Origin of the sequence: Roseateles sp. DAIF2 (genome assembly GCF_015624425.1) — a bacterium.
In the GTDB taxonomy this organism is placed as follows: Bacteria; Pseudomonadota; Gammaproteobacteria; order Burkholderiales; family Burkholderiaceae_C; genus Kinneretia.
The window spans coordinates 776,285-1,003,365 of record NZ_CP049919.1 but is presented as its reverse complement, the minus strand read 5'-3'; the positions used below and the strand labels follow the sequence as shown (position 1 = coordinate 1,003,365).

General features: G+C 67.7%; 201 protein-coding genes, 6 tRNA genes and 2 pseudogenes (1 of these 209 cut by a window edge). 54 read left to right on the top strand and 155 right to left on the bottom strand.

Annotated elements, in window-relative coordinates:
• Positions 1-71: 71 nt before the first annotated feature.
• From pyk to def, 10 genes are all read right to left on the bottom strand, one after another.
• Positions 72-1,502: a pyruvate kinase gene (gene pyk / locus G8A07_RS04680; RefSeq protein ID WP_195795938.1), complete on the bottom strand. Its 1,431-nt coding sequence runs from the start codon at positions 1,500-1,502 to the stop codon at positions 72-74.
• An 89-nt stretch (positions 1,503-1,591) separates the two neighbouring features.
• Positions 1,592-3,901 carry an NADP-dependent malic enzyme gene (locus G8A07_RS04675; RefSeq protein ID WP_195795937.1) on the bottom strand — a complete coding sequence of 770 codons (2,310 nt, stop codon included), beginning with the start codon at positions 3,899-3,901 and terminating at the stop codon, positions 1,592-1,594.
• A gap of 143 nt (positions 3,902-4,044) precedes the next feature.
• A complete protein-coding gene (locus G8A07_RS04670) occupies positions 4,045-5,238 on the bottom strand; it encodes a phosphoglycerate kinase (protein WP_195795936.1) in 1,194 nt (397 codons plus the stop codon).
• Between the two features lie 98 nt (positions 5,239-5,336).
• Entirely contained in the window at positions 5,337-5,666 is a 330-nt protein-coding gene (locus tag G8A07_RS04665; RefSeq protein ID WP_195795935.1) for an AzlD domain-containing protein, read from the bottom strand.
• Entirely contained in the window at positions 5,663-6,388 is a 726-nt protein-coding gene (locus tag G8A07_RS04660; protein WP_249937220.1) for an AzlC family ABC transporter permease, read from the bottom strand. Before G8A07_RS04660 ends, G8A07_RS04665 begins: the two co-directional genes overlap by 4 nt.
• A 63-nt stretch (positions 6,389-6,451) precedes the next feature.
• Complete coding sequence (locus G8A07_RS04655; RefSeq protein ID WP_195795934.1) at positions 6,452-7,222, bottom strand: head GIN domain-containing protein; 771 nt, start codon at positions 7,220-7,222, stop codon at positions 6,452-6,454.
• Positions 7,223-7,333: 111 nt separating this feature from the next.
• Complete coding sequence (locus G8A07_RS04650) at positions 7,334-7,705, bottom strand: hypothetical protein (RefSeq protein ID WP_195795933.1); 372 nt, start codon at positions 7,703-7,705, stop codon at positions 7,334-7,336.
• Between the two features lie 40 nt (positions 7,706-7,745).
• The gene (gene htpX, locus G8A07_RS04645; protein WP_195795932.1) at positions 7,746-8,597 is read right to left on the bottom strand and encodes a zinc metalloprotease HtpX; all 852 of its coding nucleotides are present in this window, start codon (positions 8,595-8,597) and stop codon (positions 7,746-7,748) included.
• Positions 8,598-8,651: 54 nt separating this feature from the next.
• Positions 8,652-9,599, bottom strand: a complete 948-nt coding sequence (fmt, locus tag G8A07_RS04640; protein WP_195795931.1) for a methionyl-tRNA formyltransferase — start codon at positions 9,597-9,599, stop codon at positions 8,652-8,654.
• Between the two features lie 4 nt (positions 9,600-9,603).
• Positions 9,604-10,131: a peptide deformylase gene (def, locus tag G8A07_RS04635; protein ID WP_195795930.1), complete on the bottom strand. Its 528-nt coding sequence runs from the start codon at positions 10,129-10,131 to the stop codon at positions 9,604-9,606.
• A gap of 252 nt (positions 10,132-10,383) precedes the next feature.
• On the opposite strand from def, the gene G8A07_RS04630 reads away from it, so the two are divergent.
• From G8A07_RS04630 to G8A07_RS04620, 3 genes are all read left to right on the top strand, one after another.
• A complete protein-coding gene (locus tag G8A07_RS04630) occupies positions 10,384-11,553 on the top strand; it encodes a LysM peptidoglycan-binding domain-containing protein (protein WP_195795929.1) in 1,170 nt (389 codons plus the stop codon).
• Between the two features lie 16 nt (positions 11,554-11,569).
• On the top strand, positions 11,570-12,679 hold the full coding sequence (gene dprA, locus G8A07_RS04625) for a DNA-processing protein DprA (RefSeq protein WP_195795928.1): 1,110 nt from the start codon (positions 11,570-11,572) through the stop codon (positions 12,677-12,679).
• A gap of 73 nt (positions 12,680-12,752) precedes the next feature.
• Positions 12,753-13,205, top strand: coding sequence for a DUF494 family protein (locus G8A07_RS04620; RefSeq protein WP_195795927.1), 453 nt, complete (start codon positions 12,753-12,755; stop codon positions 13,203-13,205).
• Between the two features lie 3 nt (positions 13,206-13,208).
• On the opposite strand, the gene G8A07_RS04615 is transcribed toward G8A07_RS04620, so the two are convergent.
• The 4 genes from G8A07_RS04615 to yajC form a co-directional block, all read right to left on the bottom strand.
• Positions 13,209-15,560: a DUF1631 family protein gene (locus G8A07_RS04615; protein ID WP_195795926.1), complete on the bottom strand. Its 2,352-nt coding sequence runs from the start codon at positions 15,558-15,560 to the stop codon at positions 13,209-13,211.
• Positions 15,561-15,601: 41 nt separating this feature from the next.
• A complete protein-coding gene (gene secF / locus G8A07_RS04610) occupies positions 15,602-16,648 on the bottom strand; it encodes a protein translocase subunit SecF (protein ID WP_195795925.1) in 1,047 nt (348 codons plus the stop codon).
• A gap of 15 nt (positions 16,649-16,663) precedes the next feature.
• Entirely contained in the window at positions 16,664-18,538 is a 1,875-nt protein-coding gene (gene secD / locus G8A07_RS04605) for a protein translocase subunit SecD (RefSeq protein WP_195795924.1), read from the bottom strand.
• Between the two features lie 117 nt (positions 18,539-18,655).
• Positions 18,656-18,985, bottom strand: a complete 330-nt coding sequence (yajC, locus tag G8A07_RS04600) for a preprotein translocase subunit YajC (protein WP_195795923.1) — start codon at positions 18,983-18,985, stop codon at positions 18,656-18,658.
• A gap of 258 nt (positions 18,986-19,243) precedes the next feature.
• Here yajC and G8A07_RS04595 point away from each other — a divergent pair, with 258 nt between their 5' ends.
• The gene (locus G8A07_RS04595; protein ID WP_195795922.1) at positions 19,244-19,894 is read left to right on the top strand and encodes a GntR family transcriptional regulator; all 651 of its coding nucleotides are present in this window, start codon (positions 19,244-19,246) and stop codon (positions 19,892-19,894) included.
• A 7-nt stretch (positions 19,895-19,901) separates the two neighbouring features.
• Positions 19,902-20,831 carry a 4-hydroxyproline epimerase gene (locus tag G8A07_RS04590; RefSeq protein WP_195795921.1) on the top strand — a complete coding sequence of 310 codons (930 nt, stop codon included), beginning with the start codon at positions 19,902-19,904 and terminating at the stop codon, positions 20,829-20,831.
• Positions 20,832-20,835: 4 nt separating this feature from the next.
• On the opposite strand, the gene G8A07_RS04585 is transcribed toward G8A07_RS04590, so the two are convergent.
• Positions 20,836-21,495, bottom strand: coding sequence for a TetR/AcrR family transcriptional regulator (locus G8A07_RS04585; protein WP_195795920.1), 660 nt, complete (start codon positions 21,493-21,495; stop codon positions 20,836-20,838).
• A 192-nt stretch (positions 21,496-21,687) separates the two neighbouring features.
• Here G8A07_RS04585 and G8A07_RS04580 point away from each other — a divergent pair, with 192 nt between their 5' ends.
• The 5 genes from G8A07_RS04580 to G8A07_RS04560 are packed head-to-tail and all read left to right on the top strand — an operon-like array spanning position 21,688 to position 28,691.
• Positions 21,688-24,165, top strand: coding sequence for a TonB-dependent receptor (locus tag G8A07_RS04580; RefSeq protein WP_195795919.1), 2,478 nt, complete (start codon positions 21,688-21,690; stop codon positions 24,163-24,165).
• Positions 24,165-24,521, top strand: coding sequence for a cytochrome c5 family protein (locus G8A07_RS04575; protein ID WP_195795918.1), 357 nt, complete (start codon positions 24,165-24,167; stop codon positions 24,519-24,521). Before G8A07_RS04580 ends, G8A07_RS04575 begins: the two co-directional genes overlap by 1 nt.
• Positions 24,518-25,912, top strand: coding sequence for a D-arabinono-1,4-lactone oxidase (locus G8A07_RS04570; RefSeq protein ID WP_195795917.1), 1,395 nt, complete (start codon positions 24,518-24,520; stop codon positions 25,910-25,912). The genes G8A07_RS04575 and G8A07_RS04570 overlap by 4 nt, the downstream gene beginning before the upstream one ends.
• Positions 25,905-27,176, top strand: coding sequence for an alanine racemase (locus tag G8A07_RS04565; protein ID WP_195795916.1), 1,272 nt, complete (start codon positions 25,905-25,907; stop codon positions 27,174-27,176). The genes G8A07_RS04570 and G8A07_RS04565 overlap by 8 nt, the downstream gene beginning before the upstream one ends.
• 36 nt (positions 27,177-27,212) lie before the next feature.
• Positions 27,213-28,691 (top strand): glycine betaine ABC transporter substrate-binding protein, encoded by a 1,479-nt coding sequence (locus tag G8A07_RS04560; protein ID WP_249937219.1) that lies wholly within the window; start codon positions 27,213-27,215, stop codon positions 28,689-28,691.
• A gap of 57 nt (positions 28,692-28,748) precedes the next feature.
• On the opposite strand, the gene G8A07_RS04555 is transcribed toward G8A07_RS04560, so the two are convergent.
• Positions 28,749-29,078 carry a plasmid stabilization protein gene (locus tag G8A07_RS04555; protein ID WP_195795914.1) on the bottom strand — a complete coding sequence of 110 codons (330 nt, stop codon included), beginning with the start codon at positions 29,076-29,078 and terminating at the stop codon, positions 28,749-28,751.
• 145 nt (positions 29,079-29,223) lie between these two features.
• Between G8A07_RS04555 and G8A07_RS27785 the strand changes: the two are divergent.
• Together G8A07_RS27785 and G8A07_RS27780 are read left to right on the top strand one after the other, a co-directional pair.
• A pseudogene (locus G8A07_RS27785) lies at positions 29,224-29,634 on the top strand (YciI family protein); the annotation flags it as partial.
• Between the two features lie 72 nt (positions 29,635-29,706).
• The gene (locus tag G8A07_RS27780) at positions 29,707-30,147 is read left to right on the top strand and encodes a VOC family protein (protein ID WP_249937334.1); all 441 of its coding nucleotides are present in this window, start codon (positions 29,707-29,709) and stop codon (positions 30,145-30,147) included.
• 17 nt (positions 30,148-30,164) lie between these two features.
• On the opposite strand, the gene G8A07_RS04545 is transcribed toward G8A07_RS27780, so the two are convergent.
• The 4 genes from G8A07_RS04545 to G8A07_RS04530 all read right to left on the bottom strand — a co-directional run bounded on the left by G8A07_RS04545 (position 30,165) and on the right by G8A07_RS04530 (position 34,234).
• Positions 30,165-30,542 carry a BON domain-containing protein gene (locus G8A07_RS04545; protein ID WP_195795912.1) on the bottom strand — a complete coding sequence of 126 codons (378 nt, stop codon included), beginning with the start codon at positions 30,540-30,542 and terminating at the stop codon, positions 30,165-30,167.
• 115 nt (positions 30,543-30,657) lie between these two features.
• A complete protein-coding gene (locus G8A07_RS04540) occupies positions 30,658-31,407 on the bottom strand; it encodes an ABC transporter ATP-binding protein (protein WP_195795911.1) in 750 nt (249 codons plus the stop codon).
• A gap of 4 nt (positions 31,408-31,411) precedes the next feature.
• Positions 31,412-33,190, bottom strand: a complete 1,779-nt coding sequence (locus G8A07_RS04535; RefSeq protein ID WP_195795910.1) for an ATP-binding cassette domain-containing protein — start codon at positions 33,188-33,190, stop codon at positions 31,412-31,414.
• 6 nt (positions 33,191-33,196) lie between these two features.
• On the bottom strand, positions 33,197-34,234 hold the full coding sequence (locus G8A07_RS04530; RefSeq protein WP_195795909.1) for a branched-chain amino acid ABC transporter permease: 1,038 nt from the start codon (positions 34,232-34,234) through the stop codon (positions 33,197-33,199).
• 167 nt (positions 34,235-34,401) lie between these two features.
• Here G8A07_RS04530 and G8A07_RS04525 point away from each other — a divergent pair, with 167 nt between their 5' ends.
• Together G8A07_RS04525 and G8A07_RS04520 are read left to right on the top strand one after the other, a co-directional pair.
• Entirely contained in the window at positions 34,402-35,166 is a 765-nt protein-coding gene (locus G8A07_RS04525; protein ID WP_195795908.1) for an enoyl-CoA hydratase/isomerase family protein, read from the top strand.
• A gap of 172 nt (positions 35,167-35,338) precedes the next feature.
• Entirely contained in the window at positions 35,339-35,575 is a 237-nt protein-coding gene (locus tag G8A07_RS04520; RefSeq protein WP_195795907.1) for a hypothetical protein, read from the top strand.
• A 27-nt stretch (positions 35,576-35,602) separates the two neighbouring features.
• Here G8A07_RS04520 and G8A07_RS04515 read toward each other — a convergent pair whose 3' ends face one another.
• Positions 35,603-36,148 (bottom strand): thymidine kinase, encoded by a 546-nt coding sequence (locus tag G8A07_RS04515; protein ID WP_195795906.1) that lies wholly within the window; start codon positions 36,146-36,148, stop codon positions 35,603-35,605.
• A gap of 335 nt (positions 36,149-36,483) precedes the next feature.
• Between G8A07_RS04515 and G8A07_RS04510 the strand changes: the two genes are divergently transcribed.
• Positions 36,484-37,737, top strand: a complete 1,254-nt coding sequence (locus G8A07_RS04510; RefSeq protein WP_195795905.1) for a nucleotidyltransferase — start codon at positions 36,484-36,486, stop codon at positions 37,735-37,737.
• A 500-nt stretch (positions 37,738-38,237) separates the two neighbouring features.
• Entirely contained in the window at positions 38,238-39,017 is a 780-nt protein-coding gene (locus tag G8A07_RS04505; RefSeq protein ID WP_195795904.1) for a hypothetical protein, read from the top strand.
• A gap of 331 nt (positions 39,018-39,348) precedes the next feature.
• On the opposite strand, the gene G8A07_RS04500 is transcribed toward G8A07_RS04505, so the two are convergent.
• Entirely contained in the window at positions 39,349-39,987 is a 639-nt protein-coding gene (locus G8A07_RS04500) for a hypothetical protein (RefSeq protein WP_195795903.1), read from the bottom strand.
• Positions 39,988-40,628: 641 nt separating this feature from the next.
• On the opposite strand from G8A07_RS04500, the gene G8A07_RS04495 reads away from it, so the two are divergent.
• Positions 40,629-42,515 (top strand): DUF4209 domain-containing protein, encoded by a 1,887-nt coding sequence (locus G8A07_RS04495; RefSeq protein ID WP_195795902.1) that lies wholly within the window; start codon positions 40,629-40,631, stop codon positions 42,513-42,515.
• On the opposite strand, the gene G8A07_RS04490 is transcribed toward G8A07_RS04495, so the two are convergent.
• The 3 genes from G8A07_RS04490 to G8A07_RS04480 all read right to left on the bottom strand — a co-directional run bounded on the left by G8A07_RS04490 (position 42,510) and on the right by G8A07_RS04480 (position 43,712).
• Positions 42,510-42,746, bottom strand: a complete 237-nt coding sequence (locus G8A07_RS04490) for a hypothetical protein (protein ID WP_195795901.1) — start codon at positions 42,744-42,746, stop codon at positions 42,510-42,512. The genes G8A07_RS04495 and G8A07_RS04490 overlap by 6 nt on opposite strands.
• A 67-nt stretch (positions 42,747-42,813) precedes the next feature.
• Positions 42,814-43,290 (bottom strand): RES family NAD+ phosphorylase, encoded by a 477-nt coding sequence (locus tag G8A07_RS04485; protein WP_195795900.1) that lies wholly within the window; start codon positions 43,288-43,290, stop codon positions 42,814-42,816.
• Positions 43,287-43,712 carry an antitoxin Xre/MbcA/ParS toxin-binding domain-containing protein gene (locus G8A07_RS04480; RefSeq protein WP_195795899.1) on the bottom strand — a complete coding sequence of 142 codons (426 nt, stop codon included), beginning with the start codon at positions 43,710-43,712 and terminating at the stop codon, positions 43,287-43,289. Before G8A07_RS04480 ends, G8A07_RS04485 begins: the two co-directional genes overlap by 4 nt.
• Positions 43,713-44,021: 309 nt before the next feature.
• Between G8A07_RS04480 and G8A07_RS04475 the strand changes: the two genes are divergently transcribed.
• Positions 44,022-44,534 carry a hypothetical protein gene (locus G8A07_RS04475; RefSeq protein ID WP_195795898.1) on the top strand — a complete coding sequence of 171 codons (513 nt, stop codon included), beginning with the start codon at positions 44,022-44,024 and terminating at the stop codon, positions 44,532-44,534.
• 474 nt (positions 44,535-45,008) lie between these two features.
• Here G8A07_RS04475 and G8A07_RS04470 read toward each other — a convergent pair whose 3' ends face one another.
• Together G8A07_RS04470 and G8A07_RS04465 are read right to left on the bottom strand one after the other, a co-directional pair.
• Positions 45,009-45,620: a hypothetical protein gene (locus G8A07_RS04470; protein ID WP_195795897.1), complete on the bottom strand. Its 612-nt coding sequence runs from the start codon at positions 45,618-45,620 to the stop codon at positions 45,009-45,011.
• Positions 45,621-45,900: 280 nt separating this feature from the next.
• Positions 45,901-47,039, bottom strand: a protein-coding gene (locus G8A07_RS04465; RefSeq protein WP_371816427.1) for an IS3 family transposase whose coding sequence is annotated in 2 segments (ribosomal slippage) — positions 45,901-46,793 and positions 46,793-47,039 — 1,140 coding nt in all. Because the reading frame shifts where the segments join, the coding sequence is not laid out codon by codon here.
• Between the two features lie 309 nt (positions 47,040-47,348).
• Here G8A07_RS04465 and G8A07_RS04460 point away from each other — a divergent pair.
• Both G8A07_RS04460 and G8A07_RS04455 read left to right on the top strand, forming a co-directional pair.
• A complete protein-coding gene (locus tag G8A07_RS04460; RefSeq protein WP_195795896.1) occupies positions 47,349-48,143 on the top strand; it encodes an RNase A-like domain-containing protein in 795 nt (264 codons plus the stop codon).
• A gap of 2 nt (positions 48,144-48,145) precedes the next feature.
• Complete coding sequence (locus tag G8A07_RS04455; RefSeq protein WP_195795895.1) at positions 48,146-48,463, top strand: contact-dependent growth inhibition system immunity protein; 318 nt, start codon at positions 48,146-48,148, stop codon at positions 48,461-48,463.
• A 352-nt stretch (positions 48,464-48,815) separates the two neighbouring features.
• Here G8A07_RS04455 and G8A07_RS04450 read toward each other — a convergent pair whose 3' ends face one another.
• The gene (locus G8A07_RS04450; RefSeq protein WP_195795894.1) at positions 48,816-50,006 is read right to left on the bottom strand and encodes a neprosin family prolyl endopeptidase; all 1,191 of its coding nucleotides are present in this window, start codon (positions 50,004-50,006) and stop codon (positions 48,816-48,818) included.
• Between the two features lie 432 nt (positions 50,007-50,438).
• On the opposite strand from G8A07_RS04450, the gene G8A07_RS04445 reads away from it, so the two are divergent.
• Complete coding sequence (locus tag G8A07_RS04445; RefSeq protein WP_195795893.1) at positions 50,439-58,415, top strand: SpvB/TcaC N-terminal domain-containing protein; 7,977 nt, start codon at positions 50,439-50,441, stop codon at positions 58,413-58,415.
• Positions 58,416-58,431: 16 nt separating this feature from the next.
• The gene (locus G8A07_RS04440) at positions 58,432-69,138 is read left to right on the top strand and encodes a neuraminidase-like domain-containing protein (RefSeq protein WP_195795892.1); all 10,707 of its coding nucleotides are present in this window, start codon (positions 58,432-58,434) and stop codon (positions 69,136-69,138) included.
• A gap of 529 nt (positions 69,139-69,667) precedes the next feature.
• Here the strand turns inward: G8A07_RS04440 and gmtX are convergent.
• From gmtX to G8A07_RS04420, 4 genes are read right to left on the bottom strand one after another with little or no spacing between them, the layout of a single operon-like run.
• Positions 69,668-70,297, bottom strand: coding sequence for a gamma-mobile-trio protein GmtX (gmtX, locus tag G8A07_RS04435; RefSeq protein WP_195795891.1), 630 nt, complete (start codon positions 70,295-70,297; stop codon positions 69,668-69,670).
• Positions 70,294-73,977, bottom strand: a complete 3,684-nt coding sequence (locus G8A07_RS04430) for an integrase family protein (RefSeq protein WP_195795890.1) — start codon at positions 73,975-73,977, stop codon at positions 70,294-70,296. The genes gmtX and G8A07_RS04430 overlap by 4 nt, the downstream gene beginning before the upstream one ends.
• Positions 73,977-75,356 carry a gamma-mobile-trio recombinase GmtY gene (gene gmtY, locus G8A07_RS04425; protein ID WP_195795889.1) on the bottom strand — a complete coding sequence of 460 codons (1,380 nt, stop codon included), beginning with the start codon at positions 75,354-75,356 and terminating at the stop codon, positions 73,977-73,979. The genes G8A07_RS04430 and gmtY overlap by 1 nt, the downstream gene beginning before the upstream one ends.
• Before the next feature lie 47 nt (positions 75,357-75,403).
• On the bottom strand, positions 75,404-75,958 hold the full coding sequence (locus G8A07_RS04420; RefSeq protein WP_195795888.1) for a thymidine kinase: 555 nt from the start codon (positions 75,956-75,958) through the stop codon (positions 75,404-75,406).
• Positions 75,959-76,363: 405 nt separating this feature from the next.
• Between G8A07_RS04420 and G8A07_RS04415 the strand changes: the two genes are divergently transcribed.
• The 3 genes from G8A07_RS04415 (at position 76,364) to G8A07_RS04405 (ending at position 79,107) form a co-directional block, all read left to right on the top strand.
• Positions 76,364-76,579: a hypothetical protein gene (locus G8A07_RS04415; RefSeq protein WP_195795887.1), complete on the top strand. Its 216-nt coding sequence runs from the start codon at positions 76,364-76,366 to the stop codon at positions 76,577-76,579.
• 62 nt (positions 76,580-76,641) lie between these two features.
• Entirely contained in the window at positions 76,642-78,345 is a 1,704-nt protein-coding gene (locus G8A07_RS04410) for a GGDEF domain-containing protein (protein WP_195795886.1), read from the top strand.
• A gap of 111 nt (positions 78,346-78,456) precedes the next feature.
• Positions 78,457-79,107 (top strand): ProQ/FINO family protein, encoded by a 651-nt coding sequence (locus tag G8A07_RS04405; RefSeq protein ID WP_249937217.1) that lies wholly within the window; start codon positions 78,457-78,459, stop codon positions 79,105-79,107.
• A 45-nt stretch (positions 79,108-79,152) separates the two neighbouring features.
• Here G8A07_RS04405 and G8A07_RS04400 read toward each other — a convergent pair whose 3' ends face one another.
• Both G8A07_RS04400 and G8A07_RS04395 read right to left on the bottom strand, forming a co-directional pair.
• Complete coding sequence (locus G8A07_RS04400; RefSeq protein WP_195795884.1) at positions 79,153-79,773, bottom strand: thioredoxin family protein; 621 nt, start codon at positions 79,771-79,773, stop codon at positions 79,153-79,155.
• A 48-nt stretch (positions 79,774-79,821) separates the two neighbouring features.
• Positions 79,822-81,939 (bottom strand): protein-disulfide reductase DsbD, encoded by a 2,118-nt coding sequence (locus G8A07_RS04395; protein ID WP_195795883.1) that lies wholly within the window; start codon positions 81,937-81,939, stop codon positions 79,822-79,824.
• Positions 81,940-82,163: 224 nt separating this feature from the next.
• Between G8A07_RS04395 and G8A07_RS04390 the strand changes: the two genes are divergently transcribed.
• Positions 82,164-83,747, top strand: coding sequence for an ABC transporter substrate-binding protein (locus G8A07_RS04390; RefSeq protein ID WP_249937216.1), 1,584 nt, complete (start codon positions 82,164-82,166; stop codon positions 83,745-83,747).
• Between the two features lie 46 nt (positions 83,748-83,793).
• Here G8A07_RS04390 and G8A07_RS04385 read toward each other — a convergent pair whose 3' ends face one another.
• Positions 83,794-84,546: a MipA/OmpV family protein gene (locus tag G8A07_RS04385; RefSeq protein WP_195795881.1), complete on the bottom strand. Its 753-nt coding sequence runs from the start codon at positions 84,544-84,546 to the stop codon at positions 83,794-83,796.
• 188 nt (positions 84,547-84,734) lie between these two features.
• Here G8A07_RS04385 and G8A07_RS04380 point away from each other — a divergent pair, with 188 nt between their 5' ends.
• From G8A07_RS04380 to G8A07_RS04365, 4 genes are all read left to right on the top strand, one after another.
• The gene (locus G8A07_RS04380; RefSeq protein WP_195795880.1) at positions 84,735-85,397 is read left to right on the top strand and encodes a response regulator transcription factor; all 663 of its coding nucleotides are present in this window, start codon (positions 84,735-84,737) and stop codon (positions 85,395-85,397) included.
• Positions 85,394-86,821 carry an ATP-binding protein gene (locus G8A07_RS04375; RefSeq protein WP_195795879.1) on the top strand — a complete coding sequence of 476 codons (1,428 nt, stop codon included), beginning with the start codon at positions 85,394-85,396 and terminating at the stop codon, positions 86,819-86,821. Before G8A07_RS04380 ends, G8A07_RS04375 begins: the two co-directional genes overlap by 4 nt.
• 68 nt (positions 86,822-86,889) lie before the next feature.
• Complete coding sequence (locus G8A07_RS04370; protein ID WP_195795878.1) at positions 86,890-87,537, top strand: DUF2306 domain-containing protein; 648 nt, start codon at positions 86,890-86,892, stop codon at positions 87,535-87,537.
• Positions 87,538-87,614: 77 nt separating this feature from the next.
• Positions 87,615-88,028, top strand: a complete 414-nt coding sequence (locus G8A07_RS04365) for a PaaI family thioesterase (protein ID WP_195795877.1) — start codon at positions 87,615-87,617, stop codon at positions 88,026-88,028.
• Between the two features lie 17 nt (positions 88,029-88,045).
• Here the strand turns inward: G8A07_RS04365 and G8A07_RS04360 are convergent, their stop codons facing one another.
• Genes G8A07_RS04360 through G8A07_RS04350 form a run of 3 tightly spaced genes read right to left on the bottom strand, consistent with a single transcriptional unit; the run spans position 88,046 to position 91,732 of the window.
• The gene (locus tag G8A07_RS04360; RefSeq protein WP_195795876.1) at positions 88,046-89,095 is read right to left on the bottom strand and encodes an isopenicillin N synthase family oxygenase; all 1,050 of its coding nucleotides are present in this window, start codon (positions 89,093-89,095) and stop codon (positions 88,046-88,048) included.
• Positions 89,096-89,132: 37 nt separating this feature from the next.
• Positions 89,133-90,326, bottom strand: coding sequence for a PLP-dependent aspartate aminotransferase family protein (locus G8A07_RS04355; RefSeq protein WP_195795875.1), 1,194 nt, complete (start codon positions 90,324-90,326; stop codon positions 89,133-89,135).
• Entirely contained in the window at positions 90,323-91,732 is a 1,410-nt protein-coding gene (locus tag G8A07_RS04350) for a pyridoxal-phosphate dependent enzyme (protein WP_195795874.1), read from the bottom strand. The genes G8A07_RS04355 and G8A07_RS04350 overlap by 4 nt, the downstream gene beginning before the upstream one ends.
• 214 nt (positions 91,733-91,946) lie before the next feature.
• On the opposite strand from G8A07_RS04350, the gene G8A07_RS04345 reads away from it, so the two are divergent.
• Genes G8A07_RS04345 through G8A07_RS04335 form a run of 3 tightly spaced genes read left to right on the top strand, consistent with a single transcriptional unit; the run spans position 91,947 to position 94,218 of the window.
• Positions 91,947-92,798: an ABC transporter substrate-binding protein gene (locus G8A07_RS04345; RefSeq protein ID WP_195795873.1), complete on the top strand. Its 852-nt coding sequence runs from the start codon at positions 91,947-91,949 to the stop codon at positions 92,796-92,798.
• Between the two features lie 18 nt (positions 92,799-92,816).
• Positions 92,817-93,527 (top strand): amino acid ABC transporter permease, encoded by a 711-nt coding sequence (locus G8A07_RS04340; protein WP_195795872.1) that lies wholly within the window; start codon positions 92,817-92,819, stop codon positions 93,525-93,527.
• A gap of 10 nt (positions 93,528-93,537) precedes the next feature.
• A complete protein-coding gene (locus G8A07_RS04335) occupies positions 93,538-94,218 on the top strand; it encodes an amino acid ABC transporter permease (RefSeq protein WP_195795871.1) in 681 nt (226 codons plus the stop codon).
• A gap of 12 nt (positions 94,219-94,230) precedes the next feature.
• Here the strand turns inward: G8A07_RS04335 and G8A07_RS04330 are convergent, their stop codons facing one another.
• On the bottom strand, positions 94,231-95,292 hold the full coding sequence (locus G8A07_RS04330) for a GlxA family transcriptional regulator (protein ID WP_213086236.1): 1,062 nt from the start codon (positions 95,290-95,292) through the stop codon (positions 94,231-94,233).
• Between the two features lie 111 nt (positions 95,293-95,403).
• On the opposite strand from G8A07_RS04330, the gene G8A07_RS04325 reads away from it, so the two are divergent.
• The 3 genes from G8A07_RS04325 to G8A07_RS04315 are packed head-to-tail and all read left to right on the top strand — an operon-like array spanning position 95,404 to position 97,077.
• On the top strand, positions 95,404-95,925 hold the full coding sequence (locus tag G8A07_RS04325) for an SRPBCC domain-containing protein (protein WP_195795870.1): 522 nt from the start codon (positions 95,404-95,406) through the stop codon (positions 95,923-95,925).
• Positions 95,926-95,946: 21 nt separating this feature from the next.
• Positions 95,947-96,570, top strand: coding sequence for a glutathione binding-like protein (locus G8A07_RS04320; protein WP_195795869.1), 624 nt, complete (start codon positions 95,947-95,949; stop codon positions 96,568-96,570).
• A 39-nt stretch (positions 96,571-96,609) separates the two neighbouring features.
• Positions 96,610-97,077 carry a RidA family protein gene (locus G8A07_RS04315; RefSeq protein WP_195795868.1) on the top strand — a complete coding sequence of 156 codons (468 nt, stop codon included), beginning with the start codon at positions 96,610-96,612 and terminating at the stop codon, positions 97,075-97,077.
• Positions 97,078-97,236: 159 nt separating this feature from the next.
• Here the strand turns inward: G8A07_RS04315 and G8A07_RS04310 are convergent, their stop codons facing one another.
• The 4 genes from G8A07_RS04310 to G8A07_RS04295 form a co-directional block, all read right to left on the bottom strand.
• Positions 97,237-98,751 carry a dienelactone hydrolase family protein gene (locus G8A07_RS04310; protein WP_195795867.1) on the bottom strand — a complete coding sequence of 505 codons (1,515 nt, stop codon included), beginning with the start codon at positions 98,749-98,751 and terminating at the stop codon, positions 97,237-97,239.
• 94 nt (positions 98,752-98,845) lie between these two features.
• Positions 98,846-100,342: a PepSY domain-containing protein gene (locus G8A07_RS04305; RefSeq protein ID WP_213086235.1), complete on the bottom strand. Its 1,497-nt coding sequence runs from the start codon at positions 100,340-100,342 to the stop codon at positions 98,846-98,848.
• A 2-nt stretch (positions 100,343-100,344) separates the two neighbouring features.
• Positions 100,345-102,555, bottom strand: a complete 2,211-nt coding sequence (locus G8A07_RS04300; RefSeq protein WP_195795866.1) for a TonB-dependent siderophore receptor — start codon at positions 102,553-102,555, stop codon at positions 100,345-100,347.
• Between the two features lie 202 nt (positions 102,556-102,757).
• Positions 102,758-103,108: a DUF2946 family protein gene (locus tag G8A07_RS04295; protein WP_195795865.1), complete on the bottom strand. Its 351-nt coding sequence runs from the start codon at positions 103,106-103,108 to the stop codon at positions 102,758-102,760.
• Between the two features lie 242 nt (positions 103,109-103,350).
• On the opposite strand from G8A07_RS04295, the gene G8A07_RS04290 reads away from it, so the two are divergent.
• Entirely contained in the window at positions 103,351-104,991 is a 1,641-nt protein-coding gene (locus tag G8A07_RS04290; RefSeq protein ID WP_195795864.1) for an ATP-binding cassette domain-containing protein, read from the top strand.
• Positions 104,992-105,001: 10 nt separating this feature from the next.
• On the opposite strand, the gene G8A07_RS04285 is transcribed toward G8A07_RS04290, so the two are convergent.
• The 16 genes from G8A07_RS04285 to G8A07_RS04210 form a co-directional block, all read right to left on the bottom strand.
• Positions 105,002-105,790 (bottom strand): SDR family oxidoreductase, encoded by a 789-nt coding sequence (locus tag G8A07_RS04285; RefSeq protein ID WP_195795863.1) that lies wholly within the window; start codon positions 105,788-105,790, stop codon positions 105,002-105,004.
• A 13-nt stretch (positions 105,791-105,803) separates the two neighbouring features.
• Positions 105,804-107,243 (bottom strand): aldehyde dehydrogenase family protein, encoded by a 1,440-nt coding sequence (locus tag G8A07_RS04280; protein ID WP_195795862.1) that lies wholly within the window; start codon positions 107,241-107,243, stop codon positions 105,804-105,806.
• A gap of 13 nt (positions 107,244-107,256) precedes the next feature.
• Positions 107,257-108,549, bottom strand: a complete 1,293-nt coding sequence (locus tag G8A07_RS04275) for a TRAP transporter large permease (protein WP_195795861.1) — start codon at positions 108,547-108,549, stop codon at positions 107,257-107,259.
• Complete coding sequence (locus G8A07_RS04270; RefSeq protein ID WP_195797585.1) at positions 108,546-109,058, bottom strand: TRAP transporter small permease; 513 nt, start codon at positions 109,056-109,058, stop codon at positions 108,546-108,548. The genes G8A07_RS04275 and G8A07_RS04270 overlap by 4 nt, the downstream gene beginning before the upstream one ends.
• A gap of 59 nt (positions 109,059-109,117) precedes the next feature.
• Positions 109,118-110,092 (bottom strand): TRAP transporter substrate-binding protein, encoded by a 975-nt coding sequence (locus tag G8A07_RS04265; RefSeq protein WP_195797584.1) that lies wholly within the window; start codon positions 110,090-110,092, stop codon positions 109,118-109,120.
• A 67-nt stretch (positions 110,093-110,159) separates the two neighbouring features.
• Entirely contained in the window at positions 110,160-111,152 is a 993-nt protein-coding gene (gene denD, locus G8A07_RS04260; RefSeq protein ID WP_195795860.1) for a D-erythronate dehydrogenase, read from the bottom strand.
• Positions 111,149-111,955: a 2-oxo-tetronate isomerase gene (otnI, locus tag G8A07_RS04255; protein WP_195795859.1), complete on the bottom strand. Its 807-nt coding sequence runs from the start codon at positions 111,953-111,955 to the stop codon at positions 111,149-111,151. The genes denD and otnI overlap by 4 nt, the downstream gene beginning before the upstream one ends.
• A 41-nt stretch (positions 111,956-111,996) precedes the next feature.
• On the bottom strand, positions 111,997-112,686 hold the full coding sequence (locus G8A07_RS04250; RefSeq protein WP_195795858.1) for an aldolase: 690 nt from the start codon (positions 112,684-112,686) through the stop codon (positions 111,997-111,999).
• Positions 112,686-113,978, bottom strand: coding sequence for a 3-oxo-tetronate kinase (gene otnK / locus G8A07_RS04245; protein ID WP_195795857.1), 1,293 nt, complete (start codon positions 113,976-113,978; stop codon positions 112,686-112,688). Before otnK ends, G8A07_RS04250 begins: the two co-directional genes overlap by 1 nt.
• Entirely contained in the window at positions 113,975-114,892 is a 918-nt protein-coding gene (gene ltnD, locus G8A07_RS04240) for an L-threonate dehydrogenase (RefSeq protein WP_195795856.1), read from the bottom strand. Before ltnD ends, otnK begins: the two co-directional genes overlap by 4 nt.
• Complete coding sequence (locus G8A07_RS04235; RefSeq protein WP_249937215.1) at positions 114,889-115,686, bottom strand: FadR/GntR family transcriptional regulator; 798 nt, start codon at positions 115,684-115,686, stop codon at positions 114,889-114,891. The genes ltnD and G8A07_RS04235 overlap by 4 nt, the downstream gene beginning before the upstream one ends.
• A 152-nt stretch (positions 115,687-115,838) precedes the next feature.
• Entirely contained in the window at positions 115,839-116,318 is a 480-nt protein-coding gene (locus G8A07_RS04230; RefSeq protein ID WP_213086234.1) for a GNAT family N-acetyltransferase, read from the bottom strand.
• Between the two features lie 52 nt (positions 116,319-116,370).
• Positions 116,371-116,706 (bottom strand): hypothetical protein, encoded by a 336-nt coding sequence (locus G8A07_RS04225; RefSeq protein ID WP_195795855.1) that lies wholly within the window; start codon positions 116,704-116,706, stop codon positions 116,371-116,373.
• Entirely contained in the window at positions 116,703-117,752 is a 1,050-nt protein-coding gene (locus tag G8A07_RS04220; protein ID WP_195795854.1) for a Gfo/Idh/MocA family protein, read from the bottom strand. The genes G8A07_RS04225 and G8A07_RS04220 overlap by 4 nt, the downstream gene beginning before the upstream one ends.
• A 27-nt stretch (positions 117,753-117,779) precedes the next feature.
• Positions 117,780-118,118, bottom strand: a complete 339-nt coding sequence (locus G8A07_RS04215; RefSeq protein WP_195795853.1) for a YnfA family protein — start codon at positions 118,116-118,118, stop codon at positions 117,780-117,782.
• Positions 118,119-118,154: 36 nt separating this feature from the next.
• Complete coding sequence (locus G8A07_RS04210) at positions 118,155-118,574, bottom strand: PPC domain-containing DNA-binding protein (protein WP_195795852.1); 420 nt, start codon at positions 118,572-118,574, stop codon at positions 118,155-118,157.
• A 117-nt stretch (positions 118,575-118,691) separates the two neighbouring features.
• On the opposite strand from G8A07_RS04210, the gene G8A07_RS04205 reads away from it, so the two are divergent.
• Positions 118,692-119,948 (top strand): sensor histidine kinase KdpD, encoded by a 1,257-nt coding sequence (locus tag G8A07_RS04205; RefSeq protein WP_195795851.1) that lies wholly within the window; start codon positions 118,692-118,694, stop codon positions 119,946-119,948.
• Here the strand turns inward: G8A07_RS04205 and G8A07_RS04200 are convergent.
• From G8A07_RS04200 to G8A07_RS04185, 4 genes are all read right to left on the bottom strand, one after another.
• Positions 119,945-120,826: an ABC transporter permease gene (locus G8A07_RS04200; protein ID WP_195795850.1), complete on the bottom strand. Its 882-nt coding sequence runs from the start codon at positions 120,824-120,826 to the stop codon at positions 119,945-119,947. The genes G8A07_RS04205 and G8A07_RS04200 overlap by 4 nt on opposite strands.
• The gene (locus G8A07_RS04195; protein ID WP_195795849.1) at positions 120,823-121,653 is read right to left on the bottom strand and encodes an ABC transporter ATP-binding protein; all 831 of its coding nucleotides are present in this window, start codon (positions 121,651-121,653) and stop codon (positions 120,823-120,825) included. The genes G8A07_RS04200 and G8A07_RS04195 overlap by 4 nt, the downstream gene beginning before the upstream one ends.
• A gap of 204 nt (positions 121,654-121,857) precedes the next feature.
• Positions 121,858-122,874: an ABC transporter substrate-binding protein gene (locus tag G8A07_RS04190; RefSeq protein WP_195795848.1), complete on the bottom strand. Its 1,017-nt coding sequence runs from the start codon at positions 122,872-122,874 to the stop codon at positions 121,858-121,860.
• Positions 122,875-122,878: 4 nt separating this feature from the next.
• Positions 122,879-123,802, bottom strand: a complete 924-nt coding sequence (locus G8A07_RS04185) for a TauD/TfdA family dioxygenase (RefSeq protein ID WP_195795847.1) — start codon at positions 123,800-123,802, stop codon at positions 122,879-122,881.
• Between the two features lie 200 nt (positions 123,803-124,002).
• Here G8A07_RS04185 and G8A07_RS04180 point away from each other — a divergent pair, with 200 nt between their 5' ends.
• Positions 124,003-124,383 carry a hypothetical protein gene (locus G8A07_RS04180; RefSeq protein WP_195795846.1) on the top strand — a complete coding sequence of 127 codons (381 nt, stop codon included), beginning with the start codon at positions 124,003-124,005 and terminating at the stop codon, positions 124,381-124,383.
• Positions 124,384-124,561: 178 nt separating this feature from the next.
• On the opposite strand, the gene G8A07_RS04175 is transcribed toward G8A07_RS04180, so the two are convergent.
• From G8A07_RS04175 to G8A07_RS04130, 10 genes are all read right to left on the bottom strand, one after another.
• Positions 124,562-124,957, bottom strand: a complete 396-nt coding sequence (locus G8A07_RS04175; protein ID WP_195795845.1) for a hypothetical protein — start codon at positions 124,955-124,957, stop codon at positions 124,562-124,564.
• Between the two features lie 28 nt (positions 124,958-124,985).
• Positions 124,986-125,189 carry a hypothetical protein gene (locus G8A07_RS04170; RefSeq protein WP_195795844.1) on the bottom strand — a complete coding sequence of 68 codons (204 nt, stop codon included), beginning with the start codon at positions 125,187-125,189 and terminating at the stop codon, positions 124,986-124,988.
• 155 nt (positions 125,190-125,344) lie between these two features.
• Entirely contained in the window at positions 125,345-126,028 is a 684-nt protein-coding gene (locus tag G8A07_RS04165; protein WP_195795843.1) for a hypothetical protein, read from the bottom strand.
• A gap of 86 nt (positions 126,029-126,114) precedes the next feature.
• Positions 126,115-127,218 carry a hypothetical protein gene (locus G8A07_RS04160; protein ID WP_195795842.1) on the bottom strand — a complete coding sequence of 368 codons (1,104 nt, stop codon included), beginning with the start codon at positions 127,216-127,218 and terminating at the stop codon, positions 126,115-126,117.
• Between the two features lie 74 nt (positions 127,219-127,292).
• Complete coding sequence (locus tag G8A07_RS27700; RefSeq protein ID WP_213086233.1) at positions 127,293-130,838, bottom strand: patatin-like phospholipase family protein; 3,546 nt, start codon at positions 130,836-130,838, stop codon at positions 127,293-127,295.
• A gap of 106 nt (positions 130,839-130,944) precedes the next feature.
• Positions 130,945-131,883, bottom strand: coding sequence for a VTT domain-containing protein (locus G8A07_RS04150; protein ID WP_195795841.1), 939 nt, complete (start codon positions 131,881-131,883; stop codon positions 130,945-130,947).
• 72 nt (positions 131,884-131,955) lie between these two features.
• On the bottom strand, positions 131,956-132,216 hold the full coding sequence (locus G8A07_RS04145) for a hypothetical protein (RefSeq protein WP_195795840.1): 261 nt from the start codon (positions 132,214-132,216) through the stop codon (positions 131,956-131,958).
• A 152-nt stretch (positions 132,217-132,368) separates the two neighbouring features.
• Positions 132,369-132,989 (bottom strand): isochorismate family cysteine hydrolase YcaC, encoded by a 621-nt coding sequence (gene ycaC, locus G8A07_RS04140; protein WP_195797581.1) that lies wholly within the window; start codon positions 132,987-132,989, stop codon positions 132,369-132,371.
• Positions 132,990-133,031: 42 nt separating this feature from the next.
• On the bottom strand, positions 133,032-133,712 hold the full coding sequence (locus G8A07_RS04135; protein ID WP_195795839.1) for a hydrolase: 681 nt from the start codon (positions 133,710-133,712) through the stop codon (positions 133,032-133,034).
• Positions 133,713-133,766: 54 nt separating this feature from the next.
• Entirely contained in the window at positions 133,767-134,648 is an 882-nt protein-coding gene (locus tag G8A07_RS04130; protein WP_195795838.1) for a pirin family protein, read from the bottom strand.
• A 121-nt stretch (positions 134,649-134,769) separates the two neighbouring features.
• Here G8A07_RS04130 and G8A07_RS04125 point away from each other — a divergent pair, with 121 nt between their 5' ends.
• The gene (locus tag G8A07_RS04125; RefSeq protein ID WP_195795837.1) at positions 134,770-135,681 is read left to right on the top strand and encodes a LysR family transcriptional regulator; all 912 of its coding nucleotides are present in this window, start codon (positions 134,770-134,772) and stop codon (positions 135,679-135,681) included.
• Here the strand turns inward: G8A07_RS04125 and G8A07_RS04120 are convergent, their stop codons facing one another.
• Positions 135,682-137,658: a UvrD-helicase domain-containing protein gene (locus G8A07_RS04120; protein ID WP_195795836.1), complete on the bottom strand. Its 1,977-nt coding sequence runs from the start codon at positions 137,656-137,658 to the stop codon at positions 135,682-135,684.
• A gap of 312 nt (positions 137,659-137,970) precedes the next feature.
• On the opposite strand from G8A07_RS04120, the gene G8A07_RS04115 reads away from it, so the two are divergent.
• Complete coding sequence (locus tag G8A07_RS04115) at positions 137,971-138,726, top strand: hypothetical protein (RefSeq protein ID WP_195795835.1); 756 nt, start codon at positions 137,971-137,973, stop codon at positions 138,724-138,726.
• Entirely contained in the window at positions 138,723-139,661 is a 939-nt protein-coding gene (locus G8A07_RS04110; protein ID WP_195795834.1) for a hypothetical protein, read from the top strand. Before G8A07_RS04115 ends, G8A07_RS04110 begins: the two co-directional genes overlap by 4 nt.
• 28 nt (positions 139,662-139,689) lie before the next feature.
• Here G8A07_RS04110 and G8A07_RS04105 read toward each other — a convergent pair whose 3' ends face one another.
• From G8A07_RS04105 to G8A07_RS04095, 3 genes are read right to left on the bottom strand one after another with little or no spacing between them, the layout of a single operon-like run.
• Positions 139,690-141,096 (bottom strand): efflux transporter outer membrane subunit, encoded by a 1,407-nt coding sequence (locus G8A07_RS04105; RefSeq protein WP_195795833.1) that lies wholly within the window; start codon positions 141,094-141,096, stop codon positions 139,690-139,692.
• Positions 141,089-144,349, bottom strand: a complete 3,261-nt coding sequence (locus G8A07_RS04100; RefSeq protein ID WP_195795832.1) for an efflux RND transporter permease subunit — start codon at positions 144,347-144,349, stop codon at positions 141,089-141,091. The genes G8A07_RS04105 and G8A07_RS04100 overlap by 8 nt, the downstream gene beginning before the upstream one ends.
• Before the next feature lie 37 nt (positions 144,350-144,386).
• Positions 144,387-145,622 carry an efflux RND transporter periplasmic adaptor subunit gene (locus tag G8A07_RS04095; RefSeq protein ID WP_195795831.1) on the bottom strand — a complete coding sequence of 412 codons (1,236 nt, stop codon included), beginning with the start codon at positions 145,620-145,622 and terminating at the stop codon, positions 144,387-144,389.
• Positions 145,623-146,058: 436 nt separating this feature from the next.
• Here G8A07_RS04095 and G8A07_RS04090 point away from each other — a divergent pair, with 436 nt between their 5' ends.
• The 4 genes from G8A07_RS04090 to G8A07_RS04075 all read left to right on the top strand — a co-directional run bounded on the left by G8A07_RS04090 (position 146,059) and on the right by G8A07_RS04075 (position 151,412).
• Entirely contained in the window at positions 146,059-146,613 is a 555-nt protein-coding gene (locus G8A07_RS04090) for a TetR/AcrR family transcriptional regulator (protein WP_249937214.1), read from the top strand.
• Positions 146,614-146,697: 84 nt separating this feature from the next.
• Positions 146,698-147,957, top strand: coding sequence for a hypothetical protein (locus G8A07_RS04085; protein ID WP_195795829.1), 1,260 nt, complete (start codon positions 146,698-146,700; stop codon positions 147,955-147,957).
• Between the two features lie 92 nt (positions 147,958-148,049).
• Entirely contained in the window at positions 148,050-150,248 is a 2,199-nt protein-coding gene (locus tag G8A07_RS04080) for a TonB-dependent receptor (protein WP_195795828.1), read from the top strand.
• A gap of 96 nt (positions 150,249-150,344) precedes the next feature.
• Positions 150,345-151,412, top strand: coding sequence for a tartrate dehydrogenase (locus tag G8A07_RS04075; RefSeq protein ID WP_195795827.1), 1,068 nt, complete (start codon positions 150,345-150,347; stop codon positions 151,410-151,412).
• 59 nt (positions 151,413-151,471) lie between these two features.
• Here G8A07_RS04075 and G8A07_RS04070 read toward each other — a convergent pair.
• From G8A07_RS04070 to rpsL, 36 genes are all read right to left on the bottom strand, one after another.
• Positions 151,472-151,548, bottom strand: a tRNA-Met gene (locus G8A07_RS04070).
• A gap of 97 nt (positions 151,549-151,645) precedes the next feature.
• A tRNA-Met gene (locus tag G8A07_RS04065) sits at positions 151,646-151,722 on the bottom strand.
• Between the two features lie 136 nt (positions 151,723-151,858).
• Complete coding sequence (rplQ, locus tag G8A07_RS04060) at positions 151,859-152,251, bottom strand: 50S ribosomal protein L17 (RefSeq protein ID WP_195795826.1); 393 nt, start codon at positions 152,249-152,251, stop codon at positions 151,859-151,861.
• 97 nt (positions 152,252-152,348) lie between these two features.
• Positions 152,349-153,338, bottom strand: a complete 990-nt coding sequence (rpoA, locus tag G8A07_RS04055; RefSeq protein ID WP_124448780.1) for a DNA-directed RNA polymerase subunit alpha — start codon at positions 153,336-153,338, stop codon at positions 152,349-152,351.
• 162 nt (positions 153,339-153,500) lie between these two features.
• Entirely contained in the window at positions 153,501-154,124 is a 624-nt protein-coding gene (gene rpsD, locus G8A07_RS04050) for a 30S ribosomal protein S4 (protein ID WP_195795825.1), read from the bottom strand.
• Positions 154,125-154,334: 210 nt separating this feature from the next.
• Positions 154,335-154,739 carry a 30S ribosomal protein S11 gene (gene rpsK, locus G8A07_RS04045; RefSeq protein ID WP_195795824.1) on the bottom strand — a complete coding sequence of 135 codons (405 nt, stop codon included), beginning with the start codon at positions 154,737-154,739 and terminating at the stop codon, positions 154,335-154,337.
• Positions 154,740-154,771: 32 nt separating this feature from the next.
• Positions 154,772-155,137, bottom strand: a complete 366-nt coding sequence (rpsM, locus tag G8A07_RS04040; protein WP_195795823.1) for a 30S ribosomal protein S13 — start codon at positions 155,135-155,137, stop codon at positions 154,772-154,774.
• Between the two features lie 34 nt (positions 155,138-155,171).
• Entirely contained in the window at positions 155,172-155,285 is a 114-nt protein-coding gene (gene rpmJ / locus G8A07_RS04035) for a 50S ribosomal protein L36 (protein ID WP_077036445.1), read from the bottom strand.
• 60 nt (positions 155,286-155,345) lie between these two features.
• Positions 155,346-155,564, bottom strand: a complete 219-nt coding sequence (gene infA, locus G8A07_RS04030; RefSeq protein ID WP_009855680.1) for a translation initiation factor IF-1 — start codon at positions 155,562-155,564, stop codon at positions 155,346-155,348.
• Positions 155,565-155,615: 51 nt separating this feature from the next.
• The gene (secY, locus tag G8A07_RS04025; RefSeq protein ID WP_195795822.1) at positions 155,616-156,926 is read right to left on the bottom strand and encodes a preprotein translocase subunit SecY; all 1,311 of its coding nucleotides are present in this window, start codon (positions 156,924-156,926) and stop codon (positions 155,616-155,618) included.
• A 19-nt stretch (positions 156,927-156,945) separates the two neighbouring features.
• The gene (rplO, locus tag G8A07_RS04020; RefSeq protein WP_195795821.1) at positions 156,946-157,377 is read right to left on the bottom strand and encodes a 50S ribosomal protein L15; all 432 of its coding nucleotides are present in this window, start codon (positions 157,375-157,377) and stop codon (positions 156,946-156,948) included.
• Positions 157,378-157,404: 27 nt separating this feature from the next.
• A complete protein-coding gene (gene rpmD, locus G8A07_RS04015) occupies positions 157,405-157,587 on the bottom strand; it encodes a 50S ribosomal protein L30 (RefSeq protein ID WP_195795820.1) in 183 nt (60 codons plus the stop codon).
• Positions 157,588-157,607: 20 nt separating this feature from the next.
• Complete coding sequence (rpsE, locus tag G8A07_RS04010; RefSeq protein WP_195795819.1) at positions 157,608-158,126, bottom strand: 30S ribosomal protein S5; 519 nt, start codon at positions 158,124-158,126, stop codon at positions 157,608-157,610.
• 18 nt (positions 158,127-158,144) lie between these two features.
• A complete protein-coding gene (gene rplR / locus G8A07_RS04005; RefSeq protein ID WP_195795818.1) occupies positions 158,145-158,510 on the bottom strand; it encodes a 50S ribosomal protein L18 in 366 nt (121 codons plus the stop codon).
• 11 nt (positions 158,511-158,521) lie between these two features.
• Positions 158,522-159,055 (bottom strand): 50S ribosomal protein L6, encoded by a 534-nt coding sequence (gene rplF / locus G8A07_RS04000; RefSeq protein ID WP_195795817.1) that lies wholly within the window; start codon positions 159,053-159,055, stop codon positions 158,522-158,524.
• A gap of 19 nt (positions 159,056-159,074) precedes the next feature.
• Positions 159,075-159,470 (bottom strand): 30S ribosomal protein S8, encoded by a 396-nt coding sequence (gene rpsH, locus G8A07_RS03995; protein WP_195795816.1) that lies wholly within the window; start codon positions 159,468-159,470, stop codon positions 159,075-159,077.
• A 25-nt stretch (positions 159,471-159,495) separates the two neighbouring features.
• Positions 159,496-159,801: a 30S ribosomal protein S14 gene (gene rpsN, locus G8A07_RS03990; protein WP_195795815.1), complete on the bottom strand. Its 306-nt coding sequence runs from the start codon at positions 159,799-159,801 to the stop codon at positions 159,496-159,498.
• Between the two features lie 8 nt (positions 159,802-159,809).
• The gene (gene rplE, locus G8A07_RS03985; RefSeq protein WP_195795814.1) at positions 159,810-160,349 is read right to left on the bottom strand and encodes a 50S ribosomal protein L5; all 540 of its coding nucleotides are present in this window, start codon (positions 160,347-160,349) and stop codon (positions 159,810-159,812) included.
• A gap of 10 nt (positions 160,350-160,359) precedes the next feature.
• Positions 160,360-160,677 (bottom strand): 50S ribosomal protein L24, encoded by a 318-nt coding sequence (gene rplX / locus G8A07_RS03980; protein ID WP_195795813.1) that lies wholly within the window; start codon positions 160,675-160,677, stop codon positions 160,360-160,362.
• Positions 160,678-160,706: 29 nt separating this feature from the next.
• The gene (gene rplN / locus G8A07_RS03975; protein WP_088484485.1) at positions 160,707-161,075 is read right to left on the bottom strand and encodes a 50S ribosomal protein L14; all 369 of its coding nucleotides are present in this window, start codon (positions 161,073-161,075) and stop codon (positions 160,707-160,709) included.
• 283 nt (positions 161,076-161,358) lie between these two features.
• A complete protein-coding gene (locus G8A07_RS03970; protein ID WP_195795812.1) occupies positions 161,359-161,865 on the bottom strand; it encodes a peroxiredoxin in 507 nt (168 codons plus the stop codon).
• 91 nt (positions 161,866-161,956) lie between these two features.
• Entirely contained in the window at positions 161,957-162,226 is a 270-nt protein-coding gene (gene rpsQ / locus G8A07_RS03965; RefSeq protein WP_195795811.1) for a 30S ribosomal protein S17, read from the bottom strand.
• The gene (rpmC, locus tag G8A07_RS03960) at positions 162,223-162,423 is read right to left on the bottom strand and encodes a 50S ribosomal protein L29 (protein WP_195795810.1); all 201 of its coding nucleotides are present in this window, start codon (positions 162,421-162,423) and stop codon (positions 162,223-162,225) included. The genes rpsQ and rpmC overlap by 4 nt, the downstream gene beginning before the upstream one ends.
• Positions 162,424-162,437: 14 nt before the next feature.
• Positions 162,438-162,854 carry a 50S ribosomal protein L16 gene (rplP, locus tag G8A07_RS03955; protein WP_195795809.1) on the bottom strand — a complete coding sequence of 139 codons (417 nt, stop codon included), beginning with the start codon at positions 162,852-162,854 and terminating at the stop codon, positions 162,438-162,440.
• 3 nt (positions 162,855-162,857) lie between these two features.
• Complete coding sequence (rpsC, locus tag G8A07_RS03950; protein ID WP_195795808.1) at positions 162,858-163,676, bottom strand: 30S ribosomal protein S3; 819 nt, start codon at positions 163,674-163,676, stop codon at positions 162,858-162,860.
• A 16-nt stretch (positions 163,677-163,692) separates the two neighbouring features.
• Complete coding sequence (rplV, locus tag G8A07_RS03945) at positions 163,693-164,022, bottom strand: 50S ribosomal protein L22 (RefSeq protein ID WP_195795807.1); 330 nt, start codon at positions 164,020-164,022, stop codon at positions 163,693-163,695.
• 11 nt (positions 164,023-164,033) lie between these two features.
• On the bottom strand, positions 164,034-164,312 hold the full coding sequence (gene rpsS, locus G8A07_RS03940) for a 30S ribosomal protein S19 (RefSeq protein WP_195795806.1): 279 nt from the start codon (positions 164,310-164,312) through the stop codon (positions 164,034-164,036).
• Between the two features lie 10 nt (positions 164,313-164,322).
• Positions 164,323-165,147: a 50S ribosomal protein L2 gene (rplB, locus tag G8A07_RS03935; RefSeq protein ID WP_195795805.1), complete on the bottom strand. Its 825-nt coding sequence runs from the start codon at positions 165,145-165,147 to the stop codon at positions 164,323-164,325.
• Complete coding sequence (rplW, locus tag G8A07_RS03930; protein ID WP_195795804.1) at positions 165,147-165,461, bottom strand: 50S ribosomal protein L23; 315 nt, start codon at positions 165,459-165,461, stop codon at positions 165,147-165,149. Before rplW ends, rplB begins: the two co-directional genes overlap by 1 nt.
• Positions 165,458-166,078 (bottom strand): 50S ribosomal protein L4, encoded by a 621-nt coding sequence (gene rplD / locus G8A07_RS03925; RefSeq protein WP_195795803.1) that lies wholly within the window; start codon positions 166,076-166,078, stop codon positions 165,458-165,460. Before rplD ends, rplW begins: the two co-directional genes overlap by 4 nt.
• Positions 166,078-166,749 carry a 50S ribosomal protein L3 gene (rplC, locus tag G8A07_RS03920; protein ID WP_195795802.1) on the bottom strand — a complete coding sequence of 224 codons (672 nt, stop codon included), beginning with the start codon at positions 166,747-166,749 and terminating at the stop codon, positions 166,078-166,080. The genes rplD and rplC overlap by 1 nt, the downstream gene beginning before the upstream one ends.
• 293 nt (positions 166,750-167,042) lie before the next feature.
• On the bottom strand, positions 167,043-167,354 hold the full coding sequence (rpsJ, locus tag G8A07_RS03915) for a 30S ribosomal protein S10 (protein ID WP_056194266.1): 312 nt from the start codon (positions 167,352-167,354) through the stop codon (positions 167,043-167,045).
• A gap of 96 nt (positions 167,355-167,450) precedes the next feature.
• The gene (gene tuf, locus G8A07_RS03910) at positions 167,451-168,641 is read right to left on the bottom strand and encodes an elongation factor Tu (protein WP_195795791.1); all 1,191 of its coding nucleotides are present in this window, start codon (positions 168,639-168,641) and stop codon (positions 167,451-167,453) included.
• Positions 168,642-168,786: 145 nt separating this feature from the next.
• Entirely contained in the window at positions 168,787-170,889 is a 2,103-nt protein-coding gene (gene fusA / locus G8A07_RS03905; protein ID WP_195795801.1) for an elongation factor G, read from the bottom strand.
• Between the two features lie 69 nt (positions 170,890-170,958).
• Positions 170,959-171,429: a 30S ribosomal protein S7 gene (gene rpsG / locus G8A07_RS03900; RefSeq protein ID WP_056194782.1), complete on the bottom strand. Its 471-nt coding sequence runs from the start codon at positions 171,427-171,429 to the stop codon at positions 170,959-170,961.
• A gap of 157 nt (positions 171,430-171,586) precedes the next feature.
• Positions 171,587-171,964 (bottom strand): 30S ribosomal protein S12, encoded by a 378-nt coding sequence (gene rpsL, locus G8A07_RS03895; RefSeq protein WP_133605067.1) that lies wholly within the window; start codon positions 171,962-171,964, stop codon positions 171,587-171,589.
• 202 nt (positions 171,965-172,166) lie between these two features.
• Here rpsL and G8A07_RS03890 point away from each other — a divergent pair, with 202 nt between their 5' ends.
• On the top strand, positions 172,167-172,604 hold the full coding sequence (locus G8A07_RS03890) for a putative toxin-antitoxin system toxin component, PIN family (RefSeq protein WP_195795800.1): 438 nt from the start codon (positions 172,167-172,169) through the stop codon (positions 172,602-172,604).
• An 82-nt stretch (positions 172,605-172,686) separates the two neighbouring features.
• On the opposite strand, the gene rpoC is transcribed toward G8A07_RS03890, so the two are convergent.
• From rpoC to G8A07_RS03825, 13 genes are all read right to left on the bottom strand, one after another.
• Positions 172,687-176,907: a DNA-directed RNA polymerase subunit beta' gene (gene rpoC, locus G8A07_RS03885; protein ID WP_195795799.1), complete on the bottom strand. Its 4,221-nt coding sequence runs from the start codon at positions 176,905-176,907 to the stop codon at positions 172,687-172,689.
• Positions 176,908-176,926: 19 nt separating this feature from the next.
• Complete coding sequence (gene rpoB / locus G8A07_RS03880) at positions 176,927-181,048, bottom strand: DNA-directed RNA polymerase subunit beta (protein ID WP_195795798.1); 4,122 nt, start codon at positions 181,046-181,048, stop codon at positions 176,927-176,929.
• A gap of 322 nt (positions 181,049-181,370) precedes the next feature.
• On the bottom strand, positions 181,371-181,751 hold the full coding sequence (gene rplL, locus G8A07_RS03875; RefSeq protein WP_195795797.1) for a 50S ribosomal protein L7/L12: 381 nt from the start codon (positions 181,749-181,751) through the stop codon (positions 181,371-181,373).
• Between the two features lie 48 nt (positions 181,752-181,799).
• Positions 181,800-182,333 carry a 50S ribosomal protein L10 gene (gene rplJ / locus G8A07_RS03870; protein ID WP_195795796.1) on the bottom strand — a complete coding sequence of 178 codons (534 nt, stop codon included), beginning with the start codon at positions 182,331-182,333 and terminating at the stop codon, positions 181,800-181,802.
• Between the two features lie 280 nt (positions 182,334-182,613).
• Positions 182,614-183,321 carry a 50S ribosomal protein L1 gene (gene rplA / locus G8A07_RS03865; RefSeq protein ID WP_195795795.1) on the bottom strand — a complete coding sequence of 236 codons (708 nt, stop codon included), beginning with the start codon at positions 183,319-183,321 and terminating at the stop codon, positions 182,614-182,616.
• Positions 183,322-183,323: 2 nt separating this feature from the next.
• Positions 183,324-183,755 (bottom strand): 50S ribosomal protein L11, encoded by a 432-nt coding sequence (gene rplK / locus G8A07_RS03860; protein WP_195795794.1) that lies wholly within the window; start codon positions 183,753-183,755, stop codon positions 183,324-183,326.
• A gap of 207 nt (positions 183,756-183,962) precedes the next feature.
• Positions 183,963-184,541, bottom strand: coding sequence for a transcription termination/antitermination protein NusG (gene nusG, locus G8A07_RS03855; protein WP_195795793.1), 579 nt, complete (start codon positions 184,539-184,541; stop codon positions 183,963-183,965).
• Between the two features lie 10 nt (positions 184,542-184,551).
• A complete protein-coding gene (secE, locus tag G8A07_RS03850) occupies positions 184,552-184,935 on the bottom strand; it encodes a preprotein translocase subunit SecE (protein ID WP_195795792.1) in 384 nt (127 codons plus the stop codon).
• A 132-nt stretch (positions 184,936-185,067) separates the two neighbouring features.
• Positions 185,068-185,143 (bottom strand) — tRNA-Trp (locus tag G8A07_RS03845).
• A gap of 16 nt (positions 185,144-185,159) precedes the next feature.
• Positions 185,160-186,350 carry an elongation factor Tu gene (tuf, locus tag G8A07_RS03840; RefSeq protein ID WP_195795791.1) on the bottom strand — a complete coding sequence of 397 codons (1,191 nt, stop codon included), beginning with the start codon at positions 186,348-186,350 and terminating at the stop codon, positions 185,160-185,162.
• A gap of 42 nt (positions 186,351-186,392) precedes the next feature.
• Positions 186,393-186,467: transfer RNA gene (locus G8A07_RS03835), tRNA-Thr, on the bottom strand.
• Between the two features lie 80 nt (positions 186,468-186,547).
• Positions 186,548-186,621, bottom strand: a tRNA-Gly gene (locus G8A07_RS03830).
• 69 nt (positions 186,622-186,690) lie between these two features.
• Positions 186,691-186,776 (bottom strand) — tRNA-Tyr (locus G8A07_RS03825).
• 481 nt (positions 186,777-187,257) lie between these two features.
• Here G8A07_RS03825 and G8A07_RS03820 point away from each other — a divergent pair.
• On the top strand, positions 187,258-189,867 hold the full coding sequence (locus tag G8A07_RS03820) for a TonB-dependent receptor (RefSeq protein WP_213086232.1): 2,610 nt from the start codon (positions 187,258-187,260) through the stop codon (positions 189,865-189,867).
• 149 nt (positions 189,868-190,016) lie between these two features.
• Here G8A07_RS03820 and G8A07_RS03815 read toward each other — a convergent pair whose 3' ends face one another.
• From G8A07_RS03815 to trpE, 21 genes are all read right to left on the bottom strand, one after another.
• On the bottom strand, positions 190,017-190,721 hold the full coding sequence (locus G8A07_RS03815) for a DUF6445 family protein (RefSeq protein WP_213086231.1): 705 nt from the start codon (positions 190,719-190,721) through the stop codon (positions 190,017-190,019).
• Between the two features lie 189 nt (positions 190,722-190,910).
• Positions 190,911-193,025, bottom strand: a complete 2,115-nt coding sequence (locus tag G8A07_RS03810) for a peptidase domain-containing ABC transporter (protein ID WP_195795789.1) — start codon at positions 193,023-193,025, stop codon at positions 190,911-190,913.
• The gene (locus tag G8A07_RS03805; RefSeq protein ID WP_195795788.1) at positions 193,022-194,254 is read right to left on the bottom strand and encodes an HlyD family secretion protein; all 1,233 of its coding nucleotides are present in this window, start codon (positions 194,252-194,254) and stop codon (positions 193,022-193,024) included. Before G8A07_RS03805 ends, G8A07_RS03810 begins: the two co-directional genes overlap by 4 nt.
• 105 nt (positions 194,255-194,359) lie before the next feature.
• Complete coding sequence (locus tag G8A07_RS03800) at positions 194,360-194,638, bottom strand: hypothetical protein (protein ID WP_195795787.1); 279 nt, start codon at positions 194,636-194,638, stop codon at positions 194,360-194,362.
• 102 nt (positions 194,639-194,740) lie between these two features.
• Complete coding sequence (locus G8A07_RS03795; RefSeq protein WP_195795786.1) at positions 194,741-195,022, bottom strand: hypothetical protein; 282 nt, start codon at positions 195,020-195,022, stop codon at positions 194,741-194,743.
• A 192-nt stretch (positions 195,023-195,214) separates the two neighbouring features.
• A complete protein-coding gene (locus G8A07_RS03790) occupies positions 195,215-196,429 on the bottom strand; it encodes a lanthionine synthetase LanC family protein (RefSeq protein WP_195795785.1) in 1,215 nt (404 codons plus the stop codon).
• The gene (locus tag G8A07_RS03785; protein ID WP_195795784.1) at positions 196,426-199,617 is read right to left on the bottom strand and encodes a lantibiotic dehydratase; all 3,192 of its coding nucleotides are present in this window, start codon (positions 199,615-199,617) and stop codon (positions 196,426-196,428) included. Before G8A07_RS03785 ends, G8A07_RS03790 begins: the two co-directional genes overlap by 4 nt.
• 366 nt (positions 199,618-199,983) lie before the next feature.
• Positions 199,984-201,045, bottom strand: coding sequence for an acyltransferase family protein (locus G8A07_RS03780; protein ID WP_213086230.1), 1,062 nt, complete (start codon positions 201,043-201,045; stop codon positions 199,984-199,986).
• A 126-nt stretch (positions 201,046-201,171) separates the two neighbouring features.
• Entirely contained in the window at positions 201,172-202,059 is an 888-nt protein-coding gene (locus G8A07_RS03775) for a glycoside hydrolase family 16 protein (protein ID WP_195795782.1), read from the bottom strand.
• A 119-nt stretch (positions 202,060-202,178) separates the two neighbouring features.
• On the bottom strand, positions 202,179-203,498 hold the full coding sequence (locus G8A07_RS03770) for an MFS transporter (RefSeq protein ID WP_195795781.1): 1,320 nt from the start codon (positions 203,496-203,498) through the stop codon (positions 202,179-202,181).
• A gap of 40 nt (positions 203,499-203,538) precedes the next feature.
• A complete protein-coding gene (gene nagZ, locus G8A07_RS03765) occupies positions 203,539-205,026 on the bottom strand; it encodes a beta-N-acetylhexosaminidase (RefSeq protein WP_249937213.1) in 1,488 nt (495 codons plus the stop codon).
• Positions 205,027-205,110: 84 nt separating this feature from the next.
• Positions 205,111-206,133 carry an SIS domain-containing protein gene (locus G8A07_RS03760; protein ID WP_249937212.1) on the bottom strand — a complete coding sequence of 341 codons (1,023 nt, stop codon included), beginning with the start codon at positions 206,131-206,133 and terminating at the stop codon, positions 205,111-205,113.
• Complete coding sequence (nagA, locus tag G8A07_RS03755) at positions 206,114-207,244, bottom strand: N-acetylglucosamine-6-phosphate deacetylase (protein WP_213086229.1); 1,131 nt, start codon at positions 207,242-207,244, stop codon at positions 206,114-206,116. The genes G8A07_RS03760 and nagA overlap by 20 nt, the downstream gene beginning before the upstream one ends.
• 34 nt (positions 207,245-207,278) lie before the next feature.
• Positions 207,279-208,037 (bottom strand): GntR family transcriptional regulator, encoded by a 759-nt coding sequence (locus G8A07_RS03750; RefSeq protein ID WP_195795779.1) that lies wholly within the window; start codon positions 208,035-208,037, stop codon positions 207,279-207,281.
• Positions 208,037-208,966 (bottom strand): BadF/BadG/BcrA/BcrD ATPase family protein, encoded by a 930-nt coding sequence (locus tag G8A07_RS03745; RefSeq protein WP_195795778.1) that lies wholly within the window; start codon positions 208,964-208,966, stop codon positions 208,037-208,039. Before G8A07_RS03745 ends, G8A07_RS03750 begins: the two co-directional genes overlap by 1 nt.
• 133 nt (positions 208,967-209,099) lie before the next feature.
• Positions 209,100-209,786 (bottom strand): uracil-DNA glycosylase, encoded by a 687-nt coding sequence (locus tag G8A07_RS03740; protein ID WP_195795777.1) that lies wholly within the window; start codon positions 209,784-209,786, stop codon positions 209,100-209,102.
• On the bottom strand, positions 209,783-210,574 hold the full coding sequence (gene trpC, locus G8A07_RS03735; RefSeq protein WP_195795776.1) for an indole-3-glycerol phosphate synthase TrpC: 792 nt from the start codon (positions 210,572-210,574) through the stop codon (positions 209,783-209,785). Before trpC ends, G8A07_RS03740 begins: the two co-directional genes overlap by 4 nt.
• A 2-nt stretch (positions 210,575-210,576) precedes the next feature.
• Entirely contained in the window at positions 210,577-211,614 is a 1,038-nt protein-coding gene (trpD, locus tag G8A07_RS03730; RefSeq protein ID WP_195795775.1) for an anthranilate phosphoribosyltransferase, read from the bottom strand.
• 23 nt (positions 211,615-211,637) lie between these two features.
• Positions 211,638-212,717 carry a low-specificity L-threonine aldolase gene (gene ltaE, locus G8A07_RS03725; RefSeq protein WP_195795774.1) on the bottom strand — a complete coding sequence of 360 codons (1,080 nt, stop codon included), beginning with the start codon at positions 212,715-212,717 and terminating at the stop codon, positions 211,638-211,640.
• Positions 212,714-213,298: an aminodeoxychorismate/anthranilate synthase component II gene (locus tag G8A07_RS03720; RefSeq protein ID WP_195795773.1), complete on the bottom strand. Its 585-nt coding sequence runs from the start codon at positions 213,296-213,298 to the stop codon at positions 212,714-212,716. The genes ltaE and G8A07_RS03720 overlap by 4 nt, the downstream gene beginning before the upstream one ends.
• A gap of 1 nt (position 213,299) precedes the next feature.
• Positions 213,300-214,784: an anthranilate synthase component I gene (gene trpE / locus G8A07_RS03715; RefSeq protein WP_195795772.1), complete on the bottom strand. Its 1,485-nt coding sequence runs from the start codon at positions 214,782-214,784 to the stop codon at positions 213,300-213,302.
• 383 nt (positions 214,785-215,167) lie between these two features.
• On the opposite strand from trpE, the gene G8A07_RS03710 reads away from it, so the two are divergent.
• The gene (locus G8A07_RS03710; protein ID WP_195795771.1) at positions 215,168-215,773 is read left to right on the top strand and encodes a chalcone isomerase family protein; all 606 of its coding nucleotides are present in this window, start codon (positions 215,168-215,170) and stop codon (positions 215,771-215,773) included.
• On the opposite strand, the gene gph is transcribed toward G8A07_RS03710, so the two are convergent.
• Entirely contained in the window at positions 215,761-216,423 is a 663-nt protein-coding gene (gene gph, locus G8A07_RS03705; protein ID WP_195795770.1) for a phosphoglycolate phosphatase, read from the bottom strand. The genes G8A07_RS03710 and gph overlap by 13 nt on opposite strands.
• A gap of 72 nt (positions 216,424-216,495) precedes the next feature.
• On the bottom strand, positions 216,496-216,927 hold the full coding sequence (locus tag G8A07_RS03700; protein ID WP_195795769.1) for a MerR family transcriptional regulator: 432 nt from the start codon (positions 216,925-216,927) through the stop codon (positions 216,496-216,498).
• 79 nt (positions 216,928-217,006) lie between these two features.
• Between G8A07_RS03700 and G8A07_RS03695 the strand changes: the two are divergent.
• A pseudogene (locus tag G8A07_RS03695) lies at positions 217,007-218,157 on the top strand (NADH:flavin oxidoreductase/NADH oxidase family protein).
• Here the strand turns inward: G8A07_RS03695 and G8A07_RS03690 are convergent.
• The 3 genes from G8A07_RS03690 to G8A07_RS03680 form a co-directional block, all read right to left on the bottom strand.
• Positions 218,136-218,993, bottom strand: coding sequence for a GyrI-like domain-containing protein (locus G8A07_RS03690; protein ID WP_195795768.1), 858 nt, complete (start codon positions 218,991-218,993; stop codon positions 218,136-218,138). The pseudogene G8A07_RS03695 and the gene G8A07_RS03690 sit on opposite strands and share 22 nt — an antisense overlap.
• Positions 218,990-219,469: a GyrI-like domain-containing protein gene (locus tag G8A07_RS03685; RefSeq protein ID WP_195795767.1), complete on the bottom strand. Its 480-nt coding sequence runs from the start codon at positions 219,467-219,469 to the stop codon at positions 218,990-218,992. Before G8A07_RS03685 ends, G8A07_RS03690 begins: the two co-directional genes overlap by 4 nt.
• 91 nt (positions 219,470-219,560) lie before the next feature.
• On the bottom strand, positions 219,561-220,013 hold the full coding sequence (locus tag G8A07_RS03680) for a MarR family winged helix-turn-helix transcriptional regulator (protein ID WP_195795766.1): 453 nt from the start codon (positions 220,011-220,013) through the stop codon (positions 219,561-219,563).
• Between the two features lie 274 nt (positions 220,014-220,287).
• Here G8A07_RS03680 and G8A07_RS03675 point away from each other — a divergent pair, with 274 nt between their 5' ends.
• From G8A07_RS03675 to G8A07_RS03660, 4 genes are read left to right on the top strand one after another with little or no spacing between them, the layout of a single operon-like run.
• Positions 220,288-221,361, top strand: a complete 1,074-nt coding sequence (locus G8A07_RS03675) for an HD domain-containing phosphohydrolase (RefSeq protein WP_195797577.1) — start codon at positions 220,288-220,290, stop codon at positions 221,359-221,361.
• On the top strand, positions 221,358-222,644 hold the full coding sequence (locus G8A07_RS03670; protein WP_195795765.1) for a sensor domain-containing diguanylate cyclase: 1,287 nt from the start codon (positions 221,358-221,360) through the stop codon (positions 222,642-222,644). The genes G8A07_RS03675 and G8A07_RS03670 overlap by 4 nt, the downstream gene beginning before the upstream one ends.
• A 60-nt stretch (positions 222,645-222,704) precedes the next feature.
• Complete coding sequence (locus tag G8A07_RS03665; protein WP_195795764.1) at positions 222,705-223,799, top strand: carbohydrate kinase; 1,095 nt, start codon at positions 222,705-222,707, stop codon at positions 223,797-223,799.
• A gap of 12 nt (positions 223,800-223,811) precedes the next feature.
• The gene (locus G8A07_RS03660; RefSeq protein ID WP_195795763.1) at positions 223,812-224,717 is read left to right on the top strand and encodes a pseudouridine-5'-phosphate glycosidase; all 906 of its coding nucleotides are present in this window, start codon (positions 223,812-223,814) and stop codon (positions 224,715-224,717) included.
• Positions 224,718-224,721: 4 nt separating this feature from the next.
• On the opposite strand, the gene G8A07_RS03655 is transcribed toward G8A07_RS03660, so the two are convergent.
• The 3 genes from G8A07_RS03655 to G8A07_RS03645 form a co-directional block, all read right to left on the bottom strand.
• Positions 224,722-226,191 carry a sensor domain-containing diguanylate cyclase gene (locus G8A07_RS03655; protein WP_195795762.1) on the bottom strand — a complete coding sequence of 490 codons (1,470 nt, stop codon included), beginning with the start codon at positions 226,189-226,191 and terminating at the stop codon, positions 224,722-224,724.
• Between the two features lie 204 nt (positions 226,192-226,395).
• A complete protein-coding gene (locus tag G8A07_RS03650) occupies positions 226,396-226,881 on the bottom strand; it encodes a low molecular weight protein-tyrosine-phosphatase (protein WP_195795761.1) in 486 nt (161 codons plus the stop codon).
• Between the two features lie 199 nt (positions 226,882-227,080).
• Position 227,081: a 1-nt sliver of a helix-turn-helix transcriptional regulator gene (locus tag G8A07_RS03645; protein WP_213086227.1), read on the bottom strand. It continues 311 nt past the right edge of the window; just 1 of its 312 coding nucleotides falls inside the window; the start codon falls outside the window, past its right edge; only part of the stop codon is in view: it crosses the right edge, with 1 base visible at position 227,081.

Here is a 227,081-nt window from a genome sequence, read left to right as displayed (position 1 = left end):
CCGGCCATGCGGCCAGCACAGCCGAGCGGGACGGGCGCGGCGGACCCGAGGCTTGCCCTCGGGTCCGGGGATCAGTCGACCCGGCCGACCTTCAGCATATTGGTGCCGCCCGGGTAGCCCATCGGCTCGCCGCAGGTGATCGCATAGGTGTCGCCGGGCATCAGCACGCCGCGGTCGACCAGCAGCTGCTCGGCCGCCTTCAGGGCCTGGTCGCGGTCGTCGAACTTGGGCATCAAGAGCGGCTGCACGTTGCGGTACAGGTTCATGCGGCGCTGGCTGACCTCCTGGGTGGTCAGCGCGAAGATCGGCACCTGGATGCGATGACGGCTCATCCACAGCGCGGTCGAGCCCGATTCGGTCAGCGCGACGATGGCCTTGCAGCCCAGGTGGTAGGCGGTGAACAGCGCGCCCATCGCGATCGACTGGTCGATGCGGCCGAACTGGCGGCCGGCGAAATCGGTGTCCAGGCTGACGAACTCGGCACGCTCGGCCTCCAGCGCGATCGCGGCCATCTGCTCGATGGTCTCGACCGGGTACTTGCCGGCGGCGGTCTCGGCGCTGAGCATCACCGCGTCGGTGCCGTCCAGCACCGCATTGGCCACGTCCGACACCTCGGCGCGGGTCGGCACCGGATTCACGATCATCGACTCCATCATCTGGGTCGCGGTGATCGTCACCTTGTCCAGCTCGCGCGCCATCTTGATCATGCGCTTTTGCAGCGCCGGCACGGCCGCGTTGCCGACCTCAACCGCCAGGTCGCCGCGCGCCACCATGATGCCGTCGCTGGCCTTCAGAATCGCTTCCAGCTGCGGAATGGCCTCGTAGCGCTCGATCTTGGCGATCATCGCCGGCTTGTGGCGCCAGGGTTCGCCGGCCACATTGGCCAGCTGGCGCGCCATCTCCATGTCGGTGGCGTTCTTCGGGAAGCTCACCGCCAGGTACTCGCACTGGAAGGACATCGCGGTCTTGATGTCCTCCATGTCCTTGGCGGTCAGGGCCGGCGCGGTCAGGCCGCCGCCCTGCTTGTTGATGCCCTTGTTGTTGGACAGCTCGCCGCCCAGCTTGACCGTGGTGTGGACCTGCGAGCCCTTGACCGAGTCCACCGTCAGCACCAGCAGGCCGTCGTTCAGCAGCAGGGTGTCGCCCGGCTTCACGTCACGCGGCAGCTCCTTGTAGTCCAGGCCCACGATCTGCTCGTTGCCGAGCTCGGTGCGGGCGGCGTCCAGGATGAAGGGCGTGCCGTTGATCAGTTCGATCTTGCCGTTCTCGAACTTGCCGACGCGGATCTTCGGGCCCTGCAGGTCGGCCATGATGGCCACCGAGCGGCCGGCCGCGGCCGCCACCTCGCGCACCATGCGGGCGCGGTCGATATGGTCCTGCGCCTTGCCATGCGAGAAGTTCAGCCGCACCACATCGACGCCGGCCCGGATCATGCGTTCCAGCACCTCGGGCGAGGAGGAAGCCGGTCCGAGGGTGGCGACGATCTTGGTGGCACGGGTCATGGGCGGTCTCAGATGAAATCAAGTTACAAGCCGGCGATTATGGGCCGCATCCGGGCCCATGCATCGGTTTCTCGCGGTTTCACCCGGTTTCAGCTTTTCGCCGCCAGCACATCCGCAACAGCCAGCGCCGTCATGTTGACGATGCGCCGCACCGTGGCCGAGGGCGTCAGGATATGTACCGGCGCCGCCGTGCCGAGCAGGATCGGCCCGACGGTCACGCCCTGACCGGCGGTGATCTTCAGCACATTGAACAGGATGTTGGCCGCGTCCAGGGTCGGCAGCACCAGCAGATTGGCCGAGCCCTGCAGCTTGCTGTCGGGCAGGAAGGTGGCGCGCACCGTCTCGCTCAATGCCGCGTCGCCATGCATCTCGCCATCGCTCTCGATCTCCGGATGCGCGGCCGCGAACAGCTCATGCGCGCGCCGCATCTTGACAGCCGAGGGCCGCTTGCTGGATCCGAACATCGAATGCGAGACGAAGGCCAGCTTGGCCGGCAGGCCGAAGCGCTGCACCTCCTCGGCGGCCATCGCGGCGATCGCGGCCAGTTGCTCGGCGTCGGGGTTGTCGTTGACGAAGGTGTCGGTGATGAACAGGGTGCGCTGCTCCAGCATCACCGCGTTCATCGTCGCGAAGGTCTGGGTGCCGGGCTTCAGGCCGATCAGGTCGGACACATGCTCCAGATGCGAATCAAAGCGGCCGACCATGCCGCAGATCATCGCGTCGGCATCGCCCAGCTTGATCGCCAGCGCGCCGATCGTGGTGTTGGAGCGGCGCACCGCGGCCTTGGCCATCTCGGGCGTGAAACCGCGCCGGCCCATCACCTGGTGGTAGGCCTCCCAATACTGGCGGAAGCGCGGATCGTTCTCCGGATCGATCACCGCGGCATCGCCGCCCAGCTTCAGGCGCAGGCCGGCGCGCTGGATGCGCATCGCGATCACCTCGGGGCGGCCGATCAGGGTCGGCTTCACCAGCCCCTCGTCCAGCGCCACCTGCACCGCGCGCAGCACGCGCTCGTCCTCGCCCTCGGCGTAGATCACGCGGGCGGGGTTGGCCTTGGCGGCGGCGAACACCGGCCGCATGAACATGCCGGTCTGGTAGACGAAGCGCGACAGCTCCTGGCGGTAGGCGTCCAGATCAGCGATCGGCCGCGTCGCCACGCCCGAGGCCGCGGCGGCCTGGGCCACCGCCGGCGCGATGCGCAGGATCAGGCGCGCGTCGAAGGGCTTGGGAATCAAGTACTCGGGGCCGAAGGCCAGCTCCTGGCCTGCATAGGCGGCCGCCACCTCGTCACTGGTCTCGGCCTTGGCCAGCGCGGCGATTTCGCGCACGCAGGCCAGCTTCATCTCCTCGGTGATCTTGGTCGCGCCGCAGTCGAGCGCGCCGCGGAAGATGTAGGGGAAGCACAGGACGTTGTTGACCTGGTTCGGATAGTCCGAACGGCCGGTCGCGATGATGCAATCGGGCCGCACCGCCTTGGCCAGCTCCGGGCGGATCTCCGGCTCCGGATTCGCCAGGGCCAGGATGATGGGCTTGTCGGCCATGGTCTTGACCATGTCGGGGGTCAGCACGCCGGCGGCCGAGCAGCCGAGGAACACATCGGCCCCGGCGACCACGTCGGCCAGGGTCGTCGACTCGGTCTGCTGACAGTAGCGCTGCTTGCTCTCGTCGAGTTTGTCACCGCGACCCACGCGGATCACGCCCTTGGAATCGACCACGAAGATATGCTCGCGCTTGACGCCCAGGCCCACCATCACGTCCAGGCAGGCGATCGCCGCGGCGCCGGCGCCCGAGGCCACCAGCTTGACCTTGGCGATGTCCTTGCCCACTAGCTCCAGCCCGTTCAGCAGCGCGGCGGCGCTGATGATGGCGGTGCCATGCTGGTCATCGTGGAACACCGGGATGTTCATGCGATCGCGCAGCTTCTTCTCGATATAGAAGCATTCCGGCGCCTTGATGTCCTCGAGGTTGACGCCGCCCAGGGTCGGCTCCATCGCCGCGATGATCTCGACCAGCTTGTCCGGGTCGCGCTCGGCCAGTTCGATGTCGAACACATCGATGCCGGCGAACTTCTTGAACAGGCAGCCCTTGCCCTCCATCACCGGCTTGGCGGCCAGCGGGCCGATATCGCCCAGACCCAGCACCGCGGTGCCGTTGGTGACCACGCCGACCAGGTTGCCGCGCGAGGTGTAGTCGGCCGCCAGCGCCGGGTCGGCCTCGATGTCCAGGCAGGGATAGGCGACGCCGGGCGAGTAGGCCAGCGACAGGTCACGCTGGTTGGACAGGGCCTTGGTCGGCGTCACCGAGATCTTGCCGCGCGTCGGGCTGCGGTGATAGTCCAGCGCGGCCTCGCGCAGGGCCGCCTCGGCGGGCGACAGGGTCGACTTGCTGCTACTGCTCATTCCCGAGTCTCCTCGAATTCTGGGCGGGCAAGATTACTCCTCTTATCGCATCACGCCGATGCCGACTGTTTTGACTGCCATGCAAAGATGGCAAAACAAAAGGGGCCCATGGGCCCCTTGGTTCGGCTCGGGTCGAACCCCGCTCAGCCTGCGGCTCGCTTGCTGAGGATCTCGAACGCCGGCAGGGTCTTGCCTTCCAGCACCTCCAGGAAGGCACCGCCGCCGGTGGAGATGTAGCCGACCTCCTTCTCGATGCCGTACTTGGCGATCGCGGCCAGCGTGTCGCCGCCACCGGCGATGCTGAAGGCCTCCGACGCGGCGATCGCGCGGGCCACCGCCTCGGTGCCGCCGGCGAAGGCGTCGAACTCGAACACGCCGACCGGGCCGTTCCAGACGATGGTGCCGGCCGCCTTCAGCTTGTCCGCCAGGATGGCGGCGGTCTTGGGGCCGATGTCCAGGATCAGGTCGTCGTCGTCCACCTCGGTGGCGGCCTTGGTCGTGGCCGGCGCGTCGGCCGCGAAACTCTTGGCGGTCACCACGTCGACCGGGATCGGCACCTCGGCGCCGCGTGCCTTCATGGCCTCGATCACGGCCTTGGCATCGGCCAGCAGGTCCGGCTCGGCCAGGCTCTTGCCGATCTTCAGGCCGGCGGCCAGCATGAAGGTGTTGGCGATGCCGCCGCCGACGATCAGGCCGTCGACGTTCTTCGACAGGCTCTGCAGGATGGTCAGCTTGGTCGAAACCTTGGAGCCGGCGACGATCGCCACCAGCGGGCGCTTGGGCGCGGCCAGGGCCTTGCTGATCGCGTCGATCTCGGCGGCCAGCAGCGGGCCGGCGCAGGCGATCTTCGCGAATTGGGCGATGCCGTAGGTCGTGCCCTCGGCGCGGTGGGCAGTGCCGAAGGCGTCGTTGACATAGATGTCGCACAGCGCGGCCATCTTCTTCGCCAGCTCCTCGCTGTTCTTCTTCTCGCCCTTGTTGACGCGGCAGTTCTCCAGCAGCACCAGCTGGCCGGGTTCGACCTTGACGCCGTCGACCCAGTTGGCAATCACCGGGACCTCACGGCCCAGCAGCTCGCCCATGCGCTTGGCCACCGGGGCCAGCGAATCCTCGGGCTTGAACTCGCCTTCGGTCGGACGGCCCAAGTGCGAGGTCACCATCACCGCGGCGCCGGCCTTCAGCGCTTCCTGGATGCAGGGGATCGAGGCGCGGATGCGGGTGTCCTCGGTGATGTTGCCGGCATCATCCTGCGGCACATTGAGGTCGGCACGGATGAAGACGCGCTGGCCGGACACCTTGCCGGCGGCGACCAGATCGGAAAAACGCAGAACGTTCATGGGTCTGAGAGACGCTTGGAGTTGGAAAACGGTGGCGCCTTCGCGGCGCCCTGCCCTCTAGCTTACCAAGCGCCCGGATCCGGACCGGGACAGCCCGGTTACCAACCCAGCCCGATGCGCAGCGCCAGCATCACCGCGGTGCCGCTGATGATGGTGCCGAGGATGCCGCCACGCCAGAAGAAATAGGCGGTGCCGACCGCGGTGGCGTAGAGCCGCGCGTCCTTCCAGGTGTCGATCAGTTGGCCGTTGCTCATCACGATCTCGGGCACGATCACCGCGGCCAGCGCGGCCAGCGGCGCATAGCGCAGCCCCTCCTTGAGCCAGTCCGGCATCGGCAGCTCATGCTTGGGGATCATGAAGAAGGCACGCGTCAGCAGGGTGATCGCCCCCATGCCGAGGATCGCGATCGCGGTCTCCCACCAGCTCATGCAGCGCTCCTCTTGGTCTCGGGCAGCCATTTCTCCATCAAGAGGCCCACCGCGACCGCCACCGCGATCGCCACCATGATGTTCAGGCGCAGCGGCAGCGCATAGGCGGCCACCGCGGCGCAGCCCGCCACCGCGGCCGAGACCCAGGTGTTGCGGTCCTTCAGCAGCGAGTACGAGAGGCCCAGCAGCGCCAGCACGCCGGCGAAGCCCAGGCCCCAATGGGTCGGCACATGGTTGGCCAGCAGGATGCCGATCACCGACGGCACCTGCCAGGCGCACCAGTTGAGCGCCACCCCACCCCAGAAATAGGGCTCATGGTCGGGCGAGGGCTTGGGGTCGGGAAAACGCTTGAGGAAGGCGACGTAATTCAGGTCGGCCGCGAAGTAGGCGATGCGCAGCCGCCTGGCGCGCGGCAGATGGCCGAAATACAGGCGCCACTGGGCGCTGAAGATCACGAAGCGCAGGTTGACGCAGAAGGCCGTGGCCCACAGCACCCACATCGGCGCGCCCGAGGCGATCAGCGGCAAGGAAGCCAGCTGCGAGCTGCCGGCGAACACCACGAAGCTCATCAGGAGGGCCAGCGGCACCGACAGCCCGCTCTTGACCATCGCGACCCCGGTCACCAGGCCCCAGGCCGAGATGCCCAGGGTGATGCCCATCATGTCGCGCGCGCCCTGGCGGAATTCCGGGTGGCGCGCCAGCGCCATGAGTTTCGACGTCATGGCCTCATTGTCGACGCCGGCGGATTTTCCTGCCGGCGCCATGTGCGCTATGCGCTCATTTGCTCAGTTGTTCAGGCGCTTGATCGAGCCGCTGCCGGCCACCGAGCTGCTGATCTCGGGCGAGCCGAGGTAGCGCACATCGCCGGAGCCGGCAATCGAGACCTTCAGCGCCTTGTTGGCCTGCACCTGGGCGTCGCCCGAGCCGGCGATCTTGACCGAGACCTCGTCGGAGGCCAGCTCGGCCGCCTTCACGTCGCCGCTGCCGGCCACCGAGATGGTCAGGCTGTTGGTGCGGCCCTTGGCATAGATGTCGCCCGAGCCGGCCACCTTGAAGCCCACCTTCTCGCTGAACAGCTCCTGCAGGCGGATGTCGCCGGAGCCGGCGATCGCGGCATCCAGCGAGGGCGTCTTCATGCCCTCGACGCGCACGTCGCCGGAGCCGTCCACCGCCAGGCTGCGCAGCACGATCATGCCGATGCTGATCTGCACCGGCTGGGTGCCGGCCAGCTGGAAGCCCTTCTTGGTCGTGATCTCCAGGGTCTTGCCGCCCTTGCCGCCGTCGACGATGCGGGTCTCGATATAGGGCAGCAGGTTCTTCTCGGCGCGCACCTCGACCGAGTCGCTGGCGGCCTGGCGCACCTGCACCTTGAAGCTGCCGCTGAGCTGGATCGCATCGAAGCCGCCCGGCGTGCGCGCCTCGCTGCCGACCTCGCCGGAGCCCTTGATGCGCTCGCCGCTGCCGAAGGTCCAGCTCCAGGCCTGCGCGCCGGTGACGGCGGCGAGACCGGCAAAGGCCAGGGCGGCGAAGGCGATGCGGCGTTGGGGATTCTTCATGATGCTGGACTCCTGGGGTCTTGTTGTTGCGATGGTGTCATCATGCCGTCACGGGCGGCCGCGCCCCAGGGCGCAGCGACCAACTGCAAGATCGCGCCGCCGAGCTGCAGCTTAGTGGGATTTGCCGCCGCCCTTGCCGCTCTCGCGCGAGGCGCCCTTGGGCTCGGTCTCGATCTCGGCCTCGCCGGGCTTGCTGGCGGCACCGCGCGCCAGCTGCGGAGCGACGCCCTCGAGCTTGTTCTCGCGCATGTACTCGTCCATCTCGCGCCAGCCGGCGAACACCGCCGCCTTCTGGGCCTTGGGGTTGAGCGCGTAGCAGTCTTCGATCGCGCGCATCGCGTGGCGGCAGGCGCTGCCGATCGCCTTGCCCTCCGCCTCCTTGGCGGCGGCCAGCTTGGCCGGGTCTTCGATGCCCAGTTGCTCGCAGCCGGCCAGCAGGCCGGCCAGCAGGGGCAGCAGGATCAGGGTGGTCGGGGCCTTCATCGTCCCATTATCGGCCGCCCGGGGCCAGGTCTTGAGTCCGTCAGCGCGGGCCGCCCGCCATCGCCATCAGCCGGGCGATGCGCTCCTCGGTCGCCGGATGGGTGCTGAACAGGCCCTTGATGCCGCCGCCGGACAGCGGGTTCATGATCATCATCTGGGCGGTCTCTGGGTGGCGTTCGGCCGCCTCCAGCGGGATGCCCTGGGCATAGCGGTGGATCTTGTCCAGCGCCGAGGCCAGCGCGCGCGGGTCGCCGGAGATCTCGGCGCCGCCGCGGTCGGCCTCGAACTCGCGCGCGCGGCTGATCGCCATCTGGATCAGGCTGGCGGCGATCGGCGCCAGGATCGCGACCAGGATGCCCGCCAGCGGATTCGCCGGCCGGCCCTCGCTGTCGCGGCCGCCGAAGAACATCGCGAAGTTGGCCAGCATCGAGATCGCACCGGCCATGGTCGCGCTGACCGTCGAGATCAGGATGTCGCGGTGCTTCACATGGGCCAGCTCATGCGCCATCACGCCGCGCAGCTCGCGCTCGGACAGCACCCGCATGATGCCGGTGGTGGCCGCCACCGCGGCATGCTGCGGGTTGCGTCCGGTTGCAAATGCGTTGGGCGCGTTCTCGTCGATGATGTAGACCTTGGGCATCGGCAGCTGGGCCTTCTGCGCCAGCTCCTCGACCATGCGGTAGAACTGCGGTGCCGACGCCGCGTCGACCTCGCGCGCGTTGTACATCTTCAGCACCATCTTGTCCGAGAACCAGTAGCTGAAGAAGTTCATGCCCAGCGCCACCAGCAGGGCCAGCATCATGCCGCTCTGCCCGCCCAGCACGGCCCCGATGGCCATGAACAAGGCGGTGATGGCGGCCATCAGGATGGCGGTCTTCATCAGATTGAACATGGCAGCAGTCCTCCTAGATACATGGGCCTACAGATGGGGCCGGGCGGCCCGGATTCAAGCCAGGCGCGCGCCGGGGGCGACCGGCCGCGCCTGCAGCAGGGCCGCCGCCGGCAGGCGCCGGCCGCCGGCGCGCTGCAGCTCGGTCAGGCGCAGCGCGCCGCTTCCGCAGGCCACCAGCAGGCCCGCGGCCTCGGCCGCCAGCACCTCGCCGGGCGCGCCCGCGCCCTCGGCCGGCTCGGCACGCCAGATCTTGATCGTCTCGCCGTCCAGCTGCGCCTGCCCGCCCGGGAAGGGGTCGAAGGCGCGCAGCCGGCGTTCGATCTGCGCGGCATCCTGGCTCCAGTCGATCGCGCTCTCGGCCTTCTCGATCTTGTGCGCGTAGCTGACCCCGGCCTGCGGCTGCGGTGTGGCCGTCAGGCCGCCGCAGGCGGCGAGCTCCAGCGCCTCGACGATCATCCGAGCGCCCAGCGCCGCCAGGCGGTCGTGCAGCGTGGCCGTGGTGTCGTCCGGGCGGATCGCCTCGCGCTCGATCAGCAGCATGTCGCCGGTGTCCAGACCGGCGTCCATCTGCATGATGGTGATGCCGGTCTCGGCGTCGCCGGCCTCGATCGCGCGATGGATGGGCGCGGCGCCGCGCCAGCGCGGCAGCAGCGAGCCATGGATGTTCAGGCAGCCCAGGCGCGGCAGATCCAGCACCCATTGCGGCAGGATCAGGCCATAGGCGGCCACCACCATCACATCGGGCCGGGCATCGAGCAGGGCCCGGCGCGCCGCGGCGGCCTCGTCCGGGTACTTGCCGTCCAGGCGCAGGCTGCGCGGCTGCGCGACCGCGATGCCCCGCTCCAGCGCGAACTGCTTGACCGGGGAGGCCTGCAGCTTCATGCCGCGCCCGGCCGGGCGGTCGGGCTGGGTCAGCACCAGCGGGATCTCGAAGCCGGCCGCCGCGAGGCGTGCCAGCGCTTCGCGCGCGAATTCCGGCGTACCGGCAAATGCCACGCGCATCGCTTCAGCGCCTGCGCGCCTGATGCTGCTCTTCCTCGCGCGTCTTCTTGACCATCTTGGTCTTGATGCGCTCGCGCTTGAGCGGGCTCAGGTATTCGACGAAGACCTTGCCCATCAGGTGGTCCATCTCATGCTGCACGCAGACGGCCAGCAGGCCCTCGGCCTCGAACTCGTAGGTCTGGCCCTCGCGGTCCAGCGCGCGCACCTTGACCTGGGTATGGCGCGGCACCTTGTCGTAGATCGTCGGCACCGAGAGGCAGCCTTCCTCGCCCTCGGTCATCTGGGTGCTGGCCTCGACCAGCTCCGGATTGATCAGCACGCGCGGCTCGTTGCGGCCCTCGGAGGTATCCATCACCAGCACCCGCTCGTGCACGTCCACCTGGGTCGCGGCCAGGCCCACGCCGTCGGCCGCGTACATGGTCTCCAGCATGTCGTCGACGAGTTTCTTGATGCGCTCGTCGACCTGGCCCACCGGCTTGGCGACGGTGTGCAGACGGGCATCGGGGTAACGCAGGATATTCAGGAGCGCCATGGGCTAGATCTTCGGGGTTGGACCGGCGCTGTGGACTAGGCGCAACGCCGGCTTGTAAGTGCATGCAAGAGGAACACCGGGTCGGACGCTTTCATTGCGACCACCTAGGATTGGCGGCAGAATCCCCTCAAGCCAGGGCGGATTTTCGCCGATCTTGGCCTCAGCCTCTCTATTGGGGCCATATCACCTATTTTCAATGAAGACAGCGCCACGCCCGCCAGCGGCGAGACGCAAGGCGCGGGAGAGAGCTTGATGACCCAGAGGCAGCCCCTTTTCCAGAAGAAGATCCTGCCCCTGCTGCCGCTGGCCGCGGCCCTGCTGAGCGCGCCGGCCCTGGCGGTCAACTACCCCGTCACCCCCGGCCAGCGCCAGACCGCCGAACAGGTGGCCCAGGCCGGCGTGCCGCTGTCCGAGCTGTCGCCCAACGCGCCCGACTCCCATACCGTCAAGCCCGGCGACACGCTGTGGGACATCTCCAAGCTGTTCCTGACCAGCCCCTGGCGCTGGCCGGAGCTGTGGGGCATGAACCGCAGCCAGATCAGCAACCCGCACCTGATCTACCCGGGCCAGGTGCTGCTGCTGGTCAAGAAGGACGGCCGTGCCAGCCTGCAGCTGGCCCAGTCGCTCGGCAGCGCCGGCCCCGACGGCACGATCCGGCTGTCGCCGCAGATCCGCTCCTCGGTGCAGGACGGCAATGCGATCACCGCGATCCCGCAGCACCTGATCGAGCCCTTCCTGAGCGAAGCCATCGTGTTCGACACCGACGAGCTGTCGCGCGCGCCACGCATCGTCGCCGCCCAGGAAGGCCGGGTGATGCTGGCCAAGAGCGACATCGCCTATGCCCGCGGCGAGCTGAACCAGGGCCCGGACTACCGCGTGTTCCGCACCAGCCGGCCGCTGCGCGACCCGACCACGCGGGAGATCCTCGGCTACGAGGCGCCCTACCTCGGCACCGCCGAGCTGACCCGCCCGGCCGAGAGCCGCAGCAATGGCGACGGCAAGGCCGAGATCGTGCCCGCGACCCTGCGCATCCTGTCGAACAAGCAGGAAATCGGCGTCGGCGACCGCCTCTCGCCGGTGCCGCCGCGCAATTTCTCGCGCTATGTGCCGCATGCGCCGGCCAACCCGATCGCCGGCCAGATCGTCTCGATCTATGGCGACGCGCTGACCGCCGGCCAGAACCAGATCGTGGCCCTGAACCGCGGCAACCGCGACGGCCTGGAGCGCGGCCATGTGCTGGCGCTGTGGCGCGACGGCCGCCGCGTCGTCGACCGCACCGGCGAGAAGCGCGAGGAGATCAAGCTGCCGGACGAGCGCCATGGCGTGCTGTTCGTGTTCCAGACCTACGAGCGCGTGTCCTATGCGCTGATCATCTCGGTCCAGGACCCGGTCTCGGCGGGCGACCGCTTCACCCAGCCCTGAGACCCGGGGCGCTGCCATGGAGCGCAGCGACGAACTGGCCGCCTGGCTGCGCCTGGTTCACACACCGGGCCTCAGCAACAGCGCGCAGCGCCGGCTGCTGGCGGCGCTCGGTTCCCCGGGCGCCATCTTCGAGGCCCCCGCCGCCGCGTTGCTGAGCCTGCTGAGGGAGCCGCAGCGCGCGCTGCTGACCCGTCCGCCCGAGGGTTTCGAGGCCCTGCTGGCCGCCACCAAATCCTGGCTGGCGGCCGCGCCGGGGCGGCGCCTGCTGACCCTGGCCGATGCGGACTATCCGGCCGCGCTGCTGCAGACCGCCGATCCGCCCACCCTGCTCTATCTCTGGGGCCGCGCCGAGCTGCTGGGCCGCCAGGCCCTGGCCATGGTCGGCAGCCGCAGCCCGACCCCGCAAGGCCGCGACAACGCCCTGCGCCTCGGCCGCGCCCTGGGCGAGAGCGGCCTGACCATCGTCTCCGGTCTGGCCCTGGGCATCGACGGCGCGGCCCACGAGGGCGCGCTGGAGACCGCCGGCGGCACGATCGCGGTGCTGGGCAGCGGGCTGGACCAGCTCTACCCGCCGGCGCACCGGGCGCTGGCCGGGCGCGTCGCCGAGCGCGGCCTGCTGATCAGCGAGTACCCGCTGGGCATGCCGCCGCTGTCGGCCAACTTCCCGCGCCGCAACCGCATCATCGCCGGGCTGGCGAGCGGCTGCCTGGTGGTCGAGGCGACCCTGAAGTCCGGCTCGCTGATCACCGCAAGGCTGGCCGCCGAGGCCGGGCGCGAGGTGTTCGCGATCCCTGGCTCGATCCACGCGCCGCAAAGCCGCGGCTGCCACGCCCTGCTGCGCGAGGGCGCCAAGCTGGTCGAGACCGCGCAGGACGTGCTGGAGGAGCTGCAGCGCCCGGCCGCGCCGCTGCCCGCCCCGCCCCACGCCCCCATCGAGACCGCACAGGACGATCCGGCCGCGGCGCTGCTGGCGGCGATGGGCTACGACCCGGTCGGGCTGGACGCGCTGCAGGCGCGCGGCGGCTGGCCCACCGGCCAGCTCAGCGCACTGCTGCTGGAGCTTGAGCTGGCGGGCGAAATTGCCCGGCTGCCGGGCCAGCTGTTCCAGCGCCGCCGAGGCGCCTAAGGGGCCCGAACAGCGGGGTTTTCGAGCGCCTGATGGCCGGCCCCGGGTTTTAGGCCTGGGTTATAGTGCCCGCATGTTCGACGTGCTGGTCTATCTCTACGAAACCTATTGGCGCCCGGACGCCTGCCCGGACCATGCCCAGCTGACCCGCAAATTGTCGGCCGTCGGCTTCGAACGCGACGAAATCCAGGAGGCCCTGTCCTGGCTGGACGGCCTGGCCGTCGCGGCCCAGAGCTACCAGGGCGAGCAGGGCAAGCTGAGCCTGCGCGTCTATTCCAAGGACGAGCTGGACCACCTGGGCGAGCCCTCGGTGGGCTTCGTCAGCTTCCTGGAATCGGCCGGCGTGCTGCCGCCGCCGATGCGCGAGATGGTGATCGACCGCGCGATGGCCATCCCCGGCGCGCCGATGGACCTCGAGGACCTGAAGATCATCGTGCTGATGGTGTTCTGGAGCCTGGGCGAGGAGCCCGACGCGCTGATCCTGGACGAACTCTTCGTCGCCCCCGAGGATCGCCTGATCCACTGAGGATCAGTTCAACAAGCGGTTCGGATCGACGTCCAGCTTGGCCAGCGCGTTGCGCGTGGCCTTGACGGTCAGCGCCTCGTCCTGGGCCGGCAGCAGCAGGCCCGCCTGCAGGAAGGCCGCCAGGCGGCTCAGCTGGAACAGCACACCGCGCCCCTTGGGCGAGACGAACAGGGTCAACTGGTGGCGCATGCCGCGCCAGGCCAGCTGCACCGCCTCGTTGCGGCCGCGATAGTCCAGCATGTACCAGCCGCCGACCTGCAGCTCCTTGGCCCAGGCCAGCATCGCCGGGGTCGGCGCGGAGCCGCCCTCGGCCACCACCTCCAGGTCCTCGCTCTCGTGGCCCGAGAGGTCGCGCACCAGCGATTCGTTGATCTCCAGCCCGCCCTCGGGCAGCAGCGCCTCCAGCGCCTGCAGTTGATCCATCAGCTCGTCCAGGCGCTCGCGCGGGATGGTCGCGGTCTTGGCCGTGAAGGCCGCCGCCAGCGAGTTGTTGAGCGCGCGGATCTGCTCGTCCTGCTTGGCGGCCGAGACGCCCGCGTGGTCCATGCCGTCGCGCAGGGTCTTCAAGAGCGGCGGCAGGCGACGGATCACCTCGGCGCGCTCCTCGCGCGAGACCTTGGCGCTGGCCGACCAGATCAGGTCGGCCGCGGCGCGCTTCATCGCCTTGGTCTCCTCCGACTGCGCGCCGGCGCGCACCGCGGTGACCGCCAGCACATCGGCCCAGACATGGAACAGGAACTCGCGCACCCCGTCCTGCACCGGCACCTCGTTGAGCATCTTGCGCAGCTCGATCGTGTACTGGATCGCCAGGGTCTCGCGCTGCTCGACCTGCTGAGCCAGCGAGACGCCCTTCATCGAGGCCTGGTTCTCGTTCTCGAAGTAATGATCAAGGAACTTCTCGAACTCGGTCAGCACGGTCTGGAACACGCGCCGGCCGGTGTCGGGATAGGCCTCGACCACCTGCACGATGCGCTTGATCTCGCGCTCCAGCGCGTCGCCGACGCCGCTGCCGGCCTGGGTGTTGAAGCCCATCACGCAGGCCCCCATGCGGTCGATCAGCGCGCGCGCCGGATGGTCGGCGGCGGCGAAGAAATCGGGCTCGCTGACCGCGACGCGCAGCACCGGCATCTGCAGCCGCGCGAACCAGACCCGCACCGAGGCCGGGATGCGCTCCTCCTGCAGGATGCTCTGGAACAGCAGCGCGACGATCTCGATCGTCGCGCGTTCGGCCGGCGAATCCGCGGCCTGCTTCAGCACCTGCTTGAAGGCCTGGCTGCGCGCCTTGATCTCCTCCAGCTGCTGCAGCGGCGGCAGCTCGACATCGGCCGCGACCGCGGCGGCGCTGCGGCGCTGCAGGGCCTCCTGTGCATGATTGATCGCCGCAGCCAGGCGCGGCGAGCTGGCCTGGTGCAGGCTGGGCAGGCTCGGCAGCGGCACGGTCGGCGCATGGGCCTGCAGCCCCCCCTGCAGCGAGCTGCGCACGGTGGCGCGCGGCGCGGCGGCGGCCGGCGCACCGCCGAAGCCCGGCACCTGGCGGCTGACGACGCGCTGCAGCAGCTGCATCACCTCCTCGGCGGCGTTGCCGGCATGGCTGCGCTGCGCCTCGGCCTGCGCCACCTGGCGCGCCATATAGGGCGTGTCGCTGGGCGCGGCCGCAGGCGCGGCGGCGGCCTCCGGCTGGCCGCGGCCGGTCACCGCGCCGGCGGCGCGGCGGATGAAGGGCCGCAGATCGACATCGGGCATCACGCCCTGCTCGATCAGCCAGCGGTTGGTCTCGTGATAGGCCTCACCCAGCAGCAGCGCGAACTCGGTGTGCAGGGTGCTCTTGAGCATCTGCCACTCGGAGGACGAGAGGCCGCTGCGGTACCAGGCATCGAGCGCCAGGCTGGCCACCACATGGGCGCGCAGCAGGTCGTGGGCGTTCAGCTCCTCATGCCCCTCCAGCTCGTGCATGCGGGTGCGCAGGTCGGTGAACTCCCAGGAGGCGCGGTCCATCATCGCCAGCGCCAGGCGCGAGCCAATGATCTCGCGCTCGATCGTGTCGTCGTCGACCAGCGACAGCGCGCCGGGCGCGGTGCTGCCGATCGACTGGCCGCTGCGCGTCTCGGACAGGCCGTAGACCGCCGCGTGGCGCAGGCCGCCGATATAACCGGTCAGCCAGGCCGAGCCGTGACGCGTCCAGGCCGCCACGCCGTCGCGCCGCGCTACCGCCACCGCATGCTCGGCCGGCAGCAGCAGCAGTTGCTGGGCGGCCTCGTTCAGGGTGCTGCCGACCTGTGCCAGGCCGCGCACCAGGGCCTCCAGATACACACGCCGCGCTTGCGAAGCCAGGGCTTGGTTGCGGGCGGCGGTCATGGAGGCGTTGTCAGGCGGTTACGAACTTGCAAATGACTCTACTACACCACCGCGCCAGCGTTGGGGTCGTCCGGGTCTTCCTTGTTGGCCGGACCCTTGATCAGGTCCTCGCGCTTGACGCCCAGCCACATCGCTAGCGCCGCGGCGACGAATACCGATGAGTAGATGCCGAAGCAGATGCCGATCGTCAGCGCCATCGCGAAGTAGTGCAGCGTGGGGCCGCCGAAGATCAGCATCGACAGCACCACCAGCTGGGTCGAGCCGTGGGTGATGATGGTGCGGCTCATCGTCGAGGTGATCGCGTGGTCGATCACCTCATGCGTGTTGAGCTTGCGGTACTTGCGGAAGGCCTCGCGCACCCGGTCGAAGATCACCACCGACTCATTGACCGAATAGCCCAGCACCGCCAGCACGGCCGCCAGCACCGCCAGCGAGAACTCCCACTGGAAGTAGGCGAAGAAGCCCAGGATGATGACGATGTCGTGCAGGTTGGCGATGATGCCGGCCACGCCGAATTTCCACTCGAAGCGGATCGCCAGGTAGATCACGATGCCCAGGATCGTGAAGCCCAAGGCCTTGGCGGCGTCCCAGGCCAGCTCCGCGCCGACCGCGGGGCCGACCACCTCGGAGCGCGAGAGCTTGATCGGTTCGACCTTCGAGCCGTCGGCGGCGCTGCTGTTGCAGATCTGCTTGCTGATCGACTCGCCCTTGTCGGTGATCTGCTGGTGGCGGCTGACGGTGCCGGATTCGGCCGTGCACAGCGCGGCGAACACCTTGTCGACCACCTCGGTCTGCTTCTCGCCCTCGCGCACCGGCAGGCGGATCATCACGTCGCGCGAGCTGCCGAAGTTCTGCACCTGGATCTCGCCGAAGCCCATCTTCTCGACGGTATGGCGGATCTTCTCGGTGTCGGCCGCGGCCGGGGTCTCGACCTCGATCACCGTACCGCCGGTGAACTCGATCGAGAAATGCAGGCCGCGCGTGACCAGGAAGAACACGGCCACGGCGAAGGTGAGAAACGAGATCGCGTTGAAGATCAACGCGTGCTTCATGAACGGGATATCCCGTTTGATGCGGAACAGTTCCATGACTCTTGATCCTCCTCAGGCCTTGCCGGGCACGTCGGCCTCGGGCTCGGGCCTCCAGACCTGGCCGATCGCCAGCGACTTCAGCTTCTTCTGGCGGCCGTACCACAGATTCACCAGCGCGCGCGAGAACACGACCGACGAGAACAGCGAGGTCAGGATGCCCAGGCAATGCACCACCGCGAAGCCCTTGATCGGGCCCGAACCGAAGGCCAGCAGCGCGACGCCGGCGATCAGCGTGGTCACGTTGGAGTCCAGGATGGTCGCGAAGGCGCGCTCGTAGCCGGCGTGGATCGCCGCCTGCGGGCTGGCGCCGTTGCGCAGCTCCTCGCGGATGCGCTCGTTGATCAGCACGTTCGAGTCGATCGCCATGCCCAGCGCCAGCGCCATCGCGGCGATGCCGGGCAGGCTCATCGTGGCCTGCAGCATCGACAGCAGGGCCATCAGCAGCAGCAGGTTGAAGCCCAGCGCCAGCGAGGAGAACAGGCCGAACAGCATGTAGTAGATGCACATGAAGATCGCCACGGCGACAAAGCCCCAGGTCACCGAGGCGATGCCCTTGGCGATGTTCTCGGCGCCCAGACTCGGGCCGATCGTGCGTTCCTCGATGATCTCCATCGGCGCGGCCAGCGAACCGGCGCGCAGCAGCAGCGCGGTGTCGTTGGCTTCCTGCGTGCTCATCGCACCGGTGATCTGGAAGCGGTTGCCCAGTTCCGAGTTGATGCGCGGCGCGGTCACGACCTCGCCCTTGCCCTTCTCGAACAGGATGATGGCCATGCGCTTGCCGATGTTCTCGCGCGAGACCTCCTTCATGATGCGGGCGCCCTTGGCGTCCACGGTCAGGTTGACGGAGGGGTTGTGGTTCTCGTCGAAACCGGCCTGCGCGTCGTTCAGGTTGTCACCGGTCAGCACCACCTGGCGCTTGACGATGATCGGGCCGAAGCCGCGGTCCATGTAGCGCTCGGTGCCGAAGGGCACCGGGGCGGCGCCCGACAGCGCGGCCTGGGCCTCGGTGCTGTCGTCCACCATGCGCAGCTCCAGCGTCGCGGTGCGGCCGATGATGTCCTTGGCGCGGGCCGTGTCCTGCACGCCGGGCAGTTGCACGACGATGCGGTCCAGGCCCGACTGCTGGATCACCGGCTCGGTCGTGCCCAGCTCGTTGACGCGGTTGTGCAGGGTGGTGATGTTCTGCTTCAGCGCCGCTTCCTGCACCGCCACCAGCGACTGCGGCTTCAGGCTGCCGACCAGGCTCGGCTCGGCGCCGCTGCCCGGCAGCCATTGCACGTCCGCCATCGAATCGGTCAGCAGGCGGCGCGCGCTCTCGCGCGCCTCGACGTCGCGGAAGGCGACCACCACGCTGTTGCCATCCCGGCTGATGCCGGCATGGCGGATGTTCTTGTCGCGCAGCAGGCTGCGCACGTCCCCGGTCAGCGCCTCGGCCTTCTTGGTCAGCGCCGCCTTCATGTCGACCTGCATCAGGAAATGCACGCCACCGCGCAGGTCCAGGCCCAGGTACATCGGGAAGGCATAGAGCTTGGCCAGCCATTGCGGCGAGCGCGACAGCAGGTTCAGCGCCACGATGTAGCTCGGATCGGCCGGATCGGCATTGACCGCCTTGGCGATCACGTCCTTGGCCTTCATCTGCGTGTCGGTGTCGGCGAAACGCGCCTTCACCGAGCTGCCGTCGAACTGCACGAAGTCGGCCTTGATCTCGGCCGTCTTCAGCGCCTGCTCGACCCGGCCCACCATGGCGCTGTCCACCTTGACGGTGACCTTGCCGCTCGAGACCTGGACGGCCGGGGCTTCACCGAAGAAATTGGGCAGCGTGTAGATGGTGCCGATCAGCAGCGCGACGATCAGCATCGCGTACTTCCACAGCGGGTAACGGTTCATGAGGACATCCTCTGAGGCCTGCGCCTGAAACAAACCCGGCACCATGGGACATGGCGCCGGGCGAAGGGGGCGCGGCGACGCGCCCGGGGTCTCGGTGGAGCGAGCGGCGGCCGCCGCTTACTTGGCGACCGTGCCCTTGGGCAGCACCTGCACCACGGCCGAGCGCTGCACCTGGATCTCCACGCCGGAGGCCACTTCCAGAGTCACGAAGCTCTCGCCGAGCTTGGCCACCTTGCCCAGCAGGCCGCCGGCGGTGACGATCTCGTCGCCCTTGGCCAGCGCTTCGATCATGGCCTTGTGCTCCTTCTGGCGCTTCATCTGCGGCCGGATCATCACGAAGTACAGCACCACGAACATCAGCACCAGCGGCAGCATGCTCAGCAGGCTGGACTCGGTGCCGCCGGTGGCGGCCGGCGCGGCCTGGGCAAAAGCGTTGGAAATAAACACGTCGGTATCCTTTGATGAAAGCCGCCCAGCGACGGGCGGAAGAACGTCGGATTGTATGTGCCTCCAGGGCGCCGGCCGCGGCCCTGCGCCCGCCCTGCGGGAGGATCGGCGGCCCCTCGCCACCGTTCAGCAGCGCCGCCTCGGCACGCCACGCCGGCCCAGATGGGGTTGACAGGTGGGATTTCAAAAAATATTCTGCAAATATATTAACAAGATAAACAGGGAAGGCCCAATGGGCCGCCCTGCGATGATGGCGGCATGACCGAACCCAGCGACCCCAAGCGCCGCGTGGCCGACCAGGCCTATGACGCCCTGGAAACCATGATCGCCACCCTGCAGCTCAAGCCCGGCGCCCCGATCGTCGAGTCCGAGCTGATCGAACGCACCGGCCTGGGGCGCACCCCGACCCGCGAGGCGCTGATGCGCCTGGTCTCGAACGGCCTGATCGTGCAGCTGCCGCGCCGCGGCCTGCGCGTCGGCGACCTGATGCTGGCCGAGCACCTGGACCTGATCGAGGCGCGCCGCGTGCTGGAGCGCCTGATCGCCGCCACCTCGGCCCGCCGTGCCACGCCGGACCAGCGCGAGGCCCTGCTGGCCCAGGCGCGCAGCATGGTCGCGGCCGGCGAGCGCGAGGACCTGGCCGGCTATATGGAGGCCGACCAGGCGCTGGACCGGGTCAACCATGCCGCCTGCCGCAGCCCCTTCGCGGTGGCCGCGATCGCGCCGATGGTGATCCAGTGCCGGCGCTTCTGGTATGCCTACCGGCACCAGGGCGACATCCGCCAGGGCGCGCAGCGCCATCTGCAACTGGCCGAGGCCATCGCCGCCGGCGACGGCGAGCGCGCCGCGGCGGCCAGCGATGCGCTGATGGACTATCTGCGCCAGTTCGCCCAGGCGGTGATCGAATAGGACCAACGTGACGACCCGCATCATCGACTCCCACACCGGCGGCGAGCCGACCCGCGTGATCGTCAGCGGCGGTCCGGCCCTGGGCGGCGGCCCCATGGCCGAGCGGCTGCGGCGCCTGCGCGACGAGCATGACGCCTGGCGCCGCGCGCTTGTCAACGAGCCTCGCGGCTCCGACGTGATCGTCGGCGCCCTGCTGTGCGAGCCGGAGGCGCCGGAGGCCGTGGCCGGCGTGATCTTCTTCAACAACGTCGGCTATCTCGGCATGTGCGGCCATGGCAGCATCGGCCTGATCGCGACCCTGGCCTACCTGGGCCGCATCCGGCCCGGCGCGCACCGCATCGACACGCCGGTCGGCCGCATAGCAGCCACCCTGTTCGAGGACGGCAGCGTCGCGATCGCCAATGTGCCGGCCTACCGCCTGGCGCGCCGCGTGCCGGTGCGGCTGGGCGGGCGCACCCTGCATGGCGACGTGGCCTGGGGCGGCAACTGGTTTTTCCTCTGCGAGGACCATGGCCTGGCGCTGGCGCCGGACCGGATCGAGCCGCTGACCGAGCTGTCCTGGGCGCTGCGCCAGGCGCTGCGCGAGCAGGGCATCCGCGGTGCCGACGGCGCCGAGATCGACCATATCGAGCTGCTGGGCCCGCCGCAGGATCCCGCCCACCAGGGCCGCAACTTCGTGCTCTGCCCCGGCAAGGCCTACGACCGCAGCCCCTGCGGCACCGGCACCAGCGCCAAGCTGGCCTGCCTGGCCGCGGATGGCAAGCTCGCGCCCGGCCAGCTCTGGCGGCAGGAAAGCGTGATCGGCAGCGTCTTCGAAGCCAGCTACCAGCCCGGCGAGAACGGCAGCATCCTGCCGACGATCCGCGGCCGCGCCCATGTGAACCTGGACGCCACCCTGGTGTTCCAGCCCGAGGACCCCTTCGCCTGGGGTTTCTGAAGCCTTAAGCGGCGGCGCGGCGACGCAGCCGCATCAGCTGCCCGGCCACCATCTCGGCCATGGTCTGCGCCACCGCTTGCGCGTCCTGCTGCGGATCGTCGAACAGCAGCTCCTGCGCCGCGTAGAGCGCGTCGATCGAGAGCCGGATGCTCAGCCGCGCGCGCAGCAGGTCGGCGGCCGGATGCGCGCCCATGAAGGCGCCCAGCAGCAGCTCGGTGACCTGGTCATGCGAGCGGTTGCGCACATGCTGCAGCGAGGGCACGGCGCGCAGCGCGCGCGTCACCCAGACGCCGGCCGGCACCTCGCGGGTCAGGGCCACCGTCTGCAAGAAGATGTCCGCCACGCTGGCCGCGAAGCGCTTCTCCGGCAGCGCCATCGTCGCCGGCGTGGCCCAGGGCTCCAGCAGCGCGTTCTGCACCAGCATCAGGCGCATGCCCAGCTCGTGCAGCAGCGCGTACTTGTTCGGGAAGTACTGGTAGAGCGCCGGCGGCGAGATGCCGACGCGCTGGCACACCAGATTGGTCGACAACCGCTCGATGCCCACCTCGCCCAGCAGCTCGGCACAGGCCGCCAGGATGCGCTCGTAGGTCTCGATCGCGCGCGGCTGGGTCGGCGCCTTCTTCAGCGCCAGCTCGGGCAGCACGGGGGCGGCGGCTGAATTCATGGCCGCAGTCTAGCCGCCCCTTATCGGCCCTTACCGCCCGTTGCGCGCGGGCATCGCTGCGGGAATCCCCTGGGCTGGGACTCGGATCGAATAAATATAGTCATCGCTACATTTGGCGCGACAAGCAGTGCCGCCGCAGCCGAAGGCCGATCGAATGATCCTCACATCACGACTCAGGATGGAGACCTCACGATGCCGACGACGCCACGCAAGCCCTGGCCCCGTTCCTCTTCCACGACGCGCTTCGCGCACTCGGCCGCCACGCTGGCCGTGCTGAGCCTGCTGGGCGCCGGCGCGAATGCCCAGCAGGCGGCGCCGCCACCACCGGATCCCGCCGCCAGCGCGGCCCAGCAGCTGGAGACCGTCGTCGTCTCCGGCCAGGGCCGCACCCAGCAGCTGCAGAGCGTGCCGATCGCGATCCAGGTGCTGGGCGCGGATCAGGTGCGCAAGCTCGGCGCCAGCAACCTCGGCGAGATCAACGCCCATATCCCGGGCCTGGAGATCGACGCCAATCAGCCGACCCAGCCGCGCATGTCGCTGCGCGGCATCGGCACCGCGGACTTCGGCATCGGCACCGACTCGCCGGTCGGCATCTATGTGGACGGCGTCTACACCGGCAAGACCGGCGGCGCGCTGCTGAACTTCAACGACCTGAAGCGCATCGAGGTACTGAAGGGCCCGCAGGGCACCCTGTTCGGCCGCAACAGCGCCGGCGGCGCGATCTCGGTCGTCACCAACGAGCCGGAGTTCCGCCGCAGCGGCAGCGGCCTCGCGCGCCTGGGCGAGAACGGCCTGCGCCATGTCGAGGCGCTGCTGAACCAACCGCTCACCGAGAGCCTGGCCTTGCGCGCCAGTCTGGTCTCGCACAAGAGCGACGGCGATCTGCGCGACGCCGCCAGCGGCCTGCGCTTCGGTGGCGAGAACGCCTGGGGTGCGCGCCTGGCACTGCGCTGGCAGGCCAGCGAGGACACCAAGGCCGTGCTGAGCTACGAGCATGAGAAGCTGGACCAGCGCGCCCGCCCGGCGCATGGCCTGCTGCCCGCGGTGCCGGCCGGCACGCCCCTGCCCTACCCGGCCGATCCGGCCCGCTTCGTCGACCCGCGCCGCGCGCCGCTGCTCAACGATGTGCCGGACGCCAAGGAGCGGCGCGACTTCGACGGCCTGACCCTGCGCATCGAGCATGCGCTGCCCTGGGCCGAGTTCAGCTCGACCACCGCCTACCGCCGCTTCGATTCGCGCAACCGCCAGGACAACGACGGCACCAACAACCCCGCCACCTACCTCAGCACCACCAATGTCGAGGGCAACCGCAGCTGGCAGCAGGAGTTCCGCCTGAGCGGCAAGACCGGCAACGCCGACTGGCTGGCCGGCCTGAGCCTGTTCGACGAGCGCGCCACCCAGTCGGCCCTGGTCGGCGCCACCACCACCAGCCTGGACACGCTCAGCGGCAATCTGCTGGGCCTGCCGCTGTACAGCACGGTCAACGGCCTGATCGAGGCCGCCGGCATCCCCGGCCTGGACCTGCGCGGCCAGGGCTGGCTGGAACGCATGAGCAACGAGGCGCGCAACCGCGCGCTGGCGCTCTATGGCGACGTGATCTGGCAGCTGAGCCCGGCCAACCGCCTGACCACCGGCCTGCGCATCACCCGCGACGACAAGCGCTTCAGCTGGTTCAACCCGCTGCGCGAGGCGCCGGGGCTGGACGCCCAGCTCGCGCAGCTGGACGCCGCCGGCCTGTTCCCGGCCCTGGTCGCGATGGGCGCGATCAGCCAGGAGCAGGCCAACATGCTGCGCGGCGCGATGGGCAGCAACGCCCTGGTCGCGACCCAGGGCGCCGGCGCCGCGCCGCTGGTGGTGAAGAAAAGCTGGACCGACGCCAGCCCGCGCCTGGTGCTGGACCACCGCTTCGACCGCGACCTGATGGCCTATGGCTCGCTGACCCGCGGCTACCAGGCCGGCGGCTTCAACACCCTGCAGGTCAATTCGCGCTACGAGCCGGAGAAGGTCAGCAACCTCGAGCTGGGCCTGAAGGGCCAGTTCCCGAACGCCGGCCTGAGCTACAGCGCCGCGCTGTTCCACTACCGCTTCGACAATCTGCAGACCCTGCAGCTGGTGCCGGCCGCCACACCCGGCGGCCTGCCGACCTACCAGGTGACGATCAGCGACCAGCGCGCCACCGGCCTGGATCTGGAGGCGCGCTGGCAGGCCAGCCGTGCGCTGCGCTTCAGCGGCGCGCTGGAGCTGATCGACCAGACCTACAGCCGCGGCCGCGCCAGCAGCGGCGCAGACCTGTCGGGCCAGCCGGTCGGCACGCCCAGGCTGAGCCTGAGCCTGGGCGTCGACTGGAGCTTCGCGGCCTTCGGCGGCCAGGCCAGCGCCGGCCTGCAGGCGGCCTATGCCGGCGCGCAACGCTGCAATGCCGAATCGCAGGTGCAGGGCAGCTGCCTGCAGACGCCAACCCTGCGCGTCGGCGGCGCGCGCCAGCGCCTGGACGGCCGCCTGGCCTGGGACAGCGCCGACCAGCGCTGGGGCATCGCCCTGGTCGGAACCAATCTGCAGGACAAGCGCTACATCAACAAGATCTGGTACGAGGGCGCGCCGCTGGGCAGCGCCTACGCGACCCTGAGCCGGCCGCGCAGCCTGGCGCTGGAACTGCGGGCCAGCTACTGATGCTGCGGCGCTGTGGCTGGTTCATTTGCCTGGGCGCGCTGCTGCTCGCGGCCTGCGGCGCCGAGGCCCCGCCGGACCGCGCGCGGCTGGAGGCGCAACGCCCCGCCGATGCGCGGCTGGCCGGGCTCTACGAGCGCTCCTGCCTGCTGTGCCATGCGCGGCCGGAAAGCGGCGCGCCGCTGACCGGCCATGCCGCCGCCTGGGCGCCGCGCCTGGCGCGCGGCATGGACGCGCTGCTGGCCAGCTCGCGCCAGGGCCTGGGCGCGATGCCGGCGATGGGCCTGTGCGCCGACTGCAGCGACGCCGACCTGCGCGCGCTGATCGAATTCATGAGCAAGGGAGATCACACACCATGAGCGACCGACGCGCTTGGCTGAAGGGTGCGGCAGCGCTGGGCCTGGGCAGCAGCCTGGGGTCAGGTCTTGCGCAGACGACGGCGCCGCTGCCCAGAGCGGCATCCGCCGCCACGCCGCGCGCCTGGCAGAACTGGTCCGGCAGCGCGCACTGCCAGCCGCGCGCCTGGCTGCTGCCGGCCGACGAGGCCGAGCTGGCCGCCCAGCTGGCGCGCAGCGAAGGGCCGCTGCGCAGCGTCGGCGCCGGCCATTCCTTCACGCCGCTGGTGCCCACCGAGGGCAGCCTGGTCGCGCTGGACCGGCTGACCGGCCTGGTCGCGGTCGACAAGGCGCGCGGCCTGGTGCGGGTGCGCGCCGGCACCCGCATCGCCCAGCTGGCGCGCGATCTCGATGCCCAGGGCCTGGCGCTGGAGAACCAGCCCGACATCGATGTGCAGACCCTGGCCGGCGCGCTGGCCACCGCCACCCATGGCACCGGCGCCGAGCTGCCGGCCCTGCATGCCGCGGTCGAGGGCCTGCGCCTGGTGACGCCGGCCGGCGAGGTGCTGGAGGCCGGCCGCGACGGCAACCCCGAGCTGCTCGCCGCGGCCCAGGTCTCGCTGGGCGCCCTGGGCGTGATCAGCGAATACACCCTGCGCGTGCGAGCGCGCTTCATGCTGCGGCGCCGGGTCTGGCTGGAGCCGACCGAGGCCCTGCTGGAGCGCGCGCCCGAACTGGCCCGCACGCACCGCCATTTCGAGATGTATCTGCTGCCCTTCACCGGCCACAGCGCGGCGATCACCCATGCCGAGGTGCCGGCCGGTCCGGCCGAGCATCCGCCCTCGGCCGACGAGGATGTGCTGGCCGACCTGCGCCGCCTGCGCGACTGGCTGGGCCGCTGGCCCGCGTTGCGCCGCTGGACCGCGGCCAAGCTGATCGCGATGGCGAACCCGGAGACCGCACAGGACTGGTCCTGGCGCCTGCTCAGCACCGTGCGGCCGACCCGCTTCAACGAGAGCGAGTACCACGTGCCGCGCGAGCGCGGCATCGCCTGCCTGCGCGAGATCCTCGCGACCCTGGAGCGCCGCAACGAGGTGTTCTTCCCGATCGAGTTCCGCTATGTCAAGGGCGACGCCGCCTGGCTCAGCCCCTTCCACGAGCGCGACAGCTGCTCGATCGCCTGCCATGCGCTGCAGGGCGAGCCGCACGACTACCTGGTGCGCGAGCTCGGCCCGGTGTTCCGCCGCCATGCCGGCCGGCCGCATTGGGGCAAGCTGCACGACCTGGGCCAGGCCCAGCTGCAGGCGCTGTACCCGCGCTTCGCCGATTTCCAGCGCCTGCGCTGCCGGCTCGATCCGCAGGGCCGGCTGCTGAACCCGCATCTGGCCGCGCTGTTCGGAGCCGCCCATGGCTAGCCGCCGCCTGCTGCTGGGCGCCGCCGTCGCCGCGCCGCTGGCCGCCTGGCTGGCGCGCCCGGCCGAACAGGGCGGGCCGCACGACGCCTATTTCGAGCGCCTGAGCGCCGCGCTGCGCCAGGCCGGCATCGCGCAGGCGCGCCTGGTGATCGACCTGCCGCGCCTGCGCGCCAATCTGGCCGCGATCGGCGCGCATCGCGCCAAGACCGGCATGCCGCTGCGTGCGGTGCTGAAGAGCCTGCCCAGCCTGCCGCTGATGGACGAGCTGGCGCGCGCCTGGGACAGCCCGCGCGTGATGGCCTTCAACGCCGCCCAGCTGCAGCAGCTGCTGGCGGCCCGGCCCGAGGCCCAGGTGCTGCTCGGCAAGCCCTTGCCGGTGGCCGCCGCGGCGCAGGTGCTGCAGGCGTTGCCGCCCGCCATCGGCGCCGGCATCGAATGGCTGGTCGACACGCCCGAGCGCCTGGCCCAGTACCGCGAGCTGGCCCGGCAGCGGAGCCAGGTCTTGCGTGTGAACCTGGAGCTCGACATCGGCCTGCACCGCGGCGGCTTCGAGAACATCGATCAGCTCGGCGCGGCTCTGAGGAGCCTGCAAGGCGGGAGTGGACCGCTGCGCTGGTCCGGCTTCATGGGCTATGACGCCCATGTCGGCGCCCTGCCCGATGCGCTGGGCATGCGCGCGGGCGCCTGGGACGAAGCGCTGCGCCGCTACCGCGCCGCCTGGGCCGCGGCCGAGGCGGCGCTGGGCCCGCAGCGCCGCGAGGCGCTGACGCTCAACACCGCCGGCTCGCCGACCTTCCGCCTGCACGACGGCCGGGGCGTGGCCAACGAGGTCTCGGTCGGCTCGGCCGCGCTGCTGCCCTCGGACTTCGAAAAGCCGCTTTTGGGCGACCTGCGCCCGGCCGCCTTCATCGCGACGCCGGTGCTGAAGAGCTGGCCGGAGTTCCGCCTGCCCGAGGGCGCCACCTGGCTGTCGCGCCTGGCCCGCGCCTGGGATCCGAACCAGGCGCGCGCGCTGGCCATCCATGGCGGCCATTGGCTGGCCCGGCCGGTCTCGCCGCCGGGCGTCGCGCCCAGCGGCCTGTATGGCAATTCCAGCAACCAGCAGGTGATGGTGGCCTCGGCGCGCATCGAGCTCAAGCCCGACGACTACCTGTTCCTGCGCCCGCAGCAGAGCGAGGCGCTGCTGCTGCAGTTCGGTGAGCTGCTGGTATTCGACGGCGAGCGCATCAGCGCCGGCTGGCCGGTGCTGCCCGCCTCGGCTTGACCGCGGGCCGCGGCATCGCCGATGCTGCGGCCCATCATGCTGCTTCGCCTCCTCCTCGTTCTCACCCTGCTGCTGCCAGCGCTCATCCACGCCGAGCCGCTGAAGATCGGCTCCAAGCGCTTCACCGAGAGCTACATCCTGGCCGAGCTGCTGACCCAGGTGGCGCGCCCGCATGGGCCGGCCGAGCTGCGCGCCGGCCTGGGCAATACCGCGATCGTCTACGCGGCGCTGCAAAATGGCAGCATCGACCTCTATCCCGAATATGTCGGCACCATCGATCGCGAGATCCTGAAGAACGCTCGCCCCTCCAGCCTGGCCGCGATGCGCGAGCAGCTGCGGCCGCTGGGCCTGGGTGCCGACATCGCGCTGGGCTTCAACGACGGCTATGCGCTGGCGATGCGGGCCGAGCGGGCGCAGCGCCTGGGCATCCGCAAGCTCTCGGACCTGGCCCGCCATCCGGCGCTGAAGCTGGGGCTCTCGAACGAGTTCATCGGCCGCGGCGACGGCTGGGCCGGCCTGGCCGCGCGCTACGGCCTGCCGCAGCGGCCGACCGGGCTGGACCATGGCCTGGCCTATGACGCGGTGGCCGGCGGCCAGGTCGACGTGATCGACATCTACACCACCGACGCCAAGATCGGCCACCTCGGCCTGCACGTGCTGGAGGACGACCTGGGCTATTTCCCGCGCTACGACGCGCTGCTGCTGTACCGGCTCGACGTGCCGCAGCGGCACCCGGCCGCCTGGGCCGCGCTGCAGGGCCTGGCCGGGCGCATCGACGAGCACGCGATGATCGCGATGAACGCCCAGGCCGAGCTGCAGGGCCGCGCCTTCGACGCGATCGCGCGCGACTTCCTGGCCGGCGACGCGACCGGCGGCGAGGCCCGCAGCGGCTTCGCCGCCAAGCTGTTCGGCGCCGACCTGGCGCGCCTGACCGGGCAACACCTGACCCTGGTGCTGGCCTCGGTGGGCCTGGCGGCGCTGCTGGGCGTGCCGCTGGCGACCTGGGTCGCGCCGCATGCCGGGCCGCGCGGCCTGCTGCTGGGCCTGTGCGGCGTGCTGCAGACCCTGCCCTCGCTGGCCCTGCTGGCGGCGCTGATCACCCTGGTGGGCCGCATCGGCGCGCTGCCGGCCCTGCTGGCGCTGACGCTCTATGCGCTGCTGCCGATCGTGCGCAACACCTGCGTGGGCCTGGCCGAGGTGCCGGGCGGGCTGAAGCTGGCCGGCGAGGCGCTGGGCCTGACCGCCTGGCAGCGCCTGTGCCTGATCGAGCTGCCGCTGGCCCTGCCGACCCTGCTGGCCGGCGTGCGCACCGCCGCCAGCATCGCGGTCGGCACCGCGACGATCGCGGCCTTCATCGGCGCTGGCGGCTATGGCGAGCGCATCGTCACCGGCCTGGCGTTGAACGACCACCAGCTGCTGCTGGCCGGCGCCCTGCCCGCGGCCGCGCTGGCCCTGCTGATCGAGGGCCTGTTCGGCCTGCTGGAGCGGCGCCTGCGCGGGCGGCTGCGGCGCTGAGGAGCGCGGCGATGGACCAGCTGCTGGCGCCGGCGGGCGCGGCCCGGGATGAGACGGCTAGCGCCCGCCCAGCGCGCGCAGCAGCTCGGCCTTGCTCATGCCGAAGCGGCCCTTGATGCCGCGCTGGCGCGCCTCGTTGTAGAGCTGGGCATAGGTGCGGCCGCCGGAACCGCTGTGCGAGCGCAGGCCGCCGCGCCGGCCGGAGGAGATGTCCTCGAGCGAACTGCGGCTGGCGGTGTCCGACTCGCCCTGGCGGGCGCGCTCCTTGTTGACGGTGCGGGCAGCGATCTCCTCGGCAAGATCCTCCTTCTTGCCGCGATGTTTCAGGCCGGCCTTGATGTGCTGGTACTGGCGCTCGCGCTTGGCGCTCCAGGTGGATTGAGGCATGGCAAATGCTCCTTGAACGGGGACAAGCGGCAGCGGCAAGCCAGATGCCCGCCCGGGCCTGTCGAAAAGCAGCGGCCCCGCTCGTCGTGCCCTCAGGAACCCGCGAGCGCCGGGGCCGTCAACCCACACCCAGGAGTGAGCCGCAATGAAGTTCATGGTGATGATCAAGTCCGATGCCGAGACCGAAGCGGGACAGCTGCCGAGTGAGCGCCTGCTCACCGAGATGGCACAGTACAACGAGGAGCTGGTCAACGCCGGCGTGATGCTGGGCGGCGAGGGCCTGCAGCCCAGCAGCAGGGGCCTGCGGGTGCGCTTCGAGCCCGGCGGCCGGCAGTCGGTGACCGACGGCCCCTTCGTCGAGACCAAGGAGCTGATCGCCGGCTACTGGATCTGGCGCCTGCCCTCGATGCAGGACGCGCTCGAATGGATCAAGCGCTGCCCCAACCCGGACGACGTTCCCTGGGAGGTGGAGATCCGCCCGGTGTTCGAGGACGAGGATTTCGGCGCCGCGCTGACGCCGGAGCTACGCGAGCGCGAGCAGCGGCTGCGCGAACGCGCCGGCGAGCGCGCCGCGGGCGGCGGCGTCGATCCGGTACCGCCCAGCCATGGCGCGATTCCCTACCTGACGGTGCGCGGCGCGAGCGATGCGATCGGTTTCTACAAGGCGGTGTTCCGCGCCGAGGAGATCATGCGCATCGCCGCGCCGGACGGACTGCTGATGCATGCCGAGCTGGCCGTGGGCCCGGCGCGCTTCATGCTCAGCGAGGAGCGGCCGCAGTACGGCGCGCTGAGCCCGCTGAGCCTGGGCGGTTCCGGCTCCTGCGCCGTGGTCTACCTGCCGGACGTGGACGCGGCGGTGCAGCGCGCGCTGCACGCGGGCGCCAGCCTGGACATGGCGGTGCAGGACCAGTTCTGGGGCGACCGCGCCGGCCACATCACCGATCCCTACGGCCACAAGTGGATGGTGGCGACGCGCATCGAGGAGCCCTCGCCCGAGGAGGTGCGCCGGCGCGTGCAGCAGCTGCCCGAGGCCAGCGCCAGGAGTTGCACCGAGCCGGCTCAGAAATAGAGCACGATCCGGACCTCTCAGCTGCGCGGGATCGCCATGTGGTTGTCCACGCTCAGCACGTTCTTGGCGGTGGCGGCCAGGCGGGTGGCATGGTTGCGCACAGTCTCATCGGGGGCCTTGCCGTCCAGCTCCACCAGGCCGTCCTTGGTGCGCACGCGGATCGCCAGCGGGCTCAGGGTGTTGTCGGCGGCGAACTTGGCCTGGATGTCGGCGGTGATCGCGGCATCGGCCGGCGATTCGGCGGCGCGCGGCGCCGCGGTTGCGCCGGCAGCGGGGGGCTGGCTGCCCAACTGGGCCGCCTCGTCGCTGCCCTGCCCGCAGGCGGACAGCAGGCCGGCGGCCAGCGCGGCGGTGAGGATCAGGGCGGTGCGTGCGGGCGATGCGTATTGCTTCATGGGGCCAACCTTTCTTGCTGTGCAGCGATGCCGCCGGATGCGGTCATCGATGGACGAAAGGCTAAGGCGCCATCGGCGCGGCCCGCATCGGCGCGGGCCGGCTTCGCTTGTCGGACTAGACCGACGCGCTGCTGCTGCTGCTCTTCTTCGCGGCGCCCAGATAGGTCTCGATCACGCGCGGATCGCGCGCCAGCTCGGACGCCGGGCCTTCCAGGCCGATCTCGCCGGTCTCCAGCACATAGCCGTAGTCGGCCACCTCCAGCGCGGCGCGGGCGTTCTGCTCGATCAGGAGGATGGAGACGCCGGTCTCGCGCAGCGTCGCGACGATGCGGAAGATCTCCTTGACGATCAGCGGCGCCAGGCCGAGGCTGGGCTCGTCCAGCATCAGCACCTTCGGGCGGCTCATCAGCGCGCGGCCGACGGCCAGCATCTGGCGCTCGCCGCCCGAGAGCGTGCCGGCCAGTTGCTCGCGCCGCTCCTGCAGGCGCGGAAAGAGCTTGTAGACCTGCGCCAACCCTTCCTTCCAGTCGCGCTGGCCCAGCTTCATCGGCCGGAACCCGCCCAGCACCAGGTTGTCCTCGACGCTCATGCTCGTGAACAGCTCGCGCTTCTCGGGCACCAGGGCCAGGCCCTTCATCACCCGCTCCTCCAGACTCAGCGCGGAGATGTCGGCGCCGTCGAACAGCACCTTGCCGCGGCTGGGCAGCACGCCCATCAACGCGTTCAGGGTGGTGCTCTTGCCGGCGCCGTTCGGGCCGATCACGGTCACCACCGCGCCCTGCGGCAGGCGCAGGTTCAGGCCCGACAGCACCTCGGCGCGGCCATAGCCGGCATGCAGGTCGGTGACGTTCAGCAAGTCGCTCATGTTCTCAATGCTCCGTGCCCAGGTAGGCGGCGCGCACCGCGGGGCTGGCCTGCACCTCGTCGGGCGTGCCCTCGATCAGCTTGGTGCCGAACTCCATCACGACGATGCGGTCGGTCAGGCCCATCACGAATTCCATGTCGTGCTCCACCAGCAGGATGCTCATGCCCTCGGCCTTCAGCTGGCGCAGCACCTCGGCCAGCGCCTGCTTCTCCTTGTGGCGCAGGCCGGCGGCGGGCTCGTCGAGCAGCAGCAGCGCAGGATCGGTGCACAGCGCGCGCGCGATCTCCATCAGGCGCTGCGGCCCCAGGGCCAGGTTGCCGGCCAGCTCGAACATCTTGTCGGCCATGCCGATGCGCCTGAGCTGGCGCTCGGCCTCGGCCAGCAGGCGCTTCTCCTCGTCGCGATCCAGGCGCAGCATCGCGCGCGCGGTGCCGCTGCTGCTGCGCAGGTAGCCGCCCAGCGCGACGTTCTCCAGCACCGTCATGTCCGCGATCATCTTCACGTGCTGGAAGGTGCGCGACATGCCGCGCTGCGCGATCTGCCGCGAGGCCAGCCCGCCGACCGCCAGGCCGCGAAAGCTGACCTTGCCGCTGCTCATCGGCAGCACGCCGGAGATCAGGTTGAAGGTGGTGCTCTTGCCCGCGCCGTTCGGGCCGATCAGGCCGATGATCTCGCCGGCGCGGATCTGGAAGGACACGTCGTTGACGGCGACCAGGCCGCCGAACTGCTTCCTGACCTTGTCCACCTCCAGCAGCAGCTCGCCGGGCTGCGGCTTGTCGCGCGCGGCCAGCGGGGCGGCGTCGCCCCAGTCGCGCTCGCGCTGCGCGGCCGGCAGCCAGCGCCCGGCAAAGGCCACGACATAGGGCCACAGGCCCTTGGGCGCGTACTTCAGCATCAGCACCAGCACGACGCCCAGCACGATGATCTCGAAGTTGCCGTTGCTGCCCAAGAGCGCCGGCAGCAGCTCCTTCAGCTGGTCCTCGATGATCTTGACCACGCCCGCGCCGATGAAGGCGCCCCAGACCGTGCCGACCCCGCCGACCACCGCCATGAACAGGTACTCGATGCCCATCTTCAGCGCGAAGGGGCTGGGGTTCACGGTGCGCTGGAAATGCGCGAACAGCCAGCCCGAGACCGAGGCCAGCAACGCGGCCAGCACGAAGATCACGACCTTGTAGCGGAAGGTGGAGACGCCCATCGCCTCGGCCATCGTGGTCGCGCCGTTCAGCGCGCGGATCGCGCGGCCGGGGCGCGAGTCCAAGAGGTTGCGCACGCCGATCGCGGCCAGCAGCGCGATGACCCAGATCAGGTAGTAGATCGCGCGACCGTCCTGCAGGCTGATGCCGAGGAAGCTCAGCGCCGGCAGGCCCTGGATGCCGTCGTACTTGCCGAGGAACTCCATGTTCGCCATCGAGAAGTTCAGGCTCAGCGCCCAGGCGATCGTCGCCAGCGGCAGGTAGTGGCCCGACATGCGCAGGGTCAGGAGCGCCAGCACCAGGGCCACCACGCCGGTGATCACCAGGCCCAGCAGCAACGCCAGCCAGGGCGAGGCGGCATAGCTGGTGCTCAGCACCGCGGTCGTGTAGGCGCCCAGGCCCACGAAGGCCGCCTGGCCGAAGGAGGTCAGGCCGCCGACGCCGGTCAACAGCACCAGGCCCAGCGAGACCAGCGCGAACAGACCGATGTAGTTGAGCTGCGTGATCCAGAACTCCGGCACCGGCAGCAGCGGCAGCAGGAACAACAGGGCGGCGCCCGCCAGCGGGATGATTTTGCGCGCTTGCATCTCGGCTTACTCTTCGTCTTTATGGGGGTCGCGCAAGGAGCGCCACAGCAGCACCGGCAGGATCGAGGTGAACACGATCACCTCCTTGAAGGCGCTGGCCCAGAAGGAGCTGAAGGACTCCAATAGACCCACCAGCAGCGCGCCGACCGCGGCGCCGGGATAGCTCGCCAGGCCGGCGAACACCGCAGCGACGAAGCCCTTGAGGCCGATCAGGAAACCGCTGTCGTAGAAGATCGTCGTGGTCGGGCTGATCAAGAGGCCCGATAGCGCGCCGATGAAGGCCGCCATCGTGAACGAGAGCTTGCCCGCGGCCGTGCTGGAGATGCCCATCAGGCGCGCGCCCAGGCGGTTCACCGCGGTGGCGCGCAGGGCCTTGCCGTACAGGCTCTTCTCGAAGAACAGCCACAGCATCACGATCAGCGCGGCCGAGGCGCCGATGATGATCACCGTCTGCCCCGACATCGCCAGCGGCCCGAGGCTGAAGCTGGCATCCCAGAAGCTCGGATTGCGCGAACCCTCGGCGCCGAAGAACACCAGGCCCAGGCCGGTCAGCGCGAAATGCACGCCGACCGAGACGATCAAGAGCACCAGCACCGAAGCGTCGGCCAGCGACTGATAGGCCAGGCGGTAGACCAGCGGGCCCATCGGCGTCACGATCGCCAGGGTCAGCAGCGCCTGCAGGAACAGCGGCAGCTGCTGCGGCGCGGCCCACAGGCCCAGCAGCGCAATCGCCACCGGCAGCGCGGCCGCGCCGCCGACCTCGCGCAGCAGCAGGCCGGACGCGCGCCCGGCGCGCCAGCCGGCCCAGAGGTCCAGCGCGGCGACGGCCAGGGCCATCACCAGCAGAAACCAGATCGTCAGCGGGGTCTGGCCCAGCTGCAGCCCGGCCATCGTCAGCGCACCGAAGGCGACGAACTCGCCCTGCGGAATGAAGATGACCCGCGTCACCGCAAAAACCAGCACGGTGGCCAGGGCCAGCAGGGCGTAGATCGCCCCGTTGGTCACGCCATCCAGCGCCAGGATGCTTGCAATCGTGAAATCCATGAATGCCTGTCTCCGCACCACCTGCCGGCTCGGGCCGGCTTGTTGCAATTCACTCTAAACAAAAGCCCCGGGATTGCCCTTAGTACGAGGCCGCATTGACAAAGCGCAAATTTCGCCCGACCAGTCGGTCGAAATTGTTGATGACTACCAAACTAGACTTCACCGCCATGAGCGACAACTCCCACCCGCCCCTGCTGCGGATCGCCGGCCCGCTGGCCCGCATCACCCTGCGCCGGCCGCGCGTCGCGAACCGGCTCGAGCTGGGCGATCTGCAAACCCTCGGCGAGCAGCTGGCCCGGGTCGACGCCGATCCCGCCGTGCGCGTGCTGCTGCTGGAGGCCCAGGGCCGGCATTTCTGCAGCGGCTTTCATATCGACGCGGTGCCCGGCGTCGATGCCGGCGCGCTGTTCGAGGCGCTGGCCAATGCGTGGGAACACGCCCGCCCGGTCACCGTGGTGGCGATCCAGGGCGGCATCTACGGCGGCGCCACCGATCTGGCGCTGGCCTGCGACTTCCGCCTCGGCACGAAGGCCTGCGAGATGTTCGTGCCGGCCGCGCGCCTGGGCCTGCATTTCTACCGCGGCGGGCTGGAGCGTTATGTGAACCGGCTCGGCCCGGCCGCCGCCAAGCAGGTGCTGCTGGCCGGCCAGACCCTGGACGCCGAGGCGATGCGCGCCTGCGGCTTCCTGGACCAGCTGCTGGACGACGGCGCGGCGCTGGACGCCGCCGTGCAGGCGCTGTGCGAGCGCCTGCTGGCCAGCGCGCCGCTGGCCCTGCTGGGCATGAAGAAGCACCTGAACGCGATCGCCGCGGGCCGGCTCGACGCCGCGGCGCTGGCCGCCGACATCGCCCGCGCCAACGCCTCGGCCGACCTGGCCGAGGGCGTGCGCGCCTGGCAGGAGAAGCGCGAACCGCGCTTTCAGGGGTATTAGGAGGTTGCCGGGTTTGGGCCTGCCAGACACCTAGAGATCGGCCCTCATGCCGACCCTCGTCATATGGTGGAAAATACAGCCCTCAGGGCGTGGTGGCCGGAATCGACGAAAATAGCGGCTGCGCGGCAGCCTCGGCCGCCGCAGGCATTCATCTCTCACTCACAGGACCAGCGTGGCCAAGGACAGTACTAAGACGACCATCGAAGCGGATGGTCTGCGTTACCGCTCTAAAGCACCAGGCTCGCCCTTCGCGGCGACCTCCTCTTTCGGGGCGGCCACCATGTCGTGCTTCTTGTGCGGCAAACATCGCCCCCGCGCGATGCTCAAGTCCAAGAAGCTGCTGGGCAAGTCCCAGCCCGTCTGCGCGCCCAGCTGCAAGGAGCTGGACGAGCAACTCGCTCAGAAGTAAGCGTCACCGAACCGAGGGCTCCGGCCCTCAGTTCGCCTGACGAAAGCAGCGCCCGCAGACCGCCCGGTAGCGGGCATTGCCGCCGATCTCCACCTGCTCGCCCTCGGTGACGCGGCGGTTGTCGGCCCCGACCCGCATGTTCATCGTGGCCTTGCGGCCGCAGTCGCAGATGGTCTTCATCTCGTCCATCTCGTCGGCCAGCGCCAGCAGCATTGCCGAGCCCGGGAACAGCTCGCCGCGGAAATCCGTGCGCAGACCGTAGCAGATCACCGGCAGGTTGTGCAGATGGGCCAGCTCGTGCAGCTGCCCGACCTGGGCCTTGCTCAGGAACTGCGCCTCGTCCACCAGAATGCAGGCCACGCCCGGCCGCACCACGCCGTCGGCCAGGAACAGCGCCAGGAAATCGCTCGCCTCGTTGAACAGCTCCGCTGCCCGTTGCGGCCCGAGCCGCGAGGTCACATGGCCGCGCCCGTAACGGTCGTCGAGCTGGGCGGTGAAGATGCGCACCGCATGGCCGCGCTCCTCGTAGTTGTGTGCCACCTGCAGCAGCGCGGTGGATTTGCCGGCGTTCATCAACGGTCTTATCCCCTGGCCGTACATACTTTACCAATAGCGGCGAAAAAACCTAATGACGACAATAGGTTAATAAACAGCCATCCCTGGAACGATGCATACATGTAAGTACATAGTTCTCAGTAGACCGACAGGTCCGCTTAGTTGCCTAGGGGTGAACCTCTTGCCGCAACTTTGCCCAGCAGAGCCAGAGATTATATGTAACATTTTTGAGGCTGTGTTAAAAACCAGCCCTACTGGTAGTGTTTGCGCCAAAAACTGCAACTAGATATAGTGTCGTTTAGCACTCTAGGCGACTGAGTGCTAATCAGTCACTTGTCGCCTTGAGGTGTGGAATGGCAGTCGTACTTCCTGACCCGCAGCGGCGTCAGTTCACCCAACGAGCATCAGCTCGGTTTTTCCATCTGGTCGACGCGGTCGGCGAAGCTCACGAGCCCACCGCAACTCAGCTTGACGCGCTCGCCTCTTCATATCAGGGCTTGGGTGAGTTCCTGACGGACTGTCCGGAGTTCCGCGGTCTGCTTAAGGAGGTCCACCCCCAGGGATCTCGAGAGCTGGGCACGCTGGTGCGGCCATTGGATGCGGGTCGCGAGGGCGTGGACATCGATTTGGTCGCAATGATGGATGAGGCCGCGATCTTCAAGTATGGGTCGAGCGATGGCCCGGCGCGACTGATCAACGACTTTCATGCTGCCTGCCTGCGTTATGCCATGGCACATGAACTCACCGTGAAACGCCATGATCGATGTGTGACCCTGCATTACGCAGGCGGAATGACTGCAGACGTCACCCCGATGATTTTGGCCCCCTCGATCGTTGCACTCCATGGGGAAACCTGTGCCCGAATTCCCGATCGAACTCGACAGAATTTCAACCTGACCAATCCCCGTGGCTATGCCAAGCGGTTTTCAACCACTGCATCTATCTCCCCAAGGTTCACCACCGGGATCGTGCTCGACTCGGCTTTTCGGGCTGGGGACAAGGCAGGCGTAGCGCCACTCCCCGACACGAAGGATGTCTTTCCGCGCTTGCTCAGTCGCTTCGTTCAATTGCTCAAGCTCAATCGCAACGTCTCCTTTGGCCTACCCACAGGCGGTGAGAACGTTGCCCCCGCGTCCGTCTTTCTGACCTCGCTGTGTCTAGAGGCCTACAAGGACCTAGCCCCACTCCCTCACGCCAGCCCGCTCGATCTGATGTTGCACATCATCGAATCGCTGCCACGCTACTTCCAGATCGAGCACAGCCATGATGGAACAGAGCATTGGCTGCTGCAAAACCCAACAGCGCAGGGCGACAACCTAGCTAGCAGCATGAATTCGCGCTCTCGTCAGCAGGCTTTTCGTCTATGGCATGCAAAGGCTCAGCGAGACATTGAAGCTATCCTCATTGCCATCGAGTCCCCGACCGGACTTGACACGCTTCTTCTCAAGATTGAGGCGGCATTCGGTGAACGCGCCGTGCGCGCCGTGCGCGCCCAGGAACTCCAGGGACAAGCGCCAACTCGCACACCAAGTCGGGTAGCTATTGTTGCCGGCACTGGCGCGACCTTTGCGACGACGTCGCGTGCTCACTCCAACTTCGGCGATTGAAGAAGAGCAAAACGCCGCCCCCGCGCAGCCAGAGCCTGGCGTTGCGCGCTTTAGAGCTTAGGCAGTTTGGGCTTCCCGGCTCGGTGACGATCCGCTCCGGCAGACTTCTGGAGTACCGCTTCCGAGTTCGGGCCAGCGATCTCGGACGAGAATACGACTGCCTGCTGAGATTGACGCCTGATGCCTATGCCCCCGAGGTCTTCGTACTCGCCCCTTGCCTGATAAATCTGGCCGGAGGCAAGCGTCCGCCTCACACCTATCGCCACAACGGTCCCGGCACAAAGCTCTGTCTCTGGTGGCCAAAAACCTGCGACTGGGCTCCTCAGCTCAAGCTGACAGAGACGTTCCTCCCTTGGACATCACGCTGGCTATTCACATTTGAAGACTGGCTCTTCAGCGGTGAGTGGTCGGCCGGAGGCGCGCACCCACCAGACGGGGACGAACGCCACCGTAGCCCTTGATGGCCTCGCATGGCATGCAAACCAGCGGATACATCACCTATGTCGCAAAGCGATCCGATACGAGACAACTACTACAGCAAGCTACAGATTGCCGACAACGCGAACAACTGGCTCTTCGCAATTGGCGCACTGTTGTCTTTCGCTGGCCTCTTCGTTGAACAGGGGAGCTGGCCTAGGGCTTACACCATAGTGCAGGTGGCGTTCTCATTGGTCGCTGCGGGCCTGTTCATCCTCGGCTTGTTTTCGCGGCTGTACTTCTTCCCTCGCGCAGAGAACAGGCGACGGCAGGACTTTTTCAGCCACGCATACAAAGTCCCGCTTTCTCACGAAGCTACCGACGGCTACTACAACAATCGACAAGTCGATCCAATTCGACGTCTCGCCGCTCAAACACTTGAGAACTCGCTCTTCACAAAGAGGATCACCTTGGAGATGGCCCGCCGCGCGCGCTGCATCGCAGCCGCCTATCTACTGATCTGGCTTGGCTGCGCAATCTCCCAGCGGTTCGACGTCGGCATCATCGTTGCGATGGCTCAGGTTGTTTTGAGCGAACAAATCATCGCCCGCTTAATCCGCCTGGAGTGGCTCCGAAGCCAGTCTGAACAAGTATTTGAAGGGCTGTACTCTCTGTTTCACACGGCCCCTACTGACGCAGCAGTCTTCGCAGCAACAGCGCTGCACCAGCTTGGAATATATGAAGCGGCGAAAGTGAATGCTGCAATGCTCTTGGACTCCAAGGTCTTCGAACGATTAAATCCAACGCTCTCCGCAGAGTGGAGCGACATTCAGATCACGCTAAAACTTGCATCGCATCCGTGATGGAGTGATCTCGGCGTTCCAGGCGATGTCGACAAAAGTCCATAGAGCCACCCCGGCGTAGTTGCATTGCATCGTGCCGGCCAACGCTGGCGGCATCGGCGCAGTGTTGCCGACGCGCCTAGGTCTTTGTGCGCAATGAAATTGAGCCTCTGCAGGCTCGATTCTCGGCAGTCAACGACTGGATGAGGCGGAGATAGCAGTCTTTGAGCCCTACGCTATCCACGCCATGCTGACACTGTCCTGCGCGCCCGTACTCGACCAGCATAGGGCGGGCCGAAGCCTCGCCACGGATCAATTTAGCGGCGAGCAGGCCCCGACCGGGGTCAGGCCTTCACCGGGCATAGATCTGGTCTTGGAGCCAGTCGGCTAGTACCTCGACCTGCTCCGTCGCACGTACTAGCTTGTTGCGGTCGACATGGATCCAGTCAGCCAGGAATGTGTCGTGGTCGTCTTCACTGACGTCAGGCCCATCATGGCGGGTGAAGAAAGGACGCGGGAACTTCTTGCGCGTCGTCGGGTCATGCTCTACCGCGTCCATCGTGAGGCTGCCGTTGTGCTGCGCGCTGTTGCGGGCGAGCACGACCTGCTCGATCACGTCGAGGTCGGCAGGGCACCCCCGGGCCCCCAACGCGCCACTGTAGTGGTTCACATAGGCCCGCACAAAACCCTTGCCCATGACCTTCTCGGCGGCGGGTGTGAGCGGGACGTAACGTTCCCAGCCCTGCAGGTAGTGCTTGATGCTCTCGGACAGCATGGTGATGCAAGCCCGACCGAGCAACTCCAACTCGACGTCGGCGCGCGACCATTCCTCTATGTATGCTGGCTTACCGCTGTCGTCCCAGGGAGGGTCATGGAAGGGAGGCTCGCCAGCCTCGATCTGTCGCTTGGTCTCGATGAATGGCACGGAGGCCGTGTCATAGAAATGCCGGATCAGCGCCGTGCGCTCGCGAAGGAAATAGGCCAGGTCCATGGCGTCAGTTTGCTCCTGTAAACCACCGTTGTTGGGATTTTCCGGATGCGCCGGGGGGAGGGCGCTGCGGAGGCTGCGAGGGATAAAGCCCCGAAGGAAGGCGCAGATAGCCAACATAAAACGCAGACTCTTTATGCTGGGTATGCTCGCGACCGGGGTGGTCAGGACAGCGGATGCGCATGCCAAGGGAGGGCTCTCCATGTGCCGCCGCGGCGGCGGCCGCAACAGCAGGGGCAGCAACCGTGGCGGCTATGGCGGCGGAAACGGTGGAGGCGATTCCAACTGCGACGCCCATGGCGGCCCAGGTGGCCCCGGGACGCCAACGGCAAGCGCCCAGGGTGGAAGTTACTGCCGCTCCATACACCGGCGGCGGCTGATGCTGCTGGCGCTTTGTGCAATGCTGGCGGACGCGCTGCCGCAGTCGAAGGCCGCCAGGCCGGCTCCCATAAGGAAGCATCCATGTCCAGCCAACGGGGTAAACCAAGGCCGTTGCCCCAGGGTTGGCGGGTCGATCATGTGATACCGCCCAAGTGCGGCGGCGCAAGCTCCGTCCAACATGCAGTGGCTGACAATCTCCGACCACCGCGTCAAAACCAAGGCCGAGGCGAAGGACTTCCGGCAGAAGAAGCTGAGAGCGCACCATGCCAGAGATGCACAAACTGCCTGAGGGCATCACGACAACGGCGGGAATCGCTCTCGCCGCGCTGAAGAACCCAGCGGACCTCCTGAAGGAATCCGCTGAGTGGGTCGACTTGTACCAGAGGCTCTCCAGCGCGGCCCGAGAGGCGGCCGAGATACCCGAACCCGACTGGCCGACCGTCAAGGCGCTGTGGCTGCTCAGCGATGCCTGCTCGATGGCCTTGCATGGCGAGAGCAACAACGCACCGTTCGTCGCTCGGTGGGCCATCGACTCGGCGCGCTCGGCCATGCCCGAGGATTTCGGGCAAGACGACCTGGCTCTGTTCTCCGCCGTGGCCGAGGCCATCGATCACCGGGGGCTGTGTGCGCGCCTGTCCGACATCGCTTGGCTGGGTTCCAAGCCCAGGAAGATCGCCGACGCGCTGCGTGCAATTGACGCCTACACGGCGAACCCGCCGCAGGGTGAAGACTGGACCAACCCGCTGCTGGAATGGGGGCGCGCCATCACCCTCTGCGTGCAACTGCGCAAGGGTGCCGGCGATCGCCTGGACAAGATCGAGGCTGCGCTGGAAAGCATCGTCGCGGAGGCCATCGGCAGCGAGGGCGGCCTGGGGCTGGCCGCAGCGCGGCTGTTGTTCGACCGACACCTTTCCCGCGACCGGGGAGCCAAGCTCGCCGAGCTGATCGCCGCCAGCGGGCGGGCTAGGCACGAAGCCGGCAACAACTTCTGGCGAGCGAGGGCGCACTTCGACTTGGCCGGTGCCTGGTTCGAGCGCCTAGGCGACCAAGAGCGCGCTGCCGATATGACGCACAGCATCGCGGTGAACTTCGAAGCCGAGGCAGATCACCGCATCGCTTTGGACGCGATGCAAGGCCATCTGGTGGCGGCCTCGTTCATCGAGGACGCGATCCAAACCCTGCGCAAGATTCCGAAGGCGCAGCGCCCCAGCAGAGGCATCGAAGCTCAACTTCAGCGGTTGCTGCACCGCGTCACCGAATCGGGCGAGAAGGCGGTCAAGGCCTTGCCGACCATCGAAAGCGGCAGAACCGACATCACCGAGTTCGTACGCGGGTCCGAGGAGGCCGTCACCGGCAAGCCGCTGCTGGAAGCACTGCTGGTGTTAACGCAGCTGCACTCGGGCGCCAGCGCCGCCAGCATGAGGGAGAACGCCAAGAAGTCCATGCGCGAGTTCCCGCTCACCACGATGTTCGGCTCCACGCATATGAGCCTCGACGGCCGGACCATCGCCAAGACGCAAGGCGGCTCCCTAAACGTATCGGAAGACGAGAACGGGGAAAAGGTCTGGGAAATCATGATGCGGTATTACGGCATCGACATCGAATTGATTTGCAAAGCCCAGATCCTGCCGGCGTTAAGCGTCATCGTGAGGGAGCACACCGTCCGTAAGGCCGACCTCACACAGCTCATGTCCCTGTCGCCGATCGTGCCGCCGGATCGCGCCGAACAGTTCGGCAAGGGCCTGTGGGAGGCTTTCGAGTATGACTTCGCGACCGCTACCTACCTGCTGGCACCCCAAGTCGAACATCTGGTGCGCTGGCATCTGAAGCAGGGCAACGTCAAGACGACCAACCTGGACAAAGAAGGCATCGAGAACGAGGTGGGGCTGAGCACGCTCGTCGAACTACCCGAGGTCAACACAATCTTTGGCGAGGACCTGACCTTCGAACTGAAGGCCTTGTTCTGCAACGCGTTGGGACCGAACCTGCGTAACGGCGTAGCTCACGGCCTTCTGGACGCCAACCATTGCCACTCGCCCGGCGCAATCTACGCTTGGTGGTGGGTCCTGAGGCTGACCATCAGGAGTTTCTGGCAGGCCAGGCGCGCCACAGCCCAATCACAGTCGCCTTCACATGCCGGAGCTTCATGATCCCCCATTCCGATGAGTCTTGATCATCGCAACCACCGTTTGACAGCAGCGACGAGATCTGGAGATTCCGACGACCTGAGTATCGGTTCCGATGGCCAGTGGTTTGAGCGTAGGACGGCCCTGCATCTCGAAGCGATCGCGGCGGCAACCGGGCAGTCGCTTGAAGGGATGGTCGTTTAGTAGCACGGCAGTGGCCGCGATCCGCGAGCGGGAAATGCTGATGCGGCTCATGATGGAACGCTCGGATCTCGATGAGGAGGGTTGAGCATCCAACACAGGCGCCCGACCGGACGGTCGATCAGACCAGTCGGCCGTCGTAGCGCCACGGGCGAACTTTTTGCGCCATGATCCCAGCGGCATCGGCATGCTGCGGATTTATGAGGACGTCGAACTCCTCCGGCACGATGACCGAGGGCACCAGCAGTAGAGCGTCGGCATCGCCCTGCAGCCACTGGTCACCTACATCCAACGATACCTTGCCCTCGGGCACGGCGCTCCAGCCTAACGGCAGCTCTTGCGCCGTCAGGACCTGACGGGCCGCCCACAGCGCGTCAGGGACGTCGATGCGCACCAAGAAGCGGTTCAGGGGGAGGCCCGCCATGTTGAGGTGCACGACGGCCTCCAGGCAGGCCAAGGCGATGCTGGAGGCCGTATACACCACCGGGCGCCCCGGCCGATTCCAGCGACCGCCGGACACCTCTGCCCCCTTGCCGCTCAGATCATGCGCTTCATAGTCCCGGGTGTCGGTGGCGATACGCCAGAGCGCCACGCTCACGCATGCGCTCCGCTGTACATGCGGGCCACCAGGTTCGAGACCAGGGCTTGCCCATCGGGGGTGTCCATGAACTCGGCAGGCCGCCGGCCACCCAGGGCTGGTAATGGCTGCTCCAACCAGCGAGCGACCCATTCGGCCGCGTTGAATCCGATCGGATTTCCCGACTCTTCGACGATGAACTCGACTTGGCCAACCAGCCTGGCCATCCCCAGTACGCGGGAACTCTCGTCGGTGGACAAGGACTTGTTCTCCCGAGCCTTGCGGTCCACCGTCGCACGCGCCAAGCCCAGGGTCAGCACCAGGCGCTCCTTGGGCATAGCCATGCGCTTGGCGATGTGCTCCACGGCCGAAGCTGGAATACCCTGCTTGACCCACCGCACCCGCTCGAATGCGTCTGCCTGGAACACCGTGAGGAAGTTCATCGGGCTTCCGCGGGCAGACTTGCCAGTCGTCGGAAGGACTGCTGCACCGATGGCTTTGGAGGCGAGCTTGGGGCGAGCCTTCACGGTGACACCACGCGCTTCGGCGCCGCGAGGAGATGGCGATTTACTCATGCTGTGGTTTAACCGTTTGAGCGTATATTTTCGCTCAAATGAGATGATTTCATTGTTTTCCCAATGTGACGCTCTGCCCTGCGCTTCAACCCGTCCTTCGAGCGGACGTGCTAAAGCTGGCTTCGTCCTGCCGATCAAAGTACAACATTAGGCATCGCCACATAGAGAGGTCGAACAATGCCGATCGACAACTGCATTCATACATTCGAGCAACTCAGTACCATCGTATTGCCTGCACATTTGAAGCGGCTGCAGCTGGCACTCCAAAGCCCGAAGCCCGCAGCAACCTTTGTCGGCTTTAAGAGCGCATGCAAGGATGCTCTGGCTCAGGTGGACAAGACGGTGGACTTTCCAGGCTGCTACGTCTTCAGCGATCAAGGAAAACCTGTCTACGTCGGAATCTCGCGCGGGGTCGTGAAGCGACTAGTCCAGCATTTGAATTTCGAGTCTCACTACGCGGCGAGCCTCGTCTACAAAATGGCCACGGAAGACTATCCGCATGAAATGAAGCGGGACCAAGCGATGAAAGACGATCAGTTCAGGGAAGTATTCCTTTCAGCGCAAGGGCGCCTTCGCCAGATGACGGTGGCCTTTGTTGAGATTAACAATGACCTTGAGCTGTACGTGTTCGAAGTGTTTGCAGCTATGAAGCTGGACACGGACACATGGAACACATTCCGCACGCACTGAACGCGATGCCTAATTCCACCGTCAACCAGGGGGTGACTTCGGTTTTCAGGAGAAGTCGACCAAAGTCCGCTTCCCCCTGGCGCAACGCTCCTACCTGATCAGGCATTCCCTCGTGTGGAGATCGATCAGCCCTCGACCCCGGTGACCGTACGCTGTGAGAAAGGGCTATTCCCGGCCGCACCACATGCATCCGGACCGCAAAGACCAGCGCGGGAAAGAGCCAGCCGGGGTGGCCGGCTGGCTGCTGTACCCTACGACGCCATGTCGGACATCTTCAACACATGCCTGCTGGCCCCGAACATCACCGTCAACAATTGCGCGGGATGGGTACAGGCATGGGGCTCCGTTCTCGCGCTGGTGGTGGTAATTGGCTTCGCGAGGCGATCGCTCTTGGCAAGTGGTCGAGTTTGGCGTGCTGCCGGCAAGTGTTCCCGATGATCAGCCGACCAGCCTTCATCGATGGCACTGGCAGCGCTAGAGGTCGATCTTCGATTTGGCCTTAGCCTCAGCTTCTCGCCGGGCCAAGTCCTTGTTCCACTCGACTGATCCAATTGATACAAGCCCCTCGTCAAGGCCCGATCCATAGCGCAGCACGTGGATCGTCCCGTCCTTGCGAACCCAGGTCGAGCTGGCCTGCTGGAAGCTCGTCCCCATCCTGTTCTTAACTACCGAGCGATCAACCCTAGTCGGTTTCCCGTACTTCGACGACAGCCCCACCACGACTCGCTCATAAGAACTTGGCTTGATGTGCACAAGGACATGGGCGAGTCGATCGTTCATAAACCTGGCGGAGAACCCACGCGCCGGCTCGCCCGCATAGGTCATGGTTGCATCTTCTCGGCCATCCGGAATAAACCACACCAACAGTTCACACGGATCTCGCCCATCCATGCAGACGTAGCCGCGCTGCAGCCCCTGAAAAGCCGCTGTCGAATCGCCAAACTTCGACCCCTTGAACTCCAAATCCTGTGCGGTCGATGGCAGCGTGACACCTGTGACGACCGCTAAGGCAGCCACCGCTAGAACCTTGCCCAAGTTGCACTCCCTGCGGATCGAGCCGTCTAGCCCCAATCCTCTGGCGTGCATGGAGCCTACCCCTTGGCACTGCATATCCATGCTGCTTCAATGGTAGGAGAGATTGATGCCCACCGCGGCTCGGTTTGCTGCCGGCGATTGTCAGCCTTGGCCACTATGGCGCCGGCCGACGCCAGGTCCACAGCCTCGCGCTCCACATCCGTGCTCAGTGCTTCCAGCGACTGGGGCCGCTGGTGACTTTGGTGACACCCTTTGTCAAAAGGGAATACCCACAATCAGGTCGCTAGGGGCAATGCCGTTGCGCTGCCCCCAGGTTTCGTAGCACTTCGATCTAGAGCCCTGGGGTTTGCATCGTAGTTGGTGATGCGGGGTTTGGCGCGGTGCCGCCCGCATGCTGGCGGCACCGTGCGGCGAACACGGCCGGCGGCACGTAGCCAAGGGTGCTGTGCGGCCGGTGGTGGTTGTAGTCCTCGCGCCAGTTGTCGATGACGCTGCGCATGTGGCTCAGGCTGGCGAACCAGTGCTGCGACAGGCACTCGTCGCGGAAGCGGCTGTTGAAGCTTTCGATGTAGGCGTTCTGCACCGGCTTGCCTGGCTGGATGAAGCGCAGTTCAACGCCGTTGCGGGCGGCCCAGCACTGCATCGTCCGGCCGGCGAACTCCGGGCCGTTGTCTGTGCGGATCACCTTGGGCAAGCCCCGCTCGGCCTTGACCTGGTCGAGCACCCGCGTGACGTACAGCGCTGGGATCGACGTATCCACAGCGATCCGCACCGCCTCCTTGCTGCAGTCGTCCACGACCGTCAGCGTCTTGATTCGTCTGCCGTTTGCCAGCTCGTCGAACACGAAGTCCATGCTCCACACCTCATCGGGTTGCATCGGGCGCACCAACAGCTGCCGCTCAGGCACCGGCAGCTTCTTGCGCCGGCGCTTGCGCACCATCAGCCCTTCCTCGCGGTAGACCCGGTACGTCCGCTTGACGTTGATCGTCCAACCTTCGAGCTGCAGCCGCCTGTGCAGCATCCGGTAGCCGTGACGGCGGTGCTGGCCGGCGAGCTCCGTCAATCGCTCACGCAGCCGGCCGTTGCCGTCGTCGCGAGGGCGGTAGCGCAGGGTGCTGGCGCTCATGCCCACCAGCCCGAGGGCTCGGCGTTCGCTCAAGCCCCTGTCCTGCAACTGCCGCACGACCTCGCGCCGCGCCGCCACGGCCATCACTTTCCCTTGAGAACCTCGCGCATCGCGTCGATCTCAAGCATCGAGTTGGCCAGCAGCTTCTTGAGCTTCGTGTTCTCGGCCTCCAGCGTCTTCAGCCTCTGTGCGTCCGACACGTTCATGCCGCCGAACTTGGCCTTCCAGGCGTAGTAGCTTGGCTCGCTGAAGCCGTGCTTCCTGCACAACTCCTTGACCGGCAGCCCGGCATCGGCCTCACGCAGGAAGCCAATGATCTGTTCCTCGGTGTATCGCTTCTTCATCGGTCCGATCTCCATCTCGGGTTGATCGGACTCTAGAACGGCCTGCTACGAATCCTCGGGGGCAGCGCACCGTCACTAGTAGTTCGCCATGGCTCGACGACATAAGCGCTCTGCACGCTTGCGAACCGACTGGCCTTAGGAGTTCAGCTCGATATGGCAAATTCGCGCGTCCCCGGACCGCTGTGCGGCAGCGAGGCAACACCTATGGACCGCGGCACGCTGTGCCTCCACCGGTCGCCAGATCCGGGTCCTATCGGCATATCGTCGTCTCGACCTGCGCCGGCTCTGTCAACGGATTCGGACCAGGGTGTGCAGATCGTTCTGACCCCGATCCAAATGGCCGCTGTCCTATCGGGCGAGACGGTCGACGAAGAGGCGACGCTGTCCAACCGACTATGGGGCGTTGGCAAGCTCGCCGCCGGCGCACTTGAGCTCATCGGAGCCGGCGCACTGCTGCTCGCGCCAGAGCCTACAGCTCTGACAAAGGTGGGAGGCGCCGCTCTCGGCGCTCACGGCCTTGATACTTCGTCGTCGGCTGTGCGCCAGATCATCTCTGGCAAAGACACCACCACGTTGACCGCCGAAGCAGCGCAGTCGCTATCCACCGCGCTGGGGGTTGATCCAAAGACTGCGGAGATGATCGGGCTCGGCGCCGACATCGCCATCCCCCTCATCGCCGGCGGCGTTGGTGCGCTCCGCGTCATCGCAGTCCGTCGCGGTGCGATCAGCCTAGCGGCAGAGGAGGCCGCCGGCGGCCACACGATCCTCAAGCACGTAGGCCAGACCGAGGTGCAGTTGCGTACCCGCCTGGCAACCCAAACCCGTATCCCCGCTGCATCCACCTTTCGGACGCTGGCGGAGGCCGAGCGCCATGTCTCCGCCGCAATGAAGGCCCATCGCACAGCAATCGAGGCATGGGCCAAGACGTCTACGGTCGGCGGCCGACCCCTCACAGTTACCTATCAGGCCAGCACCTCGGTTGGGCAAGGCGTGGTGCGGGCGACGGGGCAGCTGCAGCAGATGAGCAAGCTTGTCGTCGTCTTGCGGCGGGTTCAGCAGCAGAATCGGGTCTACTTTGTCCTCACGTCCTACCCGATACCCTGACCATGCCAATCATCATCTCCAAGGGACAAGAGCTTTACCCCGAGCTGGCCGCGTTCATGGGGGGCTGGTTCCATCAGGACTTTGACATTCACGGCGACTCCTTGGAGGAAGTGGTTGCGGCGTTCAAGGCGGAAAGCGACCCCGATCTGATCCGCCCCTTGGTCGACGATATCGATGCGTTCTTGTCCTCCGGCGATGAAGGCATGGATGCAAGGTTCCAGGAACTCTTCAATCCGGACATCATTCCTACGGCCTTTCGACCGACCACCCGAGAGTTTCTGGTCGCGATCCGAGAGGAATTGATCGCAGAACGAAGTTAGTTCGCTCATGCGTGTGCGCCCACAAAGCTGACCCGGCAAGCGCGTGGTCATCAACCCTGAGTAGACCTTACGCTACCCATGATGGTCTCCCATCGAGTTGAGGGCCAAACAGGATGCGCGTAGGCGACGCCGGGCGCCATGGCCTACCGCGCGAGCAGCAGCGGCCCGACCGGCTGCTGTCGGCGGGCGCCCCGAACGCGCAGTCACGGCCATCAGCTGCCCCTGGCGTGCGCAGTCCGTGCGCCCGCTTGAGGTTGGCGAACTAGCGGTGTCGACCCCAAGCAGGTTTACGGCCACAAAGCGGTCCGCCGGAAAGCAGACCGTCGATAGTCGAATGGAGCAGCGACCCAAGTCACCCCGCGCCGGGGCCGCCCAGCCAGCAGTAGCTACCCCAGCTGCTGCCGCTCTTCATGTGGCTTTCCACGTCGTACATGTCCGGGTCACTCGACCAAGCAGTGCCGTCGTAGTCTGGGAAAGTCCCGCTCCGGTCGGTCTGCACGCGCAAGTTGCGGTGATAGACCGCCCACTGCCATCCATACTCCGACCAGTAACCGCTGCCCATGTCGCTGCGGGTCTTTCCGGGCGTCTCGTTGGATTCGTAGATCTCGCCGTAGAAGCTGATGCGCTCACCATGATCGCCGAGGGTGGAGAACACGCTGCGGTTGCCCATGAATAGGCGCGCCGGGTAGTAGCCCAGCCAGTGACCGTTGCACATGAACCACCAGTTGTCCTGCCACAACTGGTACTTGATTTGCATCACATACTGGTCACCGCCACGCGTGCTGTTCGGGCTGGAGATCGCGCCGGGATGCACCGAGCTGTCGTACTGCACCCAGCCGTCGACATCCTGGTTGTAGCCGCCGACATTGTCATCGTCGTTGCTGTAGCCGTTGGTCGTGTAGTACGTGAAGAGATGCGGCACCCAGTCCCCATAGCTGTCCTTGCGCTGTTGCCAGCCAGCTTCCACCGTTTGTAGGCGTCCGGTGTCGCTGTTGCTGATCGCGATCTGCATCAGCGAGAAGTCGTCGTCGTTTTCGCAGTACGGATCAAACGCACTCAGCACGCCATCGCCGCCGAAGCAGATCGCGCGCTGGTCCGTGAAGGCATACCGATGGGGGCCGTCGACGCTCGGCGCGGGCACGAGCCGGCCGCAGCTCGGGACGAGGACGTCCGCGTGGGGGTATTTTCCAAGCAGCTTGCGCAATGGCTGGTTGAACCGGATCGCTTCGAGGTTCTTGCGCAGCACTGGCACCGTGCCCTCCGGGCCCCGCTCGATCTCCGGATCCTCCAGTTCGAAGCGCACACGGCGGTCAGGCCGTTTGTCGCTCGCCGAATGCGTCCCGTGCCAGTGTGGCGGCGGCTCAGCAAGCCGCTCCGCTCGCCGCAGTTGCGACTTGCGCGGAATCCAATCGATCACCTGGCCGTGGGGCGTTCGCGTCGTGCTGACGATATGCATGCGCGCCTGCCGGTTCTTGAAGTAGCGACGGATCTCTGCCTCATGCCGGTGCTCGTCGATACGGCGTGCGTCCAGCTTGCGCGCCATTCGCTCCACGTTCTCGCGCCGTGATTCTCGGAGTTTCAACGAATGGTCTTACATCGTTTGTGTCCTTTGATCTATTGCTGACGTCAGCTCAGCGATGGACGGACACCGATGCTTGGCTTCCGCGCGGCCCGCGTCATCATCAGTCTTGAGAACAAGCCGCTCGCGAATGCACCGCAGTTAGGGATTGAGCGATCCTCTTCAAGCAACGAAATTGCGGCGCACGCCGACATCTTCCATTGCACATGGAGCGCTCATGATCCAACAGCGAGGGTGTGATCATCGGAAGAGCATGCGCCCAGCGGGCCGCGTGGGACTAACTCCGGCGGGAGTACAGCAGATGCTCGCAGCGAAGGGCTCGACGACGCCGGCGGAGCCCGGCAGCGGTGCCGTCACCCCCCATAAGCAACAAGAGTGGCCCTTGGCGTCGTGACCATGGCCAATCCGCTCGCAATGCGCGATGAAGCCGAGCCGTCACTCTCGTCCGCGCCGGAAGGCTCCGGCGATGCCTCATTTCTGGTCGCGGCGCCGGCCGTCAGTCTGCCGAAGGGCGGGGGTGCCATCCGGGGAATCGGTGAGAAATTCTCCGTCGACGCCGCGACCGGCACCGGTTCCGCCACCGTTCCCATCGCGACCTCTCCCGGCCGCGGCGGATTCGGCCCTCAGCTTTCACTCACATACGACTCGGCCGCGGGCAACGGACTATTCGGACTCGGCTGGCAGCTGTCTTCACCCTCGGTTGCACGTAGGACGGACAAGCTCATCCCGCGTTACCTGGATGCGCATGAGAGCGACGTGTTCGCAATGTCGGGCGACGACGATCTCGTGCCCGTGGACGCGCCGGGCGGAGGGCACTTCGAGGATCGCACGACGGCGCCGGGATTCGTCATTCATCGATACCGGCCGCGTATCGAAAAGCGGTTCGCGCGCATCGAGCGCTGGACACGGGTGGGCGACCCCACCGATGTGCACTGGCGCTCCTGGTCGGGCGGCAACATCGTGTCAGTGTTCGGCAAGGACGCGAGCTCGAGGATCGTCGATCCCACCGATCCGCTGCGAATCTTCGAATGGCTGCTCTGCGAATCGCGTGACGATAAGGGCAATGCCGTCATCTACCGCTACAAGGCGGAGGACGCGACAGGCATCGACCTGAGCCGCGCCTGCGAAGCGAATCGCGGTGACGCCCTCAGCCCGCTGCGTGGGACGAATCGCTACCTCAAGCGAATCCTGTATGGAAATCGGGTCCCGCTTCTGGCGGGCGATGGAACCCGCCCCGCATGGCTGTTACCCGCGCAGATCGACGGAGCCGGCTGGATGTTCGAGGCCGTGTTCGACTACGGCGAGCACGATCCGGTCGCACCACGGTCGAACGACGCCCAGGACTGGGGCATCCGTCGCGATCCGTTCTCGACGTGTCGAGCGGGCTTCGAGGTGAGGACGTACCGGCTGTGTCGTCGCGTGCTCATGTTCCATCATTTTCCGGACGTGACCGATGTCGGTGCAAACTGCCTCGTGCGCGCCACGGAACTCGAATACCGGGAGACGCCGGCCGCAACGTTTCTCAGCGCCGTGACGCAGCGTTCGTATCGCCGGCGCGCTGCCGGCGGATACCTCGATCGAGCCCTGCCAAAGCTCGAATTCGAGTACAGCCAGCCGGTAGTCGGCACCGACATCTCGGATCTGGACGCGGCGAGTCTCGAGAATCTTCCACAGGGCGCCGCGGCCCCGCACCAGTGGGCCGATCTCGACGGCGAAGGCCTCACTGGCCTGCTGAGCCAGCAGTCACGTGGCTGGTTCTACAAGCGCAACGAGTCCCCGCTCAACCGGCAGGTCGGAGCGCACACGTGGAGTCCCCGCTTCGCGCCGCTCGAATCGCTTCCGGCAATCCCCGCCGTGTCCTCGTTGGCAAGCCCGCGAGTGAAGCTGATGGACCTGGCCGGCGATGGGCAGCTGGATGTGGTCCAGTTCGAGCCGCCGGTCGCCGGATTTTACGAGCGGACGGGTCGGGCTGGCTGGAAGCCTCGCCAGGCTTTCGAGGTGATACCCAACCTGCCGTGGAGTGACGCCAACCTGCGTTTTGTGGACCTCACCGGCGACGGGCGGGCCGACGTGCTAATTACGGAGGAGCACGCATTCACATGGCATGCCTCGCTCGGCGAGCGGGGGTTCGATGAAGCTCGGCGCACCTCGCTGCCGGCGAACGAAGAGCAAGGCCCCCGCGTCGTCTTTGCCAACGCCGAAGAGACCATCCTAATGGGCGACATGTCCGGCGATGGCCTCACGGATATCGTGCGCATTCGCAACGGCGAAGTGTGCTACTGGCCGAACCTGGGCTACGGCTGCTTCGGCGCGCGTGTTTCGATGGACAACGCGCCATGGTTTGCATCGCAGGAGGAGTTCGACGCACGCCGCCTGCGCCTCGCCGATGTCGACGGCTCGGGTCCTTCGGACCTGATCTATCTCGCGGCCGACGCCGCGCGCCTTTGGGTCAACGAATCAGGCAACGGCTGGAGTGCCGCGACCTTGCTGACCGCGCTGCCACCCATCGACAACGTCGGCTCCGTGACGGCGATAGATGTGCTCGGAAACGGCACGACGGCGCTGGTGTGGTCGTCACCGCTCGTGTGCGACGTTGCCGCGCCCCTGAAAGTGCTGAGCCTCATGGCCGACGGCAAGCCGCATCTGCTGACCGGCATCCGCAACAATCTCGGCGCTGAAACGCGCATCTACTACGCGCCATCGACCTGGTTCTACCTCCGGGACCGCGAACGAGGCACACCCTGGATCACGCGGTTGCCGTTCCCCGTGCACGTCGTCGAGCGGGTGGAGGTTTACGATCGGGTGAGTCGCAATCGCTTCGTCACCCGCTACTCGTACCATCACGGCTGTTTCGACGGGACGGAGCGCGAGTTCCGCGGATTCGGACGCGTCGACCAGACGGACACGGAGGAACTCGACGCTGTCAGACCTGCTGGCGCCGCTCCCATTGGCAGCAACTTCGACCAGAACTCGTGGATTCCGCCCACGCTGACACGCACTTGGTTTCACACCGGCGTGCACGCGGGGCGTGAGCGTATATCGAGGTACTTCGCCGGAACGCGTAACGCGGCGGACCCGGGTGAGTACTACCGCGAGCCGGGTCTGACAGACGCACAAGCCGGCGAGGCGTTGCTGGACGATACAACTCTTCCTGACGCACTTTCGGCTGAGGAAGAGGTGGAAGCGTGCCGCGCGCTCAAGGGCTCCATTCTTCGACAGGAAGTCTACGCACTAGACGAGACGCCTCGCGCAACTCATCCGTATGTCGTTTCGGAACACAGCTACGCCATCCGACGCCTGCAAGCCAAAGGCGACAAGCGGAACGCTGTGTTCTTCGCCCATTCCAGCGAAGTGCTGACGTTTCGCTATGAGCGCAACCCGACGGACCCGCGCATTTCGCATGAGCTGACGCTCGAGGTCGATGCATACGGCAACGTGATCAAGGAAGCGGCCATCGGCTATGGCAGGAGGGCCGTGAGTCCCGCCGAGTTGCCGAGGCTGGAAGATCGTGAGCGGCAACTCCGGACACTCGTCACGTATGCCGAGTATCGCGCGACGAATCACATCGATTCAGGAGGCGACTATCGTTTGCCGGTTCGGTGTGAGTCTCGCAGCTTCGAGCTGACCGGATATCTGCCCAGCGGCCCCGGCATGAGATTCCGCAAGACGGACTTCGTCGCGCCGGACGTCACGCCCGGGCAATTCGTCCCTGTTTTCGACAGCGAAATTGCGTACGAGGACATGCCCGTCCTTGGTCGGCAGCGGCGCTGCGTGAAGCACTCGCGAACTCTGTTTCGGCCGAACGATCTGGGCGTGACCGCAGGGGATGCGAGTGCGCTCTTGCCGCTCGGGCAGATGCAATCGCTCGCCCTGCAAGGGGAGAGCTTCAGGCTGACGTTCACTCCGGGATTTCTGCAACGGGTGTACACGCGCGGCGGCGTTTCGCTGCTGCCCGCGAATGTTGCCGATGTCCTTTCGGGAACGGGCGTCGACCGTGGCGGATATGTGAGCAGTGCCAGCCTGAAGGCGAGCGCACTGTTTCCTGCGGCCGATGTCGATGGTTGGTGGTGGACGCCTTCGGGGCGGGCGTTTCTTTCGAGGGGGCAGAACGACACCGCGGGTCAGGAGCGGGCACATGCGCGCGCGCACTTCCATCTTGCGCATCGCTTCCGCGATCCCTTCGGGCACACGACGGCACTCACGTTCGATGCGCATGACTTCCTCGTCGTGGATACCGAGGACGCCGCCGGAAATCGCATCACGGCCGGTGAGCGCTCTGTGGCCGGCGTGATCGACCCGGGCACACCAGGGAACGACTATCGCCTGCTGATGCCGGTACGGATCATGGATGCCAACCGCAACCGCGCGCATGTGATACTGGATGTCCTCGGCATGGTGGTGGGCAAGGCGCTGCTCGGAAAGCCCGAAGAGGCGCTGGGCGATTCTTTCGCCGGATTCGACCCTGATCCGCCGACGCCCGCAATACTCGCGCAACTCGCGAATCCGCTTGCGAATCCCGCGGCGCTGTTGGGCAACGCGGCGGTGCGCATCGTATACGACGTCCACGCCTACGAACGCACGAAGGGCTCGGCGCAACCGCAACCCGTGAGCGCCTGTTCGATCTCGCGTGAAACCCACGCGAGTGACGGCGTCCCCGCGGGCGGGTTGAAGGTTCAGGTCGGCTTCGCCTACTGGGATGCCTTCGGTCAGGAGATCCAGCGCAAGGTCCGCGCGGAAGCCGGGAAGGTTCCCGCGCGGGATGGCACGGGTGCGATCCTGATCGGAGCGGACGGGCAGCCGCAGATGACCGCAGGCGCCGTGAGTCCGCGCTGGGTCGGCAGCGGCTGGACGGTGTTCAACAACAAGGGAAAACCGGTCCGGCAGTTCGAGCCGTTCTTCAGCGACACCCATGCGTTCGAAGCCGACGTTCGCGTGGGTGTGAGTCCGGTCCAGTTCTACGACCCGCTGGGGCGCCTGACGGCCACGCTGCATCCCGACCACACCTGGGCGAAGCTGCGATTCGACGCGTGGCACAACGAAGCATGGGACGTGACGGATACGGTGGCGATTGCAGACCCGTCGACCGACGCCGACGTGGGGCCGTTCTTCAAGCGCCTCCGCGCGACGATGTACTTGCCGACGTGGTTCGCCGCGCGCCAGGGAGGGGCGCTGGGCGCGGCCGAGCGGGCCATCGCGCTTAAGTCCGCCGTTGCGTCGCATACACCCACCGTGGCCCATGGAGACGCGCTCGGACGCACCTTTCTCACGATCGCCCACAACAAGACGCGGTACAGCGATGCGCCGGCCGGAGCACCGCCCGTCGAGAACTTCCTGCAGTCGCGGGTCGGGATCGACATTGAAGGCCGCTCCCGCGTGCTTCGGGATGCACGCGATCGGGTGATCCTTGAGAACGACTTCGACATGACGGGCCGCCGGGCCCGTTGGTCGAACATGGAAGCCGGCGCGCGCTGGCTGCTGCCCGACGCCATGGACCAGCCGCTGCAAAGCTGGAACGACCGTCGCAAGGATCTGCGTGTCGAGTACGACGCCCTGCGCCGCGCCACCGCGCAGTTCCTCACCGAGAACGGCGCACCGCAGAAGCAGGTGGGTCGCACGGTGTACGGGGAATCGGTCCCCGCGGCGGAAGCTAGCAACCTTCGGGGCAAGACGGCAAGGGTGTTCGATCAGGCGGGGGTGGTCACCACCGGCGCGTTCGACTTCAAGGGCAATCCGCTGCGCACACAGCGGCAGTTCGCGCAGAAGTTCGATGGCACGCTCGACTGGTCCGGCCCGGTGCCGCTGAATCCGGAGGTTTACGACGCGCGCTCGCGCTATGACGCACTGAATCGTGTGGTTCAGTCGGTGGCGCCGGCCTATCCCGCCACCGGCGCCGGCTTCAGCGTGTTGCAATCCACCTTCAACGACGCCGGGTTGCTGGAACGCGTCGACGTGTGGCTCGCGCAGGCGGCGGTACCGGCCGGCCTGCTGCACCCTGCGACCGCCGACGTGCCCGTCGTCGCGGGCATCGACTACGACGCCAAAGGGCAACGCACGCGCATCGACTACGGCAATCAATGCAGCACGTCCTATGCGTACGACCCGTTGACGATGCGTCTTCGGCAACTCGTCACGCGGCGCAGCGCGTTCAATGACTGTCCCCAGCCGCCGCCGCCGGGCTGGCCCGGCTGCCAGGTGCAGAACCTCTCATACATCTACGACGCGGCGGGGCACGTCGCCGCCGTCCGCGATGGCGCGCAGCAGGCGATCTTCTTTCGCAACCGACGCGTCGAGCCGGGGTCCGAGTACACGTACGACGCCCTGGGCCAACTCATCGAAGCCACCGGCCGCGAGCATCTCGGGCAGGCGGCCGCGCCGTCGGTGCACGCATACAACGATGCGTCGCGCGTCGGTTTGCCGGCGGCAGGCAATGGCAATGCGCTGGGTCGATACCTCGAGCGTTATCGCTACGACGAGACCGGCAACCTCATTCAGATGAAGCATCTCGGCACGGATCCATCGAACCCTGGATGGACGCGCGACTATGTCTATGACGAGGAGAGTCTGCTCGAGCCGGCGGCTCGCTCGAACCGGCTAACGCGTACCACGTTGACCGCCGGCGCCGTCACCGAGACGTACAGCAACGCCGGCGATGGCTACGACGCGCACGGCAACGCTGCGCGCCTGCCCCATCTGCAGGCGATGCACTGGGATTTTACGGATCAGTTGCAGATGACGCAGCGGCAGGTGGTCAACGGCCAGGATGCGGATGGCGTGGCCCACCACGGCGAGCGCACCTGGTATGTCTACGACTCGACCGGCGCGCGGGTTCGCAAGGTAACGGTCGCCGCCATGGGCCAGGTGCGGGAAGAGCGGTTCTATCTGGGCGGATTCGAGATCTATCGCCGCAACGGTGCGAACCCACTCACGCGCCAGACGCTACACGTCCGGGACGACACGAGACGCGTCGCGCTCATCGAGACGCGCACGCAAGGAAACGAGCCGGGCGTTCCACCGCGAAAGATTCGCTACCAGTTCCCCGACCTGCTGTCGGCCGTGCTGGAGTTGGATGAAGATGCCGCGATCGCGTCCTATGAGGAATACACGCCCTTCGGCAGCACCGCGTACCAGGCCGTCGGCGCGACGGTCGAGGTTCCGAAGCGATTCCGATTCGGCGGCGTTGAGCGGGATGCCGAGACCGGCTTCACCTATCACAGTACTCGCTACTACGCGCCATGGCTGGGCCGCTGGACGAGTTGCGATCCCATCGGCACCGCGGATGGCGGGAATCTCTATTGTTACGTGCACAACAGTCCGGTCTCTTCCGTCGACCCGACCGGTACCCAGGACAAACCCGTCGACGCTACCGCGGCGTTCCAGGCGGAGATCAGGCGGCTGGCGGGCGAAGCGAACTCGGGCCCCGTGCTGGACATACTGCCGGACGGCACCGTCCGTACCATCTACAACGCGAAGGAGACCGTGATTGTCGTCGGGCCCGGCGGCAGCGAGCCGAGAGATCCCGCCGCCACGCCGCCGGCGCAGCCGCAGCAGCAGCCCCCGCCGGAGCCGAATGGCGAGCATGGGTTCTATCCCATGGGCCAGGCGGAGAAGCAGTTGACGGAAGGGGCGATCGAATCGTTCAAGCGAGGCAAGATTTTCGAGGGGCTGATTGGCTGGGGCCTGCGCGAATTCATGCATCCGTTCGCGATGGCCGAGAACTTGATGCCATATAACATCCCAGACCATTTCCTCGCCGCCGGCCAGTACGGGAAGCGGTGGATCTGGTATGACATGCGCGGCCAGTCCGGGCGCGGCCTCATGGAACTGGCCAAGGGGGAGAGTGAGGCGGACGCTGTCGTGGGCTCTCTTTCGCTGTGGTCCGCGGCTGCGCGGGCACTCATGCCAAAGCCGTCGCTGCAGGAGCCAATTGGCGCGGGCTGGCGGGCGCAGGGTACTCCGCTTGGAGCCAGCCCGTTCAACGATGAGCGCGGCTTCGCCGGAGGGGACAACTGCACGCGTTGCACGGCTGCGTTCATCGACACGATGAACAGTACAAGCGCCGAGATGGGCGAGTTCCAGTCGAGCCAGTACCCGAAGATGCCTCGCGACACGCGCAACATTGCGAACATTAATAACTACCTCAAGGAAAACACCGGGGTGTCCCTTGGCGATTGGTCACGCAACTCCATGCCGGCCGATGGCTTCTACGTGATCCACGTCGAACCGTATGAGCTCAATGGCAAGGCGGTGTCGCCGCATGTGATGGTGGGCTGGCGGTTCTTTGGTGAGAACAACTTCTACTGTCCACAGCAAAACTTCCTGTACCGCCCGATCATCAACTATTACGCGTTTCCTCTGCAGTTCGGAAAGCCATAGCCAATGGAGCGATCTCATGCAGCTTCGCGGTCGACCGCTCAAGTTCGGTGATACCGGCGCTGACGTAGCGCTCCTTCACCAGGAGCTTCTGTCGCTGGGCCTTGACATTGCGGCGGACGAGCGTGCGCCGCAGGGGTTCGGTACGACCACGCGTGCGGCCGTCGAGTTCATTCAGGAAACATTTGTCGGGGAATTGCAGCAGCTGCATTGGCATGGCGAGCGCGGAGTGGTGGATGTGCCTACGGCTACGCTCCTCGGCCGCGTCGTCGCTCGGCGAAATGTCAAGGAGACTCGTGAGCCCACGAATCTCGTCACGGGCTACGTCTGGGATTCGTTTGGCGCCTGTCCAGGTGCGACGATCCACCTGCTGGACCATAGCGCGCGCGGCCTGCGCAGTCTGGGCAGCGCCAGAACCACCGACGACGGCAGACTCCGGTTTGCGTTCGATTGGGCCCACACGCTGCAGCAACCGAACTTGACTTTCCGCGTTACGGATTCGCAGGGCCGCGAGCGGACGGTGACGGCCTTGTTTGTTCGGCGAGGAGATAGCGAGGCCGCCGTCGAGCGTGTCGCGCCCACGCCGGACGCCCCGCTTGTGCTTTTGAATAGCGCGCCGCGCGTGCAGGTGCGTCTGTACGTGGCGCGCGCTCCCGGCGAGTCGGATGTCTCCGAGTTTGAGGAAGTGGAAGCGCGATTGGCGCCGGCGCTGCACAGTTTCACCTATGAGCAGCTCGAAGAGGGAGAGGGTCGCTTCCAACTTTCGCTTCTAGCCGCCGAAACCGGCGTCGTACAGCCCCTCATTGAGCGGCTGGTTGCTTCTGCGAAAGCGAGCCGTATCGCTGCGAGCCAGAACCACGATATCCCTGTGGCGACCTTCTACGGACTCGAGCACGCAGGATTGCCGGTCGACCTCGCGTCACTTGCGCGCCAGCCCCGCGCGGTACTTATGAATGGGCTGCGTGCAGCGATCGACGCCGCAATCATTCCGAAATCACTCACCGAGCGTCTGGAGCATCACGTCGACGAATTGCTCGCCGCCGCCACCGCGCACGCGCTGCGTTCGACCGAGTCGGGCCGTCCGAGCGGCGAAGCCTGGATGGCACTGACGCGGCTGTCTCAGGACCAGCAGGCCCGCCTGCTCCGTGCGTTGACGGACAGTGATGTGCCCAACGACGAGATGTGGATACGCTTGCGCGGCGACTCCTCGTTCGGCGCGGAGGCAATTAAGCGCGCGGAAGTCGTGATGCGCCTCGCGGTGTTCAGCGAGGAGAACCTGCCACTCGTGAAGCTGCTGCTGGAGGACCGTTCGCTGCGCATCGACTCGGCGGAGGACATCGCTCGGCTGGATGCGAGCACCATGCGCTCGCTGATCGATCGCGCGGGTGTTCCGCCGTCGTTGCTGGTCGAAGGACGTGAGCCCGAAGGCGTTCGTGACCGATACGCACAGCGCTTGGTCCAATTCGCGCAGAAAGCCTGGCCGACCGCGGCGGTGGAGGCGCTCGTGGAGCGCCAGCACACGCGGATCGGCGTGGATCTCGCCGCAGCACGCTGGCTCGAGGCGGCGCGACGCGCGGCCGAGCGGGGTGCCATACCGTCGTTCGATCTGCGTGTCACGAACATCGACCGGTTCCTGTCGGAGCACGGCGCGCACGTCGGATTCTCTGCCGAGAACGTGGATCGGCTGCGCGCTGATCTCAAGCGACTTCAGCGCACGCTCGTCGTTGCGGATGAGCCGGCGCACATGGAAGCGCTGCTCAGCCGGGGCCTCGACTCCGCGCTGAGTGTGGCGAGAGTGCCGGCATCCGTCTTTGTTTCTGAGAACGAAGCGGTGTTCGGCAAGGACGTTGCGGCTCGCATCTACGAGCGCGCGACGCAGATTAACCTCGCGCATTTCTACGTGCACCTCGCAGTGCTCGAGTCGCTGAAGGGCGCGGGCCCGATGGTGCTCAAGAGTGGCACGGCGCCCATCGTCCTCGCGGACGTCGTCAAGATCATTCCTGGCTACGAGAATCTCTTCGGCGAGTTCTCGCTCTGTGCGTGTGACGACTGCGAATCCGTGCTGAGCCCATCGGCATACTTCGTAGATCTGCTGCAGTTCCTGTCGCGCTCCGGCAAGAATGCGGCGGGCCGTACGCCGCTCGACGTACTGCTCAGGCGAAGGCCGGACCTCGAGCACATTCTGCTCACCTGCGCCAACTCCAACACGCCATTGCCGGCGATCGATCTCGTCAACGAGATTCTCGAAACGATCGTCGTCGTGGGGAAGGTGGATGCGTCGGCGGCACACGACACCGGCTCCGCCACCGCGGAGGAGTTGGCCGCCAATCCGCAGTTCACGCTGGAACTGGCGCGCGACACGCTGTCCGCCGCGCTGTTTCCGATCCGCTTGCCCTTCGACTTGCGCCTCGAGACGGTGAGGGCGTTTCTGACGTCGCTGCTCACGAGTCGCTACGAGGTAATGAGCACGTTGCGTCAGGATGCGCTGCTGGCAGCACCGTCGCTGGTCACTGAGGAGGCCATCGCGGCGGAAGTACTCTTGCTTTCGAAGCTGGATTTCGAGCTGATCACCGGAATGGACTACGCCGGCGCGGGCGCGCCGGTAGGTACGCTCGAGGATCTCTATGGCCTGGATGCGGCGAGCGTGGCGCCGGCGCTTGCCGCCGGTGCCGAGGGCAACGCGGTTCGCGTTCTGCAGCAGAAGCTGAACACTGCCGGTGCAGCGCCGCCTCTGCAGATCACGGGCCAGCTAGATGCGACGACACAGGCGGCGGTCGGCGCATTCCAGGCCGGAGCGGGGTTGCCCTCGACGGGAATTCCAGACGCCGCGACCTGGACGGCGCTCGATGGCATTGCACCCGACATGGGTCCGGGACTCGTGTCGTGGGTGACGGAGTTCATGCGCCGAACCGAGCGACCCTATACGGACCTGATCGCCCTCTGCGAGACGCGCACGTTCAATCCCCTGGCCACCAGCATCGCAGCGCTCGGGCCTACCAAGGTGACGTGGGCCGACGTGGCTGCGCTGGCGGCGAGCGGATTTGCTGCGCCGAACGCGAACATCGTGGCCGGTGCCGGCGTGCTGGGCCTTGTCGTTGCGGACTTCGTGGCATGGCTGAAGGAGCGCTTCGACGGTCTTGCCGCGGGCATCGTCATCGAGTCTCTCGGTAACGACTGCGACCTCGGCGACGCACGGTTGCGGCGGATAGATGGCGATACCGTTCCGGCCGAAACGTTCGTGGCCATCAATCGCTTTCTGCGGCTGTCGGCCCGCACCGGTCTCAGTATCCCGGATCTGGACGTTGCGCTCGCCGCGTTCGCGGGCATTGGCATCGGGGGCACGACGGACGCGAACATGCCGCTGTCCCTGGCAGCGTTGCTACGACTGCGGGAACGGTTGCGATTGACGCTGCCGGAACTGGTGGTACTTCTTGGGGACCTGCAGACCGGCGCGCAATCTCTGTACACACAGCTCTTTCTGAACCGTGCCGCCCTCGCTCTCGACGGAAGCTTCACCCTCGCGTTCGACGGCAGCGGCCTCGCGCTTGTGGCGGAGCCGATCGACAAGCATGTGCCGGCATTGCTCGCCGCCTTCCGCGTCACCGACGAAGACCTTGGCCGCATTCGTCAGGATGCTGGGCTTGCCGCCGCGGGGAGCTCGCTGAGTGTCGAGAACCTCGCAAGGCTATATCGCTACGCGGTGCTGGCTCGTGCCCTGGAAGTCGAAGTCGCGGATGTGATTTCGATGCGCGCGCTGAGCGCGCCGGATCCTCTGCAGGCCGTCGCCAGTCAGCCGCTGCGACTGGAGCAACTGGTACGAGACTTCGATACGGTCTCATCAACGAATCTCCCCATCGCAGCCGTCGATCAGCTGCTTCGTCATCTCGCTCGCACCGGTTCAGGGGAGAGCGTCCCGGACACGCTCGCGCTGCTGGCCGCGACGCTTCACGACGATCAGATCGATCTCGCGGCTGACATCGGCTCTGAGCCCGGCATGCCGGTCGATCGTTTCCGCATTCTTCTCGCCCGGCTCGTAGGCACGGAGGCCGTCGACCGGTTTCTCGGCATCACGAGCGGCTCGGCCACATTCACGGCGACCTACACCAAGACGCCGACGCCGGCGCAGGGCGCCGTATTCGCGCCGAACATCACGTTCGAGCCGGCCCAGCAGCTCATCCGGTTTTCGCGAGTCGCCATGCCTGCAGGCAGCGTCGTGACGCTTGGGGCGCTGACCGATGCGGAGAAGGCCACCTTGCAGGCGGCCGCTGGCGCCGATGCCGATCTCCTCGATGCCGTAGGTGTTCTGCACGCTCGCCCGCGCAAGGCGTTGGACGACGTGCTTGCCGGAGTTGCGGGTGGGCCTGCCATCGCTGCCAAATTGCTGGCGACTGGCGCCGGTGCGCTGACGGTCGAGGGAAAACTTCATTTCATCGTGGAAGCGCTGCTACCTTATGTGCGGGAAGCACTGGCGCGATCGATCATCAAGCAGAAGCTGCTGCCGTTCTCGGGTCTGGAAGCGCCCGCACTTGCCGCGCTGCTCGAGGACACGGGGCTCGCCACCGCGCCGGGCTCGGCCGACGCGCTGGTGGTGCCCCTGCGGGACTTGGAGAAAGCCGGTTGGGCCGCGGAGTTTTTCACATCGACCACGCTCACCGGTGCGCCGCTCGCAACGGCGGAAGATCCCGTTCTCGACTACGCTGGAGCCGGCGGCGATTTCGGGCAGGCGAGTCCCGTTGGCAGCGTGCGTTGGTCCGCTCATCTTTTGCCGCGATCGCCCGCCGCTGTCGTGTTCGAAGTGACGACCAACGGAACGCCCGCGCTCTTCTGGAGTGGCGTTGCTGTGCCGGCGGTCAACACGGGTCAGCTCTGGCGCTTCGATGCGCGCACCGTGCAGGCCCGCGAACGCGTGGAGGTGACGCTCGAGTGGCGACGCACGGGGCCGGACCCGGCCATGCTGCGACTGGCCTGGATCAACGGTACCGAGCCGCGCGGCCCGCTGCCAGCGCGCCTACTCGTGCCCGCACCGGCGTTTGCGGCGGCCACTGCCGCACTCACGCGATTCGACAAGGCGTCGCGCCTGTTGCGATCCACGCGCCTCGATCCCGCATTGCTGAAGCATGCGGTTGCGAATCCAGCCTCGTTCTCCGGATTCAAGATCGACGCCTTGCCGCTTGCGCGTACTCCGGCAACGGCTGCGGCGATCGATGCAGCGGCGCCGCCGCTACTGCGCGGCCTTCTGAGGCTGACGGAACTCGCCCGGCTGAGTGAGCGGCTACGCGGCGGCAGCGATGCGCTGATCGGCATTCTGACTGCGCCATCGGTCGCCGATGCGGGTAACCTGATGACGACTGCTATTGGTGCCAATGCAGCGGACGTTTCGTTACTGCTGGGCGCTGGCGGATTCGCCGCCGCGCTGTCGGACATCATCGACGGGCGCGCGCTGTTGCGGGTAAACGCGGCGACCAGTCTTGTCCGGCGAGTGGGAGTCGCGGGCGTGGACCTGCTCGCCTGGGCGACGAAGCCTGGCGACGCCGCGCAGACCGAGGCGGTCAAGCGGGCCACGCGCGCCCGTTTCGACGAAGCCGACTGGCTTCAGCTGTCGACGGGGCTCAACGACCCGCTGCGCGAGCGGTGGCGCGACGCGCTGGCGAGTTGGTTGCTGCCTCGGCTCGGTCTGACGAATCGCGATCAGCTCTTCGAGCTGCTGCTGCTGGACACCGAAGTCGGCAGCTGCGTGAAGTCCTCGCGCGTCCTGAATGGCATCAAGGCTGTTCAGAATTTTGTGCTTCGCGTTCAGCTCAATCTGGAGAATCTCGGCGCCCTGCACCAGGACACAGTCCTTCCCACGGCGATCGATCCGCAAGTGTGGGAGGCAAAAAAATACTTCCGCGTGCAGGGGGCTGCACGCAGCGTGCTGCTGTATCCCGAGAACTACATGAAGGGACTGCAGCGGGGCGATCGCTCGCCGCTCTTCGACCGCTTCATCAATGATCTCGGCCAGGCGGAGCTGTCGGAGGAGGGCATCGAAGCGGTCTTCCTGACTTACCTGAAGGGACTGGACGCGGTCGCTCGCCTGGAGATCTGCGGCGCGTGGGCGCAGGGCTACGACGCGGGCAGCGCTCGCGAAGTCGACCTCGTGCACATGATCGGTCGCAGCACTCTCGGCGCGCCCTACTCCTTCCACTATCGCCGTCTGGAGAACGACGAGCGCTGGACGCCGTGGGAGCGCGTGCCGATCGACGTGGATACCGTCCACGACGGCAAGGTCGAAGGCGCGCACGTGATTCCCGTCATCTGGAATCGCCGGCTCTACGTGTTCTGGCCAATCCTGGAAGTGAAACCCAATCCGACCGCCGGCGGACAGAATCCGCTGCGCGAGCCCCAGGCCCACAAGGACTGGCGCAAGGCGCACGATCAGTGGGAAGCCGCCCATGCGAAATGGGAAAAAGACATGCAGCAGTGGCAGGCGGATAAGAAGGCCTGGGAGGACAACAACGCAGCCCATGGGCGCTCGCTGTTCTGGGAGGTGCCGCCGCCGAAGGAACCCGCCGAACCGCTCGAGCCAGACAACACCGAAGCGATCCGTCCCCAGGACACGCACATGGAGCTTCGCATCGCGTGGTGCGAGTTCTTCGATGGGCGATGGTCGGCGAAAGAGGTGTCCTCGCTGGTGCTCAGCTCCAGCAACGTCCATCCCGAGCAATACGTGTTCTCGGCCATGCCGACCTACGACGGCAAGCTGTATGTGGAGTTCATCTGCCGGCACTGGGTAGTGCAGTGGGTGCCGAACCCCGGGCCGGGCGGAGGCTTCATGCGCATCGAGAACACTTCGGCCGCGCAGAGTGTCGACCGCGGATCGTTCGAGTTCTCGGGCGTCAACGGGCGTCTGCGCGCGGCCGGAACGGTGCTGGGTGTGCCGCCGGGGCAGTCCGGCGATCTGTGGGTAATCCAGCCGGACAACACGCGGCCGGTCTTCAATACGTTCGAACTGCAGAGCGGTGCGTCCGGGCTCACGTTCAACGTCGGAGATTATCTGCCGCTCAACGCGCGTGTGCTGCCGACGTCGATTGTCAACGCGCGCCGGGTTTCGCTGCCCGCGCTTACGAGGTCGCCGACGACATACCGGGTGACGCCGCCGCATCACTACCCGCAGTACGTGCTGCAGGGGCCGTGCTTCTATCAGGACTTCAATCGCAACTACATCGTGACACGCGTGCAACGCTTCGTGCGCACGCCTTTCGAGTACGTCGCGAAACCGAAGGTGCCTCTTGCGCCGTCAGGCGTGAAGTTGACCGACGTCCTCGTGACGGATGTGCGGCCGGGAGATGCGCCAAGTCCGCTGCTCGAGCGGCAGAAGCGCATCTACGGCGCGGCGGCCGCGCAGCAGCCGCAGTTCCCGCTGTCCGGAGCGATGCCGGTCTCGAAACGGATTCCGGCAAGTGAGTTCGTGCTCCACGACGCGCCCTACACGATCGCGGAGATCGGTGCTCGCGAGAAGTGGGGGAGCGATGCGTCGATTCTCGATCGCAAGATCATCGATTTCATGGCGCGGGATTACCTGCTCTTCCGCAACCTGTTCCATCCGCACGTGGCGGATTTCATCCGGCTGCTCAACCAGGGCGGTGTGGAGGCGCTGCTCGCGACGAGCACGCAGCGGCTGAGCAACGACGGCGGCGGCAACCGATTCCAGATCGAGTACAAGCCGACGTGGCGCGTGACCATGCCCTATCCGTTGGAGGAGGTGGACTTCGGCAACGGCGCGTATGCCGACTACAACTGGGAGGTGTTCTATCACTGCCCCATGTTGATGGCGGACGTGTCCGAGGCGGCCGGGCTCTTCGGTGTCACCGAGCGCTGTCTGCGCTTCGTGCTGGACCCGACTGCCGGCAACCTCACGACGGCGCCCGGAGGCAGTCCGGCGGAGTACTGGCAGTTTCTACCGTTCCAGCTCGCTGGCAAGCCGCCGCGCATCCAAGATCTGCTGAAGGCGCTGAGTTCGACGGACCCCGCGAAACTAGCACTTAAAGCGCAGGCCACCGCGCAGATCGTGGCGTGGGAGAGCGACCCGTTCAATCCGTTCCTCATCGGGCGCCTACGCATCGGCGCGTTTCAGAAGCACGTGGTGATCCGCTGGATTCAGCACCTGGTACTGCGCGCGGAAACGCTGGTGCGGAGCGAGCGTCCAGAACCGATCAACGAAGCGGTCCAGATTCTCGTGTTCGCCGCGAACCTCCTGGGCCCGCGGCCCGAGCGCATTCCACCGCGGGCCCGCCGCAAACCGCAGACGTACGCTACGCTTAAAGGCGCGCTCGATCGCTTCTCAAACGCCCTTGTGCTGCTGGAGAACGAGTTCCCCTTCAGCGTGCCGTTCGCCACGTCCGGTACGCCGCCGGGCGGTGGGCTGCTCGGAATGTCCGAAGCCCTGTACTTCTGCATTCCCTCAAATCCACTGCTCGAATCGCTGTGGGACAGGATTGCTCAACTGCTGTTCCAGATCCGTCACTGCATGAACATCGAAGGCGTGGTACGGGACTTGCCGCTATACGAGCCGCCGATCGACCCCGCGCTGCTTGTAGCGGCACGCGCGCAAGGTCTGGATCTCGCCAGCGTACTCGCAGATCTCGGCGCGCCGCTGCCACAGCAGCGCTTCGATGTTTGTCTCGAGCAGGCGAATCAGGCAGTCGAGGATGTGCGTCGTCTCGGGCAGGATTTGCGAGCGATTCTTGAAGCACGCGATGGCGAGGCGCTCGCCCTGCGTCGTGCACAACAAGACGTCGCGCTGATGCGCCACCAGATTCGCCAGGTCAAGCTTCGCGAGGTGGATCAGGCGAAGGCGCAGATTCATGTGCTCGAGGAGGCGCAGCATTTGCTGGAGACAGTGCGCATACCGTACTTCACGCGACAGCTTGGCTTGAGTGAGCCGTCGCCGAACGGCGTGATCGCGGACGCGCACGTGTTGCTGAACTCATCCGAGCTCGCGCGGATCGAGTCGCTGGGTCGGGCGCGTTCGATTCTCGCCGAAGCGAGCCTGTATTCCATGAACGCGAAAATGATGAGCGCGATCCCCACCATGATGACGGGAACAGCTGGAATCAGTTCTCCGGTGCTGGAAGTCTATCTCGGTGGGCACATGCTCTCGCTCGGGCTCGAAGCGTTCGCGCAGAGCAAGACCAACAATGCGGCGGACGCAACGCATCAGGCCACGTTGGCCGAAATACGCGCGCAGGTCGAGCGCCGCGCCGAGGAGTGGGCGTTGCAGTTGTCCTCTGCCGTGGGAGAGCACGAGCACGGTGAGAAGCAGCTGATCGCCGCCCGTATCGCACTGGATCTCGCAAACCTCCAGCTGCAGTCGCATGACCAAGATACGGACTTCGCGCAGGAGCGGCTGGAGTTCTTGGAGAACAAGGCGACCGCACTCGCGCATCACGATTGGTTGAAGCAGGAAGTGGGGTTTCTGCTGGGGCAGTATTACCAGCTCGCTTTCGATCTCTGCAAACGGGTGCAGCAGGTGTATCGGTTTGACACTGGCGACGGCTCCGCTACTTTCGTGGAGTACGGCTACTTCGACAAGGCGCACAACGGTTTGCTCTCCGGAGAACGACTCGCGCTGGCGCTACGCAAGATGGCGCGGGCCTATCGCGATCAGGAGCGTTACGAGTTCGATCTGTCGAAGCCCATATCGCTGGCTCAGTGCGATCCGATGGCCTTGATTTCCCTGCGCGCTACAGGGGCCTGCGAGTTCAATCTGCCCGAGGCGTTGTTCGACGCGGATTTTCCGGGCCACTACATGCGGCGAATCCGCAGTGTTTCGGTGACCATTCCTTGTGTCACCGGGCCGTACGTCAACGTCAACGCGACGCTGACCCTATTGAACAGCCGCGTGCGCACGTCGAACTCGTTGTCGCCGGCCTATGCGGAGCAACCGGACGATCCTCGGTTCACGTACAACCAGGGCGTCGTTCGTTCTATAGCGACGAGCCATGCGCAGGAAGACTCGGGTCTTGCGCCTGACAGGAGCCGGACGCGCCTCGACCCCTTCGAGGGATTCGGCGCGATCAGTCGTTGGCGGCTTGAGATGCCGCTGGATACCAATGCGCTCGATCCGATGACCGTGGCCGATGTGATCATTCGGGTGGACTATCGCGCGCGCGGCGGGGGCGAGCCGTTGCAGGACGCCGTACGCAAGACGAGCTTGCAGCCGCCGCGCAAGGGTCTGGCGAGACTTTTCAGCTTGCGCCACGAGTTCGCGAATGCGTGGAATCGCGGGCTTCGGCCGGCGGACGCGACGGCCACCGAGTCGATCTTCGAGGCTGACATCGACGTTGCACACTTTCCCTATCTTCTGCGCACGCGCGGGCCGAAGGCGACCGAACTGGCGCTGATGCTTCAGGTCGACGACATCGCCGCTTATCAGGGCGGCACGGCCCTGCAAGCGGACGTCGTGCTCACGCCCCTCACCAACGGCGTGCCTTCGGGGCCGCCCGTCTCACAAGCGGTGACGTTCCAATCGCTTCCGACGAGGCTAGGCGGGCTGCCGATGGCGCGCGTGCAGCTTGCCGGAAAGGCTCCGGTTCGGTTGCAGGTGAAGGCGAAGAGTGCAGACGTGAGCCTGATCGCTCCACGCTTTGTGGAGAAGACCGGCGCAGGAGCGGACCTGCGCCACCGGCTGAATAGCCTAACCGTGCGCGATCTGTCGATAGTTTTGAGCTACGACACGCAGGTGTGATCGGGGCGTATACCGGCCTGTCACGCCGGGGATCGCGGGTTCCAGTCTGCCTGCGCCGCTATCCCGCTATCGCTGATATCTCAAGTTCAGCGACCGTTTCTGGGCGGCGCACCTTGCCACCGGCGTACAGCCGCTTGGAGTGCTGGTTGGCGAACTGAGAAAGCCGCCGTTCAACGCTGACTCGGGGCCCAGGGCTTCCAGTTCCCGCAAGAAAGGAGTTCCAACGAGCGACGAGAATCAAACCCAAGCTACTGATGCAGGCGCCTTGGGGTAGCCTGAGGGTGGGTCAGTACTGCGTGATCTCGGTGGGTCGGTTCGAGACGATCGCCAACACTCACACCTTTTGATGGCAAACGGCCAATGTGGGGACCTCTGGTTCAAGGCTACCGCTGACCAACGGCACTGGATGCGCTGGTGGATACATCAGACTGGGTGATCAGCGACTCCGGAATAGAACATCCATCTTGAGCGAGCGCGACCGGGAATCAAAGTAGGGAAAATTCGGGACGGGCGCCACAAGACGCGTCACCTAGTCCCCGAGAAGCTTGCGAAGCCCCGTGGCAAAACCCGGATCAAAGATGGTTCGCCCGCGATCGTTGACGATCTCACCGAACTCAATCTCAGCCCACCCATTGCTCGAGAGGAAGGCTGGAGAAATTACCTTCCGAAGAGCATCCCTCTCCGAGTTGGTTAGCGCAACCTTACCGCTGAATGGCAATTGATCACCCTCACCGACGCGTCGGTCTACAACGATCTTTGTTGCACTCTTCAGAGTGTTCAACTGAGCCTTCAACTTGTTTCGCTCAGCAATCACTCTATGGACGAGAAACCGAATTGCAGGGTCGTCGATACGATCGATGTACGCATCAGTCGCAAGTGCCTCAGGCTTCTTAGTCGGAACCGGCCCGGCACGCGCAGCCCAAGCGTCAATTACCCTTCGATGATCTGCTGCAGACTCGTTGTACAAGCCCCTGGATTTAAGCACGCCCTGCTGCTCGCAGAGTTTTCCAATGAGGGCAATTGAGAAATCCCGGCCGCCCGACTCAAAATTCCTTTCACACAATGCATTTAGCGCAATCAAGCTACGGCACTTTTGAGGTCTTGGCTTTTTCTCTAGGAGTTCCTCAAGCACATGTTCGGGAGTCTGCTGCTCGCTCATGTGTCAATCACCTCGCCAGGACTTCGATGCAAAGCTCTCATGCTCCGAAGCTCAGGAATTGAGTCAAGTAAATCGATTCCGAGACGCTCACTCAGCCGACCTCCGGCATCAATAATCTCAACGACCTTGCGGTGACCGACATGCGGGTTCTGAGAATCCGCTGCACTTGCCAATCTCCGCTGAAGTTCATTGCCAACTCTCATCTGCTCGTCTTCACTTAGCATCAAAAACATCGGTGGCAGTCCCTCGTTGTAGAGCATAGAGTCAAGCAGCTGACTTCGTCGCAGAACAGCTTTTCCGGGCGCAAGGTCCGGGTACAGCTCGACGCTCTTGCACACGCCAGACAGCTGAAGCAGTTCGGATTCAGTCTCCTCAAACACCGCCTCCACATCTGAGACCGCACCTTGGATAACCAAACTTACTCCATCTCGCGGCCCTGCGTTGAGGACAGCCTTGCATCGCTCAATAAGCCGCCAGCAAGCAACAAGGTCCTCCGCAAGATCGCTAAAGCGTTTCATCGCTGTCTCCCAGACCCGTTCAGCCTGCCTGACTTCGACGTGTCCCGGGAAGTAGCCTTGCTTTGCCTCGATCTCCGCCTTGGTTCGCCGCAGCGCCTGAAGCTTAGACTCTGCTTCGATTGACCGATTTCTTGCCTCGTCGAAATGGAAAGCGATCGTGTTGAAATGCGCGGCTAGTGCAGGCAAATGGTGCGGTTCGGTTACAAACCACCTGCAGCGCACACAGTTGCGACTACCGCCAGGTACAGGCCCAAATGCAGTGGCGCCAATCGACGGGCCACCGTTGTAGCAGCCGCCTACAACGCGGTTGTCCTCCAGCTCACTGACGTTCCCGCCGACCAAGCAGAGGCCGTGATGCATCGGCATCCAGCCCGCGGGGTTCCGCTCATACGGATGGACTGCGACTGCTGCAGCCTGACTGCCTGGGCTATTGAAGACTACTTTATGAACGAGATCTTCGTACTCAGCATCTTTCAAGAAGCCAACGATGCTCTGCTCCTTCCGGGCGTCCAACCGTTCTGACGCCTCACTCAGTACAGCCGCGATTCGCGAATGCCCGGGCTTGGTGTAGTAGAGCGTCATGATGAGCCGGCTATGCCCTACCAACTTCTGCAAAATCGCAAACGGCACTTCCCCATCTAGGGCAAGTGCCGTGATGAGCGAAACGCGCAAGCTATGCAGGGGGAAATCCGTTCTGCCCCGACGCCCCTTCCCATCAGTCTCTACTAGGACAATTGGCGCACCGCCCGGATGGGTTTCACCTCGCTCAGACAAACGACGCTGAAACTCCCCGAGCAGATTGGCCCAAGCGCCGTCAACAACCCCATCCGACACTGGCAGGGCTCGTCCACCTTCAGTTGCTTCCGCCATCCGGAACAGAAAGCATGCATCAGGATAGGAAGCAAGCTGTTCAGGTGTTTTTGGTTGAATGTGTCGACCATCGAGTTCAGCCCACGAAGTGCGCCGATCAAGCGGGTTGTATTTACTCTGCCAGTTTCGAAGCTTTTCCAGCCAATAGAAGACATTGTCAATTGGATCCCCAGCCACGAACCAAGGCATGTCATACCCCTTACTCGGCCCGAACTTCTCCTGATCAGCTGTCTTATTCGTGTTGATATACAGCTGAGTTGCCGGCTCCACCCCTTCCGCGAGATCAACCACGCGCCGTAGCACCCCTTGTCGCCAGACTTTGCCTTTCTCGGCCAATGGATGATCGTTGAGCACCCAATGGCCACGCTCTTTCTTCCATGTGTCGGACTCCCCCGAGTCCAGAAGACGTACTTGTGACGTTCGCAGAGGCAAGAGCAGCTTGGTAAGTACGGCTACCGAGCGAACAGGACTCCACATCTGATACACGACAGTGGGACTTGCGCTCCCGCCCTTAAACGTGCGCATCCGCCAGACACAGTCCGGGTCGTTATTGTCAATAATTGACGGATCAACAACAAACCAGTCCCTGCCCGGCGCGCCAATACTTCCAACAGATGCGCCTTGCGCATTCTGCGCATATTTCCAATCGCCAAAACTCTCGCCTTCGGCCAATATTTTCCGAAGTTCAGCGATGTAGCCATAGGGAAGAGGTGATCGCACGCTTTCGGAATACATACCCAGCCCACGCGGAACAATCTCCGGTGGAAATGGATTCCGATAAGCAGGGGAAACCATCAACTGGCCATCATCCGCCTCATCGCTAAAGTCCCTTAAAAGAACCCATTCGACAAACTCCCGCAGACGATTGTTTTGCGCAACATGATTTCGCGTCACTCCCACTATCTGGAGAAATTCAGGGGTTTGCGCCCCTCGCCGAAGTAATTTTTCAGGTGTCTTGGGGACATCGCTTCGCATTAGGTAATTTCTGAAAAATGTACCTAATGCCACAATACGCTGACTCAGCCCGGATTTCGTTAATCTGAGCCATTCGACCCCAAGGAGCCTCCACTCTTCAAGCTCAGGATGATCGATCCGCACCCACTCAAGATTTCTATCGTGACCGGTCTGTCGACGTGCACGAGGTGCAGATGAAGCAGGTGCACCAACACTTTGAAGCCAGGGACGAGCAAACCTCCCCCACGCATCAACCAATTGTTTAAAACCCTGCGACTTTGGACCATTCCTGTATATGTCAACCTTATACCCAGCACGCTCCATATAGAGTTTGGCGATCGTTGCACGAGAGAAATCGATGTGACCTGCCTTGTATAGGAGATAACAGAGACGATGGACGCCAATGTACGGCAGCTCTAAAGGCCGCTCAGAGCTTAATGCCAAACTCCGGTAAACGGCATCAGGATGCTCGGAGGGAAGGGTCGCCAGCGTACTTATCCATTGTGCGTCAGCGCGGCGCTGCCATGAATCGACTAAAGCTCTGTATCGCGCTTCTTTAAGGAGTCGCTGCCTCGCATTTCCTGCACTCCCAAAAACTCCAGCTTTGACCAGATCCTTCACAAGACCCAACGGACTGAAGTCAAAATCGCCCTGTTCGAATTTTGCCCGGCAAACATCATTTATGCCTCGAAGGCCTACTTCAATTCGAACGTCTAGTCCACGTCCTTTAAGGAAGTCCTCAATGAGCACATCAGGCTCATCGGATTGCGCTAGGCATGATGGTGCTATGCGAAGCTTGTCTGAATGACCCTGCCACGCATCCAACAACTCGTGCGAAGCCCTCACCATGTTATAGGTCAGTCGCCCTTTTAGCGGCCCTTCAGAGAGCACACGGTCCTGCGCAACTTTCTTGGCACTGAAGTCCAGTTCTCCGCGTTCGAATCGAAACTTACAAACCAAGTGAATTGCCAGCAAGCTCAAAATCCTAGTCGCTTTTCTCAAAGGATCTGAAATTTGCTCTTGCAACACGTAGTCGGGATGCCCTGGCGGAGCTGAAATATCAAGATCGCAACTCTCTAGATCGGCGGCCTCCTGCCAAGATCTCGCGACAACACAGGCTGCGCTACGGGCATATTTCTGCTCATTTTTCAGATCCCTACCAGTCGCCGCCAAATAATCTTTGGAAACCTCGTCCAGATTAAATCGTCGCCCACCTTCAATATATCGAATTCGACATATTTTATGCATTTCACGTGCAGCCTCCGATCCATAGTCGCTTAGCTTTCTTGACTGCAATAGCTGGTCAAGTTTTCTATCAAGGACGGAGAAGTCATTCATCACTCTGAGGCTTGGCGTTTTCTCAGCCTCTCAGCTGAACTAGCTGCCAACCGATCCATGCTGCTCTGCAACGCTTCAGCAACCTCAGCCGAGGTCGGTTGCGTGTATACAGCCTGACTTTCGATGCTGGCATGATGCATGAAAATCCGTATGTACTTCTGATTCATTCCGGCCTTCACAAGACGTCGGCCATAAGCATGTCGATGACCATGCGGAGTAGTCCCGAGATCTTTTCTGACATTCAGACCGATACGCCGACATGCAGCCGCATGGGCATCGTTGAATTGCGATACCTTGTAGGGATCCCCTAACCGGCCGCGGCCTAAATTTACAAACGCGAATGGATGATTCCGATCGATTCTGGAAATTTGATGGAGATACCGCAGCCAAGCATCCATGAAGATAGTTCCGTACTGCGCCTCAAACCAGCGTGCCTCCATGTAGTATGGGGCATCACATAGCCCACCCTTCCAACCGGCATGGCTATTGTCAAAATTTTGATTTCTAGGTTTTAATCCGAATTCGTCCATCAAATATTCAGCACGCGTCCCACGCTTGTTTTTTTTCAAGTTCCCCCTCCAACTGGAAGGCGCATGTCCTGCGGACGGATGATGAATTCGAACCAGTGCCGCCCCCGGGTTTATCGGATCGTGTGCCACATCTTCGATATACAGATGAAATGGCTCTGATTCTCGAAATCCCGCGCCATGCAACAACAGTGTGATCAATTGCCCACGATAGTCAATGCGCTTACCCACGCGAAAACCATCGGTAAGTAGGTTCATAAATTCGCCTTCAGGAAAGGCGGGGGGCTCTCCGTCCCTGGAATGAGGGCCTCTCTTCGCGCGGACCTGCCTGGAGCTTGAAACGGACGCCTCATCGCGACGGCTCCAAAGGTGCCCAAGAAGGGCATTCTCCCGTCGGTAACGGGTGGCAGCGTCAAGCCACTGCTTCTCATAGCGGCTTGCCGAAACTCTTGGGTTCACGCTCAATGCGGCAGGTTGCCGCTCACCCTGCCAGTCCAGGAAGAGGTTCAGATCGCTAATGATGCGGCTTGCGTCTGAGATGCTTCTGGGTGCCCAGCAAAGCCCACTCGGATCGGCACGTGTCTGTAGATCAAACGTGCCCGTGTAGAGGCGTCTTGCAAAGTTGGCAAAGAGAACACGCGTGTCTACTTCACTCGGGTTCGCATGCATGTACTCCAAGAACAATTGAACCGAATGCGTCACTTTGCGCATCCATGACAGGCTTTTATGTTGCTCGGCAACAAAGTAGTCCAGAAGTGGCCTCAACAGCCCGACTGGCGTCAACAGCGCCGGCATGTCGATGCCGGGCCCCGCGCTGTCTACTAGAACTTTGACCTTGATGGAGACAAACATCTGACTGCCGAACAGACGGATGCCGGACCGGCGTAGCCGTAGCTTGCTCAGCTGTAGAAACAGCGCGAGCAAACTTGGCGATAGCGGCCATTGCCCCCAATGAGCACTTGATCGCCTTCACGCATGCGGTTCCCGCTCTCGTCAACCCGAATGTTCATCGTGGCCTTCTTGCCGCAACGGCATGCAGTTCGGATCTCTTCCAAGTTGTCGGCGAGGGTGAGCAACGCAGCCGCCCCCGGGAAGGCCCTCCCCTGAAAGTCCGACCGAAGTCCGAAGCACATCACCGGAACATTCCGGATATGAACCCACCGATGGAGCTGGGTCACCTGCTCGACGGTCAGGAACTGCGCTTCATCAATGAGCACACAGGCCACGGTCACATCCTGCAAAAGCGCTAGGAAGTCTGTTCTCGTGTCGTAGGTCATCGCCTCCCGCTGCAGCCCAATTCTGGATGCGATGACGCCGTGGCCTGCCCTGTCGTCCAACGCTGACGTGAGCAACAGGACCTGCTCGCCGTTCTCCTCGTAGTTGTGCGCAACCTGCAGGAGCGAACTGGTCTTCCCCGCATTCATCGCCGCAAAGCGGAACCACAAACGAGCCAAAAAGGGTCTCCCAGAGAGGTGTTACAGATGGGTGAAGCTGAAGCACCAAACCAACAGCAAGACATTTGTAACACCGCGGCGGGGCCAGCCCAACCCGGGCGCACAAGATGTCACATAACGCATCATCCAACAAAGCCGCTTGCCCTGCGGCAGGCGACGATGACAACAATCTGGAAACTTTGAACTCACGATCCCCCAACAATCGCCGCGTAACGGAAAAACAGTTTGGCCATCGGAATCGCTTGAACGAAGCCGCGATTGTGCGCTGCTCGCGCCGATTGCCTATCGATATGACGATTTCGTGGCGTCAAAAGCCCGTACATCAGTGCAAGCGAGATGGTGCCGTCATGTCCGCCCGGCCTAATATGGGCCGCGAGAGGGAAAACTCCGGAGCGGACCAGAACAATGAGCAAAGACACCTACACGAGCGTCAGCGACGATGGGCTGCGCTACGAGTCCAAGCTGGGCGGCTCGCCCTTCCTGGGCAGCGGGCATACCCGCTCCTGCTTCAAGTGCGGCAAGCACCGCGCGCCGAGCAGCCTGCAATCGACCCGCATCCTCGGCCGCACCGAGCTGGTCTGCAAACCCGCCTGCGCAAAGCCCAAAGATCACACGACCTGAGCCCATTTGAAACGGGCCGCGACCACGGCCCGCCGGGGTCGGCCCCTATCATCGACATCGCCTTGTCGACGACCTCTACCGCCCCCCAGGCCTACGCGGCCGACTCCGATCTGGACGAGCTGCTGGCAGCCGCCCAGGGCGCCTACACGAGCGAAAACTGGGCCCGTTGCGAGACCCTGGCCGCCGAGCTGCTGGAGCGGGCCGAGGCGCTGCAGGACCTGCACGCCGAGATCCATGCCCATGTCTGGCTGTCGCACACCGCGCAGCGCCAGAACGACCACAACCGCGCCGCCGCTCATGCCACCAGCGCCCTGACGCTGAGCCATGGCCAGGGCGACAAGCTGCTGCGCGCCCGCGCGCGCATCGCCTCGGCGCGCGTCGGCTGGGCCGTCGGCGACAACGACCAGGCGCTGCAGGACCTCGAGGCCGCGCTGCCGACCTGCCGCACCGGCGAGGACGCCGAGCTGCTGTTCGACACCCTGAACCTGCTGGGCATCGTCTATGGCGAGCTCGGCAACACCGAGGCCTCGCTGGACTGGCATCAGCGCGCGCTGACCTTGGCCGAGTCCACCGGCCAGCCACGCATGCGCGCGATCTCGCGCGCCAACCTGGCCGGCCGCGAGCAGGACCAGGGTGAGCAGGCCCTGAACGAGGGCCGCGTCGCCGAGGGCGAGGCCGCGCTGCGGCGCTCGCTGGAGCTCAACGAGGTCGCGCTGGCGATCGCGCAGCAGGCCGGCATGGCGCGCATCCAGGTCGTGGTGCTGAGCAACAGCGGCGCCGCGCTCGCGCTGCTGGGCCGGCGCGCCGAGGCGCTGGCCGCCTTCGAGCGGCAGCGCGGCCTGTCCGGCCCGGGCGGCGACGCGGTCAGCCATGTGCAGCGCGCGCAATACCTGGCCCTGATGTACCGCGAGGCCGGCGAGCTCGACGAGGCGCGCCGCACCGCCGCCGACGGCCTGGCGGTCGGCGAGCAGGCGCGCGCCAAGAACATGCTGATTCCGCTCTACGAGCTGGCCTCCGCGCTGGCCGAACAGGCCGGCGACTTGGCCCAGGCGCTGAATCTTTACAAGCGGTTTCACACCCTGCGCAGCGAGCATGCGCTGAACAGCGCGCAGCAGCGCGCCAAGGTGCTGGCGGTGCGCCTGGAGACCGAGCGCGCGCTGGCCGAGGCCGCGGCCGAACGCCAGCAGGCCCAGGCCCTGCGCCGCGCCAACGAGGAGCTGGCACAGCGCGCCGAGGCCCTGGGCCGCGATGCGCTGCAGGACGCGCTGACCGGCCTGGCCAACCGCCGCCGGCTCGACACCTATCTGGCCTTGCGCCACGAGGCCGCGCGCGCCAGTGGTGCGGTGCTGTGCGTGGCGCTGATCGACCTGGATCATTTCAAGTCCGTCAACGACCGCTATTCGCATGCCGTCGGCGACCAGGCGCTGCGCCAACTCGGCGCGCTGCTGCAGGCCCATTGCCGCGCGCAGGACCTGGCCGCGCGCTATGGCGGCGAGGAGTTCCTGATCGCGCTCGACGAGGTCACGCCCGAGGGGGCGCTGCAGATCTGCGAGCGCCTGCGCCAGGCGGTGGAACGCCATGACTGGTCGGCGCTGGCGCCGGGCCTGGCGGTCACCGCCAGCCTGGGCCTGACCGACGTCGCGCGCCATGCGCGGCTGGAGGATGGGCTGCGCGAGGCCGATGCCCAGCTCTACCGCGCCAAGCAGGCCGGCCGCAACCGCGTCTGCTACCCGGAGGGGGGGTTTGCGCCGACGCCCTCAGCATAGGCACAATCCAGCCTTCGATTCTTTCTTTGACTGCCCGCGCGGGCCCGGTTCTCGCAGCCGTCCCGCCAACCACTGATCCCTATGTCGTCCAATCCGACCGCCGCTGGCGAAATGAACCCCGCCGCCGCGCTGCAGCAGCTCAAGACGCTGTTCCCCGCCCTGTTCGATGGCGCGCCCAAGCCGCTGAAGCTGCGCATCCAGGCCGACATCCAGGAGCGTGCGCCCGGCCAGTTCACCAAGCAGCTGCTGTCGGCGGTGCTGCGCCGCTACACCGGCGGCACCGCCTACCTGATCGCGCTGACCAAGGCCAGCGAACGTTTCGACCTCGACGGCCAGCCGGCCGGCGAGCTGAGCGCCGAGCACCGCGAGGCCGCGGTCACCGAGCTGGCGCGCCGCCGCTCGCTCAACGAGGAGCGCCGCGCGCTCGAGCAGCAGCAGCGCCGCAACCGCGCCGGTCTGCTGCGCGACTTCCAGGGCACCACCCTGACGCGCGCCAACTTCTGCGCGCTGAAGGGCGTGGCCGAGGAGGAGCTGGACGGCCTGCTGGAGATCGCCAAGCAGGAAGCCGAGGAAGACCGCATCCGCCGCGCCTCGCAGCCCGCGGGCGGCGACCGGCGGCCCGAAGGCCGCCGCGATGGCGGCCGCCCAGGCCCGCGTGGCGAACGCCAGGGTCAGCGCCCGCCGCGCCGCGAAGGTGGTGGTGGTGGCCAGAACCGGCCGCCGCGCGCCCAGGGCGACAAGCCGGCCGACGAGCAGGCCTGATCCCAGGCCCGCTCGGGCCGTTGAGGCGCGTACCGCGCCTCAGCGTCAGGAGGCGTATTTGATCGAGCAGCCGTAGGGCGTCGACGCGGGCTGGCTGACCGGCTTGCCGGACAGGGCCTCGCCGACGGCCTGGTTCACATAATTGACCGCGGTCTTGATGTCGGCCGGGTTGGCGGTCGGCTTGGAGTCGATCGCGCCGGCATAAATCAGCTTGCCGGCCGGGTCGATCAGGTACAGATGCGGCGTCGTGCGCGCGCCATAGGCCTTGCCCAGCTTGCCGTCGTCATCCATCAGGGTGGCGCTGTGGGCCGACTGCTTGCTCTTCATCCAGGCCTCCAGCTCGGCCGGCGGCTTGTAGTCGCCGGCGCTCTTCGCGGTGGAGCTGACCGCCAGCCAGACCACGCCCTGCCCGGTCGCGCTCTTCTGTGTGCCGGGCATATTGCCGCTGTCGTAATGCTTCTTGACGAAGGGGCAGCCGGGGTTGACCCATTCCAGCACCACATGCTTGCCCTTGAAGTCCGCCAGGCTCACGGTCTTGCCCTGGCTGTCGGTGATGCTGAAGGCCGGAGCCGCCTGGCCCACGGTCGCATTCGCCTGCGCGATGCCGCTGGCCGTCGCGGCCAGGGCCAGCATCACGCTCGTCATCATCCATCGTCTCGTCTTCATACCAGCCTCCTTGAGGATGCAGCAGATTGATTGAGGACAGGGAATTCCTCAGAGCGACAGCGCGTCGCGCACCAGCGCGACGCTGAGGATCTCGGGCAGCAGCTGCGGCGCGGCCTGACCGGGTTTGTACACCGCATAGACCGGCACGCCGCTGCGACCCAGGCTGTTCAGGGTCTGGCTGATCGCGGCGTCGCGGCGGGTCCAGTCGGCGCGCAGCAGCAGCACGTTCTTGGCCCGCATGTCGGCCACCAGTTGCGCATCGGCCAGGGTGCCGCGCTTGTTGAACTGGCAGGTCACGCACCAGGCGGCGGTGAAGTCCACCAGCACGGTGCGGCCCTCGGCCTGGGCCTGCGCGACCTTGTCGGCCGACCAGGCCTGCCAGGTCTCGCTGGCGGAGGCGCCATCGGCCTGCGCAGCAGCGGCGGGCGCCTCGCGCAGCGCCGGCCAGGCCCACCAGGCGGTGCCGGCCAGGATCGCCAGCGACAGCGCGCCCAGCACCGTACGGCCACGCGCCTTCAGGTCCGTCGCGCCGAACACCCAGGCCGCCAGCGCCAGCGCCAGCAGCAGGCCCAGCAGGGCCACCGCGCCGTCGATGCCGACCTGCTGGCCCAGCACCCACATCAGCCACAGCACGGTGGCGAACATCGGGAAGGCCATCAGGATCTTGAAGTGGCGCATCCAGACGCCGGGGCGCGGCAGTGCGCGCGCCAGGCCCGGCCACAGGCTGGCCGCCAGATAGGGCGAGGCCATGCCCAGGCCCAGCGCCGCGAAGATCGCCAGCGCCAGCGGCGCCGGCTGGGTCAGCGCGGCGCCCAGCGCGACGCCCATGAACGGCGCGGTGCAGGGCGAGGCCACCGCCACCGCCAGCACGCCGGTCAGGCCATGGTCGAGCACCGGGTTGGCGGCGCGCGCGCCGGCCAGGTTGCCGGGCAGCACCATGCGAATCTCGAACACGCCCAGCAGGTTCAGGCCGATCAGGCCGAACAGCAGGGCAAGGCCGGCGACGAACAGCGGCGACTGCAGCTGGAAGCCCCAGCCCAGCTGCGCCCCGCCGGCGCGCAGCACCAGCAGCAGGCCGGCCAGCGCCAGGAAGCTCAGCACCACGCCGGCCGTGTAGGCCAGGCCACCCGCCACCAGCACGCGGCGCTCGCCCGCATGGGCGGTGAAGCCCAACACCTTCAGCGACAGCACCGGGAACACGCAGGGCATCAGGTTCAGCAGCAGGCCGCCGGCAAAGGCCAGCAGCAGGGCCAGCAGGATCGAGGTCGGCGCGGCGGCGGCGGCCTCGGGCTCGACCGGCTGCAGCGCCGGCGCCGCCACCTCGCCCAGCGCCGGCCAGGCCGCGGTCTGGTAGCTCAGGCGCAGGCCGCCGGGTGCATCGTCCTGGCGCAGCACCACCGCGAGCCGGGTCGGGCCCTCGCTGCGCTGGGCCGAGACGGGCAGGGTCAGCTGCAGCTGCGCGCCCGCCCATTGCTGTTGCGGCGCGCTCGCATGGTTGAACACGCCGGCCTCCTCCGGGAAGGCCTGCAGGGTCTTGCCCTGCCAGGCGGCCGGCAGGCCGTCGATCAACAGGCGCAGGCCCTCGCCCTGCAGCTTGGCCTCGACCTTGGCACCGGCCAGCTCCTGCGGCAGCGCGGCGCGCGCGGCCTCGAACAGCGCGGCATGGCCGGCGGTGGCGGCCTGGGCGGGCAGCTTCAGGCTGAATTCGCCGGACTCGGGAATGCAGACTTCCTTGCAGACCAGCCAGTCGGCGCGCAGCTTGATGTTCAGGGTCTCGCCCTTGAACTCCGGGCCGACCGTCAGCGGCACCGCCAGCAGCAGGTCGCTCTCATAGCCGTAGTTGACCAGCGGCCCGACCGGCAGGCGCTGCGGCACCGGCCACTGGATCTCGCCGGCGCTCACGCCCGCGGGCAGCTCCCAGCTCAGCATCGTCGGCAGGCCGGAGTCGCCCGGGTTCTTCCAATAGGTGTGCCAATGCGGCTGGTGCTTGATCAGCAAGCCCAGCCACAGCGGCTTGCCGGCCTCGACGCCCTCGGGCGCCTGCGCCACCAGCTCGGCCCGCACCTGTTCGGTCGTGACCACAGCGCCCTGGGCCAGGGCCAGGCCGGGAAGAAGGCTCAGGGAAAGCAGTGCGAGCCGGCACAGGAGGAAACGGAACGAGCTCATCGGATCGGATGCGAAATGTGAACGCGCCTGCCGCCACTCTAGGGGGAGGCGCAAAACCCCGAGTATCGACCAGGCTTGATGACGAAACCGTGCGGCCAGCGCCCTTGCTCGCATCCCGCATAAGCAATGTCGGTCCGCGAGGGATGCGGGCGCGCGCCGCCGGTTTAGGCTCCGGGTCCGGCCCTGCGTGCCGCCTTCTTCTTTCATTTCCGGGAGTTGCTGTTTTGATCCAAGCCAAGAAGTCCCTGCTCGCCCTGGCCCTGCTGGCCGCCACCGCGACGCTGGCCTCCGCCCAGACCCTGCGCTGGGCCGGCGCCGGCGATCCGCTGACCCTGGATCCCTATGCGCAGAACGAATCGCTGACCAATGTGTTCAACGGCCAGGTCTACGAGTTCCTGGTCGCGCGCGACCGCAAGCTGCAGCTGGTGCCGCAGCTGGCCACCGAATGGAAGCAGAACAGCGCGCTGAAGTGGACCTTCAAGCTGCGCCCGGGCGTCAAGTTCCACGACGGCAAGCCCTTGACCGCCGACGACGTGATCTTCTCGCTGGAGCGCGCCAAGCAGCCGAGCTCGCAGATCGCCGTCTATGCCAACGCGCTGGGCGAGGCGAAGAAGATCGACGCGCTGACCGTCGAGTTCAACCTGCCCAAGGCGAACCCGATCTTCCTGGAGCACATCAACACGCTCTACATCATGAGCAAGACCTGGGCCGAGGACAACAAGGCCACCAAGACCCAGGACTTCGCCAACAAGGAAGAGAGCTACGCCGCCTTCAACACCAATGGCACCGGGCCCTTCCAGCTGGTCAGCCGCGCGCCGGACAACAAGACGGTCTACAAGCGCAACCCGAACTACTGGGGCAAGATCGAGGGCAACGTGCAGGAGATCGTCTACACGCCGATCAAGAGCGACGCCACCCGCACCGCCGCCCTGGTCTCGGGCGAGGTCGACTTCGTGCTCGACCCGGCCCCGCGCGACCTCGAGAAGCTCGCTGCCACGCCGGGCGTCAAGATCGTCAACGGCCCCGAGAACCGCGTCATCTTCCTTGGCCTGGACCAGGGCCGCGACGAGCTGCTCTACAGCAACGTCAAGGGCAAGAACCCGCTGAAGGACGTGCGCGTGCGCCGCGCGCTCTACCAGGCGATCGACATCGTCACGATCAAGGACAAGCTGATGAACGGCCAGGCCTCGCCCACCGGCGCGGTCGTGCCCTCGCCGCTGGGCAGCCTCAACGATCCCGAGATCGAGCGTCGCCTGCCCTATGACGTCAACGCCGCGAAGAAGCTGCTGGCCGAGGCCGGCTACCCGCAGGGCTTCGAGGTGCAGCTGGACTGCTCCAACAACCGCTATGTCAACGACGAGCGCATCTGCGTGACCCTGGCCGCGCAATGGGCCAAGGTCGGCGTCAAGACCCGGGTCAATGCCCAGCCCAAGGCGCAGTTCTTCAACAAGGTGGAGAAGCTCGACACCTCGATCTACATGTTCGGCTGGGGCGGCTCGATCACCGACCCGGAGAGCATCTTCACCTCGCATTACCGCAACCGCGGCGAGAAGGGCGTCGGCGAGTACAACCGCGGCAACTTCAAGGACGACGAGCTCGACGCGCTGGTCGCGGCCTCCAGCGTCGAGGCCGATCCGGACAAGCGCAAGGTCCTCATCAAGAAGGTGTTCCAGCGCCAGGCCGAGCAGGTGCACTACATCCCGCTGCACCGCCAGTTCATCCCCTGGGCCGCACGCAGCAACGTCGACGTGGTGCACCGCGCCGACAACTGGCTGGAGGTGCGCTGGGTCAATGTGAAGGCCAAATAAGACGCGTCGCGATGCAGCCGGCCCCGGGGCCGGCTTCTTTCCGACCTCAGAAGCGGTACAGGTACGCCATCCGCAGCCCCGTCTCGCTGCCGCGCTCGACCAGCGGGCTGGCCTTGATGCCGCGGCCCAGGCGCGTGCCGCTCAGGTCCAGCATCAGCAGCTGCTGCGACGCCAGGCGGTAGCCGACGCGCAGGCCCAGCTCGGTGTTGACGGTGGATTCGCCGGCATGGGCCGCGCGGCCGGCGCGCTGCTCGCTGAGCGCTACGCCGTAGTAGTAGTCCACATACTTGCGGTCCAGCGACAGCGCGGCCAGGCGCGGCGTCAGCTCGAAATCGCCGGCGCGGAAGCTGTGCTCGGCCTGCAGCCGGAACTGCCGCCCCTTGCTGTTGCCCGAGGCATCGCCCAGCAGCTCGGCCGAGAGCCGCGTCGCCCCCAGCTGCCAGGCCAGCGCGCCGCCCACCCAGACACCGCCCTTGCGCTCGGCCATGCCGGCCAGATAGGGCGAATCGTCGGCCTCGTAACCATCGAAGGCGTAGCGGGCGCGCAGGCGCAGCGCCAGCGGGCCGACATCCGGCAGCTTCAGATCGATGCCGGGGCCGGCCACGCTGACCCAGCGGTTCTCGTACATCAGCAGCGGCAGCACGCGGGCGCGGTTGTCGAAATCTCGGTAGGCGCGGCGCTCGTAGCCGACGCCCAGGCCCAGCCCCCAGGAGGAGGCCTGCGCCTCGGGCTGGGCGATGGCGGTCGTCGGACCGGCGATAGGCAGGGCCAGCAGGGCGGCAGCGAAGAGTCGTCGCATCGTCGGGATCCTTGATGGAAAGAAGATGAAGATGAAGAAAGACGGGCGGACTCTAGGCAGCCAGACTTAGCTCGGCGTTAGCCCCGATGCGCGCTGCGGCGCCCGCCTGTTGTTTATGCTGCGCGCTCACGCCGGCCTAAGAAAAACGCCGTACGCTGGCGCCACAAGCCCCGGGAAGGAGTCATGCCTTGCGCGCATTGCTGGTGGAAGACGACGAGATGATCGGCTGCAACCTGTCGCGCGCGCTGGAGAGCGCCGGCTGGTCGGTCGACTGGGTACGCGACGGCGGCCTGGCGCGCAGCGCCCTGGCCGATGGCGGCTATGCCTGCGTGCTGCTGGACCTGAGCCTGCCCGGCCTGGACGGCACCGAGGTGCTGCGCCAGGCGCGCGGCCGCGGCGACCTGACCCCGGTGCTGGTGCTGACCGCGCGCGACGGCGTCGACGACCGCATCCATGGCCTGGACCTGGGCGCCGACGACTACCTGCTCAAGCCCTTCGTGATGGGCGAGCTGCTGGCACGCATGCGCGCGATCGTGCGCCGGCGCAGCGGCGCGGCCCAGCCGCTGATCGGCTGCGCCGGACTGCAGCTGGACCTGGGCACGCGCGAGCTGCTGCGCCACAACGGCGCGCGCGAGGCGCTGACCGCGCGCGAGTTCGCGCTGCTGCATGCGCTGCTGGAGCGGCCCGGCGCGATCCTGTCGCGCGAGCAGCTGGAGCGGCGCATCTACGGCTGGGGCGAGGAGGTCACCAGCAATGCGGTCGACGTGCTGATCCACGGCATGCGCCGCAAGCTCGGCGCCGAGGCGATCCGCAATGTGCGCGGCCTGGGCTGGCGCGTCGCCGTCGCATGAGCACCGCCGCCACCGCTGTTGCTTCGCCCCTCGGCCGCGCGCCCTGGTACCGCCCGCGCTCGCTGCGCGGCCAGTTGCTGCTGTGGCTGGTGCCACTGCACCTGCTGGCCGCGGTCGCCGCGGGCTGGAACTTCCATGCCTGCTACAGCCGGCTGGTCTACACCTTCATGGACGGGCAGATGGCGGCGCTGGCCCATTCGCATGCGGCGCGCAGCGCCGCCGAGGTCGCGAAGGCCGCGCCGCCCCCTGTCGTCAGCGACAAGCAGCTCTACAAATGGGGCAGCTTCATCGTCCAGCTCTGGTCCGGCGACGGCCGCCTGCTGGCCAGCTCGCGGCCCGACATCGCGGTGCCGCTGCAGACGGCGCCCGGCTATCAAGACCTGGCCCCAAGCCCGGCGACGGCCGACCAGGGCTGGCGCGTCTACACCGCGTCGCCCGAGCCGGCGGGCGGCGACCGGCTGCATGTGCAGGTGCTGCAGAGCAGCCGCTTCCTCAGCGAGGAGGTGGCGGCGCGCGCGCTGCAGGCCGGCCTGCCGATCGCGCTGCTGCTGCCGGTGCTGCTGCTGGTGCTGTGGCTGGTGGTCGGCCGCAGCTCGCGGCATCTGCACGAGCTCGCGCAGCAGGTGGCGCAGCGCGACGAGGGCAGCCTGCAGCAGCAGATCGCGCTGACCCGCCTGCCCGAAGAGATCGCGCCGCTGGTGGCCGCCTTCAACAGCCTGCTGGCGCGGCTGCGCGAGGCCTTCGCGGCGCAGCGCCGCTTCGTGCAGGACGCGGCCCATGAGCTGCGCACGCCGATGGCCGCGGTCTCGCTGCAGCTGGAGAACCTGCGCCCCGATGTGCCGCCTGGCCCACCGCAGCAGCAGCTGGCGCAGCTGGAGGCCGGCCTGCGGCGCGCCCAGCATCTGGTCGAGCAGCTGCTGCGCCTGTCGCGCCAGGAGGCGCCGGCCAGCGCGCCGCCGGCCGAGCCGCTGGACCTGACCGAGCTGCTGCGCGACAGCATCGGCCAGCTGATGGTGCTGGCCGACCGGCGCGGCATCGAGGTCGGCTTCGATGGCCGCATCGCGCCGCGGCTGCGCGCCGCGCCGTCCGACCTGCGCAGCCTGTTCGACAACCTGCTGGACAACGCGCTGCGCTACACCCCGCCCGGCGGCCAGGTCGAGGTGCGCCTGCACGCGCCCGAGGACCGGCCGGTGGTCGACATCATCGACAGCGGGCCGGGCCTGCCGCCCGAGATGCGCGAGCGGGTGTTCGACCGCTTCTTCCGCATGCCCGGCGCCAGCGCAGGCGGCAGCGGCCTGGGGCTGGCGATCGCGCGCGCGGCCGGCGCGCGCCACCGGCTGCGCATCGAGCTGCTGGCCCGCGACGACGGGGCACCGGGGCTGCTGGCGCGCATCCATCTCGGTACCGCCCTAATCCACACCTAAGTCGCCGCTAAGCGCCAGCTCAATCTCGCTGCCTAGAGTGGCCGCACTCCATCTCAGGAAGGCGTGCCATGGACCACTCAAGCGCTCACCATCATCAACCGTCCCTGCTCAAGACCCTGGCCTTCGGGCTGCTGACGCTGTCGGCCCTGGCGGTCGGCCTGCTGTCGTTGCGCTATGCGCTGCCCGGCCAGCCCTATGCGCCGGAGCTGGGCAATCTGCTGGCGCGCCGCGAGCTGCTGATCGTGCATGCGCTGAGCGCCGCGCTGGCCCTGCTGGTCGGGCCGCTGCAGCTGGCCGCCGCGCTGCGCCGGCGCCGGCCCGCGCTGCATCGCTGGGGCGGTCGCCTGTACATGGCGGCGGTGGCGCTGGGCACGCTCAGCGCGCTGCCGCTGGCCCTGCCGGCCGAGACCGGCGTGCTGGCCTCGGCCGGCTTCCTCTGCCTGGCCCTGCTGTGGGCCGCCAGCAGCTTCGAGGGCTTGCGCCATGCACGAGCGCGGCGCTACGAGCAGCACCGCGCCTGGATGATCCGCAGCTTCGCACTGACCGCCGCCGCGATCACCCTGCGCCTGTACCTCGCCGCCGGCGCGGCGCTGGGCCTGCCGGTCGAGCAGAGCTATCCCCTCATCGCCTGGCTGTGCTGGCTGCCAAATCTGCTGGCGGCCGAAGCCTGGCTGGCACATGAGCGACAGCGCGCGCGGGCGCAGCGGGCAGAATGAGCCGCTTTCTCCTGGCATCTTCCCGGCCGCGCCCCTGGCGCCGGCCGCCTCCCGCAGCAGTCCATCGCCACCACTCCATGTTGAGCCCCGAACAACTGAACGCGCGCGGCGCGCCCTCCCTGCCCGGCCATCTGGGCATCGTCATCACCGCGGTCGCGCCGGGCGAGATCCGCGCCGAACTGGCGGTGGCGCCGCATGTGATGGCGCCCAACGGCTATCTGCACGCCGGCAGCGTCGTGACCCTGGCCGACACCGCCTGCGGCTACGGCTGCATGAGCAGCCTGCCCGAGGGCGCACAGAGCTTCACGACGATCGAGCTGAAGTCGAACCACCTGGGCACCGCGCGCGCGGGCGTGATCGAGGTCGCCGCGACGCTGGTGCATGGCGGCCGCACGACCCAGGTCTGGGACGCGGTGGTCCGGCACCGCGACAGCGGCAAGACCATCGCGCTGTTCCGCTGCACGCAGATGATCCTGTATCCGAAGGCCTGATCGAGCCGCCCGGCGGCTCAGAGCACCTGCCGCAGCAGCTCCGGGAACACCTTGCCGACCTTGCCCAACAGGTAGGCGCCGTAGCTGCCCTCAAAGGCATGCACGCTGGCGCCGTCCCAGCGGCTGGCCGCGTCGTCGTCAGCCGGCGGCAGGCCGGCGATCGGCTGCACGCGGGCGAAGTAGTTCGGGTCGAAGAACAGCGGGAAGGACAGGCGGTCGTGCCCGCTGCGGTTCAGGCGCACGCGGTGCGGCGTCGAGCGGTACAGGCCGCGCGTCATGCGGTCCAGCATGTCGCCGATATTGCAGACGAAGCTGCCGGGGATCGGCGGCGCCTCGATCCAGCCGGCGCGGGTCTTGACCTGCAGACCGCCGGTGTCATCTTGGTAGAGCAGGGTCAGCAGGCCGTAGTCGGTGTGCTCGCCGACACCCCAGCCGACATCGGCCTCGGCCGGCGCCGGCCGGCTCGGGTAGTTGAACAGGCGGAACAGCAGCAGCGGATCGGCGGTATAGCGGGTCGCGAAATAGTCCTGCGGCAAGGCCAGGCTCAGCGCCAGGCCGCGCATCACCGCCTGCCCCACCTCGGCCAGCGCGGCCATATAGTCCAGCACCGCCGGGCGCAGGCCCGGCACCACCGCATCGGGCCAGAGGTTGGGGCCGTGCAGCGGCGTGCCGGCGCGCACCAGCTCATGATCGGGCGCCAGCTCGCTGCCGAGGTACAGGCCCTCCTTCCAGTCCGGCCGGCCCGAGGTCAGCTCGCCGCCTGTGCGGAAATAGCCGCGCCAGGCGCGCCCGCCCTCGCTCATCGACCAGCGCAGCTTCAGCTCCTCCGGCAGCGCGAAGAACAAGCGGCTCTGCGTCTGCAGGTTCTCGATCAGGGCCGGCGCCACGCCATGGCCGGTGATGTAGAAGAAGCCATGGGCGCGGCAGGCGCCGTTGATCTGCGCGGCGATGCGGTCCAGCGCGCTCGGGTCCAGCCGCGCCGGGTCCAGCAGCGGCGCGATGTCGATCACCGGCAGCAGCTCCTGCTGCAGGGTCGGGTCTTGCGTCGTGGTGATCTCGATATTCATCCGGTCGCCGTCGTCGTCATCTTCTTCGTCATCATCATCACAGCGCCGCCAGGCCGGCGGCCAGGTCGCGCTTCAGGTCCTCGACATCCTCGATGCCGACCGAGATGCGCACCAGCGCATCGCTGATGCCCAGGCGCGCGCGCTGCTCGGGCGGGATCGAGGCATGGGTCATCAGCGCCGGCAGCGAGATCAGGCTCTCGACCCCGCCCAGGCTTTCGGCCAGGCCGAAGATCTCGACCCGCTCCAGGAAGCGCCGTGCGCCGGCCAGATCGGTGTCCAGCGCGATGCTGATCATGCCGCCGCCGCCGCGCTGCTGATGGCGCGCCAGCGCGTACTGCGGATGCGTGGCCAGGCCCGGGTAATGGACGCGGCGCACGCGCGGCTGGCGCTCCAGCCATTCGGCGATCTGCTGCGCGCTCTCGTTGTGGCGCTGCATGCGCAAGGCCAGGGTCTTCAGCCCGCGCAGCGCCAGGAAGCTGTCGAAGGGCCCGGCCACCGAGCCGATCGCGTTGTGCAAGAACTCCAGTTGCTCGCGGATCGCGGCCTGGCGCGGCTCGCCGCCGACCGCGATCACGCCGCTGATCACATCGCTGTGGCCGTTCAGGTACTTGGTAGCCGAATGCAGCACCACATCGAAGCCCAGCTCCAGCGGGCGCTGCGACCAGGGGCTGGCGAAGGTGTTGTCCGCCACCGCCAGCGCCTGGCCATGGGCGCGCGCGATGCGGCCGACCGCCTCGAGATCGGTCAGCTTCATCATCGGGTTGCTGGGCGTCTCGATCCAGATCAGGCGCGTCTCGGGCCGCAGCGCGGCCTGCACATGGGCGGCCTCGCTGCTATCGACAAAGGAGACCTGCAGGCCGGCGCTGATCTTGCGCACCCGCTCGAACAGGCGGTAGCTGCCGCCGTAGAGATCGTCGCCGGCGACGATGTGCGAGCCGGCCGGCAGAGTGTCCAGCAGGGTCGCCATCGCGGCCAGGCCGGAGGAGAAGGCATAGCCCTGTACGCCGCCCTCCAGATTGGCCACCGCGCGCTCATAGGCCTGGCGCGTCGGGTTGTGGGTGCGGCCGTACTCGTAGCCCTGGTGCACGCCGGGGCTCTTCTGGCGGTAGGTGCTGGTGGCGTAGATCGGCGGCATCACCGCGCCGGTCAGCGGGTCGGGCTGCTGGCCGCCGTGGATCGCGCGGGTGTCGAAGGCGTAGTCGGCCGTCTTGTCGTTATCAGGTGCACTCATGCCAATGTCTTCCTCAGATGGTTGAGCAGGTCGAAGCGGGTCACGAAACCGTGGAAGCCGCGCTCGTCGGCGATCACCGCGACCAGGCCGGTCTTCAGCTGCGCGATCAGCGCCGGCAGCGGCGCATCGGGCGCCAGGGTCGTCACGGCGCGGTTCATCGCATCGGCGACGCGGTGGCGGAAATGGCGCGGGTCCTCGTGCAGCCCGGCCAGCAGGTCCGATTCGTCCAGCAGGCCGACCAGGCGGCGCTGCTCGTCCAGCACCGGCAGCTGCGAGATATCGGCCTGGCGCATGCGCGAGAAGGCGGTCAGCAGGGTGTCATCGGGCCCGACGCTGACCACCGCGCCCTCGCCGGCCGGGCGCGCGATCAGGTCACGCAGGTCGGCGAAGCGCTTGCGCTTCAACAGGCCCTGGTCGAACATCCAGGCGTCGCTGTAGACCTTGGAGAGATAGCGGGTGCCGGTGTCGCAGACGAAGCTGACCACGCGCTTGGGCTCGGTCTGCTCGCGGCAGTAGCGCAGCGCCGCGGCCAGCAAGGTGCCGGTGGAGCTGCCGGCCAGGATGCCCTCGGCGCGGTAGAGCTCGCGCGCGGTGGCGAAGCTTTCCTCGTCCGTCACCTCGAAGGCGCGGCGCACGCCGGAGAGGTCGGCGATCGGCGGGATGAAGTCCTCGCCGATGCCCTCCACCGCCCAGGAACCGGCCTCGCCGAAGGCGCCGGTCTCCACATAGTCCTTCAGCACCGAGCCGGCCGGATCGGCCAGCACCATGTCCAGGCCCGGCCGCACCTTGGCGAAGAAGCGGGTCAGGCCGGTGATCGTGCCGCCCGAGCCGACGCCGCAGACGACGGCGTCGAGCTGATGCCCGACCTGCTGCCAGATCTCCGGGCCGGTGGTGGTCTCATGGGCCAGCGGATTCGCGGGGTTGTTGAACTGGTCGGCATACCAGGCGCCGGGGATCTCGCCGGCCAGCTTGGCGGCCAGGTCCTGGTAATAGGCCGGGTGGCCCTTGCCGACATCGGAGCGGGTCAGGTGGATCTCGGCGCCCAGCGCCTTCAGCTGCTGCACCTTCTCGGCCGACATCTTGTCCGGCACCACCAGCACGACGCGATAGCCCTTGGCCCGCGCCACCAGGGCCAGGCCCAGGCCGGTGTTGCCGGCGGTGGCCTCCAGCACCGTGCCGCCCGGCCGGATCAGGCCCTCGCGCTCGGCGGCCTCGATCATCGACAGGCCGATGCGGTCCTTGATCGAGCCGCCCGGGTTCTGCGATTCCAGCTTCAGGAACAGCTGGCAGGGCCCGGTGTCGAGCCGGCGCACCGGCAGCAGCGGGGTGTTGCCGATCAGGTCCAGCACGGCCGGGCGCGCCTGCTCGCGGCGCGCGTCGGAAGGCAAAGACGAAGGTGATGACATGGGCAGCGCTCCTTCCCGTCCATAGGGCATGGCGAACCTCGTGGGCCCGCGGCCGAGCAAGGAAGTGTGCGCGTATTTGGCCATTTGCGCTGGCGCGGCGGGTAACTCTTTATTCGCCGAACCTTATGCGCAAGCTTTTGTTCCCCGGCCGGCGCCGCCTTCCTAAGCTGGCGATGCCATCCGGCCACCAACGCACAAGAAGGGATTCCGCATCATGTCGTCGTCGTTCATCAGCCGCCGCACCGTCCTGGCGATCACCTCCGTCACGGCCGCCCTGCTGGGCCTGGCCGCCCCGGCCCATGCCGACCAGCTCGACGACATCAGGAAGAAGGGCGAACTGGTCGTCGGCGTGCTCGGCACCGACGAGCCGAACAGCTTCATCGACCCGAAGACGCGCGAGATCATCGGCTACGAGGTCGACCTGGCGCGCGCGATCGCCGGCAAGCTGGGCGTCAAGCTCAAGCTCAAGCAGCTGGCCGTGGCGGCGCGCATCCCCGAGCTGCAACAGGGCCATGTGGACCTGCTGGCCGCCAGCCTGACCCACAACAAGGAGCGCGAGGCGGTGATCGACTTCTCGCTGACCACCTTCGTCACCGGCCAGAAGGTGCTGGTCAAGAAGGATAGCGGCATCAAGAGCGTCGCCGAGCTGAGCGGCAAGAAGGTCGTCACCGTCAAGGGCGGCACCCAGGAGCCGAACATCCGCAAGGCGGTCAGCCCGGTGGAGGTGGTGACCTTCGACACCGGCCCGCAGGCCTTCCAGGCGCTGCAGCAGGGCAAGGGCGTGGCCTTTGTCAACGACGAGGTTTCGCTCTTGGACCAGCATGCCAAGCTGGGCAGCGCCCAGGCCCAGTACCTGATCCTGCCGCAGAACATCAGCGTCGAGCCGCTGGCGCTGGGCATCAAGAAGGGCGAGACCCGGCTGAAGGCCGCGGTGGACGAGGCTCTGCGCGGGCTGGAGCAGCGCGGCGAGGCCGAGAAGCTGTTCGTCAAGTGGTACGGCCCCGAGACCCGCCTGAAGTTCCCGAGCCGCAACTTCAAGATCGACAGCGACAAGGTCGAGAGCTGATCCGCCGCCGCGCCATCGATGCCCGAGCTCGACTTCGGCGCGCTGGCCGCCGCGCCCTACCGCGACTGGCTGCTCGCCGGTTTCCTGTTCTCGCTGCAGCTGGCCGGCCTGGCCCTGCTCGCGGCGCTGCCGCTGGCCGCGGCCGTCGCGCTGCTGCGGCTGGCGCCGCGGCGTGCGGCGCGCGCCATCGGCAGCGGCTTCGTCGAGGGCATCCGTTGCGTGCCGCTGCTGGTGCACCTGCTGTTCTGGTACTTCGGCGCACCGGAGCTGTTGCCCGAGGCGCTAAAGACAAGGCTCTACCAGGGCGGCCACAACGTCGAGGGCGGAGCGGCCTGGATCGCGCTGACGCTCTACGCCGCGGCCTATATGGCCGAGGACATGCGCTCGGGCCTGCGCGCGGTGCCCGGCGGCCAGCTCGATGCGGCGCGCGCGCTCGGCTTTTCCTACCTGGCCGCGATGCGCCTGGTGCTGCTGCCGCAGGCGCTGCGCATCATGGTGCCGCCGCTGATCTCGCAGACCCTGAACCTGTGGAAGAACACCAGCATCGCCACCGCGATCGGCACCGCCGAGCTGATGTACCAGGCGCAGCGGGTCGAGACCGGCAGCTTCCGCGGCTTCGAGACCTTCGCGCTCGCGACCGCCGCCTACCTCTCGGTCTCGCTGCTGATCACCGCGCTCTCGCTGGCCTTCCAGCACCGCTACCCGCCGCGCCCGGCCGCGCGCTCCTGACCCCGCCCCGATGCTCGAGCTGATCGATACCTACTGGCTCTACTTCCTGGTGGGCCAGTATCCGCATGGGCCGCTGGGCGGCCTGGCCCTGACGCTCGCGATCGCGGGCCTGGCCATCCTGCTGGCCCTGCCCGGCGGCCTGCTGCTCGGACTGGCGCGCAACAGCCCGCGCGCCTGGCTGCGCGGCCCGGTCAGCGCCTTGGTCTGGAGCGTGCGCGGCACGCCGCTCCTGATGGTGGTGTTCTGGGCCTATTTCTTCCTGCCGGTGCTGACCGGGCGCAAGAGCGACCAGTTCACCACCATGCTGATCGCGCTGGTGGTGTTCGACTCGGCCTACATCGCCGAGATCGTGCGCGCCGGCCTGCAGGGCCTGCCGCGCGGCCAGACCCTGGCGGCGCGCGCGCTGGGCCTCAGCCATGGCCAGACCCTGCGCCTGATCCTGCTGCCGCAGGCGCTGCGCCACATGCTGCCCTCGCTGGTAAACCAGTTCGTCACGACGATCAAGAACACCTCGCTGGGCACCATCATCGGCCTGTCCGAGCTGAGCTTCATCGCCAACCAGATCAACATCCAGGTGCTGGTCAAGCCGGTGCAGGTCTACGCCACCTTGGCCGGCAGCTATTTTTTGCTGTGCTTCGGGCTGTCATGGCTGGCGCGCGGGCTGGAGCGGCGGCTGACAACGGGGCGCTGACGCCGCCCCGGCTCAGCGCGGCTCCACGCGCCGCCGGTAGCGCTGCCGGTACTGCCCCGGCGTGATGCCGGCCAGGCGCTTGAACAGGCGGCGGAAGAAGGCCGGATCCTCGTAGCCGATGCTGCTGGCGACGCGCTCGATCGCCTCGCCGCCGCTTTCCAGCAGCTGCTTGGCCTCCTCGATGCGCAGCGCCTGCACATAGTCGACCGGCGCATAGCCGGTGGCGTTCGTGAAGCGGCGCTTGAAGCTGCGTTCCGGCAGCCCGGAGCGCGCGACCAGCTGGGCCACCGGGTTCGGCTGCGCGTAATGGTCGGCCAGCCAGAGCTGGCTGGCATGCACGACCGCATCCTCATGCTGGCGCGGCCGCGCCATCACCGCGAAGGGCAGCTGGCCATCGCTGCGGTCGCCCAGCACGAAGAGCTTGGCCAGGCGCACCGCCTCCTCCTGGCCGCAATGGCGCGCCACCAGGTGCAGGGCCAGGTCTTCCCAGGAGGAGGCGCCGCCGGTGGTCAGCAGCCGGCCTTCGAAGCCGCCGTCGCAGAGGATGCGCTCGGGGCGCCAGCGCACCGCCGGATAGCGGTCGCGGAACAGCGCCGAGGCGCTCCAGTGCGAGGTGGCATCGCGCCCGTCCAGCAGGCCCGCCTCCGCCAGCAGGATCGCGCCGGTGCAGGCCGAGCAGACCTGCGCGCCGGCCTCCAGATGCTCGCGCACCCAGCCGATCTCGGTGCCCCAGCGGCTCGGCGCCGCGGGGTCCAGCGGCAGCGCGATGTCGGTGACGACGATCACATCGGCCAGGCCCTGCTCGGCGAAGCTGGCATGCGGCGCGATCGGCGTGCCGATCGCCGAGCGGTAGGGCTTGCGGCTGCGCGCGACGATGCGCGCCTCGATGCGCCGCGCCGCGACCGCCTCGCCGGTCACCTGCTGCCACAGCACGCCGACCGAGGACAGCATCTCATAGAGCCCGTAGACCGCGGTGGCCGAGGTCTCGGGCAGCGCCAGGATGCTGACCCGCAGCGGTGGCGGCAGCAGGGGTTCCTGGGTGCGCAGGGCTTTCTTGGCTGGGGTTTTCCGCATCGTCCCAGTTTGGCATGAAAGCCTCTATTTCCGCCATTTCGGCTCTCGCGGCGATGAGGCCGAACGGAGAGGATCTCGCCATCGAAACCAAGCGATCAAGCGAGACATCCGATGAGCAACACAACCCACAGCAACAGCAGCATCGCCACCGGCCACGTCGCCTTGCAGCGCGAACTGCCCCATGAGCCCGCCGCGGTCTACGCCGCATGGTCCCGGCGCGAGGCGCTGCAGCGCTGGGGCCATCCCGGCAGCGGCTGGTGGCTGGCGTTCGACCGCTTCACCTTCCGGGTCGGGCAGTCGGACCTGTGCCGCTTCGGCCCCGAGGGCGAGCCCGGCTTCGTCAACGAGAACCGCTATCTGGCGCTTGAGCCGCAGCGCCGCATCGTCTACGCCAGCACCCTGGCCCCGGCCGGCGACGCACCGCAAGCGCCCAGCTTCGCCGGCGTAGTCGCGGTGGAGATCGAGGCCCTGCCGGGCGGCGGCAGCCGGCTGCGCTTCCAGGAAACCGGCCTGTACTTCGATGGTGGTGCAGACGACGAGGCCGGCCACCAGGCCGGCTGGGAGCAGATGCTGGACCAGCTGGCCGCCTATCTCGATGCCCAACAACAAGCGCAGCAGCAACAACAGACCTGACACCGAAGGAGCACCATCATCATGAGCACCCCCACCACCCCTATCCTCTTCTACTACGCCCCCAACGCCTGCAGCCTGGCGGCCCATATCGTGCTGCGCGAAACGGGCCTCGACTTCGAGCCGGTGCGCATCGACCTGGCGACGCGCCGCACCGAAGGCGGCGAGGACTATGCCGCCATCCATGCCAAGGGCTATGTGCCGGCCCTGGTGCTGGAGGATGGCCGCCTGCTGTCGGAGAACACCGCGCTGCTGGACTGGCTGTCGCAGCGCACCGCCCCGCTGCGCCCCACCGGCGACTGGGCGCGCACGCGCCAGCTGGAGTTGCTGAGCTTTCTGTCGACCCAGCTGCACAAGCCCTTCGTGCGCCTGTTCTTCGAGGAGGACGCGGCGCAGCGCCGGGCGCTGGTCGAGGAGCTGGGCGGCCGCTTCGACTGGCTGACGCGACAACTCGGCGCCAGCCAGTACCTGCTGGACGATCGCTACGGCGTCGCCGACGCGCTGCTCTATGTGCTGCTGCGCTGGGCCATGATGCTGGAGCTGCCGCTGGCGCCCGCGCTGCGGGCCCATGGCGCGCGGATCGAGGCCAGGCCGGCCAGCCGGGCGGCGCTGGCGCGGGAGGGGCTGGAGCCGGTCTGGGCCGGCTGATGTCATCGAGGCCCGCGGTTTCCTCCCTACACTGGCGCAATGGCATCCACCTCCACCGCCGAAGAGCGCCTGCAGGCGCTCGGACTGAGCCTTCCGCCGATCACCCCGCCGCGCGGCAGCTTCCGGCCCTACATCGTCTCGGGGTCCACCCTCTACCTGTCCGGCAAGGGCGCGCCGCTGCGGGAGGAAAACGGCCTGCCGATACCCAAGGTGGGCCGCGAGGTCTCGATCGAGCAGGCCCATGCCCGCGAGGTGGCGCTCCATCTGCTGGCGCTGACCCGGCAGGCGCTCGGCGACCTCGGGCGGGTCCGGCGCGTGGTCAAGGTCTTCGGCATGGTCAATGCCGACCCCGACTTCACCGGCCATACCGAGGTCATCAACGGCTGCTCGGACCTGCTGGTCGCGGTGCTCGGCGAACGCGGCGAGCATGCCCGCTCCGCGATCGGCGTCGGCTCGCTGCCCAAGGGCTTCGCGGTGGAGATCGAGGCGGTCATCGAGTTCGACTAACAGGCTGTTGAGAAACTACTGCGGCGACCATCTGCGTCGTTGCGCGGTGCTCGGAATCCTCACGTACAGGAAGTACGTTCCGGTTCCTGCGCTCCGGGCGCCTAGCAGCTGGCCGTCCTCGCGACGTTTTTCAACCGCCTGCCAGGGCCTCCTGTCTGCTTACTTCGGACCGCCCGCGCGCAGGGCCTCGATCCTGGCCCTGGCCTTGCCCTGGTTCTTGTCGGCCGCCACCGCTTTTTCATAAGCGGCGATGGCCAGCGCCGTCTCGCCCAAAGACTCATACGCCGCGCCCTCGCCGTCGAAAGCACTGGCGAAGCCGGGTTCGATATGGGTCGCCAGCTGGAACAGCTCCACGGCGCCCCGCGCGTTGCCTGCCTGCAGCAGTTGGGCGCCGAGCTGGTTCAGGTTCGCGGGGCTGAGCCTGAAATCGGGGGACCGGGCGGACATTTGCGTATAGAGGTCGCGCGCATTCCGGTACCCGGCCTTGGCGAAAGCGCGCAGGAAATCCGCCTCGCCGAGCAGCACGAAGCTGGCCGGGCGGATCGCCATGGACATCAGCTCCGAGCCGATGCCGTTCTGCGCGGGAGGGGCCTGCAAGAACTCCAAGGCGCTCGCATCGTTCTTCAGGTAGGCGTCCAGGAAGCGGCGTGTGTAGAGCGCCGCACTGCGGTAGGCCTGCAGCCGGGCATCTACAGGCGAGACGTCCGCAGGGGCAAAGCGCAGATGCCATGAGCTGAAGTCGCCGTGCGTCAGTGGGTACAGGGTGGCAGCGTAGACGTCCGAGTACTTCATGGTGCCGAGGTAGCTCGCGTCATCGATCTCCATCGCCTTCGCGCCCGCTGCGGGCGCTGCCAGGAACAGCAGCGGCACGGCCGTGCTCGCAGGACGGACGTAACCGGCGGCGCTCCATATCTTTGGAAAGAAGCGGATGGATCCATCCAGGCTGACCAGCGCCTTGATCCGGTTCGAGCGCGCCGCGGCGAACACATTGGCCATGCCGCCCCAGCTGAAGCCGACCGCCGCGAGCCTGGTGATGTCGGCCTGCGGCAGCGATTGCGCGTAGTGGGCCAGGAAGGCGATATCCGCGGCCTGTGCCTCCACGCCTTCGTTGTCGGCGCTCATCGCGATCGAGCGCGCGCCCAGGCTGGGACTCGCCAGGACCACATAGCCATGGCTGGCCAGGTATTCGCAGAGATCCAGGTTCTCATGGGCGAAGGCGCCGAAGCTGGGCGCGTAGATCAGCACCGGATAGCGGCCGCCCGCCGCTGCGGCATCCCGCACCGCGCGGGTCGGTGCGCCGAACTGCGCTCGCTGCGGCCCCGCCATCCAGCCCGCTCGCTGCCTGGCCGCTTCTGCCTTGGGGAACGCGAAGTCGACATCGCTCAGGCTGGCCTGGAGATAGTCGGCCACGCGCATGGGCGCCGCACGGCTGCGTTGGGCCGGGTACCAGACAAGGGTCTGGATGGGCCGCGCCGGTCCCGCCTTGCCGGCCTGGCCGAAGGCATCGACCGGCGCTGCCAGCACGCGGCTGTAGTCGTACTGCTGCACGACGCGCAGGCCGACGGCATGCGGGCCGGCTGCCGGAGTGATACCCAGCGAAGGGCTAGCGGGCGAGGCCGCCTGAGCGCCGCCGGCAAGGGCGATGAGGATCAAGAAGAACAAGAAGACGCGCATTGGAGTTGCTCTCTTTGGAAACCGCATCGACTCCGGCAAATCGTTCCGGGGTCAGGCCTTGCCGCGCATGCATGCTACGTTTTGCGGGCCGCTCTCACACTACGGCCTCACCCCAAGCGCCCGCCCGCTGCCCCCGCAACCGCCGCCACCCCATCACCACCCCGCTCAGGCTCAGCGCCAGGCCGGCCAGGCTGAAGCCCAGCATCCAGCCGTCCCAGAGCGGGCGGGCGTTGAGGAACGGCGGCAGGTCGAAGCTGTGCAGGAAGGCGAACAGCCAGCGTTCGGCGCGCTGGCGCCGGTTGCTCAGCTGGACGATGGCGCCGGTCGCCGGGTCGAGCACCACCCAATGCTGCTCGGCATCGTCCAGCCGCAGGCGCAGCGCCGGCAGCGGGCGCTCGCGCTGGCCGGTCATCGTGTGGGCCTCGCGGGCGTAGTAGTAGCGGTCGTAGCCGCGCAGCCATTCCTCTCCCTCATCCAGCACGCGGGCACCCGGCAGCAGGCGCTCGGGCACACGCCGGCCCTGCGCATCGACCAGCCATTGCGCACCGCCGGCGCCCTGCAGCAGCAGATGCTGCTGGCCGTCGACGCGCCGCCATTCGATCGCCAGCACCGCCTGCTCTTGCGCCCGCAGCGCGGCGCCGGCCTCGGGCCCCTGCCCGGCCTGCAGGCGGCCGCCGGCGAGGGCGATGCGGTCCGGCCGCGGGCCCGGCGCCTCGAACAGCTTCCAGGGGTTCATCGAGAACAGGCCGCTCAGCACCCAGGTCAGCGCCAGGCTGCCGCCGGCCAGGCCCAGCAGATGGTGCCAGCGCGCGACCGGCTCGCGATAGGGCGAGCGCGATCCGGTCTTGTAGCGGCCCTTGAAGCGCCAGCGCCAGACGCCCACCACCATCCCGCTCAGCGCCAGCACCCCGCCCGCCAGCGACAGCCAGATCACCAGATCGGTCCAGATGCCATCGAGCGGGCCGCCGCGGAACATATAGAGCCAGTGCAGCCAGGCGCCGATCCAGCCCCAGCGGCGCTCGGTCAGGGTCGCGTCGCGCACCACCTCGCCGGTGCGGCCGCTGACATAGAGCCAGCGCCGCTCGGCATCGTCCACCTCGATGCGATACAGGGGCCGGTGCGGATCGAGCGCACGCGAATGGGTCCAGGCATCCTCGCCCTCGAGGCGCGCCAGCAGGCGCGCCTCGGCCCCCCGCGCGAAATGGCGGGCCGAGGCCAGCGCCGCTTCCGCATCGATCGCGCGGATGGCCGCGCCGCTGCGCGCATCGACCGCCACCAGCCGCTGCCCGTGCCCTTCGCCGAAGCTGAAGAAGTAGCGCGGCTCGCCGGCCACCGTGTTCAGCCGCCATTGGCGCGCCGCGCCCGGCGGCTGGCCATGCTGCGTCGCGGCCGCCTGCTGCGCCTGCGCCAGCGGCACGCAGCAGGCCTCGGCCGGCAAGGGGGTCAGGCCTTGCCGCTGCTCCGCCGGCGTCAGCTTGGGATAGCCGACATAGAGCATCACCATGCCCGACAGGAACCACAGCGCCATCACCAGGCACAGCGCGATGCCGGCCCAGCGATGCAGCAGATAGAGCCAGCGCTTCAGCACCATGCTCAGAACCTCCAGTCGAGCGCGCCGCTGATGCTGCGCGGCGCGCCCAGATAGGGCAGGCTGGAGCTGAGGCTGGCCACATAGCGCTTGTCGGCCAGGTTGTCGATGCGCGCGCGCGCCGTCAGCTGCGGCGTCAGGCGCAGGGCCGCGCTCAGGCCGATCAGCTGGTAGGCCTCGTCCCAGATCGTGTTGGCGGTGTTCGCATAGCGCTTGCCGACATAGCGCCAGTCCGCGCCCAGCATCAGCGCCTCATGCGGCCGCCAGTCGGCGCTCAGACCGCCGACCACCGCGGGCACATTGGCCGGCCGCCGGCCGGCGCGCGAGACCGGGCCGATCCCTTCCACCGTCTCGACGAAGTTCTCGTAGCGCGCGCGGGTGCAGCTCCAATGCCCGGCCAGTTGCCAGGCAGGCACCGGCCGCCATTGCGCGCTGAGCTCCAGGCCGCGACTGCCCTGCTCGCCGACCGGGATCACCCGGCTGCGGTCATTCGGGTCGGTGATCGACAGGTTCTTGCGCCGGATGTCGTAGAGCGCGATCGTCGCCGCGCCGCGGCCCTGATCGAAGCCTCGCTTGCTGCCGACCTCGAACTGGCGCCCCTTGGTCAGGTCGAAGTCGCGCAGCGCGCTGAAGCCGGCCGTCGCCAGCACGCCCGACGGCGGATCGGCCGCGGTGCTGGCCTGGGCATAGACCTGCCAGTCCTTCGACAGGTCCTTGACCAAGCCGAGGCGGCCGGTGACCGGCTTGAAGCGGGTCTCGAACAGGGCCGGGTTGCTGGCGCTGACCGCGCGATGGTTGCGCACATCCATCGAGATGCGGTCGGCCCGCAGCGCGGTCACGACGGCCCAGCCCTGGCCCAGCTCGGTGCGGTTCTCGGCAAAGGCCGCGAAGCTGCGCAGCAGATTGGTGGCGCCGGGCGTGTAGCTGCGGCTGATGCCCGGCAGATCCAGGAACTGGCCGACCACCGGCGCATAGGGATCGCTCAGTCCGAAGGGCCCGTTCACCGACAGCGGGAAGCGCGTCTGACGGTTGAAGCTCCAGTCGGTGCCGAAGGCGAAGTCGGAGCGCAGCCCGGCGATGCGCGTCGCATGGCTCAGCTCCAGACGGCTGCCCCAGACCCGCTGATCGTGCCGCTGCAGCAGCGCGCCGGAGCGCTCGACCTGGCGGTTGCCGTTCCTGAAGACATAGGTCTCCAGGTTCTCGTAGTCGCGCAGCGCGTCGTAGTGATAGAGCGTATGCGTCAGCCGCGTGCTGGCATTCGGGCTCCATTCGAGGATGGAACGGGCCCAGCTCACGTCCTGCTCGTAGCGGCCGTCCTGCACGTTGTAGTTGACGCCGAAGGTGCCGGGATCGAAGCGCAGGCGCCCGATGACCGTGCCATCGGCGCCGCGCAGCATCGGCGTGCCCCAGTAGGGCTGCAGCACTTTCTCGTGCTGGCGTTCGACGGCCAGGGTGTGCACCAGCGCGCTGCCGGCGATCGGGGCGCGCCAGGAGGCCGATGCCTGCCAGGCGCTGCGGTCGCGGCCCTGGGTCCAGAGCGCGCCCTCGCTGCGGTTCAGCTCGACGCGCAAGACCTGGCCCCCGTCCTGTTCGCCCAGGCGGCGCTGAAGGCTGGCCGAGGCCTGCAGGCGATCGCCCAGGCCGACGACGAAGCGGCTCAGCTCGCCGCCGTTGTCGGCGATCTTGGTGATGATGTTGAGCGTGCCGCCGACCGCGCCGGAGCCGTTCAGGAAGCTCGACGGGCCTCCGATCGCCTCGACCCGCTCGACGATCCAGCTGTCCACCGGCCGCGCGGCGATCGCGTCGTACTGCACGCTGATGCCGTTGTAGAGCTGGGCCAGCGAGCCGGAGCCGAAGCCGCGGTAGAACACCGTGCCGGCGGAACCCGGCGGGTCGGCGAACACCACGCCGGGCACGCCCTTCAGGATCTCCTGGGTGTTGGCGGCGCCGCGCGCCTCGATGCTCTCGCGCCGGATCACGGTGACGCTGGCCGGCGTCTCCTGCAGGCTCAGGCCCAGGCGCGAGCTGCTGCCGGCGCTGTGCTCCAGCGGCGCGGGGCCACCGTGGCGGGCGGCGTCGATGGTGACGCGCTCCAGCTGGGCTGCAGCGCCCGTCTGCGCCACGACCGGCGGTGTCGCGGCAAAGCCGGCCAGCAGGGCCAGCAGCAAGGGGGACGGATGGAACGAAGAAGATGAAGAAAGAGAAAAAGAAAACATGTCGCTACCGCTGGCGGTCGGACGCACGCGGCGCCATGCCGCGGCCGCAAGGGGCGAAGGCAGGCAGCAGGGCGCAGCGCGAATCCGGAGAGAAGGAAACAGAGAAGCAGGTGCCGCGCACCCGACGCCTCAAGGCATCGACGCGGGGCGGGCGTTCTCGTGGTGTGGCGCCTCGGCTCGGGGGCCGAAAAAAGCGCTTCTCTCAGGCCCTGGTGGGCGGACCGCGTGCGAGGACCGGCGCCCACGCGAACAGCGGGCGCGGTGCATGCAGGAACAGCTGCGGGCGCTCGAAGCGCAGCGCGCTGGGCGGCTGCCAGCCGGCCTCGGCGGGCGGCGGCAGCGGCGATGGGCCATGGTGGATCGCGCAGTAGGCGCATTCCATCGTCATCTGGCCGGAACCCTTCTGCGGATCGCCGGACTCCGGGCCCATGTCCAGGCGCACAAACTTCGCGCCGGTCGCGGTACAGATCTCGGCCCAGGCCGCCGAATCGCGCGCCAGCACGACATGCGACAGCATCGGCAACAGCGCCGCCAGCAGGATCGTGCAGGACACGAGCCAGGCCAGCTTGCTTCTGAGGGATGGCTGTCGAAATCGCATGAGGGATCGATCAACGAGTGCGGCGGATTCTAGGGCCACTAGAATCCGCCGCATCCATTCATTGCTTGCTTCCGCCGAGGTCCTTGTCCCATGCGCCATTGATGCCGCCGTCGATTGATTGACGGCCACTTACCTTCGCCGCCCTGTAGCCACAGGCGCTGGATGTATGGCATTGATGACGATGGAAACGACAAGGCATGGCGACAGACTTCGCTCGCGTGACGCTGGATGGCGTCACCCTGGTCCTGCCCGACGGCAGGACGCTCTTCTCCGATCTCCACGAGAGCTTTGATCGCCGACCGACCGGACTGGTCGGCCGCAACGGCGTCGGCAAGAGCCTGCTGGGCCGCATCCTGGCCGGCGAGCTGGCGCCCAGCGCCGGCCGCTGCACCCGCGGCGGCCCGGTGCACCGGCTCGCGCAGCAGGTCGGCGCCCCCTCGCCCACGGCCAGCGTCGCCGAGCTGGCGGGCCTGCGCCCCGCGCTCGAGGCGCTGACGCGGATCGAGCGCGGCAGCGTCGCGCCCGAGGACTTCGCGCTGCTGGGCGAGCGCTGGGATCTGCGTGCGCGCCTGGGCGCCGAGCTGGAGCGCAGCGGCCTGGGCCATCTGCGGGCCGAGGATCCGGCCGCCACGCTCAGCGGCGGCGAGGCGATGCGCCTGGCCCTGGTCGGCGCTTTCCTCTCGGAAGCGGACTTCCTGATCCTCGACGAACCCAGCAACCACCTGGACCGAGCGCATCGCCAGGCCCTGCTCGCACAGCTGCGCCGCTGGCCGCGCGGCCTGCTGCTGATCAGCCATGACCGCGAGCTGCTGGAGGGCATGGCGCGCATCGTCGAGCTCTCCCCGCAGGGTCTGCGCAGCCGTGGCGGCGGCTATTCGCTCTATGCCGCGACCCGGGCGCAAGAGCAGCAGCACGCCGAGGACCAGCTGGCGCAGCGCAAGCTGGAACGCCGCCGCGAGGAACAGCGGCTGCGCGAACAGCGCGAACGCCAGGATCGGCGCGCCAGCCGCGGCGCACGCCAGGGCAAGGAGGCGAATCAGTCCAAGCTGCTGCTGGACCGCCAGCAGGAGCGCGCACAGGGCAGCGCCGGCCGGCTGCAACAACGCCAGGCCGCCGCGCGCGCAGCGCTGGACCTGGCGGTGCGGCAGGCCGCAGACCGGCTGCTGCAGGCTCCGGCCATCGTGCTGCATGGGCCGCAAACGGCCGAGGGCGGCGACCTGAGCCTGAGCGTGGAAGACCTGGAACTTCCCTTTGTGCGCGGTGCCACCCGCCACCTGGATTCACTGCGGCTGCAGGGCCGGCCGCGCCTGGCGATCACCGGGCCGAATGGCTGCGGCAAGTCCACCCTGCTGCGCGTGCTGGCCGGCGAGCTGGCGCCGCTGCGGGGCCACGCCAGCTTGCACCCGCCCGGCGGCGGCAGCCATTGCTACGCCTATCTGGACCAGCGGCTCGCCGGCCTGGACCCGGCGCGCTCCGTGCTGGCACAGCTGGGCGAGCGCAGCCCGAGGACGCCGGATTCCCTGCAGCGCATGCGCCTGGCCCAGCTGGGCCTCGATGCCGAGCGCATCGCGCTGCCCAGCGGCGCGCTCAGCGGCGGCGAGCGGCTCAAGGCGGCGCTGGCCTGCGCGCTCTACGCCGACGCACCGGCGCGCTGGCTGCGGCTGGACGAACCGAGCAACCAGCTCGACCTCGATTCGCTGCTGGCGCTGGAGGCCCTGCTGCGCCAGTACCCGGGCGGGCTGCTGCTGGTGTCGCACGACGAGCGCCTGCTGGCCAGCGTCGGTCTGACGCATCGGCTGGAAGCCGGCGCCACGGGCTGGCGGCTGGAGGCTCTCTGAGGACGCGGGCTCAGATGCAGCGCCCGCCGTCCACCTCCAGCGCGACGCCGGTGATGAACTCGGCCTCGTCGCTGGCCAGGAAGGCCGTCGCCTTGGCGATGTCCAGCGCGGTCGAGAGCCGGCCCAGCGGGATGGTCGCGACGATCTTGGCGCGGGTCTCCTCGCTGTCCTCGCCGGGCAGGAAGTCCTGGATCAGGCCGGTCGCGCCCATCACCGGGTTCACCGCGCAGACGCGGATGCCCTCGGGCGCCAGCTCGACCGCCATGCCCTTGGTCAGGTTGATCGCCGCGCCCTTGCTGCCGTTGTACCAGCTGAGGCCCGGGCGCGGCCGCACGCCGGCGGTGGACGCGATATTGATGATCACGCCTTTACCCTTGCTCTGCCCCGCCGCCGCCTGCTTGCGGAACTGCGGCACCGCATGCACGGCGCCGAGATAGATGCTCTTGACATTGGTCTGGTAGACGCGGTCGAAGGTGGCCTCGTCGACCTCCAGCATCGGGCGGTTCTTGTGCGTGGTGCCGGCGTTGTTGACCAGGATGTCGAGCCGGCCGTATTGCGCCACCGCGGCCGCGACCATCGCGCCGACCGAGGCGTTCTGCGTCACGTCGGCCAGCACCGCGATCGCGTCGCCGCCGGCCGCGCGGATCGCGGCGGCCACGCCCTGCGCGGCCTCCAGCCGCAGATCGGCGACCACCACCTTGGCGCCGCGCTCGGCGAAGAGCCTGGCGATGCCCTCGCCGAAGCCGCCGCCGGCGCCGGTGACGATGGCGACGCGGTCTTGCAGGTTTCTTGCTGTCATGGGCTTGTCCTTGTCAGCCATGCGAGATGGCGATGGTCTTGAGGGTGGTGAAGCCGCGCAGGCCCTCGAAGGCCTTCTCGCGCCCGTAGCCGGAGTGCTTCATGCCGCCGAAGGGCAGCTCGATGCCGCCGCCGGCGCCGTAGTTGTTGACGAAGACCTGGCCGGCCTCGATGCCATGGGCGCAGCGCAGCTGGCGGCCGCCGTCGCGGGTCCAGACCGCGGCGGTCAGGCCATAGGGCGTGCCGTTGGCCAGCGCCACCGCCTCGTCCTCGCCGTCGAACGTGAAGGCCGCCAGCACCGGACCGAACAGCTCCTGCTGCGCGATCGCATGCGCGGGCGGCACCTGGTCCAGCAGCAGCGGCGGAAAGTAGAAGCCGCCGGCCGGCGCATCGGCCTCCAGCGTCGCGCGCGCCGCGACCTTCAGGCCGTCGGCCAGGCCCGCGTCGACCATCGCCCGCACCCGACCCAGCTGGCGCGCATTGATCAGCGGCCCGCAGTCCAGGCCCTGGGCGCCGGGGCCTGTGCGCAGCGCCGCGAAGCGCGCGGCCAGCCGCTCCATCACCTCGGCGTGGATGCTGCGCTCGATCAGCACCCGGCTGCCGGCCGCGCAGGTCTGGCCGGCGTTCTGCACGATCGCGTTGACGACCACCGGCAGCGCCTGGTCCAGGTCCGCATCGGCGAACAGCAGCTGCGGCGACTTGCCGCCCAGCTCCAGGGTCACGGGCAGATGATTCACCGCCGCGGCCTGGGCCACCGCGGTGCCGGTGGCGGCCGAGCCGGTGAAGGAGATATGGTTCAGGTCCGGATGCGCGGCCAGTGCGGCGCCGGCCTCGATGCCGAGGCCGCAGACGATGTTCAGCGCGCCGGCCGGCAGCCCGGCCTGCAGCGCCAGCGCGGCGATGCGCAGCGGCGTCAGACAGGCATCCTCGGCCGGCTTGACGACGCAGGCATTGCCCGCGGCCAGCGCACCGCCGACCGAGCGGCCGAAGATCTGCGCCGGGTAGTTCCAGGGAATGATGTGGCCGGTCACGCCATGCGGCACGCGCAGCGCGATCACGGTGCTGCCGGCCGCATAGGGGATCTGCTCGCCATGCAGCTTGTCGGCCGCGCCGCCGTAATACTCGAAGTAGCGCGCGCAGGCCGTGATGTCGGCGCGCGCCTGCTGGATCGGCTTGCCGGTGTCGCGGCATTCCAGCCGCGCCAGGTCCTCGTGATGCTCCAGGATCAGCGCGGCCAGCCGGCTCAGCACGCGGCCGCGCTCGGTGGCCGTCGCGCGGCCCCAGGGGCCATGGAAGGCGCGCCGCGCCGCGGCCACCGCGGCATCCACATCGCGCGCGTCGCTGCGCGGCAGGCTGGCGAAGACCTGGCCGTCGGAGGGATCGAGCACCTCGAGCGTGCGGCCCGAGGCGGCGGCGCATGCTTCGCCGTCGATCAGATTGAGCTGTGCCTGCATGGCGGTTTTCCTCCTACTTGAAGCCCAATTGGTGCGGCAGCCAGGTGCTGAGCGCCGGGATGAAGGTGATGATCAGCAGGATCACGCCATGCGCCCAGAGGAAGGGTTTGAGCTCGCGCACCAGCGCGGCCAGCGGCACGCGCGAGACATTCGAGGTGACGAACAGCAGGCCGCCGACCGGCGGCGTGATCATCCCGAGCGTCAGGTTGAAGATCACGACCATCGCGAAATGCACCGGCTCCACGCCGACCTTGGCTGCCACCGGCGCCAGGATCGGCACCAGCACCATCACGCCGGGCAGCGGCTCGATGAAGATGCCGAACAGCAGCAGGAAGACGTTGACCGCGAGCAGGAAGCCGACCACCGAGAAGTTCTGCGCCGCCATCCATTCGGCCAGCTGCTGCGGCAGGCCCTCGATCGTCAGCACCCAGGCGAAGGAGGCGGACAGGCCGATGATGATCAGCACCGAGGCGGTCAGCAGCGCGGAGCGCGCCAGGATGTCCGGCAGCGCGCCCCAGGACAGGGTGCGGTAGATCCATTTGCCGCAGACCAGCGCGTAGAACACCGCCACCACCGAGGCCTCGGTCGGCGTGAACCAGCCGGCGCGCATGCCGCCCAGGATCAGCACCGGCAGCAGCAGCGCCGGGAAGGCCTTCAGGCTGGTGGCGGCGATCTCGCGCCAGCCGGGATGCTCGCCGTCGCCGCGGTAGTTGCGCCGGGTCGAGACGCGCCAGTTGACGAAGCTCATGCCCAGCGCGATCAAGAGGCCCGGCAGCAGGCCGGCGACGAACAGCGCGCCGACCGAGACGCTCTCGTCCTGCAGCGCGTAGATGATCATGATGATCGAAGGCGGGATGATGGGCCCGACGATCGCGGTCGACGCGGTCAGCGCCGCCGCATAGGCGCGGTCATAGCCGGCCTTGTCCATCATCTTGATCATCATCGAGCCCGGGCCGGCCGCATCGGCCAGGGCCGAACCGGAGATGCCCGAAAAGAAGGTCAGGCCGACCACATTGGTGTAGCCCAGGCCGCCGCGCTTGTGGCCGACGAACTGGCTGGCGAAGCGCAAGAGCACCTCGGTCAGCGAGCCGCCGCTCATCAGCTCGGCCGCCAGGATGAAGAAGGGCACGGCCATCAGCGGGAAGCTGTCGATGCCGGTGAAGGTTTCCTTCAGCAGCACGAACAGCGGGTAGTTGGTGCCCAGGGTCAGCGCGGCCAGGGTCGACAGGCCCAGCGCGAACGCGACCGGCACGCCGATCGCGAGAAACGCGCAGGCGCTCAGCAGCAGGATCAAGCTGGCACTCATAGAGATGCGCTCGCATTCGCATCGAAATGCGCGTCCGCCGCGAACACGCGCTCGCGCAGATAGCCGCGCATGATCAGCAGCCAATGCACCACCAGCAGCGCGCCGCCGACCGGCATCGCCGCGTAGATCCAGGCAAAGGAGATCTGGGTCGCGGCGGTGGTCTGGTACTGGGTGCGCTCCATATAGAGCAGGCCGTACCAGATCATGAAGCCGAAGAAGCCCAGCAGCAGCAGCGCGATCAGCCCGCGCAGCAGCACCGCCGCCGGCCGCGGCAGGCTGTCCTGCAGGTTCTCCACCGCGATATGGCCGCCGTAGCGCAGCACCGGGCCGGCGCCCAGGAAGGTCAGCCAGATCATCAGGTGGCGGGCCACTTCCTCGGCCCATTCGATCGACTCGCGGGTCAGGTAGCGCAGCACGACATTGGTAAAAATGATCAGCGCCATCGCCGCCAGCAGCATGATCAGCGCCCAGCGGTTGGCCGCGAGGAAATATTTCTCGAACAGATTCATCGACATGGAGGCAGCTCCCGCGCGCGCCGGCCGGGCCGGCGCGTGGCTCGTTTCCGTGCTTACTTGACCGCCTGCACCGCGGCGATCTTGTCGGCGCCGAACTCCTTGGCGAAGTTCGCATAGGCCGGCGTCACCGCCTTGCGGAAGGCCTCCCCGTCGACCTTCTCGACCACCTGCATGCCGTCCTTCTTCAGCTGCGCGATGCCATTGGCCTCGTCGTCATTGACCTTCTTGCGCTGCGCCGCCGCGCCCTTGGCCGCGGCCTCGGTGAAGACCTTCTTGTCGGCGTCGTTGAGCTTGTTCCACACCGTGGGCGACAGCAGCAGCACCGCCGGCGAATAGACATGGCCGGTCAGCGACAGATGCTTCTGCACCTGGGCGAACTTGGACGAGAGGATCACCGGAATCGGGTTCTCCTGACCGTCCACCGTGCCCTGCTGCAGCGCGCCGAACAGCTCGGGGAAGGCCATCGGCGTCGGCAGCAGGCCGAAGGTCTTGTAGCCCTCCATATGGATCTTGTTCTCCATCGTGCGCAGCTTCAGGCCCTTGGCGTCCTCCGGCTTGACGATCGGATGCTTGTTGTTGGTCATGTGACGGAAGCCGTTCTCGGTCCAGGCCAGGCCGACCAGGCCCTTGCCCTGCAGCTTCTTCAGCACGTCCTGGCCGATCGGCCCGTCCATCGTGTGGCGCGCATGGTTGTAGTCGCGGAACAGGAAGGGGATGTCGAACAGCTTCACATCGGGCAGGAAGTTGCCCAGCGGCCCGGTCGAGGTGTTGGTCAGGTCCTGGGTGCCGAGCTGCACCGCCTCGATCTGCTCGCGCTCGCCGCCCAGCGCGGAGCTGGGGAACTGCTGGCATTTGTAGCGGCCCTGCGTGCCCTTCTCGACCTCGTCGCAGAACACCGTCGAGCCGACGCCGTAATGCGATTCCTTGGTGGTCGCGTAGCCGATCTTCAGCACCGTCTGGGCCGAGGCCGCGCCGGCCGCGGCCAGCAGCGCCATCGTCATCATCATCAACTTCGTTTTCTTCAGCATCTGGTTCATGGTGGTTTGTCTCCGTTGTCGTGAAGCGAAAAGAAGCGCGCGAGAAAGAAAGGAAGCCTTAGAGCCGCAGCGGCACCCGGATCGCCTGCGGGTGATCGGCCGCGTACTGGCGCAGCACGCCGAGGAAGTCGGCCTCCGGCACCAGGCCCAGCCGCGCGCAGCGCGCCGATTCGAAGCGCGCCGGCCAGCCGCCGACTAGGCGCGCGATCGCCGGGTCCGGCTCGAAGCGCACCCGCGCCAGCGCCTCGGGCCCGGCCAGCGCGGCCAGCGCATCCAGCATCTGCCGCACCGTGACCGTTAGCGCCGGCAGGTTCAGCGCGCTGCGGCCACCGAAGTCCTCGCGCGCGGCCTCGTAGGCGCGGATCAGGCCGGCGATGGTCGCGGCCGGCGAGGCCAGCGCGACCGCGGTTTCTGGCGCCACCGGGCAGACCGCGTCCAGCCCGGCCAGCGGCTCGCGCACGATGCCGGACAGAAAGCCCGAGGCCGCGCCATTGGGCCGGCCGGGGCGCACCGCCACCGTCATCAGCCGCGCGCTGCGGCCGTCGATATAGCCCTTGCGCGTGTAGTCCGCGACCAGCTGCTCGCAGATGAACTTGTGGATGCCGTAGGAGGACTGCGGCAGCGGCAGGGTGTCGTCGCGCACCAGCGCCGGCAGCGGCAGCGTCGCATCGCCGCCGAACACCGCGACCGAGCTGGCGAACACGAAGCGCGGCGCCTGGCCCCCGAGCCGCAGCGCGTCCAGCAGCGCGCGCGTGGTGTCGAGGTTGGACCTGAGGCCCAGCTCGAAATCCAGCTCGCATTCGGCCGACACCGCCGAAGCCAGATGGAACACGCCATCGAAGCCCTCGGCGCCCAGCGCCGCGGCCTGCTCCAGCAGCGCGCCGCTGCGCGCCTGGACCCGCGCATCGGCCAGCAGCTCGGGCGGCGGCGCATGCAGGTCGGCCAGCACCAGGGCCGTGATGGGCCGGCCGGCCAGCTGGCCGCGGGCCAGCAGGGTACGCGCCAGCCGCGCGCCCAGAAAGCCGGCGGCGCCGGTGATCAAGAGCTTCATGCCTGGGACTCCTTGTACGGCGCGAACCAGCCCAGGCCCGCCGTAGTGCTGGCGCCGCGCGGCCGGTACTCGGCGCCGACATGGCCCGCATAGCCCAGCTCGTCGAGCAGCGCGAACAGCCAGGGCCAGTTCAGCTCGCCCTGGGCATCGGGCTCGTGGCGCGCCGGCACGCCGGCGATCTGCAGATGGCCGACCCGGCCGCTGGGCAGGTACTGGCGCAGCTTGGTCGCGACATCGCCCTCGACGATCTGGCAGTGGTACAGATCCATCTGCACCTTCAGGTTCGTTGCGCCGATCTCGGCGACGACCGCATGGGCCTCGTCCTGGCGGTTCAGCAGATAGCCCGGGATGTCGCGGGGGTTGATCGGCTCGATCAGGATCTCGCGCCCGGCCTGGGCCGCCAGGCCGGCCGCCCAGGCCAGGTTCTCCAGATAGGTGGCGCGCAGGCGCGCGGGCTCGGCGCCGGCCGGCCGCAGGCCCGCCATCACATGCAGGCGCGGGCAGCCGAGCGCGATCGCATAGGGCAGGGCCAGATGCTCGAAGCCGAAGCGGAACTCGTCCTCGCGCCCCGGCAGCGCGGCCAGGCCGCGCTCGCCGGCGCCGAAGTCGCCCGGCGGCGCATTGAACAGCGCCTGGCGCAGCCCATGGTCGGCGAGGCGCTGCGCCAGGTCGCGCGCCTCATGCGCATAGGGGAACAGGAACTCCACCGCCTTGAAGCCGTCGCGCGCGGCCGCGCCGAAGCGATCCAGCAGGTCGGCATGTTCCTGGTACATCAGGCTCAGGTTGGCGGCGAATTGCGGCATCGGATGGCTCGTCCTTGTTCTGCTAGTGGTTCTTCATCCGTTCACCAGACCGCGCCGAAATGGCGGCGCAGCTCCTCGATCCGGGCCTCGTCCAGCGGCGCCGGCGCGTCGGGACGGTCGCGCGTCATCAGCCACAGCCGCGCGGTCTCCTCCAGCTCCTCCAGCACCGCCATCGCGGCGGCCGGCGACTCGTGCCAGACATTGGGGCCGAGCCGCTCCAGCAGCACCGCGCGCAGCGGCGTGCCGGCTGCATGCCCGGCCTCGATCGCGGCGGCCACCCGCTCGGCCACCGCCGGATCGCCGGGCCGGTGGTAGGGGATCAGCGGCACCGGGCCGACCTTCATCAGGTAGTAGGGCGTCAGCGGCGGCAGCACCCGGTCGGGCCGCCAGACGCCGGCCAGGCTCAGCGCCACCAGATGAGTGCTGTGGCTGTGGATCACGCATTGCGCGCGCGGCTCGGCCGCGTAGATGCGCCGGTGCAGGGCCAGGGTCTTGCTGGCGCGATCGCCGCTGAGCTGGGTCGCGCCGTCGGCCGCCACATGGGCCAGCTGCTCCGGCCGCAGCCAGCCCAGGCAGGCCTCGGTGGGCGTGATCAGGAAGCCGCGCCCCTCGGGCAGGCGCAGGCTGATGTTGCCGGCCGTCGCATGCAGATAGCCGCGCTCGAACAGGGAGCGGCCGACGCGGCAGATCTCCTCGCGCAGGGTCAGGTCTTGCGGCATCGCTTCGCTCATCAGGCCACCCGGCGCAGCGCCTTGGCGAAGAAGTCGACCGTGCCGAAGTTGCCGGACTTCAGCGCCAGCAGCAGCGGCTGGCCGCCCGGCCCCTCGGCATGGGTCCAGGGCACGCCGGGATCGATGGCCGCGCCGATGCGCAGCGCCTGCAGGCCCAGGGCCTGCACCACCGCGCCCGAGGTCTCGCCGCCGGCCACCACCAGGCGATGCACGCCATGCCGCTCGACCAGGCCGCGCGCGATCGCGGCCAGCGCCGTCTCGACCAGCGCGCCGGCGCGCGCCGCGCCCAGCGTCATCTGCACCCGCCGCAGCGCCTCGGCCTCGGCGGTGGCGTAGATCAGCAGCGGCCAGGCCTGCCTGCCCGCCCAGGCCAGCGCCTGCTCGACCAGCGGCTGGCCCTCGGCCAGCGCCAGCGGGTCGAGCCGCAGCGCGGGCCGGCCGGCCTCCAGCCAATGTCGCACCTGCGCATTGCTGGCTGTCGAGCAGGAGCCCGACAGCACCGCCGCGCGCCCGCCGACCGCCGGCAGGTCCGCCGCCGCCGCATCCGGCTGCACCCAGCCGCGCGCCGCATAGAGCGCCGGCAGGCCCAGCGCCAGGCCGGAGCCGGCGGTCAAGAGCGGCAGCTCGATGCAGGCCTCGGCCAACACGCGCAGGTCATGGTCGTCGACCGCATCGGCCACCGCCAGGCGCACGCCCTCGGCGCGCAGCGCGGCAATGCGCTCGCGCGCCGCGGCCGCGCCGCCGGCCAGCGCCTGGTGGCCCAGCAGGCCGACCCGGCCCCGGCTCTGCGCCTGCAGCACGCGCACCAGATTCGCATCGCTCATCGGCGTCAGCGGATGCTCGCGCATGCCCGATTCGCTGAGCAGCTGGTCGCCGACGAACAGATGGCCGCGGAACACCGTGCGGCCGTTCTCAGGGAAGGCCGGGCAGGCGATCGTGAAGTCGCCGCCCAGCGCCTCCAGCAGGGCCTCGGCCACCGGCCCGATATTGCCGGCCGGCGTCGAATCGAAGGTGGAGCAGTACTTGAAGTAGAACTGGCGCGCCTGCGCGCGCTCGCGCAGCCAGCCCAGCGCGGCCAGCGAGGCCGCCACCGCCTGGGCGGCCGGCACGGTGCGGCTCTTCAGCGCGATCACCAGCGCGTCGGCATCGGCGGGCGGCGCCATCCCGGCCGGCGGCACACCGATCAGCAGCCGGGTGCGCAGGCCCTCGCGCACCAGCATGCTGGCCACGTCGCTGGCGCCGGTGAAATCGTCGGCGATCACGCCCAGCACCGGGCGCTGCACCTCGCTCATGCCTGGCCCTCCGGCAGCTTCAGTCCGGCCAGCGCCGCGTAATGCTTGATCACCGCGGCATCGTCCTCGTCGCCATGGCCGGCGGCCGCGGTGGCGAGGTAGAGCTGGTGCGCCTGCGCGGCCAGCGGCAACGGGAACTGCAGCTGGCGCGCCGCGTCCAGCACGATGCCCAGGTCCTTGACGAAGATGTTGACGCTGGACAGCGGCCGGTAGTCGCCGTCCAGGATATGCGGCACGCGGTTCTGGAACATCCAGCTCATGCCGGCCGAGTTGCAGATCACCTCATAGAGCTGGCGCGCATCGGCGCCGGCGCGCAGGCCCAGCGCCATCGCCTCGCAGGCCGCGGCGATATGCACGCCGGCCAGATGCTGGTTGACCATCTTGACCGTCGAGCCGATGCCGGCCGCATCGCCCAGGCGGTAGACCTTGCCGGCGATCGCGGCCAGCGCCGGCTCGGCCGCCGCGAAGGCCTGCGGCCGGCCCGAGGCCATCACGGTCATCTGCCCCTCGGCCGCCTTCTTCGCGCCGCCCGAGACCGGGCCGTCGATGAACAGCAGGCCGCGCTCCGCCAGCCGCGCCTCCCATTGCGGCGGCAGCGCCGGATCCACCGTCGCGGAGGCGATCACCACCGCGCCGGGCCGCAGCAGGCTGACGAGCCCCGGCCGGTCCGCCTGGTCGAACAGCAGCGCCTCGGTCTGCGCCGCATTGACCACCAGCAACTGCACCACATCGCAGGCCGCGGCCAGCTCGGCCAGCGAGTCGGTGGCATGCCCACCCTCGACCGCAAAGCGCTCGCGCGCCTCGGCGCGCAGGTCCAGCCCCCAGACCGGCAGGCCGCGGCGCAGCGCCGAGACGGCGGCACCGAAACCCATCGAGCCCAGACCGATCACGCCCAGGGTGAGCTCATGCTTCATGTCGTGCCCCGCCTGCTGCGCGCTGCGCCCTTGGTACCCGGCAGCATGCCGGCGACCTCGAGCCGCTGCGCCGCCTTTTCCATATGGCCCATCGCGATGCGGCGTGCGCCGCTTTCGTCGCGCGCCGCGATCGCCTCGACCAGGGCCCGGTGCTCGTCGCGCACCGCGTCGGCAAAGCCCTGGTGCCGCGCCTCGTTGCCGCGCGTCACCCGCATCGCCTCGCGCAGGTATTGCTCCAGGAAGCCGAGCAGGCGGCCGAACTGCGGATTGCCGGTGGACTCGGCGATCGCGCGGTGCAGGGCCAGGTCTTGCTCGACGCCGTCGCCGCCGGCCGCCACCGCGGCCTCGATCGCGCGCAGCGCGCGGCGCAGGCCGGCGATCTGCGCACGCGTGGCGCGCCGCGCCGCCAGCGCGGCGATCTCGCCCTCCAGCGCGCGCCGCACCTCGACGATATGGGTTACCGCCTCCAGCGATTCCAGCACCGTGGGATCGAAGGCCAGCGGCTTGTTCAGCGCCGGCGGCGCGACATAGACGCCCGAGCCCTGGCGCGAGATCAGCAGGCCCTGCGACTTCAGCTGGTGCACCGCCTCGCGCACCACGGTGCGCGACACGCCATGCCGCTCGGAGAGCTGCTGCTCGGTCGGCAGCCGGTCGCCCGGGTTCAGCGCGCCGGAGACCACCTGCTCGGCCAGCAGCGCCGCCAGCCGGTCCGACAGGCGGCTGGCCTGCAGCCGCGGCGCGGGCGCATCTGTCTGCAAGGGCGTCGCGGACGACGCGGCAGCGGGGCTTGCCAAGGCGTTTGTCTCCGGCCTGTATTTGTAGATTGATCAGGTCATACTACAACTTGAGACTGGGAGCGGTGCCCGTGATAACCCTGCTGGACCGAGGCCTGGCGCTAGCTCACCGGAGCCATCGGTACTTGCCGCCTCGCCCCCCAATGCCCCGATCAGCCCGGGGGATGGCGCGCGACCATCAGCACCTCGTCGGCCGAGTAGAGATTCGGGATCACCGCCTCGATCTCGGCGCCCAGGGTCTGCCGGTACAGCTGCTGCGCATGGTTGTCGGCCCGCGTGGTGACGAGTACATGCTTGAGCACCGCGCCCTGCTGCTCGTGTAGCAGAGCTTTCACCAGCGGCAGCGAACGCTCGATCAAGGCCCGCCCCACTCCTCGCGCGCGATGCGCCGGATGCACGGCCAGCTGTTCCAGCTCCAGCACCACCTCCGGCCTGAAGCCGCTCTTCTGGGTCCAGAAGATATAGGCCGCGACGGCCCCTTCCCTTTCCGCCACGAAGGCCAGGGTCTTGGGCCGCGCATTGAAGCTGGCGCTGATCCACTCATGCGACAGGCACTGGCGCACAAACGAGGCCCGATGCACCTCCGCCACCGCGGGGATGTCGGCCGCATTCATTTCACGCACTAGCAACACCGGTACGGCTCCCGCGACAGTTTTGATTGATTGGTCAGCAAGCATTCTGAACTCACGCCGGCGGTCCCGGCCAGCGATAGGCCAGCCACATCAGCACGAGACCCGCCGCCAGCAACAGGAACTCAAGGCACACGCGGCCGCGCGGCCTCAGCAAGGCCGGCAACAAGCCCATGCGCAACTCCACCGCCAGCCACAGGGTGGCAAAGCCGCCGGCCAGGCTCCAGGCGGCCGCGGCCGGCAAATTGACGCCCGCGCCCCCACCGCGCGTGGCGGGGATGAACAGCGCACCGGTGAGCGCACCATGGACGCAGTAGGCCAGCAGCCCACCGAAGACCAGCGCGGCGACCAGCCGGTCGGCGCGGCGGGCCCTGGGCACCCTATCGCTCATGCGACCTCGGTCTCGAACGGATACCTCACCCCCAGCCTTCGCCGGATCTCGTCCATCCACCCCAGCGTGGCCAGGCTCTCGTCCAGCGGCATGTGCGGGCTTTCGATCAGGCCGGCGCGCACGCAGCGCACCGCCTCCTCGATCTCGCCCTCGAAGCCGTTGATCGCGAAGGGCAGGCTGGCAACCTCTGCCTCGGGCTCGCCATGCAGCTGCAGCCGCGCCTCGGTGGCCTGCCAGAAGCGCTGGGGCAGCACGATATGGCCGCGCGAGCCGATCAGGCGCAGCGCGTTGTCGCCGCTGGCGTCGAGCGCGCAGTAGTGCTGGGCGACGATGCCGCCGGGGAAGTCCAGGGTGGCGTGAAAGCGCAGGTCCACGCCGGTGGGTGCCAGCGCGCCGCGCACCTGCAGCTGTTCGAACTCCGGGCAGCGGCCGCCCGGCGTCTGCTGCTGCAGCGCCCAGCGCGTCACGCTCAGGCTGTAGACGCCCACGTCCAGCAGCGCGCCGCCGGCCAGCGCCGGGTCGAACAAACGGCTCGCCGGGTCGTAGGGGGCAGGGAAGCAGAAGCTGGACTGGATCGCGCGCAGCTCGCCGATGCGGCCTTCGCGCAGCCATGCGCCGACGCGCTGGTAGACCGGCAGGAAGCGCGTCCACAGCGCCTCCATCAGGAACACGCGGCGCTCGCGCGCCAGCGCCGCCAGCGGCTCGGCCTCGGCCCGGGTCGGCACCAGCGACTTCTCGCACAGCACCGCCTTGCCGGCCTGCAGGCAGGCGCGCACCACGGCGCCATGCTGGGCATGGGGCGTCGCGACATAGACGCCGTCGATCGCCGGATCGGTCAGCAGCGCGGCGAGATCGTCGCCGGCCCGCGGCAACGCGCCCTCTTCTCCTTGCGGCCAGCGCGCGGCAAAGGCCGCGGCACGCGCGGCATCGCGCCCGACCACCGCAGCCAGATGCATGCCCGGCAGTTGCGTCACCGCCTCGGCAAAGCGGCCGGCGATGCGGCCCGGGCCGACCAGGGCCCAGGCGAAGGAAGACTCACGACTCATCTCGACCGCTCCTTGATCACCATCGCGTCAGCCGCGCTGGGGCTGCAACATGATCAGCGCCATGCCGCACAGCGCGACGGCCGCACCGGCCAGGTCCCAGGGGCTGGGCTTCAGGCCGTCGACCAGCCACAGCCAGGCCAGCGCCGCGCCGATGTAGACGCCGCCATAGGCCGCGTAGACCCGGCCCGCGGCCTGCGGATGCAGGCTCAGCAGCCAGGCAAACAGGGCCAGGCACAACACGGCGGGCAGCAGCAGCCAGGCCGAGCCGTCCTTCTTCAGCCAGAGCCAGGGCAGGTAGCAGCCGGCGATCTCGGCCAGCGCGGTGGCGACGAACAGCGCCAGGGTCTTTGCGAACTCCAGGCCCATGGCCCTCTTCTCCCTCGATGCCAGACAGGCCCGCCATCATGCCCGAGGCCGCACGCGCAGCTCCGGGTAGCCGGTGGCGGGATCGGGCTCGCGGGCGAAATCCCAGTCCGGCAGCCAGAGCAGCAGCAGCTCGGCCGTGGTGCGCACGAGGCAGCCCGGCGCCACATGGCCGCCCAGCACGCGCCCGTCGGCATCGGCCAGGCTGATATGCAGATGGGCGCCGTCGGGCGAGAGGCTGCCGCTCAGGCTCAGGATCTCGATGTCGCCCGTCAGCAGCAGCGGCTCCCGCGCGCCGGCCAGGCGCAGCGCGGCGCCGCAGAGACTGCCAATGCCGGCCAGCACGAAGCCGGCGCGCTGGCCCTGCGTCAGCAGTTCGGCCTGCAAGGCGCGGCGCAGGTCCGCGCCCGGCGGCAGGCGCAAGGGGAACGGGGCGGCGGCGTGGTGGGCGGAAGACATCGTGGCAGGCAGCGTAGCGCATGTCACGCGGACACAGGACGCCGGCGGCATCGCCGCGCTTGCCAGCATCGCGCGGCGAGAGCATAAAGAGCGGGCGCCGCCGACAGGGAGAACCATATGGGTCAGGATCTGCTGCAATGGACCGCCAGCCAGGGCTTTCTGCCGCATGGCTACTGCTTCCAGTGGAGCCCCACCCTGCTCGGGCTGATGGTCGGCTCCGACATGCTGATCGCGCTGGCCTACTTCTCGATCCCGCTGACCCTGCTGGTCTTCGTGCGGCGCCGCCAGGACCTGAAGTTCAACTGGATCTTCCTGATGTTCTCGGCCTTCATCTTCCTGTGCGGCAGCACCCATGTGGTGGACATCCTGACGATCTGGTGGCCGCAGTACTGGTTGCAGGGCTATACCAAGGCCGCGACGGCCGGCGTCTCGGTGGTGACCGCGATCGCGCTGTGGTGGCTGATGCCGGCGGCGCTGCGCCTGCCCAGCACCGCGACCCTGGAGCAGATGGTGGGGCGGCTGGAGACCGAGGTGGCGGAGCGCCGCGCGGCCGAGGCGCGGCTGCAGCAGCTGAGCCAGCAGCTGGAGCAGCGCGTGCTGGAGCGCACCCGCGCGCTGGAGCTGGAGACGGCCGAGCGCCTGCGCCTGCAGGACGCCGACCGCGCCCGCGCCGCGGCCGAGCAGGCCAGCCGCGCCAAGAGCGAGTTCCTCTCGCGCATGAGCCATGAGCTGCGCACGCCGCTGAACGCGGTGCTGGGCTTCGCCCAGCTGCTGGCCGGCGAGTCGCAGCGCCTGTCCGAGCGCCAGCACGATTGGCTGCGGCATATCGAGACCGCCGGCTGGCATCTGCTGAAGCTGGTCGACGATGTGCTGGACATCGCCCGCATCGAGGCCGGCATGCTGCAGGTGGCCGAGGAGCCGGTCGACCTGAACGCCGTGCTGGACGATTGCCGCGACATGGTGGCCCAGGCCGCGCAGGAGCGCCATATCGCGCTGCACCTGGCGGGCGACAGCGCAGTGGTGGTCTCCGACGGCCGGCGCCTGCGCCAGGTGCTGGCCAATCTGCTGACCAATGCGATCAAGTACAACCGCCCCGGCGGCAGCGTCACCGCGCGGCTCTCGCTGCACGAGGACCGGCTGCGCATCGAGGTGGCGGACACCGGCGTGGGCCTCAGCGACGAGCAGCAGGCCCAGCTGTTCCAGCCCTTCAACCGCCTGGGCCAGGAGCATGACGGCCGCGTGCAGGGCACCGGGCTGGGCCTGGTGGTGGTCAAGCAGATGATCGACGCGCTGTGCGGTGCGATCCAGGTGAAGAGCCGGCCCGACGAGGGCACGACCTTTGTCGTCGAATGGCCGGTGGCGCGGCCGGCCTAACGCTGCATCCCCCAGCGTTTGACCGTCAGCCGCTCCAAGGTGTTGAACACCAGGCTCTCGACCGCCAGGCCGATCAGGATCACCAGCACCAACCCGGCGAAGACGCGGTCGGTGTAGAGCTCGTTGCGGTTCTGGAAGATGTACCAGCCGAGCCCGCCCCGGCCCGATGAGGCGCCGAACACCAGCTCGGCCGCGATCAGGGTGCGCCAGGCGAAGGCCCAGCCGATGCGCAGCCCGGCCAGGATCGCCGGCAGCGCCGCCGGCACCAGGATCTGCAGCACATAGCGCAGCCCCGTCAGGCCGTAGTTGCGCCCGGCCATGCGCAGGGTCTCGGGCACGGCCTGAAAGCCGGCATGCATGTTCAGCGCCAGCGGCCACAGCACCGCATGGATCAGCACGAAGATCAGGCTGCCCGCGCCCAGGCCGAACCACAGCAGGGCCAGCGGCAGCAGCGCGATCGCCGGCAGCGGGTTGAACATCGCGGTCAGCGTCGCCAGCAGGTCGCGCCCGAGGCGGGTCGACACGGCCAGGGTCGTCAGGCCGAAGGCCGCCAGCACGCCGCCGGCATAGCCCTGCAGCAGCAGGGCCAGCGAGATGCGCGCCTTGGTGATCAGCTCGCCGCTGGCCAGGCCCTCGGCCACCGCGCGGGCGGTCTGGCCGAAGGTCGGCAGCAGCAGGTCGTTGGCCTGCCAGCGCGCGACCAGCTCCCATGCCAGGGCCAGCACGAGCAGGATCAGGCCGCGGCGCAGCCAGCCCTGCTGCCAGGCGCGCGCGGCCAGCGGCAGCGCTCGCTCCGGCAGCGCGGCCGCGTCCAGCGGGGGCAGCGCGCGCTCGAACTCGGGGCGGATCGGTGGCGTGGGCAGGACGGTGTTGTTCATGCGGTCCGCGCCAGCGCGAGTGCCTCGGGCTCGGCTTCCTCGAACAGCAGGCGGTGGATGCGCTGAGCGCTGGCCTGGAAGGCAGCGCCGCCCAGGCTCTGCAGATCGTAGGCATGGCTGTTGATCTCGGCGCGCAGCCGGCCCGGATGCGGCGACAGCAGCGCGATGCGGCTCCCCACCACCAGCGCCTCCTCGATCGAATGCGTGACGAACAGCAGGGTGAAGCGCACCTCGTCCCACAGCGCCAGCAGCTCCTCCTGCATCTTGCGCCGGGTCAGCGCGTCCAGCGCCGCGAAGGGCTCGTCCATCAGCAGCGCGCGCGGCTGCATCGCCAGCGCCCGCGCGATCGCGACGCGTTGCTTCATGCCGCCGGACAGCTGGTGCGGATAAGCCAGGGCAAAGCCGGCCAGCCCGACCTTGGCCAGGTAATGCCGTGCGCGCTCGGCCGCCTCCTTGCGGCCCAGGCTGCGCGAGGCCAGCAGCGGGAACTCGACGTTCTGCAGCACCGTCTTCCAGGGCGGCAGTTGGTCGAACTCCTGGAACACCACGATGCGGTCCGGCCCCGGCCCGCGCACGACCTGACCCTCGAGCCGGATCTCGCCGCCGGCCGGCGCGACGAAGCCGGCCACCGCCTTCAGCAGGCTGGACTTGCCGCAGCCCGAGGGGCCCAGCAGCACATAGCGCTCGGCCTCATGCACCTCGAAGCTGACCTCATGCGTCGCCTGTACCAGGCGGTCCGGCGTACGGTACTGCAGGCTGACCCGGTCCACCGCCAGCAGCGGCGCGGGCTTGCGGATCGGCGTGACGGCCGGTGCGCCGGGGCTCATCTCAGTTGCTCCACCGCGCTTCGCACGCCCCTCGACGCATGAAACAGGGCATGTTTTTCCGGGCCGAGCGCTGGGCCGCTCCCGAGCCGGCCCGCCTGCCGAGTTGCCAGGGCTCGATGCCCGGGCAACTCGGCGTCCCCCCGGGGGACCGACCGGGCCCACCCGCGTTCAGCGGGGCGGGACTGGGCGAGGGGCAGTTCCATTTCAGCTGCCGGCGGCGTTATGCGCGTCGTCGAAGAAATAGTCCTTCGCCGAGGCCGGCCGGTTCTTGATCGCGCCGACCCGGTGCATGAAGTCGGCCAGCGCGTAGGTGTTCTGCGGCGTCAGCTTGAACTGCACCTCGGGGTTCTTGATGATCTTGATCAGGAAGTCGCGATCCAGCTTGGAGTTGTTGGTGCGCAGGAAGATGTCGGCCGATTGCTCCGGCTTGTCGCTGGCGAAGCGGGCCGCCTCGGCCAGCGCGTCGACGAAGGCCTTGTAGGTCTTCGGGTTCTCCTTGCGGAACTTCTCGGTGCCGTAGAGCACGGTGGCCGAGGCGGGGCCGCCCAGCACCTCGTAGCTCTTCAGCACGATGCGCGCGTTCGGGTTGCCGGCCAGGCCCTGCTCCTGGAACGGCGGGTTGCCGAAATGCGCGCTGATCTCGGTGCCGCCCTTGATGATCGCCGCGGTCGCCTCCGGATGCGGCACAGCGATCTGCAGCTTGTCGAGCCTGTTGTAGTGCGCGTCGCCCCAGAGCTTGGCCGAGGCCAGCTGCAGCACGCGCGACTGCACCGACACGCCGACCGCCGGCAGCGCGATGCGGTCCTTGTCGCTGAAATCGGCAATCGTCTTGACCGCCGGATTGTTGGTGGTCAGGTAGTAGGGGAAGTTGCCCAGCGAGGCGATGCCGCGCACGTTCTGCCGGCCCTGGGTGCGGTCCCACAGGGTCAAGAGCGGGCCGACGCCGGCGCCCGCCACGTCGATGCTGCCGGACAGCAGCGCGTCGTTGACCGCCGCGCCGCCGGAGAGCTTGACGTTCTCGACCTTGATGTCCAGGCCCTGGGCCTTGCCATGCTTCTCGATCAGCTTCTGGTCCTGCGCGATGTTCAGCAGCAGGTAGACGACGCCGAACTGCTCGGCGATGCGGATCTGGCCCTCGGCCCGGGCCGCGCCACCGAGCGCGAGCGCGGCCAGGCCCAGCGCCGCGAGGCGCGTGGTGATGAGGCGTCTTCTTGTCTTCATGGATTCAGTGCGGCTGATCGCCTTCGATGGTGGTGCGGTAGAGCAGGCGGCGCAGATGGTCCGGGCAGCCGGCGGCCAGATGCAGCAGCGAGCGGTTGTCCCAGAACACCAGGTCATGCGGCTGCCAGCGATGGCGGTAGACGAACTCGGGCTTGACGCTGTGCGCGAACAGCTCGTCCAGCAGCGCGCGGCTCTCGGTCTCGGGCAGGCCGACGATGCGGGTCGTGAAATGCTCGCTGACGAACAGGGCCTTGCGGCCGGTCTCCGGATGCGTGCGCACCACCGGCTGCACGACCGGCCTCACCTCGTCGATCTGCGCCTGCGTCAGCCGCGGGCGCCAGGGGTTGCGCGCGCGCAGCTCCTCGTAGCGAGCCAGATAGCTGTGCTCGGCACGCAGGCCGTCGATCTGCGCGCGCAGCGCCTTGGGCAGGGTCTCCCAGGCCAGATGCTGGTTGGCGAACAGGGTGTCGCCGCCCTCGGCAGGCAGCTCCTGCGCATGCAGCATCGAGCCCAGGCTGGGCTGCTCCTTGTACGACAGGTCCGAATGCCAGTAATGCCCGGCATCGCCCAGCCCGATCGGCTGGCCGGCCGCGTCGCGGATATTGGAGATGCGCAGGATCTCCGGCTGCCCCCCGAGCTGGAACTGGCGCAGCACATGGATCTGCAGCGCACCCCAGCGACGGCTGAACTCGACCTGCTGCGCCGGCGTGATGCGTTGCTCGCGGAACACCAGCACATGGTGGTCCAGATGCGCGCGATGCAGGCGCTGGAAATCGGCGGCGCTGAGCGGCCGGCCGAGGTCCAGGCCCAGCACCTCGGCGCCCAGCGGCGCCCCTTCGAAGGCCTGGATCTGGAAGTCCTGCGCCGGCAGCGCGGCAGCGGCAGGTGGAGAAGAAGAATGCGTGGCGAAGGCGGCTTGTGGGGGCATGGTCGGTCCAATGTAGGCCGCGCCCCGGCACCGGCCAAGAAAAGCCTGCGCATACGCATGAACGCTTTTCGCATATGCCTGCCGATGTTCCTCCACATGCGCTGGCGCAGCATCGATATCCGCAATGCGGTCTTGCGCTCGCCAGCTGCAGGGGCCTAGGCTGCGCCCCTTGTCTTCTTCCTTCAACCGATCAAGGCCCGATGCCGGACGCCCGCTCCTCAACCCTACTTCTCCTGTGCGCCGCGCTGCTGCTCCCGGCCGCCCATGCCGGCGAGCTGCCGCGCTGCGCCCGCGTGGCGCCGGGCAACCCGATCACGCTGGACCAGGACCGCCGGCTGGACTTTGTGTTCGCCGGCGAGGCCGTGCTGATCGCCTATGCGGGCGGGCTCAGCACCCTCGAGACCGGCGACCGCGTCCATGTGCGCTACAACAACAGCGGCAAGAACAGCAGCAGCATCTACTCGTTCAAGATCACCAACATCGTGCTGAACGGACCCGGCGGCCGGCCCAGCATCAGCGTGGCCCAGCCGCGCCAGGCCTCCTTCAACGCATCGCGCAGCAGTCCCTGCGCCGGGCGATGAGGAAAACCAGGGCCTGTTAACGCTACGGCAGTAGGCCGCGAAGGCTCGCCCCCAGGGGCCAATCTAGGCGCAGCGCGCCGCCCGCACTCGCGTGCGGGCCAGCGTTGCAACGACGAGTGGCCCCTGGGGGTGGGCCTTCCCGAAGGGTTGTGACCTGCTGCCGTAGCGTTAACAGGCCCTAGCCTCCCAACGCCTCCCATTGCGGCAGGCAAAAGCGCGCCAGCACGGTCAGCCAGCAAGGCTCGCCGGGATCGAAGGCGATGCCCAGCGCCGGGCTGACCAGGAAGCCGGCGCGACGGAAGTGCTGCGGATCCTGTGCCTCGACAAAGTCCGCCAGGCTCGCGAACGGCACCGCCAGCACCGGCCCCGGCTCCAGCACCGGCGCCTGCAGCGTGATCTCCTCCAGCCGCCCGCCGTCCTGGAAGCGGAACACCATGTCGCCATAGTCATAGGCATCCAGCTCGACCGTATTGCGCTGCCGCCGCCAGGGTTCACCGCGCAGGCGCAGTAGTTCCTCGACCGTCAGCGAGAAGGCATAGCGGCCGTCGACACGGACATAGGGTTCCAGGCGCATCGCCGATAGCTCCTTTCGCGCCGAGCGTTCAGAGCTCCCCGAACACCCGGGCCACGCAGGCCTCGCAGCCGCGCCAGGCGACCCACAGGCCCAGCAGCCCCAGCGCACACAGGGCGCCAGCCAGCAGGATGAGGCCGGCCCCCGTCGATGCGCCCTTCATCGCCGCGACGAGTTGCCAGAGGATCAGCGCACCAAAGCCCAGCGCCAGCAGCGCCGCGCAGGCCCACAACACCGGCCGCTTCCAGACGGCCGGAGGCCGAGGCCCCCAAAAGCAGAGGCGGTTCACCATCGAGCAGCAGGGGCAGCGACGGGCTGATGGGCCGGGGGTACGTTTCGAACGTGACATGGCGGGCGGGAGCCTGAGCGCCCACGATAACGCTTGGCCGCCTATTCGGAAACCCGCACGGAGAAAGACCCCGCGCGCGACGGCTTGCGCGTCAGCAGCAGGTTGCGGCTCGATTGCCAGCTGCCATCGACGGCACGCGCCCGCCAGTTCAGCAGCCAGTCCTCCCAGCCGTCGCCGTCGAAGTCGGCGCGCGCCAGCCATTGCAGTTGCAGCTCGTAGGCCGGGCCTCGCAGTTGCAAGACCTGACCCTGCTGGCCCGCGCTGGCGACGAACCGCCATTGGCGCCGGCCGCTGAACTCGTGCAGACTGGCCGCTGGACGCGCCTGGATAGCGGCCATCTCGTCGGGGGAGACGGCGGGCCGCAGCGCCTGCGCGGGCCAGAGCCGCGTGTCGCGCGCCGCCGCCAGATCGACGGGCAAGGCGCTGTGCAGCGGCGGCGCCGCTCGCGTCAGCCATTGCAGCGCCCGACAATCCGCCAGCCGCTGCTGCAAGACGCCCCAGTCGATCGCGGGCCGGGTGCCGACGATGTGCTGCCGCAAGTCCAGCAGAGCCCGGCAATGAGGTGGCGCGATGACATTCCTCGCCTCGCCGTCACGACGCAGCAACAGCTCGAGGGGCTCCGCGAACGGCCGCTCCAGGGCGGCTGCCGCCTCGTCGAAGCGCTGCACGCCCAGACGCTCGACCGCGCCGGGCAGGATCGCGGGAGGAGGAGGAGGAGAAGCCATCGCCGATGCCTGCCCGTCCCGATCGGCATGAACGGACGGGAAGCATGCCGACAAGACCAGCAAGCACCCTGTGAGCGCGCACGCCTTCATCGCGGCGGCGCAAACGCCCCTCGCTCCGGTGCCTCCTCCCAGCGCCGCGGATCGGGCGCCCAGCGGCACGGGTCGGCGGGCTGCTCCAGCAGGGCGGCGATCAGGTCGGCGAGTTCCATGCCCAGATGCGCGCGGGCCGCCGCCGCGCCCGCGTCCTCCAGGTTGGCGGCCAGCACGAAGTCGCGGAAGCGCGCCCAGTCGGCGGCGGACAGCTGCGCCACCAGGATGCGCGCCAGGTCGTAGGACAGCTCGTTGCCCTGGTCGGCACGCAGGAAGGAGCGCCCCGACCAGAACTCCTGGATCTCGCCCGCACCCCAGAATTCCTGGTGGCGCGCGTGCATCTCCTGCGGGCTGGGACGCGCGCCGAACACATCGCCGGGCGGCGGGCAGAGCCGCTGCTCGGTGTTCACCGCCAGGCCCTCGTTGAGCCAGGCCGGCAGCGGCAGATGGCCCAGGCAGGCATGGGTCAGCTCATGCGCGATCACCGGCTCGATCGCGCGCAGGTCCGCCTGCACGGTGAGGAAATGCCCGCAGCCCTGGTTGATGTACATGCCGCCGCTGGCCGCGAACTCGCCGGCCTCGGGGTAGTAGAAGGACACATAGCGGTAGTAGCTCGCCTCGTCCTCGAACACGATCAAGATCTCGTGGCCCCAGGCGGGCACCTCCGCGACACCGTCGAGCAGCCGGACCACCCGCTGCCGGGTCTTGCTCACGAAGGCCCGCGTCGCGGCGGCCACGGCGGGTTCCAGGGTGGACAGCAGCAGCACATCGTCCTCGCCCGCATCGATCCGGTAGCCGGCGCCGAGCGCGGCGCGCAGATGCTCCAGCCAGGCCCGCTCGCAGGCGGTCCAGGCCACCGCCCGCGCCGCATCCGGCGCCGATGCGGACGACGCATCATCCTCGGGAATTCGTGCCACCCAGTCATGAACCCGGGCCCAGTCGACGAAGGGCAGGCCCTCGGCCTCGGTCAGCAGATCGGCCAGCAGCAGGTCCTCGACGCCGGGCGCCGCGATCCGCGTCGGCGGCAGGGCACGCGCCACGGCCGGAGCCGGGGCTGCGGAGGCGGTGGAAGACAGCAGGGAGCGCAGCAGTTTCAGCACGATGGTGAGTGAGCAAGAAGGGCCGGCGAGGATGCCGGCATTAGAAACCAGCGCTGGCCCGCAGGCATGAGGTCTCAGCGCGCCCACCACACCTCGATCACCCCCGGCGTGCCCTGCAGGCCGCCGGCCGGCCGCAGCAGGTCCCAGTCGGACGGCGGGCGCAACGCCCTCACGCAGGCCTGCGCGGCCGGGTCGTCGGGCGGCAGCAGCAGCGTGGTGCGGGCATAGGGCCGGGGCGGCGGCTCGCCGCTGCGGGCGCTGGCGGCCAGCAGGTCCTCGACCGGCGCCACGCGCAAGCCCTGACCCTGCCAGCGCTCGCGCAGCCGCTCGGCCGCCGCGCGCTGGGCCGGGCCATGGATCTGCAGATAGAAGCTGTGGGCCTGGCAGGCCTGGCGCGCATCGGTGCCGGCCGGCGGCGCCGGCATCGCGCTCGCGGCAGGGGTGCCGGCCGGGCCCAGCGCCAGCAGGGCCGCCGGCGGGCAGCTCGGCGCCGGCGGGTTCAGGTCCAGGCCCCAGTAGAGCAGGCGCGGCTGCTGCTGGCGGCGCTGCCAGCCCATGTCCAGGCAGCGCTGGGCGGGTGACTCCAGCAGCAGCGCGCAGGCCGGCAGCTCCCCGCGCCGCGGCAGGCATAGCGCGAGGGTCTGCTGCAGCACGCATTGCGCCAGGGTCGAGCCGCGGAACCAGCCGGCCTGCGACGCGTTGCCACCGGCGCCAGCGCCTCGGCATTGCGTGTCGGCCACGCGCAGCAGCTGGCCGGCCAGCGCGGCCAGCTCCTTGCCGCCATCGGCCGTGCCGCCCTGCAGCCGGCCGAACTGCTCGCCCAACTCGCGCAGCGCCTGGCGCTCCTCGCGCTGCGCCTCCGAGCCCTGGGTGCGCAGCGCGTCGATCGTCTGCCACAGCGAGATGCCCAGGGTCGTCGCGGCGCTCAGGCCCACGGTCGCGGCCACCGCACGGCCGGCGCCGAGGCGCGCCGGCATGCGGGACGAAGCTGCAGCTGCCGCCTTGCCGGCGGCGGCCGGCTCGCCGCGGCCGGGCAAGGCATCGCCCTCGCGCCGGCCCATGCTGACGCCGTCGTCGACGACGAAGGCCCGATCGGCCAGTTCGGGCAGGCGGTGCAGCAGGCCATCGCCGAGGTTGGCGCCCAGCTCCTCGCCGAGGGTGAAGTAGCTCTCCCACTGCGCCTCGTCGAAGAACTGGTCGGTGGTCGACTGCTGCGGGAACAGCGGGTTCTCGCGCTTGAAGTTGATCAGGTCCACCGGCAGGCCCGGGCAGATGTTCGGCTTGACGACCACCAGCAGGCCGCGCGCGCCGCTGCGCCGGTACTGGATGCGAGCCAGCGCCAGGCTGCTGATGCTCTGCGCCGAGGCCAGGTCGTTCAGCGAGCCGAAGGCCGACGGTGCCGACAGGCGGCCATCGGCCGCCTCGCCATGGCGGCGCGCCGGGCGCAGGAACTCGATCTCGGTCTGCAGGTCGATGCGGGCCTTGCGCACCAGGTTCTCCAGGTCACCAAAGCCGTAGCGCGGATCGGCGCCGCAATCGGCCAACACGATCAGGCCGCATTGCTCGGCCAGCAGCGCATAGGCGCCGGTGTTCTCGTAATGACCGCCGTCGCTGAGGTACCAATGGCGCATGCGTTCGGCGTCGAAGCGGCCGCGCAGCTCGTCCAGCACCATGCGCGACTTCGGCGCCCAGGGCGTGCGGCGCTTGTCGCGCTCGCGCCGCGCATCCTTCAGGCCGCGGCTGTCCCACCAATGACCCAGGCGCAGTCCGGCCGTCATCGCCAGCACCGCGACGCCGGTGCGCGTCATGCCACCCAGGCCCGGCGCGAAGGCCGCGCCCGAGATCGCCATCCAGCTGCCCAGCGACATCGCGCGCAGCCCTCCCAGCTTGCGCCAGGGCCGCAGGCCGACGCGCGCGACGCCGCGCGGCCCGATCGTGAACGGCAGGCCGCGCCGGTCCTGGTTGAACAGGCCGCCGCGCGGATCATGGGTCTGGTTGATGCAGCAGTTGATCAGGTGCACCGGGCCGCCGTTCGCATGCGGCGCGTAGCGGCGCTGCGGCAGGTCGTCGCCGCGGTGCATCGCATCGACCGAAGCCACGCGCCAGCCGCCATCGGGCTCCTGCGGCGGCACCTCCAGCGGGCGCAGGCGCGGATCGTCGCTGCCCTCGCGCGCCGGCGTGAAGCGCTGGCCGTTCGCCGCACCCAGATAGCTGCGCACCAGGCGCGCGCGGTAGAACTGGTGCAAGGAGGAGAGGTTCAGGAAGTCGATGTTCCAGGCCGTCAGCAGCGCGAAGCCCAGGCAGGCCATCAGCAGCAGCAGCGCGCGCCGGCTCGAGCCTGGTGCGATCAGCGCGGCCACATCGGGCTGCAGCACCAGCGCATAGGCCAGCGACACCCACCAGGTGCCCAGCAGGAACAGCAGCAGCAGACCGGCCAGATGCCCGAGTGTCGCCAGCGACAGGCCCCAGGCCGGCGCCAGGGTCGAGCTGCTCGGCACCAGGCGCGGCAGCAAGAGGCGCAGCAGGCCCGACAGCGCGACCAGCGCGGTGCCGTACCAGCCCGGCTTGCCCAGCTCAAAGGCCAGGAACCAGGCCAGCCGGTCCAGCAGGCCCAGCAGCAGCAGCACCAGCGCGAGCTGGCCCAGCCCCGCCAGCTGACCGGTCAGGCGCTGCCGGCAGGCCTCGGCCAGCTCGCGCGGGCCCGGCGGCGTCTCGCCCTGCCGGCGCGCCGCGCGCAGCAGCCAGCGCGCCAGCAGCGCGGCGTAGAGCGGCGCAAGCACCCAGGCCAGCGCCGCGCCGAAGGCCAGCGCCCAGACCCACCACAGCGCAGGCGGCCAGAAGTCGGCATCCGCCGCGACCCCGGCCACGGCGCGTGGCCGCAGCCACCACAGCAACGCCGCCACCCCGGCCCAGAGCGCCGGCGTGGCCGCCAGCACCAGGCGCGACCAGGCGGCGCGCCGGCCGGGCTCGCGCACCATCCAGTAGGCGCAGGCCAGCAGCAGCGCGACCGCGGACTGCGGCGCCAGCAGCAGCCAGCTGCTCGGCAGCCAGACCAGCAGGCGCAGCGCCAGGCTGCGCTCCGGCTCGCTACCCGGCAGCCAGGCCTGCACACAGGGCCAGAGATGGATGTTGAATAGCGCCAGCACCGCGCCCAGCAGCAGGCCCAGGATGCCGATCTCCAGATGGATGGCCAGCAGGTTGCGCAGGTACAGCGAGGCCGCGAACAGCGCATCGGCCAGGCCGCGCGGGATCAGGTAGCGGCCGTTGGCGCGCAGCCACCAGGCCAGCCAGCGCTTGTCGGCGCTGGCCAGCGCCTCGGCGGTCTGCACCACCTCGGCCGGGCTGCGCGCCTGGTGGAACAGCTTGCCGACCGCCGCGCCGATATAGCCGCCGCCGGAGACGGTGGATAGCAGGTCGAAGCGCAGCAGCGCGCCCTCGCGCGCCAGCGCCTTGATCAGGCCGAAGCAGAAGGTGGCGCTGCGGATGCCGCCGCCCGACAGCGCCAGGCCCCACAGGCCCTCGCCTTCCGGCGGCGCATGGTCGCCATAGAGCGCGGCGCGGCGCTCCCGCACCAGGTCCTGGATCGCGTCGCCATCACCATCACTGCTGCTACTGCTCATCCGCCGGCCCTTCCTTGGGAGCAGCCGATGAGGTCAAGTGTTGCACCCGCGGCCGGGCGCGATCACCCCCTAATGGAGCAAAAGCAACAGCAGCGGCGGTGGTGGATCAGCCCTGGGCGACCGGCAGCCCGGCCGCGGCCCAGCCGTCCAGCCCGCCGACCAGCGCGCGGGCATGCGTCAGGCCGGCCTCGCCCAAGAGGGTCACGCCCAGCGCGGCGCTGACCTCGTTGGGGCAGTTGCAGTAAAGCACCAGCTCGCGGTCGCGCGGCAGGCTGGCGGCCCGGGCCTTGATCTGGTCCAGCTCCAGCAGCAGCGCGCCGGGGATGCGGCGCGGATCCACCGCCACGCCGCCGGCGGCGCGCACATCGATGAACAGTGGCGCCTCGCGCGCGCCGCGGCGCTGCAGGGCCGCGGCCTCGGCCACCGTGATGCGACCGCCGCGCGTGCGGCGCGCGAAGCGCAGGCGCTGCCACAGGCGGCGCAGGATCAGGCCCGCGACGATCAGCGCCAGCGCGGCCAGCGCGATGTAGCCGGCCCCCGCCAGCATGTCCAGCACCTGCTGGATCTGCTCGGCCAGCATCCAGCCCAGCAGCAGGAAGGCGCCGCTCCACAGCAGGCCGGCCAGCAGGTCGTAGCCAAGGAAGCGCCGCCAGCTCATGCCCAGGGCCCCGGCCATCGGCGCGGCCACCACCGAGACGCCGGGCAGGAACTTCGCGGCCAGCAGGGCCTGACCGCCCCAGCGCAGGATCAGGCCCTCGCTCTGGCGCACGCAGGCATCCGGCGACAGCGAGATGCGGCACAGCAGCTTCATCACGCGATGCCCATGGCTGCGGCCGGCGACGAACCAGACCGCGTCGCCGCCGATATTGGCCAGCACCGCGACCGCCAGCGCGCCCCAGCCGGAGATCTGCCCCTCGGCCGCCAGCCCGCCGGCCACCACCAGCAGGGGCGCGGCCGGCAGCGGCGCCCCGGCGCGCGCCGCCAGGGTGACGGCAAACACCAGCAGCACGCCGTGGGCGATCAGGAGGTCGAGCAGTTCGCGCATGGAAAAGGGAAAAGATAGGACCGGACGGAATCCATCGATTCTCGCCCGGCCCGCGCCGCCCTGCGCCCCGGATCAACCCAGCTCGCCGCGCACCGCCTCCAGCGACAGGCCCCAGGCCTGCACGAACACCGGCACCCGCGCGCCGCTGGCCGCATCGAACCAGTCCTCGACGCCGAACGCGGTCATGCGCCCGCGCAGCAGCTGGCCCGGCGCCAGCACCTGCCCATCGAGCTGCTCGGCCAGCACATGGCTGCCGTCTTCCAGCACCAGGGCCGGGCCGCCGCTGGCGGGGCGCAGCAGCGCGACGCGGCCTTGTTGCTCCGCCGAGTCCATTTCAGCTCTCCAGAGTGAATGAACTTGCGGGCCGAGCGCAGGGCCGCTCCCAAGCCGGCCCGCCGCAGGCCGCTGCTTGCCGGTCGATCCGGCAAGCAGCGCCGTCCCCTCGGGGGACCGGCCAAGGTACTCCTTGGACGAGGGGCCTCATCTCAGCCTTTCGTAGCGCTATAGCTGGTGATCAGGTTGCGGTAGTCCGGGATATGGTTGGAGAACAGCGCACCCAGGCCCGCCACATCGTTGCGCCAGTCGCGGTGCAGCTCGCAGGCCACGCCGAACCAGCTCATCAGCTGCGCGCCGGCCTCGGCCATGCGGTTCCAGGCGGCGTTGCGCGTGATCTCATTGAAGGTGCCGGAGGCATCGGTGACGACGAAGACCTCGTAGCCCTCGGCCAGGGCCGACAGCGCCGGGAAGGCCACGCAGACCTCGGTGACGACGCCGGCGATGATCAGCTGCTTCTTGCCGGTGGCCTTGACGGCCTTCAGGAAGTCCTCGTTGTCCCAAGCATTGATCTGGCCGGGGCGCGGGATGAAGGGCGCATCCGGGAAGATCTGCTTCAGCTCGGGCACCAGCGGGCCGTTCGGGCCGTCCTCGAAGCTGGTGGTCAGGATGGTGGGCAGCTGGAAATACTTGGCCAGGTCGGCCAGGGCCAGCACATTGTTCTTGAACTTGTCCGGGTCGATGTCGCGCACCAGGGACAGCAGGCCGGCCTGGTGGTCGACCAGCAGCACGGCGGCATTGTTCTTGTCCAGGCGGGTGTAGGGCTTGCTCATCATGAGTCCTTTCAAAAGGGGTGGGGTGACGAAGTCGCGCGCTCAGGCGCGCTGCGAATCCAGCTGCTCGCCGCTCTTGGCGACGTCCTGGGCCTTGCCGTAGCTTTCGATCAGCAGCCGGTATTCGGGGAAGATCTGGGTGTAGACCTCGGCCCATTGCAGCGCATCGGCGCGGTTCCAGGTGCGCTGGATCTCGGAGGCCACGGCCGCGGTGTCCATCGGCACGACGCCGGCCTGCACCACACGCGCCAGCGTGATCTCCTGGGCCATCTTGGAATAGGTGCCGGAGGCGTCAACCACCGCGAACACCTTGTAGCCGGCCTGCACCGCGCTGATCGCCGGGAAGGCCATGCAGACACTGGTGATCGTGCCGGCGATGATCAGGGTCTTGCGGCCGGTGGCCTCGACCGCGGCGACGAAGTCGGGGTTGTCCCAGGCATTGATCTCGCCCTTGCGCGCCACGTACTGCGCATGCGGCGCATTGGCGTGGATCTCGGGGATCAGCGGGCCGTTCGGGCCCTGCGGCACCGAGGCGGTGGTGATCACCGGCATCTTGGCCAGCGTGGCCATCTTCGCCAGCGCGCCGGCATGCGCGCGCAGCTTGGGGCTGGGCATGTCATTGACGGTCTGGAACAGGCCGCTCTGGTGGTCGATCAGCAGCATCACCGCGTCATCGGGATCGATCACGGGGCGCTGGCCATTGAAGTTGGCGATCTGGGTCATGGTGTGGGTCTCCTTTCGGGAGGGTTGAGGAAGGTGAAGAGAAGAAGAAAGGGGTCAGGTCTGGCTCGCCGCGATCCGGCCGAAGCGCCCGCTGCGGAAGTCGTCCAGCGCCTGCGCGATCTCGGCCTCGCTGTTCATCACGAAGGGCCCCTGGCCGACGATGGGCTCGTCGATCGGCGCGCCGCCCAGCAGCAGCAGGCGCGATTCCTGCCGGGCCTCGATCTCGATGGCGTCGCCAGCGCGGTCGAAATGCATCCACTGCGCCTCGCCCAGCAGCTGCTGCTCATTCGCCAGCACCAGGCCGCTGAGCGCCACCAGGGCCGTGGTCTGCCCCTCGGGCAGGGCCAGGCGCACGCGGCCGCCGGGGTTCAGGCGCAGGTCCCAGACATCGATCGGCGTGTGGGTGCGCGCCGGGCCGCGCCGGCCCGCGTAGGCGCCGGCGATCACGCGCAGGCGGCCGGCGGCCTCCGGCAGCTCGACGACCGGGATCTGCGCATCCAGCAGGGTCTGGTAGCCGGGCGCACCGAGCTTGTCGCGCGCCGGCAGGTTGACCCACAGCTGCACCATCTCCAGCTCGCCGCCGCTGCGCGTGAAGGCCTCGGAGTGGAACTCCTCGTGCAGGATGCCGGAGGCGGCCGTCATCCACTGCACATCGCCCGGGCCGATCAGGCCGCCGGCGCCGGTCGAGTCGCGATGCGCGACCTCGCCGCGGTAGACGATGGTGACGGTCTCGAAGCCGCGGTGCGGATGCACGCCGACGCCGCGCGGTGCGTCGGCCGGCGGGAAGCTGGCCGGGCCCGCGTAGTCCAGCAGCAGGAAGGGGCTCAGCGCCTGGCCATGGCTGCCGTAGCTGAACAGCGAGCGCACCGGGAAACCGTTGCCCACCCAATGGGGCCGCGGGGCGCTGTAGGCACCGAGGATCTTCTTGTTCGACATGGCGTTTCTTCCTTTCTTGGGGCGGTTCCGGATCGGCCTGGAACCTGAGGGGAAGAATAGGAATGGAACACCAACCGCGGTAGATGGCGATAATCGGCCGCAGTGTTCCGAAAATAGAACGATGAAGGCGACCGACCTCAACGATCTGTACTACTTCGCCCAGGTGGTCGAGCATGGCGGCTTCGCGCCGGCGGGCCGCGCCCTGGGCCTGCCGAAGTCCAAGCTGAGCCGGCGCATCGCGCTGCTGGAGGAGCGCCTGGGCACGCGGCTGCTGCTGCGCTCGACCCGCAGCTTCGCGGTGACCGAGCTGGGCCGGGCCTATTACGCGCATTGCCGCGCGATGCTGGTCGAGGCCGAGGCCGCCGAGGAGGCGATCGCGCTGGCCCATGCCGAGCCGCGCGGCGTAGTGCGCATGAGCTGCCCGGTGGCCCTGCTGTCGGCGCGCATCGGCGCGATGCTGGCCGAGTTCCTGGCCGCGCATCCGCGCGTCGAGCTGCATCTGGAGGAGACGAACCGGCGCGTCGACGTGGTGGCCGAGGGCATCGACATCGCGATCCGCGTGCGGCCGCCGCCGCTGCAGGACAGCGAGCTGCTGCTGCGGGTGCTGTCGGACCGCGGCCAATGCCTGGTCGCCAGCCCCGCGCTGCTGGCGCGCCTGGGTGCGCCGGCCGGGCCGGCCGATCTGGGGCGCTTTCCCAGCCTGGATCTGGGCCAGCCGCAGGACCAGCATGCCTGGCTGCTGGAGGGGCCGGACGGCGCGCGGGCCGAGGTGCTGCACCGGCCGCGCTATGTGACCCGCGCGATGCTGGCGCTGCGCGATGCGGCGGTGGCCGGGGTCGGCATCGTGCAGCTGCCGCGCATGCTGATGCTGGAGCAGTTCGAACGCGGCGAGCTGGTGCCGGTACTGCCCGACTGGTCACCGCGGCGCGAGATCATCCACGCGGTGTTCGCCTCGCGGCGCGGCCAGCTGCCGGCGGTGCGCGCGCTGCTGGACTTCCTCGCCGAGCGCTTCGCGGCGCTCAACGAGGACTGATCACGAGACCGGCGGCAGCAGGCCGGCGTCGATCAGGTAGCGCGAGGGCGCGCGGCGGTCATAGAGCAGGGTCAGCCGGCCGCGCGCGCGCGTCATTGCGACATAGAGCAGGTTGCGGTTCTCATGCGCCGAGCCGGTGCCGGCGAATACGCCGCGGCTCAGGCCGGGCAGCAGCACATGCTCGAACTCCAGGCCCTTGGCCGCCTCGATGCTGGACAGCACGACACGGCCGCCGCTCTTCGGCCGGCTGCCGGCGCCGCTGCGCAGCAGCCGGTTCGCCTGGCTGTGCAGCACGCGGAAGAAGGCCTGCAGCTCGCCGCCCTCCTGCGCCGCCAGCAGGAGCAGCTGCTGGATGCCGGCCGCCACCTGCTCGGCGTCCTGTCGCCGCACCAGCACCCGGCCGGCCAGGCGGCGCGGGTCCAGCGCCGCCTCGAAGCCGGCGATGAAGCGCGCCATGTCGTCCTCGCGCAGTAGCGCCGCGGCCGCCTGCAGCAGCGCTCGCGCGCCGGACGCGGCGCGGCGCAAGACCTGGCCCTCGATGAACTCGCGCAGATAGGCCGGGCTGGAGGCCGCCTCGGCCAGGCCCTGCTCGGCGACGCGCGCCTCGTCCTCGTCGGCCGCGGGCGGCACGCCGGCGAACTGCAGCAGCGCGCGCAGCAGCGCCGCGCGCGCCGCCGGCGTCTCGAAGCCCTCGAAGTCCTCGCGCCCATGCGCATGCAGGCCACGCACCAGCAGGATCTCGGGGCGCTGCAGATAGGCGGCGAAGCCCTCGGTGGCGTAGTCGACGCCGGCCTTCAGCAGCCTGTCCTCGATCAGCACCGACTGGGCCGGATGGCGCAGCAGGATGCGCAGCTCGCCGCCCTGCCCCGCGCCCAGATGCGCGCGCACCTGCTCCAGCACCTGGCGGCTCATGTCGGCCGGGCCCTCGCAGGCCAGCAGGGTCAGGGCGGTATCGCGCGCGCTGGCGCTGCTGGCATAGGGCTTGTGGGCGAGCCGGCCGACCGCCTGCGACAGCGCCGACCCGAAGCGATGCGTGGCGCTCAGCGGCAGGCGCTCGGCCGGGCCGATCTCGCGCAAAAAGGTCTCGCCCATGAAGGCCGCCTCGGCGCCGGCCGAGCCGTGGATCACCTGGTCGCGGTCGCCGACGCCGACGAAGGCGGCCTGCGGGTTGGCGCGCAGCAGCGCGGCCAGCACGTCGAACATCGCGCGGTTGGTGTCGTGCATCTCGTCCAGCACCAGCAGGGCCAGCTCGCGCTGCAGCGCCGGCTGGTAGAGATCGGCCGCCTCGCCGGCCAGCGCGCGGGCCAGGTCATAGGTGGCATCGCCCTCGGCGCGGAAAACCGGCCGGTCCGGGTTGCCGCCGCGGCGCAGCGCCTCGTAGGCCGACCAGACGCGCAGGCTCAGGTAGTCGAAGCCCAGCTCCTCGGCCAGCGCCGGCGTCAAACGGCCCTGCTCCTCGTCGCGCCGGTCCAGCGCCATGCCGCCCTTCAGGAGCGCAAAGGACTTCAGCAGGCCCTCGACCAGCAGCTCGCCGACGCCGGCATGGGCCAGCTCCTCCGGATAGGGCTCCTGCGGCAGGCTCTGCGCCCGCGCCAGCGCGCGCTGCACCCAGGGGCCGAGCTGCTCCGGCGTCGAGAGAAATGCCGGCTCGCCGCCCTCCAGCCCGCGCAGCAGCGCGGCGCAGAACTCGTCGAAGGTGGAAATCGCCAGGCGCCGCAGCAGCGACGCCGGCAGGCCGATCTCGGCCAGGCGCTCGCGCAACGCCTGCACCGCGGGGCGGGTGTAGGTCAGCGCCAGCACCCTCTCCGGCGGGCAGCCGCGCTGCAGGGCCTGCGCGATGCGCAGCGCCAGGGTGGTGGTCTTGGCCGCGCCGGCATTGGCCTCGACCAGCAGATGCCGCAGACGGGCCAGCTGGATGGCCCGCTGCTCGGGCGTGGGAACCAGCCCGGCCGGCTGGAAGATCTGGGGTTCGCTCATGGAAGGCGCTGGAAAACGGCGGCCGCATGCGGTGGGCGATGCGGCGCGCCAGTCTAGCCCGGATGGATCGCTGGCTGCCTGCACCTACCTGTCGCGCCATCAAACACAGGCTTTGCTTCGATCAAGCCAACGGTCGGTCCGTTGGACTTTCACCGCATCGCGGACATTCGCGAAGCAGCAGCTAGCACACCGACCGCATGCAGTGACATGAGCTTTTGAACGATCAATCGTCCGAAAACCTCCTTGCTCTTGGCTCTTCGTGACTCATAGGCTCTTGCCTCCAATTCACACAAAGAACCGGGGAGGTTCCCAATGTCAAGCTTGTTCCACCGCGCACGGCATTTCATGCTGCCCGCCATCTGCAGCACGCTGCTACTGCTCACGCCCTCCATCCACGCCGAACAGCGTCTGCCCACGGTGGGTGCCGCCGCCGCATCTGCTCCTGCGAAGTCGCTGCAACGGCAGACTTTGAACTCACGGCCACTTGCCGTCTGCGACCCTGGCGCGACAGCCACACGCCCCAGTACTGCAGCGAACGAAAGCACCTCAAAAGAAAGCACGGCATCATGGGATCCATGTCTTCCGCAGGAGGACATTGAGAGCTTTCTGGACCGAGAGTTCCTGAACTTCCACACCAATGCTCTTGCGCGAGTCGAAATTTATGGCCACTTGGCCCGCAACAACTACACCGTCTGCATTGGGCGCGACTGTGAGCGCTTCTTGACGAGCTTGGCCGCGACTGTCGAACGCGCAGCCAACTTGCTGGGCGGCTGGAAGGAAGAGATCAGGGACGCTGTAAGCCCCAAGCTTCCGCGCTGCGCCACAGTGGCACCGACTAACAACGCGACCGTCGATCAAGACAAAGCGGTCGGCTACTTTGTCGCACAGGACGCCGTGCTGGTGGCCTATGGCGGTGGACTTCACACCATCGCTGTAGGGAGCCGCGTTGACGTTCGCTACAACGTCGGAGGCACCTACACCTTTTGGATTACCGATATCAATGCGGATGCACGCACCGTCAAGCTCTCAGACCCTAGCCAGGCGAAGGCCGGCGGCCCCTGTGCATGATCAAAAACAGCTCCTTGATGTTCGGAGCCTTGATCTGCGCATCGGGGCTGGCATGGCTTGTCTGGCAGGCAACAGGGCGCTCCAGCCACGCTGAAGCAGAGCAAACGCCAAAGCAGACCGCCGTTGCCGCTCGCAACTCCGATCAGGCAGGCCAGGGATCGCGCGGTTCAGCCATATCGGCTGGGCCCTCCGCCGCATACCAGCCAGTCGCATCGGCTTCAGGTCCGGCAGCACAAGGCGACTGGACCTCTGGCTTCAGCGGCGAGCAGCCTTATGTGCAGGCCCTACGTTTGCGCGAAGCCCGAGAAGCCGGCTCTTTCGCTGCAGCGCTAGCCATTACCCAGGCTTGCAGGCGGGCCTATGGGCAGGCCAATGCCGGCAGACTGGTCGCTCCCGACCGGGACCCCATGATCGGCGCTGACAAGCAGCCGAATCATGCCCTGCGGCTCCAAGCACTGGACACCATCAACAGGCGCTGCGAGCCCTTCTTCCAGCATCATGACATCGACCAACCTCTGGCCGACGATGTCCATGGGCTGGCGCTACAGCGAGCGATCGGTCAGGTTCCGGACTACTTCGATCCGCTCAAGGCGCGGCAGCATGCTCAGCTGTTGGCGCAGCAAGGCCATTTGCATCTCTTCATGCCCGTTCGTCCGTACTGGAACGGGGAGGCGATACGAGAGAGCCAGTCCCGCCACCGCTTCTATGCGGCATTCAGCCTGGCCCAGGAACTCGCCACCAGCCCGTCTCACGCGCCCGAGCAGGACATCCGCCTGCTAGAGGCCTGTACGCGCGGTCGCTGCGCAAAAGACTTCGTCGAACTCTGGCGCATCGGCAACTCGCGCGACGCCGAGACCCGGAAGCAGGTCGAGGCCCTGGCCCAGGAGATGGCCGCCGCGCTGCGCGCGGGCGACTATCAGAAATTCCTGCCGTGACGGTTGAGCCGCCACGGCAGGTCTTCTGTCAACCCCAGCCGCCGCCTAGCGCCTTGATCAGGGCAATGGTCGACTGGTACTGCGCGGCCCGCACCTGCAGGGCCTGGCGGCGGTTCGCCAGCTCGCTGCGGCGCGCGTCCAGCAGCTCCAGCTGGCTGACCAGGCCGTTGCGGTAGCGCGAGTCCGACAGCTGCAGCGCGCGCTGCGCCGAGGCCACGGCCTGGGCCTGCACCTCGCGCTGCGCGGCCAGCAGGGCGAGGCCCGAGAGCTGGTCCTCGACGTCCTTGAAGGCCAGGAGCACCTGCTCGCGGTAGCGCGCCGCGGCCTCGTCGGCCTGGGCCGCGGCGTTCTGCACGCCGGCCTCGCGCCGGCCGCCGTCGAACAGCGGCAGGCTCAAGAGCGCGTTGACGCCCCACAGCCCGGCCGAACTCTTGAACAGGTCCGACAGCTCCGGCGAGACGCCACCGGCGGTCGCGGTCAGGTTCAGGGTCGGGAACCAGGCCTTCTGCGCGACACCCAGGCGCTGCTGCGCGGCCTGATAGCCGGCCTGCGCGGCGGCGATGTCGGGGCGGCGCGCCAGCATGCTGCTGGGCAGGCCGGCCGGCACCAGCGGCAGGGTCTCGGTCCATTGGCCCTCGGCCACCGCCAGGCTGGCCGGCAGCTCGCCGACCAGCACCGCCAGCGCGGTCTCCAGCTCGCTGCGGCGGCGGTCCAGCGCCAGCGCCTGCGCCTCGGTCGAGGCGACCTCGGTGCGCACCCGCGCGACATCCAGCTCGGCGATGTCGCCGGCCGCATGGCGGCGCTCGGTCAGCTTCAGGGTGTCGCGGTAGGCGGCCACGGTCTCGCGCACCAGGGCGCGCTCGGCATCTAGCGCGCGCAGCGCGAAATAGGTCTGCGCAACATCGGCCTGCACCAGGAGGCGCGCTCCGGCCAGCAGCGACTCGGCCGCCTGCGCGTCCAGGCGCGCGGCGCGGCTGGCCTGGGACAGCCGGCCGACCAGGTCCAGCTCATAGGAGGCCGCCAGGCCAACGTTGTAGCTGCTGCCGCGCTGCTGCGCGGCATCGCCACCCTGGCGGGCCGCCCCGCCCTGGGCGCCGAGCTGCGGCAGGCGGTTCGCGTCGGCGTTCTTCAGCAGCGCGCGGGCCTGGGCCAGCCGGGCCGTGGCGGCCTGCAGGCTGGTGTTGTGGGCCAGCGCCTGCGCGGTCAGCGCGTCGAGCTGCGGGTCGGCGAAGGTCTTCCACCACTCGAGCTGGGCCTGGGTGGCGGCGCCCGGCAGGGCCTGGTGCTTTTTAAAAGCCGCCGGCGTGGCCGGCAGCGCATGGGGCTCGGCCACCGGCACATTGGCGCAGCCGGCCAGCACCAGCGCGGCGAGCAAGGGGGTCAGCAGTCTGGTCTTCGTCAGGAAGGACATCTCGTTCTCCTTCTTCTCATTCATGGCCGTGGCGCGGGGCCGCGGGCAGGGGGCGGGCATCGCCGCCGCCGTGCAGCTTGGCGTGCATTTCCTCGGTGCCGGCGAAGGCCTCGAGGTGCGGGTCGGCCTCGCCATGCAGCTTCAGCGGCCGGTTGCCGGTCATCGCGCGCAGCAGCACATAGAACACCGGGGTCAGGAACAGGCCGAAGGCCGTCACGCCGATCATCCCGGCGAACACCGCGACACCCATCGCCGAGCGCATCTCGGCGCCAGCGCCGCTGGCCAGCACCAGGGGCAGCACGCCCATGATGAAGGCCATCGAGGTCATCAGGATCGGGCGCAGGCGCAGGCGGGCGGCCTCGATCGCGGCCTCCAGCGGCGTGCGTCCGGCGAATTCCAGCTCGCGGGCGAACTCGACGATCAGGATCGCGTTCTTCGCGGAGAGGCCCACCAGCACCATCAGGCCGATCTGGGTGAAGACGTTGTTGTCCCCGCCCGAGAGCCAGACGCCGGTCATCGCGGACAGCAGGCCCATCGGCACGATCAGCAGGATCGCCAGCGGCAGGGTCAGGCTCTCGTACTGCGCGGCCAGCACCAGGAACACCAGCAGGATGGCCAGCGGGAAGATCCACATGGCGGAGTTGCCGGCCAGGATCTCCTGATAGGTCAGCTCGGTCCACTCATAGCTGATGCCGGGCGGCAGGGTCTCGGCGGCGATGCGCTTGATCGCGTCCTGCGCCTGGCCCGAGCTGAAGCCCGGTGCCGGGCCGCCGTTGATGTCGGCAGACAGGAAGCCGTTGTAGCGCATCGCACGCTCCGGGCCGACCGAATGCTCGATCTTCATCAGCGCGGACAGCGGCACCATCTCGCCCGAGGCCGAGCGCACCTTCAGCTGGCCCACGTCCTCGGCGCGCGCGCGGTACTGCGCATCCGCCTGCACCCGCACGCTGTAGGTGCGGCCGAACTTGTTGAAGTCATTCACATACAGGCTGCCCAGGTAGATCTGCATGGTGTCGAACACGTCCGTCACCGCGACGCCCAGCTGGCGCGCCTTGGTGCGGTCGATGTCGGCGTAGAGCTGCGGCACATTGACCTGGTAGCTGGTGAACATGCCGGTCAGCTCCGGCGTCTGGTAGGCCTTGGCCATGAAGGCCTTGACCGCCTGGTCCAGCGCCTCGTAGCCCAGGCCGCCGCGGTCCTCCAGCTGCAGCTTGAAGCCGCCGGTCGTGCCCAGGCCCTGCACCGGCGGGGGCGGGAAGATCACGACGAAGGCATCCTGGATCTGGCCGTACTGCGCATTCAGGCTGCCCGCGATCTCGCCGGCCGACAGGCCCTTGCCCTTGCGCTCGTCGAAGGGCTTCAGGGTCGCGAACACGATGCCCGAGTTGGAGCTGTTGGTGAAGCCGTTGATCGACAGGCCCGGGAAGGCCACGGCATGCTCGACGCCGGGGGTCTTCAGGGTGATGTCGTTCATGCGGCGGATCACGTCCTCGGTGCGGTCCAGCGTGGCGCCATCGGGCAGCTGCGCGAAGCCGATCAGGTACTGCTTGTCCTGCGCCGGCACGAAGCCGCCGGGTACCGCCTTGAACAGGCCCAGGGTCAGCACGATCAGGCCGGCATAGATCAGCAGCGAAGGGGTCTTGCGGCGGATCGCGCGCTGCACGCCATTGCCATAGGATTCCGAGCCGCGCTTGAAGACGCGATTGAAGCCGGCGAAGAAGCGGCCGAACACCTTGTCCATGCCGCGGGTCAGCGCGTCCTTGGGTGCGTCATGGCCCTTCAGCAGCATCGCGGCCAGCGCGGGCGACAGGGTCAGCGAGTTGATCGCCGAGATCACGGTCGAGATCGCAATGGTCAGCGCGAACTGGCGGTAGAACTGGCCGGTCAGGCCGGTGATGAAGGCCAGCGGCACGAACACCGCGACCAGCACCAGCGCGATCGCGATGATGGGGCCGCTCACCTCGCGCATCGCGCGGTAGGTGGCGTCGCGCGGCGACAGGCCGGCCTCGATATTGCGCTCGACGTTCTCGACCACGACGATCGCGTCGTCCACCACGATGCCGATCGCCAGCACCAGGCCGAACAGCGACAGCGCATTGATCGAGAAGCCGAACACATGCATCACCGCAAAGGTGCCGACCACCGACACCGGCACGGCCAGCAGCGGGATGATCGAGGCGCGCCAGGTCTGCAGGAACAGGATCACGACCAGCACCACCAGGGCCACGGCCTCCAGCAGGGTGTGCACCACCGATTCGATCGAGGCGCGCACGAACTCCGTCGGGTCGTAGACGATCGAGTAGTCCACGCCCTCGGGCATGAACTGCTTGATCTCGGCCATGGTGGCGCGCACCTGGTTGGAGATCTCGATCGCATTGGAGCCCGGTGCTGCGAAGATCGGCACCGCCACGGCGTCCTTGTTGTCCAGCAGCGAGCGCAGCGCGTAGCCGGAGGCGCCCAGCTCCAGGCGGCCGAGGTCGCGCAGGCGCGTCACCGCGCCGCCGTTTTCGGTCTTGACGATGATGTCGCCGAACTCCTCCTCGCTCTGCAGACGGCCCTGGGCGTTCACCGAGAGCTGCAGGTCGATGCCCTGCAGGCCCGGCGAGGCGCCGACCACGCCGGCCGCGGCCTGGATGTTCTGGCTGCGGATCGCGGCCACCACATCGCTGGCCGACAGGCCATGCTGCGCCACCTTTTGCGGGTCCAGCCAGACGCGCATCGCGTAGTCGCCCGAGCCGAACAGCTGCACGTCGCCGACGCCCTGCAGGCGCGCCAGCCGGTCCTTGACATTGAGCACCGCGTAGTTGCGCAGATAGGTCATGTCGTAGCGGCCGTTGGGCGACAAGAGGTGCACGACCATGGTCAGGTCGGGCGAGCTCTTGATCGTCGTGACGCCCAGGCGCTTGACCTCCTCGGGCAGGCGTGGCTCGGCCTGGCTGACGCGGTTCTGCACCAGCTGCTGGGCCTTGTCTGGGTCGGTGCCCAGCTTGAAGGTGACGGTCAGGGTCATCAGGCCGTCGGTCGTCGCCTGGCTGCCCATGTAGAGCATGCCCTCGACGCCGTTGATCGCTTCCTCCAGCGGCGTGGCCACGGTCTCGGCGATCACCTTGGGGTTGGCGCCGGGATAGTTGGCGCGCACCACCACCTGCGGCGGCACGACCTCGGGATATTCCGAGATCGGCAGGCCGCGCACCGCGATCAGGCCGGCCAGCACCATCAGGATGGAGATGACGCCGGCGAAGATCGGGCGGTCAATGAAGAATTTGGATAAGTTCATAAGTGCGGTACTCCGGGGTCGGGTTCCGTCTCTCTAATCAGCTTTTCTTGGCGGCCGCGGCGGCCTTGGCGGCCTGCACCTCGGGCTTGGCATCCATCGCCACCAGCTTGGGCTCCAGCAGGGCGCCGGGGCGCACGCGCTGCAGGCCGTTGACGACGATGCGCTCGTTGGGCTTCAGGCCCGCGGTAACGATGCGCAGGCCGCCGACCGGCGCGCCCAGCTGCACCTCGCGGTACTCGGCCTTGTTGCCCTCGCCTACCACCATCACGAAGCGCTTGCTCTGGTCGGTGCCGACCGCGCGCTCGTTGACCAGCAGGGCCTGAGTCTTGGCCGACGCGCCCATGCGCACGCGGGCGAACTGGCCCGGCATCAGGCTGCCGTCCTTGTTGTCGAACACCGCGCGCACCCGCACCGTGCCGCTCTTGGCATTGATCTGGTTGTCGATCAGCTGCAGGCGGCCCTCCAGCGGCGTGCCGTCCTGGGTGATCGTGCCCATCTGCACCGGGATGCGCTCCAGCTTGCTGCGCTCGGCCAGCGCCCTGGCGATGACCTGCTCGTCGGCGTCGAAGCTGGCATAGATCGGGCTGACCGACATCAGCGTGGTCAGCAGCGGCGCGCCGGGACCGGCGGCGACCTGGTTGCCGACCGTGATCTCCAGCTTGCCGACGCGGCCCGAGACCGGCGCGCGCACCTGGGTGTAACTGAGGCTCAGCTTGGCGGCCTGCAGGCCGGCCTGGGCGGCGCGCAGATTGGCCTCGGCCTCGCGCAGGCCATTGCTGCGCTCGTCGAACTCGCGCTGCGCGATTGCCTGCTCGGCCAGCAGGCGCTGCGCGCGCGCCAGCTCCGTCTTGGCGTTGGCCGCGCGGGCCTGGGCCGCGGCCACCTGGGCCTCGGCGCGCTCGGCCTCGGCCGCGAAGGGCGCGGGATCGATCGTGATCAGCAGCTCGCCCTGCTTGACCAGCGCGCCCTCGCGGAAATGCACGGCGTGCACGGTGCCGGCCACGCGCGGGCGCAGCTCGACGCGCTCCACCGCCTCCAGTCGGCCGGAGAACTCGTCCCAGGTCGAGACCTCGGCGGCCTGCACCACCGCGGCCGAGACCGGCGTGGCGGCGGCCGCGGGCGGCGGAGCGTCGGCGCCGGCGCTCTGCAGGCCGAAGATCGCGGCCGAGACCGCGGCGATCGCGGTCAGCGCGGTGCCGGCGGCCCACAGACGGCGGGTGCGCGAGGGGGTGGAAGGGATGGACTTCGGTTGAGTTGTGGGGTGCTGCGTCATGGTGATGAACTCCGAAAAGACAGACAAAGCGCTGCCCGGCACGGGCTCGCGGCGAGCTCGTGCAAGAGACAGGAAAGGACGAGGAAGAGTCGGCGCGGGGTGACGGCTGGGGCGCTCAACTCAGCGCCCGCCGGACCCGGCCGGCGGCGTCAGCAACAGCGGATGCCGCCGACGCACCAGCTCCCGGCCGATTCGGCGGGCCCGTCGCCGGGGTTAAGGCGCCGACTCGGCACAACAAGGTCAATACATGTCATGATGGAGCCTCTGTCGGGATTTCGTAGTGATCGTTACGATAATGTGAGTGGCAATGTAGCCGGCTTGCGCGCCGACGTCAAGACATTTAATATCGATCATTATGAAAATAGCAGCACCCCAGGCGAGCAAGCCGCGCGGTCGCCCGCTGTCGTTTGACCGAGACAAGGCGCTGGACAGCGCAATGCATGTGTTCTGGCAGCGCGGCTACGAGGCCGCCTCGATCGCCGAACTGACCGCCGCGATGGGCATCACCGCCCCCAGCCTCTACACCGCCTTCGGCGACAAGGAACGCCTGTTCCTGGAAGCCATTGAGCGCTATGTGCTGGGCCCGGCCTCCGGCTTCCCGCGCGCGCTGGAAGAGGAGACGACCGCCCATGGCGCCGTCCAGCGCTTCCTGGAGGAGGCCGCCGAGGAACTGACCCGCCCCTGCCACCCGCGCGGCTGCATGGTCGTGATGGCGGCCACCAACTGCTCCGAGGCCTCGGCCCATATCCAGGCCGCGCTGGCCAAGCGCCGCGCCGCCGGCGATGCGGCGATCCGCGAGCGCATCGAGCGCGGCGTGCAGGAGCGCGAGCTGCCGGCCGATACCGACACCGCAGCCCTGGCCGGCTTCTACAGCACGGTCTACCAGGGCATGTCGATGCAGGCCAAGGATGGCGCCAGCCACGCGGCCCTGCTGGCCACCGCTCATGCCGCGATGCGCGCCTGGCCGGCCACAACAAAAGAAACAGCCTGAGCGCGGCCGCGAAACCGCGCTGAATCGCCCCCTCGGCACAGTCCGGGTCCGGCGCCGCCCTGGCGCCCGCTGCAAGGACCCGCGATGCCGCCCCACCCCACCATCCCCGCGCTGCACAAGGCCGGCGCGCTGGCCTGCACCTTCCTGCTGCTGATGGCCGTCGCCCTGCCCGCCTGGCGCTGGCAGCAGCTGAGCCTCAAGCCGGCGCCGATGGAGCTGCTGGTCGCCGCGGCCCTGCCCGCGCTGGGCCTGCTGGCCTGGCGCTGGCCGGGCCCGCCGCGCCAGGTGATGCTGCGCCTGGTCTGCGGCGTGTTCATGCTGCCCCTGCTGCTGCTGATGTGGAGCAGCGGGCTGGAGCGCACACCGGCCCGGCCCGCAACACCACCGCCGCCGCGCCTGGCCGACGAGCCCCTGTTCGCCGGCGCGCTGAGCCAGCAGCGGCTGCCGGCCGCCCTGCTGCAAGGCAGCGGCGTGCTGCTGATGCGCAGCGCCGCCTTCGCCGATGGCAGCGAGCTGCGCCTGATCCGCTTTGCCGACGCGCCTGCCGCGCGGCGCTATCACGCGCAGCTGGACGCGCTGCTGCGTGCGACGCCGCTCGACGCGCGCCTGGCGCTGTACGGCGCCGACCTGCTGGAGCTGCGCGCCCGCTCGGCGGCGCTGCTGCAGTCGCGCTGGCAGGCGCTGGCGCTACCGGCCGCGTCGCCCGAGATGCCCTCGGCACCCGACGCGCCGCCACGCCCCTTCTGGCCATTAGCACTTGCCTATCTCACCTTGCACATCGCCTTCGCGCTGGGCTTCCTGCTCTGGGCCGGCACCGCAACGACGCGCCTGCCGCCGGTACCCGGCCACGCCGCGGTGACGCCGGCGCTGCTGGGCCAGCGGCTGCACGCACTCGCGCGGCTGGGCCTGCCGCTCGGCGTACGCCAGCAGGCGGACGGTTTATGGCGCGTCGAGCATCGCGGCCTGGCCGAGGGGCGCTCGCATGCGGCCCTGCTGCGGCTGGATGCGACGGCGCGCCGCGTGCAGGTGCGCGAGCTGCTGACGGCGGACGCCGCCGCCCCGCAGGACGAGGACGAGGCATCCCTGCGCGGCGGGCTCTGCGACGCGGCCAGTGATCCCGCGCGCCCGCGGGCCGACCGGGTCTGGCAGCGCAGGGTGCAGACCACGCTGCTGGACCCCGAGCGCCTGGCCGCGCTGCGCCTGAAGCTGAGCGCCGATCGGGTGGCGCTGGCACCGGGCAGCGACCTCGGCTTCGACGGCGAGGGCATGCTGAGCCTGCTGGCCGCGCTGGTCACGGAGAGCGGCTGGGGCTGGCAGCCCGTGTTCTGGTTCCGCGGACGCTAACAGGCGCCATCGCTTCGGCTATCCTGCGCCGCAGCGCGATCGAGGCCCGCCCCGCGGCGGGCCTTTCTCATTCGCTCATCCGCCGCCAGCCCATGCCACAGCCCATCTCGCCACCCGCTGCTCTGCCCCTTGCCCTGCTCGCTGCCGCAGCCCTGGGCCTGCCGGCCGCCGGCGCGCAAGCGCAGGACGCGACCACGCTGGAACGGGTGGTGCTGGACCAGGGCGGCGCCGAGCAGCGCCTGTTCGACACGCCCTATGCGGTCAGCGTGATCGACGCCGAGCAGCTGCGCAATGCGGGCCCGATGGTCAATCTCAGCGAGGCGCTGCAGCACCTGCCCGGCATCGTCGCGAACCCGCGCCACAACTATGCGCAGGACCTGCAGCTCAGCTCGCGCGGCTTCGGCGCGCGCGCCAGCTTCGGCGTGCGCGGCCTGCGCCTGTACAGCGACGGCATCCCCGCCACCGGCCCGGACGGCCAGGGTCAGGTCTCGCATTTCGACCTGGCCGGCGCGCAGCGCATCGAGGTGCTGCGCGGTCCCTTCTCGGCGCTCTACGGCAACAGCTCCGGCGGCGCGATCCTGCTGCACAGCGCCGCACCGATCGAGCGCCGCTTGCTGCTGGATAGCGACATCGCCAGCAACGGCCAGCGCCAATGGCGCCTGGGGCTGGAGCTGCCGGCCAGCAGCACCCTGCCCTTCAGCCTGCGCGCCCAGCTCGCCAGCTTCGAGACCGATGGCTTTCGCCCGCAGAGCGCGAGCCGGCGCGACCTGGCCAATCTGCGCCTGGCCTGGGACGGCGCGCGCGACCGGGTGGTGCTGATCCTGAATGCGATCGAGCAGCCGGCCAAGGATCCGCTGGGCCTGACCCGCGCGCAGCTCAGCGCCGATCCGCACCAGACCGCGGAGCTGGCGCTGCCGCAGGCCGAACCCGGCGAGCCGGACCGCTTCAACACCCGCAAGAGCACCCGGCAGCGCCAGCTCGGCCTCAGCTGGCGGCACCGCTTCGAGGACGCCGGCGCTCTGCAGCAGCTGCAGTTGAGCGCCCATCTGGGCCGGCGCGAGGTGCGGCAATGGCAGTCGATCCCGGTCGCCAGCCAGGCCAACGCGCGCCAGCCCGGCGGCGTGATCGCCTTCGAGCGCGACTACCACGGCCTCGACGGCCGCCTGGTCTGGTCCTGGCCGCTGGCCGACCCGCAGCGCCGCGCCCGCGTGGTGCTGGGCGCCGCGCTGGACGACAGCCGCGAGCACCGCCAGGGCTACGAGAACTTCATCGGCAGCGGCGAGGCCCAGCTGCTGGGCGTCACCGGCCGGCTGCGCCGCGACGAGCGCAACCGCCTGGGCGGGCGCGACCTGTACGCGCAGGCCGACATCGACCTGGCGCCGCGCTGGCAGGCCAGCCTGGGCCTGCGCCGCGGCGAGGCCGAATTCAAGGTGCGCGACCGCTATGTCGGCGGCGCCAACCCCGATGACTCCGGCCGCAAGCGCTACGACTACAGCAACCCCTTCGCCGCGCTGCAATGGCGCACGCTGCCGACGCTGAACACCTACCTGAGCCTGGGCCGCGGCTTCGAATCTCCCACGCAGGGCGAGCTGGCCTACCGCAACGACGGCCTGGGCGGCTTCAACCCAGGCCTGCGCGCCCAGACCAGCCGGCAGGCCGAGCTGGGCGCCAAATGGCGGCCCGATCCCGGCCTGGCGCTGGACGCGGCGCTGTTCCAGGCCGACAGCCGCGACGAGATCGCGGTGGCCGGCAACAGCGGCGGCCGCGCCAGCTACCGCAATGTCGGCCGCACCCGGCGCGAGGGCGCCGAACTGGAGGCACGCTGGCGTGCGGCGCGCGACTGGCGCGGCCAGTTCTCCCTGAGCTGGCTGGACGCGCGCTACCGCGATGGCTTCACGACCTGCGCCGCCGCGCCCTGCCTGGCGCCGAGCCTGTTGTTCGTCGCACCCGGCCGGCGCATCGCCGGCACGATTTCGCGCAGCGCCTATGCCGAGCTGGCCTGGGCCGCGCTACCCGGGCTGGAGCTGGCCGTCGAGGGCCGCGCGCAGGGGCGGCAATGGGTCAACGACATCAACAGCGACGCCGCCGCCGGCTATGGCTTGGTGCACCTGCGCGCGCGCTGGCAGATCCCGCTCGGCCCGGGCCGGCTGGAGCTGCTGGGCCGCGTCGACAACGTCGCCGACCGCGACTACGTCAGCAGCGTGATCGTCAACGAGGGCAATGGCCGCTTCTTCGAGCCGGCGCCGGGTCGCACCTGGCTACTGTCGCTGCGCTGGCAGCAGGGCTGGTAGCCGCCCATGCTGAGCCTGCAGATCTGCTCCGGCATGCAGGTGCGGCGCAGAATCCGGTGTGCCTCCCCCACTGATGCGAGAAAGAGATAGCCCGTCATGAGCCACAGGACCTACAAGATCGCCGTGATCCCCGGAGACGGGATCGGCAAGGAAGTGATGCCCGAGGGCCTGCGCGCGCTGCAGGCGGCCGCGCAGCGCTTCGGCTTCAAGCTGGAGCTGACCCCGATCGAATGGGCCAGCTGCGACTACTACGCGGCCCATGGCCAGATGATGCCGGACGACTGGAAGGCGCAGCTGCAGGATCATGACGCGATCCTGTTTGGCGCGGTCGGCTGGCCGGCCACGGTGCCAGACCATGTGTCGCTGTGGGGCTCGCTCTTGAAGTTCCGCCGCGAATTCGACCAGTACATCAATCTGCGCCCGGTGCGCCTGTTCGAGGGCGTGCCCTGCCCGCTGGCCGGCCGCAAACCGGGCGAGATCGACTACCTGGTGGTGCGCGAGAACACCGAGGGCGAATACACCAATCTGGGCGGCGTGATGTATGCCGGCACCGAGCGGGAGATCGTGATCCAGGAGTCGGTCTACTCGCGCTTCGGCGCCAACCGGGTGCTGAAGTACGCCTTCGAGCGCGCCAGCGAGCGGCCGCGCAAGCATCTGACCGTGGCGACCAAGAGCAATGGCATCGCGATCAGCATGCCCTGGTGGGACGGCCGCGCCGATGCGGTGGGCCAGGGCTATCCGGCGGTGACCGTGGACAAGCAGCACATCGACATCCTGAGCGCGCGCTTCGTGCTGCAGCCGGGGCGTTTCGACGTGGTGGTGGCCTCGAACCTGTTCGGCGACATCCTGTCCGACCTGGGGCCGGCGACCACCGGCACGATCGGCCTGGCGCCCTCGGCGAACCTGAACCCGGAGCGCAACTTCCCGTCACTCTTCGAGCCGGTGCATGGCTCGGCGCCGGACATCTACGGGCAGAACATCGCCAACCCGGTCGCGATGATCTGGTCGGCCGCGCTGATGCTGGAGTTCCTGGGCGAGCGGGCCGCGCATGACGCGGTGCTGAAGGCCATCGAGACCACGCTGATGCAGGGCCCGCGCACGCGCGACCTGGGCGGCCAGGCCTCGACGACCGAGATGGGCGAGGCGCTGGCGCGGCTGATCTGACGGACGACGCAGCCAGAAAGACAAAAGGCCCTTGCAGCGATGCAAGGGCCTTGTTGTTATGGTTGCGGGGGCAGGATTTGAACCTACGACCTTTGGGTTATGAGCCCAACGAGCTACCAGACTGCTCCACCCCGCGACTGAAGGGTACCGGGAAACAAAAACCGCCTTGGCAGGCGGCTCTTTCATCCACTCCGGCAACAGCGCTTTGGGCCGCTGCTGCCTTGAATTCTGGTTGGTTGCGGGGGCAGGATTTGAACCTACGACCTTTGGGTTATGAGCCCAACGAGCTACCAGACTGCTCCACCCCGCGACTGAAGCTAGCAGTATAGCATGAAATTACGACATTGCCGAGTCTGCAGCCTGCGGGCAAAGAAAAAGGCCAGCAGAGCTGGCCCTTTGGGGTGCGCGCTGGCGCCACATGGGCGCCGGCAGCGATCAGATGCTTATTACTCGGCAGCGGCTTCGGCCGGTGCGGCTTCTTCGGCGCGGTCCACCAGCTCGACATAGGCCATCGGGGCGTTGTCGCCGACGCGGAAGCCCATTTTCAGGATGCGGGTGTAGCCGCCCGGACGGGTCTTGAAGCGGGGGCCCAGCTCGTTGAAGAGCTTGGTCACGATGTCGCGGTCGCGCAGGCGGTCGAAGGCCAGACGGCGGTTCGCCAGCGTAGGCTCCTTGGCCAGCGTGATCAGGGGCTCGACCAGCTTGCGCAGTTCCTTGGCTTTGGGAACGGTGGTCTTGATGGCTTCGTGCTGCAGCAGCGAGACGCACATATTGCGGAACATCGCCTTGCGGTGTTCGCTGGTGCGGTTGAGCTTACGGAGGCCGTTACGATGACGCATGGTGCTTTCCTTTCCTACTGTGTAATACCGGCAGCCGTATCAGGTACTGCCGGGTGCACCGGGTGGCGTTGGTCAGCGCGCCACCCACTTTCAAAAATTAACGCTTGTCCAGACCTTGCGGCGGCCAGTTTTCCAGGCGGGCGCCCAGAGTCAGACCGCGCGAAGCCAGCACTTCCTTGATTTCGTTGAGCGACTTGCGACCCAGGTTCGGGGTCTTCAGCAGCTCGGTCTCGGTGCGCTGGATCAGGTCGCCGATGTAGTAGATGTTTTCGGCCTTCAGGCAGTTGGCCGAACGCACGGTCAGCTCGAGCTCGTCGACCGGACGCAGCAGGATCGGATCGAAGCTGCTGGAGCGCTGGGCCGGCTGGTCGAAGGCGTCGACCAGATCGGTGCCTTGCAGCTGGGCGAAGACGGCCAGCTGTTCAACCAGGATCTTGGCCGAAGCGCGGATCGCTTCCTCGGGCGAGATGGCGCCGTTGGTTTCGATCTCCATGACCAGCTTGTCCAGGTCGGTACGCTGCTCGACGCGGGCGTTCTCGACGGCGTAGCTGACGCGGCGCACGGGCGAGAACGAGGCGTCCAGGACGATGCGGCCGATGCTCTTGGTCGGCTCGTCGCCGTAGCGGCGCATCGTGCCGGGCACATAGCCACGGCCCTTCTCGACCTTGATCTGCATGTCCAGCTTGCCGCCTTGCGACAGGTGGGCGATGACGTGCTCGGGATTGATGATCTCGACGTCGTGCGGGGTCTGGATGTCGGCGGCCGTGACCGGGCCTTCACCTTCCTTGCGCAGGACCAGGGTGACTTCCTCGCGGTTGTGCAGACGGAAGACCACGCCCTTCAGGTTCAGCATGATGTGAACCACGTCCTCTTGCACGCCGTCGATGGCCGAGTACTCGTGCAGCACGCCGGCAATCGTCACTTCCGTCGGCGCATAACCCACCATCGAGGACAGCAACACACGGCGCAGGGCGTTGCCCAGGGTGTGGCCATAGCCGCGTTCGAACGGCTCCAGGGTGACCTTGGCGCGGTGACCGCCCAGGGGCTCCACATTGATGGATTTGGGTTTGAGCAGATTGGTTTGCATGAGGTCTTTCTTTCAATACCCTCGGTTCGTTACACCGATAAGGCTGAGGGACCAACCGGGCACAGCGCGACTGGCCTGCACCCGGACGAGATAACGGCAAAGCCGATGAAAACGGCAAAGCCGAGCGGGCCCGTCAAGGGCCGCCCGGCCGGAACTTCACGATTAACGCGAGTACAACTCAACGATCAGCGATTCGTTGATTTCAGCGCCGAATTCGTCGCGGTCGGGGGCCTTCTTGAAGACGCCTTCCAGCTTGCTGCCGTCCACTTGGACCCAGGCGGGCATGCCGATGGACTCGGCCAGCTTGAACGCGTCGACGACGCGCAGCTGCTTCTTGGCCTTTTCGCGCACGGCGACGGTGTCACCGGCCTTGACCAGGTAGGAAGCGATGTTCACGACCTCGCCGTTCACCGTGATGCCCTTGTGCGAGACCAGCTGGCGCGCTTCGGCACGGGTGGAACCAAAGCCCATGCGGTAGACCACGTTGTCCAGACGCGATTCCAGCAGTTGCAGCAGGTTCACGCCGGTCGAGCCCTTGCGGCGCTCGGCTTCGGCGAAATAGCGGCGGAACTGACGCTCCAGCACGCCGTACATGCGCTTGACCTTCTGCTTTTCGCGCAGCTGCAGGCCGAAGTCGCTGGTGCGCTGGCCGGAGGTGCGGCCATGCTGGCCGGGCTTGCTGTCGAACTTGGCCTTGTCGCTGATGGCGCGGCGGGCGCTCTTCAGGAACAGGTCGGTGCCTTCACGGCGGGAAAGTTTGGCCTTCGGGCCGAGGTAACGTGCCACTTTGCGTGTCCTTGTTCAATCTGACGCAAGGCCTGGAAGTCAGGCGCCTGCGCGAGTCCGGCCGGTGTTGTAATGGGCTCGGACGGTGGGCTTATCGAAGCGTCGCCATGAGGCTCAGGCTTCAGCAAAACGGCCGGCTGGCACTTGCGTACCAGCCGGCTGGAAAATCGAACTAGCGATTATCGCACAAACTTCGAAATCACTCGAAGCTTAGATGCGGCGACGCTTCTGAGGGCGGCAGCCGTTATGCGGCACCGGGGTCACGTCGGAGATCGAGGTGATGCGGATGCCCAGGGCAGCCAGTGCACGCACCGAAGACTCACGGCCGGGACCGGGGCCCTTGATCTTCACGTCCAGGTTCTTGATGCCCTGCTCTTGAGCGGCACGGCCGGCCACTTCGGCAGCCACCTGGGCCGCGAAGGGGGTCGACTTGCGCGAGCCCTTGAAACCCTGGCCGCCCGACGAAGCCCAGGACAGGGCGCCGCCTTGACGGTCGGTGATCGTGATGATCGTGTTGTTGAACGAAGCGTGGACGTGAGCCACACCGTCGGCCACATTCTTGCGGACCTTCTTGCGAACGCGCTGGGCAGCCGAGTTATTGGGTGCTTTTGCCATATTGACCTTCTTTCAGTGCGGTTGCCGCTTGATCACTTCTTGCCGGTAGCCGCCGACTTGCGCGGACCCTTGCGGGTACGGGCATTCGTGCGGGTACGCTGGCCGCGCATGGGCAGACCACGACGATGACGGAAGCCGCGGTAGCAACCCAGGTCCATCAGGCGCTTGATGTTGATCGACATTTCGCGACGCAGGTCGCCTTCGATGGTCATCTTGCCCACGGCGTCACGGATCTTTTCCAGATCAGCGTCGGTGAGGTCCTTGACCTTCTTGTCGAACGGGATACCGCAATCAGTGCAGATCTTCTGCGCGGTCGTACGGCCAATGCCGTAGATCGAAGTCAGACCGATCTCGGTGTGCTTTTGCGGCGGAATGTTGATACCAGCAATACGTGCCATGTGCGTCCTCTAATTCGCTTTAGTCGTGCAGCAATCAGCCTTGGCGCTGCTTGTGGCGCGGATCGGTACAGATCACACGCACCACGCCCTTGCGACGGATGACCTTGCAATTACGGCACATTGCCTTGACGGATGCCGAAACTTTCATAGTCTGCTCCTTGACCTAACTCTTAAGCGCTCTTGCGCGTCCCCGGGACAATGAAAAAGCTCACTTCGCCCGGAATACGATGCGAGCACGACTCAAATCGTAGGGCGTGAGTTCGACGGTCACCTTGTCGCCCGGCAGGATACGGATGTAGTGCATCCGCATCTTGCCGGAGATGTGCCCGAGGACCACATGCCCGTTCTCCAGCTTCACGCGAAACGTGGCATTGGGGAGGTTCTCAAGGATCTCGCCCTGCATCTGAATGACGTCGTCTTTCGCCATGCCTACGTTTTCTGTTCCAGTGGAGTTTGTTTAACTTATTCGACCCGCTTCTCAGCTGGCCTTGAAATTTGCCTTCTTCAGCAGCGATTCATACTGCTGACTCATCACGTAGCTCTGCACCTGAGCCCAGAAGTCCATCGTGACGACCACGATGATCAACAGGGACGTGCCGCCGAAGTAGAACGGGACGTTGTACTTCAGCACCAGGAACTCGGGCAGCAGACACACCGCCGTGATGTAGACGGCACCGACCAAGGTCAGCCGCGACAGGATCTTGTCAATATGCTTGGCGGTCTGATCACCGGGACGGATCCCGGGGATGAAGGCGCCGCTCTTCTTCAGGTTGTCTGCGGTCTCACGGCTGTTGAACACCAGGGCCGTGTAGAAGAAGCAGAAGAACACGATGGCAGCGGCGTAGAGCAGCACGTAGATCGGCTGGCCCGGACGCAGCATGTCCGCGAGGTCTTTCAACCAGCGCCATCCGTCGCCGGTGGCGACCCAGCTGACGATGGTGGTCGGCAGCAGGATGATGGACGACGCGAAGATCGGGGGGATCACGCCGGACATGTTGAGCTTGAGCGGCAGGTGCGAGCTCTGGCCGCCATACACCTTGTTGCCCACCTGGCGCTTGGCGTAGTTCACCAAGATCTTGCGCTGACCGCGCTCGACATACACCACCAGATAGGTCACGGCGATGACGACTGCGACGATGAAGATCGAGGAAATGATGCTCATCGCGCCGGTTCGCACCAGCTCCAGCAGGCCGCCGATCGCACCGGGCAGACCCGCGGCGATACCGCCGAAGATCAGGATCGAGATCCCGTTGCCCAGACCGCGCTCGGTGATCTGCTCCCCCAGCCACATCAGGAACATCGTGCCGGCCACCAGGCTGGTCACCGCGGTCATGCGGAAACCGAAGCCAGGGGTGATCACCAGACCCGGCGAACTCTCCAGCGCGAGCGCAATGCTCAAGCTTTGGAAGATCGCCAGACCCAGCGTGCCGTAGCGCGTGTACTGCGTGATCTTGCGACGCCCTGCCTCGCCTTCCTTCTTCAGCGCCTCCAGACTCGGCACCACGTAGCCCATGAGCTGCATGACGATCGAGGCGGAGATGTAGGGCATGATGCCCAGCGCGAAGACGGTGAAGCGCGACAGCGCACCGCCCGAGAACATATTGAACAGGCTCAGGATGCCGCCCTGCTGGCCTTTGAATAGCGCCTGCAGCTGGGCCGGATCGATACCGGGCACGGGGATATGCGCCCCGATGCGGTAGACCACCAACGCCAGCAACAGGAACACAAGCCGGCGACGCAGGTCGCCGAACTTGCCACTCTTGGCCAACTGATTAGGGTTGCTTGCCACTGTGCCTAGTTCCTAAGCTTTAAGCGACGGAGCCGCCAGCGGCTTCGATCGCGGCCTTGGCACCAGCCGTCGCGCCCACGCCCTTCAGCGTGATCTTGCGGCTGATTTCGCCCGACTTGATGACCTTCACTGTCTTGACCAGATCGGACACCAGGCCGACGGCCTTCAGGGTCAGCAGGTCGATCTCTTCGCCGGCCAGCTTCTGCAGGTCCGACAGGTTGATCTCGGCCACGAAGGGCTTGTTCTGCGACTTGAAACCGCGCTTGGGCAGGCGACGCTGCAGCGGCATCTGGCCGCCTTCGAAGCCCACCTTGTGGAAACCACCGGCGCGCGACTTCTGGCCCTTGTGACCACGGCCGGCGGTCTTGCCCAGACCGGAGCCGATGCCACGACCGACGCGACGCTTGGCGTGCTTAGCGCCAGCCGCAGGCTTGATCGTATTGAGTTCCATCTTCTAATCCTCAGTTCGACCGGTGCCTTACAGCACCTGGACGAGGTAGGCGATCTTGTTGATCATGCCGCGCACAGCAGGCGTGTCTTCCAGCGTGCTGGTGCTGTTCAGCTTGCGCAGACCCAGACCAACCACGGTGGCACGGTGCGAGGCACGGGTGCCGATCGGGCTGCGGACCAGCTTGACCGTCAGGGTTTTCTTGTCAGACATCTGTCTCTCCAATACAGCGATCAGCCGAGAATTTCTTCGACCGACTTGCCGCGCTTGGCAGCGACTTCCGCGGCGTTGGTGGAGCGCTTGAGCGCGTCCAGCGTGGCGCGGACCATGTTGTACGGGTTGGTCGAACCGTGGCTCTTGGTCACGATGTCGGTCACGCCCATCACTTCGAAGACGGCACGCATCGGGCCGCCGGCGATCACGCCGGTACCGGCGGGAGCCGGAGCCATGATCACGTGCGCTGCGCCGTGCTCGCCCACCACGTTGTGGTGGATCGTGCCGTTCTTGAGGTTGACCTTGATCATGTTGCGGCGAGCCGATTCCATGGCCTTCTGCACGGCGACCGGAACTTCCTTCGCCTTGCCCTTGCCCATGCCGATACGGCCGTCGCCGTCGCCCACCACCGTCAGGGCCGCGAAGGACAGCGTACGGCCGCCCTTCACCACCTTCGTGACGCGGTTGACCGCGATCATCTTTTCCTTCAGGCCGTCGTCATTGCCTTCGGTCTGCGCGCGGGGTTGAAACTTTGCCATTTCTAAATCCTTTGTGCGTCAGAACTGCAGGCCGGCTTCGCGGGCGGCTTCGGCCAGGGCCTTGATACGGCCGTGGTAGGCGAAGCCGGCGCGGTCGAAGGCCACCTTCTCGATGCCGGCAGCCTTGGCCTTCTCGGCGATGCGCTTGCCGATCAGCGAGGCCGCAGCCACGTTGCCACCCTTGCCTGCGGCGCCCAGCTCGGCGCGGACTTCCTTCTCGGCAGTCGAGGCGCTGGCCAGCACGCGCTGGCCATCTTCCGAGATGACGCTGGCGTAGATGTGCAGGTTCGAGCGGAACACGGTCAGGCGGGCAACGCGTTGCAGGGCAATGCGGGCGCGGGTCTGACGCGAACGACGGATGCGCTGTTCTTTCTTGGTCATCATGTCGCTGCTCCTTACTTCTTCTTGGTCTCTTTGAGGGAGACCTTCTCGTCGGAATAGCGGATGCCCTTGCCCTTGTAGGGCTCCGGCGGACGGAAGGCACGCACTTCGGCGGCGATCTGGCCCACCACTTGGCGGTCCGCACCCTTGATCAGGATTTCGGTCTGGGTCGGGCACTCAACCTTGATACCAGCCGGCATGTCCTTCACCACGGGGTGAGAGAAACCGATCTGCAGGTTCAGCTTCTGACCTTGGGCCTGGGCACGGAAGCCCACGCCGACCAGGTTCAGCTTCTTTTCGAAGCCCTTGCTGACGCCATTGACCATATTGGCCACCAGAGCGCGCAGGGTGCCGCTCATGGCATCGGCATCGGCCGACTCGTTGACCGGCACGAAGGACAGCTTGCCGCCTTCGTTCTTCACGGTCACCAGGGCATTCGTCGGGCGCACCAGGGTGCCCAGACCGCCCTTGACGCTGATCTGCTCAGCGCTGATGGTCACGTCCACGCCTTGCGGGACGATGACCGGCATTTTTCCAACGCGGGACATTGTCTGTCTCTCCTTGCGCTTAGGCGACGTAGCAGAGCACTTCGCCGCCGATACCGGCTTGACGTGCCTTGCGGTCAGTCATCACACCCTTGGGCGTGGTGACGATCGCCACACCCAGGCCATTCATGACCTGAGGGATGTCGTGGCGGCCCTTGTAGATGCGCAGGCCGGGACGGCTCACGCGCTCGATGCGCTCGATCACCGGACGACCGGCGTAATACTTCAGCGCGATCTCCAGCTCGGGGCGGGCGGCGTCACCGCGCAGCGCGAAACCGTCGATATAGCCCTCGTCCTTGAGGACCTTGGCGATCGCGATCTTCAGCTTGCTGGAAGGCATCACGACGCTGGCCTTCTCAACGCTCTGCGCGTTGCGAATGCGAGTCAGCATATCGGCGATAGGATCACTCATGCTCATTTGCGATTTCTCCTAATCGGGCCGATTACCAGCTGGCCTTGACGACACCGGGGATGTCGCCCTTGAAGGCCAGCTCACGAATCTTGTTACGGGCCAGACCGAACTTGCGGAAGGTACCGCGGGGACGGCCGGTCAACTCGCAGCGGTTGCGCAGGCGAGTCGGGTTGGCATTGCGGGGCAGCTTTTGCAGCTCCAGGCGAGCGGCGTAGCGCTCATCTTCCGACTTCTTGGCATCGTTGATGATGGCCTTCAGATCGGCGTACTTCTTCGCGAACTTGGCAACCAGTTGTTCGCGCTTCAGCTCACGTTGTTTGATCGAGAGTTTTGCCACGGGTTACCTCAGTTCTTGAACGGGAACTTGAACGCAGCCAGCAGAGCCTTGGCTTCGTCGTCCGTCTTCGCAGTCGTCGTGATGCTGATGTTCAGACCACGCAGAGCATCCACCTTGTCGTAATCGATTTCGGGGAAGATGATCTGTTCTTTGACGCCGATGTTGTAGTTGCCACGGCCGTCGAACGAGCGACCGGAGATACCACGGAAGTCGCGAACGCGCGGCAGCGCGACGGTCACGAAGCGGTCCAGGAATTCATACATCTGGACGCCACGCAGGGTGACCATGCAGCCGATAGGCACCTGCTCACGAATCTTGAAGCCGGCGATTGCCTTCTTCGACTTCGTGACCACGGGCTTCTGGCCGGCGATCTTGGTCAGGTCGCCCACGGCGTGGTCCATGACCTTCTTGTCGGCGACGGCTTCACTGACACCCATGTTCAGGGTGATCTTGGTGATGCGCGGCACTTCCATCACGGACTTGTAGCCGAACTTCTCGGTCAGGCCGGGGACGACTTTTTCGCGATAAAACGCTTGCAAACGAGCCATGTCGGACCTCTTAAGCCTTGATCTCTTCGCCGGTCGACTTGTAGACGCGCACCTTCTTGCCATCGGCGAGCAGCTTGATGCCCACGCGATCGGCCTTGCCGGCAGCGGCGTTGAAAATCGCCACGTTGGATTGATGGATGGGCATGGTCTTGTCGATCACACCACCGGTGGTGCCCTTCATGGGGTTGGGCTTGGCGTGCTTCTTCACGACATTGACGCCTTCCACCACGAGGTGGGAGTCATCGACACGCTGCGACACGACGCCGCGCTTGCCCTTGTCGCGGCCGGTCAACACGATGACCTCGTCGCCCTTACGAATCTTGTTCATGGCAGTACCTTTGTTCTCCGGCGAGGTGCTTAGAGCACCTCGGGCGCCAGCGACACGATCTTCATGAAGCGCTCGGTACGCAGTTCACGCGTCACGGGGCCGAAGATACGGGTGCCGATCGGCTCCAGCTTGGCGTTCAGCAGCACGGCGGCATTGCCGTCGAACTTGACCAGGGAGCCGTCCTGACGGCGCACGCCCTTGGCGGTACGCACGACCACAGCGCTGTAGACCTCGCCCTTCTTGACGCGGCCACGCGGCGCAGCTTCCTTGATGCTGACCTTGATGATGTCGCCAATATGCGCATAGCGACGCTTGGAACCACCAAGCACCTTGATGCACATGACGGACTTGGCGCCAGTGTTGTCCGCGACATCAAGCCGCGATTGCATTTGAATCATGTCTGTCCCCAACTTTTCCCGCATCCCCCTGCTGCGACCATCGCAGCAGACCTCAGCGGTCAGTCTTGGGCCCGTGGACCAGTCGCCCGGGATCCATTGCGAACCCCTTGCGCCCAGCAGTTAAGGGCGAACCCGAGGCCAAAATGCACCACAAGATGCACCTGACGTTCGGCGAAGCTTTGCATTATGCGTCAGGGCAAACGCCATTGTCAAGCGCCCACCCCGATGAATCCGGGGCGGCAGCGCCTTTCGGCGCCCCGCCCGGCCGGATCCGTGCGCCGGATCAGGCCTTGGCCTGCGCCAGCATCGTCGCGGCGTCGCTGACCTCGAACTTGCCGGGGCCTTCGACGTTCAGCGTCTTGACGACGCCGTCGACCACCAGCATCGAGTAGCGCTGCGAGCGCACGCCGAAGCCCTTGGCCACCAGGTCCAGGGTCAGGCCGGCCGCCTGGGTGAAGGCGGCGCTGCCATCGGCCATCATGCGCACCTTGCCGGCGGTCTTCTGATCACGCCCCCAGGCGCCCATCACGAAGGCATCGTTGACCGACAGGCACCAGATCTCGTCGACGCCGGCGGCCTTCAGGGCCTCGGCCTGCTGCACATAACCCGGCACATGCTGGGCCGAGCAGGTCGGCGTGAAGGCGCCGGGCAGCGCAAAGATCGCGATCTTCTTGCCGGCGGTGGCCTTTTCGATGTCGAAGCTGTTGGGGCCCAGCGAGCAGCCATTGCCCTCGACCTCGATGAATTCCTGCAGCGTGCCCGCGGGCAGCTTGTCTCCGACCTTCAACATGATGCTCTCCAGGTAAAAAGAAAAAAGGCCGGCCCGCCGGTTGCCCGGCCTGCCGGCCCTCAGCGCAGCGGAGCGAACTCCGCCGGCATGATCAGACCTCTTGCGCCTTCTCGACCAGGCGGGTCACGACCCAGCTCTTGGTCTTCGAGATGGGACGGCCTTCGGCGATCTCGACCACATCACCCAGCTTGTACTCGCCCTTTTCGTCATGGGCGTGGTACTTGCGCGAGTGAGCGACGATCTTGCCGTACAGCTCATGCTTGGCGCGACGCTCGATCAGGACCGTGACGGTCTTGGCGCGCTTGTCGCTGACCACGCGACCGATCAGGGTGCGCGTGTTCTTGGTTTGAGCTTCCGTCATTTCGCGGCCTCCTTCTTCTTCTCGGCCAAGATGGTCTTGACGCGAGCGATGTCGCGGCGGGTGTTGCCCAGCACGGTGTGATTGCTCAGCTGCTGGGTGGCCTTTTGCATGCGCAGGCCGAAATGGGCCTTGAGCAGATCGGTCACTTCCTTTTCCAGGGCAGCGACATCCTTGCTACGCAGTTCAGATGCTTTCATGGTGTCTTTCCTCTTCAGGCGCCGACCTGGCGGGCCACGAAGGTGCAACGCAGGGGCAGCTTGGCAGCGGCCAGCGTGAACGCTTCGCGAGCCAGGGCTTCCGGCACGCCGTTGATCTCGTAGAGCACCTTGCCGGGCTGGATCTCAGCCACGTAGTACTCGGGGTTGCCCTTACCGTTACCCATACGGACTTCGGCAGGCTTCTGGGAGATCGGCTTGTCCGGGAAGATGCGGATGAAGATACGACCACCGCGCTTGATATGGCGCGAGATCGCACGACGTGCAGCTTCGATCTGGCGAGCCGTCAGACGGCCGCGCTCGGTGGCCTTCAGGCCGAAGTCGCCGAAGGACACGGCGGCGCCACGGGTAGCGACGCCGGTGTTGCGGCCCTTCTGCTCCTTGCGGTATTTGCGACGAGCTGGTTGCAGCATTGTTTATTCTCCTTTGGCCTCGCCGGCAGCCGGAGCTGCGGCAGCGCCGGGGGCCTTGCGGACCACGCGACCACCGGCAGGGCGCGCACCCGGCTTGCCATCACGGCTACCCGGAGCGCCCGGACGGGCGTTGCGACGCGGACGGCGGTCGTCTTCGGCACCAGCCGGCGTGTTGATCACCGGAGCCTCGCCATTGGCCAGGCGGTCACCGCGGTACACCCAGACCTTGACGCCGATGACGCCGTAGGTGGTCTTGGCTTCCGAGAAACCGTAGTCGATGTCGGCCTTCAGGGTGTGCAGGGGCACACGACCTTCGCGATACCACTCGGTACGAGCGATTTCGATGCCGTTCAGACGGCCGGCGGACATGATCTTGATGCCCTGGGCGCCCAGACGCATCGCGTTCTGCATCGCGCGCTTCATGGCGCGACGGAACATGATGCGCTTTTCCAGCTGCTGGGTGATCGAGTCGGCGATCAGCTGAGCATCGATTTCGGGCTTGCGCACTTCCTCGATGTTCACGGCCACCGGCACGCCCAGACGCTTGGTCAGTTCGGCCTTCAGGTTTTCGATGTCCTCGCCCTTCTTGCCGATCACCACGCCCGGACGTGCCGAGTAGATGGTGATGCGAGCGTTCTTGGCGGGGCGCTCGATCAGGATGCGCGAGACGGCTGCATTCTTCAGCTTCGCCTTCAGGTAGTCGCGAACCTGCAGATCCTCGGCCAGCATGCTGGCGAAGTTCTGGTTGTTCGCGTACCAGCGCGAAGCCCAGTTACGGGTGACGGGCAGGCGGAAGCCGACCGGATGGATTTTCTGTCCCATAGTCTTCCTTAAGGCCTCAGTTACCGACCGACACGAAGATGTGGCAGGTGGGCTTGCTGATGCGGTTGCCGCGGCCCTTGGCGCGAGCGGAGAAACGCTTCAGCGTGGCACCTTGCTCCACGTAGATCGACGTGACCTTCAGCTCATCAATGTCAGCGCCGTCGTTGTGCTCGGCGTTGGCGATGGCGCTTTCCAGCGCCTTCTTGATGATGACGGCAGCCTTCTTCTGGGTGAATTCCAGGATGTTCAGCGCTTGGTCGACCTTCTTGCCGCGGATCAGGTCCGCCACCAGGCGGCCCTTATCGCAGGAGAGGCGAACGCCGCGAACGATTGCTTTGGTTTCCATCGTTGGCATCCTTACTTCTTCCCGGCCTTCTTGTCGGCCGGGTGGCCCTTGAAGGTGCGGGTCAGTGCGAATTCACCCAGCTTGTGGCCGACCATCTGGTCAGACACATAGACCGGCACGTGCTGCTTGCCGTTGTGCACGGCGATCGTCAGACCGATGAACTCGGGCAGGATCGTCGAGCGGCGCGACCAGGTCTTGATGGGCTTCTTGTCCTTGTTGGCGACGGCCTTGTCGACCTTGGCCAACAGGTGAGCGTCAACGAACGGGCCCTTCTTCAGCGAACGAGTCATGGCCTACCCCTTACTTCTTGCGACGCGAGACGATGAAGGTCTGCGTGCGCTTGTTGTTACGAGTGCGGTAGCCCTTCGTCAGGGTGTTCCACGGGGAGACGGGGGCCTGGCCCTCGCCGGTGCGACCTTCGCCACCACCGTGCGGGTGATCCACCGGGTTCATCGCCGTACCGCGGACGGTCGGGCGGATACCCTTCCAACGGATCGCGCCGGCCTTGCCGTACTGGCGCAGGCTGTGCTCTTCGTTGGACACCTCGCCGATCGTGGCGCGGCAGTCGATGTGCACGCGACGCACTTCACCCGAGCGCAGACGGATCTGGGCGTAGGTGCCTTCACGAGCCATCAGGACAGCGGAGGCGCCGGCCGAACGGATCATCTGGGCGCCCTTGCCAGGCAGCAGCTCGATGCAGTGGATGGTCGAACCCACGGGGATGTTGCGGATCGGCAGGGTGTTGCCAGCCTTGATCGGCGCTTCCGAGCCGCTCAGGATGGTGGCACCAACTTCCAGGCCGCGCGGAGCGATGATGTAGCGACGCTCGCCGTCGGCATAGCACACCAGAGCGATGTGGGCCGTACGGTTGGGGTCGTACTCGATGCGCTCGACCTTGGCCGGGATCGCATCCTTGTTGCGCTTGAAGTCGACGACGCGGTAGTGGTGCTTGTGACCACCGCCCTTGTGGCGCATCGTGATGTGACCGTTGTTGTTACGGCCCGACTTCTGCTTCTGGGGTTCCAGCAGCGAGGCTTCCGGAGCGCCCTTGTGCAGGTGCTTGTGCACCACCTTCACCACGGCACGGCGGCCAGGCGAGGTCGGCTTGACTTTAACGATGGCCATTACGCAGCCTCCCCGGAGAAGTTGAGCTCTTGGCCCGCCTTCAGCGACACATACGCCTTCTTGGCATGGTCGCGACGGCCAGCACGGCCGCCAAAGCGCTTGGCCTTGCCCTTCACGTTCACCACGGACACCGCTTCGACCTCAACCTTGAACATCAGTTCAACGGCGGCCTTGATCTCGGGCTTGGTGGCGTCGCGCAGGACCTTGAACAGGACTTGGTTGTGCTTCTCGGCAACCGCCGTGGCCTTTTCGGACACGATGGGGGCCAGCAGCACCTGGGCCAGACGGCCTTCTGCAAACTTGGGGGCGCTCATGCCAGCATCTCCTTGAGTTGCTCCATCGCCGCCTTGGTCACCAGCACCTTCTTGTAGAAGACCAGCGACAGCGGATCGGCGTAGCGCGGCTCGCACACCAGCACATTGGCCAGGTTGCGCGAGGCCAGAGCCAGGTTGTCGTCCACCTGGTCGGCGATCAGCATCACGCTGTCCAGACCCATGGCCTTGAACTTGTCGGCCAGCAGCTTGGTCTTCGGCGCTTCCAGAGCGATCGAATCGACCACGGCCAGACGACCGTCACGAGCCAGCTTCGACAGGATCGCAGCCATGCCAGCGCGGTACATCTTCTTGTTCAGCTTGTGCGAGAAGTTCTCGTCAGGCAGGTTCGGGAAGATGCGACCGCCCCCGCGCCACAGCGGCGACGAGGTCATACCGGCGCGAGCGCGGCCGGTGCCCTTCTGGCGGAAAGGCTTCTTGGTCGAGTGATGGACCTGTTCGCGATCCTTCTGGGCGCGGGTGCCTTGACGGGCGTTGGCCTGATAGGCCACGACCACCTGGTGCACCAGGGCTTCGTTGTAGTCGCGAGCGAACACGGAGTCAGGAGCATCCACCTTGGAGGTGGCTTGGCCCTGCTCGTTCAGGAGCTCGAGCTGCATCAGTTGGCTCCTTTCTTGACCTTGACCTTGACGGCGGGGCGCACGACCACATGGCCGTTCTTCGCACCCGGCACAGCGCCGCGGACCAGCAGCAGTTGACGGGCTTCGTCAACGCGCACGATGTCCAGGTTCTGCACGCTCACGGTCACGTCGCCGAGGTGGCCCGACATCTTCTTGCCCGGAAACACGCGGCCCGGATCCTGCGCCATCGAGATGGAGCCAGGAACGTTGTGCGAGCGGCTGTTACCGTGCGAAGCGCGCTGCGAACCGAAGTTGTGGCGCTTGATGGTGCCGGTGAAGCCCTTACCGATCGAGGTGCCTTGCACATCGACCAGCTGGCCGGCGGCGAACAGGGTCACGGGCACTTGGGCACCGGCCTTGTATTCGGCAGCCACGTCAGCGGCAACACGGAATTCCTTGAGGATTTCGCCGGCCTCGACGCCCGCTTTCGCGAGGTGGCCAGCTTCCGGCTTGGTGACGCGCGAAGCTTTGCGCGTACCGAACGCCACTTGAATGGCGCTGTAGCCGTCGGTCTCTTCGGTCTTGACCTGGGTCACGCGATTGTTGGACACGTCCAGCACGGTCACAGGGATGGCATCGCCATCGTCCGTGAAGATGCGCATCATGCCCACCTTGCGGCCCAGCAATCCGAGACGATTGCTAAGACTCATGGTTTTTCTCCAGTCCCTTGAGGGGACCATTTACACACACCCGACATCGATTGGCCGGGTTGACCAGATGCACCCCAAACCGAGAACTCCGCCAGAAAAGACAAGCCTGGCAGACCTCTTTTTGCGATGCGCCGAAACCGCGCAGGCAAGACCTGTGCGGAAAAGCTGGCGAGTATAGCGTGAACCCTAGGTCGACCGCAAGGGCCGTCACACAGGGGTCAAAAGAAAAGGGCAATCTTGCGATTGCCCCTTCTCCGTTCCGCCTTCGCCCGAGGGCGAAGAAAGAGCGCGCTTTACTGCAACTTGATTTCCACGTCGACGCCGGCGGGCAGGTCGAGCTTCATCAGCGCGTCGACCGTCTTGTCGGTCGGGTCGACGATGTCCATCAGGCGCTGGTGGGTGCGGATTTCGAACTGGTCGCGCGAGGTCTTGTTGACGTGCGGCGAACGCAGGATGTCGAAACGCTCCATCCGGGTCGGCAGGGGCACGGGACCCTTGACGATGGCGCCGGTACGCTTGGCGGTCTCGACGATTTCCAGAGCCGACTGGTCGATCAGCTTGTAATCAAAGGCCTTCAGGCGGATGCGGATCTTTTGCTTTTGCATGACTGTTCCTTCAAAGAGCGAGCGGCTTGGCGCGAGGCCTCACCGCGAAGTTCGTGAGGCCCGGCTCGCGAGAGCCGGGCCGGTCACGCAAAAGATTTAGGCGATGATGGTCGCGACGACGCCGGAGCCGACGGTACGGCCGCCTTCACGGATGGCGAAGCGCAGGCCTTCTTCCATGGCGATCGGAGCGATCAGCTTCACGGTGATGCTGACGTTGTCGCCAGGCATGACCATTTCCTTGTCCTTCGGCAGCTCGACAGCACCGGTCACGTCCGTGGTACGGAAGTAGAACTGGGGACGGTAGTTGTTGAAGAACGGGGTGTGACGGCCGCCCTCTTCCTTGCTCAGAACATAGATCTCAGCGGTGAAGTGGGTGTGCGGCTTGATCGAGCCGGGCTTGGCCAGCACTTGGCCGCGCTCGACGTCTTCACGCTTGGTGCCGCGCAGCAGGATACCGACGTTGTCGCCGGCTTGACCCTGGTCCAGCAGCTTGCGGAACATTTCCACGCCGGTAACGGTGGTCTTCTGCACGTCGCGGATACCGACGATTTCGATTTCCTCGCCGACCTTGATGATGCCGCGTTCGACGCGACCGGTCACCACGGTGCCACGGCCCGAGATCGAGAACACGTCTTCCACCGGCAGCAGGAAGGCGCCGTCCACGGCACGCTCAGGCTGGGGGATGTAGGTGTCCAGGGCTTCGGCCAGACGCATGATGGCCTGCTCGCCCAGGTCGCCCGTGTCGCCTTCCAGCGCCAGCTTGGCCGAACCCTTGACGATCGGGGTGTCGTCGCCCGGGAAGTCGTACTTCGACAGGAGCTCGCGCACTTCCATTTCGACCAGCTCGAGCAGCTCGGCGTCGTCAACCATGTCGCACTTGTTCAGGAAGACGATGATGTACTTCACGCCGACCTGACGCGCCAGCAGGATGTGCTCGCGGGTCTGGGGCATCGGGCCGTCAGCGGCCGAGCACACCAGGATCGCGCCGTCCATCTGGGCGGCACCGGTGATCATGTTCTTGACGTAGTCGGCGTGGCCCGGGCAGTCCACGTGAGCGTAGTGGCGGTTGGCCGTTTCGTACTCGACGTGGGCGGTGTTGATCGTGATGCCGCGCGCCTTCTCTTCGGGAGCCGCGTCGATCTGGTCGTAGGCCTTGGCTTCGCCGCCGAACTTCTTCGACAGCACGGTCGCGATCGCAGCCGTCAGCGTGGTCTTGCCGTGGTCAACGTGACCAATCGTGCCCACGTTCACGTGCGGCTTGGTACGTTCAAATTTACCTTTTGCCATTTCAATTCTCCAAAAAGAGCATTCAGCCAGTCTGTTGGTTTAGCGTTTCCGCCGCGTTCTCGAACCCCGGCAACTGGCAACCGGGAGACCCGCGACGAAGACGATTCAGAAGGCCGGCCTCGTCGGAGGCCGGCCGGATGCTTTTTTACTTGGCGCGCGCCGTGATGATGGCCTCGGCGACGTTCTTCGGCGCCTCGCTGTAGTGCTTGAACTCCATCGTGTAGGTGGCGCGGCCTTGCGTGGCCGAGCGCAGCGAGGTGGAGTAGCCGAACATTTCGCTCAGCGGCACTTCGGCCTTGATGACCTTGCCACCGCCGACCATGTCGTCCATGCCTTGCACCATGCCGCGACGGCTGGACAGATCGCCCATCACGTTGCCGGCGTAGTCTTCCGGGGTCTCGACTTCCACGGCCATCATCGGCTCCAGGATCACCGGGCTGGCGCGGCGGCAGGCTTCCTTGAAACCCATCGAGGCGGCCATCTTGAAGGCGTTTTCGTTCGAGTCGACGTCATGGTAGGAACCGAAGGTCAGCGTGACCTTGACGTCCACCACCGGGAAGCCGGCCAGCACGCCGTTCGGCAGGGAGTCGATGACGCCCTTCTCGACCGCGGGGATGAATTCGCGAGGAACCACGCCACCCTTGATGGCGTCAACGAACTCGAAGCCGGTGCCCGGCTCCTGCGGCTCGATGGTCAGCACGACGTGGCCGTACTGACCCTTGCCGCCGGACTGACGCACGAACTTGCCTTCGACGTCGGTCGCGGTCTTGCGGATGGTCTCGCGGTAGGCCACCTGCGGCTTGCCGACGTTGGCTTCCACGCCGAACTCGCGCTTCATGCGGTCGACGATGATTTCCAGATGCAGCTCGCCCATGCCCGAGATGATGGTCTGGCCCGACTCTTCATCGGTGCGCAGACGGAAGGACGGGTCCTCCTTGGCCAGACGGCCCAGGGCGATACCCATCTTTTCTTGGTCGGCCTTGGTCTTGGGCTCGACGGCCTGCGAGATCACCGGCTCGGGGAAGACCATCTTTTCCAGCGTCACGATCGAGTCGGGATCGCACAGGGTCTCACCGGTGGTGACTTCCTTCAGGCCCACGCAGGCGGCGATGTCGCCCGCCAGAATTTCCGAGATTTCTTCACGCTGGTTGGCGTGCATCTGCAGAATCCGGCCGATACGCTCCTTCTTGCCCTTGATCGGGTTGTAGACGGAGTCGCCCGACTTCAGCACGCCCGAGTAGACGCGCACGAAGGTCAGCTGGCCGACATACGGGTCGGTCATCAGCTTGAAGGCCAGCGCGGCGAACTTCTCGGCATCGTCGGCCTTGCGGCTGACGACGGCGCCGTTGTCATCGGTACCTTCCACCGGGGGAATGTCCACCGGCGAGGGCAGGAAGTCGATCACGGCGTCCAGCATGCGCTGCACGCCCTTGTTCTTGAAGGCGGTGCCGCACAGCATCGGCTGGATCTCGGTGGCGATGGTGCGGGTGCGGATCGCCAGCTTGATCTCTTCCTCGCTCAGTTCGCCCGACTCGAGGTACTTGTTCATCAGCTCTTCGCTGGCTTCGGCGGCAGCCTCGACCATCTTCTCGCGCCATTCCGCGGCCACGGCCTGCAGATCGGCGGGGATGTCGTGGTATTCGAACTTCATGCCCTGCGAGGCCTCATCCCACAGGATGGCCTTCATCTTGATCAGGTCCACGACGCCCTTGAAGTTGTCTTCGGCGCCGATGGGGATCACGATGGGCACGGGGTTGGCCTTCAGGCGGGTCTTCATCTGGTCGACGACCTTGAAGAAGTTCGCGCCGGTGCGGTCCATCTTGTTCACGAAGGCAAGACGTGGCACCTTGTACTTGTTGGCCTGGCGCCAGACGGTTTCCGACTGGGGCTGCACGCCACCCACGGCGCAATAGACCATGCAGGCGCCGTCCAGCACGCGCATCGAGCGCTCGACCTCGATCGTGAAGTCGACGTGCCCGGGGGTGTCGATGATGTTGAAGCGGTGCTCGGGATAGGACAGGTCCATGCCCTTCCAGAAGCAGGTCGTCGCGGCCGACGTGATGGTGATGCCGCGCTCTTGCTCCTGTTCCATCCAGTCCATCGTCGCGGCGCCATCATGCACCTCGCCGATCTTGTGGTTCACGCCGGTGTAGAACAGGATGCGCTCGGTCGTCGTGGTCTTGCCGGCATCGATGTGCGCCGAGATACCGATATTGCGGTAGCGCTCGATGGGGGTCTTGCGGGACATGGTGTCACTCCAAATGCAGTGAGCCGCCGGCAGGTCGGTAGAAACCCGCGGCGGCTGGAACGAGGTGGTTTAGAAGCGGAAGTGCGAGAAGGCCTTGTTGGCCTCGGCCATACGGTGCACTTCGTCGCGCTTCTTCATCGCACCGCCGCGGCCTTCAGCGGCCTCCAGCAGTTCGTTGGCCAGACGCTGGGCCATCGACTTCTCACCGCGCTTGCGGGCCGATTCCTTCAGCCAACGCATGGCCAGAGCCATCCGGCGGACGGGACGAACTTCCACGGGAACTTGGTAGTTCGCACCGCCGACACGGCGGGACTTCACTTCGACCATGGGCTTCACGTTGTTCAGGGCGACCATGAACACTTCCAGCGGGTCCTTGCCGATCTTCTTCTCGACCTGCTCAAGGGCACCGTAGATGATGCGCTCGGCGACGGCCTTCTTGCCCGATTCCATGATGACGTTCATGAACTTGGACAGATCAACGGAACCGAACTTCGGGTCCGGCAGGATCTCGCGCTTGGGTACTTCGCGACGACGTGGCATGGGAATCTTCCTCTTGCTTCAGTTGGCTTGCGCCTTGGACGACCACCGACATCAGGGGCCATCCACTTACTCGGCCGCTGCGCTCCGACTGGGGAGTCGCACGAACCGCAAAAAATCCGGCTCAGCTGAAATGCTGGGCCATGACAACCTGGCTTGATTAGGCCTTCTTCGGACGCTTCGCGCCGTACTTGGAGCGCGATTGCTTGCGATCCTTGACGCCTTGCAGGTCCAGCGAACCGCGCACGATGTGGTAACGCACACCCGGCAAGTCCTTGACACGACCGCCGCGCACCAGCACGACGCTGTGCTCTTGCAGGTTGTGGCCTTCGCCGCCGATGTACGAGATGACCTCGAAACCGTTGGTCAGACGCACCTTGGCGACCTTACGCAGCGCCGAGTTCGGCTTCTTCGGGGTCGTGGTGTAGACGCGGGTGCAGACGCCGCGGCGCTGCGGGCAATTCTGCATTGCCGGCGACTTGGATTTGGTGACCTCGGCTTCGCGGCCGTGGCGCACCAACTGATTGATAGTTGGCATGTAACTTGTTCCCGTTTGAAGTCACTCTCCCCGGCAGAACTGCTCGGAATTGAGCCTCGCCGCTGGACCGGCCACCCGCTACAAAGCCAGGGAAGCCCCATAGCCCAGCGAGCAGACGCACCTAGGGCCTGCTGGAGAGCCTGCGATTGTAGTACACAGCCCGAGTTTTCCACAAGCCGCTGCCTTATGATCGGCGCCCGCCATGCAGACCGAGCCGCCCAAGATCGTCATCGACACCCAGGTCGTCATGGACTGGCTGGTGTTCGGCGACGCCCGCATCGCCCCGCTGGCCGCGGCAATCGAGGCCGGCCGGATCAACTGGATCGGCCGCGAGGCGATGCTGGCCGAACTGCGCCATGTGCTGGGCCGCGGCGTGGCCGCCGCCTGGCAGCCCGACCTGAGCCGCATCGAGCAGGCCTTTTCGGCCCATTGCCAGATGGTGGTCGCCGAGCCGGCGCCGGCGGTGCGCCTGGTCTGCCGCGATCCGGACGACCAGCAGTTCATCGACCTGGCGCTGGCCGAGCGCGCCGCCTGGCTGCTGTCGCGCGACAAGGCCGTGCTGGCCCTTCGTAAGCGTGCGCTCACATTCGGCTTGACCATCGGCACGCCGGAGCTCTGGCTCAAGAGCCAGCCCGCCTAGCCCCCCCCTTCTTCCGCACCGACAAAGAAAAAGCCGCCAGGCCTTGCGACCTGGCGGCTTTGCGCTATGTGGCGCGGGTGGCTTACTCCGCCGAGCCCTCGGCCGGCGCGTCGACGCCAGCCATCTGGGCGGCGGCCAGCTCCTCGGCCTCCTGCATCGCAATGGCGCGGCGCTCGGCGTCGTCCATCGCTTCCTTGGCACGACGGGCGTCGTGGAAGGCCATGCCGGTACCGGCGGGGATCAGGCGGCCGACGATCACGTTCTCCTTCAGACCGCGCAGCTCGTCACGCTTGCCCATGATGGCAGCCTCGGTCAGCACGCGGGTGGTTTCCTGGAAGGAAGCCGCGGAGATGAAGGAGTCGGTCGACAGCGAAGCCTTGGTGATACCCAGCAGCACGTCGGCATGGGTGGCAATCATCTTGCCTTCCTTGCGCATGCGGTCATTGGTATCCAGCAGCTCCGAACGCTCGACCTGCTCGTTCAGGATGTAGTGCGTGTCGCCGGGGTTGGTGATCTGCACGCGGCGCAGCATCTGGCGAACGATCACCTCGATGTGCTTGTCGTTGATCTTCACGCCCTGCAGACGGTACACGTCCTGAACTTCGTCGACGATGTAGCGCGCCAATTCCTCGATGCCCAGCAGGCGCAGGATGTCCTGCGGATCCGCCGCGCCGTCGACGATCAGCTCGCCGCGGTTCACCACCTGGCCTTCGTGCACCAGGATGTTCTTCTCCTTGGGCACCAGCACTTCGTGCTTCTTGCCGTCCGGATCGGTGATCTCCAGTCGCACCTTGCCCTTGGTTTCCTTGCCGAAGGAGACCGTACCGGTCTGCTCGGCCAGCACGCCCACATCCTTGGGCGAACGGGCTTCGAACAGCTCGGCCACGCGCGGCAGACCGCCGGTAATGTCGCGGGTCTTCTGGCCTTCGACCGGAATACGCGCCAGCACCTCGCCGGGGGCCAGATCCTGGCCGTCACGCACCTGGATCAGTGCGCCGACCTGGAAGCCGATCGTCACCGAGTGGTCGGTGCCGGGGATCTTCACCTCGTTGCCGTTGGCATCCAGCAGCTTGACCTGCGGGCGAATGACCTTGGCAGCGCCGCGGCGCTTCGGATCGATCACGACCAGGGTCGACAGACCGGTCACCTCGTCCACCTGCTTGGCGACGGTGACGCCTTCCTCGACGTTCTCGAACTTCGCCTGACCGGCGAACTCGGTAATGATCGGGCGGGTCAGCGGATCCCAGTTCGCCAGGATCAGACCGGCCTTGATGGTCTGGTCGGCCTTGATGTTCAGGATCGCGCCGTACGGCACCTTGTGACGCTCGCGCTCGCGGCCATGCGGGTCGGCAATGATGATTTCGCCGGAACGCGAAATCACCACCAGCTCGCCCTTGCCGTTCGTGACGTAGCGCATCGTGGCGTTGAAGCCGATGATGCCGTCCGACTTGGCTTCGACGCTGGAGGCCACGGCAGCACGCGAGGCGGCACCACCGATGTGGAAGGTACGCATCGTCAGCTGCGTGCCCGGCTCACCGATCGACTGCGCGGCGATCACGCCCACGGCCTCACCGGTGTTGACCAGACCGCCACGACCCAGATCGCGGCCATAGCACTTGGCGCACAGGCCGAAGCGGGTGGCGCAGGTCAGCGGGGTGCGGACCTTGATCTCGTCCACGCCGGCCTGTTCCAGCACGTCCAGGATGTCCTCGTCCAGCATGTCGCCGGCCGGCATCAGCACCGCCTGGGTTTCCGGATGCAGCACGTCGATCGCGGTGACACGGCCCAGCACGCGGTCGCGCAGCGATTCGATCACTTCACCGCCTTCGACCAGGGCGCGCATGGCCATGCCGTTGTCGGTGCCGCAATCGCTCTCGGTGACGACCAGATCCTGGGTCACGTCGACCAGACGACGGGTCAGGTAGCCCGAGTTCGCGGTCTTCAGCGCCGTATCCGCCAGGCCCTTACGGGCACCGTGGGTGGAGATGAAGTACTGCAGAACGTTCAGACCTTCGCGGAAGTTTGCCGTGATGGGCGTCTCGATGATCGAGCCGTCCGGCTTGGCCATCAGGCCCCGCATACCGGCCAGCTGGCGAATCTGGGCCGCGCTACCGCGGGCGCCGGAGTCGGCCATCATGTAGATGGAGTTGAAGGACTCCTGATCCACTTCCTTGCCGTTGCGGTCGATGACCTTCTGCTTGGCGAGCTGGGCCATCATGACCTTGCCCACCTCGTCACCGGTCTTGCCCCAGATGTCGACGACCTTGTTGTAGCGCTCGCCGGCGGTCACCAGGCCCGAGACATACTGCTGCTCGATCTCCTTGACTTCCTTCTCGGCGCGCTCGATCAGCTCGTACTTCTGCTTGGGCACCAGCATGTCGTCCACCGCGATGGAGATGCCGGCGCGCGTGGCGAGCTTGAAACCGCTCTGCAGCAGCTTGTCGGCCAGCACCACGGTTTCCTTCAGGCCGCACTTGCGGAACGAGGTGTTGATCAGGCGCGAGATTTCCTTCTTCTTCAGCGCCTTGTTGATGTTCGAGAACGGCAGGCCCTTGGGCAGGATCTCGCTCAACAAAGCACGGCCGACGGTCGTGTCCACCAACTTGGTCTCGGGGATCCACTCGCCCGTTTCCTTGTTCTTGGTGTACTCGGTCAGGCGCACGCTGATCTTGGCGGTGATTTCCACCACGCCGTTTTCCAGCGCGCGGATGATCTCGGCCACATCGGAGAACACCAGGCCTTCGCCCTTGCCGTTGGTGCGTTCGCGGGTCGCGTAGTACAGACCCAGCACCACGTCTTGCGACGGCACGATCGAGGGTTCGCCGGAGGCCGGGAACAGCACGTTGTTGGAGGCCAGCATCAGGGTGCGGGCTTCCATCTGCGCTTCGATCGACAGCGGCACGTGGACGGCCATCTGGTCACCGTCGAAGTCGGCGTTGAAGGCCGCGCAGACCAGCGGGTGCAGCTGGATCGCCTTGCCTTCGATCAGCACGGGCTCGAAGGCCTGGATGCCCAGACGGTGCAGCGTCGGTGCGCGGTTCAGCAGAACCGGGTGCTCCTTGATGACCTCTTCCAGGATGTCCCAGACCACCGGGGTGCCGGACTCGACTTCCTTCTTCGCGGCCTTGATGGTGGTGGCGATGCCCATCGCCTCCAGGCGCGAGAAGATGAAGGGCTTGAACAGCTCCAGCGCCATCAGCTTGGGCAGACCGCACTGATGCAGCTTCAGGGTCGGGCCCACCACGATGACCGAACGGCCCGAGTAGTCGACACGCTTGCCCAGCAAGTTCTGACGGAAGCGACCGCTCTTGCCCTTGATCATGTCGGCCAGGGACTTCAGCGCGCGCTTGTTCGCGCCGGTCATGGCCTTGCCGCGGCGGCCGTTGTCCAGCAGCGAGTCGACGGCTTCCTGCAGCATGCGCTTTTCGTTGCGCACGATGATCTCGGGGGCCTTCAGTTCCAGCAGGCGAGCCAGACGGTTGTTGCGGTTGATGACGCGACGATAGAGGTCGTTCAGGTCGGAGGTCGCGAAGCGGCCGCCGTCCAGCGGCACCAGCGGACGCAGGTCCGGCGGCAGCACCGGCAGCACGTCCATCACCATCCAGTTCGGCTTGATGCCGGACTTCTTGAAGGCCTCCATGACCTTCAGGCGCTTGGAGTTCTTCTTGACCTTCAGCTCGGAGCCGGTCATGTCGTTGCGCAGGCGATCGATCTCGATGTCGAGATCCATCTCCTCCAGCAGCTTCTTGATGCCCTCGGCGCCCATCAGCGCGACGAACTCGTCACCGAACTCGACGCGCTTCGCGTCGTAGTCGTCCTCGGTCATGATCGAGAACTTCTTCAGCGGGGTCATGCCGGGATCGACCACGACATAGGCTTCGAAGTACAGCACGCGCTCGATGTCGCGCAGGGTCATGTCGAGCACCAGGCCCAGACGCGACGGCAGCGACTTCAGGAACCAGATGTGCGCACAGGGCGCGGCCAGGTCGATGTGGCCCATGCGGTCACGACGGACCTTGGTCTGGGTCACTTCGACGCCGCACTTCTCGCAGATCACGCCGCGGTGCTTCAGGCGCTTGTACTTGCCGCACAGGCACTCGTAGTCCTTGATCGGGCCGAAGATCTTGGCGCAGAACAGGCCATCACGCTCGGGCTTGAAAGTCCGGTAGTTGATGGTCTCGGGCTTCTTCACCTCGCCGAAGGACCACGAACGGATCTTCTCGGGCGATGCCAGACGGATCGCGATCGCATCGAAATGCTCGTCCGGCGTGAATTGCTTGAACAGGTCCAGCAAACCTTTCATGTGTCTCTCCTGTTCCTAATTAGTTGCGCTCGAGTTCAATGTCGATGCCAAGGGAACGAATTTCCTTGACCAGGACGTTGAACGATTCCGGCATGCCGGCCTCGATGGCGTGTTCGCCCTTGACGATGGACTCGTACACCTTGGTGCGGCCGTTCACGTCATCGGACTTCACGGTCAGCATTTCCTGCAGGATGTAGGAGGCGCCATAGGCCTCCAGCGCCCACACTTCCATTTCACCGAAACGCTGGCCGCCGAACTGCGCCTTACCACCCAGCGGCTGCTGCGTGACGAGCGAGTACGGGCCGGTCGAGCGGGCGTGCATCTTGTCGTCCACCAGGTGATGCAGCTTCAGCACATGCATGTAGCCGATCGTCGTGGGACGCTCGAACTGCTCGCCGGTGCGGCCGTCAAACAGATAGGCCTGGGTGCGGGTCGGGGTCAGGCCCTTCTTCGCGGCGATGTCGTCCGGGTAGGCCAGCTTCAGCATGCCGCGGATTTCTTCTTCCTTGGCACCGTCGAACACCGGGGTCGCGAACGGCACGCCCTTGGACAGGTTGTGCGCCATCTCGACGACTTCGGTATCGCTCAGCTCGTCCAGGTTCTCGCTCTTGCCGCCGCTCTGGTTGTAGAGCTCGTCGAAGAACTTGCGCAGTTCGGCCGCCTTGGCCTGCTGCTGCAGCATGTCGCCGATGCGCTGGCCGATGCCCTTGCCGGCCCAGCCCAGATGCACTTCCAGCACCTGACCCACGTTCATCCGCGACGGGACGCCCAGCGGGTTCAGCACGATGTCGGCGGGCGTGCCGTCGGCCATGTAGGGCATGTCTTCGATCGGGGTGATCTTGGACACGACGCCCTTGTTGCCGTGACGGCCGGCCATCTTGTCGCCGGGCTGCAGGCGGCGCTTGACGGCCAGGTAAACCTTGACCATCTTCAGCACGCCGGCCGGCAGTTCGTCGCCCTGCGTCAGCTTCTTGCGCTTCTCCTCAAACGCCAGGTCGAACGAGTGGCGGGTCTGCTCCAGCGAGTTCTTGATCGATTCCAGCTGGTTGGCCACGTCGTCCTCGGCCGGACGGATGTCGAACCAGTGGAACTTCTCGACGCCGGACAGATAGGCCTTGTCGATGACCGTGCCCTTGGCGATCTTCTGCGGGCCGCCGTTGGCGACCTTGCCGATCAGCAGCTTCTCGATACGGTCGAAGGCGTCGGCCTCGACGATGCGCAGTTGGTCGTTCAGGTCCAGGCGGAAGCGCTTCAGCTCGTCGTCGATGATCTGCTGGGCGCGCTTGTCGCGCTGGATGCCTTCGCGGGTGAAGACCTGCACATCGATCACGGTACCGTTGGTGCCCTGATCCACACGCAGCGAGGTGTCCTTCACGTCGGAAGCCTTCTCGCCGAAGATCGCGCGCAGCAGCTTCTCTTCCGGCGTCAGGGTCGTCTCGCCCTTGGGCGTGACCTTGCCGACCAGCACGTCGCCGGGGTTCACCTCGGCGCCGATGTAGACGATGCCCGACTCGTCCAGGCGGGCCAGTTGCTGCTCGCTCAGGTTCGGGATGTCGCGCGTGATTTCTTCGCTGCCCAGCTTGGTGTCGCGGGCCATCACGACGAGTTCTTCGATGTGGATCGAGGTGTAGCGGTCTTCGGCCACCACGCGCTCGCTGATCAGGATCGAATCCTCGAAGTTGTAGCCGTTCCAGGGCATGAAGGCCACCAGCATGTTCTGGCCCAGGGCCAGCTCACCGATGTCCGTCGAGGCGCCGTCGGCGATGATGTCCTCGGCCGCCACCTTGTCCCCGCGGCGCACGATCGGGCGCTGGTGGATGTTGGTGTTCTGGTTGCTACGCTGATACTTGATCAGGTTGTAGATGTCCACGCCGACTTCGCCGGCCACGGTCTCGTTGTCGTTGACGCGGATCACGATACGGTTCGTGTCCACATAGTCGACCACGCCGCCGCGGCGCGCCGCGACCACCGTGCCCGAGTCCTTGGCCGCGACGCGCTCGACGCCGGTACCGACCATGGCCTTCTCGGGACGCAGCGTCGGCACGGCCTGACGCTGCATGTTGGCGCCCATCAATGCGCGGTTCGCATCATCGTGCTCGAGGAAGGGCACCAGCGAGGCCGCCACCGACACGATCTGCGTCGGCGCCACGTCCATGTACTGGATGCGCTCCGGCGAGGTCAGCATCGAGTCGCCCTTTTCGCGCGCCGACACCAGCTCGTCGATCAGCAGGCCCTGCTCGTTCAGCGAGGCGTTGGCCTGCGCGATCACGTACTTGCCTTCTTCGATGGCCGACAGGTAGTCGATCTGGTCGGTCACCTTGCCGTCCACCACGCGGCGGTACGGGGTCTCCAGGAAGCCGTACTCGTTGAGCTGAGCGAACAGCGCCAGCGAGTTGATCAGACCGATGTTCGGGCCTTCCGGCGTTTCGATCGGGCAGACGCGGCCGTAGTGGGTCGGGTGCACGTCGCGGACTTCGAAGCCGGCGCGCTCGCGGGTCAGACCGCCCGGGCCCAGGGCCGAGACGCGACGCTTGTGCGTGATCTCGGACAGCGGGTTGGTCTGGTCCATGAACTGCGACAGCTGCGATGCACCGAAGAACTCCTTCAGCGCCGCGGAGATCGGCTTGGAGTTGATCAGGTCGTGCGGCATCAGGGCTTCGGTCTCGGCCTGGCCCAGACGCTCCTTGACAGCCTTCTCGATACGGGCCAGGCCCGAACGGTACTGGTTCTCGGCCAGTTCGCCGACGCAGCGCACGCGACGGTTGCCCAGGTGGTCGATGTCATCGACCTCGCCGCGGCCATTGCGCAGCTCGACCAGGATCTTGACGACGTCGAGGATGTCCTCGTTCGACAAGTTCATATTGCCTTCCGGCGTGTCGCGGCCCACGCGGGCGTTGAACTTCATCCGGCCGACGCGGCTCAGGTCGTAGGTGTCGGTGCTGTAGAACAGGCGGTTGAACAGCGCTTCGACCGCATCTTCCGTCGGCGGCTCGCCGGGGCGCATCATGCGGTAGATCGCGACGCGCGCGGCCAGCTGGTCGGCGGTCTCGTCCGAGGCCAGGGTCTGGCTGATGTAGGCGCCTTCGTCCAGCTCGTTGGTGAACAGGACCTGGATGTCCTTGATGCCGGCCTGACGCAGCTTCTTCAGCAGCGAGTCGGTCAGCTCGTCATTGGCCTTGGCGATGATCTCGCCGGTGTCGCCGTCGACCATGTTCTTGGCCAGCACGCGGCCCAGGAGGAAATCCTCCGGCACGGTGACATGCTGGGTGCCGCTCTGCTCGAGCTGGCGCACATGGCGGGCGGTAATGCGCTTGTCCTTCTCGACCAGGACATTGCCGCTCTTGTCGGTAATGTCGAAGCGGGCGACCTCGCCCTTCAGGCGGTCGGCCACGAACTCCATCTGGGCACCGGAGTCCATCAGACGGAAGTTGTCGAACACGAAGAAGTGGGCCAGGATCTGCTCGGGGTTCAGGCCGATGGCCTTGAGCAGGATCGTGACCGGCATCTTGCGGCGGCGGTCGACGCGGAAGTACAGGATGTCCTTCGGGTCGAACTCGAAGTCCAGCCAGGAACCGCGGTAGGGGATGATGCGGGCCGAGAACAGCAGCTTGCCGGACGAGTGGGTCTTGCCCTTGTCGTGCTCGAAGAACACGCCGGGCGAGCGGTGCAGCTGCGAGACGATGACGCGCTCGGTGCCGTTGACGATGAAGGAGCCGTAGTCGGTCATCAGGGGCACTTCGCCCATGTAGACCTCTTGCTCCTTGATTTCCTTGACCGTCTTGGCCTGCGGGCTCTCACGGTCGTAAATGATCATCTGCAGGCGCGCGCGCACGGCGGCTGCATAGGTCAGGCCACGCTGCTGGCATTCGCGGGTGTCGAACGGCGGCTTGGCGATGTTGAATTCGAGGAACTTCATCTCCACGAAACCGTTGTGCGAAACAATCGGGAACGCGGACAGGAAGGCAGCCTGCAGGCCTTCGGGCTTGCGTTTGGCTGGGGGGACGTCTTTTTGCAGGAAGGCGACGTACGAGTCCTTCTGCATGGTCAGCAAATAGGGAACGTTGAGAACGCTCTCGCGCTTGCCGAAGCTCTTGCGGATACGCTTGCGCTCGGTATAGCTGTAGGGGGTTGTTTGCGCCATAAACACTCCGTGTCGAGAGCCCATCCCTGGCCGTGGAACGGGCTTCGTCGGCGACTGGCTATTCGGACATTGCGCCCGAAGCTTGGTGGTTGGCCACTACCAACCGCTGGCGGACAACCCTGGCATTGCACCAAGGCCCGACCAAACCGGCTCTCTGCAGTCGGATCAGAGAACACTTGAAAGAACCGCGCATCATACCGCGATGCCGGCTCTTTCAACTGCCCTCAAGGGGACTTACCCTAGACGACGAAAGGGGAGGCCCTCGCAGGCCACCCCTCTCGCAGTGGAGCCGGGCACGAAACCCGAGCTCCCCGAAGTCGAATTACTTGAGTTCGACCTTGGCGCCGGCTTCTTCCAGCTTCTTCTTGGCGGCTTCGGCATCGGCCTTGGCAACACCTTCCTTGACGGGCTTCGGAGCGCCGTCGACCAGGTCCTTGGCTTCCTTCAGGCCCAGGCCGGTGATTTCGCGGACGGCCTTGATGACGCCGACCTTGTTCGAACCGGCTTCGGTCAGGACGACCGTGAATTCGGTCTTCTCTTCAGCAGCGGCAGCAGCGCCGCCAGCAGCGCCACCGGCGGCCGGAGCAGCCATCGAAGCGGCGGACACGCCGAACTTCTCTTCAATTGCCTTGACCAGATCGTTCAGTTCCAGAACGGTCATGCTGTCCAGAGCGGCCAGGAATGCGTCTTTATCGAATGCCATGATAGTTTCCTAAATACAGATTGATTGCTTGCGCGTTGAACGCGTCGATCAGGCAGCAGCCGGGGCTTCGGCAGCGGCTTCCGGAGAAGCGGCACCTTCGCCACGTTTTGCAGCCAGGGCTGCCAGCACGGCCGCGGTGCGCTGCACCGGCGACTTGAGCAGGCCGGCGATTTGCGACAGCAGCACTTCCTTGCTCGGAACAGCCGCCAGCGCCTTCACGCCGTTGACGTCCAGAGCTTTGCCGCCGTAGGCACCACCCTTGATGACGAGCTTGTCGTTACCCTTGGCAAAGTCAGCAATGACTTTGGCCGCAGCGACTGCGTCTTCCGAAAAGCCGTAGATCAGCGGGCCGACCATGCTCTCCGAGGCCACCTCGAACGAGGTGCCGGCGACGGCGCGACGGGCCAGGGTGTTCTTCAGCACGTGAAGATAGACACCCTTGGAACGTGCGTCGACGCGCAGCTTGTTCAAGGCTTCCACGGTGAGGCCACGGTACTCGGCCAGCGCCAGCGTCTGGGCCTTGGCAGCTTGCGCTGCCACGTCCGACACGACGGCTGCTTTCTCGTTGCGATTGAGACTCAAGGTCTACTCCTCACATTACGCCCTCGGCCTTGCGGCTTCGGGCACCGGATTTCAGCGAGACCTCTGTCAGGAAACCACCCCGGTCGCCCGGGGCACCCATCCTTTCAGCGGGACCGCCATCTGCGCTGGCCGAAAGCCGGAGCCTTCGATTAAGCGTCGCCTCCCCGTACTGCGGAGGCTTTTCGCCAGCGGTCTTGGATGACCTGAGCCGGTTGCCCGGCTCAGCCCACCAATTCATCAGCGCGACGCCAGACTCGCGTCACGCCTCATCTGAAATGCCTTAGGCCGCGGCCGAGGCGTTGATCGAGGCGATTTCCACGCGGGCGCCGACGCCCATGGTGGAAGACACGGCGACCTTGCGCAGGTAGACACCCTTGCTCGATGCCGGCTTGGCCTTGTTCAGGGCCTCGATCAGCGCGCGCAGGTTGCCTTCCAGCTTGTCGGTGTCGAACGAGCGACGGCCGATGGTGCCGTGGATGATGCCGGCCTTGTCAACGCGGAACTGGACCTGGCCAGCCTTGGCGTTCTTGACGGCGGTGGCGACGTCCGGGGTCACGGTGCCGACCTTCGGGTTCGGCATCAGGCCGCGCGGGCCCAGGATCTGACCCAGGGTACCGACGATGCGCATCGTGTCGGGCGAGGCGATCACCACGTCGAAGGGCATGTCGCCGGCCTTGACGCGCTCGGCCAGGTCTTCCATGCCGACCACGTCGGCGCCGGCAGCCTTGGCTTCCTCGGCCTTGGCGCCTTGGGCGAACACGGCGACGCGCTTGGTCTTGCCGGTGCCGTTGGGCAGCACGACGGCGCCACGAACGACCTGGTCAGACTTCTTGGCATCGATGCCCAGTTGCACGGCAACGTCGATCGACTCGTCGAACTTGGCGGTGGCCAGACCCTTCACCAGTTCCAGGGCTTCACCCAGGCCGTACAGCTTGGTCGTCTCGACCTTGCCAGCCAGAGCCTTTTGCTTCTTCGTCAGCTTTGCCATGATCAGACGCCTTCCACGATGATGCCCATCGAGCGGGCGGAACCGGCGATCGTGCGAACGCCAGCGTCCAGATCAGCAGCGGTCAGGTCCTTCTGCTTGGTCTTGACGATCTCTTCCAGCTGGGCGCGGGTCAACTTGCCAACCTTGTCCAGATGCGGGCGCTGCGAGCCCTTTTCGATCTTGGCAGCCTTCTTCAGCAGCACGGTCGCCGGGGGCGACTTGATGATGAAGGTGAAGCTCTTGTCCGCGAAGGCGGTGATCACCACCGGCAGCTTCATGCCCGGCTCATAGCCCTGCGTCTGGGCGTTGAACGCCTTGCAGAATTCCATGATGTTCAGGCCGCGCTGACCCAGCGCGGGACCGACCGGCGGCGAAGGATTTGCCTTGCCGGCCGGGATTTGCAGCTTGATGAAGCCGACAATCTTCTTGGCCATGTTTTCTCCTAGAAGCGCCGCGGCGGCCTCGCCGCTGCGCCTGAGTGCTAGCGCGAAGGACTGGGACCTGGGCCTTTACCTTCGCTCCTCTTGTCCGCCTCTCGTTGCGGACTGACTACGGGCAGCTTTGGGGCAGCTGCCAGACCCGAAACCTTTTGGCTTCGAGGTCTCGCGACCTCTCGCCGGAAGGTCTAAAGACTGACGTCTTTAGACCTTCTCAACCTGACCGAAGTCCAGCTCGACCGGCGTGGCGCGGCCGAAGATCGTGACCGAGACGCGCACCTTGGACTTGTCGTAGTTGACTTCCTCGATCGCACCGTTGAAGTCGGTGAACGGACCTTCCTTGACGCGCACGATCTCGCCCACCGTCCACTCGACCTTGGGCCGGGGCTTCTCGATGCCTTCTTGCATCTGGTTGACGATCTTCATCACCTCGGCTTCCGAGATCGGGGCCGGGCGATTCTTCGCGCCGCCGACGAAACCGGTCACCTTGGAGGTGTGCTTGACCAGATGCCAGCTGTCGTCGTCCATCACCATCTCGACCAGCACATAGCCGGGGAAGAAACGGCGTTCGGTAACGGCCTTCTTGCCGTTCTTCAGCTCGACGACCTCTTCGGTCGGCACCAGGATGCGACCAAACTTGTCCTGCATGCCGGCGCGATCGATGCGCTCGCGCAGATTGCGCTCGACGGCCTTCTCCATGCCCGAATAGGCGTGGACCACGTACCAGCGCTTGGGCAGGCCGGCCGGGGCGGCGCTCTCGACGACGTTCTGTTCTTCGCTCATGTCTTCCTCTTCAGCGCTTCCAGCCCAGGACCAGGTCGTACAACACCCATTCCAGCGTCTTGTCGGTCAGCCACAGGAACAGGGCCATCACCACGACGAAGGCGAACACATACAGCGTCATCTGGCGCGCCTCCTTGTGCGTCGGCCAGACCACCTTGCGGACTTCCTTGATCGAGTCCTGACCGTAGGCGATCAGCGACTTGCCGGATTCCGAGGTAAAGAAGGCCGCAACGGACGCAGCCAGCAGCAGCAGCAGCGCCGCCCACTGGGCGAGCGCGCCCTGCTTGGCCAGCGCGTAATAGGCCACCAAGGCGCCGACCAGCAGGATGACCGCGCCGGCCAGCTTGACCTTGTCAGCGCCGGTCGTGACCGTTTCGACTTGAGGATTGGACATTGATGCTTCTCTTGAATCTGCCGAGCGGCCCTTCACACGAAAGACCCATCAGCAGCAAAGCCCGCCGGGATCGACTCCCGCGGGCTGCTTGCTTGGCCACTGGAACCAGCGATTATCGCTGATGATTTTCGCTGGCAGGGGCAGAGGGTCTCGAACCCCCAACCTTCGGTTTTGGAGACCGACGCTCTGCCAATTGAGCTATGCCCCTGTGGCCTTCTTAAAACTTAGGCGATGATGGTCGCGACGACGCCGGAGCCGACGGTACGGCCGCCTTCACGGATGGCGAAGCGCAGGCCTTCTTCCATGGCGATCGGAGCGATCAGCTTCACGGTGATGCTGACGTTGTCGCCAGGCATGACCATTTCCTTGTCCTTCGGCAGCTCGACAGCACCGGTCACGTCCGTGGTACGGAAGTAGAACTGGGGACGGTAGTTGTTGAAGAACGGGGTGTGACGGCCGCCCTCTTCCTTGCTCAGAACATAGATCTCAGCGGTGAAGTGGGTGTGCGGCTTGATCGAGCCGGGCTTGGCCAGCACTTGGCCGCGCTCGACGTCTTCACGCTTGGTGCCGCGCAGCAGGATACCGACGTTGTCGCCGGCTTGACCCTGGTCCAGCAGCTTGCGGAACATTTCCACGCCGGTAACGGTGGTCTTCTGCACGTCGCGGATACCGACGATTTCGATTTCCTCGCCGACCTTGATGATGCCGCGCTCGACGCGACCGGTCACCACGGTGCCACGGCCCGAGATCGAGAACACGTCTTCCACCGGCAGCAGGAAGGCGCCGTCCACGGCACGCTCAGGCTGGGGGATGTAGGTGTCCAGGGCTTCGGCCAGACGCATGATGGCCTGCTCGCCCAGGTCGCCCGTGTCGCCTTCCAGCGCCAGCTTGGCCGAACCCTTGACGATCGGGGTGTCGTCGCCCGGGAAGTCGTACTTCGACAGGAGCTCGCGCACTTCCATTTCGACCAGCTCGAGCAGCTCGGCGTCGTCAACCATGTCGCACTTGTTCAGGAAGACGATGATGTACTTCACGCCGACCTGACGCGCCAGCAGGATGTGCTCGCGGGTCTGGGGCATCGGGCCGTCAGCGGCCGAGCACACCAGGATCGCGCCGTCCATCTGGGCGGCACCGGTGATCATGTTCTTGACGTAGTCGGCGTGGCCCGGGCAGTCCACGTGAGCGTAGTGGCGGTTGGCCGTTTCGTACTCGACGTGGGCGGTGTTGATCGTGATGCCGCGCGCCTTCTCTTCGGGAGCCGCGTCGATCTGGTCGTAGGCCTTGGCTTCGCCGCCGAACTTCTTCGACAGCACGGTCGCGATCGCAGCCGTCAGCGTGGTCTTGCCGTGGTCAACGTGACCAATCGTGCCCACGTTCACGTGCGGCTTGGTACGTTCAAACTTGCCTTTTGCCATCTTGCGCTCCTGGAGGCGAACAGATCAGAAGAAGGGAATTGGTGGTGCCCATGACGCGGATCGAACGCGTGACCTCTCCCTTACCAAGGGAGTGCTCTACCACTGAGCCACATGGGCATCGGCACGGGTTTGCAGACCTGATCAATCAACAAACCGGTGTCGACACCAGCACAACCAACGTCAATGACACCCATCGCTGGAGCGGGAAACGGGAATCGAACCCGTGTCATTAGCTTGGAAGGCTAAGGTTCTACCATTGAACTACTCCCGCCCGGGAGCATTGACCTCCTGAATTGGCAGACCGATCGCTCGATCTGCCGACTCATTCAATCGTTCGCCTTGGTGGAGGAGGCTGGATTCGAACCAGCGTACGCGTAAGCGGGCAGATTTACAGTCTGCTGCCTTTAACCACTCGGCCACCCCTCCGAAGCGAGCCTACGACTATAGCATAACCAAATTGCGGCGCAAAGCTTTTTTCAAACTTTGCTATCGAGCGGCTTGGGGAAGCCCCACTAGACGCGATTGGCAGCCGTCATTGCAGGCAAGCGCGGGAGTGTAACGCATGCGCCCACCCTTCCCTCCCGGCTCGACCGCATTCAACACCTGCGTGCAGACCAGTTTTGAATACCAGTCCATAACCAGGATCCTGCAAGTCAGGGGCAACGAGCGTGGTTTTCACGTCAGTTAACAGGGAAAACGCGTATCACAACTGGTAGCAAAGTGGCACTACCACAACGTATAGTGGCCTTGCATTGGTTGTATTTGCAGATCCAGTAGAGGCACCAGGCGCATGCCAGTTCGCTGTTCGGTATGAGCTGAGGTTCCGCGTCGCAACAGGCCATCACGAATCCAGGCCACATCGAGGAGCAGTTATATGAAGGTCAGACAGACCCCCATTGCGGCAGCCGTGACAATCACGCTGCTGGCAGCGGCCGGCAGCATCCAGGCGCAGCAGGCCGAACAGAAGAAGCCCGAAGCGGCACAGCTCGACCAGGTGGTGATCACCGGTATCCGCGCGTCGCTGGAAACCGCCGCCAACATCAAGAGGAATGCCACCGCCGTAGTGGATGCCGTGTCCGCTGAGGACGTGGGCAAGCTGCCGGACGCGGACGTCGGCCAGGCGCTGGGTCGCATCCCCGGCATTTCTGTGGGTCGAGCCTTCGGTCAAGGTGCTGCCGTGTCGATCCGCGGTACCGACCCGCAGATGACCTACACCACGCTGAACGGCCAGACCGTCGCGTCTACCGGCTGGTATGACCAGAACGACATCGACCGTTCGTTCAACTACTCGCTGCTGCCCGCCGAGATGATCGGTGGCATGGAGGTCTACAAGTCCTCGCAGGCCAATCTGACCGAAGGCGGCATCGGCGGCACGGTGATCGTCAAGACCCGCAAGCCGCTGGACCTGAAGGCCAACACGGTTTTCGGCACCGTGCGCTACGGCGATGGCACCATCAGCGATCCGGAGAAGGACCTGTCCGGCCTGTACAGCTGGCGCAATGAGGGCCGCAGCTTCGGCGTGCTCGTCGCCGCCGGTATCTCCAAGGGCGACTACATCCGCCGCGGCGTCGAGGCCGACAGTCGCTGGAACGGCGATGTGGCCCCCACCGCCTTTATCCAGGAGCGCAAGCGCACCGCCTTCAACGTCGCGCTGCAAGCGCGCCCGGTCGAAGGCCTGGAACTGGGCCTGAACGTGCTGAAGATGAAGCTGGACGCCAACAGCTCCAACTCCAGCGACTACCTGATGCACGACCCGAACTGCGACAAGCGCAATGCGGCCGTGACGTCGGGGGCCAACCCCAACGGCATCTGCCTGCACAGCACAAGCTCCGCTACCTCCGGCCCGACCAACAAGTTCTTCCAGGTATGGGCCCGTGGCGCCAGCATGGACTCGGACAGCGTCGTCGCCGATGCTCATTACAAGCTCGGCAACGCCAAGTTCGACCTTGTGATCGGCACCACCAAGGCCTCGGGCGGCACCTCGGCCACCGCCAACTACCAGGACAATTCCTGGAACGGCACCTTCAAGCGCCCAGAGTGGAAAGGCACGATCGACGCCACCGGCAAACAGATCCAGATCAACCCCAGCACCGACCAGTCGTGGGGCTTGGGCGCCCTGCCGTCGCAGTTGGCGCCGCAACCCTGGGCCACCTCGGCAGGCCCGAACAAGGACAAGGAAAAGTTCGGCCAGCTCGACGCCACCTTCGACTTGGATTGGGGCGTCATCAGCGCCTTCAAGACCGGCGTTCGCCTGGCAGATCACACTTTTGAGAAGCGCAGCTTCCGCCCGATCTGGAACAGCACGATGACCGCGGCGCCCACCGGCTCGCTGTTCGACGGTTCGGTGGACGTTGGAGGCTGGTCGATCCCGCGCGCCAACGTCAACGCCATGCTGGACAACACTCACAAGAGCATCGCCAGCTGGACTGAGGATCGCTCGGGCTACGGCGAGCTGAACGAGAAGAACCGCGCGGTCTACGGCATGTTCGAGTTCGACACTCAGGGCGTGCGCGGCAACTTCGGCCTGCGCTACATCTCGACCAAGGTCAAGGGCACCGGCTACGCGATCGACAAGACCAACACGTCGCCTAGGGACGGCTGGGACACCAATACAGGCTTCGCCAAGACGAAGGCCACCGTCGACAAGACCTACAACGATGTGCTGCCCAGCCTGAACATCGCCTTCGACCTGCGCAAGGATCTGGTGCTGCGCGCCTCGGCGTCGCAAGCCATCACCCGCCCGAACTTCGCCAACATGTTCCCGGTGACCTTGTCCGGCTTCAACGACGACCGGAAAGACAACGAAACCTGGACGTTCGGTGATGTCGGCCTCAAGCCAATGAAGTCCAGCCAAGCCGATCTCGGCCTGGAGTTCTACTACGGCAAGGGCAATATGGTGTCCGCCGCCTACTTCCTGAAGGACATTTCGAACTTCGTCGTGGCGCGGGTCCAGCAAAACCAACAGATGGGCCTGGTCGATCCGCTGACCCTGAAGGACAACTGGACGGTACAACGCTTCGAGAACGCCGGTGGCGCCACCATCCGCGGTATCGAGCTGCAGATCAACCACGGCTTCAACAACGGTTTCGGTGTCAGCGGCAACTACACCTTCACCGAAGGCAAGGCCCCGGGCAGCAGCTATCTGGACCTGTTGAATGTCTTCACCCAGGCTTCGAAGCACAACGTCAACCTGGTCGGCTACTACGAGAACGAGAGCTACTTCGGTCGCCTGGCCTACAACTGGCGCTCCAAGTACATGATCCGCGAAGGCGCCTTCTGGTACGGCAACCGCATGCATGATGCGTACGGCACGCTCGACGCCAGCCTGGGCTGGAACATCACCAAGAACCTGAAGCTGTCCTTCGAGGCCATCAATCTGACCAAGGAAGATGACGTCCAGTACGGTGCAGCCGCTGCCAACAACCCGAACGTCAAGGATCCGCTGAAGGCCGGCTTCCCGGCCTGGGGCTTCAAGGGCGAGACCACCTACAAGCTGGGCCTGAGCGTCAAGTTCTGATCGACGGACACCCGTCCCCGCGAAAGCCCGGCAGCCGCCGGGCTTTTTCATTTGCGCGTGCACATGCATGCAGGCACGCGCCGACGGCACAAGGCAAAACGCGCGGTCAACAGCCGCGCGTTTTGCCTATCGACAACTGTCGGCCGGTGTTAGAAATCGTAGAAGGTGTTGATGGTCAACCTGCCCTGGCGCGGATCGCTGCTCAGGCCCTGCGGATTGACGATGGCCGAATGCAGCAGGCTGCCCCGATAGATCACCAGGCGGTTGAAGCGCGCAGGCATGATGCCCAGCAGCTCGAAACACTCGTCCGAGTCGGTGAAGTAGCGCGGTGGCGCCGGGCGGCGCTCGACCTCCGCATAGATCATCTCGCCGTAGCGATCGCGCTTCTCGGCCGTGATCTGCTGCAAGCCGCTGGGCTTGTGCCGGTAGAAGGCCGTGCCGCCATGCCGCTCATCACAGAGATAGAGCAGCACGGCCATGAAATGCGGCGTGCTGGCATCGAAATGCGGCACACGCTGAAGAGGACCCAGATCCTGCGGCGCCACATTGGTGAGCGAGAAGGTGCATGGCGACTTGCGCAGCGTAAGTTCCTCCGGCACACCGAAGTTCAGCCGGATCAGCGGATCCAGCAGCTCCGTCAGATTCTCGGTGTAGGCCGTCGGCACGGGCGCCCGTACGCCCGGGTAGCCCTTGCGCTCGGCCGCGCCCGCGCAGGGCTCGAAGCGGGCCTGGGTGGCCGCCTCGATCAGGGCCTCGGGATGCTCCAGAAAGTCGTCGATGAAGACGACCTGATGCTCGCCGACCCGCACCGAGCGGATGTCGGGTGGCATGCGGATCGCAAAGGGATCGCTCATGGTCTGGCCGGCGGCTCCGAAAGTTGAGATGAGGTGAAACAGGGGACTGCCCATTGTCTGCGCAAGCCGGGCTCTTGCCCCAGGGTGGAATGCCCGATGGCGATGCAAATCGCCATGACACATCAGCCTAGACGGCATCGGCCACAAGCATCATGAGGCAGCGCAAGAACGCGCCACTTCAGCTCCCGTTCAACCGCCCCTCCGCTCGGGCAGGGCCAGGGAAGCTATCCCCTGCAACCGTATCACCCGCCCCGCCCGCTCGATCGTCTCCTGCCGATGCGCGATCACGACACGGGTGAGCTGCAACGCGCCGACCGCCTCGTTGACCTCCTGCTCGCGGCGCGTGTCCAGATGGCTGGTCGCCTCATCGAGGAACAGCACGCGCGGCTGCTTGTAGAGCGCGCGCGCCAGCAGGAGGCGCTGCTTCTGCCCGCCGGAGATGGCCGCGCCCATGTCGCCGATCAGGGTCTGCCAGGCCATCGGCATCGCCAGCACATCCTCCTCGATCGCGGCCATGTGCGCGCACAGGCGCACCAGTTCCATATCGATCTCGGCGGCGCCGAAGGCGATGTTCTCGGCGATCGTGCCGGCGAACAGCTGGTCCTCCTGCATCACCGCGCCCAGGCATTCGCGCCAGGCCGTCAGGCCGATCGAGGCCAATGGCCGGCCCATCACCAGGATCTCGCCCTCGGTCGGCCGCAGCAGGCCCAGCATGATCTTCAGCAGGGTGGTCTTGCCGCAGCCCGAGGGGCCGACGATCGCCACCGATTCGCCGGCCTCGACGCGCAGACTGACGCCGTCCAGCACCCAGGGCTCGTTCTCCGCGTAGCGAAAGCGCACCTGGCGCAGCTCGATGTCCGGCACCGCATCGGGCGGCAGGCCGCTGCCCCCGGCGGGCTCCGGCTCGCTGAGCACGATGTCAGCCAGGCGTTCGCGCTGGATGCGCAGCATGCGCACCTGGAAGGCCAGGTCGACCAGCGCGCTGATGCGGCTGCTGAACTGCGTCTTGTAGGCGGCGTAGGCGAAGCTCATGCCGATCGACAGCTCGCCGCGCATCACCAAGAGCGCGCCCAGATAGATCACCGCGATGTTCTCGAGGCCGAACACCAGGCCGTTGGCCGTCTGATAGAGCGTCCCCAGGCGTTGCGTCGCCAGCTCGCGATTGCTGGTGTTGACCAGCAGGTTCAGCCAGCGCGCGCGGCGCTCGTTCTCGCGGTTGAACAGCTTGATCGACTGCACGCCGCGCACCGATTCCAGCAGATGCCCGTCCTGGCGCGCCGCATGGATGATCTGCTCCTCGCTGGCCTGGCGAAACGGCGCGTAGGAGATCATCCGGATCAGCACATAGACGGCCAGCGCCGCCAGGGTGACCGCCGCCAGCTTGAGGCTGTAGATCGCCATCATCACCAGGGCCACGCAGGCCATCAGCCCGTCCAGCAGCGCATTCAGCGCGGCCGAGGTCAGGGTCTGGCGGATGTCCTGGATCGCGCCGAAGCGCGACATCACGTCGCCCAGGTGCCGGCGCATGAAATAGTCCATCGGCAGGCGCAGCAGCTTGCTCAGCACGCCGGATGCCCATTGCAGGTTCAGCTGGGTGGAGAAGTAGATCACCATCCAGTTGCGCATCGTGCCGATCAGCAGCTGCAAGAGCAGCAGCATCGCGAAGCCGAAGGCCAGCACCTGCAGCAGGTCCATGTCGCGCTGCACGATCACCCCGTCCAGCACCCATTGCTGGAACAGCGGCCCCACCACCGCCAGGATCTCCAGCGCCAGCGACAGCATCAGCACCTGGGCCACCGAGCGCTTGAGCCCGCTGATCTGGCCGATCAGTTGCCCCAGCCCCACCGCCGGCCGCGGCTCGCTGCGCTCGAAGCTGGGCATCGGCGACAGCTCCAGCGCCACGCCGGTGAAATGGCGCGAGGCCTCGGCCAGGCTCAGCCGGCGCACGCCGACCGCCGGGTCGTGCACCGTGATACCGCGCCCGGTCACGCGGCGCAGCACGACGAAATGGTTCATGTCCCAGTGCAGCACGCAGGGCGTCTGCAGCTGCGACAGATCCTCCAGCTCCAGCCGCACCGCGCGCGCCGCCAGGCCGATCTCTGCGGCAAAGCCCATCAGCTGGGCCAGGTTCACGCCCTTGGCCGAGGCATCGAGGCGCCGACGCAGGTCCGGCAGCTCCAGCCATTGACCGTGATAGCAGCTGACCATTGCCAGACAGGCCAGGCCGCATTCCGCGGTCTCGGTCTGCTGCAGCATCGGCAGGCGCGGGCCGAAACCGAACTGCAAACCCTGCATCAGATTCATAGGCGCCCCTTCAAGGCCAGCATCGGCTCGAACATCCACTCGATCAGGCTGCGCTCGCTCAGCATCACATCCGCCTCCACCTGCATGTCCGCCTGCAGCGGCACCGGCTGGCCATAGGCCTGCACCGCCTGCTGCAGCGGCCGCACCAGCACCCGGTAGCTGCGCTCCGCACCGGCGCCGCCTGCACTACCGCCCTGCCGCGCCGCACGCGACACCTCCAGCACCAGCCCCTCGTGCTGGCCGAACTTCTGATACGGGAAGGCGGCATAGCGCAGCGCCACCTTCTGCCCCGGCCGCACGAAGCCCGCCGCGCTGGACGGCAGCTGCAGCTCCGCCTGCAGCTGGGCGCCGGCCGGCAGCAACAGGGCCAGCACCTGCCCCGCCGCGACCGCCTGCCCGGCATGCGCCTGCAGCGCGGTCAGGGTGCCGTCCACCGGCGCGCTCAGCACCCATTCATGCCGGCCCTCGGCCTCGGCGATCTCCTGCTGCAGCACCGCCAGCTGCCGCTCCGCCGCGGAGCGCGGGCTGCCGTCGCGCAGCCCCTGCGCGCGCAGCTCCAGCGCCAGCGCGTCCAGCTGCGCCCGCAGCTCGCGCTCATGGCGCTCCAGCGCCGCCAGCCGCACCTGCTGGTCCAGCACATCATCGGCGCGCTGCTGCACCTGCAGGCTGGATGCGAAGCCCGTGCCCTGCAGCGCCTCGAAGCGCGCCAGCGCTTCCTGCGCCGACTGCAGCCGGCGGCGTTGCAGCCGCTGCTCGTCCCGGGCGCGCGGCAGCTCGGCCTCCAGCTCGCGCCGCTTCTGCTGCAGGGCCAGGGCCTGCGCATCGGCCAGCGCCTGCAGCCGCCCGGCCTCGGCCAGCAGGCTGGCGCGCTGCTGCTCCAGGCTGCGCACCGCGCCCTGGGCCAGCTCGCCCGCGCGCGCCGGGCGCTCGGCCCGCAGGCGGAACAGGGCCTGGCCGCGGCGCACCGAGCTGCCCTCGCCGACCAGCGCCTCGGCCACCACGCCGGGCTGCTGCGCGGCCAGGTTGACCAGGCCCTTGTCCGGCACCAGATGGCCGCTGACCCGAGCGCGCTGCGTGTAGCTGGTGAAGAACAGCATCAGCACCACCGCCAGACCGGTCGCCAGCGCGCCGATCGACACCCACCAGAAGCTGCGCGGGCTGCGCAGCAAGACCTGACCCTGGCGGTCGCCATGGCGCAGATGGTCCAGGGCCTCTTGGCGAAACAGCATCGCGTGGCCTTTCTTTCCGTGCGTCGGTTGAAGCTAAGGAAGATGGGGCGGGCATGACCGGCGTCCCGGCGGCCCGCCCCGAGGCGCGTCAGCGCCTCATCATCATCAGCACAGGTCGCTGGCGCCGCCGCCGCAACGCGGCGTCCGCGACACCGGCGGACAGGCATTGGTCGCGCAGGCGCCGGTGGCCGGCGGGCAGCCCTGGGTCTGCGGCACGCCGGTCGGGCAGCCGCTGGCGGCGTTGACCGTCACGCAGGGGCGATTGGTCGGATCGGTGCCGCAGGCGGCGATCGAGGTGTAGCCGCCGGCCACGTCCTGCAGCTCGTCCGGGCTGAGCTGGCGCACCGAGGTGGTGGCCAGCTGGAGTTTTTTACTCTTGCTCATGATTTTCAGATGGGATATTCAAGGCGGGGCCGGATGGCCGTGCCCCGGGGGTGGGGAAGGAGCGGGTCCACCGGGATGGATGCCCCGGCGGCCCCTGCGCCATCAGCGGGGGCACCAGCCCTTGGTCGCCCAAGGAGGCAGGCAGTTGTTCTGCGTGCCGCAGGCATTGGACGCGCAGACATTGCTCGCGCATTCGGCCGAGGCCGGCGGCGGGCAGGTTTGCGTCGCGCAGGGACCGTAGGTCGGGCAGCCGCCGCAATAGGCGTTGGACAGCGAGGTGTTGCCGGTGGGGCCACCGTCGCCGCCGGCGACCTGGTCCACTTCACCGGGAGTCAGGCTGCGCACCGAGGTGGTGGTCAGCTTCAGTCGATCGGACTTGCTCATGGGTCTCCTAGATAGACATACAGATGCATGCGGCCTGAGGCCGCGTGGATGCGTGGTGGGGCAGATCACGGCCACCCCGGGGGTGGCGCCGTTCACAACCTGCCGGGGCTCCGTGCAGTCCCGACCGTGGTCAACGCCGCCGTGGCCTGTGCACCGTCCGGCCCGGCCGAGCCTTCGGGCGCACAAGCGGATTCACGAGAAAACGACGTGGGTCTCGAGCGCGCGGCGCCCGGCCAGGAAGGGCAGGCTCCAATGCGGGCCATGATCCGGCGGGCCGCCGTCAGCGCGGCCCTCGCTCAGCACCAGCGCCAGGCCGGCATAGCCCTCCAGCAGCCCGAGCTCGGGCGCCGGCGCGCGCTCCAGCTGGGCCAGCAGGCCGTCGGCCCCCGCCACCGGATGCAGCCGCAGGCAATGCGCGGTCAGCGGCGCCAGCTGACGCGGCGCCAGCTGCCGCATCAACCAGGCCGAGCCGGCGCTGCCATGGCACAGCCAGGCGTCGATGAAGCCGAGCTGCTGCGCCGGCCGCCGGGACAAGGTCGCCAGCATCCGGTCCGCCCAGTCGTCCAGCGCCGGGTCCTCCAGCGCGACGGCGGACAGCCGCAGCGCCGCCGCCATGCCCAGGTCGCCATAGCACCAGGCACAGCGCGCCGGATCCGTGGATTCCGCCGCAGTGCCGAAATGCGCATGCCCGTTCGACTGCTCCTGCCGCCGCAGATAGCGCAGCCCGCCCAGCAGCAGCTCGCGCGCCGCCGGCCGGCCGGTCCTGGCCACCTGGAGCGCATAGGCCAGCGCCGCCAGCACGCCCGCCTGGCCATGGGCGACCCCCAGGTCGGTGCAGCCGCCGGGATGGGCATTGCCCATCGGGAAGCCGCGGATCCAGGCCGGCGGCGTGAACCAGTGCAGCTCGCCCTCGGCCGCCGTCGAGACCATCGCGCGCAGCCGCGCGACGCAGGCCTCGACCAGCGGCAGCCGGCTGCCGCCCTGCTCGCGGTAGGCGGCATAGGTCAGCAGCCCGCCGATGCCGCTGATCAGGTCGAAGTGATAGGGCAGGTCGCGGTCATGGCGCAGGCAGTCCAGCAGATGCTCGTCGGCATCCGCCGCGGCCTCCTCGGCCAGGCCCAGGCCATACACGCGGTCCAGTTCCAAGGCCGCGAACAGCAGGCCCTGCGCGCCCTGGAACAGGCCATGCGGATAGCGCGGCAGCCGCTCCAGCAGGCGCAGCACGGCTTCGGCCAGCCAGTCGGCATCGAGGTCGCGCCCTTGCGTCTGCCGCTCCAGCACCGCCAGGGCCAGCAGTTGGCCGGCGGCCCCGCCGGCATAGCTGGCATCGGTCCAGGCCCCGTCGAGCGCGCGCCGCAGGCGCCAGCGCACGGCCTCGATCAGCGCGGCCTCGGCGGCGGCGCTCATCGCGCCAGCTCCGGGCTGCGCGCCTGCCGCGCCCGCTCCAGCCGGCGCGCGAAGTCGTAGAGCAGAGTCTCGTGGCGGCGCGGGTCGCTGGGCGCGAGCCGGTTGCAATGCATGTGCAGCAGGCTCTGCAGCACCTGCTCCTGCTGCGGCTCGGGCAAGCTCGTCAGCAGCTCGCGCAGCGCCGCCAGCAGCGGCGCGCGGCGCCGCGCGCTGGCCGCCAGCTGCTGCTGCCACAGGCCCAGCCGGCCCCGGCCCTGCCGCAGCCCGTCCAGCTCGCGGCGCAGCTCGCGAAAACGCGCGCCCACCGCCACCAGCGCGGCGGAGCGGCCCGCGGCACCGGCCTGCTCGTCGAGGAACTGGCGCGCCAGCTTCTCCAGCAGCGCCTCGCGCCGCGCCGCGTCCGGGCTGAGCTGCAGCACATAGGCATCCAGCGAGGCCAGCGCATAGAGCCAGCGCGGCGGCGCATCGTCACCCGCCTCGCCTTCCGCGGCCTCCAGCTCCAGCAGCGCCAGCAGATCGTCCGAGTCCACGCCGAACAGCTGCTCGCACAGCGCCAGGCCGGCCGCACCGCCATAGCGCTGCAGCTCCGGCAGGTAGTCGTCGCTCTGCACCCGCCACAGCAGGCCGGCGCGCTGCGCCTCGGCCAGCCGCGCCTGCAGCCGCGCATGCAGCTGCACCAGCGTCTCGCGGTCGCGCGCCTGCAGACGCAGCCGCAGATGCTCGAAGTCGTCCAGGAAGCGCACGAAGAACCAGGTCCGCAGCAGGCCCTGCGCCTGCGCCTCGCGCAGCAGCGGCGCCACATGCTCGCGCAGCACCCGGTCGGCATAGCCGGCCCCGGTGTAGAGCCGCAGATAGACCCAGTCCTCCAGGCAGGGCCGGCGCGGCCCCTCGTCCTGCAGCGCCGCCCGCCCGGGATGCCAGGGCGCCGCCTCGACCGGCTGCGCGCTCTTCTGCGTCTGGCGCAGCGGCAGCAGCCATTCGCGGCTGCGCTGCTCGAAGCAGCCCTGCGCGGCCGCCGCGTTCAGCGCCAGGCATTCATGCAGCAGGACCTGCGGCAGCTTGATGATCTCGTCCAGCAGCAGCGAGACCGAGGCCAGGTTGTCCAGGTCGACCGGCAGATGGTTGTCATGCTGGTCCCAGGTCACGAAGCGCGGCAGGCCCAGCGCCTCGCGCCAGGCCGGCACCGTGCCGGCCACCGCGGCCTGGTTCAGCGCCTCGATCTGCTTGGCCTCCAGCAGCCAGCGCTCGCGCACCAGGATCAGGCCGCAGAGCTCCACCCGCGGCAGGCGCGGCAGCGCCTGCACCGCCGCCGGCCAGGCGAAGCCGAACCAGGGCGCATCCTCGTCCTGCAGTCCGGCCAGGAACTCGTAGGCGCCGAGCTGGCGCGCGCTGTAGTTGTGCGCGCTGGTCAGGCGCGGCACGACGCGCCGGCCGCTGCGCCGGTCGCGCAGCAGGAAGCGGTCGCCGACCAGCTGGATGCTCAGGTCGCCGAGCCAGAGCTGCTGCTCGCGCGGCTTGTCGCTGCTGCCGGCATAGACCAGCTCATGGCTGGCCAGCGAGGGCCGGCGCAGGATGTTCAGCAGGCGGTCCTGCGGGTGGTGGATCAGCTCGGCATAGATCCAGTCCTCGCGCGCATCGCGATGCTCACGGGCATAGTGCCCGGCGGCCTCGCTCAGCGCCGGGCTCAGGTGGCAGAAGCGCGCGATCAGCTCCAGGCCGTTGCGCCCGCCGACGCCGCGCAGCTCGAACTTCGGCTCCGTGCCCGGCGCGCCGGGCAACTGGCCCAGCTGGGCATAGGCACCCTCGGCCAGCTGCGGGGCCGGCGCCGCGCCCAGGCCCTTCAGATCCTCCTCCGACAACGCAATGCAGCCGCCGCCGGCGCCCTGCTCGAACAGGCGGCGCAGCAGCAGCCCCTCCAGCGGCAGCAGCGCCGGCCCCATGCCGGCCTCGCCGGCCGTGGCCGGCGCCAGGCGCAGCCCCTCCAGCAGCGGCGAGACCAGCGCGCCGCGCTGCGGATAGGGCACGCCCAGCTCGGGATGCAGCGCATAGGCGAGATTCACCTCGCGGTCCTCGAAGCGCGCGCGGAACAGGCGCTTGTACTCCTGCTGGCGCGGCACCCGGCGCGCGGTATGGCGCATCAGCAGCTCCAGCTTGTGCACCAGCCCCTGCGCCAGCGCCGGGTCGACCGCGGCGGGCCGCGCGTCCAGGGTGTCGATCTGCAGCACGCCGCGGCTCAGGTCCTCGCTGCCGATCTGCGCCTCGACGGCCGCGCGCAGGGCCTGGTAGGGCTCGACCAGCGAGCCGGCGCTGTCGGCCTCGGCGCGCAGCGCATGCAGCCGCGCCTGGATCTCGCGCAGCGGCGCCAGCGCCGGATGCGCGGGCGATTGCGCCAGCGCATGATCCAGGCTGCAGCCGTTGCCGGCGGTCGGCGCCAACTGCGGCAGCAGCAGGCGCTTGTCGATCAGCTGGTGCAGGAAGGCCTCGGCCTCTTCCGCCTCGACCGCCAGTGCCCGGACCAGCTCCTCGCGCAGCGCGGCGAAGGGCTGCGGGGATTGCGCGGCCCGCTGCAGCAGCGCCAGCGCCTCGCTGTGCGCCAGCTCCACCGCGCGATAGCTGCGCTGGCGGTTCGCCTGGTAGACCCAGTCCACATAGCTGAGATGGGTGCCGCAGGAGAAGGCGGTGTTGTTGAGCTGCCAGCGCAGCAGCGCGCGCCAGCCCTGGTCCTGCAGCGCCCGCTCGATCAGCCAGGCCTCGACCCCGCTGTCCAGATGGATGCCGCGGCGCAGCGCCGGCGCGGCGCCCGGCTCCGCGGATTCGGCCGCCGGCCCGACCCGCGCCAGCTGCACCTGGGCGAACAGGCCGAAGGGCGTGCAGCGGTAGGCCGCGCGGCTGAGGAAGCGCGCCAGGCTGGCGATCTGCTTCTTGCGCTCGCCCGCATGCTGGCTCACCTCGCCCTGACCCAGGCGCAGGTCGATCAGCCGGGCATGCAGCGAGGGCCTGGAGACATACAGCCCCTCCTCCACCCAGGGCTGCTCGTACTGCGCCAGCACATAGCGCTCGGCGTCCGGGCTCTGGCTCCAGTCCTCGAAATGCCGCAGCGGCAGCAGCGGGTGGCGCTGCAGCACGAAGGCCGCGGGCGCGAGCCGCGGCTCCTCCTGCTTCGGGGTGGTCGTCTCCTCTTTCACCATGCTCTCCTCCCTGGGGTTCCCAACGGGCGTGCAAGTCCCCTGCAGGTCGGAACGCCTGCTTCGGGACGGAACGATGAACGGCAACAGCGACTACGGAATCGGCGGCACGCGAACGACGGCGCGCCTGGCGACGGACTGCTTGGCTGGGGGCGGAACTGCACCCCGGAGGCTGGTGTCGCCAGATCAGTCATCTCGACTAATCAGATACCAATCTAAGACCCGTTAGATACCAATGCAACTGCCGTAAACCCTGCAGCCCCTGAGTTAGGGAGAAGAAGACCGGGCCATGGGTGGACAGAAAAGAAAACGGCCGCCTCGCAGGGCGGCCGTTCGGCGATGCGCTCGTCTTGAGCGAGTGGACGGGGGTCAGACCTTGATATAGATCCCGCGCTTGTCCAGCAGCCGGGCCACCCCGGCCCAGACCAGCACGAACAGCAGCGCAAAAGCCAGCGAGGCCGCCTCGGGGCCCAGCGCCGCGCCGACGCTCGGCAGCAGCCAGCCCTGGTAGATCGCGGTCTGCCAGCCCAGCGCGGCCAGCGCCACGCTCATCACCCAGGCGCCGGCATAGGCGGTGATCGCGTTGACGCCGAAGCCACGCCCCAGCGCCGGCCAGCCGCGGCGGTCCACCAGCAGATGAAAGCCGACCAGCGCCAGGCAGGCCCAGCCGCCGGTCCAGAGCACGAAGCTGCCGGTCCACAGCTGCTTGTTCAGCGGCAGCCAGGGCGTCAGCAGATAGGCGACGACCAGCGCGGCCAGACCCAGCCGCAGCAGCGGCATCAACTGCCGCCGGCGCAGCCAGTCGCCGGCGCGCAGGCCCAGCAGGCAGCTGGCCAGCGCACCCAGGGTCGACAACACGCCCTCGGGATCGAAAGCCAGCCGGCCATCCCATTCATAGGCGAAGCGCCCCAGCAGCGCGGTGTCGATGCGCGCCTGCAGGCTGCCGGCCTTGTCCAGGCCGCCGCCACCCAGCAGCAGCGCCGCGTGCAGGATCAGCAGGCCCGCCAGCAGCAACCATTGGGTGCGGGCGCGGCAGTACAGCAGCACCAGGCCCGCCAGCGCGAAGCACAGGCCGATGCGCTGCAGCACGCCGAACAGGCGGAACTCCGGCTTGCCCAGCGCCCACCAGGCGAACAGGTGCAGCGCCAGCCCGAGCAGCAGGATGCGCAGCGCACGCTCCAGCACGGCCCGCGCCAGCGGCGCGCGCGGCGCATCCGCCTCGACCTTGGCACCCAGGCTCAGCGCCAGCGAGACGCCGACGATGAACAGGAACAGCGGGAAGATCAGGTCGGTCGGCGTGAAGCCATGCCAGGCCGCATGCAGCAGCGGTGCGTAGACATGGCCCCAGTCGCCCGGGTTGTTGACCAGCAGCATCGCCGCCACCGACAGGCCCCGCAGCGCGTCGACCGAAGCCAGGCGCTGGTTCTTCATTTCACTCATCTATCTCGACAACTCTTCGCGATGGAACGGCCCACCGGGTAACGTCCGAGGATCCGGCTTTGCCGGTCCTGCGGGCGTGCCCCCTTGAAGGGGCCGGCACAGCCGGTAGGGGGTGGGTCAAAAATCGCAGCGGCTCTCCAAAGCGGGCTGGGCCGGCGGCACCTGGTCCAAGCGCGCCGTGCCGGCACGGCGCAGCGCGCCGACCTGGGCCAGCACCTGCTCGGGACTCAGGCGCGTGTTGCGCGCATGGAAGACCCAGTCCACGTCCTGCTCGTAGACGCGCGGCGCGGCGCCGCCAGCCCCTTGGGGCAGAAGGCCGCCGGGCGAGAACCAGAGGTTGAAGTTGATCGACATCGGCACGACCGGATAGTTGCGCCCGCCATGCTGGGCCACCTGGCGGCCATCGATGAAGAGGCGCGTCTGCCCGTCCAGGATCTGCATCATCAGCACATGCCAGCCGTCCAGCGAGCCGAACTCCTCATGCGACTGGTTGAAGGCCTGCCAAGGCTTGAGCTGCACCGTCTGCCAGGTGATGCCGTAGATGCGCGTCTTCTCGCTGCCCCAGCCGCCGTTGGGCAGGTACTCCCAGTCCAGCTCGCTGAACTCGGGATCGAAGTCATGCTTCAGCGGGCTGACCACATAGAAGGTCTGGATCACCGGGTCGCCGTCGATGCCGCGCGTCGGCGCATCGCGAAAGCGCACGCGCGCCGCGTAGGTGCCTTCCAGGTACTTGCGCTGGTGGCACAGCTGGGCCTGCTCGGTGCCGGCGCCGCTGCCGTCGGTCTGGGCGCGCAGGCGCAGCAGGCGGTTGCCCTTGGTCTCGGGATCGTCCAGCAGGCTCAGACCCTCGGGCGCCCAGCGGGCCCCCTCGACGCCGGGATGGCCGGTCTGGCTGCGCGGCGTCCAGCCGCCCTGCCCCAGCTCGGCGGTCGAGCGGTAGCTGAAGTCATCGAAGAAGCTAAAAAAAGCCTGCCCGGACTGCTGCGCCCGGGCAGGCTGGCACAAAAGCAAGACGGTCCCTGCAAGCACCGCCATCGCCCCTCTCAAACCCATGGGTCTGCCCCCTGTTGGTCTTTCTTCACTGTCGTGCGGCGGCGGCGCCGCGCGCCGGCCGCCGATGGATTTCAGCTGCTGGTCGCGGGTGTCGCGGCGGCATCGTCATTGCCGTTGGCCGGCTTGGCCTGCGGCGCGGTGCCGGGGATCTTGACGAAGAACATCAGCAGGAAGGCCGGCACGCCGCAGGCGATGGTCCAGAGGAAGAAGCTCTGGTAGCCCATGGCCAGCTGGATGTCGCCGCTGATGGTCTTGCTGAAGATGAAGCCCAGCTGCATCACGCCCGAACCCAGCGCGTAATGCGCGGTCTGGAACTTGCCCGGCGCCACCGCCTGCATGATGTAGAGGATCATGCCGACGAAGCCGAAGCCGTAGCCGAACATCTCGAGGCCGATCGCGGCACCGATGTGGAACAGGTCGGCCGGCATCGTGCTGGCCAGGTAGTAGAAGGTCACGTTGGGCACGGCCATCGAGACGATCAGGATCGGCATCGCGCGCTTCAGGCTCAGCCAGGAGGTGAAGTAGCCGCCCAGGATCGAGCCGACCAGGAAGGCCGCGGTGCCGACGGTGCCGTAGATGCCGCCGACCTGCTCGGTGGTCAGGCCCAGGCCGCCCTTGTCGCGCGCCTCGATCAGGAACAGCGGGCCGATCGTCTGCACCTGGCCCTCGGCGAAGCGGAACAGCACGATGAACAGGATCGCCAGCCAGATGCCCGGCTTTTGCAGGAAATCCGCGATCACCTCGCGCAGGGTGCGCCAGATGCTGGCCGCGGTCAGCGCGGTGTGCTCGGTGTTCAGGGTGCCGGGCAGGGCCCAGGCGTTGTAGCTGGCCAGCAGCGCCAGCACCACGGCCAGCAGCACGAAGATCACCGACCAGGCGTTCATCACGCCCAGCGACTTCTCCAGATGGCCGGCCAGCACCAGGAGGCCGCCCAGGGTCAGGAACTTCGAGGCATTGAAGAAGGCGCCCTGCCAGCCGGCATAGGCCGCCTGCTGCTTGGCATCCAGGCTGGCCATGTAGAGGCCGTCGCAGGCGATGTCATGGGTGGCCGAGGCATAGGCCAGCAGGAACAGCACCGCGATGCTGGCCGCGAACCACATCGGCAGCTGCAGCGCCACCGCCATCAGGCCCAGGCCGACGGCGCCGGTGAACTGCATCGCGACGACGATCAGCTTCTTGCTGCGCGCCAGCTCCAGGAAGGGGCTCCACAGCGGCTTGAAGGCCCAGGCCAGGCCCAAGGCGCCGGTCCAGCGCGCGATCTGGTCGTTGGCCACGCCCATGTTCTTGAACATCAGGCCGGCGATCAGCATGACGACGAAGAACTGCAGGCCCTGCACGAAGTACAGGCTGGGCACCCAGCGGATGGGTGAACGCGGCGTCTGGGTGGTCATGGCGAGCCTCGCTGGGCAGGGGTGGGGGTGGGGTCGGGACTCAGTTCAGCGTCACGGGGGCCTGGGCGGTGCTGTTCGCGCGGCCCTCCAGCCAGGCCTGCAGCGCGGCCAGCGCGCCGTCGGCATAACCCCAGCTGATCACGGTCGGGGCCGCGGCCACGTCGAGCGACTGGAAGGGGTTCCACAGCACCAGGTGCAGGTCCGGATGCCAGCCGGCCGCCAGGCTGCCGTAGCGCGCGCGGTGCGTCGAGGCCAGCACATTGAAGCGGCCGTCATGCGGCACCTGGGCCCAGTCCAGCGCATCGATGTCCGGCAGCGCGATGAACTCGGCATCGGCAAAGCCCTGGAACAGTGCGCGCACCTGGGCGCCGGTCGGGCCGGCCTCGGAGACGCCGTCGGTCGGCACCTTGTCCTGCACATAGATGCGCAGCGGCTGGTCCAGGCGCGGGGCGGCGGCGCCGCGCAGCGCGGTCAGGCCCTGGGCCCAGGCATGGCGCATCAGCGCATCGTCCTGCTCGCGGCGCTCGGCCGGGTACTCGTCCAGCAGCACCGGATAGGCCTGGGCCAGCGCGTCCAGGCGCGCGCGCGCCTGCTCGCCCTGGGCGGCGCTCAGCGTACCCTGCGCGAAGGCGGCGCGCAGCGCCTCGATCGCCTGGGCCTGCTCCTCCAGCGAGCCCTGGGCCAGGATCATGTCGGCGCCGGCGTCGATCGCCAGCACCGCGGCGCGGGCATAGCCATAGCGCTCGGCGATGGCCTTCATCATCAGCGCGTCGGTGATCACGACGCCGCGATAGCCCAGCTCCTCGCGCAGGATGCCGCCCAGCACCTTCTTCGACAGGGTGGCCGGGTATTCGGGATCGATCTGCGGATAGACGATGTGCGCGGTCATCACCGAGGGCGCCGCGTCGCGCAGCGCGCGGAAGGGGATCAGCTCCAGCGCGTCCAGCTCGGCGCGGCTCTTGTCCACCGTCGGCAGGGCCAGGTGCGAGTCCACATGGGTGTCGCCATGGCCGGGGAAATGCTTGATGCAGCAGGCCACGCCCTCGGCCAGCGAGCCACGCATCCAGGCCCCGGCGAAGCGGGTCACGGCCTCGGCGCTCTCGGAGAAGCTGCGCTCGGCGATCACCGGGTTGGCCGGGTTGTTGTTGATGTCGGTGACCGGCGCGAAATTCCAGTTGATGCCGATCGAGCGCAGGCCGCGCGCCACCGCGGCGCCGACCGCCTCGGCCAGCGCGGTATCGCCGGCGGCGCCCAGCGCCATCGCCGAGGGAGGCTGCGGCAGGAAGGTGGCGCGCACCACCGAACCGCCCTCCTGGTCCAGGCCGATCAGCGCGTTCGGGCCCATCACATCGCGCAGGTCGCGCGTCAGCTGGCGCACCTCGGCCTCGGTGCCGAGGTTCTTGCGGAACAGGCAGACCGCGCGGATCTGCTGGGCGCGCAGGAAGTCGGCGGTGGCGGCATCCAGCGAAGTGCCCTGGATGTCGACCATCACCAGATGGCCGGGATGGAATGGCGTATGGCTGCTCATGAGGTGTCCTGTGGCGCCGGCGCGCCCAGGATCAACCGGGGCGAGCGCCGCGCTTCGCGAAGCTGGTGGGTGGGGTGATGGCGATCAGTGCGTCTTGGTGACCTTGGCCAGATGGCGCGGCTGGTCGGGGTTCAGACCGCGCGCGCGCGCCAGGGCCTCGACCATCGGGTAGAAGCTCTGCACCGCGGCGATCGGATCCAGGTCCTCGTTGCCGGTGGTGGCCAGTTCCAGCTCGGCGCCCGGCGTGCCCTTGGGCGCGGCCAGCAGCACGCGCGCACCGCGGCCGCGCATCTCCTCGGCCAGCGCGATCAGGCCGGCCTGGGCCGGGCCGCGCGGCGCGAACACCAGCAGCGGGTAGCCCTCCTCGACCAGCGCCATCGGGCCATGCTTGACCTCGGCGCCGGAGAAGGCCTCGGCCTGGATGCCGCAGGTCTCCTTGAACTTCAGCGCCGCCTCCATCGCGATCGCCAGGCCGGTGCCGCGGCCGATCACGAACAGCTTGTCGGCATCCTTCAGCGCCTCGACGGCGGCGTCCCAGCGCAGCTGCGCGGCGACTTCCAGCGCCTGCGGCAGGGTCTGCAGCGCGGCGGACAGGTCCTCGTCGTCCTGCCAGGCGGCGACCACGCGGGCGCCGGCCACCAGCTGGGCGATGTAGCTCTTGGTCGCGGCGACGCTCTGCTCCGGGCCGGCGTGCAGCGCGAACACATGCTGGGCGGCGGCGGCCAGCGGCGAGCCGGCGGCGTTGACGAAGGCGACGGTGCGCGCGCCCTGGCTGCTGAAGTATTCGGTCGGCGCCACCAGGTCCGGGCTCTGGCCGGATTGCGAGAAGGCCAGCGAGACCAGGCCCTTGCTCTCGATCTTGCTCTGGTAGAGCGTGATCAGCGACATCGGCAGCGAGGTGACCAGGCGGCCCAGGCGCGCCATCACCAGGTAGGCCATGTAATGCGCCGCATGGTCGGAGCTGCCGCGCGCGATCGTCAGCAGGCCGCTGGGCGGCTGGGCGCGCAGCGCCTCGCCGAGGGCGGCATAGGCATTCTGGTCGGCGGCCAGCTGGCGCGCCACGGCGGCGGGGGCGCTCAGCGCCTCCTCAAGCATTCGCGAGGTCAATCTCTTCTCCTTCAACGACCACGCGCTGCAACTGCAGGTCCCGGTCCATCACCACGAAATCAGCCCAGGCACCGATGGCCAGACGCCCCCGGTCTTCCAGGCCCATGTAATCCGCCGCATGGGTGGAGACGCGGCGCGAGGCCTCCTCGATCTCCAGGCCCAGGCCCACCAGGTTGCGCAGCGCCTGGTCCAGGGTCAGCGTGCTGCCGGCCAGGGTGCCGTCGGGCAGGCGCACGCCGCCCATGCATTTCTGCACCGTGTGGCGACCCAGGCGGTATTCGCCGTCCGGCATGCCGGCCGCCGCGGTGGAATCGGTGACGCAGAACAGGCAGGGGATCGCGCGCAGCGCGGTCCGGATCGCGCCCGGGTGCACATGCAGCAGGTCCGGGATGATCTCGGCATAGCGCGCATGCGCCAGCGCCGCGCCGACCATGCCGGGCTCGCGGTGGTGCAGGCCCGTCATCGCGTTGAACAGATGGGTGAAGCCGCCGGCGCCATGCTCCAGCGCGGCGACGCCGTCCTCGTAGGTGCCCAGCGTGTGGCCGATCTGCACCTGAAAGCCCGCCGCGCGCAGGGTCGTGATCAGCTCCAGATTGCCGGGCAGCTCGGGCGCCAGGGTGATCAGGCGGATCGGCGCCAGCGCATGCAGGGCGCGGATCTCGTCCAGCTGGGCCGGTTTGGCGAAGTCGGGCTGGGCACCCAGCTTGCCAGGGTTGATGTAGGGGCCTTCGAGGTGCACGCCCAGCACGCGCGCGCCCTGCGGGTCGCGCTCGCGGCACAGCGGGCCCAGGGCGGCCATCGCCTGGCGGATCTCGTCCATCGGCGCGGTCATCGTCGTGGCCAGCAGCGCGGTGGTGCCATGGCGCGCATGCATGCGGGCGATCGCCAGCGCGGCGTCGCCGCCCTCCATCGTGTCGCGACCGGCACCGCCGTGCACATGCACGTCGATGAAGCCGGGCAGGATCAGCGGCAGGACATCGCGGCCGTTGCGGACCTCGGATTCCGGAACCGGTTCACCCTTGATGCGGACGATGCGTCCCCCCTGCTGTTCCAGCACGCCGCGCACGAAACCCTGCGGCGTCAGGACATAGCCCTCGATTTGCTCAACCACAACCAACGTCATCCCTGTCCCGTGTTCGGCCCGTCTAGCCCTCGCGCCGCATCTCGGCGACGAAGTCGTAGTAGTCGCTGCGGCAATACGAATGGGTCAGCTCGACGGCCTGACCCGACTCCAGAAAACCCACCCGCGTGATGAACAGCACCGCCTGGCCCACCGGCACCTCCAGCAGGGAGGCCAGCTTGGGCTCGGCATTGATCGCGCGGATATGCTGCAGCGCGCGCACCGGCGCGCCGCCCTGCTTGGCGAGGTGGGCATACAGCGAGGAGTCCACCGCCTGCGGATCCGGCAGCACCGCCTCGGGCAGCACGCTGACCTCGTAGGCCATCACCACCGCATCGGCCAGGCGCAGGCGCTCCAGCCGCGCGACGCGCGCGCCGGTGGTCAGGCCCAGGCTCAGCTGCTCATCCGGCGCGGCCAGGCTGAAGCCGCGCGTCAGCCATTTCGAGCCGGGCTTGAAGCCGCGCTGATGCAGCTCCTCCGAGAAGCTGGTCAGGCGCGACAGCGGCTGCTCCAGCTTCGGCGCGATGTAGTTGCCCGAACCGCGCTTGCGGATGATCAGGCCCTGCTCCACCAGCCGGTCGATCGCCTTGCGCGCTGTGACGCGCGACAGATCCAGCGCCTCCGACAGCACGCGCTCCGAGGGCAAGGCCTCGTCGGCATGGTAGTGGCCGTCGCGGATCGCCTGGGCCAGCTTGTGGGCCAGTTGCATGTACAGCGGCGACGCCGCCTGGGCGTCGGGCTTGAATTGGAAAGGCAGCTTGGTGGAGGCAGCGGTAGCGGTCATCAGAGTCCCATCTCGGTGAGTGCGCGGCCGATCATCAGCAGCGCGCCGTCCGCCGAATCGCCTTGCGGCTCGACGCAACGGGCTCGAATGGTGCCTGAGAAATGTCCCGCCAGCCGGCGCGCGACGCTGCCGCACAGCGCCAGCGGCAGGCGGCCCGACGGGTCCAGCGCGTGGGCCAGCTTCTCCAGCTCGGCCGCCGCCTCGTCGACGAAGCCCTGGGCCACCGCGTCCTGCGCGGCCACCTCGAACACCAGCGGCGCCAGGCCCGCATAGGCATGCTGGCCGGCCGTTGCAACCCAGGCCGCCAGCTGGTCGCGCTCGGGGCCGGTCTCGGCCCAGACCGCACGGGCCAGCGCGCCGGCCGCGACGCGGCCGTCCATCGCCTGCTGGGCATGGCGCATCGCCTTGATGCCCAGCCAGGCGCCGCTGCCCTCGTCACCGGTAACCCAGCCCCAGCCGCTGACCAGCACGCGGCCGCCGTCCTCGCGCAGCGCCTCGCCGACCGCGCCGGTGCCCGAGGCCACCACCGCGCCGGGTTTGCCGCCATGGGCGCCCAGCACGGTCGTGAAGCCGTCGTTGTCCAGCAGCACCTGGGCATAGCCGGGCTGCAGATTCAGGAAGGCCTGCGCCTGCTCGACGATGGTGGCGCCCGACAGGCCCAGACCGATCGCGCATTCCGACAGGTCCAGCGCCTCCAGGCCGGCCTGCGAGCAGGCCGCCACGCAGGCCTGCTGCACATGGCGCCAGGCCTGCTCGACGCCCTGACCGAGCGCCGAGGGGCCGGCCTCGCCGACGCCGAGCGGGCGCCCCTGGCGGTCCGACAGGCGCAGGCGCGTGCCGGTGCCGCCCCCGTCCACACCGATCAGGAAACGGATGGATTTGTTGGCAGAATGCGAAGGCGCAGCAGCGCGGGCAGAGACCGTACTCATATTTAATACCAGTCTAGTACCAGAAACGCGCAAGCGTCAATTGGTATTCAACGGTATGACGATGAGACGGCGCGTAAAGACGGCGTTCTGGTCTGCTTTCCGGGTTAATACCAATAAGGCACCAGCCGGCGCCTCAATCCCCGCCGAGAGCCCAGTCGATCGGCCGGCCCCGCTCGGCCAGCCAGGCGGCGGCGCGCGAGAAATGGCCGCAGCCGATGAAGGGCAGCGGCGGCCTTGTCGCCGAAAGCGGTGACGGATGGTTCGCCTGCAGCAACAGATGGCCGGTGCCGGCGGCCTCGATCAGCGCCTGCTTGGCCTGCGCATGCGCGCCCCACAGCATGAAGACCTTGGGCGCCGGATCGGCCGCGGCGCGCGCGATCAGCGCGTCGGTCAGCGCTTCCCAGCCGCCGCCCTTCTGGAACTTGGCATGGCTGGCCGGCGCGCCGTCCTCGACCGTCAGGCTGGTGTTCAGCAGCAGCACGCCGCGCCGCGCCCAGGCGCCCAGATGGCCGTTGGCCGGCGGTGTCTGGCCCAGGTCGCGCTGCAGCTCCTTGAAGATATTGCGCAGGCTGGGCGGCAGCTTCTTCAGGCTCGGCGGCACCGAGAAGGCCAGCCCCTCGGCCTGGCCCGGACCATGGTAGGGATCCTGGCCCAGGATCACGACCTTGACCGCGGCTAGCGGCGTCAGCGCCAGCGCGCGATAGGGCTCGGGCGGATAGACCAGCGCACCGGCCGCGCGGCGCTGGGCCACGAAGGCCTCGAGGGCCTGCCCCGCGGGCGTGGCGCGCCAGCCCTCGACGACATCCTGCCAAGCACTCATGCGGAGAACAGCGCCGCCAGCGCCTGACCCGGATCGGGCGCGCGCATAAAAGCCTCGCCGACCAGGAAGGCGTGGACCTGCGCCGCGCGCATCAGCTGCACATCGGCCGGCGCCAGGATGCCGCTCTCGGTCACCAGCAGGCGGTCCGCCGGCACATGCTTCAAGAGGCCCAGGGTCGTGTCCAGGGTCACGTCGAAGGTCCGCAGATTGCGGTTGTTGATGCCGACCAGCGGCGTTTGCAGACGCAACGCGCGATCCAGCTCCTTGCCGTCATGCACCTCGACCAGCACGTCCAGGTTCAGGCTCAGCGCGCAGGCCTCCAGGTCGGCCATCTGCGCGTCGTCCAGGCAGGCGGCGATCAACAGGATGCAGTCGGCCCCCATCGCGCGCGCCTCGAAGACCTGGTACTCGTCGACCATGAAGTCCTTGCGCAGCACCGGCAACGCGACCGCGGCACGGGCCTGGCGCAGATAGTCGGCCGAACCCTGGAAGAACTGCTCGTCGGTCAGCACCGACAGGCAGGCCGCGCCATGGCGCTCGTAGCTCTGCGCGATCTCGGCCGGGCGGAAGTCGGCGCGGATCACGCCCTTGCTGGGGCTGGCTTTTTTAATCTCGGCGATCACGCCGCTGGCGCCGGAGGCGATCTTGGCGCGCAAGGCTTTTTCAAACCCACGCGTGACGCGATCACTCTCAGCGTCCGCGCGCAGGCTCGCCAGCGGCCGCTTGGTGCGCGCCGCCTTGATCTCCTCATGCTTGACCGCGACGATGCGCTTCAGGATGTCGTCCATCGTCAGGCTCCCTGGCCCAGCGCCTGCGTGGCGGCGACGAACTGGTCCAGCTTGGCGCGCGCCGCGCCGCTGGCGATCGCCTCGCGCGCCTTGGCGATGCCGGCCGCGATCGAATCGACCACATTGGCCGCGTAGAGCGTCGCGCCGGCGTTCAGCAGCACGATGTCGCGCGCCGGGCCGGGCTCGTTGGCCAGCGCGCCGAGCAGCATCACCTTGGATTCCTGCGGGCCGGCGACCTTCAGGCTGCGGTTGCTGGCCATCGCCAGACCGAAGTCCTCCGGATGGATCTCGTACTCGCGCACCTCGCCGTTCTTCAGCTCGCCGACCAGGGTGGCCGCGCCCAGCGAGATCTCGTCCATGCCGTCCTTGCCGTAGACCACCACCGCGTGCTCCGCGCCCAGGCGCTGCATCACGCGCACCTGGATGCCGACCAGGTCGGGGTGGAACACGCCCATCAGGATGTTCTTGGCGTCGGCCGGATTGGTCAGCGGGCCCAGGATGTTGAAGATGGTGCGCACGCCCAGCTCCTTGCGCACCGGGGCGATGTTCTTCATCGCCGGATGGTGATTCGGCGCGAACATGAAGCCGATGCCGGTCTGGCGGATGCTCTGCGCCACCTGGGCCGGCGTCAGCATGATGTTGGCGCCCAGGGCCTCCAGCGCGTCGGCGCTGCCGGTCTTGCTGGAGACGCTGCGGTTGCCATGCTTGGCCACCTGGGCGCCGGCCGCGGCGGCCACGAACATCGAGCAGGTGCTGATGTTGAAGGTGTGCGCGCCGTCGCCGCCGGTGCCGACCACGTCGACCAGATGCGGGCTAGGTGCCACCGGCACCTTGTTGGCCAGCTCGCGCATCACCTGGGCCGCGGCGGTGATCTCGCCGATGGTCTCCTTCTTGACGCGCAGGCCGATCAGCAGCGCCGAGGCGATCACCGGCGACATCTCGCCGCCCATGATGCGGCGCATCAGGGCCAGCATCTCGTCGTGGAATATCTCGCGGTGCTCGATGACGCGGGTCAGGGCTTCGTTGTCGGTAATGGGCATGCTGTAGCTCCTGCGAAATCCAGTCAGTAGGGACCTGCCGGGCGGCCGGCCGCGGCCGCCGGGGCGCCGGCCGTCGCGAAGAACTCGCGCACGGCGGCCACGGTGCGCGCGATGCCCGCCGCATCGACATCCAGATGCGTGACGAAGCGCAGGCCGATCAGGCCCGTGGCCAGGATGCCCTGCGCCTTCAGATGGGCCAGCAGATCGGGGCCGCGGCCGTCCGCCACGTCGACGAAGACGATATTGGTATCGACCGGGCGCACCGTCAGGCCGGCGATGCCGGCGAGGCCCTCGGCCAGGCCGGCGGCCAGCGCATGGTCCTCGCGCAGACGCTGCACATGGTGGTCCAGCGCATGGTCGGCCGCGGCCGCCAGCAGGCCGACCTGGCGCATGCCGCCGCCGACCATCTTGCGCACCCGCATCGCCCGCGCGATCAAGTCGGCCGAGCCGCACAGCATCGAGCCCACCGGCGCACCCAGGCCCTTGCTGAAGCAGACCGAGACGCTGTCGAAATAGGCGGTGATGCGTGCCAGCGCGGCGAAGACATCGCCCCCCTCGCCCGCATCCGCGACCGCCGCGTTGAACACCCGCGCCCCGTCCAGATGGCAGCTCAGGCCATGACGCCGCACCAGGGCCGTGGCCTCGGCCAGATAGTCGTGCGGCATGACCTGGCCGTTCCAGGTGTTCTCCAGGCACAGCAGGCGGCTGCGCGCAAAGTGCGGATCGTTCGGCTTGATGGCCGCCGCGATGTCGGCCAGGTCCATCCGCCCATGCGCATCCTGGCTCAGGGGCTGGGGCTGGATGCTGCCGAGCACCGCCGCACCGCCGCCCTCGTAGCGGTAGGTATGGGCCAGCTGGCCGACGATGTACTCGTCGCCGCGCTCGCAATGGGCCAGCATCGCGCAGAGATTGCTCTGCGTGCCCGAGGGCATGAACAGGGCCGCCTCCTTGCCGGTCAGCGCGGCCATGCGGGCCTGCAGGGCCAGCACGGTCGGGTCGTCGCCGAACACATCGTCGCCCACCTCGGCACGGGCCATCGCCTCGCGCATGGCCGGCGTGGGCCGGGTGACGGTGTCGCTGCGCAGATCGACAACAGGACTCATAGCACTCGCTCCAGGAAGTTCTTGAGCATCGCGTGGCCATGCTCGGACAGGATGGATTCCGGATGGAACTGCACGCCCTCCAGCGGCGTGGCCGTGCCGGCCAGTTCGCGGTGGCGCACGCCCATGATCTCGCCGTCCTCGCTGCGCGCGCTGATCTCCAGCACCTGCGGCATCGTGGCCTCCTCGATCACCAGCGAGTGGTAGCGGATCACGCTGAAGTCCTTGGGCAGGGCCTTGAACACGCCCTTGCCGTCGGTGCTGATCGTGCTGGCCTTGCCATGCATCTGGTGCTGGGCGCGCACGATCCTGCCGCCCAGCGCCGCGCCGATGCTCTGGTGCCCCAGGCAGACGCCCAGGATCGGCAGCCGGCCCTGGAAGGCGCGGATCGCCTCGACGCAGATGCCGGCCTCGGCCGGCGTGCAGGGGCCGGGCGAGAACACCAGGTGGTCGGGCTTCAGCGCGCCGATCTCGTCGACCGTGATCTCGTCGTTGCGCAGGACCTTCACGTCCGCGCCCAGCTCGCCGAAGTACTGCACCAGGTTGAAGGTGAAGCTGTCGTAGTTGTCGATCATCAGCAGCATGTCAGAACCCCTCTTCCACCAACTCAGCAGCACGGATCAAGGCACGGGCCTTGGCCTCGGTTTCCTTCCATTCCAGCTCCGGCACCGAATCGGCCACGACGCCGGCCGCCGCCTGCACATACAGGGTCTGGTCCTGCACGATGCCGGTGCGGATCGCGATCGCCAGGTCCATGTCGCCGGCGAAGCTCAGATAGCCGCAGGCGCCGCCGTAGATGCCGCGCTTGACCGGCTCCAGCTCGTCGATCAGCTCCATCGCACGGACCTTGGGCGCCCCGGTCAGGGTGCCGGCCGGGAAGGTGGCGCGCAGCACGTCGAGGCTGCTCATGCCCTCGCGCAGGGTGCCCTCGACATTGCTGACGATATGCATCACGTGTGAATAGCGCTCGACGACGAAGGCGTCGGTCACCTTGACCGAGCCGGTCTCGGCGATGCGGCCGATGTCGTTGCGCGCCAGGTCGATCAGCATCAGATGCTCGGCGCGCTCCTTCGGATCGGCCTTCAGCTCGGCCTCCAACGCCAGGTCCAGCTCCGGCGTCGCGCCGCGCGGCCGGGTGCCGGCCAGCGGGCGGATCGTGACCTTGCGGCCCGGCCCCACCTGCTCCTGGCGCACCAGGATCTCGGGCGAGGCGCCGACGATCTGGAACTCGCCCATGTCGTAGAAGTACATATAGGGGCTGGGGTTCAGCGAGCGCAGCGCGCGGTACAGGCTCAGCGGCGACTCGGTATAGCGCTTGCTCAGGCGCTGGCCCACCTGCACCTGCATCAGGTCGCCGGCCGCGATGTACTCCTTGGCCTTCAGCACCGCGTCCAGGTAGTCGGCCTTGGCGAACTCGCGGTGCACCGGATGGGCCTGGCCGCGCTTCACCTGCGGCGCGCTGACCGAGTAGCTGAGCTTGTCGCGCAGCTCGGTCAGGCGCTTCTTGCCGCGGAAATAGGCCTCGGGCTGGGTCGGGTCGGCATAGACGATCAGGTAGAGCCGGCCCGACAGGTTGTCGATCACCGCCAGCTCCTCGCATTGCAGCAGCATCAGATCGGGCGTGTCCAGGCCGCCGCTCTTCTCGGTCTTGGCCAGGCGCGGCTCGATGTAGCGCACCGCGTCGTAGCCGAAGTAGCCGGCCAGGCCGCCGCAGAAACGCGGCATGCCGGGGCGCAGCGCGACCTTGAAGCGCTGCTGGTAGGCCGCGATGAAGTCGAGCGGGTTGCCCTCATGCGTCTCGACCACCGCGCCGTCGCGCTGCACCTCGGTGACGAAGCCGCGGCTCTTCAGCACGGTGCGGGCCGGCAGGCCGATGAAGGAATAGCGGCCGAAGCGCTCGCCGCCGACCACCGATTCCAGCAGGAAGCTGTGGCGCCCCTGGCCGGAGGCGGCGCAGAGCTTCAGGTAGAGCGAGAGCGGGGTCTCGAGATCGGCAAACGCCTCGCTGATCAGCGGGATGCGGTTGTAGCCCTGGGCGGCCAGGCTTTGGAATTCCAGTTCGGTGATCACGTCGTCAAACCTTTGAAACGTGGCGCCGCGCGGACGCGCGCACGCCGGATGTCAGGTCGCTTGACTGCGGCCATCCCTCGGGGGATCGATCAACGGTCGGATTGTGAGGCCCCTCGGACGAGGAGTCCGGGGCGGCAGGCAAGGTCAAGCGGCTTCAGAGAGCGAAGTCGTGCGGGCGACGCCAGGGCCAGGCTCCCCGGTCATTCGACCCCTTGATGTGCTTGCGCGTGATGAACATGATGCGGCGCAGTGTAGCAGCCCGGCCGCAAAGTCCGCGTTCAGGGTTTGTGCGTGACGCAGCGCACGGACAGTCGTGCGCTGTTCGCGCCATACTCGCGGCCAGCCCCGGCCCACCGGGCAAGCATCCATCCATGGAGCGAGACATGCGTGTCCTCATCATCACGGCCCTGCTGGCCGGCTGCCTGGCCGGGCCCGCCCTGGCCCAGCCGGTGGACGTGGCCGGCGTCAAGTACGAACCGACCGCCGACGTCGCGGGCCAGAAGCTGCAGCTCAACGGCGCCGGCATCCGCTACAAGGCCATCTTCAAGGTCTACACCGCCGGCCTGTACCTGAACGCCAAGGCCGGCACGCCCGAGGCGGTGCTGGCCAACACCGGCCCGAAGCGCCTGCATATCCAGATGCTGCGCGACATCGACGGCAACGAGCTCGGCAAGCTGTTCACCAAGGGCATGGAGGAGAACGCGACGCGCGAGGAGTTCGCGCGCGCGATCACCGGCGTGCTGCGCATCGCCGAGATCTTCGCCGCCAAGAAGAAGCTCTCGACCGGCGAGCATTTCAGCGTCGAGTGGATCCCCGGCACCGGCACCGTGGTCTATGTCAACGGCGCCCGCGTCGCCGGCGAGCCGATCAAGGAAGCGGAATTCTTCAGCGTGCTGCTGAAGATCTGGCTGGGCAAGGCCCCGGCCGACGCGCTCCTGAAGGACGCCCTGCTGGGCATCCAGCGCAGCAGCGGCCGTCAGGGCAACTGAAGCAGGTCCAGCCGGTCCAGGTGCTGCAGGGCCGGCACCGCATCGATCGGCTCGCCATGGTTGTAGCCATGGCGCAGCAGCACCACCGGGCAGCCGGCCGCATGCGCGGCCTGCGCGTCGTTGCTGCTGTCGCCGATCATCCAGGTGGCGCCGGGCGGCGTGCCCAGCGCCTCGCAGGTTTTCAGCAGCGGCAGCGGATCGGGCTTCTTGCGCGCGAAGTCGTCGCCGCCGAACACCTGATCGAAATAACCCGCCAGGTCCTTGCTGGCCAGCAGGCCGCGCGCGAAGGCGGCCGGCTTGTTGGTCAGGCAGGCCATCGGCAGGCCCAGCGCGCGCAGCCGCTCCAGCCCCTCGCGCGTGCCGGGGAACAGGTCCGAGAACTGGCCGTTGAGCCGCTCGTAATGATGCTGGTAGCGCGCCCAGGCCTGCTCGTACAGCGCCGGCGCGGCGCCGACCTCGGCCAGGGTCGAGCGGATCAGATGCTCGCTGCCGCGCCCGACGGTCCGCTCGACGAAGTCGCGCGCCACCGCCGGCAGCGCCAGCTCGGCCAGCACCTCGTTCAGCACCGCGACGAAGTCGCCCAGGGTGTCGACCAGGGTGCCGTCGAGATCGACGATGAAGGCCTGCGGCGGGAGCGGGTGCGACGACATGGGATTCACGGCTTGGGAGGAAAGAGTTGGGAATTGCGCGCGGCATCGTAGCCTGCGCGCGCTCGCGGGGCGCTAACGAGGCGGGTCGTCCTCGGCCGCCGGCCCCTCGCGCAGCTGGCCCAGCACCCATTGGGCGCGGTCGGTGCAGGGCAGCTCCTCGGGGCGGTGCCTGACGCTCTCGATCGCCACCAGCAGCTGCGCCCGGTTCTGCGTCAGGCGCTGCTGCAGCGCGTCGATCTCGGCCAGCTTGCGCTCCAGGCTGGCCAGCAGTTCCGCATGCTGCCATTGGCTCTGCGCGTCGGGCAGCAGGCTGCGGATCTCGTCCAGCGAGAAGCCGGCGCCCTGGGCGCTGGTGATGATCTCCAGGGTCCACAGCGCCTGCGGGCCGTAGACGCGGTAGCCGTTCTCCCGGCGCTCGACGCCGCGGATCAGCCCGCTCGACTCGTAGAAGCGGATGCGCGAGGGGCTCAGGCCGCTGCGCCTGGCCAGTTCACCGATCTTCATGCCCGACTCCGGAAAGGCTTGACCTTAAAGTTAGCTTCAATCTTAGAGTGCAGCCATCGTCAAGCGAGGTCCGCTCATCATGAAGACAACGGTATTTGCGCCGCTCCGGCTCCCCAACGGCTCCAGCCTCCCGAACCGCATCGCCAAGGCCGCTATGGAGGAGAACATGGCCGATGCGGACCAGGCCCCGTCCGAGGCCCTGATGCGCCTGTACCAGGCCTGGGCCGAGGGCGGCACCGGCCTGCTGATCACCGGCAATGTGATGGTCGACGGCCGGGCCATGACCGGGCCGGGCGGCGTCGTGCTGGAGGACGAGGCCCAACTGGACAAGTTCCGGCGGTGGCGCTGGACCTGGACGCCATGTCCAGGCATTTCAGCCCGCCGCAGGCCATGACCGAGGCGGTGATCGCCGAGGTGATCCGCCGCTTCGCCAGGACGGCGCAGCTGGCCGAGCAGGCCGGCTTCAGCGGCGTCGAGATCCATGCGGCGCATGGCTATCTGCTGAGCCAGTTCCTCTCGCCGCTGAGCAACCGGCGCAGCGATGCCTGGGGCGGCTCGCTGGAGAACCGCGCGCGGCTGCTGCTGGAGGTGGTGACGGCGGTGCGCGCCGCCGTGTCGCCGGGCTTCGCGGTCGCGGTCAAGCTGAACTCGGCCGATTTCCAGCGCGGCGGCTTCAGCGCCGACGAGGCGCGCCGGGTCGTGCAGATGCTGAACCTGCTGGAGGTCGACCTGGTCGAGCTGTCGGGCGGCAGCTACGAGGCGCCGGCGATGCAGGGCGAGGCCCGCGACGGCCGCACGCTCGCGCGCGAGGCCTATTTCGTCGAGTTCGCGCGCGACATCCGCGCCATCGCACGAATGCCGGTGATGGTGACCGGCGGCGTGCGCCGCCTGGCCGTCGCCGAGCGGGTTGTCTCCAGCGGCGTGGACATGGTGGGCATCGGCACCGCGCTGGCGCTCGCGCCCGATCTGCCGCGCCGCTGGCAGGACGGCCAGGACAGCGCGCCGGCGCTGCGCCCGATCCGCTGGAAGAACAAGGCGCTGGCCTCGCTGGCCACTATGGCAGCGGTGAAGTTCCAGCTGAACCGGCTCGCCCGCGGCCGGCGCCCCGCGCCCGGCGTCTCGCCGCTGCGCGCGCTGATCCAGCAGCAGCTCGCCAATGCCTGCCGCAGCCGCCGCTACCAGCGCTGGGCCGCGCGCCATACCGACGCTCAGGGCGCGAGCGGCAGATAGATATCGGTCAAGAGCTCGGCCGGCGCGGTCATGCGCGGATGGTTCAGGTATTCCTCGAACACCGGCGCATCGGCCGCCTCGCGCCCGGACTGCACCAGCCAATGGCCGTACAGCCATTGGTAGGCCGCGCGCATCGTCGCGTAGGGGCCGCGGTGCCGCAGCACCGCGCATTCGCAATCGCCGAGCTCCCAGCGCTGCAGCGGCGGCGGCGGCTCCGCATCCGCCGGCACCACCAGCCCGGCGCGCGAGGCCAGCTGTGCCTCCGGCACCGCCGCCGGGTCGTCCAGATAAACCGCCAGCCAGCGGCTGTCGGGCCGCGCCAGGCCGACCGCGGCGAGCTTCGCATAGGCCAGCTCGAAGGCCTTGCCGACGCCCATATAGGAGCCGCGATGCGGCAGGCCCGCCAGCACCAGCGCCGGCACCCGGCGCAGCTCGACCTGGTAGCCGGCCTCCAGCGGCGCGCTGCCACCGGAGCGGAAGGCCACATGGCTGCCGCGCGCGCGGTACTCGCTCGGGCCGCAGCCGAAGGCGCCGCGGAAGGCCCGGGTGAAGGACTGCGCGTTCGGATAGCCGCAGCGCCGGGCGATTTCCGCCACCGCCAGCCCGGTGTTGGCCAGATAGGCCGAGCCGCGCTGCAGGCGCAGCCGGCGCAGGGTCTGCGCGATCGTCTCGCCCTGCAGCGCGTGGTAGACGCGGTGCCAGTGGTAGGGCGAGAGATGCGCCACCTCGGCCAGCCGCTCCAGGCTGATCTCCTCGGCCAGATGGTCGTGCAGATAGGCCATGACCCGGCCGATGCGTTCCAGATAGTCGCAACGCTGGCGCGGCAGGATCGTCATGCGGCGGCGGCCCCCGGCTCGATGCCGATGCAGATCTCGATCGCGCCATCGGCGCGGTAGCGCTCATAGTCGGCCACATAGGTCTTGCGCAGCTCCCGGCGCTGCCAGATCTCCTGCCAGGCCGGCCCGACCAGATCGAAGCGCCCGGCCTCGACCGGGAACACCGCGCGCGCCGAGGCCGGCGCGACGACGCGCGTCAGCCCGGCCGGCACCTCGGCCCCGGCCGGCATCGCCGCGCCGATCACCAGCGAATACAGGCCCTCGTTGTTGCGCCCGGCATGCTCGAAATGGGTATAGACCGCATAGACCTCCTCGCCGATCCGGCCGGCCAGCCGCTGCAGCACCGCCTCTTCGGTGAAGCGCCGCCAATGGGCCGGGATGGTGCTGAAGGCCTGCTGGTTCGAGGTGCGCAGCTCCAGGCCGATCACATGCAGGGCCTGGGTCTGTTGCTCGGTCGTCATCTTGCTCGTCGTCATCGCGAATGCTCCCTGGAAAGGTGGGGTTGAACAGGAGCCTTCAGCCTAACCAGCGCGAGCGTACATTTCTTGCGCACTTGCCGCCGCAAGACTACTGCGCGCCGCCGCCATGCGCGGCGTCCAGCAGCGCCAGCAGCTCCAGGAAGGTGGCGGCCTGGCGCGGCTCGAACACCGACAGCAGCGCCGCGCCGGAGCGCGCGCAGCGCTTCTCGGCACGCGCCAGCAGTTGCCGGCCCGCGCGCGTCAGCGCCAGCAGGGTGCGGCGGCGGTCGCCGGCGTCGGCCATCGCCTCGACCAAGCCGCGCTCGCGCAGCAGCCGCACCACCAGCGAGATGGTCGCGCGGTCCAGCGCGATCAGCCGGCCCAGCTCGTTCTGCCCCAGCGGCGCGCCCTGGCGCAGCGCGACGAGCGCGCCGTATTGCGCCGGCGTCAGGTCGAGACCGGCGCAGGCCTCGGCGAACGCCGCACCGGCGATCTGGTGGGCGCGCCGGATCAGAAATTCGGGGCTGCTATACAGCGCTTCCAGGGCATCGTTCATTGACATGGTGCAAGTGCTCGCGACGCCACGGCCGTAGGCCGCACATATCGCGCCGGCATCATAGCCACGGCACCACGGCCGGCGTCAATCTCACCCGCGCGCCAGGAATGGGCCGCGTCTCGCACGAACCCGTCGTCGCCTAGCGCTAACACCGATCGTTCGCTATCAAACCTTATTGCAAGATCATTTGACTAGGCTCATCGCCGGCCCTGCCGCAGCTCAAGCGGCCGGACGATGATTCGCAAAACGCCCCGAGGAGGAACGCAGCACCTTGGCCCCGATGCCCCCGCCGGCCGCGCATGGCCGCATCCTGGTGATCGACGACGACCGCCCATCCCTGCAGCTGCTGGACGAGCTGATCCGCATGGCGGGCTTCGCGCCGCCGACCCTGGTGTCCGACCCGCGCGAGCTGGCGGCGATCTGCGCCGAGCGCGAGTTCGACCTGGTGCTGATCGACCTGGACCTGCCGCATCTGAGCGGCTGGCAGGTGCTGGAGCTGCTGGCCGCGCAGTATGGCGAGCACACGCCGCCGCTGCTCGTCGTCAGCGGCGACGCGCGGCGCGGCAACCAGGTGCGCGCGCTGAGCGCGGGCGCCAGCGACTATGTGACCAAGCCCTTCGACGTCGGCGAGCTGCTGCTGCGCATCCGCCTGCACACCGCCGGCCACCACAGCCGGCGTCTGCTGCGCAGCCAGAAGGCCGAACTGGAGGCGACGGTGCAGCAGAGAACCCGCGCGCTGCGCCAGTCGCGCCTGGACATCCTGCGCATGCTGGGGCGCGCCGCCGAGTTCCGCGACAACGAGACTGGCGCCCATATCCTGCGCATGAGCCATGCCTCGGCGATGCTGGCGCGCGAGCTGGGCTGGGACGAGGAGGCCTGCGAGCTGATGCTGAACGCCAGCCCGCTGCACGATGTCGGCAAGATCGCGATCCCCGACAGCATCCTGCTCAAGCCCGGCCCGCTGACGCCGGCCGAGCGCGCGATCATGCAGCAGCACACGGTCAAGGGCGCGGCCATCCTCAACGCGCCGGGCGCCGAGGCCAACGAGCTGCTGGCGATGGCGGCCGAGATCGCGCTGCACCACCATGAGCGATGGGACGGCAGCGGCTATCCGCAGGGCATCGCTGGCGCGGCGATCCCGCTGGCGGCGCGCATCGTCGCGGTGACCGATGTGCTGGACGCGCTGACCTCGGAGCGCCCTTACAAGCAGGCCTGGCCGCTGGAGCGCGCGCTGGACTTCATCCGCGCGCACAGCGGCAGCCATTTCGACCCGGCGGTGGTGGCCGCGCTGGAGCGCTGCCTGGCCGAGGTGCTGGGCCTGCTGCGGCGCCTGAGCGATACCGCGACGCCATGAGCGGGCCACCTACGCCGCCACCGGCTCCTGATCAGGCCCGCCGCGCCGCGCTGCGCCTGCTGCTGGTCTCGCCGGACCTCGCGCTGGCGCAGCGCCTGCGCGCGCAGCGCGCCGCGCTTGGCCTCGAGCTGCTGCATGCCGCCGATGCGGCCGCGGCCGAGACCCTGCTGCTGCAGCCCGGCCGGGTCGAGCTGCTGCTGATCGACGAGGCGATCGGCCGCGTCGCGCTGCTGGCCCTGGTGCTGCAGCTGCGCGAGGACCTGTACAAGGACTGGCTGCCGCTGCTGGTGCTGGGCGGCAGCGCCGAACTGCTGCAGCTGCTGCAGCGCAAGGCCAGCGGCATGGTCGACTACTTCATCGCCAAGCCCTTCGCGCCGCAGGCGCTGCGCGAGCGCCTGATCGCGGTGCGCCGCCTGGTGTCGTTGCGGCGCGTCTGCAAGAGCGCGCTGGATCGCGTCTCGGAGGGCGTGATCATCATCGACGAGCGCGGCACCCTGCGCTCCTTCAACAGCGCGGCCGAGCGCCTGTTCGGCTGGAGCGCCGAAGACGTGATCGGCCAGAACGTCAGCCTGCTGATGCCGCCGCGCCACGGCCACAAGCATGGGCGCTACATCGCCGACTACCTGCGCACCGGCCGCGCGCGCATGGTCGGCATCGGCCGCATGGAGACCGCGCAGCGCCGCGACGGCTCGCAGTTCCCGATGCAGCTGACCGTGGCCGACATCAGCGACGACACCGCGGTCCGCTTCGTCGGCGTGGTGCGCGACCTGTCGGCCGAGCTGGAACGCCTGGAGCTGCAGCAGCTGGCCCTGCACGACGCGCTGACCGGCCTGCCCAACCGCAGCCAGGCCGAGCAGCGCCTGCGCGCCGAGATCGAGCGCGCCGGCGCGAGCGGCGCACCGGGCTTCGCGCTGCTGTTCGTCGACCTGGACCGCTTCAAGCAGGTCAACGACAGCCTGGGCCATGCGGTGGGCGACCAGCTGCTGTGCGCGATCGCGCAGCGCCTGCGCCATGCGCTGAGCGCCGACGACTTCGTCGCTCGCCTGGCCGGCGACGAGTTCCTGTTGCTGCTGCCCGGCGTGCAGCAGCAGGGTGACGCCCAGCGCATCGCCGAGCGCGTCGGTCGGGCGCTGCGCCAGCCGCTGCTGCTGGGCGGCCAGCGCCTGGCGGTGACGGCCAGCATCGGCGTCGCGCTGTACGGCAGCGACGGCCGGACTGCCGAGGCGCTGATGGGCCGCTCCGACGCGGCGATGTATGCGCAGAAGCGCCGGCTGCTGCCCTGAGCCCCGCACCATTTTGGACAATTGTTTTATCAAAGGACAATTGTTTGATACGATGCGGGCATGGACAGCAAGAAAGAGCAGCTGCTCGCCCTGATCCGCGCCAATCCCTTCGTCGGCCAGCAGGAGCTGGCCGAACGGCTGGCGCTGTCGCGCTCGGCGGTGGCCGGCCATGTGGCGGGCCTGACGCGCGAGGGCCGGCTGCTGGGCCGCGCCTATGTGCTGCCGCCGGCGGCAGCGCCGATCGTCTGCATCGGCGGCAGCAATCTGGATCGCAAGCTGCGCAGCCTGAAGCCGCTGCAGATGGGCGAATCGAACCCGGCCGAGCAGCGCGAGACGCCCGGCGGCGTGGCCCGCAATGTGGCCGAGAACCTGGCGCGCCTGGGCGCGCCGGTGCGCCTGCTCAGCGCCGTCGGCGACGACGCGGCCGGGCGCGCGCTGCTGGACGAGCTGCAGGCGCTGGGCGTCGATGTCACCGCCTCGCTGCGCCTGGCCGGCCAGGCCACCGGCAGCTACACCGCGGTGCTGGATCCCAAGGGCGCGATGGTGCTGGCGCTGGCCGAGATGGCCGTCACCGAGGCGCTGACGCCCGAGTTCCTGCAGCAGGCCGCGCCGCAGCGCGCCGGCGCCGGCCTGACCGTGATCGACCTCAATCTGCCGCCCGACAGCGTGGCCCTGCTGGTGGCCGAGAGCCGGGTCCAGCAGCGGCCGCTGCTGGTGGTGGCCGTCTCGGCGCCGAAGATCGGCCGCCTGCCGCGCGAGCTGCACGGCGTGCAATGCCTGCTGCTGAACGCCGGCGAGCTGGCCGCGCTGGTCGACCGCCCGCTCAAGCGCGAGGCCGATTTCGACGCCGCCTGGGCCACCCTGCGCGCGCGCGGCCTGGCCCAGCTGGTGGTGACGCGCGGCCAGGCCGGCGTGCTGCACGGCGGCGGCGACGCGCCCAGGCTGAGCGCCCTGCCCGCGCCGCGGGTGGCGGTGCGCGAGGTCACCGGCGCCGGCGATGCCTTCGCCGCCGGCGTCGCGATCTCGCTGTACCGCGACCCGCAAGACCTGGCCCTGGCCTGCCGCCGCGGCCTGGCCCTGTCTGCCCTGACCCTGCAGACCGAGGCCACGGTGCATCCGGACCTGAGCCCCGCCCTGCTCGAACAAATCACCTGAGGATCCATCCCCATGCAAGACTTCATCGTGTATTCCGCCGAGGTGGCCGCCGCACGCGCCGCAGGCAAGCCCGTCGTGGCCCTGGAATCGACCATCATCTCGCACGGCATGCCCTACCCGCAGAACGTGCAGACCGCGCGCGAGGTGGAGCAGATCATTCGCGAGGGCGGTGCGGTGCCGGCCACGATCGCGATCCTCGACGGCAAGATCCGCGTCGGTCTCTCGGACGAGGAGTTGGAGCTGCTGGGCCGCTCGCCCGAGGCGCTGAAGGTCAGCCGCCGCGACCTGCCCTACGTGCTGGCCGGCGGCCGCATCGGCGCCACCACGGTGGCCGCGACGATGATCTGCGCGGCGCTGGCCGGCATCCGCGTGTTCGTCACCGGCGGCATCGGCGGCGTGCACCGCGGCGCCGAGACCAGCTTCGACATCTCGGCCGACCTGCAGGAGCTGGCCCGGACCTCGGTCGCGGTGGTCTGCGCCGGCGCCAAGTCGATCCTCGACATCGGCCTGACGCTCGAATACCTGGAGACCCATGGCGTGCCGGTGCTGGCTATCGGCCAGGACAACTTCGCCGCCTTCTACACGCCGGACTCCGGCTTCAGGGCCGACTTCCGCATCGACGACGCGGCCGAGCAGGCCAAGTTCCTCGCCACCAAATGGGCGCTGGGCCTGGCCGGCGGCGTGGTGATCTCGAACCCGGTGCCGGCGGCCGAGGCGATGCCGCGCGCCGAGATCGACGCGATCACCGAGCAGGCGCTGGCCGAGGCCGCCGCGCAGGGCATCGCCGGCAAGGCGGTCACGCCCTATCTGCTGGCGCGCATCAAGGCGCTGACCGAGGGCCGCAGCCTGGCCACCAATATCGCGCTGGTGAAGCACAACGCCCGCGCCGGCGCACGCCTGGCCTGCGCGCTGGGCTGAGCTATCAGCCCGGGGGCGGCCCGCCGCCGCCCAGTTCCACCGGCGGCGGCGCCGGTGGGGCCATCGCCTTCTGCGCCGCCTTGCGCTTGTACATGTCCTGGTCCGCCAGGCGCAGCAGACCGGCGGCGTCGCGCGCCGTCTCCGGGTACAGCGCCACGCCCATCGCCGCCGAGATCTGCACCACCACCTTGGGCACCGGCAGATAGATCGGCTGGCGCACCAGCAGCTCCAGCTTGGCACGCACCTGCTCGGCCGCCTCGCGCCCGGCCACGTCGACCAGCAGCGCGACGAACTCGTCGCCGCCGACCCGGCCCACCGTGTCGGATTCGCGCAGCGCGCTGGCCAGGCGCTGGCCGACCACCTTCAACACCATGTCGCCGGACTCGTGGCCATAGCGGTCGTTGACCGGCTTGAAGCCGTTCAGGTCGATGAACAGCACGGCCAGGCCCTCCTTCTCGCGCTCGGCGCGCGCCAGCGCCCGGTCCAGCCGGTCGTGCAGCAGGCGCAGCGAGGGCAGGCCGGTCAGCGCGTCATGGTTGGCCAGGTGCTGCACCACCTCCTCGGCCCGGGTGCGGCGCTGCACCTCCTCGCGCAGCCCGGCCAAGCTGCGCTCGACCGATTCCGCCATCTCGTCGATCACGCCCGACAACTCGCCGAACTCGTTGTCGCCCTTGAGCCGGGTGCGGCTGTCATGGCGGCCGGCGCGCACCGACTGGGCCCAGGCGCGCAGCACCGCCAGCGGCTGGCGCACCGAGCGGTCGAAGCTCCAGGCGGACAGCAGGGCCTGCAGGGTCAGCAACAGCACCGCGCCGCCGGCCAGCCAGGCCGCGCGCTCCATGCCGGCGCGGCCCTCGGCATGATCGCGATGCAGGCGCGCCTCCAGATCGCGCAGCATGCGCTGCATCGGCCGGATCAGCGCCGCGCGCCCGCGCAGATAGGCCTCGCCATGCACCAGCTCCAGCGCCTCGCGCCAGGCCGGGCCGCTGCGCGCCTCGGCCAGCACCATCGCGCGCCGCTCCACCGCCATCAGCGTCTCCGACTGGCGCCGCCCCTCCTCCAGCAGCGCCTGCTCCGCCTCCGTCAGCCCCAGGTCGCGCAGGCGCAGCAGCAGCGCGCGCGCCTCGCCGAGCGGGCGCGAGGCGGCCGCGTCGGCCGGCTCGGCCAGGCGCAGCTGCCAGTAGCCGGGGTCGTAGTCCAGCGGCCGCTCGGCCAGCCCCTCGCGGATGTTCGCGATCTCCTCGTAATGCCGGGCATAGCGCGCCTCGTGCCGCAGCACGAACAGCCGCGCCATCAGGCTCAGCGCATCGGCGCTCTGGTAGAACTCGACCACCAGGCGCTGCGCCTCGCGCTGCCGGGCCTGCGCCTGCTCCAGGGTGCGGTAGCTGACGGCCAGATGCAGCAGGGCCAGCACCAGCAGCGCCACCCACACGATCTGCACCGCCAGATGGAGAGCCAGCTTGGTGCGTATCTGCATCGGCCGAGCTTAAGCCCAGAGGCCGGGCTTGCGCAGCCGGGATCGCCCCCATTCAACCCAGATCCGGCAGTTGACCGCTTACCCTTCCTCGAAAGCCCTGCGAATCAGTACCTTGGTGACATCGTTGTGCTCATCACTCCGGTGATGAACGCTGCGAACCCGCTGGTCTGACGCTTCGGGCCCGCCCAACTACCGGATCTGGGTTCAAGCCGGCAGCAACAGCCCCCGCCCGACCGCGCCGCGCAGGCCCGCCGCGCCCAGCTCCAGCAGGTCCAGCACATGCTCGAAACCCTGCTCGCTGCCGAAATAGGGATCCGGCACTTCCTCGCCGGCCCGGCCGGGCACGAAATCGAGGAAGAGATGCAGCCGCCCCTGCAGATGCGCCGGACAGCGCTCGCGCAGCGCCTGCAGATGCTCCTGCTCCATCGCCAGCACCAGATCGAAACGGTCGAACTGCTCCAGCGGCAGCGGGCGCGAACGCCAGCGCCGGCCCAGTTCGTAGCCGCGCTTGAGCAGCGCGCGCGCCGCGCGCGCATCGACCGGCTGACCGCGCGGCCCGGCATACACACCGGCCGACTCGACATGGCCGAACAGGCCCTGCGCCCGCAGCACCGCCTCGGCCATCGGCGAGCGGCAGATATTGGCGGTGCAGACCAGCAGGACGGCGGGGGCGGGCAGCGGCTTCGTCATGGCCCGCCATGATAGAGACAAGCGGGCATCAAGAAAAAGAAGAAAGGAGGGCCCGATGCCGGTGACATCGGGCCCCGAAACGGAGAATGCTGCTGCGGCCCAGCGTTCTTGATCCGCGCTTCTTCGCTTGTATCCGCAGTTCCCTGAGCAGGCGCCAGTGTGAGGCCGCGCCAAAACGGCCCTTGGCATCAAATTGGTAT

Excerpts from the sequence above, each read along its gene's own strand:
- G8A07_RS04365 (WP_195795877.1), top strand. The coding sequence starts at position 87,615 with ATGTTGAGCCCCGAACAACTGAACGCGCGCGGCGCGCCCTCCCTGCCC.
- ycaC (WP_195797581.1), bottom strand. The coding sequence starts at position 132,989 with ATGAGCAAGCCCTACACCCGCCTGGACAAGAACAATGCCGCCGTGCTG.
- G8A07_RS04595 (WP_195795922.1), top strand. The coding sequence starts at position 19,244 with ATGACCGAACCCAGCGACCCCAAGCGCCGCGTGGCCGACCAGGCCTAT.
- fmt (WP_195795931.1), bottom strand. The coding sequence starts at position 9,599 with ATGCGCGTGGCATTTGCCGGTACGCCGGAATTCGCGCGCGAAGCGCTG.
- rplN (WP_088484485.1), bottom strand. The coding sequence starts at position 161,075 with ATGATTCAAATGCAATCGCGGCTTGATGTCGCGGACAACACTGGCGCC.
- G8A07_RS04150 (WP_195795841.1), bottom strand. The coding sequence starts at position 131,883 with ATGCGCGAACTGCTCGACCTCCTGATCGCCCACGGCGTGCTGCTGGTG.
- rplB (WP_195795805.1), bottom strand. The coding sequence starts at position 165,147 with ATGGCCATCGTTAAAGTCAAGCCGACCTCGCCTGGCCGCCGTGCCGTG.
- G8A07_RS03780 (WP_213086230.1), bottom strand. The coding sequence starts at position 201,045 with ATGAAGAACCAGCGCCTGGCTTCGGTCGACGCGCTGCGGGGCCTGTCG.
- G8A07_RS04370 (WP_195795878.1), top strand. The coding sequence starts at position 86,890 with ATGGACCACTCAAGCGCTCACCATCATCAACCGTCCCTGCTCAAGACC.
- G8A07_RS03740 (WP_195795777.1), bottom strand. The coding sequence starts at position 209,786 with ATGAGTGCTTGGCAGGATGTCGTCGAGGGCTGGCGCGCCACGCCCGCG.
- G8A07_RS03750 (WP_195795779.1), bottom strand. The coding sequence starts at position 208,037 with ATGACCGCTACCGCTGCCTCCACCAAGCTGCCTTTCCAATTCAAGCCC.
- G8A07_RS03680 (WP_195795766.1), bottom strand. The coding sequence starts at position 220,013 with ATGTCAATGAACGATGCCCTGGAAGCGCTGTATAGCAGCCCCGAATTT.
- G8A07_RS04555 (WP_195795914.1), bottom strand. The coding sequence starts at position 29,078 with ATGCCTCAATCCACCTGGAGCGCCAAGCGCGAGCGCCAGTACCAGCAC.
- G8A07_RS04375 (WP_195795879.1), top strand. The coding sequence starts at position 85,394 with ATGAGCACCGCCGCCACCGCTGTTGCTTCGCCCCTCGGCCGCGCGCCC.
- rplX (WP_195795813.1), bottom strand. The coding sequence starts at position 160,677 with ATGAACAAGATTCGTAAGGGCGACGAGGTCATCGTGTTGACCGGCCGC.
- G8A07_RS04185 (WP_195795847.1), bottom strand. The coding sequence starts at position 123,802 with ATGCCCCCACAAGCCGCCTTCGCCACGCATTCTTCTTCTCCACCTGCC.
- gmtX (WP_195795891.1), bottom strand. The coding sequence starts at position 70,297 with ATGAGCGAGCAGCAGACTCCCGAACATGTGCTTGAGGAACTCCTAGAG.
- G8A07_RS03800 (WP_195795787.1), bottom strand. The coding sequence starts at position 194,638 with ATGAGCAAGAGTAAAAAACTCCAGCTGGCCACCACCTCGGTGCGCCAG.
- ltaE (WP_195795774.1), bottom strand. The coding sequence starts at position 212,717 with ATGAGTCCTGTTGTCGATCTGCGCAGCGACACCGTCACCCGGCCCACG.
- G8A07_RS04085 (WP_195795829.1), top strand. The coding sequence starts at position 146,698 with ATGCCGCCCCACCCCACCATCCCCGCGCTGCACAAGGCCGGCGCGCTG.
- G8A07_RS03685 (WP_195795767.1), bottom strand. The coding sequence starts at position 219,469 with ATGACGACGAGCAAGATGACGACCGAGCAACAGACCCAGGCCCTGCAT.
- G8A07_RS04215 (WP_195795853.1), bottom strand. The coding sequence starts at position 118,118 with ATGGGCCTGGAGTTCGCAAAGACCCTGGCGCTGTTCGTCGCCACCGCG.
- G8A07_RS04415 (WP_195795887.1), top strand. The coding sequence starts at position 76,364 with ATGAGCAAAGACACCTACACGAGCGTCAGCGACGATGGGCTGCGCTAC.
- G8A07_RS03795 (WP_195795786.1), bottom strand. The coding sequence starts at position 195,022 with ATGAGCAAGTCCGATCGACTGAAGCTGACCACCACCTCGGTGCGCAGC.
- G8A07_RS04395 (WP_195795883.1), bottom strand. The coding sequence starts at position 81,939 with ATGAGCTCGTTCCGTTTCCTCCTGTGCCGGCTCGCACTGCTTTCCCTG.
- G8A07_RS03675 (WP_195797577.1), top strand. The coding sequence starts at position 220,288 with ATGCCCCCGCCGGCCGCGCATGGCCGCATCCTGGTGATCGACGACGAC.
- G8A07_RS03745 (WP_195795778.1), bottom strand. The coding sequence starts at position 208,966 with ATGAGTACGGTCTCTGCCCGCGCTGCTGCGCCTTCGCATTCTGCCAAC.
- G8A07_RS04305 (WP_213086235.1), bottom strand. The coding sequence starts at position 100,342 with ATGGTGCTGAAGCGCTGGCTCTATCTGCTGCATCGCTGGGCCGGCATC.
- G8A07_RS04200 (WP_195795850.1), bottom strand. The coding sequence starts at position 120,826 with ATGAACAACACCGTCCTGCCCACGCCACCGATCCGCCCCGAGTTCGAG.
- rplR (WP_195795818.1), bottom strand. The coding sequence starts at position 158,510 with ATGATGACCAAGAAAGAACAGCGCATCCGTCGTTCGCGTCAGACCCGC.
- G8A07_RS04660 (WP_249937220.1), bottom strand. The coding sequence starts at position 6,388 with ATGACGTCGAAACTCATGGCGCTGGCGCGCCACCCGGAATTCCGCCAG.
- tuf (WP_195795791.1), bottom strand. The coding sequence starts at position 168,641 with ATGGCAAAAGGTAAATTTGAACGTACCAAGCCGCACGTGAACGTGGGC.
- G8A07_RS03790 (WP_195795785.1), bottom strand. The coding sequence starts at position 196,429 with ATGAGCGCCGCCGCCGAGGCCGCGCTGATCGAGGCCGTGCGCTGGCGC.
- rpsJ (WP_056194266.1), bottom strand. The coding sequence starts at position 167,354 with ATGCAAAAGCAAAAGATCCGCATCCGCCTGAAGGCCTTTGATTACAAG.
- G8A07_RS04220 (WP_195795854.1), bottom strand. The coding sequence starts at position 117,752 with ATGAGTCGTGAGTCTTCCTTCGCCTGGGCCCTGGTCGGCCCGGGCCGC.
- G8A07_RS03710 (WP_195795771.1), top strand. The coding sequence starts at position 215,168 with ATGCGTGTCCTCATCATCACGGCCCTGCTGGCCGGCTGCCTGGCCGGG.
- G8A07_RS04385 (WP_195795881.1), bottom strand. The coding sequence starts at position 84,546 with ATGCGACGACTCTTCGCTGCCGCCCTGCTGGCCCTGCCTATCGCCGGT.
- G8A07_RS04350 (WP_195795874.1), bottom strand. The coding sequence starts at position 91,732 with ATGTCATCACCTTCGTCTTTGCCTTCCGACGCGCGCCGCGAGCAGGCG.
- def (WP_195795930.1), bottom strand. The coding sequence starts at position 10,131 with ATGGCGCTCCTGAATATCCTGCGTTACCCCGATGCCCGTCTGCACACC.
- G8A07_RS03770 (WP_195795781.1), bottom strand. The coding sequence starts at position 203,498 with ATGACCACCCAGACGCCGCGTTCACCCATCCGCTGGGTGCCCAGCCTG.
- G8A07_RS04345 (WP_195795873.1), top strand. The coding sequence starts at position 91,947 with ATGTCGTCGTCGTTCATCAGCCGCCGCACCGTCCTGGCGATCACCTCC.
- G8A07_RS04670 (WP_195795936.1), bottom strand. The coding sequence starts at position 5,238 with ATGAACGTTCTGCGTTTTTCCGATCTGGTCGCCGCCGGCAAGGTGTCC.
- G8A07_RS04130 (WP_195795838.1), bottom strand. The coding sequence starts at position 134,648 with ATGTCGAACAAGAAGATCCTCGGTGCCTACAGCGCCCCGCGGCCCCAT.
- rplP (WP_195795809.1), bottom strand. The coding sequence starts at position 162,854 with ATGCTGCAACCAGCTCGTCGCAAATACCGCAAGGAGCAGAAGGGCCGC.
- G8A07_RS04515 (WP_195795906.1), bottom strand. The coding sequence starts at position 36,148 with ATGAACGCCGGCAAATCCACCGCGCTGCTGCAGGTGGCACACAACTAC.
- G8A07_RS03810 (WP_195795789.1), bottom strand. The coding sequence starts at position 193,025 with ATGAATCTGATGCAGGGTTTGCAGTTCGGTTTCGGCCCGCGCCTGCCG.
- G8A07_RS04145 (WP_195795840.1), bottom strand. The coding sequence starts at position 132,216 with ATGGACTCGGCGGAGCAACAAGGCCGCGTCGCGCTGCTGCGCCCCGCC.
- G8A07_RS04090 (WP_249937214.1), top strand. The coding sequence starts at position 146,059 with ATGCATGTGTTCTGGCAGCGCGGCTACGAGGCCGCCTCGATCGCCGAA.
- gmtY (WP_195795889.1), bottom strand. The coding sequence starts at position 75,356 with ATGTTTGTCTCCATCAAGGTCAAAGTTCTAGTAGACAGCGCGGGGCCC.
- G8A07_RS04320 (WP_195795869.1), top strand. The coding sequence starts at position 95,947 with ATGAGCACCCCCACCACCCCTATCCTCTTCTACTACGCCCCCAACGCC.
- otnK (WP_195795857.1), bottom strand. The coding sequence starts at position 113,978 with ATGAGCGAGGTGCAGCGCCCGGTGCTGGGCGTGATCGCCGACGATTTC.
- G8A07_RS04440 (WP_195795892.1), top strand. The coding sequence starts at position 58,432 with ATGCAGCTTCGCGGTCGACCGCTCAAGTTCGGTGATACCGGCGCTGAC.
- G8A07_RS04490 (WP_195795901.1), bottom strand. The coding sequence starts at position 42,746 with ATGAGCCGCATCAGCATTTCCCGCTCGCGGATCGCGGCCACTGCCGTG.
- G8A07_RS04330 (WP_213086236.1), bottom strand. The coding sequence starts at position 95,292 with ATGCGGAAAACCCCAGCCAAGAAAGCCCTGCGCACCCAGGAACCCCTG.
- tuf (WP_195795791.1), bottom strand. The coding sequence starts at position 186,350 with ATGGCAAAAGGCAAGTTTGAACGTACCAAGCCGCACGTGAACGTGGGC.
- secD (WP_195795924.1), bottom strand. The coding sequence starts at position 18,538 with ATGAACCGTTACCCGCTGTGGAAGTACGCGATGCTGATCGTCGCGCTG.
- rpsG (WP_056194782.1), bottom strand. The coding sequence starts at position 171,429 with ATGCCACGTCGTCGCGAAGTACCCAAGCGCGAGATCCTGCCGGACCCG.
- G8A07_RS04095 (WP_195795831.1), bottom strand. The coding sequence starts at position 145,622 with ATGACGCAGCACCCCACAACTCAACCGAAGTCCATCCCTTCCACCCCC.
- G8A07_RS04585 (WP_195795920.1), bottom strand. The coding sequence starts at position 21,495 with ATGAATTCAGCCGCCGCCCCCGTGCTGCCCGAGCTGGCGCTGAAGAAG.
- G8A07_RS04115 (WP_195795835.1), top strand. The coding sequence starts at position 137,971 with ATGTCAAGCTTGTTCCACCGCGCACGGCATTTCATGCTGCCCGCCATC.
- G8A07_RS04430 (WP_195795890.1), bottom strand. The coding sequence starts at position 73,977 with ATGAATGACTTCTCCGTCCTTGATAGAAAACTTGACCAGCTATTGCAG.
- rpsS (WP_195795806.1), bottom strand. The coding sequence starts at position 164,312 with ATGACTCGTTCGCTGAAGAAGGGCCCGTTCGTTGACGCTCACCTGTTG.
- G8A07_RS04615 (WP_195795926.1), bottom strand. The coding sequence starts at position 15,560 with ATGACCGCCGCCCGCAACCAAGCCCTGGCTTCGCAAGCGCGGCGTGTG.
- rpsL (WP_133605067.1), bottom strand. The coding sequence starts at position 171,964 with ATGCCAACTATCAATCAGTTGGTGCGCCACGGCCGCGAAGCCGAGGTC.
- rplQ (WP_195795826.1), bottom strand. The coding sequence starts at position 152,251 with ATGCGTCATCGTAACGGCCTCCGTAAGCTCAACCGCACCAGCGAACAC.
- dprA (WP_195795928.1), top strand. The coding sequence starts at position 11,570 with ATGGAGCGCAGCGACGAACTGGCCGCCTGGCTGCGCCTGGTTCACACA.
- G8A07_RS04285 (WP_195795863.1), bottom strand. The coding sequence starts at position 105,790 with ATGACAGCAAGAAACCTGCAAGACCGCGTCGCCATCGTCACCGGCGCC.
- nagZ (WP_249937213.1), bottom strand. The coding sequence starts at position 205,026 with ATGAGCAGCCATACGCCATTCCATCCCGGCCATCTGGTGATGGTCGAC.
- G8A07_RS04510 (WP_195795905.1), top strand. The coding sequence starts at position 36,484 with ATGGCAGTCGTACTTCCTGACCCGCAGCGGCGTCAGTTCACCCAACGA.
- G8A07_RS03805 (WP_195795788.1), bottom strand. The coding sequence starts at position 194,254 with ATGCTGTTTCGCCAAGAGGCCCTGGACCATCTGCGCCATGGCGACCGC.
- G8A07_RS04355 (WP_195795875.1), bottom strand. The coding sequence starts at position 90,326 with ATGAGTGCACCTGATAACGACAAGACGGCCGACTACGCCTTCGACACC.
- rpmC (WP_195795810.1), bottom strand. The coding sequence starts at position 162,423 with ATGAAAGCATCTGAACTGCGTAGCAAGGATGTCGCTGCCCTGGAAAAG.
- G8A07_RS03970 (WP_195795812.1), bottom strand. The coding sequence starts at position 161,865 with ATGTTGAAGGTCGGAGACAAGCTGCCCGCGGGCACGCTGCAGGAATTC.
- G8A07_RS04570 (WP_195795917.1), top strand. The coding sequence starts at position 24,518 with ATGAGCGACCGACGCGCTTGGCTGAAGGGTGCGGCAGCGCTGGGCCTG.
- G8A07_RS04560 (WP_249937219.1), top strand. The coding sequence starts at position 27,213 with ATGCTGCTTCGCCTCCTCCTCGTTCTCACCCTGCTGCTGCCAGCGCTC.
- nusG (WP_195795793.1), bottom strand. The coding sequence starts at position 184,541 with ATGAGCGAAGAACAGAACGTCGTCGAGAGCGCCGCCCCGGCCGGCCTG.
- rpoC (WP_195795799.1), bottom strand. The coding sequence starts at position 176,907 with ATGAAAGGTTTGCTGGACCTGTTCAAGCAATTCACGCCGGACGAGCAT.
- rplK (WP_195795794.1), bottom strand. The coding sequence starts at position 183,755 with ATGGCCAAGAAGATTGTCGGCTTCATCAAGCTGCAAATCCCGGCCGGC.
- rplA (WP_195795795.1), bottom strand. The coding sequence starts at position 183,321 with ATGGCAAAGCTGACGAAGAAGCAAAAGGCTCTGGCTGGCAAGGTCGAG.
- G8A07_RS04300 (WP_195795866.1), bottom strand. The coding sequence starts at position 102,555 with ATGTTTTCTTTTTCTCTTTCTTCATCTTCTTCGTTCCATCCGTCCCCC.
- G8A07_RS04405 (WP_249937217.1), top strand. The coding sequence starts at position 78,457 with ATGAACCCCGCCGCCGCGCTGCAGCAGCTCAAGACGCTGTTCCCCGCC.
- G8A07_RS04270 (WP_195797585.1), bottom strand. The coding sequence starts at position 109,058 with ATGAATCTGTTCGAGAAATATTTCCTCGCGGCCAACCGCTGGGCGCTG.
- G8A07_RS04450 (WP_195795894.1), bottom strand. The coding sequence starts at position 50,006 with ATGGCGCGCAAGCTGGACGCACGCCGTATCGACGAGCACCGGCATGAG.
- rpsH (WP_195795816.1), bottom strand. The coding sequence starts at position 159,470 with ATGAGCATGAGTGATCCTATCGCCGATATGCTGACTCGCATTCGCAAC.
- G8A07_RS04135 (WP_195795839.1), bottom strand. The coding sequence starts at position 133,712 with ATGACCCAGATCGCCAACTTCAATGGCCAGCGCCCCGTGATCGATCCC.
- G8A07_RS04455 (WP_195795895.1), top strand. The coding sequence starts at position 48,146 with ATGCCAATCATCATCTCCAAGGGACAAGAGCTTTACCCCGAGCTGGCC.
- G8A07_RS04665 (WP_195795935.1), bottom strand. The coding sequence starts at position 5,666 with ATGAGCTGGTGGGAGACCGCGATCGCGATCCTCGGCATGGGGGCGATC.
- fusA (WP_195795801.1), bottom strand. The coding sequence starts at position 170,889 with ATGTCCCGCAAGACCCCCATCGAGCGCTACCGCAATATCGGTATCTCG.
- G8A07_RS04195 (WP_195795849.1), bottom strand. The coding sequence starts at position 121,653 with ATGAGCCCCGGCGCACCGGCCGTCACGCCGATCCGCAAGCCCGCGCCG.
- G8A07_RS03785 (WP_195795784.1), bottom strand. The coding sequence starts at position 199,617 with ATGGTGAAAGAGGAGACGACCACCCCGAAGCAGGAGGAGCCGCGGCTC.
- G8A07_RS04565 (WP_195795916.1), top strand. The coding sequence starts at position 25,905 with ATGGCTAGCCGCCGCCTGCTGCTGGGCGCCGCCGTCGCCGCGCCGCTG.
- G8A07_RS04530 (WP_195795909.1), bottom strand. The coding sequence starts at position 34,234 with ATGGATTTCACGATTGCAAGCATCCTGGCGCTGGATGGCGTGACCAAC.
- G8A07_RS04075 (WP_195795827.1), top strand. The coding sequence starts at position 150,345 with ATGAGCCACAGGACCTACAAGATCGCCGTGATCCCCGGAGACGGGATC.
- htpX (WP_195795932.1), bottom strand. The coding sequence starts at position 8,597 with ATGTTCAATCTGATGAAGACCGCCATCCTGATGGCCGCCATCACCGCC.
- G8A07_RS03690 (WP_195795768.1), bottom strand. The coding sequence starts at position 218,993 with ATGACGATCCTGCCGCGCCAGCGTTGCGACTATCTGGAACGCATCGGC.
- otnI (WP_195795859.1), bottom strand. The coding sequence starts at position 111,955 with ATGCCGCAATTCGCCGCCAACCTGAGCCTGATGTACCAGGAACATGCC.
- G8A07_RS04545 (WP_195795912.1), bottom strand. The coding sequence starts at position 30,542 with ATGAAGCAATACGCATCGCCCGCACGCACCGCCCTGATCCTCACCGCC.
- G8A07_RS04655 (WP_195795934.1), bottom strand. The coding sequence starts at position 7,222 with ATGAAGAATCCCCAACGCCGCATCGCCTTCGCCGCCCTGGCCTTTGCC.
- G8A07_RS04360 (WP_195795876.1), bottom strand. The coding sequence starts at position 89,095 with ATGAATATCGAGATCACCACGACGCAAGACCCGACCCTGCAGCAGGAG.
- G8A07_RS04225 (WP_195795855.1), bottom strand. The coding sequence starts at position 116,706 with ATGAGCGATAGGGTGCCCAGGGCCCGCCGCGCCGACCGGCTGGTCGCC.
- G8A07_RS03890 (WP_195795800.1), top strand. The coding sequence starts at position 172,167 with ATGCAGACCGAGCCGCCCAAGATCGTCATCGACACCCAGGTCGTCATG.
- G8A07_RS04205 (WP_195795851.1), top strand. The coding sequence starts at position 118,692 with ATGGGTCAGGATCTGCTGCAATGGACCGCCAGCCAGGGCTTTCTGCCG.
- G8A07_RS04580 (WP_195795919.1), top strand. The coding sequence starts at position 21,688 with ATGCCGACGACGCCACGCAAGCCCTGGCCCCGTTCCTCTTCCACGACG.
- rpoB (WP_195795798.1), bottom strand. The coding sequence starts at position 181,048 with ATGGCGCAAACAACCCCCTACAGCTATACCGAGCGCAAGCGTATCCGC.
- G8A07_RS03655 (WP_195795762.1), bottom strand. The coding sequence starts at position 226,191 with ATGCAGATACGCACCAAGCTGGCTCTCCATCTGGCGGTGCAGATCGTG.
- G8A07_RS04310 (WP_195795867.1), bottom strand. The coding sequence starts at position 98,751 with ATGCGCGTCTTCTTGTTCTTCTTGATCCTCATCGCCCTTGCCGGCGGC.
- G8A07_RS04505 (WP_195795904.1), top strand. The coding sequence starts at position 38,238 with ATGTCGCAAAGCGATCCGATACGAGACAACTACTACAGCAAGCTACAG.
- G8A07_RS04315 (WP_195795868.1), top strand. The coding sequence starts at position 96,610 with ATGGCATCCACCTCCACCGCCGAAGAGCGCCTGCAGGCGCTCGGACTG.
- rplF (WP_195795817.1), bottom strand. The coding sequence starts at position 159,055 with ATGTCCCGCGTTGGAAAAATGCCGGTCATCGTCCCGCAAGGCGTGGAC.
- G8A07_RS04265 (WP_195797584.1), bottom strand. The coding sequence starts at position 110,092 with ATGCTGAAGAAAACGAAGTTGATGATGATGACGATGGCGCTGCTGGCC.
- G8A07_RS04080 (WP_195795828.1), top strand. The coding sequence starts at position 148,050 with ATGCCACAGCCCATCTCGCCACCCGCTGCTCTGCCCCTTGCCCTGCTC.
- G8A07_RS04650 (WP_195795933.1), bottom strand. The coding sequence starts at position 7,705 with ATGAAGGCCCCGACCACCCTGATCCTGCTGCCCCTGCTGGCCGGCCTG.
- trpD (WP_195795775.1), bottom strand. The coding sequence starts at position 211,614 with ATGCCCATTACCGACAACGAAGCCCTGACCCGCGTCATCGAGCACCGC.
- G8A07_RS04325 (WP_195795870.1), top strand. The coding sequence starts at position 95,404 with ATGAGCAACACAACCCACAGCAACAGCAGCATCGCCACCGGCCACGTC.
- G8A07_RS03720 (WP_195795773.1), bottom strand. The coding sequence starts at position 213,298 with ATGCTGCTGATGATCGACAACTACGACAGCTTCACCTTCAACCTGGTG.
- rpsK (WP_195795824.1), bottom strand. The coding sequence starts at position 154,739 with ATGGCAAAAGCACCCAATAACTCGGCTGCCCAGCGCGTTCGCAAGAAG.
- G8A07_RS04125 (WP_195795837.1), top strand. The coding sequence starts at position 134,770 with ATGAAGGCGACCGACCTCAACGATCTGTACTACTTCGCCCAGGTGGTC.
- G8A07_RS04495 (WP_195795902.1), top strand. The coding sequence starts at position 40,629 with ATGCCAGAGATGCACAAACTGCCTGAGGGCATCACGACAACGGCGGGA.
- G8A07_RS04445 (WP_195795893.1), top strand. The coding sequence starts at position 50,439 with ATGGCCAATCCGCTCGCAATGCGCGATGAAGCCGAGCCGTCACTCTCG.
- G8A07_RS03700 (WP_195795769.1), bottom strand. The coding sequence starts at position 216,927 with ATGAAGATCGGTGAACTGGCCAGGCGCAGCGGCCTGAGCCCCTCGCGC.
- G8A07_RS04165 (WP_195795843.1), bottom strand. The coding sequence starts at position 126,028 with ATGGCTTCTCCTCCTCCTCCTCCCGCGATCCTGCCCGGCGCGGTCGAG.
- secF (WP_195795925.1), bottom strand. The coding sequence starts at position 16,648 with ATGGAACTGTTCCGCATCAAACGGGATATCCCGTTCATGAAGCACGCG.
- rpmJ (WP_077036445.1), bottom strand. The coding sequence starts at position 155,285 with ATGAAAGTTTCGGCATCCGTCAAGGCAATGTGCCGTAATTGCAAGGTC.
- G8A07_RS04105 (WP_195795833.1), bottom strand. The coding sequence starts at position 141,096 with ATGAATGAGAAGAAGGAGAACGAGATGTCCTTCCTGACGAAGACCAGA.
- secE (WP_195795792.1), bottom strand. The coding sequence starts at position 184,935 with ATGTCCAATCCTCAAGTCGAAACGGTCACGACCGGCGCTGACAAGGTC.
- G8A07_RS03660 (WP_195795763.1), top strand. The coding sequence starts at position 223,812 with ATGCAAGACTTCATCGTGTATTCCGCCGAGGTGGCCGCCGCACGCGCC.
- G8A07_RS04340 (WP_195795872.1), top strand. The coding sequence starts at position 92,817 with ATGCCCGAGCTCGACTTCGGCGCGCTGGCCGCCGCGCCCTACCGCGAC.
- rpsC (WP_195795808.1), bottom strand. The coding sequence starts at position 163,676 with ATGGGACAGAAAATCCATCCGGTCGGCTTCCGCCTGCCCGTCACCCGT.
- rplV (WP_195795807.1), bottom strand. The coding sequence starts at position 164,022 with ATGGAAACCAAAGCAATCGTTCGCGGCGTTCGCCTCTCCTGCGATAAG.
- rplW (WP_195795804.1), bottom strand. The coding sequence starts at position 165,461 with ATGAGCGCCCCCAAGTTTGCAGAAGGCCGTCTGGCCCAGGTGCTGCTG.
- G8A07_RS04400 (WP_195795884.1), bottom strand. The coding sequence starts at position 79,773 with ATGAAGACGAGACGATGGATGATGACGAGCGTGATGCTGGCCCTGGCC.
- G8A07_RS04525 (WP_195795908.1), top strand. The coding sequence starts at position 34,402 with ATGAGCGACAACTCCCACCCGCCCCTGCTGCGGATCGCCGGCCCGCTG.
- G8A07_RS04100 (WP_195795832.1), bottom strand. The coding sequence starts at position 144,349 with ATGAACTTATCCAAATTCTTCATTGACCGCCCGATCTTCGCCGGCGTC.
- ltnD (WP_195795856.1), bottom strand. The coding sequence starts at position 114,892 with ATGAAGCATGAGCTCACCCTGGGCGTGATCGGTCTGGGCTCGATGGGT.
- denD (WP_195795860.1), bottom strand. The coding sequence starts at position 111,152 with ATGAAGCTCTTGATCACCGGCGCCGCCGGCTTTCTGGGCGCGCGGCTG.
- G8A07_RS04280 (WP_195795862.1), bottom strand. The coding sequence starts at position 107,243 with ATGCAGGCACAGCTCAATCTGATCGACGGCGAAGCATGCGCCGCCGCC.
- G8A07_RS27700 (WP_213086233.1), bottom strand. The coding sequence starts at position 130,838 with ATGAGCAGTAGCAGCAGTGATGGTGATGGCGACGCGATCCAGGACCTG.
- G8A07_RS04335 (WP_195795871.1), top strand. The coding sequence starts at position 93,538 with ATGCTCGAGCTGATCGATACCTACTGGCTCTACTTCCTGGTGGGCCAG.
- G8A07_RS04575 (WP_195795918.1), top strand. The coding sequence starts at position 24,165 with ATGCTGCGGCGCTGTGGCTGGTTCATTTGCCTGGGCGCGCTGCTGCTC.
- G8A07_RS04535 (WP_195795910.1), bottom strand. The coding sequence starts at position 33,190 with ATGCAAGCGCGCAAAATCATCCCGCTGGCGGGCGCCGCCCTGTTGTTC.
- pyk (WP_195795938.1), bottom strand. The coding sequence starts at position 1,502 with ATGACCCGTGCCACCAAGATCGTCGCCACCCTCGGACCGGCTTCCTCC.
- gph (WP_195795770.1), bottom strand. The coding sequence starts at position 216,423 with ATGTCGTCGCACCCGCTCCCGCCGCAGGCCTTCATCGTCGATCTCGAC.
- G8A07_RS04630 (WP_195795929.1), top strand. The coding sequence starts at position 10,384 with ATGACCCAGAGGCAGCCCCTTTTCCAGAAGAAGATCCTGCCCCTGCTG.
- G8A07_RS04500 (WP_195795903.1), bottom strand. The coding sequence starts at position 39,987 with ATGGACCTGGCCTATTTCCTTCGCGAGCGCACGGCGCTGATCCGGCAT.
- G8A07_RS04475 (WP_195795898.1), top strand. The coding sequence starts at position 44,022 with ATGCCGATCGACAACTGCATTCATACATTCGAGCAACTCAGTACCATC.
- rplC (WP_195795802.1), bottom strand. The coding sequence starts at position 166,749 with ATGAGTCTTAGCAATCGTCTCGGATTGCTGGGCCGCAAGGTGGGCATG.
- G8A07_RS04110 (WP_195795834.1), top strand. The coding sequence starts at position 138,723 with ATGATCAAAAACAGCTCCTTGATGTTCGGAGCCTTGATCTGCGCATCG.
- G8A07_RS04480 (WP_195795899.1), bottom strand. The coding sequence starts at position 43,712 with ATGAACTTCCTCACGGTGTTCCAGGCAGACGCATTCGAGCGGGTGCGG.
- rplD (WP_195795803.1), bottom strand. The coding sequence starts at position 166,078 with ATGCAGCTCGAGCTCCTGAACGAGCAGGGCCAAGCCACCTCCAAGGTG.
- G8A07_RS04180 (WP_195795846.1), top strand. The coding sequence starts at position 124,003 with ATGCCGGACGCCCGCTCCTCAACCCTACTTCTCCTGTGCGCCGCGCTG.
- rplL (WP_195795797.1), bottom strand. The coding sequence starts at position 181,751 with ATGGCATTCGATAAAGACGCATTCCTGGCCGCTCTGGACAGCATGACC.
- G8A07_RS04120 (WP_195795836.1), bottom strand. The coding sequence starts at position 137,658 with ATGAGCGAACCCCAGATCTTCCAGCCGGCCGGGCTGGTTCCCACGCCC.
- infA (WP_009855680.1), bottom strand. The coding sequence starts at position 155,564 with ATGGCGAAAGACGACGTCATTCAGATGCAGGGCGAGATCCTTGAGAAC.
- trpC (WP_195795776.1), bottom strand. The coding sequence starts at position 210,574 with ATGGACGACATCCTGAAGCGCATCGTCGCGGTCAAGCATGAGGAGATC.
- rpsQ (WP_195795811.1), bottom strand. The coding sequence starts at position 162,226 with ATGACGGAAGCTCAAACCAAGAACACGCGCACCCTGATCGGTCGCGTG.
- G8A07_RS03650 (WP_195795761.1), bottom strand. The coding sequence starts at position 226,881 with ATGACGAAGCCGCTGCCCGCCCCCGCCGTCCTGCTGGTCTGCACCGCC.
- rpmD (WP_195795820.1), bottom strand. The coding sequence starts at position 157,587 with ATGTCTGACAAGAAAACCCTGACGGTCAAGCTGGTCCGCAGCCCGATC.
- G8A07_RS03815 (WP_213086231.1), bottom strand. The coding sequence starts at position 190,721 with ATGAGCGATCCCTTTGCGATCCGCATGCCACCCGACATCCGCTCGGTG.
- G8A07_RS04620 (WP_195795927.1), top strand. The coding sequence starts at position 12,753 with ATGTTCGACGTGCTGGTCTATCTCTACGAAACCTATTGGCGCCCGGAC.
- rplE (WP_195795814.1), bottom strand. The coding sequence starts at position 160,349 with ATGGCTCGTTTGCAAGCGTTTTATCGCGAAAAAGTCGTCCCCGGCCTG.
- G8A07_RS04175 (WP_195795845.1), bottom strand. The coding sequence starts at position 124,957 with ATGCGCCTGGAACCCTATGTCCGTGTCGACGGCCGCTATGCCTTCTCG.
- G8A07_RS04190 (WP_195795848.1), bottom strand. The coding sequence starts at position 122,874 with ATGAAGACAAGAAGACGCCTCATCACCACGCGCCTCGCGGCGCTGGGC.
- rplO (WP_195795821.1), bottom strand. The coding sequence starts at position 157,377 with ATGGAACTCAATACGATCAAGCCTGCGGCTGGCGCTAAGCACGCCAAG.
- G8A07_RS03670 (WP_195795765.1), top strand. The coding sequence starts at position 221,358 with ATGAGCGGGCCACCTACGCCGCCACCGGCTCCTGATCAGGCCCGCCGC.
- G8A07_RS03665 (WP_195795764.1), top strand. The coding sequence starts at position 222,705 with ATGGACAGCAAGAAAGAGCAGCTGCTCGCCCTGATCCGCGCCAATCCC.
- G8A07_RS04470 (WP_195795897.1), bottom strand. The coding sequence starts at position 45,620 with ATGCACGCCAGAGGATTGGGGCTAGACGGCTCGATCCGCAGGGAGTGC.
- rpoA (WP_124448780.1), bottom strand. The coding sequence starts at position 153,338 with ATGCAAACCAATCTGCTCAAACCCAAATCCATCAATGTGGAGCCCCTG.
- rpsE (WP_195795819.1), bottom strand. The coding sequence starts at position 158,126 with ATGGCAAAGTTTCAACCCCGCGCGCAGACCGAAGGCAATGACGACGGC.
- G8A07_RS04290 (WP_195795864.1), top strand. The coding sequence starts at position 103,351 with ATGGCGACAGACTTCGCTCGCGTGACGCTGGATGGCGTCACCCTGGTC.
- G8A07_RS04540 (WP_195795911.1), bottom strand. The coding sequence starts at position 31,407 with ATGAGCGACTTGCTGAACGTCACCGACCTGCATGCCGGCTATGGCCGC.
- G8A07_RS04275 (WP_195795861.1), bottom strand. The coding sequence starts at position 108,549 with ATGAGTGCCAGCTTGATCCTGCTGCTGAGCGCCTGCGCGTTTCTCGCG.
- G8A07_RS04675 (WP_195795937.1), bottom strand. The coding sequence starts at position 3,901 with ATGAGCAGTAGCAGCAAGTCGACCCTGTCGCCCGCCGAGGCGGCCCTG.
- G8A07_RS04210 (WP_195795852.1), bottom strand. The coding sequence starts at position 118,574 with ATGTCTTCCGCCCACCACGCCGCCGCCCCGTTCCCCTTGCGCCTGCCG.
- G8A07_RS04250 (WP_195795858.1), bottom strand. The coding sequence starts at position 112,686 with ATGAGCGAAGCGATGCCGCAAGACCTGACCCTGCGCGAGGAGATCTGC.
- rpsM (WP_195795823.1), bottom strand. The coding sequence starts at position 155,137 with ATGGCACGTATTGCTGGTATCAACATTCCGCCGCAAAAGCACACCGAG.